At 71.4% G+C, this 230686-nt stretch carries 205 protein-coding genes, 2 tRNA genes and 5 pseudogenes (2 of these 212 running past the window's edge); 87 read left to right on the forward strand and 125 right to left on the reverse strand.

Annotation, left to right across the window (positions count from 1 at the left end):
* A protein-coding gene (gene ettA / locus ABGB10_RS15340; RefSeq protein ID WP_347661515.1) for an energy-dependent translational throttle protein EttA crosses the window boundary here: on the reverse strand, positions 1-1355 show its 5' portion. The gene continues 322 nt to the left of window position 1, outside the view; 1355 of the gene's 1677 nt are visible here — the first part of the coding sequence; it begins with the start codon at positions 1353-1355; its stop codon lies beyond the left edge, outside the window.
* Positions 1356-1663: 308 nt separating this feature from the next.
* On the opposite strand from ettA, the gene ABGB10_RS15345 reads away from it, so the two are divergent.
* Both ABGB10_RS15345 and otsB read left to right on the forward strand, forming a co-directional pair.
* Positions 1664-3064: a trehalose-6-phosphate synthase gene (locus ABGB10_RS15345; RefSeq protein ID WP_278141292.1), complete on the forward strand. Its 1401-nt coding sequence runs from the start codon at positions 1664-1666 to the stop codon at positions 3062-3064.
* A 41-nt stretch (positions 3065-3105) separates the two neighbouring features.
* Positions 3106-5667, forward strand: coding sequence for a trehalose-phosphatase (otsB, locus tag ABGB10_RS15350; RefSeq protein WP_347661707.1), 2562 nt, complete (start codon positions 3106-3108; stop codon positions 5665-5667).
* A 204-nt stretch (positions 5668-5871) separates the two neighbouring features.
* On the opposite strand, the gene cobA is transcribed toward otsB, so the two are convergent.
* The 3 genes from cobA to cobC are packed head-to-tail and all read right to left on the reverse strand — an operon-like array spanning position 5872 to position 9417.
* Positions 5872-7176: a uroporphyrinogen-III C-methyltransferase gene (gene cobA / locus ABGB10_RS15355; RefSeq protein ID WP_347661516.1), complete on the reverse strand. Its 1305-nt coding sequence runs from the start codon at positions 7174-7176 to the stop codon at positions 5872-5874.
* Positions 7177-7216: 40 nt separating this feature from the next.
* On the reverse strand, positions 7217-8350 hold the full coding sequence (locus ABGB10_RS15360) for a nicotinate-nucleotide--dimethylbenzimidazole phosphoribosyltransferase (RefSeq protein WP_347661517.1): 1134 nt from the start codon (positions 8348-8350) through the stop codon (positions 7217-7219).
* On the reverse strand, positions 8350-9417 hold the full coding sequence (gene cobC, locus ABGB10_RS15365) for an Rv2231c family pyridoxal phosphate-dependent protein CobC (protein WP_347661518.1): 1068 nt from the start codon (positions 9415-9417) through the stop codon (positions 8350-8352). The genes ABGB10_RS15360 and cobC overlap by 1 nt, the downstream gene beginning before the upstream one ends.
* Before the next feature lie 121 nt (positions 9418-9538).
* Here cobC and ABGB10_RS15370 point away from each other — a divergent pair, with 121 nt between their 5' ends.
* Positions 9539-11671 (forward strand): transglycosylase domain-containing protein, encoded by a 2133-nt coding sequence (locus ABGB10_RS15370; RefSeq protein ID WP_347661519.1) that lies wholly within the window; start codon positions 9539-9541, stop codon positions 11669-11671.
* Positions 11672-11722: 51 nt separating this feature from the next.
* Here the strand turns inward: ABGB10_RS15370 and ABGB10_RS15375 are convergent, their stop codons facing one another.
* Positions 11723-12292 carry a GNAT family protein gene (locus tag ABGB10_RS15375; RefSeq protein WP_347661520.1) on the reverse strand — a complete coding sequence of 190 codons (570 nt, stop codon included), beginning with the start codon at positions 12290-12292 and terminating at the stop codon, positions 11723-11725.
* Positions 12289-13692 carry a cobyrinate a,c-diamide synthase gene (locus ABGB10_RS15380; RefSeq protein WP_347661521.1) on the reverse strand — a complete coding sequence of 468 codons (1404 nt, stop codon included), beginning with the start codon at positions 13690-13692 and terminating at the stop codon, positions 12289-12291. Before ABGB10_RS15380 ends, ABGB10_RS15375 begins: the two co-directional genes overlap by 4 nt.
* Positions 13693-13874: 182 nt before the next feature.
* Here ABGB10_RS15380 and ABGB10_RS15385 point away from each other — a divergent pair, with 182 nt between their 5' ends.
* Entirely contained in the window at positions 13875-14699 is an 825-nt protein-coding gene (locus tag ABGB10_RS15385; RefSeq protein ID WP_347661522.1) for an SURF1 family protein, read from the forward strand.
* A 101-nt stretch (positions 14700-14800) separates the two neighbouring features.
* Complete coding sequence (locus ABGB10_RS15390) at positions 14801-15466, forward strand: hypothetical protein (RefSeq protein WP_347661523.1); 666 nt, start codon at positions 14801-14803, stop codon at positions 15464-15466.
* 18 nt (positions 15467-15484) lie between these two features.
* Here ABGB10_RS15390 and ABGB10_RS15395 read toward each other — a convergent pair whose 3' ends face one another.
* From ABGB10_RS15395 to ABGB10_RS15415, 5 genes are all read right to left on the reverse strand, one after another.
* Positions 15485-17077: an ATP-dependent DNA ligase gene (locus tag ABGB10_RS15395; RefSeq protein WP_347661524.1), complete on the reverse strand. Its 1593-nt coding sequence runs from the start codon at positions 17075-17077 to the stop codon at positions 15485-15487.
* A gap of 245 nt (positions 17078-17322) precedes the next feature.
* Complete coding sequence (locus tag ABGB10_RS15400) at positions 17323-17529, reverse strand: hypothetical protein (RefSeq protein WP_030333429.1); 207 nt, start codon at positions 17527-17529, stop codon at positions 17323-17325.
* Positions 17530-17606: 77 nt separating this feature from the next.
* Positions 17607-18968, reverse strand: a complete 1362-nt coding sequence (locus ABGB10_RS15405) for a dipeptidase (protein ID WP_347661708.1) — start codon at positions 18966-18968, stop codon at positions 17607-17609.
* A gap of 36 nt (positions 18969-19004) precedes the next feature.
* Positions 19005-20150: a M48 family metallopeptidase gene (locus ABGB10_RS15410; RefSeq protein ID WP_347661525.1), complete on the reverse strand. Its 1146-nt coding sequence runs from the start codon at positions 20148-20150 to the stop codon at positions 19005-19007.
* Between the two features lie 119 nt (positions 20151-20269).
* The gene (locus ABGB10_RS15415; RefSeq protein WP_347661526.1) at positions 20270-20884 is read right to left on the reverse strand and encodes a hypothetical protein; all 615 of its coding nucleotides are present in this window, start codon (positions 20882-20884) and stop codon (positions 20270-20272) included.
* Positions 20885-21267: 383 nt separating this feature from the next.
* On the opposite strand from ABGB10_RS15415, the gene ABGB10_RS15420 reads away from it, so the two are divergent.
* Positions 21268-21669 (forward strand): rhodanese-like domain-containing protein, encoded by a 402-nt coding sequence (locus ABGB10_RS15420; RefSeq protein WP_347661709.1) that lies wholly within the window; start codon positions 21268-21270, stop codon positions 21667-21669.
* Between the two features lie 409 nt (positions 21670-22078).
* Here ABGB10_RS15420 and ABGB10_RS15425 read toward each other — a convergent pair whose 3' ends face one another.
* The 3 genes and pseudogenes from ABGB10_RS15425 to ABGB10_RS15435 form a co-directional block, all read right to left on the reverse strand.
* The gene (locus ABGB10_RS15425) at positions 22079-23620 is read right to left on the reverse strand and encodes a cobyric acid synthase (protein WP_347661527.1); all 1542 of its coding nucleotides are present in this window, start codon (positions 23618-23620) and stop codon (positions 22079-22081) included.
* A gap of 191 nt (positions 23621-23811) precedes the next feature.
* Positions 23812-24777: pseudogene (locus ABGB10_RS15430) on the reverse strand (cobalamin biosynthesis protein); the annotation flags it as partial.
* 258 nt (positions 24778-25035) lie between these two features.
* Positions 25036-25785, reverse strand: coding sequence for a single-stranded DNA-binding protein (locus ABGB10_RS15435; RefSeq protein ID WP_347661528.1), 750 nt, complete (start codon positions 25783-25785; stop codon positions 25036-25038).
* A 304-nt stretch (positions 25786-26089) separates the two neighbouring features.
* On the opposite strand from ABGB10_RS15435, the gene ABGB10_RS15440 reads away from it, so the two are divergent.
* The gene (locus ABGB10_RS15440; RefSeq protein ID WP_347661529.1) at positions 26090-26530 is read left to right on the forward strand and encodes an HPF/RaiA family ribosome-associated protein; all 441 of its coding nucleotides are present in this window, start codon (positions 26090-26092) and stop codon (positions 26528-26530) included.
* 202 nt (positions 26531-26732) lie between these two features.
* Positions 26733-27926: an alpha/beta fold hydrolase gene (locus ABGB10_RS15445; RefSeq protein WP_347661530.1), complete on the forward strand. Its 1194-nt coding sequence runs from the start codon at positions 26733-26735 to the stop codon at positions 27924-27926.
* Positions 27927-28009: 83 nt separating this feature from the next.
* Here ABGB10_RS15445 and ABGB10_RS15450 read toward each other — a convergent pair whose 3' ends face one another.
* Complete coding sequence (locus ABGB10_RS15450; protein WP_347661531.1) at positions 28010-28705, reverse strand: hypothetical protein; 696 nt, start codon at positions 28703-28705, stop codon at positions 28010-28012.
* A 160-nt stretch (positions 28706-28865) separates the two neighbouring features.
* Between ABGB10_RS15450 and ABGB10_RS15455 the strand changes: the two genes are divergently transcribed.
* Together ABGB10_RS15455 and ABGB10_RS15460 are read left to right on the forward strand one after the other, a co-directional pair.
* Positions 28866-28938: transfer RNA gene (locus ABGB10_RS15455), tRNA-Arg, on the forward strand.
* A 70-nt stretch (positions 28939-29008) separates the two neighbouring features.
* The gene (locus ABGB10_RS15460; RefSeq protein WP_347661710.1) at positions 29009-29389 is read left to right on the forward strand and encodes a VOC family protein; all 381 of its coding nucleotides are present in this window, start codon (positions 29009-29011) and stop codon (positions 29387-29389) included.
* Between the two features lie 46 nt (positions 29390-29435).
* On the opposite strand, the gene ABGB10_RS15465 is transcribed toward ABGB10_RS15460, so the two are convergent.
* Positions 29436-29792 carry a hypothetical protein gene (locus tag ABGB10_RS15465; protein ID WP_347661532.1) on the reverse strand — a complete coding sequence of 119 codons (357 nt, stop codon included), beginning with the start codon at positions 29790-29792 and terminating at the stop codon, positions 29436-29438.
* Positions 29789-30007: a hypothetical protein gene (locus ABGB10_RS15470; RefSeq protein ID WP_347661533.1), complete on the reverse strand. Its 219-nt coding sequence runs from the start codon at positions 30005-30007 to the stop codon at positions 29789-29791. The genes ABGB10_RS15465 and ABGB10_RS15470 overlap by 4 nt, the downstream gene beginning before the upstream one ends.
* A 294-nt stretch (positions 30008-30301) precedes the next feature.
* Between ABGB10_RS15470 and ABGB10_RS15475 the strand changes: the two genes are divergently transcribed.
* The 3 genes from ABGB10_RS15475 to ABGB10_RS15485 all read left to right on the forward strand — a co-directional run bounded on the left by ABGB10_RS15475 (position 30302) and on the right by ABGB10_RS15485 (position 32337).
* Entirely contained in the window at positions 30302-30532 is a 231-nt protein-coding gene (locus ABGB10_RS15475; RefSeq protein WP_347661534.1) for a GntR family transcriptional regulator, read from the forward strand.
* 258 nt (positions 30533-30790) lie between these two features.
* Positions 30791-31288 carry a SigE family RNA polymerase sigma factor gene (locus ABGB10_RS15480; RefSeq protein WP_347661535.1) on the forward strand — a complete coding sequence of 166 codons (498 nt, stop codon included), beginning with the start codon at positions 30791-30793 and terminating at the stop codon, positions 31286-31288.
* Positions 31288-32337 carry a hypothetical protein gene (locus ABGB10_RS15485; RefSeq protein WP_347661536.1) on the forward strand — a complete coding sequence of 350 codons (1050 nt, stop codon included), beginning with the start codon at positions 31288-31290 and terminating at the stop codon, positions 32335-32337. The genes ABGB10_RS15480 and ABGB10_RS15485 overlap by 1 nt, the downstream gene beginning before the upstream one ends.
* 8 nt (positions 32338-32345) lie before the next feature.
* Here ABGB10_RS15485 and ABGB10_RS15490 read toward each other — a convergent pair whose 3' ends face one another.
* Both ABGB10_RS15490 and ABGB10_RS15495 read right to left on the reverse strand, forming a co-directional pair.
* Positions 32346-32768 carry a VOC family protein gene (locus ABGB10_RS15490; RefSeq protein ID WP_347661537.1) on the reverse strand — a complete coding sequence of 141 codons (423 nt, stop codon included), beginning with the start codon at positions 32766-32768 and terminating at the stop codon, positions 32346-32348.
* A gap of 30 nt (positions 32769-32798) precedes the next feature.
* Positions 32799-33797, reverse strand: a complete 999-nt coding sequence (locus tag ABGB10_RS15495; RefSeq protein ID WP_347661538.1) for a hypothetical protein — start codon at positions 33795-33797, stop codon at positions 32799-32801.
* Between the two features lie 177 nt (positions 33798-33974).
* Between ABGB10_RS15495 and ABGB10_RS15500 the strand changes: the two genes are divergently transcribed.
* The 6 genes from ABGB10_RS15500 to ABGB10_RS15525 all read left to right on the forward strand — a co-directional run bounded on the left by ABGB10_RS15500 (position 33975) and on the right by ABGB10_RS15525 (position 38868).
* Entirely contained in the window at positions 33975-34376 is a 402-nt protein-coding gene (locus ABGB10_RS15500; protein WP_347661539.1) for a hypothetical protein, read from the forward strand.
* A gap of 123 nt (positions 34377-34499) precedes the next feature.
* A complete protein-coding gene (locus ABGB10_RS15505; RefSeq protein ID WP_347661540.1) occupies positions 34500-34895 on the forward strand; it encodes a VOC family protein in 396 nt (131 codons plus the stop codon).
* 118 nt (positions 34896-35013) lie between these two features.
* Positions 35014-36192 (forward strand): ATP-binding protein, encoded by a 1179-nt coding sequence (locus ABGB10_RS15510; protein WP_347661541.1) that lies wholly within the window; start codon positions 35014-35016, stop codon positions 36190-36192.
* A 52-nt stretch (positions 36193-36244) separates the two neighbouring features.
* On the forward strand, positions 36245-37387 hold the full coding sequence (locus ABGB10_RS15515) for a hypothetical protein (protein WP_347661711.1): 1143 nt from the start codon (positions 36245-36247) through the stop codon (positions 37385-37387).
* Positions 37360-38073: a response regulator transcription factor gene (locus ABGB10_RS15520; RefSeq protein WP_347661542.1), complete on the forward strand. Its 714-nt coding sequence runs from the start codon at positions 37360-37362 to the stop codon at positions 38071-38073. Before ABGB10_RS15515 ends, ABGB10_RS15520 begins: the two co-directional genes overlap by 28 nt.
* 72 nt (positions 38074-38145) lie before the next feature.
* Entirely contained in the window at positions 38146-38868 is a 723-nt protein-coding gene (locus ABGB10_RS15525) for a hypothetical protein (RefSeq protein ID WP_347661543.1), read from the forward strand.
* On the opposite strand, the gene ABGB10_RS15530 is transcribed toward ABGB10_RS15525, so the two are convergent.
* From ABGB10_RS15530 to ABGB10_RS15560, 7 genes are all read right to left on the reverse strand, one after another.
* Positions 38750-39730: an AraC family transcriptional regulator gene (locus tag ABGB10_RS15530; protein ID WP_347661544.1), complete on the reverse strand. Its 981-nt coding sequence runs from the start codon at positions 39728-39730 to the stop codon at positions 38750-38752. The genes ABGB10_RS15525 and ABGB10_RS15530 overlap by 119 nt on opposite strands.
* A 4-nt stretch (positions 39731-39734) precedes the next feature.
* Positions 39735-40343 carry an isochorismatase family protein gene (locus ABGB10_RS15535; RefSeq protein ID WP_347661545.1) on the reverse strand — a complete coding sequence of 203 codons (609 nt, stop codon included), beginning with the start codon at positions 40341-40343 and terminating at the stop codon, positions 39735-39737.
* An 82-nt stretch (positions 40344-40425) separates the two neighbouring features.
* Positions 40426-41178, reverse strand: coding sequence for a lysophospholipid acyltransferase family protein (locus ABGB10_RS15540; protein WP_347661546.1), 753 nt, complete (start codon positions 41176-41178; stop codon positions 40426-40428).
* A 93-nt stretch (positions 41179-41271) separates the two neighbouring features.
* Positions 41272-43332 carry a glycogen debranching N-terminal domain-containing protein gene (locus tag ABGB10_RS15545; RefSeq protein WP_347661547.1) on the reverse strand — a complete coding sequence of 687 codons (2061 nt, stop codon included), beginning with the start codon at positions 43330-43332 and terminating at the stop codon, positions 41272-41274.
* Positions 43332-43703 carry an SCP2 sterol-binding domain-containing protein gene (locus ABGB10_RS15550; protein WP_347661548.1) on the reverse strand — a complete coding sequence of 124 codons (372 nt, stop codon included), beginning with the start codon at positions 43701-43703 and terminating at the stop codon, positions 43332-43334. The genes ABGB10_RS15545 and ABGB10_RS15550 overlap by 1 nt, the downstream gene beginning before the upstream one ends.
* 238 nt (positions 43704-43941) lie before the next feature.
* Positions 43942-44358, reverse strand: a complete 417-nt coding sequence (locus ABGB10_RS15555; RefSeq protein ID WP_145779288.1) for a CBS domain-containing protein — start codon at positions 44356-44358, stop codon at positions 43942-43944.
* A gap of 74 nt (positions 44359-44432) precedes the next feature.
* A complete protein-coding gene (locus ABGB10_RS15560) occupies positions 44433-45119 on the reverse strand; it encodes a TMEM175 family protein (RefSeq protein ID WP_347661549.1) in 687 nt (228 codons plus the stop codon).
* Between the two features lie 125 nt (positions 45120-45244).
* Here ABGB10_RS15560 and ABGB10_RS15565 point away from each other — a divergent pair, with 125 nt between their 5' ends.
* Entirely contained in the window at positions 45245-45826 is a 582-nt protein-coding gene (locus ABGB10_RS15565) for a nucleotidyltransferase family protein (protein WP_347661550.1), read from the forward strand.
* An 18-nt stretch (positions 45827-45844) separates the two neighbouring features.
* Here ABGB10_RS15565 and ABGB10_RS15570 read toward each other — a convergent pair whose 3' ends face one another.
* From ABGB10_RS15570 to ABGB10_RS15590, 5 genes are all read right to left on the reverse strand, one after another.
* On the reverse strand, positions 45845-46285 hold the full coding sequence (locus ABGB10_RS15570) for a PPOX class F420-dependent oxidoreductase (protein ID WP_347661712.1): 441 nt from the start codon (positions 46283-46285) through the stop codon (positions 45845-45847).
* 139 nt (positions 46286-46424) lie between these two features.
* Positions 46425-47450, reverse strand: a complete 1026-nt coding sequence (locus ABGB10_RS15575) for an aspartate-semialdehyde dehydrogenase (RefSeq protein ID WP_347661551.1) — start codon at positions 47448-47450, stop codon at positions 46425-46427.
* Between the two features lie 255 nt (positions 47451-47705).
* The gene (locus tag ABGB10_RS15580; RefSeq protein WP_347661552.1) at positions 47706-49043 is read right to left on the reverse strand and encodes a pitrilysin family protein; all 1338 of its coding nucleotides are present in this window, start codon (positions 49041-49043) and stop codon (positions 47706-47708) included.
* Positions 49040-50329: a pitrilysin family protein gene (locus ABGB10_RS15585; protein WP_347661553.1), complete on the reverse strand. Its 1290-nt coding sequence runs from the start codon at positions 50327-50329 to the stop codon at positions 49040-49042. The genes ABGB10_RS15580 and ABGB10_RS15585 overlap by 4 nt, the downstream gene beginning before the upstream one ends.
* A 320-nt stretch (positions 50330-50649) precedes the next feature.
* The gene (locus tag ABGB10_RS15590; protein ID WP_347661554.1) at positions 50650-50868 is read right to left on the reverse strand and encodes a hypothetical protein; all 219 of its coding nucleotides are present in this window, start codon (positions 50866-50868) and stop codon (positions 50650-50652) included.
* A 274-nt stretch (positions 50869-51142) separates the two neighbouring features.
* On the opposite strand from ABGB10_RS15590, the gene ABGB10_RS15595 reads away from it, so the two are divergent.
* The 5 genes from ABGB10_RS15595 (at position 51143) to ABGB10_RS15615 (ending at position 54677) form a co-directional block, all read left to right on the forward strand.
* On the forward strand, positions 51143-52237 hold the full coding sequence (locus ABGB10_RS15595) for a 3-deoxy-7-phosphoheptulonate synthase (protein WP_347661713.1): 1095 nt from the start codon (positions 51143-51145) through the stop codon (positions 52235-52237).
* A gap of 301 nt (positions 52238-52538) precedes the next feature.
* Positions 52539-53420: a helix-turn-helix transcriptional regulator gene (locus ABGB10_RS15600; RefSeq protein ID WP_347661714.1), complete on the forward strand. Its 882-nt coding sequence runs from the start codon at positions 52539-52541 to the stop codon at positions 53418-53420.
* A gap of 45 nt (positions 53421-53465) precedes the next feature.
* A complete protein-coding gene (locus tag ABGB10_RS15605) occupies positions 53466-54149 on the forward strand; it encodes an SDR family NAD(P)-dependent oxidoreductase (RefSeq protein ID WP_347661555.1) in 684 nt (227 codons plus the stop codon).
* Between the two features lie 85 nt (positions 54150-54234).
* On the forward strand, positions 54235-54459 hold the full coding sequence (locus ABGB10_RS15610; RefSeq protein ID WP_347661556.1) for a hypothetical protein: 225 nt from the start codon (positions 54235-54237) through the stop codon (positions 54457-54459).
* Positions 54460-54482: 23 nt separating this feature from the next.
* A complete protein-coding gene (locus ABGB10_RS15615) occupies positions 54483-54677 on the forward strand; it encodes a hypothetical protein (protein ID WP_347661557.1) in 195 nt (64 codons plus the stop codon).
* A gap of 49 nt (positions 54678-54726) precedes the next feature.
* Here the strand turns inward: ABGB10_RS15615 and ABGB10_RS15620 are convergent, their stop codons facing one another.
* Genes ABGB10_RS15620 through ABGB10_RS15630 form a run of 3 tightly spaced genes read right to left on the reverse strand, consistent with a single transcriptional unit; the run spans position 54727 to position 55993 of the window.
* Positions 54727-55278, reverse strand: coding sequence for a DUF1360 domain-containing protein (locus ABGB10_RS15620; RefSeq protein ID WP_347661558.1), 552 nt, complete (start codon positions 55276-55278; stop codon positions 54727-54729).
* A 38-nt stretch (positions 55279-55316) separates the two neighbouring features.
* Complete coding sequence (locus tag ABGB10_RS15625; protein WP_347661559.1) at positions 55317-55655, reverse strand: hypothetical protein; 339 nt, start codon at positions 55653-55655, stop codon at positions 55317-55319.
* Entirely contained in the window at positions 55655-55993 is a 339-nt protein-coding gene (locus tag ABGB10_RS15630; RefSeq protein ID WP_347661560.1) for a DUF6158 family protein, read from the reverse strand. The genes ABGB10_RS15625 and ABGB10_RS15630 overlap by 1 nt, the downstream gene beginning before the upstream one ends.
* Before the next feature lie 124 nt (positions 55994-56117).
* On the opposite strand from ABGB10_RS15630, the gene ABGB10_RS15635 reads away from it, so the two are divergent.
* Both ABGB10_RS15635 and ABGB10_RS15640 read left to right on the forward strand, forming a co-directional pair.
* Positions 56118-56543 (forward strand): hypothetical protein, encoded by a 426-nt coding sequence (locus tag ABGB10_RS15635; protein WP_347661561.1) that lies wholly within the window; start codon positions 56118-56120, stop codon positions 56541-56543.
* A gap of 25 nt (positions 56544-56568) precedes the next feature.
* A complete protein-coding gene (locus tag ABGB10_RS15640) occupies positions 56569-56898 on the forward strand; it encodes a DUF3817 domain-containing protein (RefSeq protein ID WP_347661562.1) in 330 nt (109 codons plus the stop codon).
* A gap of 48 nt (positions 56899-56946) precedes the next feature.
* Here the strand turns inward: ABGB10_RS15640 and ABGB10_RS15645 are convergent, their stop codons facing one another.
* Positions 56947-57468, reverse strand: a complete 522-nt coding sequence (locus ABGB10_RS15645) for a DUF6232 family protein (RefSeq protein WP_347661563.1) — start codon at positions 57466-57468, stop codon at positions 56947-56949.
* 491 nt (positions 57469-57959) lie between these two features.
* Here ABGB10_RS15645 and ABGB10_RS15650 point away from each other — a divergent pair, with 491 nt between their 5' ends.
* Positions 57960-58937: an NlpC/P60 family protein gene (locus ABGB10_RS15650; RefSeq protein WP_347661564.1), complete on the forward strand. Its 978-nt coding sequence runs from the start codon at positions 57960-57962 to the stop codon at positions 58935-58937.
* Positions 58938-59008: 71 nt separating this feature from the next.
* On the opposite strand, the gene ABGB10_RS15655 is transcribed toward ABGB10_RS15650, so the two are convergent.
* The 4 genes from ABGB10_RS15655 to ABGB10_RS15670 form a co-directional block, all read right to left on the reverse strand.
* Positions 59009-59998 carry a sigma-70 family RNA polymerase sigma factor gene (locus ABGB10_RS15655; protein WP_088987946.1) on the reverse strand — a complete coding sequence of 330 codons (990 nt, stop codon included), beginning with the start codon at positions 59996-59998 and terminating at the stop codon, positions 59009-59011.
* Positions 59999-60377: 379 nt separating this feature from the next.
* Positions 60378-61334 carry an N-acetylmuramic acid 6-phosphate etherase gene (gene murQ, locus ABGB10_RS15660; protein ID WP_347661565.1) on the reverse strand — a complete coding sequence of 319 codons (957 nt, stop codon included), beginning with the start codon at positions 61332-61334 and terminating at the stop codon, positions 60378-60380.
* Positions 61331-62245: a MurR/RpiR family transcriptional regulator gene (locus tag ABGB10_RS15665; protein ID WP_269682640.1), complete on the reverse strand. Its 915-nt coding sequence runs from the start codon at positions 62243-62245 to the stop codon at positions 61331-61333. Before ABGB10_RS15665 ends, murQ begins: the two co-directional genes overlap by 4 nt.
* Before the next feature lie 75 nt (positions 62246-62320).
* Positions 62321-63337 (reverse strand): NAD-dependent epimerase/dehydratase family protein, encoded by a 1017-nt coding sequence (locus tag ABGB10_RS15670; RefSeq protein ID WP_347661566.1) that lies wholly within the window; start codon positions 63335-63337, stop codon positions 62321-62323.
* A 187-nt stretch (positions 63338-63524) separates the two neighbouring features.
* Here ABGB10_RS15670 and ABGB10_RS15675 point away from each other — a divergent pair, with 187 nt between their 5' ends.
* Positions 63525-64214: an SDR family NAD(P)-dependent oxidoreductase gene (locus ABGB10_RS15675; RefSeq protein WP_347661567.1), complete on the forward strand. Its 690-nt coding sequence runs from the start codon at positions 63525-63527 to the stop codon at positions 64212-64214.
* Here the strand turns inward: ABGB10_RS15675 and ABGB10_RS15680 are convergent.
* Positions 64199-64870, reverse strand: coding sequence for a dTMP kinase (locus tag ABGB10_RS15680; protein WP_347661715.1), 672 nt, complete (start codon positions 64868-64870; stop codon positions 64199-64201). The two genes, ABGB10_RS15675 and ABGB10_RS15680, sit on opposite strands and share 16 nt — an antisense overlap.
* 119 nt (positions 64871-64989) lie before the next feature.
* Here ABGB10_RS15680 and ABGB10_RS15685 point away from each other — a divergent pair, with 119 nt between their 5' ends.
* From ABGB10_RS15685 to ABGB10_RS15705, 5 genes are all read left to right on the forward strand, one after another.
* Entirely contained in the window at positions 64990-65637 is a 648-nt protein-coding gene (locus tag ABGB10_RS15685) for a nucleotidyltransferase (protein ID WP_347661568.1), read from the forward strand.
* On the forward strand, positions 65634-65909 hold the full coding sequence (locus ABGB10_RS15690) for a hypothetical protein (RefSeq protein WP_278141342.1): 276 nt from the start codon (positions 65634-65636) through the stop codon (positions 65907-65909). The genes ABGB10_RS15685 and ABGB10_RS15690 overlap by 4 nt, the downstream gene beginning before the upstream one ends.
* Before the next feature lie 10 nt (positions 65910-65919).
* Entirely contained in the window at positions 65920-66696 is a 777-nt protein-coding gene (locus ABGB10_RS15695) for a metallophosphoesterase (RefSeq protein WP_347661569.1), read from the forward strand.
* Entirely contained in the window at positions 66687-66830 is a 144-nt protein-coding gene (locus tag ABGB10_RS15700) for a GPGG-motif small membrane protein (protein ID WP_007464364.1), read from the forward strand. Before ABGB10_RS15695 ends, ABGB10_RS15700 begins: the two co-directional genes overlap by 10 nt.
* A 141-nt stretch (positions 66831-66971) precedes the next feature.
* Positions 66972-67466 carry a TspO/MBR family protein gene (locus tag ABGB10_RS15705; protein WP_347661570.1) on the forward strand — a complete coding sequence of 165 codons (495 nt, stop codon included), beginning with the start codon at positions 66972-66974 and terminating at the stop codon, positions 67464-67466.
* Positions 67467-67520: 54 nt separating this feature from the next.
* On the opposite strand, the gene ABGB10_RS15710 is transcribed toward ABGB10_RS15705, so the two are convergent.
* Positions 67521-68294: a peptidoglycan DD-metalloendopeptidase family protein gene (locus ABGB10_RS15710; protein WP_347661571.1), complete on the reverse strand. Its 774-nt coding sequence runs from the start codon at positions 68292-68294 to the stop codon at positions 67521-67523.
* A 250-nt stretch (positions 68295-68544) separates the two neighbouring features.
* Between ABGB10_RS15710 and ABGB10_RS15715 the strand changes: the two are divergent.
* From ABGB10_RS15715 to ABGB10_RS15735, 5 genes and pseudogenes are all read left to right on the forward strand, one after another.
* A pseudogene (locus tag ABGB10_RS15715) lies at positions 68545-69885 on the forward strand (ABC transporter substrate-binding protein); the annotation flags it as partial.
* A gap of 76 nt (positions 69886-69961) precedes the next feature.
* A complete protein-coding gene (locus ABGB10_RS15720; protein WP_347661572.1) occupies positions 69962-71008 on the forward strand; it encodes a sugar ABC transporter permease in 1047 nt (348 codons plus the stop codon).
* A gap of 1 nt (position 71009) precedes the next feature.
* Entirely contained in the window at positions 71010-71978 is a 969-nt protein-coding gene (locus tag ABGB10_RS15725) for a carbohydrate ABC transporter permease (RefSeq protein ID WP_347661573.1), read from the forward strand.
* A 69-nt stretch (positions 71979-72047) separates the two neighbouring features.
* A complete protein-coding gene (locus ABGB10_RS15730; RefSeq protein WP_347661574.1) occupies positions 72048-73094 on the forward strand; it encodes a LacI family DNA-binding transcriptional regulator in 1047 nt (348 codons plus the stop codon).
* A 33-nt stretch (positions 73095-73127) separates the two neighbouring features.
* Positions 73128-74801 carry a glycoside hydrolase family 13 protein gene (locus ABGB10_RS15735; RefSeq protein WP_347661716.1) on the forward strand — a complete coding sequence of 558 codons (1674 nt, stop codon included), beginning with the start codon at positions 73128-73130 and terminating at the stop codon, positions 74799-74801.
* Between the two features lie 152 nt (positions 74802-74953).
* Here ABGB10_RS15735 and ABGB10_RS15740 read toward each other — a convergent pair whose 3' ends face one another.
* The 3 genes from ABGB10_RS15740 to xylA form a co-directional block, all read right to left on the reverse strand.
* Positions 74954-76408: an MFS transporter gene (locus ABGB10_RS15740; protein ID WP_347661575.1), complete on the reverse strand. Its 1455-nt coding sequence runs from the start codon at positions 76406-76408 to the stop codon at positions 74954-74956.
* A gap of 93 nt (positions 76409-76501) precedes the next feature.
* On the reverse strand, positions 76502-77920 hold the full coding sequence (xylB, locus tag ABGB10_RS15745) for a xylulokinase (RefSeq protein ID WP_347661576.1): 1419 nt from the start codon (positions 77918-77920) through the stop codon (positions 76502-76504).
* 9 nt (positions 77921-77929) lie between these two features.
* Positions 77930-79117 carry a xylose isomerase gene (gene xylA / locus ABGB10_RS15750; RefSeq protein WP_347661577.1) on the reverse strand — a complete coding sequence of 396 codons (1188 nt, stop codon included), beginning with the start codon at positions 79115-79117 and terminating at the stop codon, positions 77930-77932.
* Between the two features lie 78 nt (positions 79118-79195).
* Between xylA and ABGB10_RS15755 the strand changes: the two genes are divergently transcribed.
* Positions 79196-80434 carry an ROK family transcriptional regulator gene (locus tag ABGB10_RS15755; RefSeq protein WP_347661578.1) on the forward strand — a complete coding sequence of 413 codons (1239 nt, stop codon included), beginning with the start codon at positions 79196-79198 and terminating at the stop codon, positions 80432-80434.
* A 124-nt stretch (positions 80435-80558) separates the two neighbouring features.
* Positions 80559-82169, forward strand: a complete 1611-nt coding sequence (locus tag ABGB10_RS15760; RefSeq protein ID WP_347661579.1) for a PP2C family protein-serine/threonine phosphatase — start codon at positions 80559-80561, stop codon at positions 82167-82169.
* A gap of 76 nt (positions 82170-82245) precedes the next feature.
* Here ABGB10_RS15760 and ABGB10_RS15765 read toward each other — a convergent pair whose 3' ends face one another.
* Positions 82246-82899 (reverse strand): MarR family transcriptional regulator, encoded by a 654-nt coding sequence (locus ABGB10_RS15765; protein ID WP_347661580.1) that lies wholly within the window; start codon positions 82897-82899, stop codon positions 82246-82248.
* 57 nt (positions 82900-82956) lie between these two features.
* Here ABGB10_RS15765 and ABGB10_RS15770 point away from each other — a divergent pair, with 57 nt between their 5' ends.
* Positions 82957-84087: a PP2C family protein-serine/threonine phosphatase gene (locus ABGB10_RS15770; protein WP_347661581.1), complete on the forward strand. Its 1131-nt coding sequence runs from the start codon at positions 82957-82959 to the stop codon at positions 84085-84087.
* Between the two features lie 9 nt (positions 84088-84096).
* Here the strand turns inward: ABGB10_RS15770 and ABGB10_RS15775 are convergent, their stop codons facing one another.
* The 7 genes from ABGB10_RS15775 to ABGB10_RS15805 form a co-directional block, all read right to left on the reverse strand.
* Positions 84097-85578 carry a sugar transferase gene (locus ABGB10_RS15775; protein WP_347661582.1) on the reverse strand — a complete coding sequence of 494 codons (1482 nt, stop codon included), beginning with the start codon at positions 85576-85578 and terminating at the stop codon, positions 84097-84099.
* Between the two features lie 209 nt (positions 85579-85787).
* Complete coding sequence (locus ABGB10_RS15780) at positions 85788-87545, reverse strand: substrate-binding domain-containing protein (RefSeq protein WP_347661583.1); 1758 nt, start codon at positions 87543-87545, stop codon at positions 85788-85790.
* Between the two features lie 157 nt (positions 87546-87702).
* Positions 87703-88740 (reverse strand): lactonase family protein, encoded by a 1038-nt coding sequence (locus ABGB10_RS15785; RefSeq protein ID WP_347661584.1) that lies wholly within the window; start codon positions 88738-88740, stop codon positions 87703-87705.
* Positions 88741-88829: 89 nt separating this feature from the next.
* Positions 88830-89432 carry an ATP/GTP-binding protein gene (locus ABGB10_RS15790; protein WP_347661585.1) on the reverse strand — a complete coding sequence of 201 codons (603 nt, stop codon included), beginning with the start codon at positions 89430-89432 and terminating at the stop codon, positions 88830-88832.
* Entirely contained in the window at positions 89413-89802 is a 390-nt protein-coding gene (locus ABGB10_RS15795) for a DUF742 domain-containing protein (RefSeq protein ID WP_347661586.1), read from the reverse strand. The genes ABGB10_RS15790 and ABGB10_RS15795 overlap by 20 nt, the downstream gene beginning before the upstream one ends.
* Positions 89792-90214 (reverse strand): roadblock/LC7 domain-containing protein, encoded by a 423-nt coding sequence (locus tag ABGB10_RS15800; protein ID WP_347661587.1) that lies wholly within the window; start codon positions 90212-90214, stop codon positions 89792-89794. The genes ABGB10_RS15795 and ABGB10_RS15800 overlap by 11 nt, the downstream gene beginning before the upstream one ends.
* On the reverse strand, positions 90214-92736 hold the full coding sequence (locus ABGB10_RS15805) for a nitrate- and nitrite sensing domain-containing protein (protein WP_347661588.1): 2523 nt from the start codon (positions 92734-92736) through the stop codon (positions 90214-90216). The genes ABGB10_RS15800 and ABGB10_RS15805 overlap by 1 nt, the downstream gene beginning before the upstream one ends.
* A gap of 420 nt (positions 92737-93156) precedes the next feature.
* On the opposite strand from ABGB10_RS15805, the gene ABGB10_RS15810 reads away from it, so the two are divergent.
* The 5 genes and pseudogenes from ABGB10_RS15810 (at position 93157) to ABGB10_RS15830 (ending at position 97340) form a co-directional block, all read left to right on the forward strand.
* Entirely contained in the window at positions 93157-93750 is a 594-nt protein-coding gene (locus tag ABGB10_RS15810; RefSeq protein WP_347661589.1) for a hypothetical protein, read from the forward strand.
* A 305-nt stretch (positions 93751-94055) separates the two neighbouring features.
* Positions 94056-94244, forward strand: a pseudogene (locus ABGB10_RS15815) (hypothetical protein); the annotation flags it as partial.
* Between the two features lie 641 nt (positions 94245-94885).
* On the forward strand, positions 94886-96544 hold the full coding sequence (locus ABGB10_RS15820) for a sodium:solute symporter family protein (RefSeq protein WP_347661590.1): 1659 nt from the start codon (positions 94886-94888) through the stop codon (positions 96542-96544).
* Between the two features lie 15 nt (positions 96545-96559).
* A complete protein-coding gene (locus ABGB10_RS15825; protein ID WP_347661591.1) occupies positions 96560-96868 on the forward strand; it encodes a hypothetical protein in 309 nt (102 codons plus the stop codon).
* Positions 96869-96953: 85 nt separating this feature from the next.
* Entirely contained in the window at positions 96954-97340 is a 387-nt protein-coding gene (locus ABGB10_RS15830; RefSeq protein ID WP_347661592.1) for a hypothetical protein, read from the forward strand.
* 120 nt (positions 97341-97460) lie between these two features.
* On the opposite strand, the gene ABGB10_RS15835 is transcribed toward ABGB10_RS15830, so the two are convergent.
* The gene (locus tag ABGB10_RS15835; protein ID WP_347661593.1) at positions 97461-99245 is read right to left on the reverse strand and encodes a glycoside hydrolase family 6 protein; all 1785 of its coding nucleotides are present in this window, start codon (positions 99243-99245) and stop codon (positions 97461-97463) included.
* A 620-nt stretch (positions 99246-99865) separates the two neighbouring features.
* Between ABGB10_RS15835 and ABGB10_RS15840 the strand changes: the two genes are divergently transcribed.
* Both ABGB10_RS15840 and ABGB10_RS15845 read left to right on the forward strand, forming a co-directional pair.
* On the forward strand, positions 99866-101071 hold the full coding sequence (locus ABGB10_RS15840) for a hypothetical protein (RefSeq protein ID WP_347661594.1): 1206 nt from the start codon (positions 99866-99868) through the stop codon (positions 101069-101071).
* 1 nt (position 101072) lies between these two features.
* Positions 101073-101771, forward strand: a complete 699-nt coding sequence (locus ABGB10_RS15845; protein ID WP_347661595.1) for a class F sortase — start codon at positions 101073-101075, stop codon at positions 101769-101771.
* A gap of 72 nt (positions 101772-101843) precedes the next feature.
* Here ABGB10_RS15845 and ABGB10_RS15850 read toward each other — a convergent pair whose 3' ends face one another.
* Positions 101844-106925 (reverse strand): NAD-glutamate dehydrogenase, encoded by a 5082-nt coding sequence (locus ABGB10_RS15850; RefSeq protein WP_347661596.1) that lies wholly within the window; start codon positions 106923-106925, stop codon positions 101844-101846.
* 289 nt (positions 106926-107214) lie between these two features.
* Here ABGB10_RS15850 and ABGB10_RS15855 point away from each other — a divergent pair, with 289 nt between their 5' ends.
* Complete coding sequence (locus ABGB10_RS15855; protein ID WP_347661597.1) at positions 107215-109179, forward strand: penicillin-binding transpeptidase domain-containing protein; 1965 nt, start codon at positions 107215-107217, stop codon at positions 109177-109179.
* 161 nt (positions 109180-109340) lie between these two features.
* Here ABGB10_RS15855 and ABGB10_RS15860 read toward each other — a convergent pair whose 3' ends face one another.
* The 4 genes from ABGB10_RS15860 to ABGB10_RS15875 all read right to left on the reverse strand — a co-directional run bounded on the left by ABGB10_RS15860 (position 109341) and on the right by ABGB10_RS15875 (position 115456).
* The gene (locus ABGB10_RS15860; RefSeq protein WP_347661598.1) at positions 109341-110729 is read right to left on the reverse strand and encodes an arginase family protein; all 1389 of its coding nucleotides are present in this window, start codon (positions 110727-110729) and stop codon (positions 109341-109343) included.
* 66 nt (positions 110730-110795) lie between these two features.
* Entirely contained in the window at positions 110796-111710 is a 915-nt protein-coding gene (locus ABGB10_RS15865) for a tetratricopeptide repeat protein (protein ID WP_347661599.1), read from the reverse strand.
* Between the two features lie 172 nt (positions 111711-111882).
* The gene (locus ABGB10_RS15870) at positions 111883-113571 is read right to left on the reverse strand and encodes a methylmalonyl-CoA mutase family protein (protein ID WP_347661600.1); all 1689 of its coding nucleotides are present in this window, start codon (positions 113569-113571) and stop codon (positions 111883-111885) included.
* A 109-nt stretch (positions 113572-113680) separates the two neighbouring features.
* Positions 113681-115456 carry a PDR/VanB family oxidoreductase gene (locus ABGB10_RS15875; protein ID WP_347661601.1) on the reverse strand — a complete coding sequence of 592 codons (1776 nt, stop codon included), beginning with the start codon at positions 115454-115456 and terminating at the stop codon, positions 113681-113683.
* A 290-nt stretch (positions 115457-115746) separates the two neighbouring features.
* Here ABGB10_RS15875 and ABGB10_RS15880 point away from each other — a divergent pair, with 290 nt between their 5' ends.
* Entirely contained in the window at positions 115747-117057 is a 1311-nt protein-coding gene (locus ABGB10_RS15880; RefSeq protein WP_347661602.1) for a sensor domain-containing protein, read from the forward strand.
* Positions 117045-117704 (forward strand): response regulator transcription factor, encoded by a 660-nt coding sequence (locus ABGB10_RS15885; RefSeq protein ID WP_347661603.1) that lies wholly within the window; start codon positions 117045-117047, stop codon positions 117702-117704. The genes ABGB10_RS15880 and ABGB10_RS15885 overlap by 13 nt, the downstream gene beginning before the upstream one ends.
* A gap of 33 nt (positions 117705-117737) precedes the next feature.
* Here ABGB10_RS15885 and ABGB10_RS15890 read toward each other — a convergent pair whose 3' ends face one another.
* From ABGB10_RS15890 to ABGB10_RS15900, 3 genes are all read right to left on the reverse strand, one after another.
* Positions 117738-118157 carry an Asp23/Gls24 family envelope stress response protein gene (locus tag ABGB10_RS15890; protein WP_347661604.1) on the reverse strand — a complete coding sequence of 140 codons (420 nt, stop codon included), beginning with the start codon at positions 118155-118157 and terminating at the stop codon, positions 117738-117740.
* A 229-nt stretch (positions 118158-118386) separates the two neighbouring features.
* On the reverse strand, positions 118387-119391 hold the full coding sequence (gene meaB / locus ABGB10_RS15895; protein ID WP_347661605.1) for a methylmalonyl Co-A mutase-associated GTPase MeaB: 1005 nt from the start codon (positions 119389-119391) through the stop codon (positions 118387-118389).
* Complete coding sequence (locus ABGB10_RS15900; RefSeq protein WP_347661606.1) at positions 119388-120572, reverse strand: acetyl-CoA C-acetyltransferase; 1185 nt, start codon at positions 120570-120572, stop codon at positions 119388-119390. The genes meaB and ABGB10_RS15900 overlap by 4 nt, the downstream gene beginning before the upstream one ends.
* An 83-nt stretch (positions 120573-120655) precedes the next feature.
* Between ABGB10_RS15900 and mce the strand changes: the two genes are divergently transcribed.
* From mce to ABGB10_RS15920, 4 genes are all read left to right on the forward strand, one after another.
* A complete protein-coding gene (gene mce / locus ABGB10_RS15905) occupies positions 120656-121132 on the forward strand; it encodes a methylmalonyl-CoA epimerase (RefSeq protein WP_347661607.1) in 477 nt (158 codons plus the stop codon).
* Positions 121133-121500: 368 nt separating this feature from the next.
* Positions 121501-122856 (forward strand): crotonyl-CoA carboxylase/reductase, encoded by a 1356-nt coding sequence (ccrA, locus tag ABGB10_RS15910; protein ID WP_347661717.1) that lies wholly within the window; start codon positions 121501-121503, stop codon positions 122854-122856.
* Between the two features lie 295 nt (positions 122857-123151).
* On the forward strand, positions 123152-124414 hold the full coding sequence (locus ABGB10_RS15915) for a DivIVA domain-containing protein (RefSeq protein WP_088987907.1): 1263 nt from the start codon (positions 123152-123154) through the stop codon (positions 124412-124414).
* Between the two features lie 176 nt (positions 124415-124590).
* Positions 124591-126723 (forward strand): hypothetical protein, encoded by a 2133-nt coding sequence (locus ABGB10_RS15920; RefSeq protein WP_347661608.1) that lies wholly within the window; start codon positions 124591-124593, stop codon positions 126721-126723.
* Positions 126724-126820: 97 nt separating this feature from the next.
* On the opposite strand, the pseudogene ABGB10_RS15925 reads toward ABGB10_RS15920, so the two are convergent.
* A pseudogene (locus ABGB10_RS15925) lies at positions 126821-127152 on the reverse strand (hypothetical protein).
* 526 nt (positions 127153-127678) lie between these two features.
* Between ABGB10_RS15925 and ABGB10_RS15930 the strand changes: the two are divergent.
* Positions 127679-127867 carry a DUF397 domain-containing protein gene (locus tag ABGB10_RS15930; RefSeq protein ID WP_347661609.1) on the forward strand — a complete coding sequence of 63 codons (189 nt, stop codon included), beginning with the start codon at positions 127679-127681 and terminating at the stop codon, positions 127865-127867.
* 126 nt (positions 127868-127993) lie between these two features.
* Entirely contained in the window at positions 127994-129073 is a 1080-nt protein-coding gene (locus ABGB10_RS15935) for an AI-2E family transporter (protein ID WP_347661718.1), read from the forward strand.
* Between the two features lie 4 nt (positions 129074-129077).
* On the opposite strand, the gene ABGB10_RS15940 is transcribed toward ABGB10_RS15935, so the two are convergent.
* The 7 genes from ABGB10_RS15940 to ABGB10_RS15970 all read right to left on the reverse strand — a co-directional run bounded on the left by ABGB10_RS15940 (position 129078) and on the right by ABGB10_RS15970 (position 135399).
* On the reverse strand, positions 129078-129875 hold the full coding sequence (locus ABGB10_RS15940; protein ID WP_347661610.1) for an alpha/beta hydrolase: 798 nt from the start codon (positions 129873-129875) through the stop codon (positions 129078-129080).
* A gap of 91 nt (positions 129876-129966) precedes the next feature.
* Positions 129967-130296: a hypothetical protein gene (locus ABGB10_RS15945; protein ID WP_036411703.1), complete on the reverse strand. Its 330-nt coding sequence runs from the start codon at positions 130294-130296 to the stop codon at positions 129967-129969.
* A gap of 38 nt (positions 130297-130334) precedes the next feature.
* Positions 130335-131393 carry a hypothetical protein gene (locus tag ABGB10_RS15950; protein ID WP_347661611.1) on the reverse strand — a complete coding sequence of 353 codons (1059 nt, stop codon included), beginning with the start codon at positions 131391-131393 and terminating at the stop codon, positions 130335-130337.
* A complete protein-coding gene (locus ABGB10_RS15955) occupies positions 131390-131884 on the reverse strand; it encodes a SigE family RNA polymerase sigma factor (RefSeq protein ID WP_347661612.1) in 495 nt (164 codons plus the stop codon). Before ABGB10_RS15955 ends, ABGB10_RS15950 begins: the two co-directional genes overlap by 4 nt.
* Positions 131885-131923: 39 nt before the next feature.
* Positions 131924-133714 carry a 3-hydroxybutyryl-CoA dehydrogenase gene (locus ABGB10_RS15960; RefSeq protein WP_347661613.1) on the reverse strand — a complete coding sequence of 597 codons (1791 nt, stop codon included), beginning with the start codon at positions 133712-133714 and terminating at the stop codon, positions 131924-131926.
* A 125-nt stretch (positions 133715-133839) separates the two neighbouring features.
* Positions 133840-134901: an alpha/beta hydrolase gene (locus tag ABGB10_RS15965; protein WP_347661614.1), complete on the reverse strand. Its 1062-nt coding sequence runs from the start codon at positions 134899-134901 to the stop codon at positions 133840-133842.
* An 81-nt stretch (positions 134902-134982) separates the two neighbouring features.
* Positions 134983-135399 (reverse strand): FHA domain-containing protein, encoded by a 417-nt coding sequence (locus ABGB10_RS15970; RefSeq protein WP_347661615.1) that lies wholly within the window; start codon positions 135397-135399, stop codon positions 134983-134985.
* A 254-nt stretch (positions 135400-135653) separates the two neighbouring features.
* Here ABGB10_RS15970 and ABGB10_RS15975 point away from each other — a divergent pair, with 254 nt between their 5' ends.
* Both ABGB10_RS15975 and ABGB10_RS15980 read left to right on the forward strand, forming a co-directional pair.
* Positions 135654-137150: an aldehyde dehydrogenase family protein gene (locus ABGB10_RS15975; protein ID WP_347661616.1), complete on the forward strand. Its 1497-nt coding sequence runs from the start codon at positions 135654-135656 to the stop codon at positions 137148-137150.
* A gap of 80 nt (positions 137151-137230) precedes the next feature.
* Positions 137231-137890, forward strand: a complete 660-nt coding sequence (locus tag ABGB10_RS15980) for a class I SAM-dependent methyltransferase (protein ID WP_347661617.1) — start codon at positions 137231-137233, stop codon at positions 137888-137890.
* Positions 137891-137898: 8 nt separating this feature from the next.
* Here the strand turns inward: ABGB10_RS15980 and nucS are convergent, their stop codons facing one another.
* Complete coding sequence (nucS, locus tag ABGB10_RS15985) at positions 137899-138558, reverse strand: endonuclease NucS (protein ID WP_347661618.1); 660 nt, start codon at positions 138556-138558, stop codon at positions 137899-137901.
* Between the two features lie 71 nt (positions 138559-138629).
* On the opposite strand from nucS, the gene ABGB10_RS15990 reads away from it, so the two are divergent.
* Positions 138630-139247: a DUF4126 domain-containing protein gene (locus tag ABGB10_RS15990; protein WP_347661619.1), complete on the forward strand. Its 618-nt coding sequence runs from the start codon at positions 138630-138632 to the stop codon at positions 139245-139247.
* Positions 139248-139282: 35 nt separating this feature from the next.
* Here the strand turns inward: ABGB10_RS15990 and ABGB10_RS15995 are convergent, their stop codons facing one another.
* Positions 139283-141289 (reverse strand): protein meaA, encoded by a 2007-nt coding sequence (locus tag ABGB10_RS15995; RefSeq protein WP_347661620.1) that lies wholly within the window; start codon positions 141287-141289, stop codon positions 139283-139285.
* A 151-nt stretch (positions 141290-141440) separates the two neighbouring features.
* Here ABGB10_RS15995 and ABGB10_RS16000 point away from each other — a divergent pair, with 151 nt between their 5' ends.
* Complete coding sequence (locus tag ABGB10_RS16000) at positions 141441-142292, forward strand: ABC transporter ATP-binding protein (protein ID WP_347661621.1); 852 nt, start codon at positions 141441-141443, stop codon at positions 142290-142292.
* Positions 142289-143134, forward strand: coding sequence for an ABC transporter permease (locus ABGB10_RS16005; protein ID WP_347661622.1), 846 nt, complete (start codon positions 142289-142291; stop codon positions 143132-143134). Before ABGB10_RS16000 ends, ABGB10_RS16005 begins: the two co-directional genes overlap by 4 nt.
* A gap of 41 nt (positions 143135-143175) precedes the next feature.
* Here ABGB10_RS16005 and ABGB10_RS16010 read toward each other — a convergent pair whose 3' ends face one another.
* The gene (locus tag ABGB10_RS16010) at positions 143176-144024 is read right to left on the reverse strand and encodes a 3-hydroxyacyl-CoA dehydrogenase family protein (RefSeq protein WP_347661623.1); all 849 of its coding nucleotides are present in this window, start codon (positions 144022-144024) and stop codon (positions 143176-143178) included.
* Positions 144025-144117: 93 nt separating this feature from the next.
* The gene (murA, locus tag ABGB10_RS16015) at positions 144118-145560 is read right to left on the reverse strand and encodes a UDP-N-acetylglucosamine 1-carboxyvinyltransferase (RefSeq protein ID WP_347661624.1); all 1443 of its coding nucleotides are present in this window, start codon (positions 145558-145560) and stop codon (positions 144118-144120) included.
* Between murA and ABGB10_RS16020 the strand changes: the two genes are divergently transcribed.
* Positions 145559-146131 carry a cob(I)yrinic acid a,c-diamide adenosyltransferase gene (locus ABGB10_RS16020; RefSeq protein WP_347661625.1) on the forward strand — a complete coding sequence of 191 codons (573 nt, stop codon included), beginning with the start codon at positions 145559-145561 and terminating at the stop codon, positions 146129-146131. The two genes, murA and ABGB10_RS16020, sit on opposite strands and share 2 nt — an antisense overlap.
* 450 nt (positions 146132-146581) lie before the next feature.
* On the opposite strand, the gene ABGB10_RS16025 is transcribed toward ABGB10_RS16020, so the two are convergent.
* The 13 genes from ABGB10_RS16025 to glyA form a co-directional block, all read right to left on the reverse strand.
* On the reverse strand, positions 146582-147037 hold the full coding sequence (locus ABGB10_RS16025) for a DUF2550 domain-containing protein (protein ID WP_347661626.1): 456 nt from the start codon (positions 147035-147037) through the stop codon (positions 146582-146584).
* 12 nt (positions 147038-147049) lie between these two features.
* Positions 147050-147331 carry a F0F1 ATP synthase subunit epsilon gene (locus ABGB10_RS16030; protein ID WP_151491389.1) on the reverse strand — a complete coding sequence of 94 codons (282 nt, stop codon included), beginning with the start codon at positions 147329-147331 and terminating at the stop codon, positions 147050-147052.
* An 88-nt stretch (positions 147332-147419) separates the two neighbouring features.
* A complete protein-coding gene (locus tag ABGB10_RS16035; RefSeq protein WP_347661627.1) occupies positions 147420-148562 on the reverse strand; it encodes an LCP family protein in 1143 nt (380 codons plus the stop codon).
* A 222-nt stretch (positions 148563-148784) separates the two neighbouring features.
* Positions 148785-150221: a F0F1 ATP synthase subunit beta gene (atpD, locus tag ABGB10_RS16040; protein ID WP_347661628.1), complete on the reverse strand. Its 1437-nt coding sequence runs from the start codon at positions 150219-150221 to the stop codon at positions 148785-148787.
* Entirely contained in the window at positions 150221-151150 is a 930-nt protein-coding gene (locus ABGB10_RS16045; RefSeq protein WP_145779212.1) for a F0F1 ATP synthase subunit gamma, read from the reverse strand. The genes atpD and ABGB10_RS16045 overlap by 1 nt, the downstream gene beginning before the upstream one ends.
* 4 nt (positions 151151-151154) lie before the next feature.
* The gene (gene atpA, locus ABGB10_RS16050) at positions 151155-152807 is read right to left on the reverse strand and encodes a F0F1 ATP synthase subunit alpha (RefSeq protein WP_347661629.1); all 1653 of its coding nucleotides are present in this window, start codon (positions 152805-152807) and stop codon (positions 151155-151157) included.
* Between the two features lie 138 nt (positions 152808-152945).
* Entirely contained in the window at positions 152946-153767 is an 822-nt protein-coding gene (locus ABGB10_RS16055) for a F0F1 ATP synthase subunit delta (RefSeq protein WP_347661630.1), read from the reverse strand.
* On the reverse strand, positions 153767-154306 hold the full coding sequence (locus ABGB10_RS16060; RefSeq protein WP_030333175.1) for a F0F1 ATP synthase subunit B: 540 nt from the start codon (positions 154304-154306) through the stop codon (positions 153767-153769). The genes ABGB10_RS16055 and ABGB10_RS16060 overlap by 1 nt, the downstream gene beginning before the upstream one ends.
* Before the next feature lie 26 nt (positions 154307-154332).
* Complete coding sequence (locus tag ABGB10_RS16065) at positions 154333-154566, reverse strand: ATP synthase subunit C (protein WP_067312849.1); 234 nt, start codon at positions 154564-154566, stop codon at positions 154333-154335.
* Between the two features lie 66 nt (positions 154567-154632).
* Entirely contained in the window at positions 154633-155430 is a 798-nt protein-coding gene (gene atpB / locus ABGB10_RS16070) for a F0F1 ATP synthase subunit A (RefSeq protein ID WP_347661631.1), read from the reverse strand.
* An 11-nt stretch (positions 155431-155441) separates the two neighbouring features.
* Entirely contained in the window at positions 155442-155678 is a 237-nt protein-coding gene (locus ABGB10_RS16075; protein ID WP_088991414.1) for an AtpZ/AtpI family protein, read from the reverse strand.
* Positions 155679-155859: 181 nt separating this feature from the next.
* Positions 155860-156285, reverse strand: a complete 426-nt coding sequence (locus tag ABGB10_RS16080; protein WP_347661632.1) for a hypothetical protein — start codon at positions 156283-156285, stop codon at positions 155860-155862.
* Positions 156278-157567 (reverse strand): serine hydroxymethyltransferase, encoded by a 1290-nt coding sequence (glyA, locus tag ABGB10_RS16085; protein WP_347661633.1) that lies wholly within the window; start codon positions 157565-157567, stop codon positions 156278-156280. Before glyA ends, ABGB10_RS16080 begins: the two co-directional genes overlap by 8 nt.
* A gap of 35 nt (positions 157568-157602) precedes the next feature.
* On the opposite strand from glyA, the gene ABGB10_RS16090 reads away from it, so the two are divergent.
* Positions 157603-159063 (forward strand): SDR family oxidoreductase, encoded by a 1461-nt coding sequence (locus ABGB10_RS16090; protein ID WP_347661634.1) that lies wholly within the window; start codon positions 157603-157605, stop codon positions 159061-159063.
* 13 nt (positions 159064-159076) lie between these two features.
* Here the strand turns inward: ABGB10_RS16090 and ABGB10_RS16095 are convergent, their stop codons facing one another.
* The 4 genes from ABGB10_RS16095 to prmC form a co-directional block, all read right to left on the reverse strand.
* Complete coding sequence (locus ABGB10_RS16095; protein ID WP_347661635.1) at positions 159077-161191, reverse strand: transglycosylase domain-containing protein; 2115 nt, start codon at positions 161189-161191, stop codon at positions 159077-159079.
* 106 nt (positions 161192-161297) lie between these two features.
* On the reverse strand, positions 161298-161909 hold the full coding sequence (locus tag ABGB10_RS16100) for a phosphotyrosine protein phosphatase (RefSeq protein ID WP_347661636.1): 612 nt from the start codon (positions 161907-161909) through the stop codon (positions 161298-161300).
* Complete coding sequence (locus ABGB10_RS16105; RefSeq protein WP_088987874.1) at positions 161910-162557, reverse strand: L-threonylcarbamoyladenylate synthase; 648 nt, start codon at positions 162555-162557, stop codon at positions 161910-161912.
* Complete coding sequence (prmC, locus tag ABGB10_RS16110; protein ID WP_347661637.1) at positions 162557-163504, reverse strand: peptide chain release factor N(5)-glutamine methyltransferase; 948 nt, start codon at positions 163502-163504, stop codon at positions 162557-162559. The genes ABGB10_RS16105 and prmC overlap by 1 nt, the downstream gene beginning before the upstream one ends.
* Before the next feature lie 71 nt (positions 163505-163575).
* Here prmC and ABGB10_RS16115 point away from each other — a divergent pair, with 71 nt between their 5' ends.
* Entirely contained in the window at positions 163576-165123 is a 1548-nt protein-coding gene (locus ABGB10_RS16115; RefSeq protein ID WP_347661638.1) for a GGDEF domain-containing protein, read from the forward strand.
* 114 nt (positions 165124-165237) lie between these two features.
* Here ABGB10_RS16115 and prfA read toward each other — a convergent pair whose 3' ends face one another.
* The gene (prfA, locus tag ABGB10_RS16120) at positions 165238-166326 is read right to left on the reverse strand and encodes a peptide chain release factor 1 (RefSeq protein ID WP_347661639.1); all 1089 of its coding nucleotides are present in this window, start codon (positions 166324-166326) and stop codon (positions 165238-165240) included.
* A 124-nt stretch (positions 166327-166450) separates the two neighbouring features.
* A complete protein-coding gene (gene rpmE, locus ABGB10_RS16125) occupies positions 166451-166675 on the reverse strand; it encodes a 50S ribosomal protein L31 (protein ID WP_088987870.1) in 225 nt (74 codons plus the stop codon).
* 275 nt (positions 166676-166950) lie between these two features.
* On the opposite strand from rpmE, the gene ABGB10_RS16130 reads away from it, so the two are divergent.
* Positions 166951-167847: an AAA family ATPase gene (locus ABGB10_RS16130; RefSeq protein WP_347661640.1), complete on the forward strand. Its 897-nt coding sequence runs from the start codon at positions 166951-166953 to the stop codon at positions 167845-167847.
* A 44-nt stretch (positions 167848-167891) separates the two neighbouring features.
* On the opposite strand, the gene ABGB10_RS16135 is transcribed toward ABGB10_RS16130, so the two are convergent.
* The 10 genes from ABGB10_RS16135 to argS all read right to left on the reverse strand — a co-directional run bounded on the left by ABGB10_RS16135 (position 167892) and on the right by argS (position 185690).
* Complete coding sequence (locus tag ABGB10_RS16135) at positions 167892-171386, reverse strand: phosphodiester glycosidase family protein (protein WP_347661641.1); 3495 nt, start codon at positions 171384-171386, stop codon at positions 167892-167894.
* Between the two features lie 195 nt (positions 171387-171581).
* Entirely contained in the window at positions 171582-173690 is a 2109-nt protein-coding gene (gene rho, locus ABGB10_RS16140; protein WP_347661642.1) for a transcription termination factor Rho, read from the reverse strand.
* A 295-nt stretch (positions 173691-173985) separates the two neighbouring features.
* On the reverse strand, positions 173986-174930 hold the full coding sequence (thrB, locus tag ABGB10_RS16145) for a homoserine kinase (RefSeq protein ID WP_347661643.1): 945 nt from the start codon (positions 174928-174930) through the stop codon (positions 173986-173988).
* Positions 174931-174994: 64 nt separating this feature from the next.
* On the reverse strand, positions 174995-176239 hold the full coding sequence (locus ABGB10_RS16150; protein ID WP_347661644.1) for an MFS transporter: 1245 nt from the start codon (positions 176237-176239) through the stop codon (positions 174995-174997).
* A gap of 11 nt (positions 176240-176250) precedes the next feature.
* Positions 176251-176394, reverse strand: coding sequence for a hypothetical protein (locus ABGB10_RS16155; RefSeq protein ID WP_347661645.1), 144 nt, complete (start codon positions 176392-176394; stop codon positions 176251-176253).
* Positions 176395-176708: 314 nt separating this feature from the next.
* A complete protein-coding gene (locus ABGB10_RS16160) occupies positions 176709-179987 on the reverse strand; it encodes an efflux RND transporter permease subunit (protein WP_347661646.1) in 3279 nt (1092 codons plus the stop codon).
* 140 nt (positions 179988-180127) lie between these two features.
* Positions 180128-181177 carry a threonine synthase gene (gene thrC / locus ABGB10_RS16165; RefSeq protein WP_347661647.1) on the reverse strand — a complete coding sequence of 350 codons (1050 nt, stop codon included), beginning with the start codon at positions 181175-181177 and terminating at the stop codon, positions 180128-180130.
* Positions 181178-181316: 139 nt separating this feature from the next.
* Entirely contained in the window at positions 181317-182627 is a 1311-nt protein-coding gene (locus ABGB10_RS16170; RefSeq protein WP_347661719.1) for a homoserine dehydrogenase, read from the reverse strand.
* A gap of 8 nt (positions 182628-182635) precedes the next feature.
* On the reverse strand, positions 182636-184021 hold the full coding sequence (gene lysA / locus ABGB10_RS16175) for a diaminopimelate decarboxylase (RefSeq protein ID WP_347661648.1): 1386 nt from the start codon (positions 184019-184021) through the stop codon (positions 182636-182638).
* 1 nt (position 184022) lies between these two features.
* Positions 184023-185690 (reverse strand): arginine--tRNA ligase, encoded by a 1668-nt coding sequence (gene argS / locus ABGB10_RS16180; protein WP_347661649.1) that lies wholly within the window; start codon positions 185688-185690, stop codon positions 184023-184025.
* A 97-nt stretch (positions 185691-185787) separates the two neighbouring features.
* Between argS and ABGB10_RS16185 the strand changes: the two genes are divergently transcribed.
* The 5 genes from ABGB10_RS16185 to ABGB10_RS16205 all read left to right on the forward strand — a co-directional run bounded on the left by ABGB10_RS16185 (position 185788) and on the right by ABGB10_RS16205 (position 190088).
* On the forward strand, positions 185788-186597 hold the full coding sequence (locus tag ABGB10_RS16185; protein WP_347661650.1) for a DUF3105 domain-containing protein: 810 nt from the start codon (positions 185788-185790) through the stop codon (positions 186595-186597).
* An 8-nt stretch (positions 186598-186605) separates the two neighbouring features.
* Positions 186606-187274, forward strand: a complete 669-nt coding sequence (locus tag ABGB10_RS16190; RefSeq protein ID WP_347661651.1) for a DUF305 domain-containing protein — start codon at positions 186606-186608, stop codon at positions 187272-187274.
* A 445-nt stretch (positions 187275-187719) separates the two neighbouring features.
* Positions 187720-188412, forward strand: coding sequence for a winged helix-turn-helix domain-containing protein (locus tag ABGB10_RS16195; protein WP_347661720.1), 693 nt, complete (start codon positions 187720-187722; stop codon positions 188410-188412).
* A 203-nt stretch (positions 188413-188615) separates the two neighbouring features.
* Positions 188616-188687, forward strand: a tRNA-Arg gene (locus tag ABGB10_RS16200).
* 393 nt (positions 188688-189080) lie between these two features.
* Complete coding sequence (locus tag ABGB10_RS16205; protein WP_347661652.1) at positions 189081-190088, forward strand: RNA polymerase subunit sigma-70; 1008 nt, start codon at positions 189081-189083, stop codon at positions 190086-190088.
* A gap of 156 nt (positions 190089-190244) precedes the next feature.
* Here the strand turns inward: ABGB10_RS16205 and ABGB10_RS16210 are convergent, their stop codons facing one another.
* Positions 190245-190829: a dihydrofolate reductase family protein gene (locus ABGB10_RS16210; protein WP_347661653.1), complete on the reverse strand. Its 585-nt coding sequence runs from the start codon at positions 190827-190829 to the stop codon at positions 190245-190247.
* A gap of 175 nt (positions 190830-191004) precedes the next feature.
* Here ABGB10_RS16210 and ABGB10_RS16215 point away from each other — a divergent pair, with 175 nt between their 5' ends.
* Positions 191005-191454, forward strand: a complete 450-nt coding sequence (locus ABGB10_RS16215; protein WP_347661654.1) for a hypothetical protein — start codon at positions 191005-191007, stop codon at positions 191452-191454.
* A gap of 11 nt (positions 191455-191465) precedes the next feature.
* Here the strand turns inward: ABGB10_RS16215 and ABGB10_RS16220 are convergent, their stop codons facing one another.
* The 5 genes from ABGB10_RS16220 to ABGB10_RS16240 form a co-directional block, all read right to left on the reverse strand.
* A complete protein-coding gene (locus ABGB10_RS16220; protein ID WP_347661655.1) occupies positions 191466-193847 on the reverse strand; it encodes an excinuclease ABC subunit UvrA in 2382 nt (793 codons plus the stop codon).
* 28 nt (positions 193848-193875) lie between these two features.
* On the reverse strand, positions 193876-194286 hold the full coding sequence (locus ABGB10_RS16225) for a VOC family protein (RefSeq protein WP_347661656.1): 411 nt from the start codon (positions 194284-194286) through the stop codon (positions 193876-193878).
* Positions 194287-194291: 5 nt separating this feature from the next.
* Positions 194292-194741, reverse strand: coding sequence for a helix-turn-helix transcriptional regulator (locus ABGB10_RS16230; RefSeq protein WP_347661657.1), 450 nt, complete (start codon positions 194739-194741; stop codon positions 194292-194294).
* A 71-nt stretch (positions 194742-194812) separates the two neighbouring features.
* A complete protein-coding gene (locus ABGB10_RS16235; RefSeq protein WP_347661658.1) occupies positions 194813-195772 on the reverse strand; it encodes an ATP-dependent DNA ligase in 960 nt (319 codons plus the stop codon).
* Positions 195769-197277: an MFS transporter gene (locus tag ABGB10_RS16240; protein ID WP_347661659.1), complete on the reverse strand. Its 1509-nt coding sequence runs from the start codon at positions 197275-197277 to the stop codon at positions 195769-195771. The genes ABGB10_RS16235 and ABGB10_RS16240 overlap by 4 nt, the downstream gene beginning before the upstream one ends.
* 123 nt (positions 197278-197400) lie before the next feature.
* Here ABGB10_RS16240 and ABGB10_RS16245 point away from each other — a divergent pair, with 123 nt between their 5' ends.
* From ABGB10_RS16245 to ABGB10_RS16255, 3 genes are all read left to right on the forward strand, one after another.
* Positions 197401-197787: a helix-turn-helix domain-containing protein gene (locus ABGB10_RS16245; protein ID WP_088951986.1), complete on the forward strand. Its 387-nt coding sequence runs from the start codon at positions 197401-197403 to the stop codon at positions 197785-197787.
* Positions 197788-197888: 101 nt separating this feature from the next.
* The gene (locus tag ABGB10_RS16250; protein WP_347661660.1) at positions 197889-198476 is read left to right on the forward strand and encodes a helix-turn-helix domain-containing protein; all 588 of its coding nucleotides are present in this window, start codon (positions 197889-197891) and stop codon (positions 198474-198476) included.
* Complete coding sequence (locus ABGB10_RS16255) at positions 198476-200704, forward strand: MMPL family transporter (RefSeq protein WP_347661661.1); 2229 nt, start codon at positions 198476-198478, stop codon at positions 200702-200704. Before ABGB10_RS16250 ends, ABGB10_RS16255 begins: the two co-directional genes overlap by 1 nt.
* Before the next feature lie 65 nt (positions 200705-200769).
* Here the strand turns inward: ABGB10_RS16255 and ABGB10_RS16260 are convergent, their stop codons facing one another.
* Positions 200770-202026: an erythromycin esterase family protein gene (locus tag ABGB10_RS16260; protein ID WP_347661662.1), complete on the reverse strand. Its 1257-nt coding sequence runs from the start codon at positions 202024-202026 to the stop codon at positions 200770-200772.
* A gap of 202 nt (positions 202027-202228) precedes the next feature.
* On the reverse strand, positions 202229-203134 hold the full coding sequence (locus tag ABGB10_RS16265; RefSeq protein WP_347661663.1) for a Gfo/Idh/MocA family oxidoreductase: 906 nt from the start codon (positions 203132-203134) through the stop codon (positions 202229-202231).
* A 290-nt stretch (positions 203135-203424) separates the two neighbouring features.
* On the opposite strand from ABGB10_RS16265, the gene ABGB10_RS16270 reads away from it, so the two are divergent.
* Together ABGB10_RS16270 and ABGB10_RS16275 are read left to right on the forward strand one after the other, a co-directional pair.
* Entirely contained in the window at positions 203425-203817 is a 393-nt protein-coding gene (locus tag ABGB10_RS16270) for a hypothetical protein (RefSeq protein WP_347661664.1), read from the forward strand.
* A complete protein-coding gene (locus tag ABGB10_RS16275; protein ID WP_347661665.1) occupies positions 203810-204226 on the forward strand; it encodes a hypothetical protein in 417 nt (138 codons plus the stop codon). Before ABGB10_RS16270 ends, ABGB10_RS16275 begins: the two co-directional genes overlap by 8 nt.
* Before the next feature lie 54 nt (positions 204227-204280).
* Here the strand turns inward: ABGB10_RS16275 and fabG are convergent, their stop codons facing one another.
* Together fabG and ABGB10_RS16285 are read right to left on the reverse strand one after the other, a co-directional pair.
* A complete protein-coding gene (gene fabG, locus ABGB10_RS16280) occupies positions 204281-205039 on the reverse strand; it encodes a 3-oxoacyl-ACP reductase FabG (protein ID WP_347661666.1) in 759 nt (252 codons plus the stop codon).
* A gap of 43 nt (positions 205040-205082) precedes the next feature.
* Entirely contained in the window at positions 205083-206735 is a 1653-nt protein-coding gene (locus ABGB10_RS16285) for an alpha-amylase family protein (protein WP_347661667.1), read from the reverse strand.
* 57 nt (positions 206736-206792) lie between these two features.
* Between ABGB10_RS16285 and ABGB10_RS16290 the strand changes: the two genes are divergently transcribed.
* Positions 206793-207407, forward strand: coding sequence for a DUF1349 domain-containing protein (locus tag ABGB10_RS16290; RefSeq protein ID WP_347661668.1), 615 nt, complete (start codon positions 206793-206795; stop codon positions 207405-207407).
* A gap of 70 nt (positions 207408-207477) precedes the next feature.
* Positions 207478-208149 carry a DedA family protein gene (locus ABGB10_RS16295; RefSeq protein ID WP_347661669.1) on the forward strand — a complete coding sequence of 224 codons (672 nt, stop codon included), beginning with the start codon at positions 207478-207480 and terminating at the stop codon, positions 208147-208149.
* A 6-nt stretch (positions 208150-208155) separates the two neighbouring features.
* On the opposite strand, the gene yidC is transcribed toward ABGB10_RS16295, so the two are convergent.
* Together yidC and ABGB10_RS16305 are read right to left on the reverse strand one after the other, a co-directional pair.
* The gene (gene yidC / locus ABGB10_RS16300) at positions 208156-208902 is read right to left on the reverse strand and encodes a membrane protein insertase YidC (RefSeq protein ID WP_347661670.1); all 747 of its coding nucleotides are present in this window, start codon (positions 208900-208902) and stop codon (positions 208156-208158) included.
* A gap of 100 nt (positions 208903-209002) precedes the next feature.
* Positions 209003-209296 carry a DUF6412 domain-containing protein gene (locus tag ABGB10_RS16305; RefSeq protein WP_347661671.1) on the reverse strand — a complete coding sequence of 98 codons (294 nt, stop codon included), beginning with the start codon at positions 209294-209296 and terminating at the stop codon, positions 209003-209005.
* 159 nt (positions 209297-209455) lie between these two features.
* Here ABGB10_RS16305 and ABGB10_RS16310 point away from each other — a divergent pair, with 159 nt between their 5' ends.
* The 3 genes from ABGB10_RS16310 (at position 209456) to ABGB10_RS16320 (ending at position 213036) form a co-directional block, all read left to right on the forward strand.
* The gene (locus tag ABGB10_RS16310) at positions 209456-210592 is read left to right on the forward strand and encodes a glutamate--cysteine ligase (protein WP_347661672.1); all 1137 of its coding nucleotides are present in this window, start codon (positions 209456-209458) and stop codon (positions 210590-210592) included.
* 23 nt (positions 210593-210615) lie between these two features.
* The gene (locus ABGB10_RS16315) at positions 210616-211995 is read left to right on the forward strand and encodes an FAD-dependent oxidoreductase (RefSeq protein ID WP_347661673.1); all 1380 of its coding nucleotides are present in this window, start codon (positions 210616-210618) and stop codon (positions 211993-211995) included.
* Between the two features lie 72 nt (positions 211996-212067).
* On the forward strand, positions 212068-213036 hold the full coding sequence (locus ABGB10_RS16320) for a LacI family DNA-binding transcriptional regulator (protein ID WP_347661721.1): 969 nt from the start codon (positions 212068-212070) through the stop codon (positions 213034-213036).
* Positions 213037-213176: 140 nt separating this feature from the next.
* Here the strand turns inward: ABGB10_RS16320 and ABGB10_RS16325 are convergent, their stop codons facing one another.
* The 3 genes from ABGB10_RS16325 to ABGB10_RS16335 all read right to left on the reverse strand — a co-directional run bounded on the left by ABGB10_RS16325 (position 213177) and on the right by ABGB10_RS16335 (position 216591).
* Positions 213177-214130 carry a carbohydrate kinase gene (locus tag ABGB10_RS16325; protein ID WP_347661674.1) on the reverse strand — a complete coding sequence of 318 codons (954 nt, stop codon included), beginning with the start codon at positions 214128-214130 and terminating at the stop codon, positions 213177-213179.
* Positions 214127-215392, reverse strand: a complete 1266-nt coding sequence (locus tag ABGB10_RS16330) for an AGE family epimerase/isomerase (RefSeq protein WP_347661675.1) — start codon at positions 215390-215392, stop codon at positions 214127-214129. Before ABGB10_RS16330 ends, ABGB10_RS16325 begins: the two co-directional genes overlap by 4 nt.
* Positions 215393-215709: 317 nt before the next feature.
* Entirely contained in the window at positions 215710-216591 is an 882-nt protein-coding gene (locus tag ABGB10_RS16335; RefSeq protein WP_347661676.1) for a fructosamine kinase family protein, read from the reverse strand.
* Positions 216592-216654: 63 nt separating this feature from the next.
* On the opposite strand from ABGB10_RS16335, the gene ABGB10_RS16340 reads away from it, so the two are divergent.
* Complete coding sequence (locus ABGB10_RS16340; RefSeq protein ID WP_347661677.1) at positions 216655-217518, forward strand: aminoglycoside phosphotransferase family protein; 864 nt, start codon at positions 216655-216657, stop codon at positions 217516-217518.
* Between the two features lie 115 nt (positions 217519-217633).
* Here the strand turns inward: ABGB10_RS16340 and ABGB10_RS16345 are convergent.
* A pseudogene (locus tag ABGB10_RS16345) lies at positions 217634-218444 on the reverse strand (DNA-formamidopyrimidine glycosylase family protein).
* 357 nt (positions 218445-218801) lie between these two features.
* Between ABGB10_RS16345 and ABGB10_RS16350 the strand changes: the two are divergent.
* The 3 genes from ABGB10_RS16350 to rocD all read left to right on the forward strand — a co-directional run bounded on the left by ABGB10_RS16350 (position 218802) and on the right by rocD (position 222106).
* A complete protein-coding gene (locus ABGB10_RS16350; protein WP_347661678.1) occupies positions 218802-219722 on the forward strand; it encodes a thrombospondin in 921 nt (306 codons plus the stop codon).
* Between the two features lie 354 nt (positions 219723-220076).
* Positions 220077-220892 (forward strand): dimethylargininase, encoded by an 816-nt coding sequence (ddaH, locus tag ABGB10_RS16355; protein ID WP_347661722.1) that lies wholly within the window; start codon positions 220077-220079, stop codon positions 220890-220892.
* A complete protein-coding gene (rocD, locus tag ABGB10_RS16360; RefSeq protein ID WP_347661723.1) occupies positions 220892-222106 on the forward strand; it encodes an ornithine--oxo-acid transaminase in 1215 nt (404 codons plus the stop codon). The genes ddaH and rocD overlap by 1 nt, the downstream gene beginning before the upstream one ends.
* A gap of 125 nt (positions 222107-222231) precedes the next feature.
* Here rocD and ABGB10_RS16365 read toward each other — a convergent pair whose 3' ends face one another.
* The 7 genes from ABGB10_RS16365 to ABGB10_RS16395 form a co-directional block, all read right to left on the reverse strand.
* Positions 222232-223386, reverse strand: a complete 1155-nt coding sequence (locus ABGB10_RS16365; RefSeq protein ID WP_347661679.1) for an FHA domain-containing protein — start codon at positions 223384-223386, stop codon at positions 222232-222234.
* Positions 223383-223676, reverse strand: coding sequence for a 4a-hydroxytetrahydrobiopterin dehydratase (locus ABGB10_RS16370; RefSeq protein ID WP_347661680.1), 294 nt, complete (start codon positions 223674-223676; stop codon positions 223383-223385). Before ABGB10_RS16370 ends, ABGB10_RS16365 begins: the two co-directional genes overlap by 4 nt.
* A gap of 222 nt (positions 223677-223898) precedes the next feature.
* Positions 223899-224951 (reverse strand): acyl-CoA desaturase, encoded by a 1053-nt coding sequence (locus ABGB10_RS16375; protein ID WP_347661681.1) that lies wholly within the window; start codon positions 224949-224951, stop codon positions 223899-223901.
* 136 nt (positions 224952-225087) lie between these two features.
* Positions 225088-228627: a hypothetical protein gene (locus ABGB10_RS16380; RefSeq protein ID WP_347661682.1), complete on the reverse strand. Its 3540-nt coding sequence runs from the start codon at positions 228625-228627 to the stop codon at positions 225088-225090.
* 48 nt (positions 228628-228675) lie between these two features.
* Positions 228676-228996, reverse strand: coding sequence for a divalent-cation tolerance protein CutA (gene cutA, locus ABGB10_RS16385; RefSeq protein WP_347661683.1), 321 nt, complete (start codon positions 228994-228996; stop codon positions 228676-228678).
* An 84-nt stretch (positions 228997-229080) separates the two neighbouring features.
* Positions 229081-230085 (reverse strand): 1-acyl-sn-glycerol-3-phosphate acyltransferase, encoded by a 1005-nt coding sequence (locus ABGB10_RS16390; protein ID WP_347661684.1) that lies wholly within the window; start codon positions 230083-230085, stop codon positions 229081-229083.
* Positions 230085-230686, reverse strand: partial view of a patatin-like phospholipase family protein gene (locus tag ABGB10_RS16395; RefSeq protein ID WP_347661685.1) — the 3' portion only. It continues 232 nt past the right edge of the window; 602 of the gene's 834 nt are visible here — the last part of the coding sequence; its start codon lies beyond the right edge, outside the window; it ends in the stop codon at positions 230085-230087. Before ABGB10_RS16395 ends, ABGB10_RS16390 begins: the two co-directional genes overlap by 1 nt.

Consider the following 230686-nt stretch of genomic DNA (forward strand, 5'->3'; position numbering starts at 1 on the left):
TTGAGCCGGTTGCGCTCACCACCGGAGAGCACCTTCGTCGGCTTCTGCTGGTCCGGTCCCTTGAAGCCGAACGCGGCGATGTACGCCCGCGACGGCATCTCGACCTTGCCCACCATCAGGTAGTCCAGCCCGTCGGAGACGACCTCCCAGACGGTCTTGTCGCCGTTGAGGCCCTCGCGGTTCTGGTCGACGTACGACAGGGAGACGGTGGGGCCGACCCGGACCTCGCCGCTGGTCGGCTCCTCCAGCCCGACGATGGTCTTGAACAGGGTGGTCTTGCCGACGCCGTTGGGGCCGATGATGCCGACGATGCCGTTGCGCGGCAGCGAGAACGACAGGTTGTCGATCAGCAGCCGGTCACCGAAGCCCTTGCTGAGGCCGTTCGCCTCGATCACCGTGCTGCCCAGGCGTGGGCCCGGCGGGATCTGGATCTCCTCGAAGTCGAGCTTGCGGGTCTTCTCCGCCTCGCTGGCCATCTCGTCGTACCGGTCCAGGCGAGCCTTGGACTTGGTCTGCCGGGCCTTGGCGTTGGAGCGGACCCACTCCAATTCCTCGGTGAGGCGCTTCTTCATCTTGGCGTCGCGGCGGCCCTCGACGGCCAGGCGGGCGGCCTTCTTCTCCAGGTAGGTGGAGTAGTTGCCCTCGTACGGGTAGGTGCGGCCCCGGTCCAGTTCGAGGATCCAGTTGGCCACGTTGTCGAGGAAGTACCGGTCGTGGGTGATCGCCATGACGGTGCCGGCGTACTTCGCCAGGTGCTGCTCCAACCAGGAGACGCTCTCCGCGTCCAGGTGGTTGGTGGGCTCGTCGAGCAGCAGCAGGTCGGGCGCCTCCAGCAGCAGCTTGCAGAGCGCGACCCGGCGGCGCTCACCACCGGAGAGCTGGGTCACGTCGGCGTCCGGCGGCGGGCAGCGCAGCGCGTCCATGGCCAGTTCGAGCTTGGAGTCGACGTCCCAGGCGTCGAGGTGGTCCAGCTCCTCCTGGAGCTTGCCCATCTCCTCCATCAGCTCGTCGGAGTAGTCGGTCGCCATCTGCTCGGCGATCTTGTTGAACCGCTCCAGCTTGGCCTTGGTCTCGGCGACCGCCTCCTCGACGTTGCCGAGCACGGTCTTGGCCTCGTTGAGCGGGGGCTCCTGGGCGAGCATGCCGACGGTGTAGCCGGGCATGAGCCGGGCCTCGCCGTTGCTCGGCTTGTCCAACCCTGCCATGATCTTGAGGAGGCTGGACTTGCCGGCGCCGTTCGGACCGAGCACACCGATCTTGGCCCCCGGCAGGAAGCTCAACGTCACGTTGTCGAGCACGACCTTGTCGCCGTGCGCCTTGCGCGCCTTTTCCAGGACGTAGATGTACTGGGCCACGGTGCGGGCTACCTCCGTCGGTTGCTGTCGCTGATCGGCGGCGCGGCGCGGGCTGCGAGGACCGCCCGCCGCCGCCGGCCCGGGAGCCGGCCGCGCGCACGCCATCGTCAATCCTGACAGGTACGGCGCGCTTCGCCCACATCACCCCGCCCCAGGAGTACGCCGGCGAGCCGCTGTCGACAAGATCACCCTCAGGATTTCGGCATCTGCGACGCGGGTAGGAGACTCCGGCACGGGGCACCAGACGCCGCAGCTACGCTCAGTACGCTCATCGCGGTGGACCCGTCAGTACCTGGAGGTGGCCGATCGTGACCGTCCGTAGCTCCTTTGTCGTAGTGGCGAACCGTCTGCCGGTCGACGAGGTGAGCACACCCGAGGGACGGCAGTGGCGGCGTAGCCCTGGTGGGCTGGTCACCGCCCTGCATCCCGTACTCGCCGAGCACCAGGGCACCTGGGTCGGCTGGGCCGGAGGCACCGGCCCGGCCCCCGAACCCTTCGACCTGGAGGGGATCCGGCTGCATCCGGTCCCGCTCAGCGCGGAGGAGTTGGAGCGCTACTACGAGGGCCAGTCCAACGCGACGATCTGGCCGCTCTACCACGACGCGGTGGAGACGCCGGCTTACAAGCGCCGGTGGCGGGAGGCGTACCGCCTGGTCAACGCCCGGTTCGCGGAGGCCGCAGCCGACGTGGCGGCCGAGGGCGCGACGGTCTGGGTGCAGGACTACCAGCTTCAGTTGGTGCCGGCGATGCTGCGTGAGCTCCGCCCGGACCTGCGGATCGGGTTCTTCCTGCACATCCCGTTCCCGCCGATCGAGCTGTTCATGCAGATGCCGTTCCGCACCGAGATCCTGCGCGGCCTGCTCGGTGCCGACCTGGTCGGCTTCCAGCAGCGGCTGGCCGCGCAGAACTTCGTCCGACTGGCCCGCCACCTGCTCGGGCTGCGCTACGAGGGGCAGATGATCCAGGTCGACGGTCGGCAGGTGAAGGCGGGCGCCTTCCCCATCTCGATCGACACCCAGGAGATGGAGCGGATGGCCGCCGACCCGGCCATCCAGGCCCGGGCCAAGCAGATCCGGGCCGAGCTCGGCGACCCGAAGACGATCATCCTGGGTGTGGATCGCCTGGATTACACCAAGGGCATCGAGTTGCGACTCAAGGCCTTCCGCGAGCTGCTGGCTGACGGAAAGTTGACAGTCCCCGACGCGGTCATGGTGCAGGTGGCCACACCGAGCCGCGAACGCGTCGAGCACTACCAGGCACTTCGCGTCAAGGTGGAGCGCGAGGTTGGTCGGATTAATGGCGAATTCGGCAGGGTCGGCGTGCCGGCGGTGCATTATCTGCATCAGTCGTACAGTCGCAGTGAACTGGCCGCCATGTACGTTGCTGCCGACGTCATGATGGTGACCCCGCTGCGAGACGGAATGAACCTGGTGGCGAAGGAATACGTAGCATCACGTGCCGACCAGGGTGGCGCGCTGGTGCTCAGTGAGTTCGCCGGTGCCGCCACCGAGCTTCGCCAGGCATTTTTGTGCAACCCGCACGACCCGGACGCGGTCAAAGACGCCCTGCTCCGGGCAGTGCACGTGGAGAAAACCGAGGCACGCCGCCGGATGCGGACAATGCAACGTCACCTGCGTACCCATGACGTGGGCCACTGGGCCAAGTCCTTCCTCTCCGAACTTGGGGTTCCGGAGGCGGAGGCCGAGTGAACACGTCCGTCAACGATGGGGCGGCGATCGCCACCGGGGTGATGGACCCCGAGCTGCGCGCCGCCATCGGCCGGATCGCCCGGGTCCCCCAACTCCTGGTCGCCTGCGACTACGACGGCACACTCGCGCCGATCGTGGAGGATCCGAGCACGGCCGTCCCGCTGCCCGAGGCGGTCGCCGCCGTCCGCGCGCTCGCCGCGCTGCCGCAGACCACCGTGGCGGTGGTCTCCGGCCGGGCGCTGCGCGACCTTGCCGCGCTCTCCCGGCTGCCCAGCGAGGTGCACCTCGTCGGCAGCCACGGCTCCGAGTTCGACATCGGCTTCGTCGAGCGGCTCTCCCCCGAGCTGGTCGCGGTGCGCACCCAGGTCCGCAACGCGCTACGCGACATCGCCGCCGAGCACCCGGGCATCCGGCTGGAACGCAAACCGGCGAGCGTCGCGATGCACACCCGGGGAATCGACCCGGAGGTGGCCGCCGCCGCCATCGAGGCGGTCCGCAACGGCCCGGCCACCTTCGACGGTGTCACGGTGACCCAGGGCAAGGAGGTCATCGAACTCTCCGTCGTGGCCACCCACAAGGGCACCGCCGTCGACCAGCTACGGACCCAGCTCGCCGCCAGCGCGGTGCTCTTCATCGGCGACGACATCACCGACGAGAACGCGTTCGGCCACCTGCACGGCCCCGACCTCGGCATCAAGATCGGCCCGGGGGACACCAAGGCCGGCTACCGGGTCGCCGACCCGCTGGAGGCCGCGCGCGCGTTGGCGCTGCTGCTGGAGACCCGACGGCACTGGCTGTTCGGCGAGCGGGCGGTGCCGATCGAACGGCACTCCATGCTGTCCAACGGTCGTACCGTCGCCCTGCTGACCCCCGAGGCGAAGGTGAGCTGGCTCTGCCACCCCAAGCCGGACTCGGCGGCGATCTTCGCCGACCTCGTCGGTGGCAGCCCGGCCGGTCACTTCAGCATCACCCCGGAACGCGGCGGCATCCCGCTGGGCCAGCGCTACCGCTCCGGCACGATGACCGTGGAGACCCGGTGGTCCGGGCTCACCGTCACCGACTGGTTGGACAAGCCGGCCCGGGAGACCACCCCGGACGGCCCGAACGTGGTGACCGGCGACTCGACCCTGGTCCGGGTGCTCACCGGCAGCGGCAAGGCCCGGGTCGAGTTCGCGCCCCGGCCCGAGTTCGGCCAGGTCGCCGTGCAGTTGCAGCCGCTCGGCGACGGCCTGTTGGTGCTCGGCTCCAACGAACCGGTCGCGCTCTACGCTCCCGGCCTGCAGTGGGAGGTCGGCAACGACGGTGGGTACGAGACCGCCAAGGCGGTCGTCGACCTCTCCGCCGCCGGCGGGCAGGTCGTGCTGGAGCTGCGCTTCGGCACGCACAGCCTGGAGCACCACCGGGTGCCGGTCCACGAGCGGCAGGCCGCCGCCGAACAGCCGTGGAAGGACTGGGTGGCCTCGCTCCGGCTGCCGTCCACCTCCCGCGACCTGGTCGCGCGCAGCGCCCTCACCCTGCGCGGGCTCTGCCACGAAGCCACCGGCTCGATCCTGGCCGCGGCGACCACCTCGCTCCCCGAGGAGCTTGGCGGCGTCCGCAACTGGGACTACCGCTACTGCTGGCTACGCGACGCCGCACTGACCGCCCGCTCGCTTGTCGACCTGGGCTCCATCGAGGAGGCCGAGGCGTTCCTGCGCTGGGTGGACGGCTGCATCGAGCGCACCGGTGGCCACCCCGAGCGGCTGCACCCGCTCTACACCATCGACGGGTACGAACTGGGTGCCGAGGCGGTCATCGACACGCTGCCCGGGTACGCCGGCTCCCGGCCGGTCCGGGTCGGCAACCTCGCCAACCACCAGCTCCAACTGGACGTCTTCGGCCCGATCGCCGACCTGATCGCGGCCGTCGCCGACGCTCGCGGCTCGGTGCGCGACGACGAGTGGCGGGTCCTGGAGAACATGGTCGAGGCGGTTCGTCGACGCTGGCACGAGCCCGACCACGGCATCTGGGAGGCCCGGCTGCCACCACGGCACCACGTCTTCTCCAAGGTGATGTGCTGGATGACCGTCGACCGCGCACTGCACGTGATGCGCGAGCACGGCGGTGAGGACCGGCCCGAGTGGAAGGACCTGCGCGACCGGATCGGCGCCAACGTGCTGGAGCACGGCTGGCACTCCGACGTCGAGGCGTACAGCGTCGCGTACGGGGACGAGGACATGGACGCCTCGTCGCTCTGGATCGGGCTCTCCGGCCTGCTCCCGGGTGACGACCCGCGCTTCCTGTCCACAGTCCTGCGGATCGAGGCGGACCTGCGCAGCGGCCCGGTCGTCTACCGCTACCACTGGGACGACGGACTGCCCGGCCGCGAGGGCGGTTTCCACATCTGCACGGCGTGGCTGATCGAGGCGTACCTACGCACCGGCCGCCGCACCGACGCCGAGGAACTGTTCGCGCAGATGGTGCTCACCGCCGGCCCGACCGGCCTGCTCCCCGAGCAGTACGACCCGCTCGCCGAGCGCGGTCTGGGCAACCACCCGCAGGCGTACAGCCACCTCGGGCTGATCCGCTGTGCCCTGCTGCTGGACAACATGCTCAAGCAGTAGTTCAACCGCGTGGTGCGACGGGCCGGAGCGCAAGCGCTCCGGCCCGTCGCGCTACGCGGGACGGGCAGTCCAGCCCTGGTCGATCATGAAGTTATGGTGCCCGATTTCAAGCTACAACGGCTGCTTTGTCACCCACCACAACTCCATGATCGACGGCGCAGAGGTCGGGGGCGGGGGGCCGGGTGGGGGCGGGGGCGCGGGGGGTCAGCCGTGCAGGGCGTCCACCACGTCGCCGACCACCACGACGGCGGGCGGGCGCAGGTCGGCGGCGAGCACGTCGGCGGCCACCTCGCCCAGCGTGGACCGCAGGACCCGCTGGGTGCCGGTCGTGGCCTCCTGGACGACGGCGGCCGGCGTCTGCGGCGACCGACCGTGGGCGATCAGGGTGGCCGCGATGGCGGCGAGATTCTTCAGCCCCATCAGGATCACCAGGGTGCCGCGCAGGCCGGCGAGGGCGTCCCAGCGCACCAGGGAGGCCGGTGAGTCGGGTGCCAGATGCCCGGAGACCACTGTGAACTCGTGCGCCACCCCCCGGTGGGTGACCGGGATGCCGGCTGCGGCCGGAGCCGCGATCGAACTGGTCACCCCCGGCACGACGGTCACCGGCACACCGGCCGCCGCGCAGGCCAGCAACTCCTCGCCGCCCCGCCCGAAGACGTACGGGTCGCCGCCCTTGAGCCGGACCACGAAGGCACCGGCCAGGGCGCGGTCGACCAGGATCTGGTTGATCTCCTCCTGAGCCCGGGACGGGCCGTAGGGGATCTTCGAGGCGTCCACCAGCTCGACGTCGGAGCGCAGCTCGTCCAGGAGCAGCCCCGGAACCAGGCGGTCGGCGACCACCACGTCGGCCTCGGTGAGCAGCCGCCAACCCCGCACGGTGATCAGCTCCGGGTCACCCGGCCCCGCCCCGACCAGCGCGACCCGCCCGGCCTGCCGCCCGCCGGCCACACCGACGACACCGGCCACACCGGCCAAACCGGCCGCACCGGCCAAACCGGCGGCACCAGCACCGGACGCACCCGTCGCAGCGTCGGGCCGGCTCTGCGTCGGTCCCAGACGGACGGCGAGCAGGTCGCGGATCGCGTCGCGAACGGTCATGGCCCGACGGGGATCGCCGCCGCCGAGCACCGCCACCGTGACCGGGCCGTGGCGGGTCACCGCCGGGGTCCAGGCCGTGGCAGCCGACCGGTCGTCGGCCCGGACGCAGAAGATCCGGCGCTCGGCGGCGAGGGCGCTCACCGAGGCCGCCGCGATCGGGTCGTCGATCGCGACCTGGACCAGCCAGGCGCCGTCCAGGTCCTCGGGCGCGAACCGGCGCGGCACCCAGTGCAGCCGACCCGCGTCGGCCTGCGCGCGCAGCGCCGGGGTCAGCTCCGGCGCCACCAGCAGGACGTCCGCACCGGCGTCCAGCAACGCCGGCACCCGCCGGGTGGCGACCGCGCCACCACCCACCACGACCACCCGCCGCCCGTCCAGCCGCAAACCGAGGGGGTACGGATTGGAGGTCACGCCGCACCACCGAGGCGGACGGCCCGTTCGCTGCGCGTGGTCACTTCTCGGCCACACCGGCGGAGTCGAAGGTGGCCACCTCGTGCAGCACCCGAACGGCACCGGTGACCACTGGCAACGCCAGCAGCGCGCCGGTGCCCTCACCGAGACGCAGCCCCAGGTCGACCAGCGGGTCGAGGCCCAGGTGCCGCAGCGCGGCGGTCGCGCCCGGTTCGGCCGAGCGGTGGCCGGCGACCATGGCGCCGACCGCGTCCGGGGCGAACGCGGCGGCGGCCAGCGCGGCGGACACCGCGATCACGCCGTCCAGCACCACCGGCGTACGACGGGCCGCAGCGCCCAGGATCAGCCCGGCCAGAGCGGCGTGCTCCAGGCCACCGACGGCGGCCAGCACACCGAGCGGGTCGGTCGGGTCGGGTGCGTGTCGGGCCAGCGCCGCGCGCACCACCGCCACCTTGTGCGCGTACGTCGGGTCGTCGACCCCGGTGCCCCGACCGGTGGCGTCGAGCGCGTCGACACCTGTGAACGCGGCGATCAGGGCGGCGGCCGGGGTGGTGTTGCCGATACCCATGTCACCGGTGAGCAGGATGCGGGCACCGGCGTCGATCAGTTCGTCGGCGATCCGGATGCCGGTCTGCACCGCCGCCAGCGCCTCGTCCCGGGTCAGCGCGGCGGTCACCGCGAGATCGCGGGTGCCCCGGCGGACGGACGCGACGACAAGCCGGGGCACGGCCGGGTCCAGCCCAGCCGGGTCGAGCGCGGCCGGGTCGAGTGCGGCCGGGTCCAGTACGGCCGGGTCGAGCGCGGCCGGGTCGGCGGGCAGCGGGGTGGCCACCCCGACGTCGATCACGGTGACCGACGCGCCGGCCTGCCGGGCGAACGCGTTGACCACCGCTCCGCCGGCCAGGAAGTTGCCGATCATCTGCGCGGTGACCTCCTGCGGCCACGGACTGACCCCCTGGGCGTGCACCCCGTGGTCACCGGCGAAGATCGCCACCGCGGCCGGCTCGGGCAGCGGCGGTGGGCAGGCCCCGGCCAGACCGGCGAGGCGTACCGAGAGGTCCTCCAGCGCGCCCAGCGAGCCCGCCGGCTTGGTCAGCCGGCCGTGCAGCTCACGGGCGGCGGCCATGGCCGTCTCGTCAGCCGGGCGGATCGCCGCGATCGTGGTCTCCAGCATCATGCCTCCATGGTCTCGTGCAGCACCTTGACGAAAGCGTCGGTGGTGTTTCGGTCGCGCACCGCCACCCGCAGCCAGTCCGGCCCGAGGCCGGGGAACGTGTCGCCTCGGCGCACCGCCCAGCCGCGCTCACGCAGGGCGGCTCGGATCGCGCTCGCGCCCGGCAGGTGCAGCAGGACGAACGCGCTGGCGGGGCGGCCGACGACGCGTACACCGGGCAGGTCTTCCAGGCGGGCGACCAGGTGGTCGCGGTCGGCGGCGAGCTCGGCGGCGATCGCGCGTTCGGCCTGGACCGCGACGGTGGTGGCGCAGGCCGAGGCGGCGGCCAACGCCGGCGTGGAGACGGCCCAGAGCGGCTGGACGGCGGCCAGCCGGGACAGCAGCTCCGGGGCGCCGAGCAGGTAGCCGATCCGGAGGCCGGCCAGGCCCCACGTCTTGGTGAGGCTGCGTAGGACGAGCAGCCCGGGCAGGTCGCCTCGCTCGGCCAGGGACTCCGGTTCGCCGGGGTGTCCGGGGGCGATGGTGGTGTCCGCGAACGCCTCGTCCACCACCAGCACCCGGCCGGGGCGGGCCAGCGCGGCGAGCGTCCGCGCCGGGTGCAGCACCGAGGTCGGGTTCGTCGGGTTGCCGATCATCACCAGATCGGCGTCGGCGGGCACCCGCGACGGATCGAGCCGGAAGTCGTCGGCGGGGTCCAGCAGAACGCGCTCGACCGGATGCCCGGCGGCCCGTAGTGCCGCCTCCGGCTCGGTGAACTGGGGGTGCACCACCACCGGCCGGCGCACGCCACGAAGTGCCTGCGCGATCAGCACGAAGCCCTCGGCGGCACCGGCGGTGAGCAGCACCTCGTTCGGGTGACGGCCGTGTCGGGCGGCGACCGCCGCCCGGGCCGGCGCCGGGTCCGGATAGTGGGCCAGGTCGGTCAGAGTGGCGGCGATCGGGTCGGCCAGCCACGCGGGAGGCCGCGCCTGGCGGACGTTGACGGCGAGGTCGATCAGGCCGTCGCCGACCTCGACGTCACCGTGGTGCGCCAGGTCGGGCTCGGAGGCGTCGATCGGCTCAGGCATGTCCGCGATCCTGCCGGGAAGGCGGCCGGTGGGACAGACGATCTCGGCGTAAGCCACGTCACCACTAGCCGGTTTATGAGTTCTTCTCAGGTACGAATCGGAAATGTCATAACTTGGCCATGTGAGTAACCGACCCCTTACTGCCGCTGGTCGACTCGTCCCTCTACTCCGCGCCGGGCTGATCGCCGGAATCGTGATCGCCGCCGCCGCGTACCCACTGGTCGCCCTCACCGGGCTCGGCGCAAAGGCCACCGCGCACGCCGTGGAGCAGAAGACCAGGCTCCTAACCACCGCCCTGCCCGCCGAGACCTCGTACGTCTACGCGCCGGACGGCAAGACCGTGCTGACCATGTTCTACGAGGAGTACCGGCAGTACACCAAGCTGTCGGACATGTCGCCGAACATTCTCCAGGCGATCGTCGCCGCCGAGGACAACCGCTTCTACCAGCACCACGGCGTCGACCCGAAGGGCGTGGCCCGGGCCTTCGTCGCGAACGCCCGGTCCAGCGGGGTCTCCCAGGGCGCCTCGACCCTGACCATGCAGTACGTCCGGATGGCCCTGCGCGACAGCGCGACCACTCCGAAGGAGGTCCAGGAGGCCACCCAGCAGACCAGCCTGCGCAAGGTCAAGGAAATGCGGATGGCGCTGGACCTGGAGAAGGAGTTGAGCAAGGACCAGATCCTGGAGCGCTACCTGAACTCGGCGTACTTCGGACACCGGGCGTACGGCATCTACGCGGCCAGCGAGATCTTCTTCTCCAAGACCCCGAAGAACCTCACCCCGGTCGAGGCCGCCACCCTCGCCGGCCTGGTCAAGTCCCCGTCCGAGTACGACCCGGCCGACTCCGACCAGAAGGAGGCCACCGGGCGACGCAACTACGTACTGGACCGGATGAGCCAACTCGGGTACCTCTCCCCCGACTCGGCCGCCGCCGCCAGGTCCGAGCCGATCCGGCTGAAGCTGACGACCCCGCCGCACGACTGTGCCGCCGTGTCGGAGAAGTACAACAGCTGGGGCTTCGCCTGCGACTACCTGAAGAACTGGTGGAGCGCGCAGCCCGCGTTCGGGGCGAACCGGCTGGAACGGATGGACAAGCTGCGCCGGGGTGGCTACCGGATCGTGCTCAGTCTCGACCCGAAGATCCAGGCGGCGGCGGAGAAGAACGTCGGCGCCAAGGAGGCCACCGGCAGCCCGTTCGCCAACGGGATCGTGGTCTCCGAGCCGGGCACCGGGCGGGTCAAGGCGATGGCGGTGAACCGGACGTACTCGCTGGACCTGGCCGAGAACCCACCCAGCTCCAACCCCGAGGCCGGTCCGAAGGTGAAGGCCAACTACCCGAACACCGTGGCCCCGCTGCTCGGCGGCGGCGACCTGGCGGGCTACCAGGCGGGGTCGACGTTCAAGATGTTCCCGATGCTCGCCGCGCTCGACGCGGGAATGCCGCTCTCCACCTCGTTCAACGCCCCGCACCGCTACCGTTCCGAGGTCTACGACGGCTGGGCGCCCTCCAACGCCAGCGGCGCGATGACCGGCCAACAGACCATGTGGTCCGGCTTCGGCAAATCGGTCAACACGTACTTCGTCTGGCTGGAGGAGAAGGTCGGCGCGGACCGGGCGGTCCGGTTGGCCGAGCAGCTCGGGCTGCGGTGGCGCACCGACGTCGACCGGGACCACGCGTCCCCGGAGAAGGCGAAGAAGTGGGGCGCGTTCACCCTGGGCGTCTCCGACGCCACACCGCTGGAGATGGCGAACGCCTACGCCGCCATCGCGGCCGACGGCCGCTACTGCGAGGCGATCCCCGTGCAGGCGATCATGAACCGGGACGGCACGCCGGCCACCTACGCCACCCCGGGCGGCATCCACCGTGAGGTGGCCAAACCACGCTGCCGGCAGGTGGTCAGCGCCGACGCGGCACGCGCGGCCACCGACGCGGCCCGCTGCCCGACCGGAGACACCCCGGCGCGCGGAAGCTGCGGCGGCTGGTCCACCGCCGACAGCGTGCGGGGCACGGTCGGCCGCCCGGTGGCCGGTAAGACCGGTACCACCGACAGCACCCGGTCCGCCTGGTTCGTCGGCTACACCCCGGAGTTGGCCGCGGCGAGTTTCATCTCCGACCCGGACAACCCGTTCAACGCGGTAGGTGACGGGCAGTCCCAGATCCCCATCGCGGCGGTCGCCGAGACCCTGCGCGACGGCCTGAAGGGCACACCGACCCGCCAGTTCACCCCACCATCCGACGCGATCGTCGGCTGACCCCGCGCGAGTCAGGTCAGGTCAGGGCGAGTCAGCGCAGGTCGGAGCGAGTCAGCGCAGGTCGGCGGCGACGAACGACCAGAGTTCGAGGTCGACCCGGCTGCCGCCGACCTGCCCGGCGTTACGCAGCAGGCCCTCGTAGCTGAACCCGGCCTTCTCGGCGACCCGACGCGAGGCCAGGTTGCCGGGCGCCACCCGCAGCTCGACCCGCTGGAATCCGTGCTCCAGGATCAGCGCGATGGCCACCGCGTCGACGGCCTCGGCGGCGAACCCGAAACCTCGCGCGTGCGGGGCCATCGCGTAGGAGACCTCGGTGAGACGGGCTCCCCAGTCGGTACGCCGCGTCCAGAGCGAGCCCACCATCTGGTCGTCCTCGCGGCGGAGCACCGCGTAGTGGTCACCTTCGCCACTGTCCCGCCGCTGCCGGGCCAGCTCGGTGCACCAGGCGTGCCCGTCGATGGGGCCGGAGTCGTCCGGCAGTGGCAGCCAGCGCCGGGTCAGCTTGTCGGCGAAGATCTCCCCGGCCGCCTCCGCGTCCGCGGCGGTGAGCCTCCGCACCTCCGTACGCGGGGTGGAGACGGTCAACGCCGGGAAGCGGCGTACCGCCACCTGACCGATCACACCGGCACCCCGCCGGGCTGCGCGGGCACCGCCTCGGTCGTCGGGTCGGTCGCCGCGGCGGCGACCAACCGGGCCGCCGTCGCCGGGTGGCCGGCCCAGTGCAGGGTGAGCTGTGAGGCGTGCACGTTTCGCCAGACGAACCCCTCCGGCGTGCCGCCGTCCCAACTCCACGCCGGGCGCTGACCGGCGCGAGGGGTCAGGACCGCCCGATGCGCCTTGTGGCCGACCAGCACCGTGCCCTGGGCGGCGACCACGCTGTCGGTCTGGGCGGTGGCCTCCCGGTAGCCGGCAACCAGACCCTCCCGGCTGACGCCGACCGCGTCCAGGACACCGCACATCGGCAACCCGTCCAGCTCCCGGGCCAGCCAGAGCAGCCCGGTGCCCTCGGCGATCACCGGACGCCCGGTCCGCGCCAACTCGGCCACCGCGATGCAGAGCCGCCGGTTGGCCGACAACTGCTCGGCGTACGCCTCGGGAAGCGCGCCGCCGACGACCAGCGCGCGGGTGCCGACCGGCAGTGCCTCGTCGCGCAGCGGATCGACGGTGACGATCTCGGCACCGGCGGCCCGCAGCAACTCGGCGGTCTCCGGGTGGCCGAAGGTGCCGCCCGGTCCACCGGCCAGTGCCACCAACGGGCGGTCCGCCGGGGTGGTGAACGCACCGAGGGCCTCCTCGGGAGACCAGGCCGGGGCGGGCAGCGGCGGAGCGGAGCGGGCCAGCCCGAGCAGACGTTCCAGGTCGACCGTGGCGGCGACGGCCTCGCCCAGCCGACGGACCGCACGGGCGGCGTCGGCGGACCCGTCGACCACCGGTGCCACACCGTGCCGACGCGAAGGCAACACCGCCGGCAGGTCCTGGCGGCGCAACGCCCCGTAGACGGGCACTCCCACGTCGTCCAACGCCTCGCGCAGCATCGCTTCGTGCCGCGACGACGCCACCCGGTTGAGGATCACCCCGCCAAGCCACAACTGCTCGTCGTACGAGCGGAAACCGTGCACCAGGGCCGCCACCGACTGACCCATCGCGGCCACGTCGACGACGAGCACCACCGGGCTGCGCAGCGCGGCGGCGGCAGCGGCGGTGGACTCCTGCTCGGGGCGACCGCCGACCGCGTCGTACAGCCCCATGCTGCCCTGGACCACGGCGAGCCCGGCACCGGCGGCGCCGTGCGCCACCAGCGGGGCGAGCCGGTCCATGCCGACCAGCCGGGGGTCGATCACCCGACCCGGGCGACCGGCGGCGAGGCCGAGGTAGGCGGCGTCGACAGGGTCCGGCCCGAGCTTGAACCCGGCGACGTCGACCCCCCGCTCGGCCAGGGCGGCGAGCAGCCCGATCGCCAGCGCGTTCTTACCGTGCCCGGAGGACGGCGCGCTGAGCACCAGGCGCGGCACGACGGTCATCATCGACTCCTCGCGAGCGGCGGCGGGTACGCGACGGGACGACCGGGGCCGATCCGTCGGCGTGACGATACCCGCCCGGCTGGAGACGCGAGCACCGCCAACCGGGGCCAGCGCCATGACCCTGCGGTCGTACCGGCCCGGTCCAGGTCAGTGGCGCCGGTCATACGGGTAGCCTCGGTGCCGTGTACCGGTTCCTGCTGAGCCCACGCTGGCTGGGCGCTCTCGCGCTGACCCTGGTCGCGGCCGCCGTCATGGTGTTCCTCGGCAACTGGCAGCTGGACCGCTACCGGGGGCGTACCGAGGTCAACGAGCGGATCGACGCGGGCCAGCGGATGGCTCCCGCGCCGCTGGCCGACGCGCTGTCCGCCCCCACCGGCGGCGCGGGCTCGGTCGGCCCGGCCCCCGCCAAGGAGAAGGTCTGGACCCGGGTCACCGTCACCGGCAGGTACGACCCGACGAACACCGTGCTGGTCCGCGGCCGGACGGTGGACAGCCGGGTCGGCTTCGAGGTGCTCACCCCGTTGGTCCTGGCGGACGGCACGGCGTTGCTGGTGGACCAGGGCTGGATCCCCCCGGCGCCGGGTGGGGCGGCGACCGCCCAGCCGGCGGTGCCGGCCGTGCCGACCGGCGACGTGACGGTGGTCGGCCGGGTGCACGAGACCGAGAGCGGGGCCCGCGCGGCGGTACGGCGCGACGGGCGGCTGGAGATCCGCCGGATCGGGGTGTCGCGGCTGGCCGACGAGCTGCCCTACCCGGTCTACGGCGCGTACCTGCTGCTGGACGAGCAGACCCCGGCGGCCGACCCGGTGTTCAAGGCGGTGCCGGTCGGGCACGCCAACAACTGGCAGAACTTCGGCTACGTCGTGCAGTGGTGGCTCTTCGCGGTGATGGCCCTGTTCGGCTACGGCTGGGTGGCCCGCCGCGAGGCGCGTCGAGCCGCCGGCCTCGGCGCTCCCGAAGCCCCGTTGGACCGGGCGGCCGAGCCCGCACCGAGCGCGTCCGTCTGACCGGGCCCGCGCCGGCGTCCCGACCGGACACTCGGGGGCACCCGGGACACCACGGCAGCCGGTAGTCTCCGCCGGGTGCTCACCTCACGTTGGAGGTCCCGATGAGCGTGGATCCCACGGCACCGCTGCCCGAGCCGGTTCCGGGCCACCAGACGCCGCAGCCGACCGACCCGTGGGCCGCCGAGCCGCCGACGGCACCGTTCGCCACCCCACCGCCCACCGCACCGTTTCCCGCCGCACCGGCGGCCGTGCCGTTCTCCGGACCACCCGCTCCGTTCTCCGGTCCACCGGCGCAGCCCACCGCACCGTTCTCCGGGCCTCCCGCGCAGTCGGCCGGGGCGTGGCCGGCGGTCGGGCCGTACCCGCCGACCCCGATGGCCGTGAACCCGGCCGTGGCCGGGTACGCGGGTGGGCCGGAGGTGGTCGCGGTGCAGATCGCCGAGATCGCGGTGAGCCCGCCGATCATCCGTACGCCGGCCGGGGTGCTGCCGCTGGCCGGTGCCAGCTGGCACGTGGCCGACTACTGGCAGCGCGAGGAGAAGGTGGCGACCTGGGCGCTGGTCTGTGCCATCGTCGGCTTCTTCTGCCTGGCCTTCTTCAGCCTCCTCTTCCTGTTGGTGAAGGAGACCCGGCACCACGGCACGGTGCAGGTGACGGTCACCAACGGCGCGCAGCAGTACGTCGCGCGGATCCCGGTCAGCGACCAGATCCAGGTGCAGCACCTGAACAACCAGGTGAACTACGCGAGGTCGCTGTCGGTCAGGTGAACCGGGCCGGGTTGCCGGTCAACCGGTGACTCGGCCGGCGTGGATGGCACGGACGGCGTCGATGGTGTCCGCCTCGGCGGCGGACTTGTCGTCCCGATACCGCACCACCCGGGCGAACCGCAGCGCCATCCCGCCGGGATAGCGGGTGCTCGTCTGCACCCCGTCGAAGGCGATCTCCACGACCTGCTCCGGTCGGACCCGGACCACCCAGTCGCCGCGCTCCACCGCGAGGTCGAGGAAGCGTTCGGTCTGCCAGCGCAGCAACTCGTCGGTGAGCCCCTTGAACGTCTTGCCGAGCATGACGAAGCCGCCGGTGTGCGGGTCACGAGCGCCCAGATGCAGGTTGGACAGCCAACCTTTGCGCCGACCACTGCCCCACTCGACGGCGAGCACCACCAGGTCGAGGGTGTGCCGGGGCTTGACCTTGACCCAGGCGGCGCCGCGCCGGCCAGCGTCGTAGGGGGCGTCCGGCGCCTTGACCACCACACCCTCCTGCCCGGCGTCGAGCGCGGCGGCGAACGCGGCGGCGGCCTGCTCGGGGCCGTCGACCTCCATCCGCCCGACGAGCAGCGACGAGTCGACCGCGCCGGCGAGGGCGGCCCACCGCTCCCGGCCGGGCAGGTCGATCAGATCCTCGCCGTCGAGGTGCAGCAGGTCGAAAAAGTACGGAGTGAGCACTGTCGCGCCGGTGCTGGCGGCTGCCGCGAGCACCGCCGGGGCGACGGGTGTGCGCCCCGTGGTGCTGGGGGTGGTGCGTCGGGCGGCCCGACTGGAGGTCTGCTGGAACGGCAGTGGTCGGCCCGTCTCGTCCAGGCCGATCGCCTCGCCGTCGAGCACCAACTCGCGGCCCGGCAGGGCACGGACCGCGGCGACCACCTCGGGCACCCGCGCGGTGATCTCGTCGAGGCTGCGGGTGAAGACGGCGATGTCGGCGCCGGAGCGGTGCACCTGGATGCGAATGCCGTCGAGCTTCACGTCGACCACCGCTGGCGTGCCGGTGGCGGCGAGTGCCTCGTCGACCGAGGGGGCGCTCTGCGCGAGCATCGGTGCCAGCGGCCGGCCGACCTGGAGACCGAACCCGGCCAACTCCGCGGCTCCTCCGGCCAGCGCGGCCACCGCCACGGCGCGCAGGTCACCAGCGAGCAGCAGCGCCCGCCGGACGGTCGCCACCGGCACGTCGGCGGCGCGGGCCACCGCGTCGGCGAGCAGCCCCGCCTGGGCGCCCTGGCGCAGCTCTCCACTGAACAAACCGGTGAGCAGTCGCTGCTCGTCGGCGGTCGCCGCCGCGTAGAGGGCCCCGAGCAGCGCCCGCCGGCGGGCCTGCGAACCCGTGCCCCGCACGGCGGATATCTGCTCGATGGCCGCGTCCACGGCTGCCACGGTCAGCGTCGGCTCGGCGGCCGGTGCCGGCAGGTCACGCAGGCTCGCGTAGCCCACCCCGGTCTGCCGCTGGCGCAACTCACCGGCCAGATAGCCGGCGCCGGGCTCGACCTCACCCGGGTCGAGCCGGCGCAGCGCATCAGCGAGCAGCTCCACCTTGGCCCGCCGGCCGCTGGTGGCGCTGACGGCGGCGGAGGTGGCTGCCAGGTCGAGAAACCGCACGCAGCTCATCCTGCCAGTCACCTCCGACACCGCCCGGGCATTGCCGTGCCCGGGCGGTGTCGGCAGGGTGCCGCCCGCCCATGCGGACGACGATCAGGGCCTGTTTCATGAGGGCGGTCGAGCCGAGGCGGAGCCCGGGCGGCGATCCGGCAAGGCGCGGTCCCGTCCGATACCGGTGTTGTATCCGGACGGGACCGCAACGCCGCCGGTCGTCCGGGGCCGCCGCGGGCCGGCCAGTCCTCATGAAACAGGCCCTACGCGGAGACGGGCTCCTCGATGCGCAACCCCCGGGCGCGAACCTCACCGGCCACGCGGGAGAGCACCGAGTCGAGGGCGACCAGTGCGGCGGACAGCTCACCGAGCTGCTCGTTGAGCGTGTCCTCGGACCACGCGGAGACGTCGACGTCCCCCAACGCGCTGACAGCGGCCCCCAACCGGGCCATCACCTCGTTCGTACTCATGTTCGAAAGGCTATAACAGCTGGCCGTCCGACACGCCGTGAAATGGCAGATCAGGCCCAAAGTTGTCGTGTCGGTGCCTAACTGCCCGCGCCGCCGACACTGCTCGCAGCGGCGACGTTACCCAGCAGCAGCGCCTCGGCGAGGCAGACCCGGGCGAACTCCCCCAGGTGCAGACTCTCGTTCGGGCCGTGTGCGCGGGCGTGCGGGTCCTCCACACCGGTCACCAGGATCGCCGCCTTCGGGAACATCTCCTGGAAGGTGGCGATGAACGGGATCGACCCACCGATGCCGATGTCCACCGGGTCGGTGCCGTCCCAGGCGGCCCGGAAGGCCGAACGGGCGGCGTCGAACATCGGCCCGGACGCGTCGATCACACACGGGTTGCCGTCGTGTTCGAAGCTGACCGTCACCTGGGCGCCCCACGGCGCGTGCTTCTCCAGGTGCGCGCGGACCGCCGCGTACGCCCGCTTGGGGTCGTCACCCGGGGCCAGGCGGATGCTGAGCTTCGCCTTCGCGGCCGGCACCAGGGCGTTCGGCGCCTCGCCGGTGGACGGCGCGTCGATGCCGAGCACCGCCAGCGCGGGTTTGGTCCAGATCCGGTCGGTGATCCGGCCGGTGCCGATGAACTGCACACCGTCGGCCAGCCCGGCCTCGGCCCGCACCCGGTCCTCGGGGTAGTCGACGGTGGCGCCCACCCGGGCGACCAGCCCTTCCACGGCCACGTCACCGGCGTCGTCGTGCAGGGTCGCCAGGAGCCGGACCAGCGCGGTGAGCGCGTCCGGCACGGCACCGCCGAACATGCCGCTGTGCACGGCGTGATCCAGCGTGCGCACCTCGACGAAACAGTTGACGATGCCGCGCAGCGAGGTGGTCAACGCCGGTACGCCGATGTCCCAGTTGCCGGAATCGGCGATCACGATGACGTCCGAGGCGATCTCGTCGCGGTGATCGTTCAACAGTTGCTCCAGCGAGTCGGAGCCGTACTCCTCCTCGCCCTCGATGAAGAGCACCACACCGACCGGCAGCGCGTCCCCGTACGCCCGCAGTGCCGCGACGTGCGCCATGATGCCGGCCTTGTCGTCGGCCGCGCCCCGGGCGTAGAGCCGGCCGTCGCGCTCGACCGGCTCGAACGGGTCGGACTCCCACAGCGACCGGTCGCCGACCGGCTGCACGTCGTGGTGGGCGTAGAGCAGGACGGTGGGCGCACCGGGTGGGGCGGCCCGACGGCCGATCACCGCGGGCTGGCCACCGGAACGTGCGATCTCGACGTCCAGGCCGCAGCCGCGCAGCAACTCGGCGACCGCCTCGGCGGAACGTTCCACGTGCGAGTGGTCGAAACCCTCGAAGGCGATGCCGGGAATGCGGACGAGGCGTTCCAGGTCGGCGCGTACGCCGGGCATCTCCCGCTCGACGGCGGCCCGCACCTCGGACTCGGACATGATCGGTGAGGTCATGACCGGCATCGTATGCCGGCCTTACCGGGGTGTGCCGCCGGAGCCCGTACCGTCACCTCCGCCCGCCGTCCCGGCGCCCGCCTGCGCGCCGGGGGCGGCCCGGCCGGCGCGGTGTGCGCGGCCGGCGGCCTCGGTGGCGGCGTCCACCCACGAGCGGGCCCGTCCGGCGGTGCCGCCCACCCACTCACCGACGTCGCTGGCACCGTCGCCGAGCCGGCGCAGCAAGCCGACCAGCGGATCGCTGGACCGGCTGAACTCCTCCCGGTACGACTCCGCAGCCGCCTTGATCTCCTCGGTGAGGCTGGTCGAGTTGTCGTCGTCGCGGCGCGGATAGTCCCCGGCCAGCACCTGCCCGTACGCCCCGGAGTCGATCCACTGCCGCAACTGCGCCGCCCGGGCCACCGGCACCGGGTGGGTGCTCCACGCCGTCATCCGGATCTTGTGCAGGCTGTCGCGCAGGTCGCCGCCGCCGGTGTACTCGGCGGCCTGCTCCAGGAACGCGGTCGTGTCGACCTGGGACAGGTCACCGCCGCCGGCGAGCTTCATCAGCAACCGCAGCGCGGCGGCCGGGTCCTGCCCGGCGAGCAGACCGGCCCGGTCGGCGGAGAGTTCCGCCTTGCGCCACCACTCCAGCATCGCCGCGATGATCGCCCGCAGCGCGATCGCGCCCACCGGCAACCAACTCAGGTTGGCCGCCCACCGGGTGAGGATCATGAGCATCGTCTTGTAGACCGCGTGTCCGCTGCCCACGTGCCCCAGCTCGTGGCCGAGCAGGCAGCGCAGCTCGTCCTCGTCGAGCTGCTGCACGCAGGCGGAGTTCAGCACGATGAACGGCCGTTCCAGGCCGACCGCCTCGGCCCCCAGCCAGGGCGACTGGGTCACGTACAGCTCGGGAAGTTCGACCACGTCCAACGCCGCCGCCGCCTCGGTGTAGCGCTGCCACACCGCCGGGTACTGCCGGTGGTCGACCCGGATTCCCGAGGCCAGCACGGACAGGCGGAAGCCACGCTCGTTCCACATGCCGAAGAACGACCGCAGCACGTCGTCGAAGCCGCGCAACTCCCGCAGCGCGACCAGGGCGCCCCGGTCGGCCGGATGTTCCCAGGCCCGCGAGCTGATGCCGGTGAGAGTGATCCGGCGCCGCGCGGGCGTGTCCGTCGCTGACATGATGAGTCCCCCGATCGCCGTGCCCTTGGTCTTCTCGCACCGGGCCTCTCGCATCGCACAGTGCCGATGGCGGCCATCTCGCATCGTGCCGTAGCCGATGGCGGACGTCCATGCCCCGCTCAGCGAAGGCGCACGTAGTACCGGTCCGCATCGTGCGGCAGCGCCGGCGCACCCTCCACCAGCAGGTCCGCCCGGTTCGCCGTGTCGTCGGCGGCGAAGTGCGCCCGCTCCCCGGCATGCCAGCGACGCAGCTCGGGCAGGATCTCCGGCCCGTCCCGGGCGACCGCGCGAGCCAGCCGCAACGGCGCGGGCGCGGTGACGAACACGGCCAGGGTCAGTTCCGGCCCGATCACCGCCCGCGCGGCGCTGACCCCCTCCAGCACCAGCACCGACGCCACCGGAACCGGAACCGGTCGGGCCAGAAAGCGTCGCCGCACCCAGCTGTAACGCTGGTAGGCCCCCGGCCTCCCCGCACGCAGCGGGCCGAGCACCCCCTCGTCGAGCCGGGGCCAGAAGGTGATCTGGTCGTCCCACCCGTCGAGCAGGTCGTCGGTGTGCACCACCGGCGGTCGGCCGCCGGCCAGCACCGCCAGGGCGTCCGCGAGGCGGGCGGCGAACCGGCTCTTGCCCGCGCCGCTCGGCCCGTCGACCGCGACCAGCCGGGTCCGCCCCAACCGCGCCGGGCCCGCGAGCACCCGACAAGCCAATTCGGCGTACGCCTCGACAACCGCCACGGTCGGCTGCCCAGTTCCCGGGTTCAGTGCAGCCTCGCGTTGTGCAGCCTCGCGTTGTGCAGCCTCGCGTTGTGCAGCCGCGCGTTGTCGAGCCTCGCGTAGTGCATGACCGCAGTATGCCGCCGCGGCCATTGGACAGGGTGATCGACTCCGGATCATTGAAATCGCGGTATCCGCGTCGCTGGGACACCGCGATTTCCCTGAAGCCGAGTGGATCACGCGGCCTCCGGGCTCCCGCAGGGCGGACTGACACGTCCGGCTGACCGCCCCTGGCCGGCCGCCATCACGTCCGGGGGAATTGGGGCGGCGACGGGTGACGGGCGGCCCGTTCGCCGCCGTGGCTGCTACCGAATCGGCATCATCGGGTGGTGCTCCGAGACGTGATGAGCCCCGGTATCGACGCCCTGCTCGAACAGGCCCGAGCCGGGCTGCACCGACTGACTCCGCAGCAGACCGTCGAGGCGGTCCGCAGCGGTGCGCTGCTGGTCGACACCCGTACCGACCTGCAACGCCGTGAACAGGGCGACCTGCCAGGCGCGGTCGTCATCGACCGGACCGTACTGGAATGGCGACTCGATCCGGCCAGCGCCTGGCGGATCCCGGAAGCCACCGGGTACGACCGGGAGATCGTGCTGGTGTGCCGGCAGGGCTACAGCTCCAGCCTGGCCGCCGCAAGTCTGCAGACCCTCGGGCTGCGCCGGGCAACCGACATGATCGGCGGTGTCGACGCATGGCTGGCCGCCGGCCTGCCGACAACCGACCGCCCCGCCGACATCCGCCCCTGATTCCCCTACCCCGCCGGGCCCTCATGATCCGCGCACTTTCCCCGAAACTGCTGCCTCCCGACCGGCTGAGGCAGCAGTTTCCCCGAAAGTGCGCAGATCTTGGGCCCCTTTTGCGCGGCCGGTTCAAGATCGTGCTCGATCCAGGAAAGAGGCCCCTCCTGTCGCCCATCAGGCCACTACAACAAGGATCGAGCACGATCACCCTTCGCTGCCCGTGCCCCACCTCCGAATGGGAGGGCAGACCGTCAGGACGGCGCTGGGCCGAATGGAACGGGCGGGCCGCCAGGGCGGCGGCGGGCAGAACGGCGGACCGCCAGGACGGTGGCGGGCCTGGTGGGATGAACGGGAGGCCGGCGGACCGTCAGGACGGCGGCGGGCCTGGTGGGATGAACGGGAGGCCGGCGGACCGTCAGGACGGCGGCGGGCCTGGTGGGATGAACGGGAGGCCGGCGGGTGGGCCGGCTTCGATGAGGTGCCAGAGCGCTTCGGTGTCCAGGTGTTCCTCGACCAGGTCGCCGAGCAGGTCGAGCGAGCGTTCCCGGGCGGCGGCGAAGCTGGTGGCTGGTGCGACCCGGAACCCGGTACGGCCGGCCAGGCGAGCCGCCTCGGTGAGGAACCACCGGCGGAACTCGTCGGACTCGAACGTCCCGTGCCAGTGCGTGCCGTGTACCGCGCCGAGCACAGCCCCTTCGCCGACACCGTCCTCGCCGGTCAGCAGCGGGGGCAGGGTGGGGTCGGTCTGTGAGACGTACCCGTGGTGGATCTCGTAGCCGCGCACCGGGAGGCCGCCATGCGCGGTGCCCACCGACTGCCGGACGGTCTTGCGCGGGTCGAAGGTGATCTCGATGGGCAGCAGACCGAGCCCGGGCACGCTGCCCCGTTGGCTCTCCACCGGGTCGTGGATGGCCCGGCCGAGCATCTGGAAACCGCCGCAGAGGCCGAGCACCGGTTTGCCGGCCGCCACATGCGCGGTCACCGCGTCGGCGAGGCCGGTCTCGCGCAGCCAGGCGAGGTCGGCGACGGTGGACTTGGAGCCGGGCAGGACGACCAGGTCGGCGGCGGCCAGTTCGGCTGGTTCGATGGTGAGGCGTACCCGGACACCCGGCTCGGTGGCCAGCGCCTCCACGTCGGTGGCGTTGCTGATCCGGGGCAGCCGGACGACTGCCACGTCCAGCCATTCGGTGCCGTGCGGGGCGGCGGGGCGGCCGAGCACCCGGCCGTAGGCGAGGGAGTCCTCCGCGTCGAGCCACAGGTCCAGTGCCCAGGGCACCACCCCGTACGTGGGGCGGCCGGTGACGTGACGCAGCATGTCCAACCCGGGTTGGAGCAGCCCGAGGTCACCCCGGAACTTGTTGATCACGAAGCCGGCGATCAGCGCCTGGTCGGCGGGGTCGAGCAGCGCCACGGTGCCGAACATCGAGGCGAACACGCCGCCCCGGTCGATGTCGCCGACCACGATGGTGGGCAGGTTGGCGTGCCGGGCCAACCCCATGTTGACGTAGTCACCGGCCCGCAGGTTGATCTCGGCAGGGCTGCCGGCACCCTCGCAGATCACCACGTCGTACGTGTCCCGCAGCTCGGCCAGCGCCGCGTACGCGGTCTCGGCGAGGCGGGGACGCAGGTGCCGGAACGTACCGGCGGTGATGGTGTCGACGGCCTCGCCGAGGAGCACCACCTGACTGGCCAGGTCACTGCCCGGCTTGAGCAGCACCGGGTTGAACCGCAGGTCGGGTGCGAGCCCGCAGGCGGCGGCCTGCATGGCCTGGGCGCGCCCGATCTCGCCGCCGCGCCCGTCCGGCCCGACGACCACCGCCGAGTTGTTCGACATGTTCTGCGCCTTGTACGGGGCGACCTTCACGCCCTGGCGGTGCAGCCAGCGGCAGATCCCGGCGGTGAGCACGCTCTTGCCGGCGTCGGAGGTCGTGCCGGCGACCAGCAGGCCGCCGTTCACCGGCCGCTCCCCCGCGCCGCCCCGCCAGCCCGCCGCTCGTGCTCGCCGGCCCCAGCCAGCCCGCGCCCTCCGGCCACGACAGCGAGCCCGCTGCGACTCGCCACGGCACCCGGTCCACCCGGGCCCACGCCACCGAGCCCACGGCGGCCTGCGGCGATGAGCCCACGCGGGCCTACGGCACCGAGCCCGCGCCGGCCCAGCGCGCCGACCAGACGGCCGAGGGTCACCGGGTACGCGGCGGCCAGCCCGACCGCCGCCAGCCCGACCGCGCCGGAGATCCGGGCGGCACGCTTCAGGTGTCGCGCCTCCGGGCGGGGACCGTCGCCGAGGAAGGGCCGCACTTCGGAGCGCCCGAAGTAGACGTTGCGGCCACCGAGGCGAACCCCGAGCGCACCGGCCATCGCCGCCTCGCACTGACCGGCGTTGGGGCTCGGGTGGTCGTTACGGTCCCGCCGCCACACCCGCCACGCCTGCTGCCGATCCCCGTGTGCGACAGGCGCGACGGCGATGGTGAGCAGCCCGGTCAGCCGGGACGGCACCAGGTTGAGCACGTCGTCCAGCCGCGCGGACGGAGTGCCGAACCGCGCGTAGCGCGCCGACCGGTGCCCGACCATCGCGTCGAGGGTGTTCGCCGCGCGGTAGCCCAGCAGCCCGGGCAGGCCGGCGACCGCACCCCAGACCAGCGGGGCCACGACCGCGTCGGAGGTGTTCTCGGCGACCGACTCGACCGTGGCGCGGGCCAGCTCCGACTCGTCCAGCGTCGACGGGTCGCGCCCGCAGAGGTGGCCGAGGCGTCGACGGGCGGCGGGCAGGTCGCCGGCGCGCAGTGTCCGACCCATGACGGTGGCTTCGTGCCGCAGCGTGCGCCCACCCAACACGCTCCACGTGCCGGCGGCCACGAGCACCGCGCGGGCCACCGGTCGGTTCCGGGTAGCCGCCACGGCGGCTGCCCCGAGCAGCACCGGAGCACCCACGGCCAGCGCGGTGAACGCCGTACCCGCCGTCCGGTCCGGCCGGTAGAGGCTGCGCTCCAATGCTCCGGCAGCCTGACCGAAGCCGGCCACCGGGTGCCACCGGCGCGGGTCACCGAGCAGCCTGTCCAGCGCGTACCCGGCCAGCAGCCCCACCGCGTTCGCCACCGGCGCTGTCCGTCGCACCCGCACCACCTCCGGCCGGCCAGCCTAGACGAGCACCCGGTGAACCAGCCCGGCCCACGGTGCTTCACCACCTCCGAGCGGTTCGTGCGGCGCCCGGGCGGGCCAGCCCTGCGACTGCCGCCACGCGGGGTGACGACGCCGCTCGCGCCGCCACCCCGCCCCCGTCGTGCCGTGGGCCGTCTGCAGGGCCACCGGAGCGCCCGCGAGGACACCGGGTCGCTCGGTTGCCGCCCAGCCTGTGGTGGCCGAACCGGTCGGTCAGGCCGGCTGCGGCACCCGACCTCGGCCGCGCCGCCCCCGACCGGTCTGCGCGGGCTCCGGCTGACCGTCGTCGGGTGCCGACCCCAACTCGTCGTCCGGGTCGTCGTCGGTGTGGTCGTCGTCCTCTCCGGGTGGAGGGGCGAACTCGTCGTCGAGGTCCAGCGGGACGCTGGACTGCCCGATCTGGCTGCCGGTCGCGGAGCCATCGGCGTCGAGGAACGGGCTGGTGCGCACCGCGACGTAGTCGGGCAGCTCGAACTCGTCGTCCAGCGCGCGGTCGTCGGGCAGCACGGGCGCCTGCTCGGCCGGCACGGGCTCGGTCGGTTCGCCGTGCACCCGACTCTCGGCCTCCGTGTCCTCCACGGTGCTGGTCGTGACGCTGGGCCGGTTGCGCAGGAACCGGGCTCGACCCCGGGACAGGTCGTGACCGACGGCGACCGCCTCCAGCTCGTAGAGGGTGCGGTGGTTGCCGGCGTCGTCGGTCCAGTCGCGGGTGTAGAGCCGGCCGCAGACCACCACCGGGTCGCCGACCATGACCGAGGCGGCCACCCCTTCGGCGAGCTTGCGCCAGCAGTTGACGCGGACGCGCAGCGAATTGCCGTCGACCCACCGGCCGGTGTCGCGGTCGAGCCGTCGGGCGGTGGAGGCGACCTTGAAGTTGGCCACCAGGGTGTTGCTCTGGGTGGTGCGCCGCCACTCAGGCACGGTCAGCACATTACCGACGATAGTTACATAAGTGTCGAACATCGTCCCTCCAGGGGGATCGGGGCCTGCCAGCGCGAGTCGACTCGACACCGAGCCTGTGCGCTGCGGGCGACCCTCACCAGCGCCCATCCGCGACCTGTGGACGACGAACCCACCTGTGGACAAAGCCCTGATCATGCCCGGATGTGGTACGCCCGACCCGCCTGGATGAACGTCGGCGGTTTCCGGGGCTGCCCGAACTGGGTAAGCACTTGATCAAGGCACCACCGACAGCTGCACGTCGACGAGAGGTCAGCGCCATGATGATCACCACCATCGGGTCCGCGAACGCTTCCGAGGCGCGGCGATGAGCGCCGTGGCCAACCCCGCCACCGTGGCCGAGTGCCTGCGCGTCGGTGCCGGGTTCTCGCAGGGCGACCGCAACTGGATCGCCGAGCAGTTCGCCACCCTCGACGCCCGGCTGGCCAGTTTCCACGCCGACGCCACCGAGTTGGAGGTGTCGGTGAAGGACCGGGAGGCCCGTGGCCAGAAGGTCACCCTGGAGTGCTGGATCGCCGGCCGACAGAAGATCGTCACCACCTCCGCCGAGGAGGACCTGCACGCCGCCCTCAACGACGTCCGCGACGACCTGCGCCGCCGGCTCAACGACGCGAAGACCCGCCAGGAGCCCCGGCACAACAAGCACCTGCGCGACCTCCCGCAGCCGCAGGGCGAGCCGGACCAGACCGACGACCAGGAGCAGATTCCCGCCGCCGACCCGAGCCGGGCCGACGCGGAGACGGCTTGACCCTCACCCCTCCGAGTCGATCATGGGATTGTGGTGGGCACTAGATCCACAATCACCCCTTTTACGGGCCACCACAACTCCATGATCGACCAAGGAGGCCGGGGAGGGCCGGGAGGGCCGGGAGGGCCGGGAGGGCCGGGACGGGTCGCGCAGGCCACGCGCGGGCTACCGCTGGGTAGCTTGGCGGCGTAGCGTCGCGGTCGTGGAACCGGACGTGTTGGGGCCGCCGTACGAGCGGCAGACGATCGACCTGGGCACCGACGACGAGGGCCCGGTCGTCGCGACAGTGGTCCGGCGGCGCGCCGAGCGCCCCACCGGGCGGGCCGTGCTCTACGTGCACGGATTCGTCGACTACTTCTTCCAGACCCACCTGGCTGACTTCTTCGCCGAGCGCGGGTGGGATTTCTACGCGCTCGACCTGCGCAAATACGGTCGCAGTCTGCTCCCGGGCCAGACCCCGAACTTCTGCCGCGACATCAGCGACTACTTCCCCGAGCTGGACGCCGCCGCCGAGATCATCCGCAAGGACGACGGCCACGACACCCTGTTGGCGATGGGCCACTCCACCGGCGGCCTGATCCTCTCGCTCTGGGCGGACGCCCGCCGCGACTCCGGCACCGTCGACGGCCTGGTGCTCAACAGCCCCTTCTTCGACCTGAACGCACCCTGGGCGGTCCGCCGACCCCTCGCGGCCGCCGTCGCCCGGCTGGGCCGCAGGGCGCCGCACCGCATCCTGCCGTTCGGGCTCGGCACGGTGTACGGCGAGAGCATCCACTCCGACCACCGCGGCGAGTGGACCTATGACCTGGCGTGGAAGCCCTTGGCCGGGTTCCCGGTGCGGGCCGGCTGGCTGAACGCGATCCGTACCGGTCAACGTCGGCTGCGCGCCGGTCTGGACATCCAGGTGCCGGTGCTGCTGGCCTGCTCGACCCGCTCCTTCCGCGGCACCCGGTGGCACGACAACGCGACCCTGGCCGACGCCGTGCTGGACGTCGAACACATGGTCAGGTACGCGCCCCGCCTCGGCCGCCACGTCACCCTGGCCCGTTTCGACGGCGGGCTGCACGACCTCACCCTCTCCGGCCCCGCCGTCCGGAAGAAGGTCTTCGACGAGGTGGGCCGCTGGGCCGAGGCGTTCCTCGCCGCCGGCCCCACCGCCCCGGCCAGCGCTGATCCAATCGCGTCCGACCCACCGTCGACCACAGCAGACGCCGCCCCCGCCAGCCCTGGGCCGACCAGCTCTGCACCGACTGCGGAGAGCCCGACCGACGTCAAGTCGACCATCGGCAAGGCCGGGACCCCCGAGAACGGCAGGCGCGGCAAAGCCCGGCAGCTGACGAGGCTGGAAGGTGGCACGAGTCGCGGCTCAGAAGGCGCGGCAAAGCCCGCTGGCTGACCACCAGGCTGACAGTGGTACGAATCGCGGCTCAGCAGGCGGGGCGAAGCCAGGCGGCCAGCCCGGCCACACGGCGACGCGGCTCAGACGTCGCCGGGCGTCACCGGGAGGACCGCGCGGATCCGGTCGAAGGTCGCCACCGGATGACCGTCGACGCCGGGTAGCACCAGCCCGAGGCAGTACAACGAGACCTCCCCCGTCGCGTCGGGCTGGACGACGAAGACCGGCGCGCCGACGTACCCAGGTGGCAGTTCGGTGGTGATCAACACGGCGTCCCCGGCGCGGACCACGCGCTCGATCGCGACCTCGAGCGGCCGGGAGCCGTCTTCGCGTACCCCCAGGGCCAGCACGAAAGCGGAGCCGGCGTCGGCGCCGAGGCGGGCGACCACCTCGGGCCCGGCGGCGATCCCCGCCGGCACCGGCTGGACGCGCCAGCGCCAGCCGCCGTCGCCGGCGTAGCGGTGCAGGCCGCCGGTCGGCAGCACCGCGACCCCGTCACCCGGAAAACGGGCCCAACCGGGCACGATCTCGGCCTCGGACACGACCGCCGGGGCGACCCCGGCCGGCTCGGTGACGCTCGCCCGTAACCCCAGCTCACCACCCGACGCGCCCACCAGGTCCGCCGCCGTCAGCAGCGACTCCCCCACCGGGTCGTCGCCGTCCTGGAAGAAGAAGGCGGTACCGAAGGCGTCGCCCGACCGGTACGGCAGGATGGCGCGACCGACGACCTGGCACAGCTCGTAGGCGACGTCGCTCTCGGCGTCGGAATCCAGCAACACCAGCCAAAGGTACGGTCCAAGGTCACGTCGGTTCCGGGTAACCCGGATGCCCGCCGCAGGGCCGACGTGAGACCCTGCTCGGCAACGTGGACGCGGGCACCCTTTACGCCGCCGGGCACCCGGACGGCGGTACCCTCTGGGCGCGACACCCACGCCACACGCGCCCGTAGCTCAGCGGATAGAGCAGGGGACTTCTAATCCCAAGGCCGCAGGTTCGAATCCTGCCGGGCGCACCGCTCTCCTCCTGCCTTCTACCAGCATCGCTTCGGGAAGCCGCAGCGCTGATAGCGTCGGGCCGTGTCGATGTTCCGCACTCCTCAGGTGATCCTTTTCAGCGAGGACGTCTCCCACACCGCCGAGTTCTACGCAGGCCTGGGCTTTACCGAGACCTTCCGGGTGCCAGCCGAGGGCGAGCCCATTCACATCGATCTCGTGCTCGATGGCTACAAGATCGGCATCGCCTCGGTCGCCTCCACCCGCGACGATCACGGGCTCGACCCCGTGCCGCAAGGCCAGCGGGCCGCGGTGATCCTCTGGACCGACGACACCGCCAGCGCGTACGCCGAACTCACGGCGAACGGTGCCGCCGCCCTGGCCGAACCGCACCGGTGGCTCGATCGCCTGCTGATCGCCTGGGTGGCCGACCCGGACGGCAACCCGATCCAGATCGTCCAGCAGCTCTGACGGCCTCGTCTGCACGCATTGGTCGACAGTTGCCGCGCACCGCGAGCTAACCCGTTCTACAGGCAAGCCCGCGCTGTTGCCGAAGGACAGATGGCTGCGCTTCCAGCATCCCTGGACGGCTCACACGGGCCTGAGACGAGGCTGGGACGCCGCTCCGACCCGCCTGCGGCGAACCCGGGCGTCTCTGCTCGACCACGATTCCCGCACGCTGGACGTAGACCTCCCTCCTATCCGTAGCTGCGCCCTTCGCGTCGAGCACGTAGCCCGTCAACCACACCCAGCCGTGGTACGGGTCGGCGTCGCCGAGCGACACGAGCCGGATGCGCAGCGCCCGCGCACCGCTGAACTGCACCGAACACGCCGGGCCGATCAGCACGACATCGCCTGAGTTGAGCGTGGTCACGGGATCCACCCGAGGAAGCGAAGCCGGAGGGTGTCCGGCGGAGCCCAGCTCATGTCCTGCCGGGCGGACACCAGGCACGTGCCCATGTAGAGGGTCAGCGAGGGCGAGACGTCGGCGTACTCGCCCAGCAGCTCATCGCGTCGTGGTGGGCAGGGCCAGGGCCGGTCGCACGCCTCACACAACCACAGCGGCAGGACCGGCCCGTGCTGCGTCATTGGTCCTCACCGGGCCAGTGCCCCCGATTGATCGGGATGCGATGACGGGATCGACAGGGAAGCTGCGCGCCACAGCGGCACACGTAGCGCCATTGCGACCAGTTCCGACTCGGACGATGACGCCGCGCGAGGGTCAGCGCCACTGACAGCAGGTATTCGTCATAGCGGACCCTTCGCATCCAGCCTCCTACGGTCCGTCACCTTTTCCACGTCGAGCGTAGCGCTGTACGTCCCTGTACGTCTATAGACGTACCGACGATCTGGACGTCCATGAACGTGCCCTAGGTTGCGTCCATGATCGATCCACTGTCTCCGACGCCGATGTACGTTCAGCTCGCAGACGTGATCGCCAAGCGGATCGAGGCCGGGGAGCTGCCACCCCGCCGACCGATCCCGAGTGAGTCGACGCTTCAGCAGGAGTACGGCGTCGCTCGCGGCACGGTGCGCGCGGCAGTGCGCCTCCTGCGAGAGCGCGGACTGGTGATGACCGTGCCTCAGCGGGGCACCTACGTCAGCGACAAGTAGGCAGGCCGGAACTCGCGTCGCTCCGGTCCGGGCGGTCGAGCAGCCCGCTGCCAAGCTCGATCCGCGCGGCGCTCCTGCTGCGGCTGCCCCACCTGTGGGGCAGCTCTACAGGTGCGACGCAGACCGGCGCCAACCGCGCTGCCCGCGAAACCTCCGGCTACTGCTACCCCTGCCGGCGTTTGCAGGCGGGGCCGTAACCGACGCAAGAACTGCCCAACCGGTGTCTACGGGCCGGTCGACCTACGGCGTTAATAGGGCGTGACGTTCGAGGAGTACGCGTTCGCTCGCACTTCGGCGCTGGTGCGGCTCGCCCGACTGCTGACCGATGACGAGCATCGAGCCGAGGACCTGGTTCAGGAGGTCCTCGCCCGGGCGTATGCCCGGTGGGGGCGGATCTCCCGGACGGATCGGCCGGACGCGTATGTCCGCCGGATGCTCGTCAACGCCCACAACTCGTGGTGGCGGCGGCGCAGCAGCCGGGAGGTTTCGGTCGCGGCGGTGACCGACCGGGCGGGCGCTGCGGACGAGGCTGCGGTGGTCGCCGAGCGCGACGCCTTGTGGCGGCTCGTCCGTGAGCTGCCGAGGAGTCAGCGCACCGTGATCGTTCTGCGCTACTACGAGGATCTCGACGACTCGTCGATCGCCGAGATCCTGGCCTGTTCGGCCGGCACCGTTCGCACGCACGCGAAGCGCGCCCTGGCAACGCTGCGCAAGCGGCAGGAAGCGCCGACCCCCGCACGGACAGGAGAGTTCTGATGTTCAGCGATCTCGATCAGCAGCTCACCGCGACTCTTCAGCACCACGCGGGCGGCGACGTCGACCCGACTCCGATCGTGGAGCACGCCCGTCATCGCGGTCGCCGGCTCAGGGTGCGTCGGCGCGGGCTGATCGCCGGGGGCGTGGCAGCGGCGTGCGTAGCCGTCACCTCGGTCGTCCTGGCGGTCCCGATCGGCCGGAGCAGCGACGACCCGATCATGCCGGCTGCGGCGCTGATGTTGCCGGAGGCGTCGGGAAAGGCCGGTGCCGCCGCACGCCCGGAGGATGTCGGTGCCGATCCCGGAACTGTGCACTTCTCGACCGACGCCCTGGTCGACGGCGCCGAGTACGCGACGTGGACCGCCGGTCGCGGCATCGAGAGCGTCGAGTTCCGGGGCCCGAAGGGGCAGGCCCGTTTCGCGTTGGCGCGCAGCGTGGCGGCGCTGGACGGGTTGCAGCAGACGCTGTCGTCAGCCGGGCGACCGCAGCCGCGCACCGATGCGCGGGTCGATGGCCGCCCTGGGGTCGCCTGGTTCGATCCGTCCGGCGACCAGAAACTGTGGTTCGTGCGGTGGCAGCCCGTGGACGGGCTCTGGGCCCAGTTGGACACGTACGCGACCACCCAGGACGAGGCGACGGGCATCGCCTCCCGGGTCCGGTTCGACGGTGCCCACCGCTGCGTCGTGCCGTTCCGCCTGGAGTCGTTGCCGCCCGGCGGACGGCTGCTCGGATGCTCGATCATGCTCGACCGCTCGGGGGGCGGCTCCTTCGTGGACGGCTCACTCGTCGTCGGTGACGACGCCGGGCGCTGGCTGACCGTTCGCGCGCAACGCGCGCCGGACGGCTACGAAGCCAGGTCCGGGGACCTTGTCGCAGGCCCGTACCGGGCCCGTCGGCAGGGCAGCGACGTGCTGGAGATGACCGTCAAACCCTGCGTCGTGGAGGCGTTTCGCAGGGGTCGGGGCAGCGGCTACACCGAGGCGGAGGGCCTGGCGATCCTCGGCGGTTACCGGCCGGTCGGCGACCTCGACCGCCCGGACACCTGGTGACACCACCGTCAGGAGGAGGTTGCCGCCACGCAGAACTCGTTGCCCTCCGGGTCGGCCATCACCACGTGCTGCCAGTCGACCTCCTCCAGGACCTTCCCGCCGGCCTGCACCAGGCGAGCGGCCTCGGCCCTGATCCGCGCCCATCGCTCTTCGGGGCTGCCGTGGCCCGGCACCCGGATGTCGATGTGGAGACGGTTCTTCGCGGTCTTGGGCTCCGGGACGTCGAGGATGGAGAGGAAGGGGCCGACACCATCCGGGTCGCACAGCCACGCGCCGTGCTCAGGAGGCTCGTCCACCGGTAGGTCGAGCTGCTCGCGCGTGGCGGAGGGCGGTGCTGGTGGCTCGTCGATGTAGCCCAGGGCCGTCTTCCAGAACGCGGCGAGCACCTGGGCATCGGTGGAGTCGAGGGTCAGGGAGATCCGAGCTGCCATGAACGGGACGGTAGCGCGACCCCCCGACTTTCAGACCGGCCCCAGCAGTTTGGCCAGGGCATCGTCGCCCTGACCGAGCTGGGCCCCACCGCTCGGTGGCGCAACCAGGAACCGACGGCACCCGTCGAGTTCCACGTACCGGTCCGGGCCGGCCCCGTCGAGCGAGCGCAGCACCGCGAAACGGGACGCCGGGGTGGCGCAGTCGGGCACCGCTCGACGGTTGGACAGCCCTCGGAGCACGCCCGCCTGACGCTCGGCGGGTAGCGGCCCGCCGTACACGAAATCTCCCGCCGGTTTGTCGCCGCCCTGTTCCGACGGGGGCACCTGGTAGACGCAGAGGCGCAGCGGCCCGGCGGCCGGCGACGTGGCCGGGACGGACGGTCCCGGGCGGCCGTGGCGGGTCTCCGCCCACACCATGTCCGCCCAGCGTTGCGCGCATCCGGCGGCCTCGGCCGCCGGGGATTCGATCTGCCCGACGGTACGGGTGGCCACCGTCTTCCACGGCAGCCCGGCCAGTACGGCGGTCACCTCGGAGCGCGGCTTGCCGCAGGAGTCCGTCGGCAGGTACGGCCGCAGCCAGCGGCCCTGCTCGTCGACCAGGGCCAACCAGGGTGGGATGACCATGTCGAGGGTGCAGGCGATCTCCCCGTCGGCCTGCTGATCGGGCAGCCGCAGCGCGGCGAGCAGAGCGGAGGTCTCCTCGGCGCGCCGCTCGGTGGCGGTCTGCTCCTGACCCCCGCCGGCGCCCGGCTGGATCCCCCGCCCGCAGAGCACCACGGCGATCGGAGTGAACGCCGGGTCGATGCGCCCGATTCTCGGCTCGGGCACGGCCGGCGCCGAGGTCGCCGTGTTCGGCACAGTGATCACCTCGCCGGCCCGTGGGGCCGCTTCGGCACAGGATGTCCATCCGTCGACGATCTCGGCCGGGCCGGGCTCCTCGCCCCCGCCCGGTTTCGTCGTCGTGCCACCACAGCCAGCCAGTGCCACGCCGAGCAGCGCGACCGCCAGTGCTGTCCGGGACGAGCGCATCCGGCTCACCACCTCTCCACCCGAGGATGGGACGGACGCCGGGCACGCGCGGTTCCGCGCTGAGGAACGGAACCGACACCGACATCCGGGCGTCACAGCGGAATGGACCGACTGCGTGCCGCGACCCTCACCGTGACGGCGCTCCTCGCCACCGCGGGGTGCACCACGGAAGACGGCGTGCCGGAACCCCCGCCGCCGAGCCCAGCCGTGTCGCGGAGCCCGGACGCCTCGGCCGTGCGCCTCGTGGAACGAGACCAGGCGGACCTGCATCTCTGGGTGAGCAACCAGTCGTTCGCGGACGACCCGGTCGCCCTCACGGTCAGCATCGACGGCACCGAGATCGTCGATCGGCACTTCGCGGTCGAGGGCCAGCACAACTGGGTCCTGTTCCCGGTGCGGGTCGCCCCGGGTCACCACGTGGTGCGCGTCGTCTCCGGCACGGGAGTCGAGAAGCAGGAGAGCTTCACGATGCCCGAGACCGGCCGCCGGTACGCGGCGATCGACTACGGCAACGCCGTGGACGTGGGCGGGCGGCACGTCAACTGGTTCATCCAGTCCACCCCGATCGGGTTCGCCTGACCGACCGGCGGAGGGCCGCGAAGCGAAGCGAACCCCACGACGCGCACGAACGGTGGCGTGACGCGAGCGACCGGCGGGCATGCCGCCGGTTGGGCCCGCGACGCCCGCCGGGATGATGACCGAATGGCACATCTGGGACTTGTCGCGCTGCTGGTCAGGGAGTACGACGAGGCGATCGACTTCTACGTCGGCGGCCTCGGTTTCGAGTTGGTGGAGGACACCGCCCGACCGGACGGGTCGCGGTGGGTGGTGGTCCGCCCGACCGGTGCCCGGGAGACGGCGATGCTGCTGGCCCGGGCGAGTACCGCCGAGCAGCGTGCGCGGGTCGGCGACCAGACCGGCGGCCGGGTCGGGCTGTTCCTGTACACGGACGACTTCGCCCGGGACCACACCCGAATGGTGGCCGCCGGAGTGCGTTTCCTGGAGGAGCCGCGCCACGAGGCGTACGGCTCGGTCGCGGTCTTCGCCGATCTCTACGGCAACCGGTGGGACCTGCTCCAACCTCGCAGCACAGAGTGACACATTAGCGACACTATGCACCCAACTGGTCAGCGCTCGCAGTAAAGCATGCTATTGTCCGATGTCGATCTCCGCCCGCGCGGACCCGGATGGGTCGTTGTCGGAAGGACACTTCCCGATGCCGGCCACTGCCGCTCCTTCCGTGCCGCCGCCCACGCTGGACAACCCGGCCGGCGGGGCGCTCGGCCTCATCTTCACCACGTTGCCGGCCATCCTGCGGCTGACCTGCGGTGTGGTCGGCGCGGCAGTGGCCCTGTCGGTGCGGACCCCGCCGGTCGAGCCAGCCGTGTTGCTGCCCGCTGTGGCCGCGCTGACCGGCTGGTCGATCTGGTACGCGCACCGCGCACTTCGCCACGGGATCGGCCCACACCTGGTCGCCGGTGACGTCGCCGTCACCGCGCTGACCTGCCTCCTCATCCCCGTCCTGGTGGCACCCGGCGTCCTGCCCGGCGAGGGCAGCTGGATCGCCGTGCTGGCCAGCACCACGGTGATCAACACACAGGCCACCGCCCCGGCGCGCTGGTCCATCCCGGCCGGGCTGCTCGTCGTCGCGACGTACGCGACGGGTGCGCAGGCGGCCGGCAACCCCGCCGAGGCTCGCGCGCACGCGGCCACCCTGCTGATGCAGACCGCCTGCACGGCCATGATGGCGGGGGTGATGCGTCGACGGATCGGCCGTGCGGACCGCGCCTTCGTCGAGCATCAACGGTTGACCCGGGAGTCGTTGGTCGCGCGGGCCGCCCGCGACGCCGAACGCCAGCAGAACCGCGACCTGCACGACACCGTGCTCGGCACGTTGACCATGGTGGGGCTCGGTGCGGTTCACGGGCCCTCGGCCGCCTTCCGTGAACGGTGTGCCGCCGACCTGCGTACCCTCGTCGCACTCACCGACGTCGGCCCGGTGGCCGGCGACGGCCCGGTGCCGCTGGACGAGCGGTTGCGGTTGGCGGTGGACCGCCTGCCCGAGCTTCCGGTACGCCTGGACCTGGACGCCTACGCCGTCCCGGCGGGTGTGGCCGACGCGATCAGCGAGAGCGCCTACGCCGCGCTGTCCAACGTGGTCCGCCACGCGCCGGGCGCGCAGGTCACGCTGCGGATGAGCCGGGACACGATCGGCGTCGTGGTCGAGGTCGCCGACGACGGTCCCGGCTTCGACCCGGCCACCGTCCCACCTCACCGGTACGGGTTACGCGAGTCGATCCGCGGCCGGATGGCGGCGGTCGGTGGACGGGCCGACGTGCACTCGACGATAGGCGCGGGCACCCGGATCCGACTGGAGTGGCCCGGTGTCGGCTGACCTCGGCACGCCGACGCAGACCGGCGAACTGGGGGCACTGGACCGGAACAGCGTGCCGGCGCCCCGGGAGCCGGTGGTCGCCGAGGGGCTCGCCGCGCCGGCGGCCGTCGCGCACGCGTCCGACCGGGGTGCCCGGATCGCCGCCGTCGCCATCGCGCTGGCCTGGCATGTCGCGATCGGGCTGCCTGCGGTGTTGGCCGCCCGCACGGAGTTCGCCGCGCCGGCCGTGGTGCTCGGTGCCTGGGTGCTGGTCGCGGTGGTCGGCGCGGTGGCCGGGGTGCGACTGCTGCGCGGCTCGCCGCTGCCGCCGTGGCCGTTGGCCGGGCTTCTCCTCGTCGTCGACGCGGCCGTCTTCGCCGCCGCCGGCGAGGGGCAGTTGTTCACCGCCGCCAACTGGGTGTGGGGCACGCTCGGCTGGTTCTTCGTACTGACCGTGTGGGGTCGTCGGGTCGTCGGGCTGATCGCGTTGCTGAGCACGCATGCGGTGATCGCGCTGGTCGCCGTGCTCGGGCACGGAGCCGACCCGGCCGACGTGGCCCGCTACGTCATGTACGTCTACGGCACGTTCTCCCTACCGGTGGCGGTGTTCGTGGGCAGCACCGCGATCGTCGCCCTGGCCCGGGAACGGGCCGCCGTCTCGGCTGCCGGCCATGCGCTGGCGGCGGAGCGCGACGCCGCGGAACGTGGCCGCCGGGACCGCCGGGACCGGCTCGCGCTGGTCGGTTGGGCGGCCGGGCGGGTGCTCGGGGATCTGGCCGCCGGCCAGGCCGATCCGGACGACCCGGAGGTACAACGCCGCAGCGTGCTGGCCGCCGCCCGACTGCGCCGGCTGATCGCCGAGTCCGACGACGTGCCCGACCCACTGCTGCACGAGTTGCGAGCCGCCGCCGACCTGGCCGAACGCAACGGCCTACCGATCGACCTGGTCACCATCGGCAACCCGCCGCCGCTGCCGGTGGAGATCCGACGTCGGCTGGCCGACCCGCTCACCGCCACCCTGGCCGACGCCCACGGCTGGGCCCGGCTGACCGTGGTGTCCAGCCCGAACGAGGTGGTGGTCAGCCTGGTCACCCCGGACCGGGATGGACCGGAGGCGACCGGGCCACCACTCGCGGAACACGACGCCGGGCAGGTGGAGCACCTCTACGAACGGGACGGGGACATCAGATGGGCGCAGACCCGGTGGCGGCGATGACCGGCGAACGGCCGATCGGGGTGGCGATCGTCGACGACCACCCGGTGGTGGTCGAGGGTGTACGTGCCTGGCTCGCCACCGAACCCCGTCTGACTGTGCTGGCCACCGGCGACGACCCGGACGAGGTGCTGCGGGCCGCGCCGGACGCCGACGTCGTCCTGCTCGACCTGCGACTGCACGGGCGGATGGCGCTGGACAAGTTGGCCGAGCTGAGCGCCGCCGGGCGTCGGGTGGTGGTCTACTCGGAGCACACCGACCCGCAGACGATGCTCGCCGCGCTGGACGCCGGGGCGGCGGCGTTCCTGGCCAAGCACGAGGGACGGGAGCACTGCGTGGCGACCGTGCTGGCCGCCGCAAGCGACCGCCCGTACGTGCCACCGGCGTTGGCCGGGGCGATGGTCGGCGACCCCCGGCCGGACCGGCCGATGCTGTCCGACAAGGAACGTGAGGCGCTGCTGCTCTGGTTCCAGTCGATGTCCAAGGCGTCGGTGGCTCGCCGGATGCAGATCAGCGAGCACACGGTGAAGCAGTACGTGGACCGTGCGCGGATCAAGTACACCCGGGCGGGGCGGCCAGCCGCCACAAAGTCGGCACTCCTCGCCCGCGCGATCGAGGACGGCCTCGTCCGCCCAGAGGAGATCGGCATCTACCGGTCACAGGCGACGCACGACCGGCCGACCCCCTAACAGGCGTCATGACAGCGGCCCTCCGATCCGACAGGCTTCTCATCACAGCCAGCTGACCGGGAGGTCGTGACGATGCAGGCCGACGCGTCCCCCTTTTTCATCGGTCCCCACCGGTTCGACGCGCCCGACGACGATGTGGGGCCGATCCTGGATCGCCGTTACAGCCTGCGTCCGGTCCCCGGCGAGCGGGTCCTCGGCCGCCACCGCCTGCTGGTCGCGGGTTACCTGCTCGGGCCGAGCGAGACGCGGCGCCGGTGGCAGCTACCCGAGCCGGTCGCGGTGACCATCACCGACCAGCGGATCTGCTGGGTGGGCAGCGGTTCGCACCTGTCGCTGGTCGTCGACGACACGACCAGGGCACGGCCACCCGCTCGGCCCAACGGCCTGATGAGCGGGCAGATCCGCTGGCAGTGGCCATCCCGCTTGGAGCTGCCGGCGGCCGAGCAGGACAAGCCGTCGCAACTGCTGATCGTCTGCGACGCGTTGCGCACCATCCAACAGCCGGCGCTGGCCCTCGGCGGGCCGACCGGCGAGGTCGTGGCGCTGGCCCAGCAGGTCCGCCGGGCGGTGGCCATGTTCCGGCTCACCCACCCTCAACTGGTCGACCTCTCGGCGCAGGAGCGCGACGTGCTGCTGCTGCGGGCCGGCCCCGCCCTCCTCGCCGGGGAAACCCGGGTCACGCTGCCCGGCTCGCTGCCGGTGGAGTTCCACTCCCGGGACGACTACTACCGCTCGGGGCCGGAGCCGACCTCGTGGAGCGGGCTCGCAGGCGGCGCAGCATCCGGGCATCGCTGAAGCCGACGGTCCGCGCGGCGGCCTCCACGGTCGTGCCGTGTCCGATCAGGTGCTCGGCACGTTCCACCCGGAGCAGTTGCTGGTAGCCGAGCGGGGTGAGCCCGGTGGCCGCCCGGAACAGCCGGGTCAGCGTCCGTTCCGCCAGACCTCCGGCGGCGGCCAGGTCGGCCAGTGGCAGTGTCTCGGCGTACCGGCTGTCGATCAGGTCCTGCACCCGGTGCACCGAGTCGGACAGGTGGGAGCGGTGCCGCATCATGGCGCTGGCCTGCTGCTCGTGCCCGTGGCGGCGGGCGTAGACGACAAGCGCGCGGGCGATCTTCGCGGCGGCGCCCGGCCCGTGCCGGGTGGCCACCAGGTGCAGCGCCACGTCGATGCCGCTGGCGATGCCGGCCGAGGTGACCACCCGGTCGTCGACCACGTACAACACGTCGCGGACCACCCGAGCCGCCGGGTGACGGCGGGCCAGGTCGTCCTGCACCTCGTGGTGGGTGGTGCACCGTCGGCCGTCGAGCAGCCCGGCGCGTCCGAGGGCGTACGCCCCGGCACAGACACTGGCGACCGTGCCGCCGGCCGCGTGGTGCTCGGCCAGCCGCCGCAGGTCACCGGGCGACACCGGCCCCTCCGGCCCGTGCGCCGCCGGCCGCCAACCCGGCACGATCACCAGGTCGTCCGGGGTCAGCTCGGGCCACCGGGTCTCGGCGACCAGGGGTACGCCCTGCACGGTGGGCACCTGCTCCCGCTCGGCGACGTAGTGCAGTCGGTAGTCGAGGCCGAGGTCGGCGGCGGTGGAGAAGACCTGGGCCGGCCCGGCGAGGTCCAGCAGGTGCAACTGCGGGACCAGCAGGAAGACGACCCTGGTCATCGCGTCAGCTCCGGGTGCCGGCGAGGGTCGCGCCGGTGACCTCGTCCACGGTGCGGATGGTCGCGAAGCGGCCAGCCAGCGCGTACTCGGTGCGGGTGACGATCTCCTCGTTGCCGAGGGTGCGCGGGTCGGCGAGGATCTCGGCGACCGTGGCGGTCTCCGGCAGGTCCCGGTGTGGGATGGGGAAGGTCAACGTGGCGTCGGTGACGAACGTCATCCGGTAGCCGAGGTCCGCGCCGACCCGGGTGGTGGTCTCCACGCACTGCTCGGTGCGGATGCCGCAGACGGTGATGTCGTTGATGCCGGCCTGGGTGAGCACCTGCTGAAGGTTCGTGGTGGTGAACGCGTTGTGCGCGGTCTTGACCAGTGTCGGCTCACCGTCGACCGGGACGAGCCCGTCGATCAGCCGCACGTGCCCGAGGGCGGGGTCGAACAATCCACCCGTGCCCGGCTCGGAGTGCAGGACCCAGACCACCAGGTCGCCGCGCTGCCGGGCGGCAGCCACCAGCCGGTCGACCTGGCGAACCAGGTCGGGGTTGGAGCCGTGCGCCCAGATCGGGCGCTGACGGAAGGACTCTTGTACGTCGATCACGACGAGTGCTGCTCTGCTCATGACGTCGATCCTGGCCCGACGGCGTTCGCGCCGGCAGACACCATCATGCCCAGGTGCGGAACGATCCGGCCAAACTCGGCCGTCAGGCGCTGGGAGTGCTGTGCTCGGTGGCCGCGTCCAGGGCGGCGGCCTCCTCCGGCGTGGGCGCGGTGCCGCCCAGGTGCGCCGGCTGCCACCAGGCGTCCTCCGGACCGGCCGGCTGTTCGGGATAGTCCCGCTGGGCCCGGTCGACGAGAGCGCTGAGCCGGGTGGTCAGCTCGGCGGCCAGCACGTTCGGGTCCGGGAAGTCCGCCGGGTTGATCGGCTCGCCGATCAGGATGGTGATCGGCGTGTGCCGACGGGTGAGCGTGCGGGGTCGACCCTTGGTCCAGAGCCGCTGGGTGCCCCAGAGCGCGACCGGCAACACCGGCACCTTCGCCGAGCGGGCCATCCGGACCGTGCCGCTCTTGAGTTCCTTGACGGTGAACGACCGGCTGATCGTCGCCTCGGGGAAGACGCCGACGACCTCCCCCTGCTTGAGCGCGTTCACGGCGGCGCGGAACGAGGCCGCACCGGCCTGCCGGTCCACCGGGATGTGCCGCATGCCACGCATCAGCGGGCCGGAGATCCGGTGCGTGAAGACCGAGTCCTTGGCCATGAAGCGGACCAGCCGACCCGACGCGTTGGCGCCCAGACCGGCGAAGATGAAGTCGAGGTAGCTGACGTGGTTGCTGGCCAACACCGCCCCGCCGGTGCGGGGTACGTGGTGGGCGCCCTCGATGGTGATCTTCAAGTCGAGGAGACGGAACATCGTCTTGGCGGTGGCGATAACGGGCGGGTACACGAGCTCCGGCATCCGCAGAATCTACCCTGCCGCGCTGGGGTTCGGCCGGGCGGCGACCGGCGGCGACACGACCCGCGTGCCACCGCCGGTTCGTCGGTCGATTTCTCAGTCGGCGAGGTTGTTCAGGTCGATTCGGCCACGGGCGAACGCGTCCACCCGACCCCAGCGGCCCGGGATGTCCAACACCTCGATCCGACCCATGCCGACCGGCAGCCGTGGCTCGACCGCCAGGTGCCCCTCGTGCGGCTCCAGACCGAGCATTGTGCGCAACAGCAGCAGCGGCGTGCCGGTGGACCAGGCCTGCGGGCTGCACGCCGTCGGATACTCCACCGGGAACTTCGTCAGCTCCCGTGGGTAGCCGCCGAACGCCTCCGGCAACCGGCCGTCGAAGTACGTGGCCGCGTCCAGGATGCCGTTGGCGATGGTGGCGGCCTCCTCGGCGAAGCCGTAGCGGCGCAGCCCCCAGGCGATGAAGGAGTTGTCGAACGGCCAGATCGTGCCGTTGTGGTAGCCGATCGGGTTGTACCGCGTCTCCCCCTCGGCGAGGGTGCGCACCCCCCAGCCGGAAAAGAGCCGCGGCCCGACCAGGTGCGCGGCGAGCTTCTCCGCCCGTTCGGGCTCCACGATCCCGCTCCACAGCAGGTGGCCGATGTTGGAGCTGAGAATGTCGCACTGGCGGCCATCCGGGTCCAGGGCCAGGGCGAAGTACTCGCCGTCGGCCACCCACCAGTCCCGGTTGAACCGCTCCTTCAACTCGGCCGCCTCCCGCTCCAACTGGTCGGCGAACTCCGGGTCACCCCAGAACTCGCGGGCCAGCCGCGCCCCGCGGACCTTCGCGTCGTACGCGTACCCCTGCACCTCGCAGGTGGCGCGCGGGAACGGCGGCAGGGTGCCGTCGGAGTAGGAGATCGAGTCCCAGGAGTCCTTCCAGCACTGGTTCTCCAGACCGGTGTCGGTGTTGCGCCGCTCGTACCAGATGTAGCCGTTGCCGACCAGGTCGGCGTAGTTGTCGATCCACCTCAGCGCCGCCCGGGACTCCTGCTCCAGCTCCTTGACCAGCGCGACGTCCCCGCTCCACCGCTCGTACTCGTCGAGCAGGATGACGAACAGCGGCGTGGCGTCCACCGAGCCGTAGTACGGCGAGTGCGGCTGCTCCTCGAAGGCCGCGGTCTCGCCGTAGCGCATCTCGTGCAGGATCCGCCCCGGGTCCTCGTCCCGGAAGTCGTCGAACCGGCTGCCCTGCAGCGACGCGAGGATGCGCAGCGTCGTCTTCGACAACTGCGGGGTGAACGGCAGCGTCTGTAGGCAGGTCAGGATGCTGTCCCGGCCGAACATGGTCATGAACCAGGGCAGACCGGCGGCCGGCAGGGTGGCACCACCCAGCGACAGCGGTGAGAAGCGCAGCGCCGCCAGGTCGATCAGGCTGCGCCGGTAGGTGCTGGCCACCCGGCCGTGCTCACTGTTGACCTTCGGGGCGTCGGCGATCCACTGTTCCAGGTCGTGCTGGAGAGCGAGCCGCTCGGTGCCGTGCGTGCGCAGCCCGAGACGCAGGTCCCGCCCGCCGGGCCCGACGGCGTGCGTCTGGACGTCGATCGAGGCTTCCCACTGCTCGTTGGGCTCCAGGTGCACGGTGTACGCGAAACCCTTGTTGTCGTAGCGCGCCGACATCGACGAGGAGATGACCGTCTCGCGTCGGAAGTTGCCCCGCCGGTACCCCAGCCGCAACCGGTCCGACTCGACCTCGGTGTAGATCTCGCCCTTCTTGTTCAGGATCTCGTCCTTGACCTGGAACAGGTCGGCGAAGTCCGAGGCCGCGTCCATTCGGACTTCCAGGTCGACCGGCTTCTCGTCGTGGTTGAGGATGGTGAGCTGTTCCCGGAAGCTGCCACCCACCGCCCGCTCGCGGACGATCGACAGCTTCGCGTCCACATAGTGCGTGGCCATGCCTGGCACCAGGAAGAACCGCGACTCGAAGTACTGCAGGTCGTCGAAGGAGAGCGCGTTGAGCCGCTCGCCGTTGACGGTCAGCACCCACGTCGACAGGAACCGGGTGTCGATGGAGAAGAGCCCGGTGGGCTCGCTCGGCGTGGCCTCGATGTCGCCGGTGTCCTCGCAGACGACGAACGTGTTGCCGTCCAGGATCCGGATCGTGTTGCTCTGCCCCATCAGTGCACCTCCCCGACGAAGCGGCGACGGGGCCCCCGGGCGTCCGGGGAACCCGGGAAGATCCGCTCGACCTGCACGACGAGACGGGCGTCGCCCGACACCGTCATGTCTCCCCGCAACAGCGCGGCCAGGCCGTGTTCACGCCCGGCGGCGATGTCGTCGAAGAGGACCGGGCTCGCCCCGATGACGGTGTCGGCCTCCTGATCCTCCTGGCTCACGTTCAGCCGGCCGTGGTCGATCCTCAGCAGCCAGTGTCGGGTCTGCGCCCCCTCGTGCAGGTCGATACGCAGCGTCCCGGAGGTCTTCGCCAGCAGGGGTTCGTACCCCCGCCGGTCCAGGTCCTCGAAGAACCTCGTGGTCGCGTCCACCATCGGGTCCACTCCTCCCAGTTGCCGGGCCCGGGATCCCACCCACCGCGCTCGCGTCGCGCGGACGGCCGGCGTTGCACGTCCCCGCACGGGTCCCCCCACGCCCGCCAGCCAACCTCGCCCAAATCGGGTGACCCCCGCTCCCGGCCCCCGGCACCTCTCCCGCCCGCCCCGGCCTGGGAACGCGCAGCGCCGGCCCTCCCCCGTTGAGAGGGAGGGCCGGCGCGCCCGCGGCGGACGGTCAGTTGTTCGGGTCGTCGGCGCTGATGTCCGCGAGCACCGACTGCGGTTCACGTTCGACCGCGAGGTCACCCATCGAAACCAGGCCGACCAGACGTCCGTCGTCGATGACCGGGAGCCGGCGTACGGCGTACGTACGCATCAGGTCCGCGGCGGCCACCGCGTCGTCGTACTGGCTCACCGTGATGACGTCGCGGGTGGTGATCTGGTTCAGCCGCGTCGAGCCCGCGTCCATGTTCTCCGCGACACCCCGGACCGTAATGTCCCGGTCCGTGACGATGCCGACCACACTGTCTCCGTCGGTCACCACCACGTCACCGATCGCGCTGTCGCGCATCTCCTGCGCGGCCGCGATGAGCGTGTCATTGCCGTCCATCGTCACCAACCGGGTCGTCATGAACTCTCCGACCGTTGTCATGGTGCTCCCCTCTCGGTGTCGGCACGGCCCGTCTACCCGGCGCGCGGGAGGGGGTAACGCGTACGGGCCGCCGGCTATCCGTGCGGGTGCCGCAGGTGCCGCAACTCGTACAGGCCGCTGCTGGTCGCGGCGTAGAAGGCCGGCAGCAGCAGGAAGATCACAAGCGCGAGCAGCGGGCTGGCCAGAAATCCGATCAGGATCGCCAGCGCATACCCCAGGACACCGACCGCTGCCCGCGCCCGTTCCGTGGGGAAGAACCCACGCGACACTGCCGGATCCAGCAGATCGTGACGCCGGGCGAGGTAGTGGAACAGACCCATCCAACTCGCGGAGAGCAGCAATCCGACCGCGCCGTAGAGCGCCACGCCGACCCGCTCGTCCGCCTGATCGCCCTCCCGCACGGCCTGCGAGATGACCGAGGCGGCGAAGGGCACCAGCGCGGTGGTGAACAGCACCCCGAGGTTCCACCACTGCAGACCCTTACCGCTGCTCCCCACCCGGTGCAGGGCGGCCCGGTGATTCAGCCAACTGACCGCGACGACCAGATACGACGTGAGATAGGCCAGGTAGGCCGGCCAGCGCTCGACCAGCGCGTGCAGCAGCTCACCACGGCGCCCTTCGGGCGGCTGGAGGTCGAGCACCAGCAGCGTGATGATGATGGCAAACACGCCGTCGCTGAAACTCAGCAGCCGGGACGTCTCCGACCGCAGGTTCGGGGCGACAGCGGACCCGCCGTCGTCGGTGCCCCGATCCGTGCCCATCCCGCCACCCCTCCCCCATGCCCCCGAAGCGGCACTGCCGGCACGGGAGGTCGGTATACCCGGTGACCGGCCGGGCACCCGGCGGCGGGGCAACGTTTTCCGCCCCCGTTACCTACCGTGGGTGAATGATGGCGGGCGAGGAAGAGCTACGAGAGCTCGTCGTCGGCAGCGGTTGGCTGACCCGGGCGCTGAGCGTGGTGCATGATTCCGGGCTGCCAGACGCCTGGATCGGCGCGGGGGCCCTGCGAGACCTGGTCTGGGGCGAGCGGTATGCCGACGGCTTCGACCCGGCGACGGTCCGGGACGTGGACGTCGTCTTCTTCGACCCGACGAGGCTCACCCGCGACGACGACGACCGGGCCACCGCCCGGCTGGCGGCGGCGTGGCCGCAGCCGCCGTGGCAGGCGCGGAACCAGGCGGCGGTGCACACCTGGTACGCGGCCAAGTTCGGCGGCGACCCGATCGCCCCGTACCGCAGCGTGGCCGAGGCGATCGCGACCTGGCCGGAGTACGCGACCGCCGTGGCCGTTCGCCTGGACCCGGCCGACCGGCTGGAGGTCTGCGCACCGCACGGCCTCACGGATCTCCTGGGCGGGGTGTGGCGGCACAACCCGGCCCGGGTGGACGTGGCCCTGTCCCGGCAACGGTTGGCCCGGCACCGGCCGGCGCAGCGTTGGCCGGGCGTGACCGTGATCGAGCCGGGCTGAGCAACCAGGTCGGGCGCGTCAGCCCTGGGGCGGCAATCCGTAGATCCGCTCCACGTGCAGGCGCAGCACCAACCGCCCCTCGTCGACCATGACCTGGCGATACTCGGCCCAGTCCGGGTGCTCACCGCGCAGCGCCCGGTAGAGCGCCACCAGCTCCTCGACCGTCGCGTCGCCGGGCTCGGCGGCGAGCGCGGTCAGCTCGGCGCGTCCCTCCACCACCGCGTACGTCCAGCCGTCCTCGCTGCTGACGTGGAAGCTGGCCCGCGGGTCGCCCCGCAGGTTGGCGGTCTTGGCCCGCCCCTCGGTGACGGAGACCCGGATCAGCCCGGCATCCCGGTCGAACGAGTAGACCACGGTGGACAGCTGCGGCCGACCGTCCCGCTTGATCGTCGCCAGTACGCCCATCGAGCGGCCGGCGATCAGGTCGGTCAACGCCTGCTGGGTGCTGTCATCCGGCATGGTGTCCTCCAGGTTGGACGATCGTCTCCGACCCATCCAAGCACGACCTGCGGACCGTTCCGGGCGGCCGCCCGGAACGGCACCGAGCCCTCGTCGACGTACGGCGAGGGCTCGGCGGTGGCGACTGCGACGGCGCCGGTCAGCGGCGTTCGGCGGCGACCAGCTCGGCGAGCTGCACCGCGTTGAGCGCGGCGCCCTTGCGAAGGTTGTCGTTGGAGCAGAACAGGGCGAGCCCGTACTCCACGGTCTCGTCGGCGCGGATCCGTCCGACGTAGGTCGGGTCCTGCCCGGCGGCCTGCAGCGGCGTCGGAACGTCGGTCAGTGCCACGCCGGGCGCGTCGGCCAGCAGCTCGTGCGCGCGTTGCGGGGTGAGCGGCCGGGCGAACCGGGCGTTGATCTGAAGCGAGTGGCCGGTGAAGACCGGCACCCGGACGCAGGTCCCGGACACCTTCAGGTCAGGGATTTCCAGGATCTTGCGGCTCTCGTTGCGGAGCTTCTGCTCCTCGTCGGTCTCGAACGAGCCGTCGTCGACGATCGAACCGGCCAGCGGGAGGACGTTGAAGGCGATCGGCTCGGCGAACGACCGCGGCGCGGGGAACTCCACGGCCGACCCGTCGAAGGCCAGCCCAGCGGCGTGCTCGGCGACCTTGCGGACCTGCTCGTCCAGCTCGGCGACACCGGCCAGCCCGGCACCGGACACCGCCTGGTACGTCGAGACGACCAGCCCGACCAGCCCCGCCTCGGCGTGCAGCGGGCGCAGCACCGGCATCGCGGCCATCGTGGTGCAGTTCGGATTGGCGATGATGCCCTTCGGGCGGTCGAGGGCCGCGTGCGGGTTGACCTCGGCGACCACGAGCGGCACCTGCGGGTCCATCCGGAACGCCGAAGAGTTGTCGATCACCACGGCGCCGGCCTCGGCGACCCGGGGAGCCAACTCCCGCGCCGTGCCCTTGCCGGCCGAGAAGAGCACGATGTCCAGCCCGGAGTAGTCCGCTGTCGCGGCGTCCTCCACGGTCACCTCACCGTCGCGCCACGGCAGCGTACGCCCGGCGGACCGCGCCGAGGCGAACAACCGCACCTGCTCCGCCGGGAACTCCCGCTCCGCCAGCACCTGCCGCATCACGCCACCGACCTGGCCGGTGGCCCCCACAATGCCGATCCTCATGCCCGGAGGCTACCCAGCCCACCACCGAAACCGGGAGCCCTTTCCCACCCCCCGGGTCCCGCATCACACCCCCACCCCACCCCAAACCCCCCGGCCGCCTCACCACCCCACCCTTGCCCTCCCCCGCCCCCTCCCCCGGGTGATCAAGAGGTTTGCGTCAGAAATCGCGCTTGGGTTGACGCAAACCTCTTGATCAACGGCGTGAGAGGGCGGGTGGTGGGTGGGGCAGGGGGCCCCGGGGCCGGAGGGCGGGGGTTAGTCGATCAGGTTGCCCAGGTTCGCTGCGGTCAGCTCGTCGCGGATGACGGCGGCGTCGCCTTCGATGACCAGGGTCAACGCGTCCGGGTGCAGGTGGGTGGCCGCCGCTGCGGAGACCTGGTCCACGTCCGCCGCCAGCAGCGACTCCCGCAGCCGGGCGTGGTAGTCGTCCGGCAGGTCGTGCACCACAAGCGTGGTCAACGCGGAGGCGATCGCCCGAGGGCTCTGCAACTCGACCGAGAGCTGCCCGGCCCGCCAGGACCGGGCCACCTCCAGCTCGTCCTCGGTGACGCCGGTGGCCTGGGTACGGGTGATCTCACCCACCGCCTCGACCAGGGCCGGCGCGGTGACCGCCGTCTGCACGCCGGAGCTGACGGCGAACCGCCCGAACCGCCGGGACGACGCGAATTCTCCCCGGATGCCGTACGTGTAGCCGTGCACCTCGCGGAGCAGATGGTTGAGTCGGGAGGTGAACGCCCCGCCGAGCACCGTGCCGGCGAGCGTCATCGGCACGTGGTCGGGGTGTGCCCGGTACGGCGACGGGTGGCCCAGCCGCAGCGTGGACTGCACCGAACCGGGGCGGTCCACCAGGATGATCCGCCGGCCGGTGTGCAGCGGCACGTCGATCGGGCCGCCCCGCTCCGCCGGGCCGCCGCCTGTCCCGGCGAACGCCGCCGCGGCCAGCGCGTCCAGGTCGATCCGGTCCAGGTCCCCGGCGACGATCAGGGTGCCGGGGCGCAGGAACCACTCGGAGTGGAAGACCGTCACGTCCTCCACGTCCAACCCGGCGACCGACTCCGGATCCCCGTGCAGGGGACGCCCCCAGCGGTTCTCCGCGCCGAACAGGTCGGCGCGCAACGCGGCGTCGGCGCGCGGACCCGGGTTGGCCCAGTCCATCCGCAACGCGGTCGCCTCGTCGTCGCGGACCCGGCGCACGTCGGCGGGATCCAGTCGGGGCGTCCGGACCGCCTCGGCGAGCAGTTCCACGGCCGCGCTCAGACGGTCCACCGGGATCACCACGCTGGCCTGGAACGAGTCCCAGTCCAGCCCTGTCGTCAACGCGGTGCCGAGCCCCTCGACGGCGAGTGCGTACGCGGCGGCGTCCCGCTGCGCGGTCCCCTCCTCCAACGCCTTGGCCAGAACGCCGGACAGCCCCTCCTTGCCGACCGGCTCCTGGCCGGCGCCCACGTCGAGCAGCAGCAGCGCCACTGCGAGGTTCTGCCCGGGCAGGTGCGCGGCGACGACCTGACCACCGGCCACGGCGCGGCGGACCACCGGCGGGAACCGGTACGGGCGGGCGGCGCCCGGGCCGGGACGGTCGGCGATCAGCGTCATGAGGTCTCCTCGGGCAGGTAGGTCAGGGTCACCCGGTCGGTGGCGAGCACCTCGGCGGCGGCCTCGGCGATCTGCTCGGCGGTCACCGCGAGCAGGCCCGGCAACTGGTCGGCGATGCGGGCCGGGTCACCGAACTGGGTGGCGTACCGGCCGAGCAGGTCCGCACGGCCGTCCACGGTGGACAGCTGACGCCACCACCCGGTGCTCAGCAGCGCCTTGGCCCGGTCGAGTTCGGCGGCGGTGACCGGCACGGTGGCCAGCTCGTCGACGACCTCGGCCAACCCTTCGGCCAGCCGCTCGGCGCTCACTCCGGGGCGGGCGGTGGCGGTGGCGATCAACGGCGCCGGGGCGTGCGCGAGGTCCACCCCGTACGCCCCGACGAGGTCCGGCTGGGCGATCCGCTCACCGTCGGCGAGCCGCTGGTAGAGCCGGCTGCCCCGACCGCTGCCGAGGATGGTGGCGAGCACGGTGATCACGTTGTAGCCCGGGGTGCCGAACGGGTAGCTGCGGTGGGCGATGTACACCCGGGGCGCCGGCACGTCGGCGCTCACCGACTCGACGGCCGTCTGCCCGGTGGCCGGGACAGTGCGGCCGTCCGGGGCCGGCGGGATGTCGTCGCGCGGGGGCAACGCGCCGAAGTACTTGTCGGCCAACGCGAACACGTCGGAGGCGGTGGCGTCGCCGACCACGGTGAGCACCGCGTTGTTGGGCGCGTAGTAGGTCCGGTGGAAGGCCTGGAAGGTGGCGAGGTCGGCGGCGTTCAGGTCGGCCATCGAGCCGATCGTCGCATGATGGTACGGATGCCCCGGCGGGTAGAGCAGCGGCAGCAACCGCAGCCAGGCGTCCCCGTACGGAACGTTCTCGTAGCGCTGCCGGCGCTCGTTCTTGACCACCTCGCGCTGGTTGTCCAGCGTCTCCTGGGTGAGCGCCGGGACCAGGCCGCCCATCCGGTCGGCCTCCAACCAGAGCGCCAGCTCCAGGTGCTCGGCCGGGACCGTCTCGAAGTAGTTGGTCCGGTCCGGGTTGGTGGTGGCGTTGAGCGAGCCACCGGAGCCCTGGATCAACTTCATGTGCTCGGTCTTCGCCACGTTGACCGAGCCCTCGAACATCAGGTGCTCGAAGAGGTGGGCGAAGCCGGTCTGCCCGGTCGGCTCGTGCCGGGAGCCGACGTCGTACCAAAGGTTGACGGCCACGGCCGGCGCGGTGCGGTCCTCACTCACCACCACGCGCAGGCCGTTGTCCAGTCGGGACGTCTCGATGGGCCAGGGGTAACCGCTGTCGGGCATGCCCCGACGCTATCCGATCTCCCGGGCCGAAAGGTGACGTGCGGTCCGTCGGCGAGCCGACCCACCGCATCAGAAGAGCCGCTCGGGGGATCGGGGGGCAATGACCGTCACCCCGCCCCCGGCCCCGGCTCGCCACCGCCGTCGAACGCGCCAGCGCCGCACTCAGCCTGCGCCGCGGCCGGTTGCCGCACCCGGTCGGCCTGGGACGCAGCCTGAGCACGGTGGCCGCCGCGACCCGGACGGACACGCCGCGACTGGTGCTCGCGGTCGCGTCCGCCGTGGGGCCGTGGCGGGTCACGCCGGGCACGCGGGGCGAGCGCTCAGTCCGGGGGCTCGGAGGCGACCACCGTCTGATCCGAGGTACGACGTTCCAGCACCGTGTCCGGTGCCGCGTTCTGGTCCTCCTCGCGGATGTCCGACTCGGCGAGGATGGCCTCCGCCTGCGCCTCCGCGTCGTCGCTGCCCACGGCCTCCTCCTCGGGCAGGAGGTGGTGGGCGCGGGACTCCACCCGGTCCTGATCGCTCTGCTCGTCAGTCATGGCACCCCTGTTACCCCGCCGTCGACCGTGACACGCGATGTTCACTCCGCATCTTGGGACGACGCAGCGGGCTTCCGCATCGGTTCGGGTACGCTGGGCGACGTGACGCGTTCGTATCGATGGTTTAGGCAGCCGGCTCGCACGCCGGTGACTTCACCATGATCTGACGTCACCACGGACCGAGCCGGCTGGGCAGGAGCTTTCGTTCCTGCCCTTTTGCGTACGAGCAGCCGGCTCGTCCCGGGCACCGGCCCCGGGCGCGGTCGGCGGAAGGATTCCCACCGTGACGACCCCGGAGACCGATCGGGTCAGCGATCAGCGGATCGACCGCGTCGTGCCGCTGACCACGCCCGCTCTGCTGCACCACGAGTTACCCCTGGACGCACCGCTCGCCTCGGCCGTGCTGGACGGCCGCCGTGCGGTGGGTCGGGTGCTGGACCGCGAGGACGACCGCCTGCTGGTGGTGGTCGGCCCCTGCTCGGTGCACGATCCGGCCGCAGCCCTCGACTACGCGCAGCGTCTGCGGACGGCCGCCGACCGGCTGGCCGACGACCTGCTGATCGTCATGCGGGTCTACTTCGAGAAGCCACGCTCCACGGTCGGCTGGAAGGGCCTGATCAACGACCCCGGCCTGGACGGCAGCGGCGACGTGAACACCGGCCTGCGGCTGGCCCGGGCGCTGCTGCTCGACGTGCTGCGTCTCGGCCTGCCGGTGGGGTGCGAGTTCCTCGACCCGATCACACCGCAGTACATCGCGGACACGGTGGCCTGGGGCGCGATCGGTGCCCGCACCGTGGAGAGCCAGGTGCACCGGCAGCTGGCCTCCGGCCTGTCCATGCCGATCGGCATGAAGAACCGCCCGGACGGCAGCATCGGCACGGCCGTGGACGCGATCCGCGCCGCCGGGGTGCCGCACGTCTTCCCCGGCATCGACTTCTCCGGCACTCCGGCGATCATGCACACCCGCGGGAACACGGACGGGCACCTGGTGCTGCGCGGCGGGGGCGGCCGGCCCAACTACGACGCCGAGTCGGTCGCCGGCGCGATCGACCTGCTCCGCGCGGCCGGGCTGCCGGAGCGGCTGGTGATCGACGCCAGTCACGCCAACAGCGGCAAGGACCACCGCAACCAGCCGCTGGTCGCCGCGGACGTGGCCGCCCAACTGGCCGCCGGGCAGCGCGGGATCACCGGCGTGATGTTGGAGTCGTTCCTGCTCCCCGGCCGGCAGGAACTCGACCCGACCCGGGAGCTGGAGTACGGCCGTTCGGTCACCGACGCCTGCCTCGGCTGGGACGACACCGCCGAAGTGCTCGATCACCTGGCCTCGGCCGTGCGGGCCCGCCGGGCCACCCTGCCGACGTCGGTCTGATTGTGTGACGGCTGACACCGCAGGGTGCGGAACACGAGCGGGGGTCGGCTCGTTGACAGGGGTGTCGGTGTGTCCAGTGTCCCCGGGCCTCACCTAAATAGCCTTCGCGGAATACCGTCCGGCTGGAGCCGCGTAGTGCCACTCGCCGAGAGGCGACCTGCACACCGACACCAGCGCCGCCCCCGGCCCACAAGGCCCGGGGGCGGCGCTGTCTGTAGGCGGGCCACGAGTGGGGAGCCATGGGTGCGACAGACCCCACGCTGACCGCTGCGCCCGACCATACGATCGATTGGTGAGCGAGATGTCGAACGAGCTTGGTGCTTTCCTGAGTGCTCGGAGGGCCCTGGTGACACCGCAGCAGGCCGGCATTCCCAACGGGGGCGTGCGACGCGTGCCGGGCCTGCGGCGCGAGGAGGTCGCCATGCTCGCCGGTGTCAGCGCGGACTACTACCTGCGCCTGGAGCGGGGCCGCGACCGAAATCCGTCCGTGCAGGTGCTGGAATCCATCGCCCGCGTACTGCAGCTCGACGACGAGCACCTGGCCCATCTGCTGACGCTGGTCGCGGGCGCTCCCCGCAAGCGCCGACGCCGGGCGCGCCGGGAGACCGTTCCGTCCGGTGCGCTCAAGCTCCTGGACTCCCTCGTCCAGCCCGCGTTCATCGAGGGACGGTACTTCGACATCCTGGCCTCGAACCGCCTGGCCACAGCACTTTCTCCAGGCCTCGTGGAAGGCGGCAACCAGCTCAGGGACCTGTTCCTGAACCCCGCCGAACAGGCGCTGCACCCGGATTGGGAGAACATCACGGAGTGCTTCGTCGCGAACCTGCGACAGGCCGTGGGGACGGACATCGACGACCCCCGCTTCATCGAGCTCACCGGAGAGCTGTCCCTGGCGAGCGCCCGATTCCGTCAGCTCTGGGCCCGCCATGAGGTACGCGGCCAGCGCGGGACACCGATTCGGCTCGACCACCCACAGGTCGGTGAACTCGTCCTCAACCGGGAACGACTGAGCATCGCCGGAACCGAGGGCCTGATGCTCGTCGTCTACCACCCCGACGCCGGCTCCGACAACGCCGAGAAGCTGGCTCTCCTGGCCTCCGCGGGCCTACCCGTGGCCGCAGAGGGGGTCCTGCCAGACCCCAGGCTGAAGAGGACTCCAGGTACGCCGGTGGAACGCGCATAGCGTTCGCAGCGGCCCTTTCGGGTCAGGTATTCGAAAGGAATGGACATGACAGTCACGCTGATCACCGGAGCCAACAAGGGCATCGGCTTCGAGACCGCCCGACAGCTTCTGGAGCTGGGGCACGTCGTCTACCTCGGCGCTCGTGATGTCGAGCGAGGCGAGAAGGCGGCGGCGACGCTCGGGGCGCGGTTCGTCCAGCTCGACGTGACCGACGACGCATCGGTGCGCAGCGCACTGGCGACGATCGACTCGGACGAGGGCCGACTCGACGTCCTGGTGCACAACGCGGGCGTTCTGGAGACCGGGCTCGACGGCCCCGCCGCGCTGCGATCCTTCGACACGAACGCGGTGGGGATCGTGCGCGTCACGGAGGCGGCACTGCCCCTGCTCCGCAGGTCGTCCAATCCCAACGTCGTCACCGTCTCGAGCAGCGCGGGATCGTTCTGGGCGGTGAACAATCCCGAGCGGCCGGAGCATGGTCTGCCGCTCGCCCTGTACTCGGCGTCCAAGGCCGCGGCCACCATGCTGACGGTGCAGTACGCCAAGTCCCAACCGGGCATCAAGTTCAACGCCCTCGAACCGGGCCCCACCGCCACCGACATGACCGCCGCCTTCGGCATCGGACGTCCGGCGGCGGAGAGCGCCCGGCAGGTCGTACGCCTGGCGACTCTGGACCCGTCCGGGCCGACCGGGACCTTCCAGGACGAAGCCGGGGAACTGCCCTGGTGAGCACGTGTGGGAGTGGTCCGGAGGTGCCGGCACGTGGAACATCGGCGTGACGTTTGACCGATTCTGGCCCGGGTAGCTGATCGAGGTGACCGAGGACGCATCCGTGGCCGGCGAGCCGGACACCCAGGCCATCGACGACCTGCTCGACGACATCTACCGGGCGCAGGAGCGGGTCGAACAGGCGGAGATCTACCGCCGGGCGGTGGCCGCCGAACTTCCGCCTGACCTGCTCGCCCGCATCGACGCGCTTCCCGAGGGCGAGTACTCGGTGGACGAGGCCAGCGACCTACTGGGCGGTTCCATCGGGTGAGCGACCGCAGAAGGGACACCGAGATGACGCAGCACGAGGACCACGACGAGAAGGTGCCGGCGCTGGGCCAACCCCCGAAGGGCAGGGACACCACGCCCGAGCCGGACTTCGCCAACGAACACGACCGCACCGCTGTGGATCGGGACATCATCACCGGGGCGGACGAGGACGAACGGGAGCCGGAGTCGCCACACGGCTGGTCCGGCATGCAACGCTGAGGGCGTACACGAAAGCGGGGGACGGCTTGCGCCGGCCCCCGCTTGGCTTTCAGTCGTCGTGCCCACCCTCGGCGGCCTGCTGCGCCGTCGCGTACGCCATCTGGAGGAAGTCGGACGCGGCGACCGCGGTCAGCGCGGTGGCCACCAGCCGGGTCAGCCGGGGCGCGAGCACCAGGCCGCCGGTCAGCCCGGTGGCCACCCAGACCGCCAGGCAGAACGGGCAGCTCAGCAGCTCGCCGATGGCGTGCCGGGTAGGGCTGCCAGAGTCGCGGACCTGCTCCATCACCTCGCCGCTGCCGATCGGGCGGTCATACCGGGTGAACGGCGCCCGCAGAGGACTCGTCACCGCGTCCTTGGACAGCAGCCGGCTCAGCTTGTGGGTGGCGATGGAGAGCAGCACCACGTCGGACGGGGCGGGACGCTCCGGCACCGGCCGACCGGTCACCTTGACCAGACCGGCGAGCGCGCCGGTCACCCCGGCGTAGGCGCCCATCGCCACCAGGTAGCCGCCGAGCGGCCGGTGTTCGTGCGGCGCGTACGCCCGCCGCAACCGCGCCGCCTTGTGTCGCAGGCCAGTGTCGCTCACCCGTACTCCTCCCATGTCGTGGTGGTGCGGGACCGGCGTCCCGCATGGCCCGCTCAGCCGGCCTGGAGGTTGTCGGCGACCTCGCGTGCCAGGTTGGTGAGTGCCTCGTCGGCCAACTGGTCCGGGCCGGGCCCACCCGACCCGTCGGCCAGGTCGAGCTGGATCCGGGCGCCGCCGGCATCGGCCGGCTCCACCCGGATCTCGGCGGACCAGTCGTCGCCCTCACCGTCGCCCCACCGGGCCGTCAGTTCCTCGCCGCTGATCTCGGCGGCGGGGCTTCCGTCGCCGCGCAGTGGCTCCGGCAGCCAGGCCGAGGCCCGATCCGGGTCTGTGGCCGTGTTGAAGACCACCTCGGGTGGCGCGGACATGCCGCGCACGGCGCGCGCCGGCATCAGGCGTCCCGCAGGCGGCTGGGGTCGACTTCCCGACCTGGGTGGCGGGCCAGGTATTCGGTCTCGAGTTCCGCCGTGCGCCGCAGGTGGTTGGCGAGCGCCGAGTCTGCCGCGTGCCGCAGGGTGTCCAGGCGGGTGCGGTGCAGGCTGTGCATCTCGCGGATCAGGTCCTCGTCGGTCAACTCCGTCGGGTCGATGCCGGGCAGATCGCCGTCGAGGCCCGCGGTGCCGGCCGGGTCGGCGAGGTCGTCGCCGCCCCACTCGGGCACCCGCTGCTCCGGGCTCATCTCGGCGTTGCCACTGGACGCGAAGCCGTCCTCACGTACCGATCCGGTCATGATCGCCCCCCTTGATCTCGTTTGGGCTGGCGTCTAGACGATTGCCCAGGCGCGGGAACGCCAAACCCGCGTCAGCTACGACACGGTGTCGGAGACCGGGGGCGGCACCGGTACCCTCGATGCCATGAGGCGGCTCTGGACCCCGGCGTGGATCGCGCGCCACGTGGCCATGGTCGTGCTGACCGTGGGCTTCCTCGGGCTGGGCTGGTGGCAGGTCAGCCGGGCCGCCGCCGGCAACAGCCTGAGCTGGGGGTACGCGGTCGAGTGGCCGATCTTCGCCGGCTTCGTGGTCTACGTCTGGTGGCGCGAGGTGAAGCTGGCCCGCCGTCGGGCGGCGGAGGCCGACGCGCCGTCGGTGAACGCGGACGCGGACACCGACCTCGCGCCGGAGGCGACCGATTCCCGACCGGCGATACGCCGACCGGTGCGGGTGGCCCGGGTGCCAGCCGGCGGAGACGCCGTCGAGGACACCGACCTGGCCGCCTACAACCACTACCTGTCATGGTTGAACGCCAATCCGGGCGCCAAGCCCGGTGACTATCCCGGCTGAGCCGGGCTCGGAAGGACGGACGAAGGTGGGCGCTGCCCTTACCCGGTACCGCGTGATCGCCTGGATCGTGGGCGTGGTGCTGATCCTGCTGGTCGTGATCGGCATGCCCCTGAAGTACGTGTTCGACAACCCGGTCGTGGTGGAGACGGTGGGGCCGGCGCACGGCTTCCTCTACATGATCTACCTGGTCGCCGCGTTCGACCTGAGTCGTCGGGCCGACTGGCCACTGAAGCGGATGCTGCTGGTGATGTTGGCGGGCACCGTGCCGTTCGTCTCGTTCTACGCCGAGCGCCGGGTCAGCGCCTGGGTGGCCGCGCCGCAGGAGCAGCGGTCGCCGGAGCCGGTCGCCCGCTGAGCGGTCGATGGGCCGACGCCACCGCGGCATCGGCCCACCGCCGTGGGGTCAACGGCTCGGCCGCCACGGTTCGGCCGAGGCGAGCGGGTCGACCCAGCCGCCGTACCGGTTGACCTCCCGCGCTCGCAGCAGCGCCCGCGTGACCTGGCCGAACTGCCGCTCGTCGTCGGCGCTGAACAGCAGCACCTCGGCTCCCCGGTACCACCCCCAGAGTTCGTAGGGCGGTGGGCGCCAGCGATCTCCGATCATCGCCAGCGCGGCCGGAACCAGGAACACCGCGCCGAGAATGAAGTACGCCCCCGCGGTCAGGCGGTGCAGACCACCGGTGAAGCCGAGCAGCAGCCCGACACCGCCGAGCATGCTGGCGGTGACGACGACGGCCCGGACGGCGATCCGGTCGTGCGGACCTCGGGTGGTACGCAGGTGGGTCAGGTCGGCCACCTGGTAACTGGTTCGACCGGCGGTGAACCGGTCGACGGTCACGATGATGCCGGGCCGCGCGTACAACAGGGTCGACTGGGTGCCCGGCGCCGTGCGCGGCGGCCGCGTTCCTGCGCCTTCACGTTCCACGGTTCCTCCCGCGGGGGACGGTTGGCCGAGGTGACCCGGGGAGGTATCGCTACCTGTCGACGGGATTCCCGGCTCCGTTCATTGTGTTGCGGCGACGCCAGCTGACCTGTGTATTTGTCGACTCTCGACCGCACCCCCAACCGGTGACATCGCCGAGAAACAGCATCCATTTCAGGTTTTATCGGTTATGGCGAGCAGATATCCGGCGGCATACGCCCGGAACGACGAAAGTCGTGTATCCGTCAATACCTCACTGAAAGGACGGTTCGCCCTTCCTGCCCCGCGTCATCAGTCACGATGACGCCACCCAGCGCAGAGGTACGACCCGCCACTTCGCCAACATTCGCCCCTACTTCAACTGCGAGCGACAGCCGTCCCGGGTTAGGTTGGGCGAGCCGGTCCGGCCCAGTGCCGTCCGCCCGGGTGGCCCCGGCCGGTGTCGCCGAGGGCGTCAGCAGCCCCGGCGGCCGTGGGAGAGGGGCCTTCCGCTCTTGTCATCCCTGAGAAACCTGCTGCGCACCATGGCGCTGGCCGGCATGTCGGCCGCGCTGATCGCCCCGACGGCGGTGGCCCGCGCCGAGCCGTCCCCCGCCGACCTGACCCGCCGGATCGAGACGTCCTCGACCGAGCTGGAGCGGGTCGTCGAGTCGTACAACAAACTGCGTGAGGAGATCAAGACCAACGAGACCGCGGTGGCCCGATTACAGGCCCGTATCGGCCCGCTCGAACAGCAGGCCAAGCAGAGCCAGGCCGACGTGGCCGCACTGGCCACCACCGCGTACAAGAGCGGCGGCCTGCGAACCGCCGACGCCCTGCTGGGTTCCGACGGTGCCACGGCGCTGCTGGACCGCCTCGGCACGCTCGACCAACTGACCCGCCAGCGGCAGGAGAGCATCTCCGGCTTCACCGCCGACCAGCGGCGGCTACTCGACGAGAAGTCCCGGCTGGACGCCACACTGGCCCGGCAGGCCGCACAGGCCCGTCAGCTCGCTGCGGGCAAGAAGCAGATCGAGCAGGACCTGGCCAGACTGTACGAGCTGCGCCGGCAGGCGTACGGGGCGGCGACCGAACGACCCGAGCCCAAGGCCGCGGTGGCCGAGGCCAAGAACGTGCCCGCGGTGGCCGGTGACGCCGGCGCAGCGGTGCGCTACGCGTTCGGCGCGCTGGGCAAGCCGTACGTCTGGGCCGGCGACGGGCCGAACGGCTACGACTGCTCCGGGCTCACCTCGGCGGCCTGGCGGGCTGCCGGAAGGTCGCTGCCGCACAACACGCGGATGCAGTGGAGCGCGGTCGCCCACATCGGTCGGGGCGACCTCCGGCCAGGTGACCTGGTGTTCTACAGCGGGCTGGGGCACGTCGCCCTCTACGTGGGCGACGGCCAGGTGATCGACGCGCCGAGCGCCGGGCGCAATGTGCTCAAGCGGGGCATGAACATGATGCCCATCCAGGGCTACGGCCGGGTCCGCTAGACCCCCGAAGACGGCGAACGGCCGGCGTCCCCCTATCGGACGCCGGCCGTTCGCCGTCAATTACTACCAGGTCAGGCTGCCTGCAGCCCTTCCGCCCGGGCCAGCTCACGCAGCCGGCCGAGCGCCTGGATCTCCAGCTGCCGAATCCGCTCACGGGACAGCGAGAACCGGGAGGCGACCTCGGTGAGCGAGTGCTCCCGGCCGTCCTCCAGCCCGTAGCGGGCCCGCATGATGCCGGCGGACCGGTCGTCGAGGTGGTTGAGCAGGCCTTCGATGCGCTGCCGCTCCAGACCGCTGAGGACGATGTCCTCCGGCGACGGGGCGTCACTGTCGGCGACCAGGTCGCCGAGGTTGGTGTCGCCGTCGTCGCCCACCGGGGTGTCCAGCGAGACGGTGTCCTGCGACCAGCGGCGCAACTCGTTGACCCGCTCGACGGTGACGCCGAGCGCCGCCGCGATCTGCTCCGGCTCCGGGTCGCTGCCCAACTCACGGGTCAGCTGCCGGGCCACGTTGCGCATCCGGTTGACGTCCTCCACCAGGTGCACCGGCAGACGGACGGTGCGTTCCTGCTGGGCGATCGCCCGGCTGATCGCCTGGCGGATCCACCACGTCGCATAGGTGGAGAACTTGTAACCACGCTCGTAGTCGAACTTCTCGACCGCCCGGACGAGACCGGTGTTGCCCTCCTGGATCAGGTCCAGCATGGGCATGCCCGAACGCACGTAGCGGCGGGCGATCGATACGACCAGTCGGAGGTTGGCGCGGATGAAGAGGTCCTTCGCGCGCTCCCCCTCGACGACCAGCCACTCCAGGTCGGCCCGGTCGACACCGGCGGGGACGGCATCCTCACCGAGCAGGTGCTCGGCGTAGAGGCCGGCCTCGATCGCCTTGGAGAGATCAACCTCCTTGGCGGCGTCCAGCAGTGGCGTCCGGGAGATCTCGTGCAGGTAGACGCCGACCAGGTCGCGCTCCTCGGCAACCTCGTCGGTTCGCATGCCGATGTTCTTGTCCACGTTGCCCACGGTCCCCTCGCTCGCGCCGGTTGCCCGGTTCCTTGCCATTCCCCACGTCCGTCAACCCCTGGTAACTTCTGCTGTGCCCATCGGTGCTGACACCTACACAACAGATGAGACGTGTCGGGGATTCCGTCTCGTGAGTCGAAAGTGTCACGAATGCCTGAGTAGTAGCTGAGAGCACGGTCCATGTTTGCTGTCAGCACCCCGTCGGGCGGCTCTCCGGTGGGCACCACGCACGGGTCACCGCACCATGGCAACACCATTGGCCCCGAGGGCACAGCGACCCGGGTCACCACCACGCTGCGATCCTGGTCACTGGCAGATACGCAGCGGCGGACCGGTCGGTTCATCCATCGGGAGTGTTATTACCCCCGGGCCAGATGAACAATCCGAGGGCCGTTTCGCTTCCCGGTGGCGGGCGGCGTCAGCGGGCGAGCAGGGCGAGGGCGCCGCGTACCTGGTCGGCGGAGCGGGCCAGCGCGGCCCGGGCGGCGTCGACCTCGGCCCCGGAGACCAGGGAGACGAGCGCCGTCTTCAGGTCGCCGTCGGCCTCGGCGAGGGCTTGCTGGGAGACCTGCTCGGAGCAGCCGGTGGCCTCGACCAGAATCGAGATCATTCGTCCTCGGAGCTTCGCGTTGGTGGCGACCATATCGATCATGAGGTTCGAGTAGACCCGCCCCAGGCGCACCATGACGGCTGTCGAGAACGTGTTGAGCACCAACTTCTGCGCCGTGCCCGCCTTCATCCGGGTCGACCCGGTGACCACCTCGGGTCCGGTGTCCACCCCGATGAACACGTCGACCGACCGGGCGGCCTCCGCTTCCGGATTGGCGCAGAGCAGCACCGTCGAAGCACCCTTGGCGCGTGCCGCGGCGAGCGCCCCGAGGACGTACGGGGTGCGTCCGCTGGCCGCCAGACCGACCACCAGGTCACCGGCGCGCACGCAACTGGCCGCCTCGACCGCGCCGCCCCGGTCGTCGTCCTCGGCGTCCTCCACGGCCCGCCACATGGCGTCCGGGCCACCAGCGAGGTGGGCGCAGAACCAGTGCCGGGGTGAGTTGAAGGTGGGGGCGAGTTCGGCCGCGTCGAGCACACCGAGGCGGCCGGAGGTGCCGGCGCCGAAGTAGTGCACCCGGTGACCGCCGCGCAGTGCCGCGACCGCCAGGTCGACGGTGGTGGCGATCTCGTCGAGCACCGCGGCGACCGCCGCCGGCACCCGCCGGTCCGCTTCGTTGATCACGGTGAGGACGTCCCGGGTCGACATCAGGTCGAGGTCGACGCTGAGCGGGTTGCGCCGCTCGGTGGGCGCACCCACCCGGACCGTGGGGCGGGCGGGCGGTGCTGGCATGTCCTCGTCCGGCTCCACCGCGCCGGCCGTCATGCCCGCCTCCGGTTGGCACCCACCCGGTGCGACTGGACCGCCTCGGCGGTCGCCTCGAGCGCCTTACGGGCCCGGGCCCGGTTGCGGGCGGCCACCCCGACGAAGAGGCAGTCGACCACGGTGAGCTGGGCCAGCCGGCTGGCTGTAGCGCCGGAGCGGTAGGTGGTCTCCCGGGCCGCCGTGGTCAACACGAAGTCCGCCACCTCGGTGATCGGTGAACGGGGGAAGTTGGTCAGCGCCACGGTGACGGCGCCCCGCGTACGGGCCTGCTCCAACACCTCGATCACGTCCGAGGTGGTGCCGGTGTGCGAGATGCCGATCGCGACGTCGCCCCGGCCGAGGAGGGCCGCCGAGGTCAGTGCGGTGTGCACGTCCGGGAAGTAGAAGGCGATCCGGCCGATGCGGTGCAGTTTCTGCTGGAAGTCCGAGGCGACGAACCCACTGGCGCCGGCGCCGTAGATGTCGATCCGACCGGCGCCACTGATCGCCTCGACCACCTGCTCGCACACGGCGGGGTCGAGTTGCTCGGCGGTCTCCTCGACCGCTCGGGCGTCGTTGAACGCGATGGTGGCGATGATCTGGGCGAGGTCGGCACCGGGCGGGATGTCACCGCCGACCACCCGGGCGTCCGGCGGCTCGATCCGGCGGGCGGCCTCGGCAGCGAGGCGGATGCGCAGTTGGGGGTAACCGTCCATGCCCACCGAGCGGCAGAATCGGATGACGGTCGCCTCGGATGTCTCCGCTGCGGTGGCGAGGTCGGTGATGGTCCGCCGAGCGGCGGCGGCCGGGTCGGACACGACCAGTCGGGCAACCCGCTGCTCGGCGGGCGACAGCGACGGCAACAGCCCGCTGATGTGGACGATCAGCCCACCGGGCTCCTGACTCGCAGAAATCTTCGGACTCTTCGCCACGGATGAAACTTACTTTCACCAGGCGTGAGCGTCAACTATGACTGTCCGGGTGGGGGAAAGTGTCGACAGCCGGGATCACCGGTCCCGCACAGCCTGCCACTCCCGAAGGACCGCCGCCTCATCCGCCGGGTCGAGACCACCCTGCCGTACGGCGGCCGGCTGTGCTGCCATCCAGGACGCGGTCGCCCGAACGGTGTCGGACAACGGCCGGACCTCCAACCCTGCCTCCAGAGCCGGTCGAGCGTCGCGGTCCATCAGACCGCCGGACTCCGGCAGTCGCACCCAGAGCGGCAGAGCCCGCTCCCCCGACCACTCGCGCACGTCGTGGGCGACCAGGAAATCCTGATCGACCCAGCTCAGGACGGGGTCGGGCACGTTCAGCCCGGCGGCCACGCCGGCCAGGAGATCGGCCCGGGTCATCGCCGGCCCGATGCCGTCGTACGTGCCGCCGAGGCGGGTGCCGGCAGCGTGCAGCAGCCAGCCCGCCAGGTCGGCGACGTCCACGAACTGCACCCGGTCGGTCGGACGTCCGGGCGCGAGGACCTCGCCACCGGCCGCCAGCCGCCGCACCCAGTACGGGAAGCGGTCGCTCGGGTCCTCGACACCGACGATCAGCCCCGCCCGGCAGATGAACGACCGGTCCACGCCCACCCGCTCCCGAACCGCCTGCTCGATGCTCACCTTGCACTCGCCGTACCAGCGGTGGTCCGGGCCGAGCGGTCCGTCCACGTCCGGCGGGGCCGCTGCCAGCACCGGCGCGTCGACTGCGGTCTGCCCCGGGGTGGTGTTGTCGGCGTACACCGAGATCGTCGACACGAACGACCAGTGGCCGACGTGGTCGGCGAGTGCGGCGAGCGCGTGCCGGGCGTGGCTGACCTGGCGGGTCACGTCGACCACGGCGTCGAAGCCCGCGCCGGCGAGCGGAGCGAGCGCGTCCGGATCATCCCGGTCGACAGGCACGAACGTGGCACCGGCCGGAACGACGCCGGACACACCCCGGGCGGCACAGGTCACGTCGTGACCCTGCTCGACAGCGAGCTGGGCCAGCGCCCGGCCGAGGAACCGGGTGCCACCAAGAATCAGAATCCGCATCCGGCGATCCTGCGCCCCCGACCGCCGAACGAACCAACCAATCTGCCCACGGCAGACCGCGATCATGAAGTAGTTACCACTCAGGTCGGCGTGCGGCGGCAGTAACTTCATGATCGACGGAGGGAACGGAGCGGGAGGGAGCGTGGGGAGGCGGCGGGGGCGCGGGGTGGGGCGCTAGCGTGGGCGCATGGTGGGGCGCAGCGTGTTGGTGACCGGGGGGACCGGCGGGCTCGGCGGGGCGGTCGTGGCCGCTTTCGTCGAGGCGGGCTGGCGGGTGGTCGTACCGGAGCGGGAAGCCCGGCCCGGGTCGGAGCCGGCGGCGGGCGTGGTCCGACTGGTCGCGGACCTGAGCGATCCGGTCGACGTGACGCGGGCGGTCAAGGTCGGCGCCGGCGAACCGACGGCGCCCCTGCGGGCCGTCGTCAACCTGGTCGGTGGGTACGCCAGCGGTGGCCTGGTACACGAGACGCCGGTCGAGGTCTTCGAGCGGATGCTCACCGTCAACCTGCGACCGACCTACCTGGTCACCCAGGCCGCGCTGCCGCACCTGGAATCGGCCGGCGGTGGCGCGGTGGTCTGCGTCTCGGCCCGCGCGGCGGTCGCCCCGTTCCCCGGCGCGGCCGGCTACGTGACGGCCAAGGCGGCGGTGCTGGCCTTCGCCAACGCGGTCGCGGTGGAGTACCGGCACCGCGGTGTGCGCTGCAACACCGTGCTGCCCAGCGTCATCGACACCCCGGCCAACCGGGCCGCCCAGCCCGACGCCGACCACTCGCGCTGGGTGCCCCCGGCCGAGATCGCGTCGGTGATCCGCTTCCTCGCGTCGGCGGAGTCCGCTCCGACCAGCGGCGCCACCGTCCCGGTCTACGGGCGGGCCTGAGTCGCCAACGGGTCCTCGTCTCGCGGCCGGACCGACGAGGAGGGCGGCAGCCAGGTCTCCAGGTGCGCCTGGATCTGCTCGGTGACCTCCTCGGCCGGGCGGCCCGCGTCCACCAGCACGAAGCTCGGGTATTCGGGGAGGGCACGGTAGGCGGTGTCGGCGGCGGTCAGCCAGCCCATCGTCTCGTGGTCGGTGCCGCGCTCCTCGATCCGCCGGTACGCCTCCGCCGGGTCGACGGCGAGCAGGAACGTCACCTGCGGCGTCGGAAAGAGCCGGTAGCCGGCCCGTGCCAGCCGCTCCCAGCGTTGCCCGCCGTGCGCGCGGATGCTCGCGTACTGGCAGGCCGAGTAGCGGTCCATCACCGCTGTCCGTCCGGTGAGCAGGCAACTGATCAGAGCTATGGCGATGGCGAGCCAGCGCAGCACGGACTCCACCGCCAGCACGCCGTCGCGCCCGACGAGCCGTTGCGCGTCGGGCCGACCGAGTCGGTGGGCGAGCCGGCCGAGCCAGCGCCGGCCACTGGCGTTACGGCGGTACGTGGCGGGACGCCCGGCGGCGTTGAGCGCGTCGGCCAGCCGGTGTGCCTGAGTGGTCTTGCCCGAACCGTCGATGCCGATCAGGGCGACGGTGCGCAATCGGGCCTTGCGTCGTCGCATCCCCGATGATCTGGCCACTCTCCACAGGTTATCCGACCCACGCACCTAGTCCGTGAGGTTTGTGATGGTTCATCCCTGTTGACGCCCGACCGCGACACCAGCAGGTGTGGCCGACCGGAATGCCGGGTACCGGAGTTCGAAATCCAACCGCCGGTCCACCAACACGACGACGGAGGAACCAGATGGCTGAGCGCGGGGACGAGAGTCTGGTGCACACCCTCAAGAAGGTCGCCGCCGTGCTCAAGCAGTCCGAGATTCCGTTCGCCCTGGGCGGCAGCTTCGCGGTCTACGCCCACGGGGGCCACTCCAGCGATCACGACGTCGACTTCCTGATCCGGGAGGCCGACGTCGAACAGGCGCTGGAGGCTCTGGTGGCCGCCGGGTTCGTCGCCGAACGCCCGCCGGAGGACTGGCTGGTGAAGGTCTTCGACGACGGCCGGATGGTGGACCTGATCCACCGGCCGATCGAGACGCCGGTGACCGAGGAGACGTTCGGCGACACGGTCATCCGGCCGGTGGACGCGATTCACATGCCGGTCCTGTCCGCCACCCAACTGATGGTGCACAAGCTGCTCAGCTTCTCCCAGCACTACTGCGACTTCGCCCGTGGCCTGCCGCTGGCCCGCTCACTGCGGGAACAGATCGACTGGGAACGGGTACGCAAGGAGACGCAGCACTCGCCGTACGCCGAGGCGTTCCTGGTGCTGCTGGACCGGCTGGAGGTGGTGCCGGCCACCGGCACCCCGAGCGGAGAGGGGACATCGTGACCCACCATCGCGACATCGACGCCGGGCCACCGGACGAGTACGTCGAAGCGGAGATCCAGCGGCTCCTCGCCGAGGACCCCGCCGTCGCCGAGCAAGGAATCACCGTGGTCCGGCGGGAGCGCGCCATCGTGCTCTACGGCGAGGTGGAGAGCCCGCACCGGCGGGAGGAGATCCTGCGCCGGGTGTCCGAGCGCTTCCCGGACGTGCCGATCACCAGCGACATCGGGGTGATCCGCGCCCAGGCGCCCACGGAGATCGAGCAACTGCCCTGAGGGAGGTTCCATGGTGATCCGGATCGCCGCCGTGGGCGACGTACATCTGGACGAGGACGTGGTCGGCCGGTTCCGCCCCGCGCTGGAGGAGCTGCCGGACTGCGCCGACGTGCTGCTGCTGGCCGGTGACCTGACCCGGCACGGCACCGAGGCCGAGGCGCGTTGCGTGGCAGAGGAGTTCGGCGGCCTGGCCGTGCCGGTGGTGACCGTGCTCGGCAACCACGACCACCAGTGCGATCAGGTGCCGCAGGTGGTCAAGGTGCTGGAGGACGCGGGAATCACCGTGCTGGAAGGCAACGGCGTCGTGCTCGACTGCGCGGGCGGCCGACTCGGCATCGCCGGCGTCAAGGGCTTCGGTGGCGGGTTCGCCGGGCGGTGCGCGAGCGACTTCGGCGAGCCGGAGATGAAGGCGTTCGTCCGGACCACCAACGAGAGCGCCGACCGCCTCGGCTCGGCGCTTCGTTCGCTGGACTGCGACATGCTCGTCGCACTCACCCACTACTCACCCGTACCGGACACGTTGGCCGGCGAACCGCTGGAGATCTACCCCTTCCTGGGGTCGTACCAGTTGGGGCAGGCGATCGACTCGGCCCCCACGGCGCTGGCCCTGCACGGGCACGCGCACGCCGGCACCGAGCGTGGCACGACCCCCGGCGGGGTACGCGTGCGCAACGTCGCACACCCGGTGATCAAGCAGGCGTACAGCGTCTTCCACGTCGGCGATCAACTCGACACCGACCAGGTTTCCCCGATCGGCCGGTCGGGTAGTCAGAGGTCATGGAGCTGATTCTCTGGATTCTCGCAGTCGTACTCGTGGTCGCCGGCATCCTCGCGCTGTTCCGCCGGCAGATCCTGTGGGGCATCGTCCTCATCGTCGTCGGGCTGTTGGTCGGCCCGGGTGGTGTCAGCATCTTCAATTGACGTCCGCACGTCGTACCACCGGGACCCGCCGGGGTCGCCGCGACCGGAGCTCCGTCCTCCCGACAGGAGCACCGGTTGCGGCGATCCCGGCGTCTTCTTGTCTGGGCGTTTGACCCGCCGCCAAGCGGAAACATCTTGACTATGGAGAGATCTCAGGACGCTCCGACGACCTCCGGTCGGCGACAGTGGTGGGCCCTCGTCGGCTTCGCGGCGGTCGTCTTCGTCGCGGCCGCCATCGGCGGGCTGGGCGTGCAGGGCACCCCCGACGAGTACGCGAGCCTGCGGCAGCCGGGTTGGGCGCCGCCCTCATGGCTGTTCGGCCCGGTCTGGTCGCTGCTGTACGCCCTGATCGCGGTGGCCGGCTGGCTGGTCTGGCGGCGGGTCGGCTTCTCCCCCGCTCTCTGGGCGTGGAGCGCCCAACTGGTGCTGAACGCCATCTGGACCCCGCTGTTCTTCGGCGCGGGACAGTACGGGTTGGCGTTCGCTGAGATCGTGGTGATGTGGTTGGCGATCGGCCTTACCGTGGTGCTGTTCGCCCGGGTGTCCCGGGTCGCGACCGCGCAGCTGCTGCCCTACTGGGCCTGGGTCACCTTCGCCGCCGCCTTGAACCTGTCGATCTGGCGGCTGAACTCCTGACCCGGGGGTCTCCGACGGGCGACTCGCCCGTCGGAGACCGTCGTGACGTCGCGCTCAGCAGCGCGGGACGCCCGGGATGTAGCCGTCGTGCCCGGTGTACACGTACGCGTCGGCGATGAATCTGCCGGAGCCGATCCGGTCCCAGATCGAGCTGGTCCCGTACGTGCCGGTGACCGTGGTGCCACTGGTCTGGCAGGCGATGGTCACCCGGGTGCCGTCGGCGACGGTGCCCACCGAGGCGTACCCGGTGCCGGGGCCGGAGCGGACGGTCAGCGGGGTGCCGCTGGTGTCGACCGTGCCGTTGCCGCTGCCCGAGGAGCACCCGTTGTCGCTGGTGTAGGTCTTGGTGCCCCAGTAGAGGGCGAGGGTGCCGTTGAAGCGCACCTGGATGTCGCCACCGTTGAGGCGCTGCTCGTAGTGCAGGTGCGGGCCGGTCGAGCCACCGGTGCTGCCGACCCAGCCGAGCACCTTGCCGTACCCGACGGTCTGGCCGACCGAGACGTTGAAGCCGTTGAGGTGGGCGTAGTAGGTGCTGTAACCGCCCCCGTGGTTGATTCGGACGTATTTGCCATAGCTGGTGCCGCCCAGGTCGGTCACCCGGTCGACGGTGCCGGGGGCGCTGGCCACGACCGGGTCGCCGAGGTCGTCGGTGCGGTTGAAGTCGACGGCGTTCGCCGGACTGTGACCCGACCGGGTCTGCCCGGACCAGGACTGGCCGCACGGGAAGGGCACCTTGAAGGTCGGTGCGGCCAGCGCCGGGCTCGCCGGGGCCAGTACGCCTCCGACGAGCAGACCCGTCACCAGCAGGCTGATCCACCGCTTTCGCATACAGCTCCTCCTATGTCGAAAACCTTCGATGAAGTGGCCTCAGCCTGACAGATATCGTCAATCTTCGAAAGAGCCGGAGATTCCTGCCGGGAACGCGCCCACCAGGCAGCCCGCAGGTTTCCGGATTGTTACTCGCTCGTGTCTGACAGGGGGTGGACCGGACCGGATGCAAGCGCTTACATGTGTGCACGCCCAATCGGACCGGCGACGGGTCACCAGCACGACCGCGCCGGCTAGGAAGGAGGACGGCATGGCGGTCTTTACCAGACCACGCCAGGCCTTCGTGATCGCCGGCGTACTCGGGCTGGCGCTCAGCGCCACCGCCTGCGGCACCGGCGAAGGCAAGAAGAGCAGCAACGCGGGCTCCGCGGAGTGCGCCGCATACGACAAGTACGAGGGCCACGACGGCAAGAAGGTCTCGATCTACGCGTCCATCCGTGACGCCGAGGCCGACCTGCTGGAGCGCTCCTGGTCCCAGTTCACCGAGTGCACCGGCATCGAGATCGCGTACGAGGGCAGCGGCGAGTTCGAGGCGCAGCTCCCCGTCCGGGTCGACGGCGGCAACGCCCCCGACATCGCCTTCGTGCCGCAGCCCGGCCTCGTGAAGCGATTCGCGGACGCCGGCAAGCTCAAGTCCCTGAGCGCCGACACCAAGGCCCTCGCCGAGCAGAACATGCCGGCCGACTGGCTGAAGTACGGCACCGTCAACGGGACGCTCTACGGCGTGCCGCTCGGCGCCAACGTGAAGTCCTTCGTCTGGTACTCGCCGAAGACGTTCAAGGAGAAGGGCTGGGAGGTTCCGACCACCTGGGACCAGCTCATCGCCCTGAGCGACAAGATCGCCGGCAGCGGCATGAAGCCGTGGTGCGTGGGCGTCGAGTCCGGTGACGCCACCGGCTGGCCGGCCACCGACTGGATCGAGGACGTCATCCTGCGTACGCAGGGCCCCGAGGTCTACGACCAGTGGACCACCCACAGCATCCCGTTCAACGACCCGAAGATCGTCGACGCGGTCGACCGCGCCGGCACCATCCTCAAGAACGAGAAGTACGTCAACGGCGGCTTCGGCGGCGTCAAGAGCATCACCACCACCTCCTTCCAGGAGGCGGGCGTGCCGGTCACCACCGGCAAGTGCGCGATGCACCGGCAGGCGTCGTTCTACGCCAACCAGTTCCCCGAGGGCACCAAGGTGGCAGAGGACGGCGACGCGTTCGCCTTCTACTTCCCGGCCATCGACCCGGCCAAGGGCAAGCCGGTGCTGGGCGCGGGCGAGTTCGTCGTCGCCTACGCCGACCGTCCCGAGGTCCAGGCGGTGCAGACCTACCTCGCCTCGGCGGAGTACGTCAACAGCCGCGCGAAGCTCGGCAACTGGGTGACGGCGAACAACAAGCTGGACATCGCCAACGTGGCCAGCCCGATCGACAAGCTCTCCGTCCAGATCCTGCAGGACAAGACCGGCACCTTCCGCTTCGACGGATCCGACCTGATGCCGGCCGCCGTCGGCGCGGGAACGTTCTGGAAGGGCATGGTCGAGTGGCTGAACGGTAAGCAGACCGCCCCGGTGCTCCAGGGCATCGAGAGCAGCTGGCCTAAGTTATCCCGGGGGTGGCCCGGCCGGATGCCGGGGGCCGGGCCACCGGCCGAGGTGGACCCGAGAGGGAGGGTTGATGGGGTTCGACTTCGCCGATGAGCAGCCGAAGCTCCTCATGCTGATGTACGGGCTGGTCGCCTTCGTGGTGGTGGTGGGCGGTCTGCTCCTACTGCTCGACGTCGTGCCGGCCTGGTTCGCCCGGAGACGCGAGGCGCAGCTCGTCGCCGCCTCGGCGGGTGGGGCGCCGCTCCCCCGCCGGACCAAGCCGCGGGAGGGTCTCTTCGCGCTCTTCTTCCTGCTGCCGACGCTGGTGCTGCTCCTCATCGGCCTGGTCGTGCCGGCCATCCGCACCCTGCTGCTCTCCCTGATGGACGGGAGCAGCACCAACTGGGTGGGGCTGCGCAACTACGGCTGGATGTTCTCCGACGACTCGATCGTCCGAGTTCTGATCAACACCCTGGTCTGGGTGCTCCTGGTCCCCCTGGTCGCGACCGGTTTCGGCCTGCTCTACGCCGTGATGGTGGACAAGGCCCGGTTCGAGGCGGTGGCCAAGTCACTGATCTTCCTGCCGATGGCCATCTCCTTCGTCGGCGCCAGCATCATCTGGAAGTTCGTCTACGCCTACCGGGGCGAGGGCGACCAGATCGGTCTGCTCAACCAGATCGTGGTCAGCCTCGGTGGTGAGCCGAAGCAGTGGCTGCTGGAATCACCTCTGAACACGCTGCTGCTCATCGTCATCATGGTCTGGATCCAGGCTGGATTCGCCATGGTGGTGCTCTCCGCCGCGATCAAGGCGATCCCCGGCGACATCGTGGAGGCCGCCCGCCTCGACGGGGTCAGCCCGTGGCAGATGTTCTGGCAGATCACCATGCCGAGCATCCGGCCGGCGCTGATCGTCGTGGTGGTGACCCTCACGATCGCCACGCTCAAGGTCTTCGACATCGTCCGGACCTCGACCAACGGCAACTACGACACCAGCGTGATCGCCAGCGAGATGTACAACCAGGCGTTCCGGTACGGCCAGAACGGGCAGGGTTCCGCACTCGCGGTCTTCCTGTTCATCCTGGTCATCCCGGTCGTGATCTACCAGATCCGCAACCTCCGTCAGCAGCGGGAGGGCTGAGATGACGACCGAAACGCCTACCGTCGCCGCCGGCACACAGAAGACCGCCGGCACCCCGTCCACCACGGCCGGCCGGGTCCGCAAGCGGCTGAACAGCCGCACCGCGACGCTCGTCTCGATCGTCATCGCGGTGGTCTGGACCGTCCCGACCTTCGGTCTGTTCATCTCGTCGATCCGACCCGAGGACGAGATCAAGACGACCGGCTGGTGGACCGCGTTCACCAACCCGCAGTTCACGCTGGAGAACTACCAGCAGGTCCTGTTCGGGCGGTCGTCGTCCTCCGGGCAGCTCGCCAGCTACTTCATCAACTCGCTGGCCATCACCATCCCGTCGGTGCTCTTCCCGCTCGCGTTCGCGGCCCTGGCCGCGTACGCGCTGGCATGGATCAACTTCCGCGGGCGGGACTGGCTCTACATCGCGATCTTCGCGCTGCAGATCGTCCCGTTGCAGATGGCCCTGGTGCCGCTGCTGAAGTTCTTCTCCACCGGCGTCAGCCTCGGCGGCATCACCCTGATGCCGGCATGGGACCTGGTCGACGAACAGAAGTTCGCCCAGGTGTGGTTCGCGCACACCTGCTTCGCGCTCCCGTTCGCCGTCTTCCTGCTGCACAACTTCGTCTCGCAGCTGCCCGGGGACCTGATGGAGGCGGCCCGCGTCGACGGCGCCACCCACCCGAAGATCTTCCGGACCATCGTGCTGCCGCTGATCACCCCGGCGCTGGCGGCGTTCGGCATCTTCCAGTTCCTCTGGGTCTGGAACGACCTGCTGGTGGCGCTGATCTTCGCCGGTGGCGGCAACGAGACCGCCCCGCTCACCGTCCGGCTCGCCGAGATGGCCGGTACCCGGGGCAACGAGTGGCAGCGGCTCACCGCCGGCGCGTTCGTCTCCATCGTCGTACCGCTCATCGTCTTCCTGTCCCTGCAGCGCTTCTTCGTGCGAGGTCTGCTCGCCGGCAGCGTCAAGGGCTGACCCGCACGCCCGCCGTCGCCTGGCCCCTCGGGCGACGGCGGGCGTGCCGGGCACCGAGCGGGGGAAACCGTGACGAAGATTGATGATGTGGCCCGACTGGCCGGCGTGTCCACGGCCACCGTCTCGCGGGCCCTGCGCGGGTTGCCGACGGTCTCGGCCGCCACTCGCCGCCGGGTGCTCGCCGCCGCCGAGCAGCTCGACTACGAGGTGTCGCCGAGCGCGTCCAGGCTCGCCGGTGGCCGGACCGGCACCGTCGCCGTGGTGGTTCCCCGGATCACCCGCTGGTTCTTCAGCACGATCGTGGAGTCGGTCGAGGAGTACCTCCACCAGTCCGGCTACGACCTGCTGCTCTACAACCTGGGTGGTCGGGAGCAGGTCCGCCAGCGGGTCCTGCGGACCGCCAACCTGCACAAGCGGGTGGACGCCATCATGCTGGTCGCCACCCCGCTGCGGCCGGCCGACCTGACCGCGCTCGCCGCCCTGGAACTGCCCGGGGTGACCATCAGCTCGGGAAGCAGGGTGCCCAACTGGCCGTGCGTACGCATCGACGACGTGGCCGCCGCCCGGGCCGCCACCCGCCACCTGATCGACCTCGGCCACCACCGGATCGCGCACATCTCCGGTGACCCGGACGACGAGCTGGCGTTCACCACCCACCTCGACCGCCGTCGGGGCTACCAGGCGGAGCTGCGGACCGCAGGTCTGCGGCCCGATCCGCGCCTCGACGTCGAGTCCACCTTCACCATCGACGGCGGCACCCGGGCCACCGTCGAGTTGCTGGCCCGCGGTGAACCACCGACCGCGATCGTGGCCGCCTGCGACGAGATGGCGATGGGCGCGATGGGCGCGCTGCGCGACGCCGGGCTGCGGGTGCCACAGGACGTCAGCGTCATCGGCATCGACGACCATGACCTGGCCGGAATGCTCGGGCTCAGCACCATCGCCCAGCCCGCCGCCGAGCAGGGCCGACTGGCCGCCCGGATGCTGCTCGACCCGCTCGAAGCCCGATCCCCGGGCCCCGTCCCGGGTCAGCACAGCCCCGACTGCGACACGTCGGTGATCCTGCCCACTCGCCTGGTGGTCCGGGAGTCGACCGCACCACCCCGGGCACACTGAAAACCTAACCACAGCGCGACACGGGAGAAGACCCTGAACACCGATCCGACGCAGCAGACCCCCTCCGGTCCACCGGTCACCGGCTGGTGGACCGAGGCGACCATCTACCAGATCTATCCCCGCTCGTTCGCCGACTCGGACGGCGACGGCATCGGTGACCTTCCCGGCATCACCGCCCGCCTCGACCACCTGGTCGAACTGGGCGTCGACGCGGTGTGGCTCTCCCCGTTCTACCCGTCGCCGCAGGCCGACGCCGGCTACGACGTGGCCGACTACCGCGACGTCGACCCGCTGTTCGGAAGCCTCGCCGACGCGGACAAGCTGATCGCCGAGGCCCGGTCCCGCGGCCTGCGGGTGATCGTGGACCTGGTCCCGAACCACACCTCCTCGGCACACCGCTGGTTCCAGGAGGCCCTGCCCACCCCGCCCGGCAGCCCGGAACGGTCCCGGTACATCTTCCGCGACGGTCTCGGCCCGGCCGGCGGCCAGCCGCCGAACGACTGGCAGAGCGTCTTCGGTGGACCCGCCTGGACCCGCACGGTGGACCCGGACGGGCAGCCCGGCCAGTGGTACCTGCACCTGTTCGACACCGGCCAGCCGGACCTCAACTGGGACAACCCCGAGGTGCGCGCCGAGTTCCTGGACGTGCTGCGGTTCTGGTTGGACCGTGGGGTGGACGGCTTCCGGGTGGACGTGGCACACGGCCTGGTCAAGCAGGCCGACCTGGCCGACTGGCAGGAACCGCAGGAGATCCTCTCCGGCAACGAGGTCGACAAACCACGCCCGCCGATGTGGGACCAGGAGGGCGTGCACGAGATCTACCGGCAGTGGCGGCAGGTCCTGGACAGCTACCCGGGGGAGCGGGTACTGGTCGCCGAGGCATGGGTGGAGCCGGCGGAGCGGCTGGCCCGCTACGTCCGGCCGGACGAGATGCACCAGGCGTTCAACTTCGAGTACCTGCTCGCCGCGTGGACCGCACCGGCCCAGTACGCGGTGATCACCCGCTCGTTGGAGGCGACCGACTCGGTCGGCGCACCGACCACCTGGGTGCTGTCCAACCACGACGTGGTGCGGCACGCGTCCCGCCTCGGCCTGCCGATCGGCGGTGGCCGCCCCAACGGCATCGGCATCGGCGACCCGCAGCCCGACGCCGCGCTCGGCCTGCGCCGGGCCCGTGCGGCCACCCTGCTGATGCTCGCCCTGCCCGGCTCGGCGTACCTCTACCAGGGCGAGGAGCTGGGGCTCCCCGAGCACACCACGCTGCCGGACGAGGCTCGGCAGGACCCGACCTGGGCACGCACCGGGCACACCCAACGCGGCCGGGACGGCTGCCGGGTGCCGATCCCGTGGGAGGCCGACGCCCCGTCGTACGGCTTCGGGCCCACCGACGCGAGCTGGCTGCCGCAGCCGTCGCTCTGGGCGGAGTACGCGCTGGACCGCCAGCGCGACGTGCCCGGCTCGACGTACGAGCTGTACCGCACGGCGTTGCGGCTGCGCCGCGACCACGGGCTGGGTCGCGGCACCCTTGAGTGGCTGTCCTCCGGCGACGAGGTGCTGACCTTCCGCAACGGTGGGCTGACCGTGCTGACCAACTTCGGCGCCGCCCCGGTGCCGGTGCCCGCCGGTGCCGAGGTGCTCGCCACCAGCGCTCCGCTGGACGACGACGGCGCGGTCCCGACCGACGTGACCGTCTGGCTGCGCGCCTGACCTGACCCCGACCCGAGCTGAAGAGGGGCCAAGATCCGCACAACATCAGGGATCTTGGCCCCTCACGCTCGTCCGAGGCAGCACTTTCCCTGATGTTGTGTGGATCAGGGCGCGCGTGAGGTCGTGGCGGGCGGCGGAGGCCCGGCGAGCGGTCAGAGGCGGTCGGCTCGGGTGTGCAGCAGGTCGTGCACGTTCTCGATGTCGGCCGGTGAGGTCCGCGAGGCGAGCCAGTACATGACACCTGTGGGAATGAAAAAGAGCTGGAACGCGGCCAGCCCGACGGCGAAGTTCAACGGCGGCGGGAATGCCGCGCGCAGCCCCTGGAACGCCACCCCGACCAACCCGTTGCCGGCCGCCCGACCGACCCCGTTGACCAGGTTGCCCAGGCTGTAGACCGTGCCCCGGTGCTCAGGTGGGTTGACGTCGGCGATCAGCGCGAACCAGTTCGGCGAGTTGGCCGAGGTCAGCGCGAGCGCCACGACCGCGGTGAGCAGGCTCAGCCCCACCGACGGCTCGGTGAAGACGCTGGCCAGCACCGCGCCGATCACCGCGCCGCCGCTCGCGCCGTCCGGCACGTCGATGGTCACCGGTACGAAGAACAACACCAGGTAGAACGGCAACGCGGCGAGGATGCCGATCGCGGCGACCAGAGCGCGTCCTCTCGGCGTACGCCGCTGCACCGCATCGCCGACCAGGCCGCCCACGATGGAGAGCACCCCGCCGAGCTGGAACAGCGTGGCGAAGACGCTCCCCACCACCACCGCCGTCGACGTCGAGTAGCCCTGCGCCTCGGCCCGTTCGGCGAAGAGCACCGGCAACCACACCAGTGAACCGAAGGCGGCCTGCGCGGTGAGGCCCTGCAGGATCAGCCACCGGTTGGTGCGTCGGGCCAGGATGCGCGGTAGGTCGGCCCGGCTGATCCGATAGTCGTACTCGGCGCCGGCGTCCAGTCGGGAGGCCAACTCCGGTTCGCTCTGGCCGCGCCGGATGTCGTACGTGAACAGGTAGGCCAGGGTGGCGACCAGACCGACGCCGGTCAGGATCAGGAACGGCCGCCGCCAGTCGGTCGCACCGAGCAGCCCGCCGACGAGGGTGCCCGCCAGGGTGCCGACCCCCTGGGAGAGGCCCCAGAAGCTCATCACCAGCCCGCGCCGGGTCGGTGAGATCAGGTCGGTGACCACCGAGAAGCCGACCGAGCCGACCGCACCGAGGCCGACCGCCGCGATCAACTGCCCCGCGAGGAACGTCAGGTAACCGTCGGCGAGCGCGCTGCCGCCGGTGCCCGCCGCCCACAGCAACGTCCCCACCATGAGCAGGGGCTTGCGGTTGGTCCGGTCGCCGACGTACGCCCAGCCGACCGCTGCCACCGCGCTGACCAGGAAGCTGACGGCGGTGACCAGACCGAGCAGTCGCCCCGACACGTCGAACGCGTCGGAGATCGGGCCGTACAGCGGCGGGACCAGCCCGATCGCCACGTTGTCCAGCGAGGCGAGCAGCACGAACACCACGACGCTGTACAACCGGTGCGCCGGGCCGCCGCCCCGGCCGGGCGGGCGACGGGCGGGCTGCTGACCGCCCCGGCCGGACCCGCCACTGGTCACCGTCATGACCGGCAGCAAACCAGACGCGGCTGAGGACCTCGTCACGCGGGTGGGTGCCGGTCAGCTTCCCCCGGCACCCACCCGTGTCGATCCCGACGGTCAGCGCCGGTCGAGAACCAGTCCGCGAGCCGCCGCGTACTGCTCACGCACGGCGGGGACGGGTTCGGCCGCGTACTCCTCGGTGCCCTTGAGCTCCCACACCGGCGGCGTCGCATCGCCCAGGGCGACCCAGGCGGCCTGCCGGGCGGCGCCGTCGGCGACGTACTCCCCAGCTGGTGGGACGACCACCGGGCAGCCGAACACCTGCGGTGCGATCCGGCGGACGGCGGCGGATCGGGCCCCGCCACCGACCAGGATGACCCGACGGGCGCTGGCACCCTGCGCGGTCAACGCCTCCAGGCCGTCGGCGAGCGCGCAGAGCATGCCCTCCACGGCGGCCCGCGCGAGGTGCGCGGGGGTCGACGTGCGCAGGGTCAGGCCGTGCACCGCGCCGGTGGCGAGTGGACGGTTCGGCGTCCGCTCCCCCTCCAGGTACGGCACCATGACCAGCCCGTCGGCCCCGGCCGGTGCGGAGAGCGCCAGGTCGGCCAGCTCGTCCAGCCCGACGCCGAGCAGCGCGGCGGCGGCGTCCAGCACCCGGGCGGCGTTGAGCGTGGCCACCAGCGGCAGGAACCGACCGGACGCGTCGGCGAAGCCCGCCACCGCACCGCTCTCGTCGGCGGCCGGCACGTCGGCGACGCTGAACACGGTGCCGGAGGTGCCGATCGAGACGATCACGTCACCCGGCCCGGCACCGACGCCGAGCGCGGCGGCGGCGTTGTCCCCGGTGCCGGCGCCGAGCAGCGCGTCACCGAACTCGTCGGCCAGCTTGCCCGCCGACTCCCCCGGGCCGAGCACCTGGGGCACCACCAACCGCCGGCCGAAGCCCCGTTCCAGCAGGTCCATCCGGTAGTCGCCGGTGGACGGCGACCAGTAGCTGGTGCCGCTGGCATCACCCCGGTCGGTACGCAGCGCGCCCAGCCCCGGTGCGCCGGCCAGCCGCCAGGTCAGCCAGTCGTGCGGCAGGCACACTGCCGCCACCCGGGCGGCCAGCTCCGGCTCGTGCGTGGCCAGCCACCGCAGCTTGGTGAGGGTGAAGCTGGCCACCGGCACGCTTCCCGTGGCCTCGGCCCAGAACCGACGCCCGACCGCGCCGCCGCCGGCCTCCTCCACGAGGTCGGCGGCGGCGTCGGCGGATCGGGTGTCGTTCCACAGCAGCGCCGGGCGGACCACCCGGCCGTCCTCGTCGAGGCAGACCATGCCGTGCTGCTGGCCGGCGACGGAGATCGCGGCCACGTCGGCCAACCCGCCGGCCTGGTCGGCAGCGCTACGCAGCGCCTGCCACCAGGCTTCCGGGTCGACCTCGGTGCCATCCGGATGTGCGGCCCGACCCTGCCGGAGCAGGGCACCGGTCTCCGCGTCCCGGATGACGACCTTGCAGGACTGGGTGGACGAGTCGACGCCTGCGACCAACGGCATGGCGGGGCCTCAGCGAGCGCCGAGCAGGTGCTCGACGGCGAGCTGGTTGAGCCGGACGAAAGCGAAGCCCCGGGCGGCCACCGCGTCCACGTCGACATCCTCGAACGCGGACCGGTCGGCCAGGAACTCCTCGTAACCCTCGCCGTCGTTGAGCGTCGGCGTGCTCAGCTCGCCGACCTTGCTGGCGGCCAGCGCCTCGACCACCTCGGGGTCGGCGCGGAACGCCGCCGCGCGCTCCTTGAGCAGCAGGTAGGTGCTCATGTTGGCGGCCGCGGAGGCCCACACGCCGTCCATGTCCTCGGTGCGGGAGGGCTTGTAGTCGAAGTGCCGGGGCCCGTCGTAGGCCGGGCCGCCGTTGGGGCCGCCGTTCTCCAGGAGGTCCACCAGGGCGAACGCGTTCATCAGGTCACCGTGGCCGAAGACCAGGTCCTGGTCGTACTTGATGCCGCGCTGGCCGTTGAGGTCCAGGTGGAACAGCTTGCCCTGCCAGAGCGCCTGGGCGATGCCGTGGGCGTAGTTGAGCCCGGCCATCTGCTCGTGCCCGACCTCCGGGTTGAGGCCGACCAGCTCCGGGTGCTCCAGCTGGGAGATGAAGCCGAGCGCGTGCCCGATGGTGGGCAGCAGGATGTCGCCGCGCGGCTCGTTGGGCTTGGGCTCCAGGGCGAACCTCAGGTTGTAGCCCTTGTCGATGGAGTACTGGGTGAGCAGGTTGACGGCCTCGCGGTAGCGGTCCAGGGCGGCGTGGACGTCCTTGGCGAGGTCGTACTCGGAGCCCTCGCGGCCACCCCACATGACGAAGGTGCTCGCGCCCAGCTCGGCGGCCAGGTCGACCTGCCGCAGCACCTTGCGCAGCGCGTAGCGGCGGACGTCGCGGTCGTTGCTGGTGAAGCCGCCGTCCTTGAAGATCGGGTGGGTGAACAGGTTGGTGGTCACCATCGGCACCACCAGGCCGGTCTCGTCGAGGGCCTTGCGGAACCGCGCGATGTGCTGGTCACGGGTGGCGGCGTCGGCGCCGAACGGGATCAGGTCGTCGTCGTGGAAGGTGATGCCGTACGCGCCCAGCTCGGCGAGCCGGTGCACTGCCTCGACGGCGTCGAGCTCGGGGCGCGTGGCGTCACCGAACGGGTCACGGGCCTGCCATCCGACGGTCCAGAGCCCGAAGGAGAACTTGTCGGCGGGAGTGGGACGGGGTGCCATGAGCAACCTCCGGGGTGGTGTTGTCCGCTATTTGTTCAGCCATTGAATTATTTGCCCGCCCTATGGCACTGTCAAGGGGTGAGCCTCACCCACGCCCCGGCCGGCGCAGTCCGTCAGGGCAGTCTGCGCGAGCTCAACCTCGCCCTGGTGCTCGGGCGCATCGCCGCGGCCGAGCGCCCTCCGTCCCGGGCCGACCTGGCTACCGCGACCGGCCTCACCAGAGCCACCGTGTCCGCGGTGGTCGAGGACCTGCTCGCCGGCCGCCTGGTCAGCGAATCCGACCCGGCTCCCCGCTCCGGCGCCGGCCGCCCGGCACGCGGGCTGGTCCTGGCCGACCAGGGGCCGGCCGGGCTCGGTCTGGAGGTCAACGTCGACTACCTGGCGGTCTGCGTGGTGGATCTCGCGGGTGAGGTGCGGCACCGCACGGTCCACCGGGCCGACCTGCGTCCGGTGGCCCCCGCCGATGCCCTGGCCCAGCTGGTCGAGATGGCCGGGGCCGCCCGGGACGACGCCGCGGACCAGGGCCTCACCCTGGTCGGAGCCGCGCTCGCGGTGCCCGGCCTGGTGGACGACGCCGGCCTGGTCCGGCTCGCGCCGAACCTCGGCTGGCAGGACGTGCCGGTGCCCGCTCTGCTCGCCGAGCATCCTCCACTGGTCGAGCAGGTGCCCGGCGTTCCCGTCCTGGTGGTGGACAACGAGGCCAACCTTGCCGCGCTCGGTGAGCTGCACTCCCGGCCGCCCGGCCCGTCCAGCTTCCTGCACATCTCCGGAGAGGTGGGCATCGGCGCGGGCATCGTGCTGGACGGGGCGCTGTTCCGCGGCGTCCGCGGTTGGAGCGGCGAGATCGGGCACCTCCCGGTCCACCCCGAGGGTCGTCCGTGCCGTTGCGGCGGTCAGGGCTGCCTGGAGCAGTACGCCGGCCAGGAGGCGATCGTGACCGCTGCCGGGCTGGCCCGGGCGGAACTCCCGGCGGACACCGCCACGGCGCGGCTGGCCGAGCTGGCCGAGGCCGGCGACGCCGACGCGCTTCGGGCGCTGCACGACGCCGGAACGGCGCTCGGTGTGGCGGTGGCCGGCGTCGTCAACCTGCTCGACCTGGACACCGTGGTGCTCGGCGGCGGTTACGCGGCCCTGGCGCCCTGGCTGTGCCCTCCGGTCCTCGCCGAGATCGCCGGCCGGGTGCTGACCGCCGCCTGGTCACCGGTCACGGTCCGGCCGTCCACGCTCGGCGCGGAGGCCGCAGCGGTGGGTGCCGCCGGCTCGGTCGTCCGTCGGATCATCGCCCAGCCCGCCGGTTGGCTGGCCCGCTCCGGCTGACCGGGGCCGCGCCCTGGGAGTCTGTCGGAGGGAATCGCTATCCTTGCCGCACAGCAACGATGCCGGGTGAGGAGTCGAGAAGCAGCATGCGCAGGAGTCGTCAGTCGCGAGCCGGCGTCCGGCAGTGACCACGACCCGGCAACCCCGCGACACTCCGCTGCCCGCCGACGCACCGTTGGCCCGCGAGCTGCTCGACGGGCTCGCCGAGGCCGTCCTGACGACGGACGAGACCGGCCGGGTCACCATGCTCAACGCCATGGCGGCGGAGCTGCTCCCGGAGATCACCGTCGGCACCGAGCTGTCCCGATGCCCGGTGGCGGCCCTGGCCCAGGCGGTCGCCGCCGACGCCGACCGCTTCGACGCCGACCACCACGGTCGACGACTGCGCGGTGCCCGGCGGCAGCTCGCCGGTCCCCGTTTCGCGTGGTACGTCCGCGACGTCACCGAAGAGCACGACCGCGCCGACGCGCTACGTGCCGAACGGTCCCGCACCGCGTTCCTCGCCGAGGCGGGCAGCCGGCTCGGCATGTCCCTGCACCGGGACCAGGTGCTCCTGGCCACCACCACACTCGCCGTGCCGTACCTGGCCGACGTCGCCGTGGCACTGCCCCGACCGACCACCTCGACCGAGCCGCACGCCCGTTGGTTCCGGCACTCCGACGGCGAGCCCGCCCCGGTCAGCGGGCTGGCCCCGGCGACGCTGACCCGCACCGTGCCCGTGCTGGCCGAGGCGCTGGCCGGCGACCTCGCCGAACCGGTCCCCTGGCGGAGCGCCGAGCTCACCGACCTGGCCACCACGCTGCCGCCCGGTTTCGACTCCCCGGGCGCGGTGCTGGTCTGCCCGATGCCTGGCGCCGACGGGTCGGCCGGTGCTCTGCTGCTCGTCCGACGCGCCGGGCGGCCTGACTTCGGCGAGCGCGAGATCGAGCTTGCCCGGGAGTTCGCCGCCCGGGCGGGCGCCGCGCTGGCGACCGCAGACCTCCACGGCGAGCAGGCCCACCTGGCGCGGGTGCTACAGACCAGCCTGCTCCCGCCCGAGCTACCCACCGTGCCCGGCGTGACGCTGGCCGGCGGCTACCGGGCCGCCGGGGACACCCTGCGCATCGGTGGCGACTTCTACGAGGTGTTCCCGCACCCGCGCGGTGCCCTGTTCGCGCTCGGCGACGTGTGCGGCCGGGGCGTGAGCGCGGCCGTACTGACCGGCCGGGTCCGCCAGTCCCTGCAGACGCTGCGGCTCGTCGAGCAACGCCCGCTGGAGCTGATCCATCTACTCAACCGGGCGTTGTTCGACGCCCCGGACGCGGCACGACGCAGCCAGTTCACCACCCTGCTGCTCGGCTCCCTGGACCGAGGCCCCGCCGGAGTGGACATCCGGATCGCCGGCGGGGGTCACCCGGCGCCCCTGCTGGTCACCAGCGACGGCACGGCCACCCCGGTGCCGGTGGGCGGCACCGCGGTCGGGGCGCTGACGGCCGCACGATTCGCCGAAACCCGGGTGCACCTCGACCCCGGCGACCTGCTGCTCGCGTACACCGATGGGGTCACCGAGGCGCGCGGCCCGCGCGACGCGGAAATGTTCGGTGAGGCCCGGCTGCGTGCCGTGGTCGCGTCGGCGGCCGGGCAGCCGCCCGCGGCGCTGATCCACCGGGTGCTCGAGACCGTCGACGACTGGCTGGACGGACAGGCCCACGACGACATCGCGATGCTGGCCTTCCGCGCGTCGGTGCCGGCGTGATCGACAGTTCCGGCCTGGGTGCCGGCGTCGCTGGTGGCGGCGAGGGGCCGGCGCACCCCACCCCCGAACTGCCCGATCAGGCGGTCCTCGCCACCGGCCCGCCGTTCGGCCACTCCCGGATGGTGCCAGCCGACCCTTCCGGGGCACCCGAGGGGTCGTCCCATCGCACGCGGGTCTGCCGACTCCGGTCGGCGGGCCCAGCCGGCCCACCCGGCCCGTCCGGGTCGCCCGGCCAGTCCTCCTGCTCCACCGCCTCGCCCACCGGCGTGGTGTCCGCCTGCTGCTGGCGAGCGACCTCGTCGAACTCCTGCATCCCGCGCAGCAGCGCGTCGCGGCCCTCCGGACCCATCCCGGCCAGTACGGCGGCGAGCTGCGCCTGCCGGTCGGCGCGCAGCTCAGCGAGGAGCCGGCGGGCCTCCGGAGTGAGGTGCAGCGAGATCTCCCGCCGGTCGAAACGGCCCGGCTCACGTTCCAGCATGCCGGCGGCGACCAGCCGGTCGCAGAGGCGGCTGGCAGAGCTGAGCAGCATGTCGAGCTGGGTGGCGAGCCGACGCAGGTTGATCCCGTCGGCCTGCTCCACCACCATTACCGCCCGTAGCTGCGCACCGGAGACGCGGTTGGCGGTCCCCTCGCGGGCGGATTCCCAGATGCCCAGCAGGGAAGCGGCCACCGTGTCCAGCGCGGCAGCCATACTCGTCTCGGGGTCCGTCGGACCGTTCAGTTCGGCCATGGTGGCCCGAGAGTACTCCGAACCCACTGGTGGTCGAGCTTTAGCGAGGGAGCCAGCATGAGCGAACCGGTCAATCAGGCACGACAGGCCCTGAATGAGACACCGGCCGACCGGATCGTCGGTGGTGTCGGGGACGTGCTGGCCCGGTCGTACGGAATCACCGACGTCGAGCTGTACCAGGTCGACTACCGTCTCGCCGAGCTTCTCCCGCTCACCGAGGGTGACCCGATCACGACCCCGGGGCACCCTGCCTGGCGCGCGTTCGACCACCAGTCACCGATCCTCTCCGACGGCAGCGCCTGGATCCCGGTCACGATGCGGGGAGAGCGCCGGGGCGTCCTGTTCCTGTCGCCCGTCCCGGACGACCCGGACGTCGTCACCGCGGTGGTCGACATCGCCACCGCGCTCGCTCACGAACTGGCGGCGGTCTCCGCCGGCACCGACGTCTACCGGTCGGCACGGCGCGCACAGCGCCTCACCCTGGCCGCCGAGATGCAGTGGGACCTGCTCCCCGGCCGCAGCCGGATCCGGCCGTCGTTCAGCCTGGCCGGGCAGTTGGAACCGGCGTACACGGTACGCGGAGACAGCTTCGACTGGTCCGACGACGGGCAGCAGCTCTGGCTGTCCACCGTCAACGGCAGCGGTGAGGGCGTCGCCGCGTCCCTGCTCACCTCGTTGGCCACCCACGCGCTGCGCAACGCGCGCCGCGCCGGGCTGAGCCTGGCCGACCAGGCCGCCCTCGCCGACCAGGCACTCTACGACCTGTACCGGGGCGAGCAGCACCTCTCCGCGTTGCTGATGCAGTTGGATCTACGCTCCGGCATGATGACAGTGGTCGACGCGGGTTCACCGCGGCTGGTCATCCTGCGCGCCGGGAAGGTCATCGAGCAGCCTCTGGAGGCGCAGTTCCCGCTCGGCATGTTCGAGGCGACCGACTACCACGAGCAGAAGTTCCCACTGGAACGCGGCGACCGGATCTTCGTCGTCGGCGACGGGGTGCTGGAGGCCACCGGGCAGCACACCCGCTACGGCGAGACGGCACTCGACCGGTTCCTGCGCCGGACGGGGTCGATGGAGCCACTGGACGCCGTCCGGTCGCTGATCGGTGACCTGCGCGCGTTCGTGGCGGGTGACCTGGTCGACGACGCGGTGGTCGTCTGCCTGGACTGGACCGGCCCGCAACCGTGACCGGTGCGGTCAGTACGCCCCGCGGCCGTTCAGGACGGCACCGAAGGTCTTCCAGAGGATGGTGAGGTCGGCGGCGAGCGACCAGTTCTCCACGTAGTAGAGATCGAGCCGGATGCCGTCCTCCCAGCTCAGGTCGGAGCGGCCACTGACCTGCCAGAGGCCGGTCATGCCGGGCTTGACCAACAGCCGTCGGGCCACGTCGCCGTCGTAGCGGGCCACCTCCGAGGGCAGCGGCGGGCGGGGCCCGACCAGGCTCATCTGACCCAACAGGACGTTGACCAGTTGCGGCAGCTCGTCCAGCGACCACTTGCGCAGCAACCGGCCGACGCGGGTGACCCGAGGGTCCTGGCGCATCTTGAACATCAACCCGTCGGTCTCGTTGCGGGCGGTCAACTCGGCGAGCATGGCGTCGGCGTCGACCACCATGGTGCGGAACTTGAACACGCCGAACTCCTGCCCGCCCCGGCCGACGCGGACCTGTCGGAACAGCACCGGACCCCGGCTGTCCAGTTTGATGGCCAGGGCGACGAACGCGATCAGCGGCAGCAGCAGCGCCAACGCCAACGACGAGGCGGACCGGTCCACAAGGCCCTTCACCAGCTTGCGCGCGCCGCGGAACTCGGGGGCCTCGACGTGGATCAGCGGCAGCCCGGCAACCGGGCGGGTGTGGATTCGCGGGCCGGCGACGTCGGTCAGCGCGGGTGCCACGACCAGGTCGACGCCGGTCCCCTCCAACTGCCAGCCGAGGCGACGCAGCCGGGTCGCGGTCAGCTCCCCGGACGCGGTCACCGCGACCGTGTCCGCGCCGATCGCGGTGGCGGCCTCCGGAATGCCCCGGAACGACCCCACCACCGGCACGTCACCCAGCCGTTGCGCCACCGGTGCGAGCAACGCGTCCGGAATGCACGCGCCCACCACCTGATAGCCGGCGTACGGTTCGCGGCGCAGCGTGTGGACCAACTCCAACACGTGGGCGGTGTCGCCGACCACGAGCACCTTTCGGGACCAGCCGGCGCCCACCGAGCGGGCCCGGTGCAGACGCTTGCGGGCGGCGAACCGCGCCACCTCCAGCCCGACGGTGCCCACCGCGAAGGAGATGCCGAGGAAGCCCCGGGAGACGCCGACGTCGGCGATGTAGCCGATGATGGCGATCGCACCGGCCAGCCGCAGGCTGGCGGAGCTGACCCGCCGGTACTCGTCCGCCCCGTAGCCGATCACCCGGTCGTCGTAGCAGCCGAGCGCCTTGAGCGAGATCAGCCAGGCCAGCACCAACCCGGGGGCGACCAGCACGTACGGGACCTCCGAGCCGGTCGGCTCGTCGTCACCGAAGCGGGTGACGTACCCGATGAGCAGCGCGATGATGAGGATGGTGGTGTCCAGGACCACCAGAACCCGGACGTAGGACCGTTCGTCGGCCCGGGCCACCAGCCCGGCAGGACGGCCGTCCGACTCCGCCGACGTGGCGGGGGTCAACAGTGTCGCCGCACTCACCGGCCCTCCCACTCTGTTCAGGATGGCCCCGGCTGACAGTTCGGACCGGAGGCGGACCGACCATGCCGGAACAGTCGTCATCCTGCCTTGACAACTATGACTGCCGATTGCTTCCGACGTATTGCCGTCACTTTTCCTCAGCCCGGCGGCCAAAGGGCCTGCCACACCGATCGACGGTACGGCAGGCCCTTTGGCGTCTGAGTGTCGGATCAGCGCGGTGCTGGTGGACGCCGTGCGATGGCGCTGAGGAAGATGCTGCCGATCTCGCTCGGGTCCTTGGTGACGAAGACGTCGCCACCGGTCACCTTCGTGATCGACTCCAGCTCGGCCTTGCTGACGCCCTCGCCGATACCGATCATGATGACCTGGACCGGCCGCTCCGGGTCGGCGGCCTGCTTGAGCTTGGCGAGCAACTGCTGCTGGTTGAGGCCGTCGTCGTCCTCGTTCTTGCCGTCGGTGAACAGCACGATCGAGTTGACCCGGCCGGGCTGCCAGTCCTCCTGCACGGCCTGGTACGCGGCGAGCATGGTGTCGTAGAGGCCGGTGTCGCCGCTGGACGGCTTGACTGTGGCGAGCGCCCCCTCCAGCTGGGCCCGCTGCGCGGAGAGCGGCCCGATGGGGACCAACTGTCGATAGTCCCGGTTGCCGACCAGCTTCGTGGAGAAGGTCCACAGGCCGATCGACCAGGAGTCGTCGAAGAGGCCGAGGCCGCGGCGGGCCGCGTCCACGGTGACCTCCTCCCGGCTCCGGTTGTTGGCGGAGGGCACCGGGTCCTTCATCGAGCCGGAGACGTCGATGACGGCCAGCATCCGACCGGACTGGGTGGCGATCGACCAGCTGGAGACAACCCGCTGGATCGCCGCCGGGTCGAGGCCACCCGCGGCGGTGCCACCGTTGGCCGGTGCGGTCGGCGCGCCGCCCGACGGGCTGGGGGCACCCTGCGGCGCCTTGAAGCCCTCACCCCAGTTGCCGTCCGGCGCGCGCAGCGACTGCGCTGCCAGCCGGTTCCGGAAGGTGGGGCTGGTGAGCAGCTCGAACAGCACCCGGGCCGCGGACGCCTTGCTCGGCTCGATGCCGGGCAGCACCGCGTACGGGTAGTCCAGCGGCATCGGCGCCGGCTCCATGTAGAGCGCGGCGAGCGGCACCGGCGGCTTCTTGCTGTTGTAGGCGATCACGTCCTCTTCGGACAGGGCCGCCGCGCCGAGACCACTGGCGATGGACGTCGCGTCGTTGGCGGTCGGGAAACGAGCCAGCAGGTCGTTGCGCAGCGACGAGCGCCCGGTGGCCAGTGCCCGAAGCGCGCCGACGGTGTTGCGCTGGGCGTCCCCGCCGGCGGCGTTGGCCGCTGCGGTCAACGAGAGCAGGCCGGACAGACCCGCCGCGTCGCGGGTCGGCTCGACGATCCCGGTCCGCAGGGGCGCGCTGGAGTTGTTGACCTGCTTGAGCAGATCGGTCCAGTTGAACTTCTTGTCCGGCCAGCCCAGCCGGGTGGCGATCGGCTCAGGCATCGCGACGACGATGGGGCTGCGCGCGATGGACGCGCCGTTGGTCGGAGCGAACGCCGTCGCGTCCTTCTTCAACCGCAGCAGCCAGGTCGAGGAGTCGGGCACCCACACGTCAGGGCTGACGGCGGTGCCGCTGGCCTGCCCCACACCAGCCAGGACGGCTCCGTGCTTCGCCGCCACCACGGCGGCCACGTCGACCGGGTCGGACGCCGAGACGTCGACCCGAATGCAGGTGGGGCCCACCGCGGCGCCGTCCTTGACCCACTGGGAGGCGGCGGCGTCCACCGCGGGCGCCAGCTCGGAGGCGACCGCCACGGCGAGCCGGATCTCCCCGGAGCAACTCGGTTTGATCAACTCCCGATAGCCGAACCACGCGCCCGTCGTGACGACGAGCACCCCCGCCGTTGCGGCGGCGGCTGCTAGGTGGAGTTTCGAACGCATGCGATGGCGGCCTGCTGACACGGTGACCATCTTGCGTACAAGGTGCCCTCTCTGCCACATCCGTTCGGACTAAAGTTACGGAGGAGAAACAGTTGACCACCTTTTAGCAACACAGAGTGACGCAGCCGCCCCGTGGCGTTGCCAAATCGGCGCTGTCCTCACATCTCGGCTCGGTCGCTCAGGGCAGCACACAGGTCGGGCTCGACACCGGCACCGGCTCGCCGACCGCCTCCGGGACGCCGGTGTCGGCGTCGCGCCGGAAGACCCGCACCATGTCCGCCCGCTCGTCGGCGACGTAGAGGTGTTCCCCGATCAGCGCGAAGTGTCGGGGCCACTCACCACCGGTGTCCACCTCGGCCACCAACTCGGGCAGGTCCCCCGCGAGGGTGAAGACGGCCACCGTCCCCACCCCGCGGTTGCCGACATAGAGGAACCGCCCGTCCGGGGAGACCGCGATCTCCGACGGCTGGACATGGCCGGACCGCCCGCTCGCCTCGACCCGACCGTGCTGGTGCAACGCAGCGCCGTCGGTCAGCTCGTACGCGGTGACCGAGGCGTCCAGCTCACCGACGAGGTAACAGCGCCGTCCGTCCGGGTGCCGGGCCAGGTGCCGGGGCCCGGTGCCCGGCGTCGTGCGGACCCGCGGCGCGCGGGGCACCAGCCGTCCGCTCGCGCCGTCCAGGTCGTAGCGGTAGACCGAGTCGGTGCCGAGGTCGACCGCGAAGATCGGCCCCCGACCGGAACCCGGGGAGACCATGTGGGCGTGCGCGTGGTCCTGACGGTCCGGGTCGGGGCCGTGGCCCTCGTGCACCACCAGGTCGGTGCGCTCGCCGGGCACGCCCTGCGCGTCCAGCGGGAAGACCGCGATGCTGCCGCTGCCGTAGTTGGCCGCCAGCAGATGGCCGCCGTCGGGCATCACCGCCAGGTGGCACGGCTCGGCACCCCCGGTGGACCGGCTGCCGAGCGGAGCCAGCTCGCCCTCCGACCCGACCCGCCAGGCGCTGATCTCGCCGTCCGTCAACTCGTTGACCGCGTAGAGCACCGGCTGGCTGGGGTGCCGCGCCAGGAACGAGGGGGACGCGGTGACCGCCGCCGTGCCGAGCGGAGTCAGCGCCCCGGTCGCCGGATCGCGGCGCGCCGCGACGATGCCGCTGCCCCGCCCACCACTCTCGGCGGTGTAACCCCCGATGTGGACAACCTCATCCTGACCACTCACGTCCGACTCCTCCGCTGGCGTCCTCCGTTGATCCAACCAGAGGCTGCCCGCGTTGCCCGGCCGTTAACCGGCTTTCCGGCGCCGGGTTCTCAGGCCGTCGGCACCGGCTCCCCGCGCTGCCGGGCCACATGCTCGACCAGTGAGATCAACACCATTTTCCCGGACTGCCGGTCCCGGGCGTCGCAGAGCACCATCGGCACGTCCGGGTCCAGGTCGAGGGCTCGGCGTACGGTCTCCAGGTTGAACCGGCGCGAGTCGTCGAAGCAGTTCACGCCCACCACGAATGGGATGCCCCGCTGCTCGAAGTAGTCGATGGAGGGGAAGCAGTCCGCCAGCCGACGGGTGTCGGCGAGCACCACCGCGCCGAGGGCGCCGAAGGCCAACTCGTCCCAGAGGAACCAGAACCGGTCCTGACCCGGGGTGCCGAACAGGTAGACCTGCAGGTCGTCGTTGATGGTGATCCGGCCGAAGTCCATCGCCACCGTGGTGGTCGACTTGCCCTCCACCCCGGAGATGTCGTCGGTGCCGATCCCGGCGCCGGTCAACACCTCCTCGGTCTGCAACGGACGGACCTCGCTCAGGGCGCTCACCAACGTCGTCTTGCCAGCCCCGAAGCCTCCCGCGATGAGGATCTTCAGTGCCAGCGGGATGGTGGTGCTGGTGCCCACCTGGTCATAGCGCACGGAGTCCACTGACCACCGCCTTGAGAATGTCGTCGTCGGGAAGGATGCCGGCGGCCGGCGGCTCGTGCACCGCGACCAGGCCCTCGGCCAGGAGATCACCGAGCAGTACCCGGACCACACCGACCGCGAGGTCCAGCTCGGCTGCCAGTTCGGCCACCGACACGGGCCGGCGGGACAACGCGACCAGCCGTCGATGCTCCGGGAGCAGGTGCGGATGGCTCGCCGCGTCGACGTCCGATCCGGCCAGCACGAACGCGACCAGGTTGAAACCGTCGACGGCGGAGCGTACCCGCCCTCCGGTGAGGGTGTACGGGCGCACTACCGGGCCGGCGTCACCGTCCAGCCACTCGTGCTGTGGTCCGGGCGGTTCAGTCCGCATCACCGGCTCCCGCCGACGATCGGACCGGCGCGGAGAGGCTCTCCCCCACTCGGATGACCAGCATCGCCATCTCGTACGCGACCAGCCCGATGTCCGCGTCGGCGTCGCTCACCACCGCCAGGCAGGCACCCTGCCCGGCGGCGGTGACGAAGAGGTACGCCGACTCCATCTCCACCACGGTCTGTCGGACCGGACCGCCGTCCACGTGTCGGCTGGCGCCCCGAGCCAGGCTGGAGAAGCCGGCGGCGAGCGCACAGAGGTGCTCGGCGTCGGAACGCTCCAACTCGGCCGAACAGCCGAGCAGCAGGCCGTCGGCGGATAGCACCACCGCCTCCCGGGCGGCCGGAACCCGTTGCACCAGCTCGTCGAGCAACCAGTCGAGGCCGGCGCTCTGCTTCGTCGAATGCCGCACTAGGCGTCCCTCTCAGTCGCGGTCGGGTGTTCGGGGGTGTCCGGGTCAGTGGGAGCAGCCGGGATCGCCGGACCGATTGGCGTCGCCGCCGCCGGTTCTGCCTGCGGTGCCGCCGCTGACGTTCCTGCCGGCGGGGACGCTGGTGCCGTCCGCGCCGTTCCTGCCGCCGGAGACGCCGCTGCCGCCGGAGTTATCACGGTGGCGCGTCCGCGCGCGGTGCCGGCCTGGAGCGCGGCCATCACGCGGCGGACCTCCTCCGGGGATCGGGGTGACGGGGTGTCGGTGACGGCCGACCGGGGTTGCGCGGTGGGAGTACGGCGTCGCACCCGGCGCGGCAGGCCGTCCAGCTCGTCGTCGACCGCCTCGGTGGGGGCCGTCAACCCGGCGTCGCCGTTCCCGTTCGCGGGCGACGTGTCCGAGGTCGACACTCCGGCCCTCGACGCGGGCAGAGCCGCGACAGCGGCCGACCCAGACGAAGCCGCGACAGCGGCCGACTCAGACGAAGCCGCGACAGCGGACAGGGCCGCCGGCGGGCGGGTGCGGGCGCGGGGCACGGTGTCCCGCCGCGCCGGGCGAGCCAGCCGTCGGCGGGCGTCGGCCGAGGCGGCATCCAGCGTGGCAGGGTCCGGGCCGGCGGGGGGTTCGGTGGTGACGAGGTCGGTGGGGACCAGCACCACAGCGGTCACCCCACCGCCGCCGGAGGGCCGCAACCGCACCCGCACGTTGTGCCGGGCCGCGAGCCGGGCCACCACGAACAGGCCGAGTCGTGCGCTCTGCGCCGGGTCGAACTCGGGCGAGCTGGCCAGCCGGGTGTTGGCGGTCTCCAGCGCCGCGACGGACATGCCCAGCCCCTGGTCGGTGATCTCCAGGGCGTAACCGTTGGCCACCTGTTCCCCGACGACTGCGACGCGGGTGTCCGGCGGGGAGAAGGCGGTGGCGTTCTCGACCAACTCGGCGAGCAGGTGGATGATGTCGCCGACCGCCCGGCCCAGCACTCCGGCCGGCTGCACGGCGGCGATGTCCACCCGGTCGTACGCCTCGACCTCGGAGATCGCGCCGCGGATCAGGTCGACCATCGCGACGGGGTTCCGCCAACCGCGGCCGGGCGCGGAGCCGGCGAGGATGACCAGGTCCTCGGCGTGCCGACGGAGCCGGGTCGCCAGGTGGTCGACCTGGAACAGCTGGGCCAACTCGTCCGGGTCCTCTGCCCGGCGCTCCATCCGGTCCAGCAGGTGCAGTTGGCGATGTACCAGGCTCTGGCTGCGTCGGGCGATGTTGAGGAAGACCTCGTTGAGCCCGCGACGCAGGGTGACCTCGTCCACCGCGGCTTGGACGGCGGTGCGCTGCACCTCGGTGAAGGCGCGCCCGACCTCGCCGATCTCGTCGTGGCCGTACTCCAGAGGCGGCGCCTCCCGGGCGACGTCGACCTGCTCACCCCGACGCAGCCGGGTCACCACGTCCGGCAGACGGTGCTCGGCCAGGTCGAGCGCGGCGGTGCGGACGCCGCTGAGCCGCCGGACCAGTGTGCGACCGACCCGCAACGCCACCAGCACCGAGACCACCACGGCGACGAGCCCGAGCACCCCGGCGGCGGCCAGCCGGGCCAGGATGCCGACCGCCATCGGCACCGACCGGTCGGCGAGATTGTCGGCCTCGTCCAGCTCGAAGTCGCGGAGCTGCTGCTGGACGGCGTCGTGGCCGGTCTGCCAGGCCGCCGCGTCCAGGGGTGGTCGACCCGAGCTGTTGGCCCCGATCAACGCGTCCTGCATGGCGCGCACGCTGGTGAAGTCCGGACCTTCGCTCAGCCGCTGGTACGCGGTGCGCCCCGCCTCGGGCAGGTCGGCCACGGCGTTGTCGGTGAGCCACCGCTGGTTGCCGATCATCTGCACGAGCTGGGCGTGCTCACCCGCGGCGAACCGGCCGGCGGTCAGCACACCGGCCAGCATGGCGTCGGTCTGGCCGAGCAGCTCTCGGGATCGACCCAACGCGGTGAGCGCCAGAGCCTGCCGGTTGATGGCGGGATCGGTCAGGTTCGCCATCGCGGAGAACGCCTGGAAGGCCGCGGTGACCATCCCGCTGTAGAGACCGATCACCCCGGGGCGGTCCATCATGCGGTCGTCGATGAAGTCCCGACCGGTCGGCAGCGCCGACAGGGCGGTGACCAGCCGATCGACCCGGTCCTCCAGCAGGTCGTCGGCGGCGTCGCGCAACGCCTCCCCGTCGACCCGGCGGCGCAGCTCGGCGATCGCCCGATCGGTGCGCTGACGCTGCTCGGTCAGCGCCGGCAGTTCGGTGGTCCCGGCGAGCTGCACCACCGAGAGCCGGCGTTCGCGTTGCAGCTCGGTGACCACGGCCTCGCCGGGACGACCCAGGTCGTACAGCAGCGTGCGCGCGGAGAGCAGGTTCAGCGCGGGACCGAAGGTCAGTGTCGTAGCGAAGATCCACAGGGCCAGCAGCGCGGTCACCGGCGCGACGACCAGTGCGGTCAGCTTCGAGCGGATCGGCCAGTCGCGGGTTCTCATCAGACCTCGCCCGTGCAGGGGTGGCAGGAGGGGCGCCGGCACCGCCGGGCAACGCGCCGGCCGGGTGCGTGCCCGGCGTCGACGCCGGGCACCGGCGCGGGCGCCTTGGGCAGGATACGTAATCGAGGGCCGTTGCACTACCGCCCGTCGCGCCAACATCGACTCTCCGAAATACGGCCCAGCGGGCACCGGCGAACGCCCCGCTGCGGACCGGCGGGGCGTCGGCATGCCGCGGGTCAGGGTCGGCTTGTCGGCCGGTCGGTGCGTCACCCCGCCAAAGCGCTTTTTCTGGAACGAGTCAAGTTCCAGCGGCGCGGCGAGCTGCGTCAGGGCGAGCTGCGTCCCTCGTCAGGAAAGTGTCCCGGATCGGGATTGGCGATCAGTGTGCGGAGGGAATACCAGATGACGAAGGAGGAGCCCATGTCGCCCACTCAGGTAATCGTCATCGTGCTCGTCGTGCTGGTGGTCGTGGCGGCGCTGGCCGTGGCCGCCCGGTCGCTCAGCCGCCGTCGCGCGCTGCGCTCCCGGTTCGGGCCGGAGTACGACCGGGTGGTGGCCGAGCAGGACAGCCGGTCCGCCGCGGAGCGCGAGCTGCGCGATCGGGAACGCCGGCACGCCGAACTCTCGCTCACCCCGCTCAGCCCGGAGTCCCGGGCCCACTACAGCGCCGCCTGGGAGGAACTCCAGGTCCGCTTCATCGACTCGCCCGGCGAGACGGTGGGCGACGCCGACGAACTGGTCACCCGCCTCATCGAGGAACAGGGCTACCCGACCGGGGACTTCTCCGACCAGATCGCCCACCTCTCCGTCGAGCATGCCCGCACGCTGACCAACTACCGGGACGCGCACGACATCCACCTGCGCAACACCCGGGGCGAGGCGAGCACCGAGGAGCTCCGGCAGGCAGTCGTGCACTACCGGGCACTCTTCGCGGACCTGCTCGGCGAGGAGCCGCTCGGTCACCGTACGCCCGAACAGCGCCACCACCCGGACCACGACGCCACGAGCCGCTGAGGAGGCCACCGATGCGCCAGGAAGAGCAGCAGGTGAGCAACGACCACCCGGAGGCGGTTCGCTCCGCCCCTGTGCCGGTACCCCCGGCCGGCGACCGGGCCGGCCGCTCCGACGTCCCGGAGGACGCCCTCGACGAGCGGGGCACCTTCGACGACCAGAGCACCGACCGCGACCACAGCACCGACCGCGAGCGGACGAACGGCACCGAACGGGATACCGCGTACGACCTGGCCGACGACGGCGAGCGGGGCGACGACCCGGACCCGCGCCACCGGCGCGACGACCGGTCCACCGACGAGGGCGGTTTCCACGAGCCGGGGCCGCTGCCGACGACGTTCGGCGCCACCACGGTGGCCGACGCGGTGGCCGCGTCCGCGCTGGCCAGCCCGCGCCCGCAGGACCAGCCGGATCCTCGGGCGGAGCGGACGGCCCAGCCGGGTGACGGCGCCGAGGACGGCGAGCGGGAGGGTCTGCGCGCCGACCCGACCGCCGAGCTGCACCGCCGCGACGCCGATGTCGACGACGCGCGGCGCGATGCCCCGGTCGACGCGGACGCGGCTGGCTACGGCAGTGCCACACCGGAGATGGTGGACCCGGACGCGGACGGCGACGCGGTCCACACCGATGACACCGGCACCTCGCTGGAGTCCGCCGGAACCTCTCGCCCCGCGGGGTCGACCGTTGCGACCGCGGCGGCCACGCTCCTGGACACGGACACCGCACAGGGCTTCCGGGACCGCTGGCGCGACGTGCAGTTGCGTTTCGTCGACGATCCGCACGCGGCGGCCGGCGAGGCGCAGTCGCTGGTGGAGGAGGCCATCCAGGCTCTCTCCTCGGCGCTGGCCGCGCAGAAGAACACGCTGGGTGGGTGGCAGGACGCCGGCTCCGCCGACACCGAACAACTGCGGATGGCGGTACGCAACTACCGGGACTTCCTGGACCGCGTACTGGGTCGCTGATCACACGACCGACAGGGGCGCCTCGGCCAGACGGCCGAGGCGCCCCTGCGTTGTGTCAGAGCGCCCGACCGGGGCGGAACCCGCCGGATTCATCCAACGGGAGTGAAACCGCTCCTTCGGGGTAATAGGGCGCGCGCCCGTAAATCGGCGCAGAGGTCGGGACGAGGAGTGAAGGTATGGACGGCGGCGGTCTTCGGCTCAACATGAACGGGCTGGACTACCTGATTCTCGCGCTGTACTTCGTCACCGTCCTCGGCGTCGGCTTCGCCGCGCGCCGGGCGATCCGGACCAGCGTCGACTTCTTCCTCTCCGGCCGATCCCTGCCCGCCTGGGTGACCGGTCTCGCCTTCGTCTCGGCGAACCTGGGCGCTCTGGAGATCATCGGAATGGCCGCGAACGGGGCCCAGTACGGCGTCATGACGCTGCACTACTACTGGATCGGCGCGGTCCCGGCGATGGTCTTCCTCGGCATCGTGATGATGCCCTTCTACTACGGTTCGAAGGTCCGCAGCGTGCCGGAGTACCTGCGGTTGCGCTTCAACCGTCCCACCCACCTGCTGAACGCGCTCAGCTTCGCCGTCGCCCAGGTGTTGATCGCCGGGGTGAACCTCTACGCGCTGGCCCTGGTCATGCAGGCACTGCTCGGCTGGCCGCTCTGGACGGCGGTCGTGGTCGGCGCGGCGATCGTGCTGGCGTACATCACCATCGGCGGTCTGTCCGGGGCGATCTACAACGAGGTGCTCCAGTTCTTCGTCATCCTGGCCGGTCTCATCCCGGTCACCGTGATCGGTCTGGTCAAGGTCGGCGGGGTGAACGGGCTGATGGACGCGGTACGCGACTCGAAGCTCGGCGACGCCGGCCTGCACGCGTGGGAGGGCACCGGCAGCACCGCCAACCCGCTGGGCGCGCACTGGATCGGCATCGTCTTCGGCCTGGGCTTCGTGCTGTCGTTCGGCTACTGGACGACGAACTTCGCCGAGGTGCAACGCGCCCTCTCGGCGAAGAACATGAGCGCCGCCCGGCGTACGCCGATCATCGCCGCGTACCCGAAGCTGCTCATCCCCCTGGTCACTGTCATCCCCGGCCTGGTGGCCCTGGTCACGGTGAAGGGGCTCGGCGCGGAGAGCGGCGACCTGCAGTACAACAACGCGATCCCGCTGCTGATGCGCGACCTGCTCCCCAACGGCGTGCTCGGGGTGGCGGTCACCGGCCTGCTCGCCTCGTTCATGGCCGGCATGGCGGCCAACGTGAGCGGCTTCAACACCGTCTTCACCTACGACATCTGGCAGGCGTACATCCGTCCCGGCCGCTCGGACGACTACTACCTGCGGATCGGCCGGTGGGCGACGGTCGCCGCCGTGGTGGTCGGGATCGGCACCGCGTTCATCGCGGCCGGGTTCAGCAACATCATGAACTACATCCAGGCGCTCTTCTCGCTGTTCAACGCGCCGCTGTTCGCCACCTTCATCATCGGCATGTTCTGGAAGCGGATGAGCGCGCTGGCCGGCTTCTGGTCGCTGTTGTTGGGCACCCTGGCTTCCCTGGCGACGTACCTGCTCTACAAGGGTGGCGTGATCGACTTCAACTCCGACCTGGAGGAGAGCTTCTGGGGCGCGGGCATCGCGTTCGTCACGGTGGCGATCGTCGCAGCGATCCTCACCCCGCTCACCGCGCCGAAGCGCGACGAGGAGCTGCGCGGGCTGGTGTACGGCATGGGCGGCATCGACCTGAAGGGCGACGTGCTCGCCGGGGACGCCGTCTGGTACCGCTCGCCGGTGCTGCTCGGTGTGATCGCGGTCGCGCTGGCCGCCCTCTTCTACATCCCGGTCTTCTAGGAAAGGGTTCGGCAGATGAGCAACGAAGGCCAGCCGGCGCAGGACCCGCTGATCGACGAGACGCAGGCGGAGCAGAGACGTTCTGCCGCCGCCCGGCTGTTCGACATCCGCCGGGTGATCGGTGGTCTCTTCGTGGCGTACGGGGTCATCGTGACGCTGATCGGCGTCTTCGACAGTCGGGCCGAGATCGACAAGGCCGAGGGTGTCCGGATCAACCTGTGGGCCGGGCTGGTGATGCTCGCCTTCGGCCTGCTGATGCTGCTCTGGCAGTGGCTGCGCCCGGCGGAGCCGCCGGCCGCCAACGAGCAGCAGCCGGGCAGCTGACCACCGCCGGGCCAGGCGGCATGAGCGCGGCACGAGGGGGTACGCGAGGGGATCAGGCACCGTGTCGGACACAGGAGGCAGCACCATGACCGATCGCGATCGCCAACCGCCGTTGGAGGACAGCCCGGAGGTGGCCTCGGCGGTGGACGATGACATCACCGTCACGCAGCTGCGGACCGGAGGCGGCCCGGACCAGGACAACCCGGCCTTCGCCGAGCCCCGCGACCGGCCGGACGACCTCGCGCCGGGCACCGACGAGCTGATCGGCGACCCGTACGCTGCCGGCACCGGGGCTACCGGGACGGGCACCGGCGCCGGTGGGGACAACATCCGCACCGGGGCGGAGCAGCCCTGGGAGCCGGAGGACCTGGTGCTGGCCCGTGGGCAGGACCTCACCCCGGCGAACCTGGAGAAGGCGCGCCGCGACCTGGCCGAGCAGGGACAGGCGGCGATCGAGCGCACCGTGCCCTGACCGGGGCACGAGGGGGGTCCCCGACCCGACCAGAGCGGTCGAGCCGGGGACCCGGGGGGAACCTGCCGCCGGCAGTGCCTCACCTACTGCCGGCGGCGGGTGGGTGTGGAAGCGATCCGGTCAGAGCGCCGGGTACGCGTTGCGCATGAGCTCCTGGAACTGGGCGGAGAACCACGCACCGGAGATCGGCGCGTCCGGCAGGGCACCCGACGGGTTGTTGCCGTTGCGGGCGTTGCCGCCGTACGTCGGGTCGCACATCCGGTCGAAGCCCTTGCCCTCGTTGTTCGGGATCTCCTTGCTGGAGCCGTCCGACTCACCCGGCGGCTTCACCCAGACGTAGGCGTCGATGCCCGTCGCCGGGTTGGCCCGCGGCCGCTCACCGAGGCCTGCGCCGGCCTGGTTGCACCAGTTGCCGAGGTGGAGGCGCCGGTCGAGGCGGCCACCGTTGACGTACGTGTCGACGCTCGTCGTCGCGCCCGGACCGGTGGGCCGGGCCGAGCCGCCCCAACCGTTGCGGGACGTGTCGATCAGCATGCCGATGTTGGAGTTGAAGCCCACCGAGATCAGCTTGGTACGGAACGCCTGGGCGAAGGAGAGCTCGTCGACGTAGAAGTTCCAGTCGATCCACTTGGACTGCCGCACCGTCTGGCCGTTCACGTTGTCGGTGACCTTGAAGTACGGCTCCTGCAGCGCCGAGTAGTTCGCGGTGTTGGTGATGAACCCGTGCACGTTGTTGACAGTGCTGCCGGAGGCTACCGCCGCGGTCTTCAGGATGTCGGCGGTCGGGCCGAAGTTGGAGTCCCAGCCGAGCCAGCCGTGGTGGCCGGCGTCGACGTAGTTGTAGACGTTGCCGATCGCGCCCAGCTTGGCCAGGGCGTAGCCGACGCCGTTGACGTACGCACCGTTGGCCTTGACCGTGTCACACATGGCCGTGCCGCCGGGCTGACCGGAGGTGTTGGTGACCAGGTTCGGCAGCGAGTCGATCTCGATGACGTTGATGATCCGCAGGCTGCTGTACTTCGATTCGCCCTGGATCGCGGCGATCGGGTCGATGTACTGGGCCTTGTACTTCGGCAGCTCGTCCGGGCCCAGCTCACCGTTGGAGGCGAGCGCGGAGCAGTCCCGGCCGGGCAGGTTGTAGATCACGAACTGGATGTAGCCAGCGCCCTGGCGCAGCGCCTCGTCCAGGTGGTCCCGCACCCCGAAGGCACCGTTGGAGCTGCTGTCCGGCGTGCCGTTGATCGCGGCGATCCGGTCCAGCCAGACGGCGGTGGGGTTGTTGGAGACCCGGCTTCCGCCGGCCTCGGCGTCCGCCTTGGCCTTCCACTCCGGGTTCACGTAACCGCGCACCCCGGCGAACGGGTTGTCGACCTTGGTGCCGGGCGGCGGGTTGGTCGTCGGCGGCGGGTCGGTGGGCGGCGGGTCGGTCGGCGGGGGGTCGGTCGGCGGGGGCGTCGTGGTCGGCGGGGTGGTGGTGCCACCGTTACAGACCACGCCGTTCAGGGTGAACGAGGTCGGCTTCGGGTTGCTGCCGCTCCACGCGCCGTTGAAGCCGAGGGTCGTCGACGCGCCGGTGCCGAGGTTGCCGTTGTAGGACATGCTCCGGGCGGTGACCTGGCTGCCGGACTGGGTGTACGTGGCCGACCAGCCCTGCTGGACACGCTGGCTGGAGTTGGGGAAGGTCCAGCCCAGGGTCCAGCCGTTGACCGGGTCGCCGAGGTTCTTGATGGTGATGTTCGCGGTGAAACCGCCCTGCCAGTCATTGGTCGTGTACGCGATGTCGCACTGCGTCGCGGCCTGCGCCGCGGTAACCGGAATCGTCACCAGCCCACCGGCGACCAGGGCACCTGCGCCAGCGAGCGCAAGGGCCCGGCGTGGGCCGGTTAGCCTTCTCCACACATTCATGCCACTGATCTCCTTGGGCGAGACCGGGCTCGCGTACGGCCCGGCGAGACGGCCCGGTGAGCGTCCTCTGACGGACGGCTGCCGGCGCCAACGGGATTTCGGGGGTGCCCGGCCCGGACGGGCGAGGGTGGTGGTGGTGGTGCGTGACCGACCGGTGCAGCGGCCGATCAGATCGGCGGATCGTCGCCCGGTGAACCGGGTGCCCTCGACTCCCTGCCTGCGCGGTGTGGCTCCCCGAACCGCGTTCGCCGATTCTTGCATGGGAGCGCTTCCATGGCAATGGCTCGATGCGTCGCGGCGGGGATCAGCCCTGTTCCCGTTTCGGACGATACCCCCGGACGCGCTCGGCCGGCACCTGACAGGACGGGGCTGGCCGCTACCGGACGACCGGCAGGAGCTGGCTACCCGCGCCCCAGACCACCCGCACACCGCCCGGACGGGTGTCCGAAGCCTTGGGCGGCACTCAGAGCGCCGAAAGCCGCTTAGCTCTTCTTCGGCACCTACCTGGGGTAAAAGCCAAAACACGAATCTTTCACTTCATAAGTCATGAAACGGTCTAACGTCGGTCTTAGCTCGGTTGTCGCCGGGCTCAGGACAACAGGGATGGAGTGACGCAGGTCATGGCTAAGAAGATGCTCGGGAAGGTCGTTGCGGGCGCCGCGCTCGGCGGCGCGTCGCTCCTGGTGTTCGCACCGGGGATCGCGTTCGCCGAAGGTCACCACGACGGCGGCAAGGACCGTGACGGCAAGGTCTACGCCAAGCCGCACGTCGTCAAGGCCGGCGACGAGGTCAAGCTCCTCGAGATCTGCCCGGATCGGCAGGAGCACGCGTACGTGTGGTCCAAGGTCACCGGCAAGGTCAAGCTCAAGCCGGCGCATGAAGACCGGGGCGAGGACCGCGAGTGGCGCGAGGAGGAGAACTCCTCCGACCACGACAAGGGCAAGGACGAGAACGGCAAGGACGAGAACGGCAAGGACCACGAGGGCAAGGACGAGAACGGCAAGGACGAGAACGGCAAGGACGACAAGGGCAAGGACGAGAACAAGGACGAGAACAAGGACGAGAACGGCAAGGGCGGCCAGGGTGGCGGCGCTGCCGCCGACGCCTACGGCGACGAGGGCAGCAAGGACTGGAAGGGCGAGGAGCACGGCCAGGACGCTGAAGAGGGCCGTGACAAGAAGGACTGGGACTCCAAGGACGAAGACAAGAAGGACTGGGAGTCCAAGGACGAGCACGGCTCGGACTACGGCTCGGACAACGGCTCCGACAAGGGCTGGGAGTCCAAGGACGAGCACGGCTCCGAGTACGGCTCGGACAACGGCTCCGACAAGGGCTGGGAGAACAAGGACGAGCACGGCTCCGAGTACGGCTCCGACAACGGCTCCGACAAGGGCTGGGAGAACAAGGACGAGCACGGCTCCGAGTACGGCTCCGACAACGGCTCCGACAACGGCTCCGACAAGGGCTGGGAGAACAAGGACGAGCACGGCTCCGAGTACGGCTCCGAGTACGGCTCCGACAAGGGCTGGGAGTCCGAGGACCGCGGCTCGGACGAGCGCAGCCGGGACGAGGAGCGCGAGTTCGTCTACTACGGCGAGGCCAAGGTCGACAAGGACGCCAAGCCGGGTCGCTACGAGCTCAAGGGCTCGTGCGGCGAGGGCGAGCTCGTCGTGCTGCCGCACGGCGGTGTCGACGGTGGTGACGGTGGCGCCAGCACCGGCACCGACCGTGGCCTGGCCACCGGTGGGGCGGGCCTGCTCGGCGCTGCCGCGCTGGGCGGGATCGTGCTGATGCGTCGTCGGCGGACCGATGGTTCGCTCGTCTGACGTGACGACGACACGGGCCGGCGGCCGTCACGGGAAACCGTGGCGTGCCGTCGGCGCGGTCGTCGTCGTCACCATGGCCATGATCGGCGCCGGCATGATCGGCGCCTCCCTGAAGACCACGCCCACTCCCCGACCGCCGCAGCCGCTGGCCCAGGCCGGCCCCGAGGTCACCCCGCCGGCGGGCACCGCGGACGATGCCCCACCGGTCGACGGGCAGCCGGCCGGTCAGGCGGCGGCCGGCTTGGCCCGTTCGGCACCGACCAGCATCGAGATCCCCCGGATCGGTGTCGCCGCGACGATCATGTCGTTGGGCACCAACCCGGACGGCACCGTCCAGGTCCCTCCGCTGGACAAGGCCGACCAGGCCGGGTGGTACGAGCCCGGTGCGAGCCCGGGCGAGACGGGTAACGCGGTAATCGTCGGGCACGTGGACTCGGCGGTGCTCGGCCCGGCCGTCTTCTTCGACCTGGGCGCCCTCGTCCCGGGCGACACCATAACCGTGCGACGGACCGACGGGGTGCCCGCCACCTTCACTGTCGACTCGGTGAAGTCGTACCCGAAGACGGCCTTCCCCACCGAGTTGGTCTACGGACCCAGCGACCGGCCCAGCCTGCGGGTGGTCACCTGCGGCGGTCAGTTCGACCAGGCCGCCAAGAGCTATCCGGACAACATCGTCGTCTTCGCCACCCTGGCGGCGTGACCCACGACGAACGAGAGCGGTCCGGCCGATCGGGGTGACCCGATCGGCCGGACCGCGTCCGGCGTACCTGACTCAGGCGGCTGCGGAGGTCCGCACCAGGGTGCGGATCTGGCGCAGCAGCACCGACAGGGCGGCGAGATCCGCCCGCGACTCGTCGAACTCCCCCATCGCCCGTCGAGCGCGGTGGATCGAGGTCGCGTTCGACTGCTCCCACTGCTGCACCCGCTCGTGCGGCGGCAGGTCGCCCGGGGTGGAGTCGAGCACCTCGGCGGTGAGCGCGGCCAGCGCGGCGTACAGGTCGTATCGCAGCGCCATCCGGGCCAGCGTCTGCCAGCGGTCCTCCCGCGGCAGCAGGGAGATCTTCGACAGCAGCGAGTCCACCCGGAACAGGTCGGACAGCACGAAGTAGACCGAGGCCACCTCGCTGACGTCCCGTCCGCTGGCGTTGGCGGTCTCCACCACGTCCATCAGACCGAAGCTGTACATGAGCCGGGTCGCCCGCTCGGCCAGCTCACGGGGCAGCCCACGCTCGGTCATCGAGTCCATGTGCGCGGCGATGCCCTGCCGCTCGTTGCCGTAGAACAGCTCCTCGAGCCCCGGCAACAGCCGCGTGACGCCGTCGCGCAACCGGGCGATCTCGGCCGGCACGTCGATCGGCGAGCGCCGGTTGGAGACCAGCCACCGCACCGCACGGTCGAGCAGCCGACGGGTGTCCAGGTAGACGCTCGTCTGCAACTCGGGCGCGACCTTGTTGTCCAGCGCCTCGACCGCGTCCCACAGGTCGCGCAGGCCGAACACCTCGCTGACCACCACGTAGGCCCGGATCACGTCAGCGGCGCTGGCCGCGGTCTCCTCGACCACCCGGAAGATGAACGAGATGCCGCCCCGGTTGATCGCCTCGTTGACGAGCACTGTGGTGACGATGTCCCGGCGCAGCCGGTGCCGGCCCATCCGGTCGGCGAACCGCTCGCGCATCGGCGTCGGGAAGTAGTTGACCAGGACCTCGGTCGTCCACTCCTCGTCGGCCAACCCCTCGGTGAGGATCTCCCGTTCCAGGACGATCTTCACGTACGCGAGCAGCACCGCGAACTCCGGCGCGGTCAGCCCGGACTCGCTGCGGACCGCCAGCTCCTCGTCCGGCGGCAGTGCCTCCAGCGCCCGGTCCAACCCGCCGGTACGCTCCAACTCGTTGATCATCCGGCGGTGCACCGGGAGCAGCGAGGCGGCCTGGGCCTGGGCGTTGTTGATCGCCCGAGCCTGGTCGTAGTTGTCCCGCAGCACCAGCTCCGCGACCTCGTCGGTCATCCCGGCCAGCAGCTCGTCCCGGTCGGCCGTGGTCAAATCCCCGTCGGCCACCGCCGTGTTCAGCAGGATCTTGATGTTCACCTCGTGGTCGGAGGTGTCCACCCCGGCCGCGTTGTCGATGAAGTCCGTGTAGATCCGGCCACCGGTCAACGCGTACTCGATCCGGCCGAGCTGGGTCCAGCCCAGGTTGCCGCCCTCGCCCGCCACCCGGCAGCGCAGGTCACGCCCGTCCACCCGGATCGCGTCGTTGGACTTGTCGCCCACCTCCGCGTTGGTCTGGCTGGACGCCTTGACGTAGGTGCCGATGCCGCCGTTCCAGAAGAGATCCACCGGGGCGGTGACGATCGCCTTCATCAGGTCCTGCGGCGACATCTGCGTGACGTCGTCGTCCAGGCCGATCGCCGCCCGCACCTGTGGCGTGATCGGGATCGACTTCGCGGTACGCGGGAAGATGCCGCCACCGGCCGAGATCAGCTCGGGGTTGTAGTCCTCCCAGGAGGAACGGGGCAGGTCGAACAGCCGCCGTCGCTCCGCGTACGAGGTGGCCGCATCCGGCTCCGGGTCGAGGAAGATGTGTCGGTGGTCGAAGGCGGCCACCAGCCGGATGTGCTCGGACAGCAGCATCCCGTTGCCGAACACGTCGCCGGACATGTCGCCGACGCCGACCACCGTGAAGTCCTGGGTCTGGGTGTCCAGGCCCAGCTCCCGGAAGTGCCGCTTGACCGACTCCCAGGCGCCCCGTGCGGTGATGCCCATCTTCTTGTGGTCGTAGCCGGCGGAACCGCCGGAGGCGAACGCGTCGCCCATCCAGAAGTTGTGGGCCTTGGAGATCTCGTTGGCGATGTCGGAGAACGTCGCGGTGCCCTTGTCGGCCGCCACCACCAGGTACGGGTCGTCGCCGTCGTGCCGGACCACGTCCTCGGGCGGCACGATCTGCCCGCTGGCGATGTTGTCGGTGACGTCCAGCATCGCGCCGACGAACTCCTGGTAGCAGGCGACGGCCTCGTCCCGGTCGCCCGGCTTCTGCTTCAGCACGAAGCCGCCCTTGGCACCCACCGGCACGATCACGGTGTTCTTCACCATCTGCGCCTTGACCAGACCGAGCACCTCGGTCCGGAAGTCCTCCCGGCGGTCGGACCAGCGCAACCCGCCCCGGGCCACCGGCCCGAACCGCAGGTGCACACCCTCGAACCGGGGCGAGTAGACGAAGATCTCGAACTTCGGTCGCGGCGCCGGCAGGTCCGGGATGGCCTGCGGGTCGAGCTTGAACGCCACGTACGCCTTGGGCCGCCCGTCAGCGCGCTTCTGGTAGAAGCTGGTCCGCAGGGTCGCCTCGATCAGCGTCAGGTAAGAGCGCAGGATCCGATCCTGGTCGAGGCTGGCCACGTCGTCCAGCGCGCCCCGGATCGTCTCCACCAGCTCACCGCTGCGCTGCTGCCGCTGCTCGTTGGTCTGCTCACCCGGCGCGAACCGGGTCTCGAACAGCTCCACCAGCATCGCGGCGAGCTTCGGGTACGCGACGAAGGTCTGCTCCATGTAGTCCTGCGAGAAGACCGTACCGGCCTGCCGCAGGTACTTCGCGTACGCCCGCAGCACCACCACCTGCCGCCACGTCAACCCGCCGCGCAGCACCAGTTCGTTGAACCGGTCCACCTCGGCCTCGCCGCGCCAGGCCGCCGCGAAGGCGTTCTCCACGTGCGGGCGCACCTCGGACAGCTCGTGGTGCCCTTCGGGCAACATGAGACCGAAGTCGTACAGGTAGACCCGACCGTCGATCCGGTCCACCTCGTACGGGTGCTCGTCGACCACCCGCACACCGAGCGAGTGCAGCACCGGCAGCACGGCGGAGAGCATCATCGGCTCGCCGTACCGGTAGACCTTGAACCGGACGTCCATCGCCTCGGCGAGTTCCGCACCGGGCACCCGGGTGCCGGGCCGGGGCGCGAGCTGCTTACGGAACAGGTGCATCTCCAGCTGGCCGGGCTCCTCCAGCAGCTCCAGCTTCGCCAGGTCCTTCATCGCCTCGTACGGCGTGTGCCCGTCCTTGTAGCCCTCCGGGAACGCGTCGGCGTACCGGGTGAACAGGTGCTTGGCCTGCTCGTCGCCGAGCTTGCGCTCCAGCACCAGCCGGTAGTCGTCGTCCCAGAGCCGGGTCGCGTCGGCCAACTCCTCGGCCAGCAGGTCGGCGTCGATGTCACCGGGCGGCCGGGTCGGGTCGGTGCGGACGATGAAGTGCACCCGCGCCAGCATCGACTCGGTGACCCGGGTGGTGTAGTCCACCCCGACACCGTTCAGCTCGCGCAGCAGGATGTCCTGCATCCGCAGCCGGTTCTGCGTGGTGAACCGGTCCCGGGGCAGGTAGATCAGGCAGGAGATGAACCGCCCGTACGCGTCCCGGCGAAGGAAGACCCGCAGCTGCCGACGCCCGGCCATGCGCAGCACACCGATCACCGCGTGGTACAGGTCGTCGGTCTTGATCTGGAACAGCTCGTCGCGCGGGTAGGTCTCCAGGATCTGGATCAGATCCTTGCCGGAGTGGCTGCGCTGGCTCAGGCCGGAGCGGTCCAGCACCTCGGCCACCTTGCGGCGTACCACCGGCAGTTCACGGACGCTGGTCCGGTACGCGGCCGTGGAGAACAGGCCCAGGAACCTCCGCTCGCCGACCACCTCGCCGGCGGAGTTGAAGATCTTGAAGCCGATGTAGTCGAGGTAGGCCGAGCGGTGCACGGTGGCCCGCGAGTTGGCCTTGGTGATGATGAGCAGGCGCTTCTCCAGCACCTTCTCGTGCGCCTCGGGCGTCATCGACGAAAGCGACCGCGCGTCCGGCGAGTCGGACCGCAGGATGCCCAGGCCGGTGCCGAGCACCGCCTCCAGCGCCTTGCCGTCGACCGGGTCGGTCGCGTCGCCCCCGGGGGCGTCCACCAGCCGGTACTCGCGGTAACCGAGGAAGGTGAAGTGGTCCTGGGCGAGCCAACGCAGCAACTCCACCGAGTCGGTGATGTCCTTCTCCGGCACCGGTGGACGGTTGTCGGAGGTACGGGCCGACGCCAACTCGTCGGCGAGCGCGAGGGCACGCTGACGCATCTTCGGCCAGTCCTCGACCGCCTCCCGCACGTCGGTGAGCACCCGCTGCAACTCGCGGCGCAGCCGCTCCCGCTCGGACACGTCCCGGACCGGGTCGATCTCGATCCGCATCCAGCTCTCGATGATGTCGCCATCGATCGCGTCATCCGGCTCCACGTCCGCGGAGACCTCGGTGAGCCGGCCCAGCGGCTCCCGCCGGACCACCACGAGCGGGTGCACCAGCAGGTGCACGTCGAGGTGGTACGAGTTGAGCAGAGCGGTGACCGAGTCGACCAGGAACGGCATGTCGTCCGTGACGATCTCGACGACGGTGTGGTGCTGGTCGGCGTGCGGTTCGTGGATCCGCAGCTTCAACTCGCCCGGAACCCGCTGCTGGGCGAGGTCCCGATGCGCCCGGGCCGCGTCGAGCATCTCCTCGGCCGTGAACCCGACCAACTCCTCGTCCGGCGCGAACCGCCAGAAACGGCCGACAAGTGTCGCCGCGTCGTGGTCGTCCCCCGCGAGCGCGACAGCCTGGGCCACCAGACGCTCCGCGTTGGGAACGGGCTCGTCGAGCTCGGCGTCCTCCACGTCGTCGGCCAACGCCTCGGTCGGCAGGCCCAGATCGTAGATGGTGTCGATGCTCGACCCGGTCAGCCCGGTGACTCCCGTGTCGAGCCGGCCGTAGCCGTCCCCGTCGGTCGCCGAATCGAAGTTGTCGTCGTCCCGGCCGGAGTCATCCTGCCGGAGGTCGGGTTCCGGTTTGATCGCCGGACGCCGGTCCATCGGTGCCACTCCCCTCGACCCACCGCGTTGTGGGTCACTCTGCCGCCCAGCCTAGGCCCTGCCGTTCTGCGCCTTCGTCGGCGGACCACTGACCAGACGTCCGGATCGGGACTTTGTCCTTTCACCCGTTGCGGGTCCGAGGTTGGCCGGCTGCGGGATACCCCGCCACGCGATGTTCATCACACGGGCTCGGCCCGTCTTTGGCCGCCTTCGCGCTCCGGGGGGACGTTGGGGACGGCGCCCACGTATTACCGTGCGAGGGCACTCTGAGATGGGAAGGACCAGCTCCATGCCCTTGTCGTACCCCCGGCCCCACCGGCCGAACCACGCCCGCCGTCTGCTCGCCACCCTCACCACCGCGGCGCTCACGGCCGGCGTTCTGGCTGCCTGCTCGGGTGACGACGGGCCGCAGCGCACCGTCGACGCGTTCCTCTCCGGCTGGCGCAGCGGTGACCTCCAGGCGGTCGGCCTGATCGACCCGACCGGCAGCAAGCTGCCGTCGGCCGACGTGACACGCGACATCAAGGAGCTCTCCGGTGAGCTCGCGGCCACCCCGCCCAAACTGACGCGTCGCGGCGAGCCGAAGGTCACGGCGGACATCGCGACCGCGACCGTCCAGGTGGAGTGGACCCTGCCGGGTCAGACCCGCTGGACGTACGACCGGGAGATACGCCTCGCCCAGGGCGACGGCGACCAGTGGCAGGTGATCTGGGAGCCACGGGTGCTGCACGACCAGCTCACCAAGGGTGACCGGTTGGCGTTGCGCCGCGACGCCAGCGCCCGGGCCGGCGTGCTGGACAGCGCCGGGAACCCGATCGTGACTCCCCGCCCGGTGGTGCGGGTCGGTGTACAACCGAACGGGGTCGCCGACATCAAGGACCTCGTCAAGGATCTCGACGCCGCGTTCAAGGCGATCCGTCCGGCGCTGGTCCCCGCCGTCGACCTGGCCGACCTGCCGGAGCGGGTGGCCAAGGCCGAGCCGGGGGCCTTCGTCGAGGTGGTGTCGCTGCGCGAGGAGGCGTACCTGCAGATCAAGCCCCGGATCTACGACCTGCCCGGCACCAAGTTCATCTCGGGCAAAATCGACCTGGCGCCGACCCGGGAGTTCGCCCGGGCGGTGCTCGGCACGGTCGACCCGGCGCAGGCGGACGACCTCGCCGCGCACCCGGACCGGTACGTCGCCGGTGACCTGGTCGGGCACGGCGGGTTGCAGGGTCGCTACGACGAACGGCTGCGCGGCGGCCCCGGGCTGACCGTGGTGGTCGAGCGTCCCGCCGAGGGCGGCAAGCTGGAGCCGACCGGCGCGGAGTTGTTCCGGCGGGAGCCGCAGCTCGGCCAGCCGCTGAAGACCACGCTGGACGTCGCCGTCCAGAACGCGGCCGACGGGGCCCTGCGCGCCGAGCCCCGCCGATCCGCCCTCGTGGCGCTCCGGATCAGCGACGGCGCGGTGCTCGCCGCGGCGAACGGCCCCGGGCCGGCCGGTGAGAACCTCGCCTTCAATGCCCAGGTGCCACCGGGCTCCACGTTCAAGATGGTCAGCACACTCGGCCTGCTGGACCGGGGCGCGGTCACTCTGGACGGGCCGGTGGGCTGCCCGAAGACCTTCACCGTGGACGGCCGGTCCTTCAAGAACTCCGACAACTTCGAGCTCGGCTCGGTGCCGTTCCGCACGGACTTCGCCAAGTCCTGCAACACCGCGTTCGCCTCGCTGGCGCCGAAGCTCGGCGGCGACGGGCTGGCCGTAGCCGGCCGCTCGTTGGGCCTGGAGGGCCAGTGGGACCTCGGTGCGGACGCCTTCACCGGCAAGGTGTCGACGGGCGGCAGCCTGGCCGAGCAGGCCGCCGCCTCGTTCGGGCAGGGCACCACGCTGGTCAGCCCGCTGGCCATGGCCGGGGCCACCGCAGCCGTCGCCCGTGGCCGCTTCGAACAGCCGAAGCTGGTGCTCGACCCGGCGCCGGCCAAGCCCGTGCCGGCCGGCGAGCAGCTCAAGCCAGAATCGGTCACCGCGCTGCGGTCGATGATGCGCGAGGTGGTCACCACCGGCACCGGCAGCGCGCTCAAGGATGTGCCGGGTGAGGTCTACGGCAAGACCGGCACCGCCGAGTACGACGACAACCCGGCCCACACCCACGCCTGGTTCGTCGGTTGGCGGGGTGACGTGGCGTTCGCGGTGTTCGTGGAGAAGGGTGGCGCCAGCACGGCCTCGGCCGTGCCGATCGCCGAGCGCTTCCTCCGCGCCCTCCCGGCTTCCTGACACCGTCGCGGCGAGCGCCCGCGCAGCAGACGGCCCCCGCACCACGCACCCCGACGGTGTTGATCCACTCGGTTTCACGGAATCTTGCGGTATCCGAGCCATCCGGATACCGCGACTTCCGTGAAACCGAGTGGCTCACGGCCCGGTCGGCCGTCAGACGGTCAGGCTGTGTCGGCTTTGTGCCGGTCCGAGTGAGTCTGAGCCGATACGGAAGGCCGCCGGAGCAGGCCTGGGCCGGCCGATGCGGGCGGGCCGACCGGCTCCCGCTCGACCGGCTCCCGCTCGACCGTGGCCGCGATGTCCGCCGCGACGTCCGACTGCTCGGAGCGGGCCTGACCGTTGGTGACGGCTGATCCCGTCCCAGCCACGATGTCGTGCGGTGCTGCGCCCACGACGAAACGGCCGTCGGAAGGACCAGCGCCGGCAGACCGCAAGCCCGAGGATGCGACGCCGGCAGGCCCGACATCGGAGGATCCGGCCTCCGCGAGCGACCCGGCATCCACCCGCTCGGCACGCTCCGGCCCGTCGCGCCGCTGGGAGCGGTCGGGTCGTTCGGTGGCGGCCGGGGTCCGGCCGTTGCCGCGCCGGGGGCCGGGGGCTGGCCGCGCCGACAGCAGTCGGGGCGGCACCGCCTCGGGGGCGGTGACCGGGGCCAGGCCGGCGACCACGGTGTTGACGATCTCGGCCGCGTACGAGCCGTCCGGATCGTAGTCGGGGTCGAAGACGGTCAGCTCGACGCCGAGGCAGTGCGGGGTGTCGACCAGGCCGGCGAGCAGGATCTCCAGCTCGGCGAAGGCGATGCCGCCCGGGTCGGGTGCGTCCACCGCCGGCATCACCGCGGGGTCGAGAACGTCCACGTCGATGTGCACCCAGTAGCCCGCGCAGTCGGCGAGTTGCTCGTGCGCCCACTGGGCCGTCCGGGCAGCGCCTTCGGCCCGCAGCGCGGGGACCGGGCGGGTGGTGATCCCGGCGGCCTGGAGGTCGAGCCGGTACTCGTCCTGGGCGCGGATGCCGAGCACCACCACGTCGATGTCGCGGAAGTAGGGCCGGCGTCCTTCCAGTGCGGCCAGATCGGCCTGGCCTCGCCCGGTGACGAGGGCAAGGTCCTCACCAGCGGCGGCGCCGACGTAGGAGGCGTTGCCGGGATGCCGGAAGTCGGAGTGCCCGTCGACGAAGACCAGCCCGATCCGCCCGCCGACGGCCTCACCGAGGCGGTGCATGGCCAGCGCCGAGCCGAGCAGCACGGAGCAGTCGCCGCCCAACACCACCGGGAACTCTCCCCGGTCGATGATCGAGCCGATCCGTTCGGCGAGCGCCAGCGAGTAGTCGGCGATCTCCCGGGCATGGCACACCCCGTCGCCGGGCCGCCAGTCGCCCGGGTCGTAGCGGGGTGGGGTGATGCAGCCGGCGTCGCGGGCGCGCAACCGGGCCAGCAGGTCGTGGTCGCGCAGCGCGCCGGGCGCCTTGGCGCAACCGGGGACCGACGTGGACGTCGGCGGCCGTAGGCCAAGATTTGTCGGCGCGTCGAGGACGGCGATCCGGCGCATCATGAGCTCCCGTCCTCGGTGGTCGGGCGGGCCGGCCGGAACGCCGGCCCGCGCTGGCGTGCTACGAACTCAGAACAGGGCGCTGGCCAGGGCCCGGCGCGCCGAGGCGACCGCCGGATCGTCCGGGCCCGCGATGGAGAAGAGCGAGACCAGGTGCTGGCGCACCGTCTCACGGTCCTCGCCGGCGGTGCGCCGGACCAGGCCGACGAGCCGGGAGTATGCCTGCTCGGCCAGGCCGCTGAGCACCTCGATGTCGGCGGCCAGCAGCTGGGCGGCCACGTCGTCGGGGGCACTCTCGGCGGCGGCCAGCGCGGTGGAGGGGTCCGCGCCGGCCACCCGGCGGGCCACCCCGACCTGGGCCAGCCCCGCCGTTGCCGCCGCGTCCGCCGGCGCGTCGGCCAGGATCTTGCGGTACGCCTGCTCGGCGGCGTCCAGGTCACCGCTCATCAGCGCGTCGTCCGCCTCGTCGAGGCGAGGGTCCTCCGGTTCGGCCACGGTCACGCCGCCGGCCTTGAGCACGGCCTGGAGCCACTGCCGCAACTGCGCCTCGGGCACCACCCCGGAGAAGGCGTCGACCGGCTGCCCGCCGACGACCGCGTAGACCATGGGGATGCCCTGGACCCGGAACATCTGGGCGATTCGCGGATTTTCCTGCACGTCGACCCGTGCCAGCACCCAACTGCCGGCGCCCTCGGCGTTCAGTCGCTCCAACACCGGGGCGAACTCGTCGCTCTCCGGGAAGCCTGCGGCGCCGAAGAACACGACGACGGGCATGGCCATCGACCGTTCGAGCACGTCGGACTGGATGGTCGCCTCGGTGACGTCGACGATGGCGGTGTTACCGCCAGCAGCGGGCGCGCCGTTGGACGGGCCGCCCTGCGGGGGCGTGCCGGGGCGGGAGCTGGCTGGTGCGGGGCCGCGCAGTGTGCTGAGGTCGACCGCGCCGCGGGTGAAGATCGACGAGGTGATCCGTGGGTCGCTCATGGTTACCTAGTCTCGCACGTGAGCCCGGATTCTCAGCTCACCCGCAACCCCGACGTTGCAACTCTCACGCCCCGCCGCACACCCCCGCGATCTTGCACTTCAGGACGCCGAATACGCGCCGTTTGCCGTATTCATTCGGCCGGAAATGCAAGATCGACGGAGGGGCGCTGTGTCAGAAGCGGGCCGGCTCGCGGTAGGTGCCCCACTCGGCGCGGAGCGCGTCGCAGATCTCGCCCAGGGTCGCCTCGGCGCGGACCGCGTCCAGCATCGCGGGGATCATGTTCCCGTCGGTGCGGCTGACCTCGACCATCCGGGTCACCGCCGCACGGACCGCGGACTCGTCCCGGGCGCTCTTGCGCTCGGCGAGCACCCGGCGCTGCTCCAGCTCCACCTCGTGCGAGATGCGCAGGATCTCCAGCTCCTTGGCGACCGTGCCGGTGTGGCAGTTGACCCCGACGATCTTCTTGTCACCCTTTTCGAGGGCCTGCTGGTAGACGAAGGCCGACTCGGCGATGTGCCCGGTGAACCAGCCGTCCTCGATGCCCCGCAGGATGCCCGAGGTCATCGGGCCGATCTGGTGCGGCCCCTCCCCGCCGAGCTGCCGGATCCGGGCGAAGATCTCCTCCGCCTCGGCCTCGATCTTGTCGGTCAGCGCCTCGACGTACCAGGAGCCGCCGAGCGGGTCGGCCACGTTGACCACACCGGTCTCCTCCATCAGCACCTGCTGCGTACGCAGGGCGATCTCGGCGGACTCGTCGGTGGGCAGCGCCAGCGTCTCGTCCAGCGCGTTGGTGTGCAGCGAGTTGGTGCCACCGAGCACCGCCGCGAGGGCCTCGACGGCGGTGCGTACGACGTTGTTGACCGGTTGCTGCGCGGTCAGCGACACGCCTGCGGTCTGCGTGTGGAACCGCAGCCAGAGCGCCTTCTCGCTGGTGGCGCCGTAGACGTCGCGCAGCCAGCGGGCCCAGATCCGGCGGGCGGCGCGGAACTTGGCGATCTCCTCGAAGAAGTCGACGTGCGAGTCGAAGAAGAAGCTCAGCCCCGGCGCGAACACGTTGACGTCCAGCCCGCGCGAGAGGCCCAGCTCCACGTAGCCGAAACCGTCGGCCAGGGTGTACGCCAACTCCTGCGCGGCGGTCGAGCCGGCCTCGCGGATGTGGTAACCGGAGACCGACAGCGGCTTGTAGCGCGGGATCTCGGCGGCGCAGTATTCCATCAGGTCGCCGATCAGGCGCAGGTGCGGCTCGGGGTCGAAGAGCCACTCCTTCTGCGCGATGTACTCCTTGAAGATGTCGGTCTGCAGGGTGCCGTCCAGCGTGGACAGGTCGGCGCCCTGCCGCTCGGCGGCGACCAGGTACATGCAGAACACCGGCACGGCCGGGCCGGAGATGGTCATCGAGGTGGTGACACCGGCCAGGTCGATGCCGTCGAAGAGCGCCTGCATGTCGGTGGCGGTGTCGATGGCGACGCCGCAGTGCCCGACCTCGCCGAGCGCCTGCGGGTCGTCCGAGTCGCGGCCCATCAGCGTGGGCATGTCGAACGCGACCGAGAGGCCTCCGCCGCCCGCGCCGAGGATCATCTTGTAGCGCTCGTTGGTCTGCTGGGCGTTGCCGAAGCCGGCGAACTGCCGGATGGTCCAGGTCCGTCCGCGGTAACCCGTCGGATACAGACCCCGGGTGTACGGGTACTCGCCCGGCCAGCCGATCCGCTCGAAGCCCGGGTACGTGGCGCCCTCCGGCGGGCCGTAGACCGGGTCCACCGGCATCCCGGAGAGCGTGGTGAAGTCGGCGTCCCGCTTGCGCGCGCCGTCGTAACGGGCCTGCCAGCGCGCCCGTCCGGCGTCGATCTCGTCGGCGTCCATGAGCAGGGCTCCTCCTCGGGTCCTCGACTGCACGTCGAGTGTAGAGCCCTGACCTGAACGATCGCTAAGTCACGCCGTACCGACCGGTAACGTGAGCTGGCGAATGGCATCAAAGGTCCAGGACCAGCCGCGGGGTGCGCGACCGGGAGACGCACGGATAGACGACGTCCCGGCCGTCCCGCCGCCGCGCCGCTGGGATGTCGTCGCGGTGCTCAGCCTGCCCATCGACCACGACAACGCCGCAACTGCCGCACAGACCGTTCTCGCACGAGGCGGGGACCTCGGGTACGACCTCACGGATCACGTCGAGCAGGCTGCGGCTCGCCGGCACCTGGAGCAACTGCCCGGTGCGGGCCAACTCGGCTTCGAAGGGCTGGTTGTCGGCGGCGACGCGAGGTGTGGCGGTGAACCTTTCGACGTGCCGCCGATCGGGCGGCGTGAGCCGCTCGACCGCGGCAATCAGCTCGGCCGGCCCACAGCAGTAGACCGCGGTGTCGGCGGATGCCGCATTCAGCAGTCGGAGCAGGTCAGGCCTGCCATCGGTGTCCGTGGCGAAGATCTCCACCCGGTCGGCGCCGAGCGCCGACACCTCGTCCCGGAAGGCCATCCGCTCGGTCGAGCCTCCCACGTAGAGCAGCCGCCACGGTCGGCCCTCGGCCCGCACCCTCCGCACCATCGGCAGGATCGGGGTGACGCCGATCCCGCCGGCGACGAAGAGGTACGCCGGCGCGGGCACCAGGGGAAAGTGGTTCCGCGGGCCACCTACGACGACCCGCTGCCCGGGTCGAAGCTGGTGCGCCTCGGCCGAGCCACCTCGACCGGCGGGATCCCGCCGTACCGCGATCCGGTAACTGCTCCGATCGGCCGCAGCGCCGCAGAGCGAGTACTGGCGGACCACGCCGGAGGGCAGCGTGAGATCGATGTGCGCCCCCGGTTCCCACGCCGGCAGCGGCCGGCCCGACTCACCGACCAGCGTCACCGTGACGACGTCGCGGGCGACCGACCGGATGTCACGGACCACGGCGACCATGCCCGCCGGGTTGCCGACCGGGCGTCGGCGCTCCGCGCCACGGCGGCGGCCGTATCGGGTCGGGCCGCCCGGTTTGTAGACCGACAGCAGCGTCGCGATCAGCCCGACCGCCGGCCCCAGCGGCGTCAGCAGCGCCAGCGGCAGCCCGGCCTCGGCCCGGATCTCGGCCACCGGTCGGCCCGCCTCGACCAGCTCGTGCGCGCGTACCGCCAGGTCCTGGAGGACCGCGCTGCCAACCAGCATGATCACCAGCATCAGCACGAGCTTCGTCGCGACCCACCGACGCCGCCAGAGCCCCCACGGCGTGCCCGCCGCAAGTGCCACCCCGGTCAGCAGGGCGAGTTGGTGGGCCGGGCCGAGGAACGTGTGGTCGACCAGCAGCATCATGGTGTACGCCGAGCGCAGGTAGCCGAGGTCGTCGGCGGCGGCAGCGGCGATGGCCATGGTCGCCATCACGGTGATCACGCCGAGCCAGCCAACGGCGCTCGCGATGTGCGTCGCCAACAGCGCCTTGCGGACCCGGGGTGAGATGAGCCGCTGCTGGTCGCGGGTCGCCCGCATGTACCGGTTGGCGGCCGGCAGGAAGATCAGGAGCACAGCGGCACCCATCGCGCCCAGGCTCATCCAGTCGAACACCACCGCCAGCGGCTGCCGGTCTCCCGGGTCGCCGACCATGCCGGGCAGCCTGAACACCACGGTGTTCGCGACCAGCGCGGTCAGGGTGACCCGAGCCCACTGCCGCCCCTGCCGGGTCATCGTGGCAAAGAACAACAGCATCGAGCCCAGCTCTGCCGGCCAGAAGATCCGGTGGGCCGGAGCACCGTCGAGTAGCTCGACGACCAGGCTGACAAGCATCAACGCCACCGCTACGGCGGTGGCTGCGAATGCCGCGGCGATCAGACGGGGGACTCGTCGTCCCGACTCCAGGGATGTCGCTGACCGTTTCATCACGTGATCTCCGTGCGGTAGGGGTGGGCAGGTCGGCACGGAACAAGCGTGTCGAGAAGGACCCCTCCCGGCTGCCGGGCCACCATGCGAGATCGAGGTGGTGGTAGCACCCCCGAGCACTGGCAGGCTGCCCTCCTGTCGTGCCCGCCCAGCTCGCCATAGGCTGGCCCACTGAGCAGCCCTGACCAGGGAGAGTGATGATCGAGCAGGCCACGGCGTGGCGGTCACGACTGGGCCGGGAGGCCACGGCGCTCGTCTCCACCGACACCTGGCGGCGAACCCTGCACCTGCTGGTGGTGACTCCGTGGGCGGTGGTGATGACCGCGCTCAGCGTCATCGGGCTCGTGCTCTCCGCGGTGCTCCTGCCCGTCCTGCTGCTCGGCGTGCCGATCTTCCTCGGCTACGGGACCGCGCTGCGCTGCTGCGCCCACCTCGAAGCGCAGTGGTGCCGCCGGGTGCTCGACGAACGGGTGTCGGTGGCACTGCGCGCGCCCGCCGGGACCGGTTGGGCACAGCGGGCCGGGAATCTCGTGCTCGATCCGACTCTGTGGAGGGTCGCGGCGTACCACCTGCTCCGCCTGCCGCTGGCACTCAGCACGGCGCTGCTGACCGTGATCGCCTGGGGCGGCGGGGTCTGGCTGCTGGTCGCCGCCACGCGTCCGCCGGCATGGCCGTTCGCCGACACCCCGCTGGCCTACGACAGCACCGCCCACGCTCTGCTGCACGGGCCGCTGCGGCCGGTCACCGCTGCGCTGCTGGTCACCGGTGGGCTGGCCCTGCTGATCGCCGCCCCGACGGTGGTGCGGGTACTCACCCTGGTGCACGTCTCGCTCGCGAAGACCCTGCTCGGCTGGGCGTCGACCCGCCAGCTCCGGGCCCGAGTGCAGGAGGTCGAGCGCCGCCGCGCCGAGGTCATCCGAGCCACCGAGGCCGAACGCCGACGCATCGAGCGCGACCTGCACGACGGCGCGCAGCAACGCCTCATCCACCTGGTCATGACCCTCGGCATGGTCCGCCACCAGTTCGCCGACGACCCCGTCCGCGCCGCGCCGCTGCTCGCCACCGCCCATCAGGAGGCCAAGCAGGCAATCGTCGAGCTACGCGACCTCACCCGTGGGCTGCACCCGCCGGTGCTCGCCGACCGGGGCCTGGACGCCGCGCTGTCCGCCCTGGCCGCCCGGTCGCCGGTGCCGGTCACGATCGACGTACGCCTCGACCGTCGACCGCCGCGACTCATCGAGTCCATCGCCTACTTCATGGTGTCCGAGGCGCTGTCCAACACGGCCAAGCACGCCCGCGCCACTCGGGCTCAGGTCCACTTGGCGGCCCGCCGCGACGCGCTGCTGATCCGGGTGACCGACGACGGCGTTGGCGGTGCCGACACGTCGAGCGGGTCCGGGCTGGCAGGGCTCGCCGAGCGTGCCCACGGCGTCGACGGCGACCTGACCGTGTACAGCCCGGCAGGCGGGCCGACGGTGCTCACCATGGAGCTGCCATGCGGGTGGTGATCGCCGAGGACGCCGCGCTGCTACGCCAGGGCCTCGCCCTGCTGCTCACGACCAACGGGCACGAGGTCGTCGAGGCGGTCGCCGACGCGGAGCAGTTGCTCCGGGCCGTCGCCGAACACCGTCCCGACCTCGCGCTCCTCGACGTACGAATGCCGCCCACCCATAGCGACGAAGGGCTGCGCGCCGCGCTGGTCATCCGGCGTCAGCAGCCCGACACCGCGGTGCTGGTGCTCTCGCAGTACGTCGAGGAGCGCTACGCCGCCGACCTGCTCGGCGGCAACCTCCACGGGGTCGGCTACCTGCTCAAGGACCGGGTCGGCGAGGTTGGCGAGTTCCTCGACGCGCTGAACCGGGTGGGTGCCGGCGGCACCGTCTTCGACCCCGAGGTCGTCCGCCAGATCGTCTCCCGTAGCCGCCGGGACACCCCGCTGCGCAGGCTCGCCCCACGCGAGTTGGAGGTACTCCAACTCATGGCCGAGGGCAGGTCGAACGCCGGCATCGCGGCCGAGCTGGTGATCACGGAACGGTCCGTCGAGAAGCACATCAACAGCATCTTCAGCAAACTGCAACTGCCGGTCACGACCGGCGACAACCGGCGCGTGATCGCGGTGCTGCGCTATCTCGACAGCGGCGGGCAGCGGCCGTGATCCCGGGCGGCCCGACGCCGCCGCACCGACGCCTCAGGCTCCGGCTGCCGCTCCCGGCTGATTCAGCTCGATGTCGTCAACCGTGACGTTGACCTGGGTGACCGTCAGGCCGTACTTCTCCACCGCCTCGATCACGGCGGCGCGCACCGCCTCGGTCACATCGGCCACGACGTGCCCGGCGTCGATCACCAGGACCACGTTGATGACGGCCGCGCTGCCCTTCACGTCGGCCGAGACGCCTCGGCGAGCGTCGCCCACCTCGTCCAGGCCGACCTTGTCCAGCACGCTGTTGAAGAACCGCGCCACGTCACCGCCAAGATCGGCGACACCGGGCACCGCACGAGCGGCCGCGCCGGCGATCTTCTCGACGACCTCGTCGGAAACCGACGTGACACCCCGGGCCGCACCCGTCGCGGGCTGCACTGCACCGGCGTTCTCCACCGCGTCCGTCATGATCACATCTCCCCTGGTCCCGACGCACTGTGGACCGACCGATTCGTCAGCCCGCTTCGCGGAAGCCTCGTTTGCGGCCACGCGCGGCGAGCCTACTAAAACCAGAGCGACCTTCGCTTGCGGGCGTGAGGTGCGCTCCGACCGGCCGAACGAGCGAAGACGTGGGTCCGCACCGGACAGTGCCGGCCTGGTTCGTCCAGGTGGACGCGCTGGTCGGCGGGTCGCCGGGTCAGCGAGCGAGCTGGGCGAGCAACTCGTCCGCCGCCGTGTACGGGTCGGTCGCACCCTCGGCGACCTTGGTGGCGAGCGTGGCCAACTCCGTACCGTCGCGGAGTGAGCCGATCCGGGCGCGGAGGATGCCGAGCGCGATGGCCTCGATCTCGGCGGCGGCCCGCGCCTCCTGACGGCGGCGCAGCTCGCGGTGCTCGACCAGCCAGCCGCGGTGCTTGTCGATGGCGGCGGCGATGTCGTCGATGCCCTCGCCACGGGCGGCGATCGAGCGGACCACCTGCGGTCGCCACTGCCCCGGCCCGCGCTCACCGAGGGCGATCATGCCCTGGATGTCGCGGACGGTGGCGTCGACGCCGTCCCGGTCGGCCTTGTTGACCACGAAGACGTCGGCGATCTCCAGGATGCCGGCCTTGACCGCCTGGATCGCGTCGCCCATCCCGGGCGCGAGCAGCACCAGCGTGGTGTCGGCCAGCGAGGCGACCTCGACCTCGGCCTGCCCGACGCCGACTGTCTCCACCAGCACCACGTCACAGCCTGCGCCCTCCAGCACCCGGACCGCCTGCGGCGTCGCCGCGGCCAGCCCGCCGAGGTGACCCCGACTGGACATGGACCGGATGTAGACGCCCGGATCGGTGGCGTGGTCCTGCATCCGCACCCGGTCACCCAGGATCGCGCCGCCGGTGAACGGGCTGGACGGGTCGACCGCCAGCACGCCGACCCGGTGCCCGCGCGCCCGCAGGGCCCGGACCAGCTCGTTCGTGGTGGTCGACTTGCCCACCCCGGGCGAGCCGGTCAACCCGACCACCTGGGCCTGCCCGGCGTACGGCGCCAGCGCCGCGGCGATCGCCGGCAGCAGCGTGTCGCCGTTCTCCACCAACGTGATCAACCGGGCCACCGCGCGGGGGTCACCCGCGCGGGCCCGTTCCACCAGCAGCGGTACGTCCCGACTGCGGCGCACCGACGTGGCGCCCGCCGCCGGCACGTGCTCGGCCGCTCCGCTCACTGGCCCGGCACGTGGATGATCAGGGCGTCACCCTGGCCACCGCCGCCGCAGAGGGCCGCCGCGCCGGTGCCACCGCCGCGCCGCTTCAGCTCCAGGGCGAGGGTGAGTACGAGACGAGCGCCGGACATGCCGATCGGGTGCCCGAGGGCGATCGCGCCGCCGTTGACGTTGACCTTGTCCGGACTGATGCCGAGGTCACGGGTGGACTGGATGCCGACCTGGGCGAACGCCTCGTTGATCTCGATGAGGTCCAGGTCCGCGACGCTCAGGCCACCCTTCTTCAGGGCGTGGTTGATCGCGTTGGACGGCTGCGAGTGCAGGGAGTTGTCCGGGCCCGCCACGTTGCCGTGCGCACCGATCTCGGCCAGCCAGGTCAGCCCCAGCTCGGTGGCCTTGGCCTTGCTCATCACGAGCACGGCGGCAGCGCCGTCGGAGATCGGCGACGAACTGCCGGCGGTGATGGTGCCGTCCTTGGCGAAGGCGGGACGCAGCTTGGCCAGCGACTCGACGGTGGTGTCCGGGCGGATGCCCTCGTCCTCGCTGATCACCAGCGGGTCACCCTTGCGCTGCGGGATCACCACCGGGGTGATCTCGTCGGCGAAGTGGCCGTTCTTCTGGGCGGCGGCGGCCCGCTGGTGGCTGGCGGCGGCGAAGGCGTCCTGCTCGGTACGGGAGATGCCGTGCTTGCTGCCGAGCCGCTCGGTGGACTCGCCCATCGAGCAGCAGTCCCAGGCGTCACTGAGCCCGTCGTGCGCCATGTGGTCCTTGACCACCACGTCGCCGTACTTGTAGCCGGTGCGCTGGCCCATCAGCAGGTGTGGCGCGTTGGTCATCGACTCCATGCCGCCGGCCACCACGATGTCGAACTCGCCGGCGCGGATCAGCTGGTCGGCCAGGGCGATGGCGTCCAGGCCGGAGAGGCAGACCTTGTTGATGGTCAGCGCCGGCACGGACATCGGCACGCCGGCCTCGACCGCCGCCTGTCGCGCCGGGATCTGACCGGCGCCGGCCTGCAACACCTGCCCCATGATCACGTACTGGACCTGGTCCGGGCTGACGCCGGCACGCTCCAGCGTCGCCTTGATGGCGATTCCGCCGAGCTTCGTGGCCGGGAGGTCCTTGAGGTTGCCCAGCAGCCGCCCCATCGGGGTCCGCGCGCCGCTGACGATCACCGAAGCCATGCCTGCCTCCGAAGGGGGTGCCGAACTGTTCAAGGGGGGTGCCGAGCTGTACGCCTTAACGATTGTTCGGTCAGACTAACGCCATGGCTGACAACTCCCCCGCCGAGCCCGGTGCGGACTACGTCACAGACATCGGGCTTCGCAAGATTGACCACGTCGGGATCGCCGTGGCCGACCTGGACGCCGCGATCGACTTCTACCAGCGGACGTTCGGGATGCGCTGCGTACACGTCGAGACGAACGAGGAACAGGGCGTTCGCGAGGCGATGCTGTCCGTCGGGCCGACCACCGAGGGCGGCTGCGTGCAGTTGCTCGCACCGCTGACCCCGGAGTCGACGATCGCCAAGTTCCTGGACCGCAGCGGGCCGGGCGTGCAGCAGGTCGCGTACACCGTGGTGGACGTCGACGCGGCCTGCGCGGCACTGCGCGAGCGGGGCATGCGACTCCTCTTCGAGACCCCGAGACGCGGCACCGCGGACAGCCGGATCAACTTCGTACACCCGAAGGACGCCGGCGGCGTCCTCGTGGAACTGGTCGAACCCGCCCGCACCCCGCACTGACCTCCCGCGCCACCCCGCCCCGCGCCGCTAGCAAGATCCGCGCAACGTCGGGGATGTTGCTGCCTCCATCGCGTCTGAGGCAGCAACATCCCCGACGTTGTTGCCTCCTCGCGCGGGGGCGTGGCCCGCGAAGCCGTTTGCGCGCACGCCAGTGCGCGGTTGACGGGCTGGTCGGACACCTTCACGCATCGGTGGATGCAGTTTTTCACAGAGGACTTCCCGGCCTAGCTACCGTTCAGTAACGTCCGGCCCCACAGGAGCGCGATCGGGGTCGGATGTGTCGAATGCCGACATGGTGGTCGTGCCCCACCGGCGCCGACGATGGCAGCACCCAGGCCCGTGCGGGTGCGGACGAACCGGAGGTCACCGTGCAGGACATCCTCGAAGCGATCATGGCGGCGGAGGAATCGAACGATCCGGACCGCGAGCTCGCCGGCGTCGCCGGGCTGCCCGTGCCGGAGAGCTACCGGGGCGTGGTGGTCCGCGCCGAGGAGTCCCGGATGTTCGACGGCATGGCCAGCCGGGACAAGGACCCACGCAAGGCGCTGCACGTGCAGGAGGTGCCGACGCCGGAGCTGGCGCCTGGCGAGGCACTGATCGCGGTGATGGCCAGCGCGATCAACTACAACACCGTGTGGACCAGCATCTTCGAGCCGGTTTCCACCTTCAAGTTCCTCCAGCGCTACGGCCGGGTCTCCGAGCTGACCCGCCGGCACGACCTGCCGTACCACGTGGTCGGTTCGGACGCGGCGGGCGTGGTGCTGCGCGTCGGCCCCGGGGTGACCCGCTGGGCGCCCGGCGACGAGGTGGTCGCGCACTGCCTCTCCGTCGAACTGGAGGACGCGGCCGGGCACGACGACACCATGCTCGACCCGCAGCAGCGGATCTGGGGCTTCGAGACCAACTTCGGCGGGCTGGCCGAGATGGCGGTGGTCAAGGCCAACCAGCTCATGCCGAAGCCGCGGCACCTGAGCTGGGAGGAAGCGGCCAGCCCCGGGCTGGTCAACTCCACCGCGTACCGGCAGCTCGTCTCCCACCACGGGGCCAACATGAAGCAGGGTGACGTGGTGCTGATCTGGGGCGCCTCCGGTGGCCTCGGCGGGTATGCCACCCAGATGGCGCTCAACGGCGGCGCGATCCCGGTCTGCGTCGTCTCCTCGCCGGAGAAGGCCGAGCTGTGCCGCCGGATGGGCGCGGAGCTGGTCATCGACCGGGCCGCGGAGGGTTTCCGCTTCTGGAAGGACGAGGAGACCCAGGACCCGGACGAGTGGCGGCGCTTCGGCGAGAGGATCCGCGAGCTGACCGGCGGAGAGGACCCGGACATCGTCTTCGAGCACCCGGGGCGGGAGACGTTCGGCGCCAGCGTCTTCGTGGCCCGGCGCGGCGGGACCATCGTCACCTGCGCGTCCACCAGTGGTTTCCAGCACCAGTACGACAACCGCTACCTGTGGATGCACCTCAAGCGGATCGTCGGCAGCCACTTCGCCAACTACCACGAGGCGTGGCAGGCCAACCGTCTGGTCGCGCTCGGCAAGGTGCACCCGACGGTCTCCCGCACCTATCCACTGGAGCAGACCGGACAGGCCGCGTACGAGGTGCACCGCAACGCCCACCAGGGCAAGGTCGGGGTGCGTTGCCTCGCACCCACCGACGGGCTGGGCGTACGCGACGGGGAGCTGCGCGCCCAGCACGAGGACGCGATCAACCGGTTCCGGGGCCACTGAACCGGCACTGACCTGGTCACCGGCCGGACGGACGAGCACCGGGTGGCCATTGTGGTGCCCGGCATTGTTCTTCCATCCCATTAGCGCAAGGCTGCCCCGGGATCGAACAAAGGGCCTCGGGGTTACTCGGGGCCCTTTTCCGGATCACGCCACATGGCGTGCACGCCGCCCGGGACCTGCCAAGATCGCCGGTTGGTCCGGCTCTGCCGATCACCCAAGTTGACCATGCAAAGAGGGCACGAAAGCTCCGCACCGCTCTTGCGAACCACCCTGGGGCGTCTGCCAGTATGTCCCAATGCCCCAGCAGCAGTCCTCCCCTCTCGCGTTCTTCGATAACGCGAACTCGCAGCCAGATTTCACCGTGGGTCTGCGCGGATACAACACTCACCAGGTCGACGACTTCCTCGGCCGGATGACCGCCGCGCTCACCCAGTCCGAGCAGGCCCGTGCCGAGGCCGAGCAGCGGATGAACGACGCCCAGCGTCGGCTCCGCCAAGCCGAACAGCGCATGAGCGCGTTGGAGCAGAAGCTCACCGACACGAACAAGCAGCTCGAAGAGAACAACCGGCCCACCCTCTCCGGGCTCGGCACCCGCGTCGAGCAGATCCTCCGGCTCGCCGAGGAGCAGGCCAACGACCACCGCAACGAGGCCAAGCGCGAGTCCGAGGGCATCCTCTCCGCCGCCCGCCTCGAGGCTCGCGAGATCACCGACAAGGCACGCGCCGAGGCCGCCGCCATGAAGGCCAGCGCCGAGCGCGAGGCTGGCAACCTGCGTACGGCCGCCGAGCGTGAGGCCGCCGAGGTTCGGGTGCAGGCCCGCCGCGAGGCGGACACGCTGCGCGCGGACGCCGACCGTGAGACCAAGCAGCTGCGCACCGTCACCGCGCACGAGGTGGCCGAGCTGAAGTCGACTGTCGAGCGGGAGGTGGCCACCCTCCGGGCCACCGCCGAGCGCGAGATCACCCAGCAGCGGGCGAAGGCCGCCCGCGAGGCTGAGGAGAAGCGTGCCGAGGCGACCAAGCTGCTGACCGACGCCCGGGACAAGCGCGACAAGGACCTCCAGGCTCTGGAGCTCCAGCTTGCCGAGCGGCGCGAGAAGGCCGAGCGCGAGGAGTCCGAGCGCCACGCCGCCCAGGTCGCGCAGACCCAGAAGCTGGTCAGCGAGGCCGAGCAGCGTGCCCGGGCCGCGCAGGAGCGCGCCAAGGAGATCGAGCAGCGCGCCGAGGCTCGGCGGGTCGAGTCGGAGCGCAACGCCGCCGAGACGGTGGACAAGGCCAAGGCCCACTCCGAGAAGACGCTCAACGAGGCCAAGGCCGAGTCGCAGCGCCTGCTCACCGAGGCCCGCACGGAGGCGGAGCTGACCACGCAGGCCGCCCGCCGCGAGGTCGAGGACCTCACCCGGCAGAAGGACGCGGTCACCTCGCAGCTGGGCCAGATGCTCTCCGGGCTCGCCGGCATCGTTCCGGGGGTGCCGGCTGCGGCGGCTCCGGCGGCCAAGCCGGAGGCCAAGAAGACCGACGGCGGTCAGGACCGGGTTCCCGCGGAGACCGCTGGCTGACGCATGGCGTAGGTCGGGGCATCGACGGCGCGAGGTGACACCGGGTGACCGGTTCCACCTCGCGCCGTATGCGTTTCCCAGCTCGTGGAATGCCCTGCTCAAAACGGAGTGAAGTAGCTCGCACAAGGCCCGTCCGTATCGCCCCAGCAGGCCCCGATGCGTGTGAGGATGGGGGTATGTCGCACGGCGAGGAACTGTTCGCTCTTGGCGGGGACGTGACGACGGAGCCCAGCTTCGAGTCCGCTCTGCGGGGGTACGAGAAGAAACAGGTCGATCGGTATGTCGCGCGTGCCGAACACGAGATCGCGACCCTCGCCTCGGAACGGGAACAGGCGTACACACAGATCCACAAGCTCGCCGGCCAGGTCGAGGTCCTCCAGCGCGACCTGACCCAGGTGCGCAAGCAGATGAACGTGGTGGACAAGGCTTCGTTCAAGCATCTCGGCCCGCTCGTCGACTCGATCCTCACCCAGTCCGAAGAGCTGGCCGAGCAGATCGTCGCCGACGCCAACGTGGAGATCGAGGCCCGTCGTGCCGCGGCCGAGCACATCGTCGAGGAGGCCCGCGAGCAGGCCGCGCGGGCACTGAAGGACTTCGAGATCGCTCTCGCCGCGCGGCGCGCGGAGGAGGAGCGGCACAGCGCCGCCCAGCGGGCGGAGGCGGAGAAGACCCTGCGGTCGGCCCGGGACGAGTCGGCGCAGCTGCGTAAGACGGCGCAGGACGCGCTGGCGAAGGCCCAGCAGGAGGCCACCCAGCTACGGGACACCGCCAAGGAGATCCACACCCGGGCCCAGCAGGAGTCGACCAAGCTGCGCGAGGCGGCTCGCGAGACGTTGGCCAATGCCCGACAGGAGGCCAGCGACCTGCGCGAGGCGGCCAAGGAGGTGCACGCCAAGGCCCTACAGGAGGCCAAGCGCCTCACCGACACCGCGACCGAGGCGGGCCGGGCCACGCATGCCAAGGCGCAGCACGAGGCCAAGCAGATCATCGACGACGCTTCGATGGCGGGCCGCGCCACCCGCGCCAAGGCGCAGCAGGAGGCGGAGCGGCTGGTCACGCAGGCGTCCGAGTCGGCCAAGCGCAACCGCGCCGAGACCGAGGCGTACGTGCAGCGGATGCGCACCGAGACCGAGGCGTACGTCAAGCACACCCGGGAGCAGACGCAGCAGGAGCTGGGCGCGTGGCGGGCCGGGGTGGAGCAGGAGGTCAACTCCCGGCGGGAGGCGGCGGACCGGGAGCTGGAGCAGCGGCGTTCCGCAGCCGAGCAGGAGTACGCCAAGCGTCGCGAGGAGCTGGACAAGCAGCACAAGTCCCGCCAGCAGGAGTTGGAGACCGGGTTCACCAGTCGTCAGCAGGAGCTGGAGACGGGCTTCACCAGCCGCCGCGACGAGCTGGAGACCGCGTACACCGGCCGCAAGAACGAGCTGGAAACCGCGTACACCGCTCGTAACGAGGAGCTGGAGAGCGAGTACACGGCCCGCAAGAACGAGATCGAGCAGGGCGCGGCCGGGGTTCTCCAGGCGGCCGAGCAGGACGCGGCTGCTCTGCGCCAGCGGGCCGAGACGGAGGCCGCCGAGCTGCTGAGCCGGGCGAAGACCGAGGCCGGCGACAAGCGCCGCGAGGCCGACGAGCATGTCGCGGCCTCCCGCCGGCAGTTCGAGGAGTACGCGGCCACCACCCAGCAGCACCTGGCCACCACGCAGCAGCACCTGGCGGCCACCCAGCAGGAGGCGGCGGCGGGCCGGCAGCAGCTCGCCCAGGTGATGCTGGAGATCGCCCAGGCCCAGCAGCAGCTCGCAGACCTGCGGCAGGAGACCTGGAAGTCCCGGCAGGAGTCCGACGATCTCCAGCGGCAGATGGCCGAGCTGCGGTTGCAGAGCGTCGCCGGCCCGATCGACGGTCCGACCACGCCGGCCACCGGTGACGGCAAGAGGGCCGGCGATGGCGACGACGGCGCGACCGTCTCCGGCTCGGCGACCGTCGACGCCGGCACGTCGCAGGGGTCGGGTGCGACCACCGGCCTCAAGGCCGAGTCCGCCGACACCCGGCAGCCGGTGAACGCCAGCGCGGAGGACGCCGGGCAGCCGGCGACGCGCCCCGTGGCCGAGCCGATGACCACCGTCGACGGAGGCACGGCCAGCGCCGGGGTGGACGGGGAACCGACCGTCGCCGCCGTCCCGGGGGTGGGTGGTCGGGACGCCAAACCGACCAAGATCACCAGCACCGGTGAGAACGGCAAGCGGCCCAGCAAGCCGACCACCGACGAGCGCAGCGCCAAGCCCAGCAAGGTCACCATCGAGAAGGACTGAGCCCGCCGGCGCGGCCAGCCGCATGATCGACACGAGATCAGTGAAATCGGGGTGTCCGGGTAAGCCGGACACCCCGATTTCATGAAAGGCGAGTGGATCAGGGCCGGTGGTCGGGTGGTGGGTCGATGATCGGGCGGCGGAACGGGCCCCACGCCACGAAGCGTTCGAACAGCTCCCGAGGTGCCGGACCGTCGTAGGGGTTGAGCTGGTACAGGTCGTGCGCCGCCTCGTGGTACAGCCCGGCGAGGTAGATGGTCAGCGCCGCCGGATCGGTGTCGAACTCCGCCTTGAGCAGCAGCCGGGCGTCTGCGCAGGGCCACGGCAGGCCGTCGGCCCGGCAGCACCACATGGTCGCAGCGGGGTGTGCGGCGTCCGCGCGCCGCAGGATCGGGGAAACAGGGGGTACGGCCCGAGCCGCGGCTGGGGCATCCCCGACACCGGGGTACCTGCCCCGCCGCCCGAGTTTGGACCCGGCGGCGTGCGGCCGATGGACAACCGGGACACCGGGGTACGTGCCTTCCCACGTGGATTGGAACCCGGCGGTGTGCAGCCGGTGGAGGGCCACGACGCCGAGGCGACGGTGACGGGCAGTGACCGGCTGGCGGGGTAAGACGTGGGCACAGCGTTGTCTCCTCGGCTAGGGCACGATCGCGCCGAGGTGGAGACGGCAGGTCCGCGCGGTGGGAACCGGTGTGGTCCGGGACGACCCGGTACGTGACAGTCTGCTGAGGACACCGCTACGGTCGGAAGGCTCGACGGCTCCGGTGGGGTGACTGCGGTGACGACGTGACCCGCCGGGTCGACCGGTGGAGACGACCCTCGGAAACCAGCTTGCCGGAGTCGTGGTTGACCGAGATGGTGACGTGGCTACGCTGCTCTCACGATGGGAGACGGTTCGAAACGAAGCACTCTCTCATCGGCACTCGATCGACCTGATGAAGGAAGCAGTGGACTCATGCACCTGAGTGGCACAGTCTGGCGCACCTCCACTCGCAGCGGGAACAGTGAGTGCGTCGAGGTGGCGGACAATCTGCCCGGGGTCGTAGGCGTACGGGACAGCAAGGACCCGACCGGCCCGGTGCTGATGTTCGCGCCGGCCGCGTGGCGGGCGTTCGTCGCTGTAGCCGGTCGTCCGACGGCCTGAGCCGGGAGGTCCCTGGTGCCACAGCACGACCCGTCGGCTGGCGATCCGGACGCGACGCCCGATCCCCCGTCGGCCGAAACCGCACCGATCGACACACCGCCTCCGGTGCCGGTCCCCGCTCCGGGGATCGACCCGGACGAGCCGCCAGCCATTCCGTCCGGGAAGTTCGGCACTCCGGGGCGCCCGCTGCGCCGCAGTAGCTTCCTGATCGGCTTCACGGGTGCGCTGGGCGTGCTGCTGGCGTACACCCTCTATCTGGGGATTCGGAATGCCGGCGGCATCCTGGTGCTGGTGGTGATCGCGCTCTTCCTCGCGATCGGCCTCAACCCGGCGGTGGTCCGACTACGCCGCTGGGGTGTGCCGCACGGCCTGGCGGTCGCGGTGGTCGCGTTGACAGTGGTGCTGCTGCTCTGCGGCGGAGTGGTCGCACTGGTCCCGCCGATCGTCACCCAGTCCGGGCAGTTCATCGACCAGATCCCGAGCCTGCTCGACGAGCTGCGCCGCAATCCGACGGTCAACGACCTGGTGGAGCGGTACGACGTGGTGGAGCGCGTGCAGGGCGCGGCCAACGCCGAGACCGTCGGCCGGGCGCTGGGCGGGGTGCTCGGCGGGGCCCAACTGATCTTCGGCACGGTTTTCCGGACGCTGACCGTGCTGGTGCTGACGATCTACTTCCTGGCCTACTTCAACAAGCTGCGCTCGCTGGGCTACTCGCTGGTGCCCCGCTCGCGGCGGGAGCGGGTGCAGCTGATCGGCGACGAGATCCTGGCCAAGGTGGGCGCCTACATGGTCGGCGCGCTGAGCATCGCGGTGCTGGCCGGGGCGACCACCTTCGTGTTCGCGCTGATCGTCGGGCTGCCGTATCCGTTCGCGTTGGCCGTGGTGGTCGCGGTGACCGATCTGATCCCGCAGATCGGCGCGACCCTGGGCGCGGTGATCGTGAGCCTGGTCGGCTTCGCCGCCGACCTGCCCACCGGCATCGCCTGCGCGGTGTTCTTCCTCATCTACCAGCAGGTGGAGAACTACCTGATCTACCCGAAGGTGATGCGGCGCTCGGTCGAGGTCAACGAGGTGGCGGCCCTGCTCGCCGCGCTGCTCGGAGTGGCGCTGCTGGGTGTGGTGGGCGCGCTGATCGCCATCCCCACGGTGGCCGCGCTGCAACTGATCCTGCGCGAGGTGGTGCTGCCCCGCCAGGAGAGAGGATGACCGGTCAGTCGCCCGGTTGCGGGACGGGCGTGTCCGCGAACGAGGCCACCGTCCGATCGGCGTACGCGCTGACGTCGCCGGTCTCCACCGGGCCGTCCCAGGTCGTCGGCAGCGGCACCTCGACGGCCGGGTTGACCCGCCGGACGATCTCGTTGAGCACCGTCTCCGCGTCACCCACCCAGAGGTGCTTGGCACCCGGCACGCCGACCACCTCGGCCTGCGGCACCGCGGCGAACCGCTCCCGCGCCTCGGTCGGACGCAGGTAGTCGTCGAACTCCGGCACCAGCGCCGCCAACGGCCGACCCGAGGCGGCCCAGGTGGCCAGGTCCTCCGGGTTCGAGAAGCGCAGCGGCGGGGAGAGCAGGATCGCCCCGGCGATCGTCGGGTCGCAGCCGTACTTCAGGGCCAGGTCGGTGCCGAACGACCAGCCGACGAGCCAGATGTCGGGCAGCTCGGCGAACTCCGCGTACTCGATGGCGGCGGCCACGTCGTACCGCTCGCCCACCGCACCGTCGAACGCGCCCTCGCTGGTGCCGCGCAGGCTGCTGGTGCCCCGGGTGTTGAACCGCAGCACCGCCAGGTCGGCCATTGCGGGCAGCCGCCAGGCCGCCTTGCGGAAGACGTGGCTGTCCATCATCCCGCCGTGGGTGGGCAGCGGGTGCAGGCAGACCAGGGTGGCCACCGGCGGCCGGTCGGCCGGCAGGGCCAACTCTCCGACCAGTCGCAGACCGTCGGCCGTGTGCAGCTCGATGTTCTCCCGCCGGCCGGGCAGGATCGACGACGCGCGGATCGCTGTGCTCACCGGCCAAGTCTGTCGCGAAAGCGCCGCCGCCGCCCACCCAGGCACGAACAGGGTGACCCAGGTCGCTCAGCGGGGTCGCCCGGCGGGTCGCTCAGTAGCGCGGGGTGCCTCGGCCGCGCTGTACCGCCGGGCCACGCCGGTCCCGGGCGCGCCAGCAACCGCTGTGCCAGTGCCGCCGGTCGGTCAGGTCACCCAGGCCGTCCGCCGGCCAGGCCACCAGGTGCGCCACCCCGGGTCGGATCTCCTGGTCACAGCCGGGGCAACGGTACGTCTTGACCGACGCGCCCGCGCCGATGCCGCGTACCTGCCAGGCGCCGTCGGTCCACTGCTGCACCGAGGCGACGCCCTGCCGGACCCGGTCGGCGTCCAGGTTGGCGTTCTCGTCCCGGCGAGGGCGGTTGCGACGGGGGCTCACAGTCACCAAGCGTACGGTCCGTTCGGTGGAACGGCCCGGGGCGGTCACCAGGTCGCGGGCTGGTCCAGGTGCTCGGCGACCCGCGCTCCGAGGAGCACTGTCGTCGCCTCCGCCTCGGTGAAGCTCTGCTCGTAGTTGAAGGAAGCGAACAGTTGGGCCCGAGGGATGTCCAGGAGTTCCAGCCGTGCGCCAGCAGGGTCGTAGGCGGGGTCGTAGTAGGCGGGTCTACCGCCGATCGTCCGGTTCGCCGACGCCTTGGCCATCAGGGTGGTCCTCGCGTACTGGAACTCGACACTCACCCCTCTGCCCTGGTCGTCGTCGCTCACGCGCAGCATCACCGCGTACGCCGCCGGGAAGGTGCCCACGAAACTCGCGCAGCTTCCGACCCGGGCACCGGCCGGCAGATCGGTCAACCGCAGCGGACCGCTGCACGCGTACGCCCGGTCGAGCCGCAACGCGGCGGCGGCCTCGTGCAGGGGGCCCTCGTCCGGACCGGGCACGCTGGCTCCGGCGTACACGCCGGGGGCCGGCTGCCAGTAACGTCGCCAGATCGGCACACCGTCCGGCCCGTCGGAGTGGACCACGGAACCGTCGTAGCGGTTGGCGGTGGCGCCCTCCAACGGCGGCATGTTCCAGGCACCGGTGGATCGCAACACGTCGGCCGAGGTCAGCTCGACGGTGACCGTCCGGCCGCCCATGTCGATCTTCGCGGTCTCCTTGCCGCCGCCGACGTTCCACTCCAGGAACCGGGGGCCGCCCGGGGCGAGGCCGATGTGCAGCAGGCTCGGGTCCTTGCCGATCTGGTCGGGGCGGGCCGCCGCACCCGGAGCGCCGTCGACCAGCGGCGGTAGGAACGCAACAGTGGTCTCGGCCAAGCCGGGAGTGACCGTGTGACCGAGGCCGGGCAGGCGACCCATCGGCCCGGCGGCCACGCCGGCACCGAGTAGCGCGACCACGCCCAGGGTGGCACCAGCGGCGACCCGCCGCCGCCGTACCCGGGTACGCCCCCGGCGCACCGAGCCGACCAGCAGCCGGTCGCCGTCCACCGGCCCCTCGGCGTGTTCCCGCAGCGTCAGGACGATCCGCTCGTCGAGGTCTGTCACGGTCGGCTCCCGTTCGTGGTCGGGGCACCGCAGCGCTCCCGCAGGTTGGCGAGCGCCCGCATCGCGTGGGTGCGGACGGTGACCGGCGAGCAGTCCAGGATCTGGGCGATCGTCGTGTCGTCGAGGTCCTCGTAGTAGCGCAGCACCAGCACCGCCCGCTGACGGTCGGGCAGGCCGAGGATCAGCCGCCACATCTCGTCCCGGTCCGCCGCCTCGCCGCCGAGGTCGCCACGGTGCGGCCGCTCCGCGAAGGTGTCGACGACCAGCTCACGGCTGGACCGCCGACGCCACCAGGAGATGTTGGCGTTGACCAGCATGCGGCGCACGTACACGTCGGGCCGGTCGGCGCGGACGATCCGGCGCCACTGCACGTACGCCTGGGACAGCACCTCCTGGGTGAGGTCCTCGGCCCGGTGCACGTCACCGGTCAGCAACCGGGCGAGCCGGACCAGCGCCGGGCCCCGGCTGCTGACGTACTCCTCGAAGGTCACACTTTGCAGACGCCGTCGGCACCCTCCGGCGTTGACCCGTCAGCGGTGCGAGTGGTCGCGGAAGCCGCGGCGGGTCTTGCGGCCCAGGTAGCCGGCGGTGACCAGGTGTTCCAGCAGCGGTGCGGGCGCGAAGCCGGGCTCGCGCAGCTCCAGGTACAGCTCGCGCTGGATGGCCAGGGAGACGTCCAGCCCGACCACGTCGAGCAGCTCGAACGGGCCCATCGGATAGCCGCAGCCCAGCTTCATCGCGTGGTCGATGTCGTCGGCCGTCGAGTAGCTGGCCTCCAACATCTTCACCGCGTCGTTCAGGTACGGGAAGAGCAGCGCGTTGACGATGAACCCGGACCGGTCGCCGCAGACCACGCCGGTCTTGCCGAGCGCGGCGCAGACCGCGCGGGCGGTCGCGGTCGCCTCCGGGGACGTGCGGATGGTGCGGACCACCTCGACCAGCGGCATGACCGGCGCCGGGTTGAAGAAGTGCAGCCCCACCACGTCGGCCGGCCGGTGGGTGGCCATCGCCACGTCGATCACCGGCAGCGAGGAGGTGGTGGTGGCCAGCACGACGCCCGGCTTGCAGATCTCGTCGAGGCTCGCGAAGAGTGCCTTCTTGACGCTCAACTCCTCGACCACCGCCTCGACCACCAGGTCGACGTCGGCGAGGTGGTCGAGCGTGGCCGACCAGCTGATCCGGCCGAGCGCGGCATCCCGGTCGGCCTCGGCGAGCTTGCCCCGCACCACACCCTTGTTCAGCGAGGTCTTCACCGCCTCGCAGACCTTCGCGGACTTCTCCGCGCCACGGGTCACCGAGACGACCTCGTAACCGGCCTTCGCGAAGACCTCGATGATCCCGGTGGCCATCGTCCCGGAACCCACGACGCCGACCTTCGTGATGGCCCGCGCGCCGTCGGCGAGCGCGGCGTCCGTGGCCAGCGGCGTCACCTCGTCCGGTACGACCACCGGGCTGCCGGGCCGCTCGTAGGTGTAGAAGCCCCGACCCGACTTACGACCGAGCAGCCCCGCCGTCACCATCTGCTTGAGCAGTGGCACCGGGGCGTGCCGGCGGTCCCGACCCCCGCGCCGGTACATGGTGTCCAGGATCTCGTACGCGGTGTCCAGGCCGATCAGGTCCATCAACGCCAGCGGGCCCATCGGCAGGCCGCAGCCGAGCTTCATGGCGGCGTCGATGTCCTCCCGCGTCGCGTAGTGCGACTCGAACATGCCGACCGCGTGGTTGAGGTAGCCGAAGAGCAGCGCGTTGGCGATGAAACCGGCCCGGTCGTTGATGGTGACGTCGACCTTGCCGAGCCGGGCGCAGAGCGCCTCGACGTCGGCGACCACCTCGGGTGAGGTGACGACCGTGCGGACCACCTCGACCAGCTTCATGACCGGCGCCGGGTTGAAGAAGTGGATGCCGATCACCTGGTTGGGCCGGCTGGTGGCGACCGAGATCTCGGTGACGCTCAGCGACGAGGTGTTGGTGGCGAGGATGGTCTCCGGCCGGCAGACCCGGTCCAGCTCCGCGAAGATCCGCTGCTTGAGGTCCAGGTGCTCGGGCACCGCCTCGATGACCAGGTCGACGGAGTGCAGCGCGTCCAGCCCGACCGCGAAGTGCACCCGCTCGTGCAGGGCGTCGCGGTCCGCCGCGGCGAGCTTGCCCTTGGCGACCGCCCGGTCGGTGGAGCCGGTGAGGGTGGCCCGGCCGCGCTCCAGCGCCGGCTCGGAGATCTCGACGGCCACCACGTCGATGCCGTTGCGGGCGAAGACCTCGACGATGCCGGCACCCATGGTGCCCAGCCCCACCACGCCCACGGTGCTGAAATCGCGCGCCACGACCGGCCTCCCCAGAGACTCCGCACGACCACTGAACGGCCGCTAAGGTTATGCGCGCGAGTCTGCCACGTGACGCTCGGTTGTCGAGACGCCGTGGCATATTTCACCCACGGTGCCACCGGCCGCTAGGCGGCGGCCACCGTGGTCAGGGCCAGCAGCTCCGCGACGAACTCCGCCGGACGTTCCAGGTGCGGGCTGTGCCCACAGCCGGGCAGCACCACCTCGTGGTACGCGCCGCCCGCCGCCGCGTACCTCTCCAGCACCGCGCGGGTCTGGCCGATCATCGGCTGCGGTGGACACGCCTCCTCGCCCGGCCAGCCGGGCACCACACCCAGCGAACCCAGGTACGCCAGGTCGAACAGCGAGGTGTCCGAGACGATGACGTCGGCGTCCCCGCGTACCCAGGTGACCGAGGGCTTCTCGGCGACGGCCACCAGCTCGTCGGCGAGCCGGAACCAGGTCGGCGCGAGCGCGTTGAGCACGCCGCGCTCCCCCGGCGCGGTGCCGGGCCAGTTCTCCGAGGACACCGCCGTGCCCGGGTAGTTGTCGTCCCCGGTGGCGGTGGACAGAACAGTGTCCAGCAGGAGGTCCTCGTCCATGCCGAGCGATGCGGGATCGGCCACATAGGTGGCTCGCAGCACGGCGCGGGGGCTGGCCGGGGCGTCCTCGCTCCGGTCGCCGGCCGCGAGGCGGGCGACGAAGTCCGGGTTCGCCGTGCCGGCACCGGTTCCGGCGAAGTCCGGGGTGGTCGGCGTGCCGGTCAGGTCACGGGTGCCGCCGAAGCCGTACGGGGAGACCGGCGCGGCGAGCAGCAACGCGCTCACCCGGTGCGCATGGTCGACCAGCAGACGCATCGCCACTCCGCCACCGAGGGAGTGCCCGACCACCACCGGGCGGGCGTCGGCGGCGAAGAGCGTCGGGTCGTCCAGCAGGGCGGCCACGTCGTCGGCGAAGTCCCGCAGGCCCCGGGTGGCGTCGACCGGGGCCGTCTCGGTGTCGCCGTACCCGCGCAGGTCGGGGGCGACCACCCGCAGCGTCGGTGGCAGACGCCGCACCAATGGCTCCCAGAACAGCGCGGACGAGCAGTTGCCGTGGATCAGCAGCACCGGCGTGCCATCGGCCGGGCCGGCCACGCGTACCGCCTGGGTGATGCCGTTCGCCGTCACGGTCCGCTGCTCGCTGTCCATCCGCGGCATGCTGCCACGCCCGACCCCGACGATCCAGGTGTCCGGTCGCCATCCGGGGCGCGGCCCGAGTGTGGGCCGTGCTTACCGTCTCGTTCCCGGCGGCGTCGCCAAGGGCAGCGGCAGGGTCGGTCGGACGTCCCGCCGGGACGGGCCGAAGCTGAGGCCCACCGGGTCGGTGAGCGCCACGCCGGGATCGAACAGGCGCAGCTCGGTACGGCCGAGCCGGATCACGTCGCCGTCGGAGAGCAGCTCCACCTGAATGATCCGGTGGTCGTTGAGCCAGGTGCCGTTGGTGGAGCCCAGGTCCCGCAGGGACAGGCCCTCCGGGGTCAGCCACACCTCGGCGTGGCGGCGACTCAGGTGCGGGTCGTTGATGACCACGTGCCCGGTCGGGGCCCGGCCGATCACCTGCGGTTCGGCACGCACGCGGAAGCTAGCCCCGCGCATCGGCCCACCCGCGACCGTCAGCAGCGGCAACAGTTCCGGATGTTCCTCCATGGACAGTCAGCCCTCCACCCACACCGTCACTCCGCGCGTCAGCCTGCCATCAGACGGTAATCGTCAATACCGACCGGCCGGTCAACCTCTCGTCACCTCCCGGCCACCTCCCGTTCGACGATTCGGGCGAAGGTTTCCGCCACCACTGCCCTGACCTGCACTGATCAACGATCGGTTGGGGCGGCGCGACTCCGGTCCCGGCGCCTCAGATCGGCGAGCTACCGGCGAGTAATTTTCGGGTCTAGACTTCCGCCATGACGGCTGTGCATGTCCCGGGCATCCCGATCATCGAGGCGGGCCAGCTGGTGTCGACCAACCCGGCCACCGGTGTCGAGGCCGGTCGCCTCCCCGTCGCCAGCGACGCCGACGTGCGACAGGCCGTCGACCGCGCGCGCGTCGCCGGCGAGTGGTGGGCCGGGCTCGGCTTCAGCGGCCGCCGCGCCCGGCTGCTGCGGTGGCGCGCACTGCTCGCCAAACGGATCGAGCAGCTGGCCGACCTGGTGCACGCCGAGGGCGGCAAGCCGGTCGCCGACGCGATCGTCGAGATCGTCACCGCGATCGAGCACATCGACTGGGCCGCCCGCAACGCCGGCCGCGTGCTCGGCCCGCGCCGGGTGCGGTCCCGGCTCATCCTCGCCGAGTTCTCCGGGCACCTCGAATACCAGCCGCACGGCGTGGTCGGGGTGATCGGGCCGTGGAACTATCCGGTCTTCACCCCGATCGGCTCCGCCGCGTACGCCCTCGCCGCCGGCAACGCCGTGGTGCTCAAGCCGAGCGAGTACACGCCCGCCGTCGGCCAGCGGCTGGTGGACAGCTTCGCCGAGGTGGTGCCCGAGCAACAGGTGTTCACCGCCGTACACGGCCTGGGCGACGTCGGGGCCACACTGTGCCGCGCCGGAGTCGACAAGGTGGCCTTCACCGGCTCCACCGCCACCGCCCGGAAGGTCATGGCCGCCTGCGCCGAGACGCTGACCCCGGTGCTGATCGAGGGCGGCGGCAAGGACGCCATGATCGTCGACAGCGACGCCGACCTGGACGCCGCCGCCGAGGCGTGCGTCTGGGGCGGCATGACCAACGCGGGGCAGACCTGCATCGGCATCGAGCGGGTGTACGCCGTCGACTCCGTCTTCGACACCTTCGTCGACAAGGTGGTGGCCCGTGCCGGTCAGCTGACCGTCGGGCCGGAGGGCAGCGACATCGGCCCGATCACCATGCCTAAGCAGATCGAGGTGATCCGCCATCACATCGACGCCGCAGTCGCCTCCGGCGGGCGCGCCGTGCTCGGTGGCCCGACCGCGGTGCAGCCGCCGTACGTCCACCCGACCGTGCTCGTGGACGTCCCGGAGGATTCGGCCGCCGTCCGGGAGGAGACCTTCGGCCCGACGCTGACCATCAACCGGGTCCGCGATGCAGACGAGGCCGTCACGCGCGCCAACGCCCTGCCGTACGGCCTGGGCGGTTCGGTCTTCGGTCGACGGCGCGCGGTGGCCATCGCGCGGCGGCTGCGCTCCGGAATGGCCTCCATCAACTCCACCCTGACCTTCGCCGGCATGTCCACCCTGCCGTTCGGCGGGGTGGGTGACTCCGGCTTCGGGCGGATCCACGGAGAGGACGGGCTGCGCGAGTTCGGCCGCGCCAAGGCGATCACCCGGCGTCGCGCCCGGTCGCTGCTGCCGTCGATGACCTTCGAACGGACGCCGACCGACATGGCCCGGCTCGTCAAGGCGATCAAGATGATGTACGGCAGGTGAGTGTCGGATAACCGATCTTCATCAAAGATCGGTGTATCCACATGTTTATGAGCTGTGGCCACGGCGGTACATTGCGTTAAATGGGCCCCAATCGATTGCGCTACCGCCTTGTCGACAGTGACCAGTCGTGGAGCGCCCGTCGGCGTCGGCACCGCTCGGACTGGCTGGCCCGCACCTTCCCCGACCTCGGGGACATGCACGTGGTCGATCTCGGCGGGCGGCTCGGCACCTGGCACCGCGCCACCGTCCGGCCGGCCCGGGTGACGGTCGTCAACCTGGAACAGCCCCCGGCCGCCGTCCCGGAATGGGCCCGCGTCGAACAGGCCGACGCCTGCGACCTGCCTGAGCGCCTCGCCAAGGGCACCTACGACATGGTCTTCTCGAACTCGGTGCTGGAGCACGTGGGCGGGCACGAACGCCGGTTGCGCTTCGCCGCCTCCGTCCGCTCGCTGGCCGACCGGCACTGGGTGCAGACGCCGTACCGTTACTTCCCCATCGAGCCACACTGGATCGCACCGGGAATGCAGTTCCTACCGGTGCGACTGCGCACCGCGCTCGCCCGACGCTGGCCGTTGGGGCACAAGCCGACCCGCAGCCACGACGCCGCGATCCACCAGGTGCTCTGGACCGAGTTGCTGGACCGCTCGCAGATGCGCCACTACTTCCCCGACTCGACGATGCTTGTCGAGCGGGTCGTCGGCCTGCCCAAGTCGCTGATCGCGGTACGCACCGAGAGCTGAGCAGCCGATCAGAACAGCGTCAGCTCGTCCTTCTCGATACCCCGCAACTTGTCGTAGTCCACGACCACGCACCGGATGCCCCGGTCGGTGGCGAGCACCCGGGCCTGCGGCTTGATCTCCTGAGCGGCGAAGACTCCGGCAACCGGGCTGAGCAGCGGGTCACGGTTCATCAACTCGAGATAGCGGGTCAACTGCTCCACCCCGTCGATGTCGCCACGCCGCTTGACCTCGACCGCGACCGCACCGGAGTTGGCATCCCGGCAGAGCAGGTCGACCGGGCCGATGGCCGTCATGTACTCCCGGCGAACCAGCGTGAACCCCTCGCCCAGGGCTCCCGGGTTGGCGGCCAACAACTCCTGCAGGTGCGCCTCCACCCCGTCCTTGCGCAGGCCCGGGTCCACACCCAACTCGTACGAGGTGTCCTGGAAGATCTCCTCCAGGGTGATCCGCAACTCCTCGCCAGCCTTGTTGACGACCCGCCACACACCGGGGGCCTCCTCCAACCGGCACGGCGGGCTCATCCAGTTCAACGGCTTGTACGCCCGGTCGTCGGCATGGATCGACACCGACCCGTCCGCCTTCACCATCAGCAACCGGGTGGCCGGCGGCAGGTGAGCCGAGAGCCGTCCGACGTAGTCCACCGAGCACTTCGCAATGACCAACCGCACCCGACGAGGGTAGCCGAGCACCCCCCGGTCGCCAGCGAGCGGCACTGGCGCGTCGATGCGATGCTGAGACCGTGTTCGAAGTTCTCACCGGCACCGGTCTCGCCGCCTCGGCGGGGCTGAACGCCTACATACCCCTGCTCATCCTCGGTCTCCTCGGCCGCTACACCGACCTGATCGACCTGCCCAGTGGCTGGACCTGGCTCGGCAACGGCTGGGTCATCGTCATCATGGCGGTACTGCTCGCCGTCGAGATGGTGGCGGACAAGGTGCCCGTCGTCGACCACGTCAACGACGTGGTGCAGACCGTGGTCCGGCCCACCGCCGGTGGCCTGGCCTTCGGTGCCGGCTCCTCGTCGGAGACGGTGACGGTCAGCGACCCGGGAAGCTTCTTCTCGACCCACCAGTGGGTGCCGGTCGTCACCGGCGTGCTGCTGGCACTGGGCGTGCACCTGCTCAAGTCCGCGGCACGCCCCGTCATCAACGCGACGACCGCCGGGTTCGGCGCGCCGGTGGCGAGCACCGCCGAGGACGCCACCAGCGTGGTGGTCTCGCTGGTGGCGATCATCCTGCCGGTACTCGTGCTCGTCTTCCTGGTCGGTCTGGTCTTCTTCGTCTTCTGGTTCTTCCGGCGACGCTCCGAACGTCGCCGGGAACGCGACGCGGCCCGCGCCGCCGGCTTCCGCGTCTGATCCCTGATCGACGCGTCTGATCCCTGATCGAGAGGTCAGGGCAGGTCGTTGGCGCGACGGATGACGGTGACCAGGTCGTCGATGATGCCGGTGAGGGCGAAGTCCTTCGGGGTGAAGACCCGGGCGACCCCGGCGGCCCGGAGCGTGTCCGCGTCGCCGGCCGGGATGATGCCGCCCACCACCACCGGCAGGTCCGCCCGGCCGGCGGCGCGCAGTCCGTCGAGCACCGCCGGCACGGCGGCCAGGTGCGACCCGGAGAGCACGGACAGCCCGACCAGATCGACGTCCTCCTCGACGGCGGCGGCGACGATCTGCCCCGCCGTCAGCCGGATGCCCTGGTAGACGACCTCGAAGCCGGCGTCGCGGGCGCGTACCGCGATCTGCTCGGCGCCGTTGGAGTGCCCGTCCAGGCCGGGTTTGCCGACCAGCAGCCGCAGCCGGCCGCTGCCCAGCTCCCGGGCGGTGGCGGCGGCCCGCTCGCGGACGGCGGCCAGGCCCGGGTCGCCGCCGCTGCCGGTGGCGCCGGCCAGGCCGGTCGGTGCGCGGTACTCGCCGAAGACCTGGCGCAGCGCGCCGGCCCACTCGCCGGTGGTCACCCCGACCCGCACGCACTCCAGCGTGGCCGGCATCAGATTGGTGGTGGACGCGGCGTCCGCGCGGAGCCGGTCGAGAGCCGCGTCCACGGCCGCGCCGTCCCGGTCGGCCCGCCATCGGCGTACGCGGTCGACGGCGGCGGCCTCGACCGCCGGGTCGACCTGCTCGACGGCGTCCGCTCCGGCGGCGGTGAGCGGGGAGGGTTCGGTCTCGGCGTAGCGGTTGACCCCGACCACCACGTCGGCACCGGACTCCATCCGCCGGCGGCGCTCGGCCAGCGAGGCGACGAGCGCGCTCTTCAGGTAGCCGGTCTCCACGGCCGCGACCACGCCGCCCAGTTCGAGCACCTTGTCCAGCTCGACCCGTGCCCCGGTGACGATCTCGTCGACCAGCGCGGTCATCACGTGCGAGCCGGCGAAGAGATCGGGATATTCGAGCAGGTCCGACTCGTACGCCAGGACCTGCTGCATCCGCAGCGACCACTGCTGGTCCCACGGGCGGGGCAGGCCGAGCGCCTCGTTCCAGGCGGGCAGTTGCACGGCCCGGGCCCGGGCGTCGCGGGACATCGTCACGCCGAGCATCTCCAGCACGATGCGCTGGATGTTGTTCTCCGGCTGTGCCTCGGTGAGGCCGAGCGAGTTGACCTGCACCCCGTAGCGGAACCGACGTTGCCTGGCCTCGGTGATCCCGTACCGCTCCCGGGTGATCTCGTCCCAGAGCACACCGAACGCGCGCATCTTGGCGATCTCCTCGACGAAGCGCACCCCGGCGTTGACGAAGAACGAGATCCGCTGCACGACGTCGCCCATCCGCTCGGCCGGCACCTGACCGGAGTCACGGACCGCGTCCAGCACGGCGACCGCGGTGGCCAGCGCGAAGCCGACCTCCTGCACGGGCGTGGCGCCGGCCTCCTGGAGGTGGTACGAGCAGATGTTGACCGGGTTCCACTTCGGCATCGTCTTCAGCGTGTGGGCGATGACGTCCGCGGTCAGCCGCAGTGAGGCCGCCGGCGGGAAGATGTACGTCCCCCGGGACAGGTACTCCTTGATGATGTCGTTCTGGGTGGTGCCGGAGAGCGTCTCGGCGGTCCACCCCTGCTCCATCGCCACGGTCCCGTAGAGGGCGAGCAGCCACATCGCCGGGGCGTTGATGGTCATCGAGGTGTTCATCTCGGCGAGCGGGATGCCGTCGAAGAGCGCCCGCATGTCGCCCAGGTGCGCCACCGGCACGCCGACCCGGCCGACCTCGCCGGAGGCCAGCTCGTGGTCCGGGTCGTACCCGGTCTGGGTGGGCAGGTCGAAGGCGACCGAGAGGCCGGTCTGCCCCTTCGCCAGGTTGCGGCGGAAGAGGGCGTTGGTCGCGGTCGCCGACGAGTGGCCGGCGTAGGTGCGCATCACCCACGGGCGGTCCCGCTCCGGCAGCCGCCCCGGAAATGCCGTCTCGTCCATGGCCGGAGTTTAAGTTACCGCCCAGTAAAACGGGCTGTGGAAAACCACACAGGTCCATGTCGAGGACGTCCGGGTGCGAAGCACCCGCAGTGGCGCGCATCGCCACACCCCGGGCACGACGCGTGCCGGGTCAGGACGCACACTGGACGGCATGGATGACGAGCTGGCCATCTCCGTTCGCGGGCTACGCAAGGCGTACGGCGACAACGTGGCGGTGGCGGGCGTGGATCTCGACGTGCGCCGCGGTGAGGTGTTCGCGTTGCTCGGCCCGAACGGCGCCGGCAAGACCACCACGGTGGAGATCCTGGAGGGTTACCGACGACGGGACGCCGGCGAGGTCTCGGTGCTCGGCGCGGACCCGGCCCATCCGGAGCCGGGATGGCGCTCCCGCGTCGGCATCGTGCTGCAGGGCACCGGCGAGTTCGACGAGCTGACCGTGGCCGAGGTGGTCCGGCACTTCTCCGGCTTCTACCCGGACGCGGACGACCCGGACAAGGTGATCGAGCGGGTCGGGCTGGCCGACAAGGCGAAGGCCCGGACGCACACCCTCTCCGGCGGGCAGAAGCGCCGCCTGGACGTGGCGCTCGGCATCATCGGTCGCCCTGAGCTGCTCTTCCTCGACGAGCCGACCACCGGCTTCGACCCGGAGGCCCGGCGCGAATTCTGGGAGCTGATCCGCGACCTCGCCGCCGCCGGCACCACGATCGTGCTGACCACCCACTACCTGGACGAGGCCGAGGCCCTCGCCGACCGGGTCGGCGTGATCGCCGGCGGCCGGTTGATCGAGGTGTCCGCCCCGAACCAGCTGGGCAACCGGCAGGAGGCTTTTGCGACGGTCTCCTGGCGTACCCCGGACGGGGTGCTGGAGAGCGCGCAGAGCGCGACGCCGACGGCCCTGGTCGCCGACCTGGCCGCGCGCTACGGAGGCGAGGTCCCCGGGCTCACCGTGACCCGGCCGACCCTGGAGGACGTCTACCTCACCATGATCGGACACGGACGATGACAACCACGACGAAGCCGGCGACGCCGGTCGCCGCGCCCCGCGGCCGACGGCCCGGGGCCGGTGCGCTCGCCCTGCGCCAGGGCCGGCTGGAGATCACCCAGTTCCTGCGCAGCCGGGAGTCCGTGGTCTTCACGATGGGCTTCCCCATCATCATGATCCTGATCTTCGCGTCGATCTTCGACGGGACGATCGGCGGCGGGGTCAAGTTCACCCAGTACTTCATCACCGGCATGATCGCGACCGGCCTGATGACGGTGAGCTTCCAGAACCTCGGCATCTGGATCCCGATCGAGCGGGACCGTGGCGTGCTCAAGCGCTACCGGGGCACGCCGATGCCGAAGTGGGTCTGGTTCGCCGGCAAGGTGATCATGGTGGTGGCGATCGGCATCGCCGAGACCGTGCTGCTGCTGGCCGTCGCGGTGGCGCTGTTCGACCTCGACCTGCCGGGTACCGCCGGCAAGTGGTTCACCTTCGGCTGGGTCGCCGTGCTCGGTGTGACCGCGTGCACGCTGTGCGGCATCGCCATCTCGTCACTGGCCCGCACCGCCCGCAGCGGCTCGGCGGTGGTCACCCCGGTCGCCCTGGTGCTCCAGTTCATCTCCGGGGTGTTCTTCGTCTTCACCGACCTGCCCACCTGGATGCAGCAGGTGGCGGCGCTGTTCCCGCTCAAGTGGATGTGCCAGGGGCTGCGGTCGGTCTTCCTGCCGGAGAGTTTCGGGGCGCAGGAGCCGGGCGGCTCGTTCGAGCTGGGACGGGTCGCGCTGGTGCTGGTCCTATGGTGCGTGATCGGCGTGGTGCTCTGCCTCACCACCTTCCGCTGGACCACCAAGCGCGACGGCTGAGCGGCCGACCGGGACGGGTGCCCGCCCCGGTCGCCACCAACTCAGTACGTGTAGAAGCCCTTGCCGGTCTTGCGGCCCAGGTCGCCGGCGGTGACCATCCGCTGCAGCAGCTCCGGCGGGAAGAACTTCTCGTCCGCCGTGTCGGTGTAGATGTTCTTCGAGGCGTGCAGCAGCACGTCCACGCCGGTCAGGTCGGTGGTGGCGAGCGGGCCCATCGCGTGCCCGAAGCCCAGGCGGCAGGCCGTGTCCAGGTCCTCGGCGGACACCACGCCGGACTCCACCAGCTTGACCGCCTCCACCACCAGGGCGGAGATCAACCGGGTGGTGACGAAGCCGGCGATGTCCCGGTTGACCACCACCACGGTCTTGCCGATCTCCTCGGCGAAGGCCCGTGCGGTGTCCAGCGTGGCATCGCTGGTCTTGTAACCGCGGACCAGCTCGCAGAGCTGCATCATCGGCACCGGGGAGAAGAAGTGGGTGCCGACGACCGCCTCGGGACGCTCGGTCACCGCGGCGATCTGGGTGACCGGAATGGCCGAGGTGTTGGTGGCGAGCACCGCGTCCGACTTGCAGATCTTGTCCAGGGCGCGGAACACCTCGTGCTTGATCTCCAGCCGCTCGAAGACGGCCTCGACCACGATGTCCGCGTCGGCCGCCGCCTCCAGGTCGGTGGTCGGGGTGATCCGGGCCAGCGTCGCCTCGACCTCGGACGCCTCGATCTTGCCCTTCTCGGCGAACTTCTCCAGGGACTTCCGGATGCCGCCGATCCCCCGGTTGGTGGCCGCGTCGTCCAGGTCGCGCAGCGTCACCTGCCAGCCCGCCTGCGCCGCCACCTGGGCGATGCCGGAACCCATCAGCCCAGCCCCGACGACCGCGAGTCGACCCGCCATCTACTTCTCCCTCGCTGCGATTGAGTGCCTGCCTGCACCCTAGTCGGCGAGCCTGAACGATGGCTAAGCGGCGGCCTCTCGGCCGCCCCCGCGTCAGATCTCCAACGACGGCTCCTCCGGCGTGGTGCCCCGCTCGACCGCCACCCCGAGCGCGCGCAGGTCGGCCACGAAGTCCGGGTAGCCCCGATCGACGTGGTGCACGTGCGAGACCTCGGTGACCCCCTCCGCACAGAGCCCGGCGATGATCAGCCCGGCGCCGGCGCGGATGTCGGTGGCCCGTACCGGGGCACCGGAGAGACGGTCCCGCCCACGCACCACCGCGTGGTGCCCGTCGGTCTTGATGTCCGCACCGAGCCGCATCATCTCGTTGGCGAACATGAACCGGCCGTCGAAGATGTTCTCGGTGATCAGGGAGGCGCCGTCGCTGACCGCGGCCAGCCCGATCGCCATCGGCAGCAGGTCGGTGGCGAAGCCGGGGTACGGCAGCGTCACCACGTCCACCGCGCGGGGCCGGTCGTCCATCCGTACCCGGAAGCCGTCCCCCCGGGTCTCCACCAGGCCGCCGGCCGCGACCACCTTGTCCAGCGCGACCTCCAGGTACGCCGGGTCGAGCCCGGTCACCGTCACGTCCCCCCGGGTCATCGCCGCGCCGAACGCCCAGGTGCCGGCGACGATCCGGTCCCCCACCGTCGCGTGTCGCACCGGACGCAGACCGGGGACCCCGGTGATCCGCAACGTGGACGTGCCCGCGCCCACGATCCGCGCGCCCATCTGGCTGAGCATCGTGCAGATGTCGACGATCTCCGGCTCCCGGGCCGCGTTGTCGATCGTCGTGGTGCCCTGGGCCAGCACGGCCGCCATCACCAGGTTCTCGGTCGCCCCGACGCTGGGGAAGTCCAACACGATGTCCGCGCCGCGCAGCCCGTGCGGAGCGGAGGCGATGACGAACCCGTGCTCACCGGAGATCTCCGCGCCCATCCGGGTCAGCCCGGAGATGTGCATGTCCAGCCCACGTGAACCGATGGCGTCCCCGCCGGGGTGCGCCACCCGCACGTACCCCCGGCGGGCCAGCAACGGGCCCAGCACGCAGATCGACGCGCGCAACCGTCGGACCAGGTCGTAGTCGGCGTCGGCACCAGGCTGCTCGGGCACGTCGATGGTCACCGAACGGGACCGCGCCACTCCACCCCGGGCGACCATCGGGTCGACCGGGTCGTCCGCGTCGAACTGGACGCCGCAGCCCAGCCGGCGCAGCACCTCCCCCATGATCGCGATGTCGGTGATCCGCGGGACGTTCGTGATCACGCTGCGGCCGGGCGCGAGCAGCGCGGCGGCCATCAGCTTCAGCGCCGAGTTCTTGGCACCGACCACGTGTACGGTGCCCGCCAGCCGGGCGTCACCGTGCACCCGGATGACGTCGACGTCGTTGACCGCCAGGTCGCCCGCGTCGCCGGGGCCAACCACGACCGGCCAACCGGGGGTGCTGTCCGGCCGCGCCGGGATCGTCAGGTCGGGAATCCGTAGGCTGTGCGTCATGGCCGTCCACCTCACGCGCATCTACACCAAGGCCGGCGACGCCGGCATGACCAGGCTGAGCAACAACGAGCAGGTGCCGAAGACCGATCCGCGCATCGCCGCGTACGCGGATGTCGACGAGTGCAACGCGGCGATCGGCGTCGCGATCGCCACGGGTGGGCTCGACGAGGTGCTGCGGGGCGTGCTGGCGTCGGTGCAGAACGACCTGTTCGACGTCGGCGCCGACCTGTCCACCCCGGTCGAGCCGGAGCCGAAGTATCCACCGCTGCGGGTGACCGAGGAGTACGTCGAGCGCCTGGAGGGCTGGTGCGACGAGTACAACGCACGCCTGAGCAAGCTCGACTCCTTCATCCTCCCGGGCGGCACCGCTGGCGCGGCACTGCTGCACGTGGCACGGACCATCGCCCGGCGAGCCGAACGGGCGGCCTGGGCGCTGGCCAGCCACGATCCGGAACGAACCAGCACGCTCCCGGCAAAGTATCTCAACCGGCTCTCCGATCTGCTCTTTATCCTGTCAAGAACGGCAAATCCGGCGGGAGACGTGCTATGGGTGCCGGGCGGCAAGCGCTGACCGTCGGCGCTGGGCACCACGTCGAGGTGTGGGTTCCCACTCTGGCCGCCGCCAAGCGTCGCCGGAGCCGACTCCTCGACCCGGCGCGGACCGGCTGACCCCCGCGGACCGGCGCGGACCGGCGCGCGCCTTGATCAACTCCGGTTTCTTGAAGTCGGGGTGTCCTGGTGACCGGGACACCCCGACTTCAAGAAAGCCGTGTCGATCAACCCGCCTGAGGGCGGCCCGAAGAGGCGAGACTCGACCACACCGGTAACGGCAGGTGACAAAAGACCGCGCCGGAACGACGCACGGCGCTGCGGACGGGTTTCCGGGGCAGCCCGCCCGGCGGAGGGATCAAGCCTGACCGCCCGGAGCCGGGTGGACTGCCCCGGAAACCCCAAGAGCAACCACGACCCAAGAGCAACGACTCCCCGCAAACCCCCAAGAGCAACCACTGGGAGCAACAGCTCAGGCAGCAGGCCAGTCCTGGGAGGCCATACGCGGCGAGACCGCCCCCGGAGGGGCGGCCTCGAGCCAGGAGAGAAAACCGGTGACCGTGGATCGCGCCATGGCGATCTCCACCGGTGCGTGGTGACTGGTACAACGGAGGATCACCCAGTCGGCCGGCATGGAGAGCCGTTCCTGACCTTCGGGCAACCGTCGACGCTCCACCGCCAGCCCCTTGCGCGACAGCACCCGCTTGGGGCGGATCGCGAAGCTGAACATCCGGTACCAGCGCAGCTCGTCGTCCGCGAACCGACCGAAGCCGGGCGACCAGCCACGGCCGTCGAGCATGGTGGAGACCCGGACGCTGAGCCGGATGATGCCACCGCTACGGGTGACCAGGGCTCGCCGGACGAAGAGGATGAGGAGCGCGACGAGGACGACGCCGACGCCGATCCCGAAACCTTCGACGATCTCCATCCCCGGTGTGACTCAGCGGCTCGGCGCGGAAACCGGGGTTGCGCTCTCGGCCAGCACGGTGACGCCGTCGGCGCTCACCGAGAGGAAGCCGCCGGCCACCTCGTAGGCAACCTGCTCACCACCAGCCAGCTTGATGCGCACCTGGCCGGGCTCGGCGAGCTGGCCGAGCAGCGGCGCGTGACCCGGCAGGACACCGAGCTCGCCCTCGGTCGTCCGGGCGACGACCATCTCGGCGTCACCGGACCAGACCTTCTCCTCGACGGCGACGAGCTCGACGTGAAGCTGCTGTGCCACGCTGTCTCCTTGCTGCGGCTACGGATTGCCGAAAGTCTAGCCTGACGCCGAGGCGCGCCCCACGCGGGTGGCGACAACGGTGCCAGGGCTACTTGGACTTGTTCACGAATTCCGGGTGCTCCAGCAGGAACGGGTCGAGTTGCTCGTTGTGCAGGGCGGTGAAGAAGTCCGGCACCCCCTCCTGGAACTGCTCGCCCAGGTACTTCTTGCCCTCGTACATCCCGCCACCGGGCAGCTTGATCATCTCGATGGTGTTCGGACGGATGTCCTTCAGCGCGAGCCCGAAGTCGACCACGCTGCTGCCCCGACCGTTGAAGATCAGCGACTGCCCGGCGGCGCGGAGCACCTTGTCCAGCTTGATCGGGTTGGACACCACGTCGGCGCTGAACGCCTGGCCGACCATCGCCTTGACGAACTGCTGCTGGTGACGCTGCCGGCCGTAGTCCGAATCCAGGACGCCGTTCTTCGGGTAACGCTGCCGGACGTAGTCCAGCGCCTGCCACCCACTCAGGTGCTGGTTGCCCTTCTTGTAGACCGCCTGCGGGCCGACGTAGCCCTCGCCCCGGGTGTTGCCGGGCCGCGCCTTACCGTCCGGCTGCTTGTGCTCGGACTTCACGTCCCGCTCGATGTACATGTCGACACCACCCATGGCGTCGACGATCTTCTGGAAGCCGGTGAAGTTGATGATCGCGCCGGCGTCGAAGCGCTTGATGCCGGTCACCTTCTGCACGGTGGTGGCCAACAGCTCGAAGCCGCGCGCCGCGTCGGGGTTCGCCCCGGGGACCTTGCTGCCGAACGACATGGCAGCGTTGATCTTCGTGGTCTCGCCCGGGAAGTCGGCCTTCTTGAACGCCGGGATGTGCACGTAGAGGTCGCGCGGCAGCGAGAAGAGGTAGGCCCGGTCCATCGAGGCCGGCACGTGCAGCACCATGATCGAGTCGGCCAGCGGCGCAGCCGTCGGCGTACGCGGGTCGATGCCGACCAGCAGGATGTTGAGCGGACCCTTGATCTCGCTCTTCTTCGCCTGGGCGCCTGCCGCCTGGTCACCGAACAGGTCCGCCTTGCCGACGGCACCCTCGTAGCGAGCCATGAGGACCTCGGAGCCGACCAGCACGGCCCCACTGAGCACGGTCAGCACGGTGCCGAACACCGTGCAGATCTTGGCCCAACGCGGCACACCCCGCCAGACGGACGACTTGCGGCCACTCTTGCCGGCCTTACCCACGAGCATCTCCGTTCGTTACGCCCACGGGAGAAAGACGGGCGCACGTCGCCGAAAGGTTGCAAAGATCAACGCTCGTTCAGGTGAGCGCGGAACGACCGTATCTCGGGTGACTCGGAACCGACGAGCACCAGTAACGGACCGCGACGATGGTAAGGCGCGAACATGAACAAAAGACTGCCCCGGCATTGCCGGGGCAGTCTTTTTGTTGCGGATCCGATCGGGCTGGCGTCAGCCCTTCATCAGCTCCTCAGCCTTCTTCTCCAGGTCCTCAAGACCGCCGCACATGAAGAACGCCTGCTCGGGGAAGTGATCGTACTCACCCTCGCTGATCTTCCGGAACGCCTCGATGGTCTCCTTGATCGGGACCGTCGAGCCCGGCACACCGGTGAACTGCTCCGCGGCGTACGTGTTCTGCGACAGGAAGCGCTCGATCCGCCGGGCCCGGGCCACGGTGATCTTGTCTTCCTCGGAGAGTTCCTCGATACCGAGGATGGCGATGATGTCCTGCAGGTCCTTGTAGCGCTGCAGGATCCGCTTCACCTCGGTGGCGACCTGGAAGTGCTCCTGGCCGACGAACTCCGGGGCGAGGATCCGGGACGAGGACGCCAGCGGGTCCACGGCCGGGTAGATGCCCTTGTCGGAGATCGACCGCTCCAGGTTGGTGGTCGCGTCCAGGTGGGCGAACGTGGTGGCCGGGGCGGGGTCGGTGTAGTCGTCCGCCGGCACGTAGATCGCCTGCATGGAGGTGATGGCCTGACCCCGGACGGAGGTGATCCGCTCCTGGAGCTCGCCCATCTCGTCGGCCAGGGTCGGCTGGTAACCCACGGCGCTCGGCATACGGCCGAGCAGGGTGGACACCTCCGAACCGGCCTGGGTGAAGCGGAAGATGTTGTCGATGAAGAGCAGCACCTCCTGCTTCTTCACGTCCCGGAAGTACTCCGCCATGGTCAGCGCGGAGAGCGCCACCCGCAGACGGGTGCCCGGCGGCTCGTCCATCTGGCCGTAGACCAGCGCGGTCTTGTCGATGACGCCGGACTCGGTCATCTCGGCGATGAGGTCGTTGCCCTCACGGGTGCGCTCACCCACGCCGGCGAAGACCGAGGTACCACCGAAGTTACGGGCAACCCGGGTGATCATCTCCTGGATGAGCACCGTCTTGCCCACACCCGCGCCGCCGAACAGGCCGATCTTGCCGCCCTTGACGTACGGGGCGAGCAGGTCGATGACCTTGATGCCGGTCTCCAGCATCTCGGTCTTCGGCTCCAGGTCCGCGAAGGCCGGGGCCTTGCGGTGGATACCCCAGTGGTCGTCCGGGGTGAGGGTCTCGCCCTCCTTGAGGTTGAGCACCTCGCCGATCGCGTTGAACACGTGGCCCTTGACCGCGTCGCCCACCGGCACGGTGATCGGCTCGCCGCGGTCACGCACCTCCGCGCCGCGGACCAGGCCGTCCGTCGGCTGCATCGAGATGGCACGGACCAGGTTGTCACCCAGGTGCTGGGCGACCTCCAGGGTCAGCGTCTTCTCACCGCCGGACAGGTTCACGGTGACGTTCAGGGCGTTGAACAGGGCCGGCATGGCGTCGCGCGGGAACTCGGCGTCGACGACCGGGCCGATGACCCGGACCACGCGACCCGTGGCCGTCTTGGTCTCTACTGGTGCAGTCATCACACTTCACTTCCCGACGCGGCCAGCGCGTTCGCGCCGCCGACGATCTCGCTGATCTCCTGGGTGATCCCGGCCTGGCGGGCCGAATTCATCTCACGCGTGTACTTGTCGATCATGTCTTCGGCGTTGTCGGTGGCGCTCTTCATCGCCCGCCGCCGTGCCGCCGACTCGCTCGCCGCCGACTCGAGCAACGCCGCGTAGATCCGCGTGTTGATGTACCTCGGCAGGAGCGCGTCGAGCAGCGCCTCCGCCTCCGGCTCGAACTCGTAGGCCGGCAGCAGCCCCTCGGAGCGCGGCCGGTCCTCGACCTGCATCGGCCCGAGGATCTTGGCGACCGGGGTCTGCGTCATCAGCGAGTGGAACTCGGTGTAGACGATGTGCAACTCGTCGACGCCGAGCACCCCGTCCGCCCCGGCGCTGCCGTCGGCGTCGTCCGCACCGGCCGTGAACGCCTTGATCAGCGTCTCACCAACCGCGCGGGCGTCCTCGAACGACGGCTGCTCGCTGAACCCCGTCCAGTTCGCCTCGATCGGCCGGTCGCGGAACCGGTAGAACCCGACGCCCTTACGCCCGATGACGTAGAGCACGGGCTCCTTGCCGTCCGCCCGGAGCCGCGCGATGAGCGACTCCGCCGTCTTGATCGCGTTGGAGCTGTAGCCGCCGGCCAGGCCACGGTCGCTGGTGACCAACAGGACGCCGGCCCGCCGCACCCGCTCACGCGGGGTGAGCAGCGGGTGGTCGATCCGCGCGTTGGACGCCAGCGCCGTGAGCACGCCGGTGATGGCCTGGGCGTACGGCAGGGACGCCTGCACCCGGGCCTGGGCCTTGGCGATCCGGCTCGTCGCCACGAGCTCCATCGCCTTGGTGATCTTCTTCATCGACTTCGCCGAGCGGATCCGTTGACGAAGAACGCGTACCTGGGCCGCCATGGGATCAGCTCTCGGCCGGGCGGTCGGTCGCGCCGTCGCGGAAGCGGGTCACCGTCTCGCGGTTCTCGTCGCCCTCCAGCGGCGCGGCCGGTGCGTCGTTGACCCGACGCTCGTCGCCCTTGCCGAGGAAGACCTGCTTGAACTCGCTGATCGCGTTGTCCAGGGAGCCGACGATGTCGTCGTTCCACTGGTTGTCGGCGATCCCGGCCAGCACACCCGCGTGCTTGTGCCGCAGGTACTGGAGGAACTCCGACTCGAAGCGCCGGATGTCACCCACCGGGATGTCGTCCAGCTTGCCCTCGGTGCCGGCCCAGACCGTGACGACCTCTTCCTGCACCGGGAACGGCGAGTAGTTCGGCTGCTTGAGCAGCTCGACCAGCCGGACACCGCGGTCCAGCTGGGCCCGGGAGGCCTTGTCCAGGTCGGAGGCGAAGGCGGCGAACGCCTCCAGCTCGCGGTACTGGGCCAGGTTGAGGCGCAGCGAACCGGCGACCTTGCGCATCGGCTTCACCTGCGCGGCGCCACCGACCCGGGAGACCGAGGTGCCGACGTTGATCGCCGGACGGACGCCCTGGTTGAACAGGTCGGTCTCCAGGAAGATCTGACCGTCGGTGATCGAGATGACGTTGGTCGGGATGAAGGCCGAGATGTCGTTGGCCTTCGTCTCGATGATCGGGAGACCGGTCATCGAGCCGCCACCCAGCTCGTCGGAGAGCTTCGCGCAGCGCTCCAGCAGGCGGGAGTGCAGGTAGAAGACGTCACCCGGGTACGCCTCGCGGCCCGGCGGGCGGCGCAGCAGCAGCGACACGGCCCGGTACGCCTCGGCCTGCTTGCTCAGGTCGTCGAAGACGATCAGGACGTGCTTGCCGCCGTACATCCAGTGCTGCCCGATGGACGAGCCGGTGTACGGGGCGATGTACTTGAAGCCGGCCGGGTCGGACGCCGGGGAGGCCACGATGGTGGTGTATTCCAGCGCGCCCGCCTCCTCCAGCTGCCCCTTGATCGAGGCGATCGTGGAGGCCTTCTGGCCGATGGCGACGTAGATGCAGCGAACCTGCTTCTTCGGGTCGCCGGTGCGCCAGTTGTCCCGCTGGTTGAGGATGGCGTCCAGGGCGACCGTGGTCTTGCCGGTCTTCCGGTCACCGATGATCAGCTGCCGCTGGCCCCGACCGATCGGCGTCATCGCGTCGATCGCCTTGATGCCGGTCTGCAGCGGCTCGAACACCGACTGCCGGGACATCACGTTCGGAGCCTGCAGCTCCAGCTCGCGGTAGCCCTCGTCGGCGATGTCGCCGAGACCGTCGATCGGCTGGCCGAGCGCGTTGACCACGCGGCCGAGGAAGGCGTCGCCGACCGGCACGGAGAGCACCCGGTCGGTGCGCTTGACGCGCTGCCCCTCCTCCAGCTTCGCGGCGTCACCGAGAACGACGACACCGATCTCCCGGACGTCGAGGTTCAACGCCACGCCGAGCGTGCCGTCCTCGAACTCCAGCAGCTCGTTGGTCTTGGTCGAGGGCAGGCCCTCGACGTGGGCGATGCCGTCACCGGTGTCGGCGACGGTGCCGACCTCCTCGCGGGAGACGTCGGACGAGTAGGAGGAGACGTAGCGCTCCAGGGCGCCGCGGATCTCCTCCGTCGAGATGGTCAGCTCGGCCATCCTCTGCTTCCTTAAAATTCAGGGGCCCGGGATACCTAGTACCAACCGGTCCGAATGGCGTCTGTCAATCCGGGCGCTGAGCGGCGGAGCCGCCCCGACTGGGCGGCGGAGCCACTCAGCCGCTGGGCGGCAAAGCCGTCAGCGCTTCGCGAGCGCGTTGCGGGTCTCGTTGAGGCGGCGCAGGATGGTGCCGTCGTACAGGTCGGAGCCGACCCGGACGCTCACGCCACCCAGGACGGCGGGGTCGACCGTCTGCTTGACGGAGACCTCTCGACCGTATATCGCGGTGAGGCTCGCACCCAGCCGACGCTCGTCCTCGTCACTCAACGGGGCCGCGACGGTCACGTACGCCACCTGCCGGTCACGCCGGTCGGCGGCAAGCTCCACCAGCCGGGTGAGCGCACCATTGAAGGAGCGCCCCCCGAACCCGCCGAGTGCGACCTCGACGAGGCGGACGGTGACCGGACGGGCCTTGTCGGCGAGCAGCTCGCGGGCCAGGGTGGCCCGCTGCTCGACCGGGGCGGCCGTGTCGGCGAGCATGTTGCTCAGCGCCGACTGACCGGCCACGACCTGACCGAAGCGGAACAGCTCGTCCTCGACCTCGCCCAGCTCGCCGGCCTTGTCGGCGCTGGCGAGCAGCGCCTCCACCCCCAGCCGCTCGGCGCCGTCGAGCAACTCCGACGGTGCCGACCAACGGCCGGAGACCAGCGCCACGAGCAGGTCGAGCGCGTCCGCGCCGATCCGCCCACCCAGCATGTCGCCGAGCAGAGCGCCGCGATCCTCGCCGGAACGAGCCGGCTCGGACAGCGCCCGGCGCAGCCGCGGCTCGCGCCGCAGCAGGGTCGCCACGGAGAGGATGGCGTCGGCGGTGGAGGCCACCGCCGACGGCTCCGCGCCGCGGACGTACGCGTCGAGGCGCTCGGCCGCGACCTTGTACGACTCCCGGCTGGCGGCCTGCATCAGCGGGCCCCCGTGCTCTCGAGACCGCTCAGGAACCGGTCGACGGTGCCCTTACGCCGTGCCTCGTCGGCCAGCGACTCGCCGACGATCTTGCTGGCCAGGTCCACCGCGATCGTGCCGACCTCCGCGCGCAGCTCGCGCACGATGGTGGCCCGCTCGGCGGCGAGCGCGTCCTTGCCGGCCTGGATGACCCGGTCGGACTCCTCCCGCGCCTTGGCGAGGATGTCCTGCCGGATGCCCTCGGCGTCGGCCCGAGCGTCGTCACGGATCTTGGCGGCGTCGGTCCGGGCCTCAGCGAGCTGGGCACGGTACTGCTCGAGCAGCTGGTTCGCCTCGGCCTGAGCAGCCTCGGCGCGCTTGATGCCGCCCTCGATCGCGTCGACCCGAGCCTGGAACGTCTGCTCCATGCGCGGGAAGACGAACTTCATCAGCACGAAGCAGAGCACGGCGAAGGCCACCGAACCGACCACGACCTCCTGCCAGAGCGGGATGATCGGGTTGTGGGCGGACTCACCACCCTCAGCGGCGAGGAAGTACATGGTTACCTCCCGGTCTAGGGGCGGGATCAGCCGGCCCAGATGAAGCCGAAGGCGATGCCGAGCAGCGCCAGCGCCTCGATGACGGCGAAGCCGATCCAGACGTACGGCAGGGTCATCCGCGACGACTCCGGCTGGCGGGCGGTCGACTGGATGTAGGCAGCGAAGACCAGGCCGACGCCGATGCCGGGGCCGATGGCGGCGAGGCCGTAGCCGATGGCAGCGGTGCTACCGGTGACCTCGGCGAGAACGCTAGCGTCCATTGGTGTGGTTCCTCCTGGTTATCACGCGTGACTCTCACGCGGGACGACAACGGATGGTGCGGTGGATCAGTGCTCTTCGGCGAGCGCGCCCTGCACGTAGCTGGCGGTGAGGACGGTGAAGACGTAGGCCTGCAGGCAGATCACCAGGAACTCGAGGAAGGTGAGCGCGATGGTCATCACCCAGGAGAGCACCGAAACGGGGGCCAGCCAGGCGTTGGCGCTCAGCATCGCGAAGCCGCCGAGCGTGAAGACCAGCAGGAGCATGTGACCGGCGAACATGTTCGCGAAGAGACGCACCGCGAGCGAGAACGGCCGGACGATGAAGGTCGAGAAGAGCTCGATCGGGATCAGCAGCGGCAGGATGTACCACGGTGCCGGCGGGATCAACGAGTTCTTGAAGTACTTGACGAAGCCGTGCTGCTTGATGCCGATGTAGTTGAACAGCACGTAGCTGATGATCGCGAGGATCGCCGGGAAGGCGATGTGCGAGTTCGGCGAGATCTGGAAGAACGGGATGATCGCGAACGCGTTCGTCAGCAACACGAAGCAGAACAGCGTCGTGAAGTAGGGGGCGAACCGCACACCCGCGTGCCCGATCATGTCGACCGCGATGTTGTTGCGGACGAAGCCGTAGATCGACTCGGCGAACCACTGCTTCTTGGTCGGCACCAACTGCGGGTTCCGGTAGCTCGCCAGGAAGAAGATGATCAGGACGCCGACCGCGATCCAGACCATCGCCGTGATCTTGGTGAACCAGTACGAGTTCTCCACACCCCAGGGCAGGATGCTGGGCAGGTAGAAGTCGTCCACCGTGGGTGGGAATCCCGCCTGGCCCGCTGCCAGAACGTTCGCCTGTCCGAACACCGCGTCCCTTCCTAAGTAGGCGTGCCGAGTCGGCGGACGACCAGGATGATGCCCCCGGCCATACCGAGCACGACGCCGATCCCGGTGGCGACGCCGCCGGTGTCGAGCCACTGGTCAACAAGCCAACCGATGAAACCCCACACGAGCATGCCTCCGATGAGGTAGCTGAGCGCGGTCCAACCCTGACCGGCACCGGACGGATAATCGTCCGGTTCACCGGCGGGACGGGGGGTTTGGTCACCAGCCATGACGGGGCGAACGATATCAGCCGGGAAGACGAGGCTGTGCCTCACCCCCCGCACAACCGTCGTTGTGTGGGCTTCGCGTGGGCGCCGTCGTCTGTGGGCACGCTACTCCCCTTCCGCCCGTCGGAAAATGACCGGAGGCCGACACATTGCGGCGCGTCCGAAAGGTGGGACGACCGTCAGGTCAGCTCTGCACCCGACGAGCGTGCACCGTGGTCAGCCACCAGATGTGTACCGCTGTCCACACTGCCACCCCGGCGACGATGCCGAGGCAGAGAGGGATCAAACCGGGCCAACCGGTCGACGCCACCGCCACCAGCACCACACCCAGCAGGCTGAACTTCAGCACGTACAGCCCCACGCCGAGCGGCAGCAGCAACTGCGGGTTGATCTGGTCGGCCCGGGCCAGCACCACAGTGGTGAGGGTGTAGCTGAGCACCGTGACGCCCACGCCGGCCGCCGCGCCGAGCGCGGCCGTCACGCCACCGGTCACCCCGCCCACCACCGCTGCCACCGCGGCGAGCGCCACCGACGCGGCCAACAACACCGGCAGGTGCCGCAGCCGCCACCGCCGGTCGCTGTCCGGCTCGACCACCCCGGGCTCAGCCACGGGGGTACGCCGGGAACGCCGCGACCAGCTCGGACACCTCGGCACCGAGCCGGGTCAACTCGTCGGCCCCGCCCGGAGCGCCGGGATCGGTGCGAACCGCACGGGCGATCAGCGTTGCCACCTGGCGCAGCTCCCCCTCCCGCATCCCCTGGGTGGTGACGCTCGGCGTGCCCACCCGGATGCCGGAGGCCACCATCGGCGGCTGCGGGTCGTACGGGATGGCGTTCTTGTTCAGGGTGATCGACGCGGCGTCGCAGCGGCGCTCGGCCTCGGTGCCGGTCACCCCCAGCTCCCGCAGGTCGATCAGGGCGAGGTGGGTGTCGGTGCCACCGGACACCGGGCGCATCCCCTCCTCGGCCAGCCCGGCGGCGAGCGCCTGGGCGTTGCTGACCACCTGCCGGGCGTACGTCTGGAACTCCGGCTGGGCGGCCTCGCGCAGCGCGACCGCCTTGGCCGCGACCGCGTGCATCAGCGGGCCGCCCTGGGTGAACGGGAAGACCGCCTTGTCGATCCGCTGGGCCAGCGCCTCGCGGCACAGGATCATGCCGCCACGCGGGCCACGCAGCACCTTGTGGGTGGTGGCGCAGACGACGTCGGCGTACGGCACCGGGGACGGGATCGCCCGGCCGGCGACCAGACCGATGAAGTGCGCGGCATCCACCATCAGGTACGCGCCGACCTCGTCGGCGATCTCCCGGAACCGGGCGAAGTCGATCAGGCGCGGGTACGCCGTGGCGCCACAGATGATCAGCTTGGGTCGGTGCGCCCGCGCCAGGTCCCGGACCTCGTCGTAGTCGATCAGCTCGGTGTCCGGCCGGACCGGGTAGCCGACCGGGTGGAACCACTTGCCGGAGAAGTTCACCCGGCTGCCGTGGGTGAGGTGCCCGCCGTGCGGCAGGTCCATCGCCAGCACCGTGTCACCCGGCTGCACCAGCGCGGCGTACGCGGCCAGGTTGGCGCTCGCCCCGGAGTGCGGCTGGAGGTTGGCGTGCTCCGCCCCGAAGAGTTCCTTGGCGCGGGCGATGCCGATCTCCTCCGCCCGGTCCACCTCGGCGCAGCCGCCGTAGTAGCGCCGGCCCGGATAACCCTCGGCGTACTTGTTGGTGAGCGTCGAACCGAGCGCGGCCAGCACCGCCGGCGAGGTCAGGTTCTCGCTGGCGATGAGCTGCAGGCCGCCCCGCAACCGGTCCAGCTCGCCGAGGACCACCCCGGCGATCTCCGGGTCGGTGGCCCTGAGCTGCGCGAAATCCGGCCCCCAGAAGGTGCTCGTCTCGGTCTCCACAGCAAACGAGTCTAGGGGGCAGCAGACTGGGACCCGTGAGATGCCTCGTCACCGGAGCCACCGGCTACATCGGCGGGCGGCTGACGCCGCTGCTGCTCGCCGACGGGCACACCGTGCGCTGCCTCGCCCGCAAGGCGGTGCGGCTACGGGACGTGCCCTGGGCCTCGGCGGCCGACATCGTCGAAGGAGACCTCAGCCGACCGGAGACGCTGGCCGCCGTGTTCGCCGACGTGGACGTCGCGTACTTCCTTGTGCACTCGCTGGGCCGGTCCGACTTCGAGGAGGCCGACCGGACTGCGGCGACCAACTTCGCGACGGCGGCCCGCGCCGCCGGCGTACGTCGAATCGTCTACCTGGGCGGTCCGCTGCCGGCGACCGACGCCGTCCCCTCGCCGCACCTGCGCTCCCGGGCCGAGGTGGGCCGGATCCTGCTGGCCAGCGGGGTGCCCACGGCGGTGCTCCGGGCTGCGGTGATCATCGGCTCCGGTTCGGCGTCGTTCGAGATGCTGCGGTACCTGACCGAGCGACTGCCCGCCATGATCACGCCGCGCTGGGTGCGCAACCGGATCCAGCCGATCGCCGTCCGCGACGTGCTGAACTACCTGGTCGGCTGCACCGCGCTGCCGGCGGAGGTCAACCGGGGCTTCGACATCGGCGGGCCGGACGTGCTCACGTTCCGCGAGATGATGCAGCGCTACGCCCGGGTGGCCGGGCTGCGCCGACGGATCATCGTGCCAGTCCGGGCGCTCACCCCGTCGCTCTCCTCGCACTGGGTCGGCCTGATCACCCCGGTGCCGAACGCGATCGCCCGCCCGCTGGTGGAGAGCCTGATCCAGGAGGCGGTCGCGGACGAACACGACATCGCCCGTTACGTACCCGACCCGCCGGGCGGGCTGACCGGCTTCGACGACGCGGTGGCGCTGGCGCTGGCCAAGGTGCGCGACGCCCAGGTGGAGACCCGCTGGTCGACCGCGAGCGGCCCGGACGCGCCCGCCGAGCCGCTGCCCAGCGACCCGGACTGGTCCGGCGGCACCGCCTACACCGACGTCCGCGAGCGGATGGTGGACGCGTCACCCGCAGCGCTCTGGCGGGTCGTCGAGGGTGTCGGCGGCGAACACGGCTGGTACTCCTTCCCCCTCGCCTGGTCCATCCGGGGCTGGCTGGACCGCCTGATCGGCGGGGTCGGGTTGCGGCGGGGCCGACGCGACCCGCACCGCCTACAGGTCGGTGAGGCGTTGGACTTCTGGCGGGTCGAGGAGATCGTCCCGGGCGAGTTGCTGCGACTGCGCGCCGAGATGCGACTGCCCGGCCGTGCCTGGTTGGAGATGCGGGTGCTGCCGACCGACGACGGCCGCAGCCGGTACCAGCAACGCGCCGTCTTCCTGCCGCGCGGGCTGAGCGGACACGCCTACTGGGGGTCGGTGGCCCCGTTCCACGCGGTGGTCTTCGGCGGGATGGCCCGCAACATAGCCCGCAACGCCGAACAATCCCGCTGACCCGGGCCCCGGCTCAGTTGCCGGTGCGGGCTCCGGTGACCTGGAAGGCGGTTCGCTCGCTGGGCGGGACGAAGTCGCGTACCGGTTGGTCGCGCAGGCCGGCCACGAGCACCTCGCCGACCGCGTCCACCATGCGGGCCTGCACCGCCTGACCGACCGCGTCCCGGGGGTCGTCCGGGTTCGCCGCCATGGAGGCGACCGCCAACTGCGGCGTGAACGCCACCACCGTCTCCGTCTCGTACCGTTCCGAGCTTCCGGTCTTACCCGCCACCGGACGGCCGACCTTCGCGCGCAGTTTGGGCGCGGTGGCGCCGTCGCATCGCCCGTACATCGACTGGTCGCCGACCGGGCAGCGCGAGGCGTCGGTGGCCGCCCTGGCCACGTCGGCGTCGAGCACCTGCCGGCAGTCCGGCTTGGCGGCGTCGACCGGGCGACCGCCCGAGTCGGTGATCGAGACCACCGGCAGCGGGGCGCACCAGGTCCCCTCGGCCGCCACCGTGGCGTACGCGGTGGCCAGGTCCAGCGGGGTGGTGGCGGCCACGCCCAGGGTGAACGGACCCCAGTTCTTCGCGCCGTACCGGGCCAGGTCGGCGTCGGAGTCGGCCCGCAGCACGATGCCGAGCCGCTCGGCCATCTCCACCACCCGGTCGGCACCGACCTTCTCGGTGAGCCAGGCGAAGTACGTGTTCACCGAGCGGCCGAACGCGCTCCACATGGTGCGGGGGCCGTCCATCGACGACGGGCTCGCGTTCGCCGGGCACCAGCGACCGTCGCAACTCGCCTGCCCGGTGACCGGGAAGCGGGTGAGCAGTTGGGTGGGTGCCACGAACTCGGTCGACAGCGGCAGGCCGGACTCCAACGCGGCCAGCATGGTGAAGAGCTTGAACGTCGAGCCGCCCTGGTACCCCTCGATCGCCCCACCGCCGGCGACAAGCTGGTTGACCGTGTTCGGGCGGTTCTTCTGCCCGACCGGGTTGTCCTGCACGCTGTAGGCGCGGTTCACCGACATGGCCAGCACCCGCCCGGTGCCCGGCTGCACCACGGCGGTCGGCACCGCCTCCGCATCCGTCGGTCGATAGATCTTCAGCACCTGCTCGGTGGTGGCCCGCTGCACCCCCGGGTCCAGCGACGACACGATGGAGAACCCGCCCCGGCGCAGCGTGCGCTGCCGCTCGCCAGCGCTCGCCCCGAATGCGGACTGGCTGCTCCACCAGCGGGTGAACCAGTCGCAGAAGAAGCCCCAGTCGTTGTGCGCCTCGGGCACCCCCGTGCAGTCGTTCGGGGTCTCGCTGGGTTGCAGCTGCAACGGTTCGGCCCGAGCCGCCGCCGCCGCGTCCGCCGGCACCTGTCCCGTCTCCACCAGCCGTTCCAACACGTACGCCCGCCGCTCCAACGCGCTGTCGGCGTCGCCGTTGATCGGGTCATCGCTGTCCGGCGAGCGGACCAGGCCGGCCAGCAGCGCCGCCTGGGCCAGGGTCAGGTCGGCCGGAGACCGGGAGAAGTACCGCTTGCTGGCCGCCGCGATGCCGTACGCCCCGGCGCCGAAGTACGCGATGTTGAGGTAGCGGGTGAGGATCTCCTCCTTGTCGAGTTCCCGTTCCAGCGCGAGCGCGTACCGCATCTCCTGGAGTTTGCGAACGGTGGTGACCTCGGTGGCGGCCACCCGCTGCGCCTCGGTCAGCCGCGGATCACTGCTGAGCACGTTGCGGACGTACTGCATGGTGAGCGTGCTCGCGCCCTGCCGGGTCTGGCCGTCGCGCTTGTTGACGGTGAACGCGCGCACCACGCCCCGCAGGTCGACGCCACTGTGCTGGTAGAACCGGACGTCCTCGGCGGCCACGATCGCCTGGCGCATCACCGGGGCGACCTCGTGCAGCGGCACGTCCACCCGGTCCTCCTGGTAGAAGGAGGTGATCAGGGTGGTGCCGTCGTTGGCGTAGAGGTTGGAGCGCTGGGCGGTCGGCGGCGTGCGGAGCGTGTTCGGCAGCTCCGAGTACGGCGTGGACAGGTTGCTGAAGCCGATCCCGAAGACCAGGGCCGCCGGCAGGGCGGCTGCGGCCAGCACCACCCCGGCCAGCACTCCGGCGATCACCACGGTCAGCAGTTTGTCGAGATGGGCCCGGATCATCAGCTCTCCCCGCAGGAGCCGGTCACGCTAGGACCCGTTCAGAATGACCCGGAATGCCCGATTAGCCCCTGGTTTTCCGCAAACCCGGAGGAAACTCGCACCGCACTCAGGGCAGCAGCGCGCCGGCCAGCGGGTGGACCGTCTCCTCGATCTCGTCGGCGACCCGGCTGAAGCACTGGTCGCCGCGACCCCACGGGTCGTCCAGATCGTCGGTGGGCAACGCCGACGCCCCCAACCGGGCGTCGTGAGCCGCCGCCACCAACGCCACACCCCGGGCGTACACCGCCTCCGGGGTCGCCTCGCCCGACGGCAACGCGGTGGCGTCCACCGCGGCCAGCAGTCGACCGAACTCACCCAACACGAAGGTGCGGGCCGCCGCGTCCGGCCGCAGCGCCACCACGTACTCCTGCTGGTCGGCCGTCGCGGTCAGGACCAGGTCGGCGGCGTCGATGTGGTCCGAACGCAACCTGCGGGCCGCGAACCCCTCGACGTCACCACCACGGCCGGTCACCTGTCGCGCCGCCGGCGGGTTCATCTCCTCGCCCGCGTGCCAACCGCCCGTTCCCGCGCTGTGGCTGTGCACCAACTCCTCGGCCCGAGCCGGATCCTCCGCACGCCGCGTCAAACGCTCCCGCACCGCCAGAGCGAGCAACCGCTCCGCCATCGGCGAGCGGCAGATATTGCCCATGCAGACGTGCAGAACCGTGAACGGGGGCACTCAGACCCCCCGACCGTCGACGAGATCCGGTACGACGTCCCGCAGCTTCTCCAACGGGATCGCCCCCGCCCGCAGCAACTGCGGCACCTCACCGGTCAGATCCACGATCGTGCTGGGCACCGGGTCCGGGCAGGGCCCCGCCTCCAGGTAGGCCCGCACCGAGTAGCTGAGCTGGTCACGCGCCTCCTCGGCGGTCACCGCGGCGGGCTGCCCGGTCTTGTTGGCCGACGACACCGCCATCGGACCGGTCTCGCGCAGCACCTCCAGCGCCACCGGGTGCAGCGGCATCCGCACCGCCACCGTGCCCGTCTTGTCGCCCAGGTCCCACTGCAGGCTCGGCGAGTGCTCGATGACGATCGTCAGGGCACCCGGCCAGAACGCCTCCACGAGGTCACGAGCGGCCGTGGGCAGCGAGAAGACCAACCCGTCCAGGGTGTGCCGCGAGCCGATCAGCACCGGAGGCGGCATCTGCCGACCCCGGCCCTTGGCATCCAGCAGCGCCTTGACCGCGTACGGGGTGAACGCGTCCGCGCCGATCCCGTACACGGTGTCCGTCGGGAGGACGACCAGCTCGCCGTTCTTGACCGCCTCGATCGCCGCAGCGATGCCGCGGTCCCGGTCGGCGGGCGACCGGCAGTCGTAGAGCATCACGAGGAGTCAGTCTGCCACGCCGCACCGATCGGGGCGCCCTGGCCGTCCGCCCGTCGGGACGCGGTGGCGAAGCGAGGGCGCCCGGCGAGGTCCCGGTGCTCCGTGACAGCGCGGAACCCGCCGTCCTCGGCGAGCAGCCCGGGCACCGCCGAACCGTGCGTGTCGTCGTGCTCGACCCCGAACGCGCCACCGGGGCGCAGCAGCGCCACCGCTCGCGTGACGACCGGCCGGATCACCGCCAGACCGTCCGTGCCCCCGAAGACCGCCTCCGCCGGATCGTGCCCGGCCACCTCCGGCGGAACCACCACGTCGTCCGGCACGTACGGCGGGTTGCACAGCAGCACGTCCACCCGGCCGACCAGATCCGCCAGCAGATCCGGAGCGGTCACGTCGGCCTCGACCACCTCGATCGGCCGGTCCCCCGCCCTGGCCCGCTCGGCCGCGTTGCGCCGCAACCAGGCCAACGCCGCCGGGGACCGTTCCACCGCGATCACCCGCGCCGCCGGCAGCTCCTGGGCCACCGCCAGCGCGATCGCGCCCGAGCCGCTGCACAGGTCGACCACCACCGGGTCGGGCCGCCCCCGGGCCTGCTCGACACCCCACCCGGCCAGCAACTCGGTCTCCGGCCGGGGCACGAAGACACCCGGGCCGACCAACAACTCAAGATGCCGGAACCCGGCCCGACCGGTCAGATGCTGCAACGGCTCCCGCCCAGCGCGACGACGCGTCAACTCGTCGAGCCGCGCCACCTGGTCGTCACCGAGATCGTCGGCGAGCGCCAACCGACCCCGGGGCACCCCGAGCACGTACGCGGCCAGCAACTCGGCCTCCACCCGGGCCGAGCCGACCCCGGCGGCGGCGAGCAGCCGGGCCGCTCGGGCCACCGCGGCGGAAGGCCGGACGGGACCTGTCCCTTCGGGGGGGTGTTGCGGCAAAGTACTCACGACATAATCATGAAGCGTCGCGGGCGACGTGACGAACGGGTGCGCCAGGGCGCACGGCAGGAGGTTGGCGGGTGGGCTGGCTCGACCGGGTCGATGACCAGGTTGATGCGCTCACGCGCGCCCGGGCATTGCAGGAGGCCAGCCGTTCCGCGGAGGCGTACGTCCTGCTGGAGCGTGTGATCCGCACCACCACCGACCCGGCGGCGCGAGCGGACGCGATGGTGCAGCGCCTCTCCGCGCTGATCAATCTCGGTCGGACCGCGGAGTTCACCCGGGCCATCGAGGAGGCATCCGCGGCGGTCCGCGACCTCGCCGAGCCATACCTGCACGGGCACCTCAACGCGCTGGCCGCTCTCGCCGCCCACCACCAGGGCGCACTGGACCGCTGCGTCATGCACCTCGTCAGAGCCGCCCGCGCCCTCGGCGCGGTGGAGGACCCGGACCGGGACACCGCGTGGGGCTGGCACGACCTGGCGATGGCCTACAGCTACCTCAGCTTCCACGGGTACGCCCTGGGGGCCATCGAGCGGGCCCGGCAGCTCGGGATGACCGCCGGGATCCCGGAGGAGACGTTCGCCGCGCCAGGCATCCGGTTGCGCAACGCGGTGGCACTGGACCACAACGGCGACAGCGACGGTTGCCTGCGGGTGCTCCGGGACGTGGCCTCCGACCTGGCCCGCTTCGTCCGCACCGGGCGGGCCGGCCAGCTCCGCCCGAGCAGCCTCGCCGCGTACGGCTACGCGGCGGCTCGACAGGCGGCCCTCGGCGACCAGGTGGAGACCAGCGGGGACGCCGAGCCGGCCCGATTGCTCAGCCACGGTGGGGACAGCGCCCGCGCCCGCGACATGCGTCAGCTCGGCCAGGTGTGCCTCGCCGTGGCCGACGGGCGGCCGATCGAGGCGGTCACCCGGCTGGGCACCGTCCAGGTGTCCAACGAGACGCTCGGGGCGGCCGAGCCGGCCCGACTGCGCAGCATCGCGCTGACCCGCGCCGGTGACCACCCGGCGGCACACCGGGCCGACCGTCTGGCGTTCCGGCTCGCCGCCCAGCGCAACGACCGGCTGCGGGACGTCTACATCGACGGCATCGCCGCCCGGATCGACCACGAGGAGATGCGCCGCGAGGCAGCCCGCTTCGAGGGCGAGGCGTTGACCGACCCGCTGACCGGGCTGCCCAACCGGCGTCGACTGGAGCGGTACATCACCGCCGTCGTCACCCGGGGCGAGCGGGTGGTCATCGGCGTCTGCGACCTGGACGGCTTCAAGGCGGTCAACACCCGGCACGGGCACCACTCGGGTGATCTGGTGCTCCAACGCATCGCCGGCGTCATCAACCGGGTGATGCGCCGGGGCGACTTCGTGGCCCGCTACGGCGGTGACGAGTTCGTGGTGGTGCTGCCGGACACCAACATGGCCGAGGCCGCCGAGGTGGCCCGCCGGATCGAGGCCGCGGTCCGACTGGAGGACTGGGAGTCGCTGGTGCCGGGGACGCCGGTCGGGGTGAGCATCGGCTTCGCGGAGGTCTCCGGCGGCAGCGGGTTGCGCGACGCGCTCAGCCTCGCCTTCGAGCTGGCCGACCGGGAGATGCTCCGCGCCAAGTCCCGCCCCCGCGCGAGCTGATCATCAGAGCTGGCGTCGATCAAGGAGTCGTGGTGCCTCACCAAAGGCCCACGATGCAACAAACCGCCCACCACAACCCCATGATCGACGGGGACGGACGCGGGCGGCCCGCGGTCAGCGGCGGGTCAGCTCGGTGTCGCCGGCGAGCCGGGCGGCGCGGTCGGCCTCGGTGAGGGCGTCCAGCACCCCGTCCAGTTCGCCGGCGAGCGCCAGATCGAGGTTGTACGCCGTGTAGCCGATCCGGTGATCGGTGATCCGGTTCTGCGGGAAGTTGTAGGTGCGGATCCGCTCCGAGCGGTCCACCGTACGCACCTGCGCCTTCCGGGCATCGGAGGCGGCGGCGTCGGCCTGCTCCTGGGCGTTGGCGAGGAGTCGGGCCCGCAGGATCCGCATCGCCTGCTCCCGGTTCTGCAACTGGGACTTCTCGTTCTGGCAGGAGACGACGATGCCGGTCGGCAGGTGGGTGATCCGTACCGCCGAGTCGGTGGTGTTCACCGACTGACCACCCGGGCCGGACGAGCGGAACACGTCGATGCGCAGGTCGTTCTGGTCGATCGTGACGTCGACGTCCTCGGCCTCCGGCAGCACCAGCACCCCCGCGGCGCTGGTGTGGATCCGCCCCTGCGACTCGGTCACCGGGACGCGTTGCACCCGGTGCACGCCGCCCTCCCACTTGAGTCGCGACCACACGCCGTTGCCGCCGTCCGGCACACCCTTGGTCTTGATCGCCAGGGAGACGTCCTTGACCCCGCCGAGGTCGGAATCCTGTGCGTCGATCACCTCGGTGACCCAGCCGTGCCGCTCGGCGTAGCGGGTGTACATCCGTAGCAGGTCACCGGCGAACAGCGCCGACTCCTCACCGCCCTCGCCGGCCTTGATCTCGACGATCACGTCCTTGGCGTCGTGCGGGTCACGAGGAATGAGCAGCTCGGCGAGGCGTTCCTCCAGCACCGGCAGGGACGCGGCGATGGACTCCGCCTCAGCCGCGAAGGAGGCGTCCTCGGCGGCCAGCTCGCGAGCCGCGACGAGGTCGGCGCGGGCCTGTTCCAGCTCGCTGGCAGCCTTGTGCAGCGGCACCAGCTCGGCGTACCGGCGGCCGACCCTGCGGGCGGTGGCCTGGTCGGCGTGGATGGCCGGATCGGCCAGCCGCTTCTCCAGCTCCGCGTACTCGTCGAGGAGGCCGGCCAGACGCTCGCTGCTCATGCTGCGGATGCTCCTTCGACGGTGCGCGGCGGGCCGGGATGGCCGTCGGCCGGGCGGAAAGTTGGTAAAACACGGACGGCGCCCGCGTCCGGCGGAAAACCGGACACGGGCGCCGAACGAGGAGCTACTTGGCCTTCTTGGCCTGAACCTTGGCGTACTTCTGCTGGAACTTCGCGACCCGGCCGGCGGTGTCGAGAACGCGCTGCTTACCGGTGTAGAACGGGTGGCAGGCGCTGCAGGTCTCGACGTGGATCGCCCCGCCCTTGGCGGTGCTGCGGGTCGTGAACGTGTTGCCACAGGAGCAGCTGACCTCGGTGGTCGTGTACTCCGGGTGGATGTTTGCCTTCATCTCGCCTCGGTCCTCTCGTTGGTGGTCGCCGGGTCGCCGTCATCACTCGTCGCGCCGTACGCGACGGGCTCGGGCGTGAACCGGAACCGGTGGCCGATTGACCAGTGTGCCATGGGCCTGAACCGACCCGGTAGTCGGGCCGCACACGTCGTCCGGCATCGTCAACACGTGCCTCCCCATCCGCATTCCCGCCGCCGGACGGGGCATTCGCCCACCCGGCGGACCACCGCCGGGTACCCCGCGGGGGGTACGTCCGCCGAGCCGAAGGCGTGCCGATGACCCGCCTGATCGCCACCCGGGGACTGCCCGCCTCGGGTAAGACCACGTTCGCCCGCACGCTCCAGCCGTCCGTCCTCCGGGTCAACCGCGACGACCTGCGGAGGATGCTGCACGGGGAGCGGCTCTTCACCCAGTGGGCCGAGGCCCAGGTGACAGTCGTACAGCGGGCCCAGGTCGAGGCGCTGCTGCGGGCCCGCGCGGACGTCTGCGTGGACGACACCAACCTGCGCGCGCGGACGCTGCGGGGCTGGGCCGATCTGGCCGCCCGCTACGGCGCGGATTTCGAGGTGCACGACTTCACCGACGTGCCGCTGACCGAGTGCCTGCGCCGGGACGCCGCTCGGCCGGCAGCCGACCAGGTCGGGGCGGAGGCGATCCGCCGGCTGCACGAGCGCTACCTGGAGGGACGGGCGCTGCCGTTGCCGGTGCCGCAGGCCCGCACCGGACGCCCCGCCGTGGTGCACCCGCCGTCGACCGAGCCACCGGAGATCGTCCTGGTGGACATCGACGGCACCGTCGCGCTGGCCGTGTCCCGCAGCCCGTACGACATGACCCGGGTCGGCGAAGACGAGCCGAACATAGCGGTGATCGCGGCGGTCCGGGCGATGCACGCCGCCGGGTACGGGGTGGTCTTCTGCTCGGGGAGGGACGACTCCGCCCGCTCGGCCACCGAGGCGTGGCTGGCCCGATACGTCCAGGTCCCCCACCTCGGCCTGCACATGCGGGCCGTTGGCGACACTCGCAAGGACTCGATCGTCAAGCGGGAGATCTACGACCGGGAGATCCGGGACCGTTACCGGGTGGCCGGCGTCTTCGACGACCGCGTCCAGGTGGTCCAGATGTGGCGGGCCCTCGGCCTCACCGTCTTCCAGGTGGCCGACGGCGATTTCTGAGGTGTCCGGACGGGCCCCGCGCGTTGGCGGCCCGTCCGGACAGTTCACCTGGCGACGGTGATGGTGGCCTCGGCTCGGGCGCCGTTGACCTCGACCGTCAGGCGTATCGGCGCGCCGGGCCGCAGTGCCGTCAGGGTGCCGGTGGCCGGGTCGAATCGGGCGGTGTGCCACGGGCGCACCCCGGCCGCCGAGCCGAGGTGCACTCCCGGCGAGGCCGACCAGTCGGCGCTGACCGGTGTGGCCACCGGGACCGTACGCCCGCCGGGCTGGGTCAGCGTGGCGGTGACCGCCGCGGGGCTGCCGACCTCGACGCTGGCCGGGGCGGCCACCGTGAGTCGGTCGGCGTGCGCGTGGAACTCCGCGTCCACCCAGCGCGGGCCCTCGGCGAGCGGGTCACGGCGGGCCCGGTCGGCCTCGGTCGGGGTCACCGGGTCCACGCCGAACTCCGTCCAGCCGGTGAAGCCGCCCTGGTCGGCAGGGGTGGACGGCGTCTTGCCCGCATTGCCGTTGATCACGTACGGCACCCCGTCCACCCGGTCGGCGTGGAAGGTGCCGACGTGCCCGCCCACGAAGAGCGCGCCCTTGCCGGTGCGGTGCTGGAAGTCGGCCAGCCACTGCTCCAGCAGCGCCGCCTCCTTGCGGTCGCCGAGCTGGCTGGCCTGCGCCGGGCTGGGGTCGCGCGGCGGGTGGTGGTGCAGGACGACGATTGAACCCACGCGCCGGTCGGTGGCCGCCGCGTCCAGCGTCTCGCGGAGCATCCGTACCTGGTCGAAGCCGCCGCCGCGCAGCGTCCCGGTGGACGAGTTCAGCGTGACGAACCGGGTGCCGTTGTGGTCGAACACCCGGGAGGTGGCACCGAACGCGGCCGCGAAGTTGCTGATCGGGGCGCCCATGATCTCGTGGTTGCCGGGCACGTAGTACCAGGGCAGCACGTCGCCCAGTTCCTCGTCGAGGATCCGCCGGGCCAGCGCGAAGTCGGCCGGGTAGGCGGTGTCCACGAAGTCGCCGTTGATCAGGAGGAAGTCCGGCCGGGCCGCCCGCACCTCGCGCAGCGTCCGTCGGGCCTGGGCGACCAGGTCGCTGTCCGGGTCGGCGGCGACGAACTGGGCGTCGGAGAGCACCGCGAACCGCCACGGCGCGCCGTCCACCGTGCCGTCGCGGACAACCACCCGATCGGTACGCGGGGCCGCCTCCGGCACGTCGACCGTCGGGGGAACCTTCGCCACCAGGTCATCGATGATCACCTCGCTGGTGTACTGCGCGGCGGCGTTCGTCTCGGCCACGTAGAAGCGGCGTACCCGCACCGGGTACTGCACTCCGGCCGGCACCGCGAACTCCACGTACCGCCAGCCGGTCCAGGTGATCAGTGGGCCACGCAGCACGTGCTGGGTGTCCTGGGCGTCGTGCAGGTGCAGGCTGGGCCACTCCCCGGTGCCGTTGCCGTGGATCCACATCCCGAAGGCCTGCGGCTGACCGGGCACCTCGATCCAGGCGGGCGGGTCGGCGTACGCGGCCCGCGTGCCGGTGGACTGGCTGAAGTCGTACGACATGCGCAGGCCGGTGCCGGTGTGCCCCGGCGCCGGCGCGACCGACCCGCTGGCGCGGGCCTGGCTGAACCGCCAGGACGCGGCGTCGTCGAAACCGGCGACCGGCACGTCGGTCAGCCCGACGGTGACCGGCAGGACCGCGCTCGTGCGTCCTACGTGAACGGTCACCAGGCCCGAGCCGGTGTCCCGCAACGCCGCGACGGACAGGTTGCCGTCCCCGGTGGGGGTGATCCGCAACAGGTCCCGGTCGTAGTCGAGGGTGAGGTCGGCCGGCTCGATCGGCGCGGTGTTGCCTTCGGCGTCATACCCGACCACGCCGACCAGGGCGTTGCCGTCCCGGCCGGTCAGCCCGATCCGCGGCGCGGTGGTACCGATCCGGGCCAGCGGGCCGAGCACGGTGAGGTTCAGCGAGCCGGTGACCCGCCCCCGTGCGGCGGTGACCGTGCTGGCCCCCGGTGCGCCGGCGTGGAACACGCCGTCACGGCCGACCCGGCCGCGTACCGCCGGGGTCGCCCGCCAGGTGGGCGCGCCGGCCGCCGGGCCGTACGTCTCGTCGTAGCCGGATGCGGTGAGGGTGCGGGTCAGCCCCGGGAAGACCCGGTCGGGCCGCCCACCTCGCACCGGTGAGACGCCCGGCGCGGCGGTGGGGTCGCTGGCCGTCTCGACCCAGTAGCCGGTGAGTCGCCCGCTGCCCTTCGGCGCGTAGATGGCCAGGCCGTTGGGCACGGCCCGTTCGCTGCCGTCGGAGGGGCTGTTCTCCACCTGCACGGCGGGCCCGCCCGGCTCCCGGGCCAGCAGCGTGGACGATCCGCCACCGTCCAGGTTGAGCGCGTGGTAGGCGCCCAGCTCGGCCATCATCCGGCCCATCTCGGTCTGCGTCACGCCGCGGCTGTCGACCTGACGGCCGTCCACCGTCAGCATGATCATCTTTCGACCGTCGGCGCTGAACCCGACCGCGGTGCGGGGGGCGAGGGTCGGATCGGCGATGCTCTGCACGACGCCGTCGCGGACCAGGACGTTGCCGCCCCCGACCGCCGCGTGCAGGGTGCTGCCGTCGGAGGGCTTGGGCCGCCAGGCCACCCCCACCGGGTCACCGGGGCGCAGGCCGGCCAGCGCGTCCGCGCCGAGGTCGCGGCCGAGCAGCACGGTGCTGCCGGCGAGGATCGGGCCGCTGCCGGCCGCACTTCCCACCGCGGCCACCCGACCGTTGGTCACGGTGACCTCGACCACCCGGGCGGCGCCCTCCACGGCACGCTGCCGGGAGTACGTCCCCCACAGCTCGGTGAAGGCGCCGATGCCGTCGGCCTGGACCATGTTGTTGAACTGGGTCAGCGGGACCGGTCCGGTGGGCAGGGTGGCGCTGCCGTCGAAGTTCACCTCGATCACCCGCCCGAGCCCATTCGTGGAGACCGCCACCGCGTTGCGGTGACCGCTGACCGCCGACTGGATCAGCTCGCCGTCCCGGACGCCGATGCCCTGGGCGGCACCGGAGTTGTTGATGTCGAAGAAGTCGCCGTTGACCGCGGCGACCGCGTGCGACTGGTCCACCGCCTTTCGCAGCGGCTCGGCCCGGCTGACCGCGCCGGAGTTGACGTAGTCGACGGTGGAGCCGCCGGCGAGGTCGGTGGTGAGCGCATCGGCCCGCAGCCAGCCCTCGGCGTCGTACCGGTCGAAGGACGTCAGCTGCACGCCCGGGGCGACCGGCCGGGTGGCCTTCGTGGTCTCTAGCCCGCCGGCCGGCTCCAGACCACCAGCGACGGCGGTCGGGGCGGTCGCGACTGTCGGGGCGGCGGCCAGGCTGACCGAGCCGGCCGGCCGGGACGACGCGGGCGGCGCGTCCTCGGCGATGGTGGGTGAGGCCACCGACGGTGCGGCCCCGGTGGGCGGGGCGATGGTGGGTGCGGCAGTGGCCGGCGGCGACAGGGCCAGGGCCAGCAGCGGCGTCAGCAGCAGGACGCCGGTGCGGCGGGCGGATCGTCTGCGGGTACGCATGGACGACAGTCAACCCGGCATTGAATAGAAGTTTCAATACCTGTCGACTTAACCGAAGGAAAATTCCATAACCTCACGGGGTGGGCGTCGTCTCCCGCCCGCTGCGGCGCCCGCCGGCTGCGGGTGGACGGCCGGGGACATGACGAAGGGGCACGACCGGTGCGGCCGTGCCCCTTCGCCTCACCCGGGGAAGGGTTACTCCCCGGGCGTCGACTTCGCGATCTGCATCAGGAACTCGATGTTGGTGCGGGACTGCTTGAGCCGGTCCAGCAGCAGGTCCATGGCCGCCTGCGAGTCCAGCGAGTGCAGCACCTTCCGGAGCTTGTGGATGATGGCCAGCTCTTCGGGTGCGAGCAGGACCTCCTCCTTACGCGTACCGGACGGGTTGATGTCGATGGCCGGGAAGGTCCGCTTGTCGGCGATCTTCCGGTCCAGCTTCAGCTCCGCGTTACCGGTGCCCTTGAACTCCTCGAAGATGACCGTGTCCGCCATGGAACCGGTCTCCACCAGCGCCGTGGCGATGATGGTCAACGACCCGCCGTTCTCGATGTTGCGGGCCGCGCCGAGGAAGCGCTTCGGCGGGTAGAGCGCGGTGGAGTCGATACCACCCGACATGATCCGGCCACTGGCCGGAGCAGCCAGGTTGTACGACCGACCGAGACGGGTCACCGAGTCGAGCAGCACGACCACGTCGTGTCCAAGCTCGACCAGGCGCTTGGCCCGCTCGATGGCCAGCTCGGCCACCGTGGTGTGGTCCTGCGGCGGACGGTCGAACGTGGCCGCGATGACCTCGCCCTTGATCGACCGCTGCATGTCGGTGACCTCTTCGGGCCGCTCGTCCACCAGCACCACCATCAGGTGGCACTCCGGGTTGTTGCGGGTGATCGCGTTGGCGATCGCCTGCAGCACCATCGTCTTACCCGCCTTGGGCGGCGACTGGATGAGTGCCCGCTGGCCCTTGCCGATCGGCATGACCAGGTCGATGACCCGGGTGGTCAGGATGTGCGGCTCGGTCTCCAGGCGCAGGCGCTCCTGCGGGTAGAGCGGAGTGAGCTTGTAGAACTCCGGCCGACGCCGGGCCTCCTCCGGTTCCATCCCGTTGATCGTGTCCAGCCGCATCAGCGGGTTGTACTTGTCCCGCCGCTGGTCGCCGCTGTTTCCGCCCTCGCGGGCCGCCCGCACCGCACCGGTGATCGCGTCACCGCGGCGCAGACCGTACTTCTTGATCTGGGACATCGAGACGTACACGTCGTTCGGGCCGGCCAGGTAGCCGGTCGTCCGCACGAAGGCGTAGTTGTCGAGCACGTCGATGATGCCGGCCACCGGGACGAGCACGTCGTCCTCGCTGACCTGCGGCTCACGCCCACCGGTGTCGCCACCGGTCTCGGTGCGCTCGCCGCGCCCACGGCGACGGTCCCGGAAACGGCTGCGCCGGCCGCGCCGACCACCGCCCTCGCCGTCGTCGTCGTCGCTGTCCCGCTCGGCACGCTGACCCCGGTCGTTACGGTCGCCCCGGTCGTTACGGTCCGAACGGTCGTTGCGGTCCGAACGGTCGTTACGGTCGGCCCGCTCGGCACGCTCGCCGCGGTCGTTGCGCTCGGCCCGCTCTCCACGCTCGGCGCGTTCGCCCCGCTCGTTGCGCTCGGCCCGCTCACCACGGTCCGCACGGTCGCCCCGCTCGGCACGGTCGCCCCGCTCCGGACGCTCGGCCCGCTCAGCACGGTCGCCCCGCTCCGGACGCTCGGCCCGCTCAGCACGGTCGCCCCGCTCCGGACGCTCGGCCCGCTCGCGGCGGTTCTCGCCACGGTCGGCCCGCTCGCTGGCGTCCGCCTCATCAGTACGCGACTCGGTCGGACGCGACTCCGCCGCACGCGACTCGGTCGGACGCGACTCGGCCGCTGCGGCGCGGCTCCGCCGGGTGCGGCCACGGCCCTCGGTCTCGGTGGCCGGCTCGGCCGACGCCTGCTCGGCGCCGCGCCCTTCGGCTGCCGGCCGGTCGGCGGTCTCCCGCACGTCGGCGCGCACACCCTCACGGGTGGGAGCGGCCGCGGCCGCGACCTCGGCCCGTGGTCGAGGGGTCCCGGCGGCGTTGCCGCCCTGCCGCTCGGAGATCGCGGCGATCAGCTCGCCCTTACGCATGCGAGCCGTGCCGGAGATGCCGAGCGACGCAGCCAGGCTCTGCAGCTCTGGCAGCAGCATCGCCGACAGACCGGTGCCGCTACGCCGACGACGGGCGGGAGCGGCGGCGGTGGCATCGCCAGCGACGTTGGAAACATCCGACGTCACGTCGGTGGTGTCGCTCAATGGATTCCTTCCCTCGATAAGGCCGGGACTGCCCGGAGTCGGAACTCAGGTGGCCGGGCGGCCTCGGTGCACCCGCCTCGCAAGGACGCGTCGCGGGAGTCTGTGACACAGCAGCCGGTGGTTTCCCGACTCACCAACGTCGGTGAGCAGGTCTCGCCGTCTGCGGCGACCTGTGGAAACTGCGGCGCGGCGTGGGCCTTGGCAGGGGTTGACGGGCTGACCGCCGAGAGCTTCGGGGGTGCGCCGCCCCGCAGGAGATCGCGTGCTTCGCGGCTGTGCTAGGTCTAGAGCGTAATCAACTCTTCCGACCTGCGGCAACAGGGTCCCGCTCGGCGTGTCCCAGTCTACCCCGGGCAACCCGGGCGCCGCTGACGTCTATCGGTAACTGCCAGATCTGCCAGTCTGTTCCCACCGGAAAGCTCGCTGGAGGCTCGCTGAGCGCCAGCACAGTCGGACCGGCCCCACTGACCACAGCCGCCACACCAGCCGCTCGCAACGCGCTGACCAGGGAAGACGTAGCCGGCATCCCGGCTGCGCGGTAATCCTGGTGGAGCCGGTCGACGGTGGCCGGCACCAGCAGGGTCGGGTCGGCGGTGAGCGCGTGCACCAGCAACGCGGCCCGTCCGGCAGTCAACGCGGCGTCGCCGTGCGGAACGGAAACCGGCAACGCGGCCCGTGCGGTGGCGGTCAATCCGTGCTCCGCCGGCACGAAGACGACCGGCCGCACCCCGTCGGCGACCGGCAGGGACACCGCCCGGGCGCCTGTCGGCTCGGACCAGGCCACCGTGAAGCCCCCGAGCAGGCAGGGCGCGACGTTGTCGGGATGGCCCTCGATCTCGGCGGCCAGCCGGAGCACGCCGGCGTCGTCCAGCCGGCTCTCCCCGTCGGTGAGCAGGGCGCGGGCCAGCAACACCCCGGCGACGATCGCGGCGGACGAGGAGCCGAGCCCTCGTGCCTGGGGGATCCGGTTGACGCACTCCACGCTCAACCCCCCGGGCTGGGCGCCGAGGACGTCGAAGGCGGCGCGCATGGCGCGCACCACCAGGTGCCGGTCGTCGTCGGGCAGCTCGCCGGCGCCCTGCCCGGTCACCGTCACCCGGACCCCACCCGGCGCGACCTCGGCGGCGAGGTCGTCGTAGAGCCCGAGAGCGAGACCCAACGCGTCGAAGCCGGGGCCCAGGTTGGCGCTGGTCGCGGGGACCCGGACACGAACCGGCCCGGCGGTGAAGTTCGTCGGCACGCGCTCATGCTAGGGCCCGGCACCGACGATCCGGTCCCGCGTCCGCAGCCTGGGACCGCCCGCTTCAGGCGGCGGTGCCCGTGACCGGGTCGGCGGCCGGGTCGGTGAGCGAGAGTCGGCGGGTGGCGATCCGCCAGCCGACGGCGTAGACGAGGGTGATCAGCCCGCAGCCGGCGAGCACGACCCGTTCGTCGACCACGTCGACCACCAGGGCCACCGCCAGTTGGCTCACCGAGATCGCCAGCGTCGCGAGCATCATGTCGGTGGCGAAGACGCGCCCCCGCAGGTGGTCCGGGACCTCACCCTGGAGGGCGAAGTTGGATATCACCCAGTTGCTGCCGCCCGCGAAGTGCGCCACGAAGACCAGCAGCAGCACCAGCGGGAACCACCGGACGACCGATGTGCCCAGGTAGGACAGCCCGTAGAACGCCATGGACAGCGCGAGCCCGGGCAGCAGCCAGGCTCGGTTGGTCAGCACCCGACGCATCAGGATCGGGCCCACCAACGCTCCGGCTCCGCGTACGGCGAAGAGCAGACCGGCGCCCAGCGGGCCGACTCCGTACACGCCGGCCAGCAACGGGAACACGGTCAGCACGCCGTTGCCCAGGCCGACCGCCGACTTCACCGTGACCAGCGCGAGCACCCGAGGCCGGTGCCCGATGTAGGCGAGCGCCTCACGGACTGCCGCCCAGGTCCGCTGGGCCGGTCGGTTGGCGTCCCGGGGCGCCTGGAGGGGCCGGCGGATCCGGGTGGCGAGGCCCGCGGCCAGTGCCAGGCCCACCGCCGCCACCCAGAAGCAGGCGTACGGGCCGGCGAAGGTGCTGAGCACGCCGCCGAGCGAGGCACCGACCACGGTCATGGTGCCCCAGGCGGAGCCGGCCACGGCGTTACCGGCGGCCAGTTCGTGCGGCTCCAGCACGTTGGGCAGCGCGGCCTGGGCGGCCGGCGAGTAGAACGCCTTGGCGACCGCGACCACGCCGATCGCGACCAGTGCCAACCAGGCGGTTCCCGCACCTCGGACTCCGAGCAGCAGCAGTACGCCCGCGAGCGCGGCCACGTTCGCGGCGATCATGATCTTCCGCCGGTCGAAGCGGTCGGCGATCGTGCCGGTGTACGGCAGCAACAGCGCCACGATGCCGGTGTCCACCGCCAACACCAGTGCGCCCCAGACTCCGCTGCCGGTCAGGTGTGGCAGCAACACCAGCAGCGGCACCATGACGAACCAGTCGGCGCCGAAGACCACCAACTCGGCGAGGAAGAGATTGCGGAAGCTCCGATTGCCGGTCAGAACCGAGAGGGTGGACGCCACGGAGCGGCACCCTACCTGGTCGGGGTGAGGGCTACGCCTGCTCCCAGCAGCGCGGAGACGGTCACGAGGGTGTAGCCGCGGGCCCGTAGTCCGTTGATCATGTCGGTCAGGCCGCGCAGCGCGACCCGGTGCCGGGCCAGGGTGTCGAGCACCATTGGCGTCCACTGTGGTGCGGGGCCGCCGTCGAGTGGTGCCGACGATGAGCGCTCCACCACCGCTCGGCCGTCCCCACACCGACCGCCACACCGCCGGCGACCAGGAGGCTGCGGCGCAGCAGGTCGCGCCGCAACCACCCGCGCGCCCTCGACCGTCCGCCCGCCCTGAATCACCCACACCCCCATACATCTACTTGGAGTATGCAAGACGTTACGCGCAGTCCAGGGCCGGTCGGATCGGAGTGTCTTGACCGGAAAAACCGGAAACGCCCCCGGCAGATCCCTGCCGGGGGCGTCTCGAGATGCGGCCGGACCTACTCCGTGGGCTCCGACGGAGGCAGCGGCGAGGTGCGACTGCGCGGCAGCCGCAGCACCTCGAACTGGTCCGTGCCCTCCACCAGCGCGGCCGACGGGGCGGGACGCGTTGCCGGCTTCGTACCCTCGGTCGCGGCCGGGGTCGACGCGCCGCTCGGCACCGCGACCTGGTTCGGGGCAGCCCCCTCGTCGGTTTCCGCCGCGTCCACCTCCGGCTTGCCGGAACGCCGCCGGTCACGCCGGTTCCGCAGCGACTCCTTGGTGTGCTCCACCATGGTGTACAGCGTCGGCACCAGGATCAGCGTGAGCAACGTCGAGCTGAGCAGACCACCGATCACCACGACCGCCAGCGGCTGCGAGATGAAGCCGCCCTCACCGGTCAACCCGAGCGCCATCGGCAGCAGCGCGAAGATGGTCGCCACCGCGGTCATCAGGATGGGACGCAGTCGGCGTCGGCCGCCCTCGACCACCGCCTCGCGGACGCCCATGCCCTGCGCACGGTACTGGTTGATCAGGTCGAGCAGGACGATCGCGTTGGTCACCACGATGCCGACCAACATCAGCACACCGATCAACGCCGGTACGCCGAGCGGCGTCCCGGTGATCAGCAGCAGGCCGATCGCGCCGGTCGACGCGAACGGGATGGAGATCAGCAGGATCAGCGACTGGGTGAGGCTGCGGAACGTGGCCACCATGATCAGGAAGACGATCGCGATGGCGGCCAGCACCGCCAGGCCCAGGTCCCCGAATGCGTCGGCCTGGTCCGCGCTGACGCCACCGATGGTGAAGCTGGCACCCGGCACGTCGATGCCATCCAGGCGCTTCTGCAACTCCGTGCTGGTCGCGCCCAGGTTCGATCCGGTGGCCGCGCCGGTGACCGACACGCTGCGCTCACCATCGATCCGGGTGACCTGCTGCGGCCCCTCGCCCTGCGTGACATCCGCGATGTCGTCCAGCTTGACCGGACCCACCGGCATCGCCCGCAGTTCCTCCACCGTCATCGGCGGCTTCGTTCCCAGCCGCAGCACCACGTTCTGCTGCTGGCCGTCGAGCGCGACCTGCCCCAACGGCGCGCCCCGGAACGCCTGCGACACCAACTGCCCGACAGCGGCCTCGGTGAGCCCGACCCGGCCGGCGGCGACCCGGTCGACGGTCACGTCGACCCGCGGCACCCGCTCGGCCAGGCTGGTGGAGACGTCCTCGACGTCCGGGACACCGGCCATCGCCGCCCGGGCCTCCTCGGCGGCCCGGGTCAGCACCTCCGGGTCGCTGGCCTGGACGATGACCTCAAGCTGGCTGGTGGACGCCTCCTGCCCACCACCGAAGCTGATCTCACCCACGCCGGTGCCGAGCTTGTCGAACTCCTTGCGCAGCACCTCGCGCATCTGCTTGGCGTCGGTCTCACCGTCGAGCGCCAGCGACCAGTTCGCGACGTTGTTGCCGCCGCCACCCGCCCACGGGTTGTCCCCGGCGCCGGCGGTCACCTGGTACGTCTCGACGCCCTTGGTGCGGGACAGCACCGACTCGACCTGCTTGGCCGCCGCGTCGGTGGCCGCCAGCCCACTGCCGGCCGGCAACTCCTGGCTCATGTTCAGGGTGTCCTGGCCGGAGTCGTCCAGGAAGTTGGTTTCCAGCTTCTGCGCCAGGCCGAAGGTGCCGAAGAGCACCAGCAGACCGACCCCGACGGTGATCCAGCGGGTCGACCGCTTGCGGGTGGCGAAGCCGATCACCGGCAGGTACGCCCGCTGCAACGGGCTGCGCAACTCCTTCTCCTCCGCGACGCGCCGCACCGCCTCGTCGTCCTCGGTGCCGCCGCGCGGCTTGAGGAACCAGTAAGCGAGCACCGGGATCACGGTCAGCGAAACCAGCAGCGACGCGAGCAGGGCCACCGTCACGGTGATCGCGAACGGCGCGAAGAGCTGGCCCACGAACCCGCCGACCAGCGCGATCGGCGCGAACACCGCCACCGTGGTGAGGGTGGACGCGGTCACCGCGCCGGCCACCTCGCGGACGCCGGTGATGATGGCGTGCCGCTTCTCCTCGCCGTACTCGAGATGTCGTTTGATGTTCTCCAACACCACGATCGAGTCGTCCACCACGCGGCCCACCGCGATGGTCAACGCGCCGAGGGTGAGCAGGTTGAGCGAGTAGTCACCGATCCAGAGAGCGATCAGTGCGACGAGTACGGAGAGCGGGATGGAGACCGCGGTGACCACCGTCGAGCGCACCGACAGCAGGAAGACCAGGATCACGATGACCGCCATCACCAGGCCGAGCAGGCCCTCGGTGGTCAACGACTCGATCGACTTCTCGACGAACGGCGCCTGGTCGAAGACGACCGTCAGGTCCGCGCCGGAGGCGTCCTTCAGGTCGGCGAGCCGGTCGCGGATCTCGTGCGAGATCTGCACGGCGTTGCCGTCCGGCGAGGCGGTGACGGCGACGCCGAGGCTGTCCTTGCCGTTGGTACGGGTGATCGCGGTGGCCGGGGCGAGCTGCTGCTCGACCGTCGCCACGTCGCCGAGGCGGACGGGTGCCGCGCCCGGGGCGACCACGATGCCGCGCAGGTCCTCGATGGTGCCGATCGGCGAGCCGACCTGGACCGGGAGGGTCAACGCCCCGCTGGTCACCGCGCCGGCGGGAACCGCCACGCCGTTCGTCTTCAGCGCCGCGCCGATCGCCGTCGGCTGGATCTGCGCCGCCGCCAGCTTCGCCGGGTCCGGGGTGACCACCACGACGTCGTCACGGGTGCCGGTCACCTCGACGGTGCGTACCCCCTCGATGCCCTCCAGCTCGGGCACCACCGTCGCGCGCAGCTTCTCGGCGAGCGCCCGCTCGTCGGCCGTGCCGGCCGCGGCCAGCACCACCGCCGGAAGGTCGTCGGTGCTACCCGCGATGACCTGCGGGTCGACGCTCTCCGGCAGCTGGGCGTCGATCCGGCTCAACGCGGTCTGCATCTTGTTGACCACGTCGTCCAGGTCGGTGCCGAACTCGTACGTCACCTGGACGGTGGCCGACCCCTCACGGGACGTGGAGGTGATGTTGTCGAGGCCCGGGATGCCCTGGAGGGCGTTCTCGATCGGCTCGGTCACCTGGGACTCGACGATCTCGGGACCGGCACCGGGGTAGGCGGCCACGATGAACGCGGCCGGGAACTCGAGCGACGGCAGCAGTTGCTGCTTCAGCGACGGCACGGCGAACGCTCCGAACACCGTGGTCACCACCGCGATGAGGGCGATCAGCCCTCGGTTGGCGAGGCTGAATCTGGCGAGCAGCGACATCGGCCTGGTTCACTCCTGAACGAGAATGCGGGCGGGGATACGTGAAAGTGTGCCGGACACGATCACCAGAACCCCCGCCGCCCCCACGCCCGTCCCGAGGACCGGCCGGCCTCGCCGGTCACGACCGGGCGGTGGCGCGCTCAGGCCAGGTCGAGAGCGCGGGCCGCCGCCATCGGGTCGTTCGCGATGGTCAACGGGGCCGGCGCGGTGGAGATCGCCCACTCCGGGTCCTTCAACCCGTGGCCGGTCACCGTGCACACCACCGTCGAACCGGGCGGCACCGCGCCCGCCGCGGCCTGTTGGAGCAGGCCGGCCACGCTGGCCGCGCTGCCCAACTCGACGAAGACCCCCACCTCACGGGCGAGCAGCCGGTACGCGGAGAGGATCTCCCGGTCGGTCACCGCGGCGATCAGCCCACCGGAGGCGTCCCGGGCGTCCAACGCCTTGGTCCAGCTCGCCGGGTTGCCGATCCGGATCGCCGTGGCGATGGTCGACGGCTCCGGCACCACCTGGCCGGTCACGATCGGGGCCGCCCCGGCGGCCTGGAAGCCGTACATCTTCGGCGTCCGGGTGGTGGTGCCGGCGTCCCGCTCCTCGGCGTATCCCATCCAGTAGGCGGAGATGTTGCCGGCGTTGCCGACCGGCAGGCAGTGGATGTCGGGCGCGTCACCGAGCGCCTCGACGATCTCGAACGCGGCGGTCTTCTGGCCGTGCAGCCGGTCGATGTTGACCGAGTTGACCAACGCGACCGGGTGGTCCTGGGCCAGCTTCGCGGCGAGCGACAGGCAGTCGTCGAAGTTGCCGCTCACCTGGAGGAGCTTCGCGCCGTGCACCAGCGCCTGGGCCAGCTTGCCCAGTGCGATCTTGCCCTGCGGCACCAGCACCGCGCAGGTCAGCCCGGCCCGCGCCGCGTACGCCGCGGCGGAGGCGCTGGTGTTGCCGGTGGAGGCGCAGATGATCGCCTTGTTGCCGGCCTCGACCGCCTTGGACACCGCCAGGGTCATGCCCCGGTCCTTGAACGAGCCGGTCGGGTTGGCGCCCTCCACCTTCAGGTGCACGTCGCACCCGATCCGGGCGGACAGCACCGGCGCGGGCAACAGCGGGGTGTTCCCCTCGTGCAGCGTGACGACAGGCGTGGCCGCGGTGACCGGCAGCCGATCCCGGTACGCCTCGATCAGACCCCGCCACATGTCGTTCTCCTCGCCTCTACCCACCGCGCCGACCCGGCATCAGGGCCACCTTGGACCAGCCTTCCGCAGCGGTCGATGGCACACCCCGGCTTACCCACCTGGCGGGACGCGCGAGCCGCCCCGTCGATGGTCCAACGACTCAGACGCCGCCCTCGACCCGCAGCACACTGGTCACCGACCGGACAATGTCCAGACCGCGCAGCTCGCCCACGGTCGCGGCGAGCGCTGCGTCCGGTGCCACGTGGGTGACGATGACCAGCTCCGCGTCGCCGTCCCGGCCGGGAGCCCCACCAGCCGAGCCCTGCCGGACGGTGGCGATGGACACGTCGTGCCGGGCGAACACGCCCGCCACCGAGGCCAGCACACCCGGGCGGTCGGCCACGTCGAGGCTGACGTGGTAGCGGGTCAACGCCTCGCCCATCGGGCGTACCGACAGGTCCGCGTACGCGCTCTCGCTGGCCGCGCGCACCCCGGCGAGCCGGTTGCGGGACACCGCGACCACGTCGCCGAGCACCGCGCTCGCGGTCGGCGCGCCCCCGGCACCTCGGCCGTAGAACATCAGCTGCCCGGCGGCGTCCGCCTCCACGAAGACCGCGTTGAACGCGTCACCGACGCTGGCCAGCGGGTGGCTGCGCGGGATCATCGCCGGGTGCACCCGGACGCTGACGGTCTCCCGGCCGGTGGGGTCGACGCCCCGGGCCGCGATGCAGAGCAGCTTGATCGTGCAGCCCATCGCCTGGGCGCTGGCCATGTCCGCGGCGGTCACCTCGGTGATGCCCTCCCGGTGCACGTCGGCCGCGCCGACCCGGGTGTGGAACGCCAGCGAGGCGAGGATCGCCGCCTTCGCCGCCGCGTCGAAGCCCTCGACGTCGGCGGTCGGGTCGGCCTCCGCGTACCCCAGTGCGGTTGCCTCTTCCAGTGCCTCGGCGAAGCCTGCGCCGGTCGCGTCCATCGCGGAGAGGATGAAGTTGGTGGTGCCGTTGACGATGCCGGTGACCCGGTTGATCCGGTCCCCGTGCAGCGACTCGCGCAGCGGGCGCAGCAGCGGGATGGCCCCGGCCACGGACGCCTCGTAGTAGAGGTCGCCGCCGCCCTCGGCCGCCGCCTCGTGCAGTGCCACGCCGTCCTCGGCGAGCAGTGCCTTGTTGGCGGTGACCACGCTCTTGCCGGCGCGCAGCGCCTCGACCAGCCAGCCTCGGGCTGGCTCGATGCCGCCGACCACCTCGACCACCACGTCCACGTCGTCGCGCTTGATCAGGCCGAGCGCGTCGGTGGTGAACAGGTCCTCGTCGACCGGCAGGTCACCCCGGTCGCGGCCGAGCCGACGCACGGCGATGCCGGCGATCTCCAGCGGAGCGCCGATCCGCGCGGCCAGGTCGGCCGACTGCTCGTGCAGCAGGCGGACCACCTCCTGGCCGACCGTGCCGCAGCCGAGCAGCGCCAAGCGCACAGGTGACGTCATCCAACATCCAATGCGAGCAGGTCCTCTTCGGTTTCCCGCCGGACGATCAGGCGTGCCTGGCCGTCGCGTACCGCGACCACAGGTGGACGCGGCACATGGTTGTAGTTGCTGGCCATGCTCCGGCAGTACGCACCGGTGCCGGGCACCGCGACAAGATCTCCGGGCTGCACGTCGGCGGGCAGGAATTCATCCTTCACCACGATGTCCCCGGACTCACAGTGCTTTCCCACCACGCGGGCGAGCATCGGCTGCGCGCCCGAGGCCCGCGAGGCCAGCGTCGCCGAGTAGGACGCGTCGTACAGGGCGGTACGGATGTTGTCGCTCATCCCGCCGTCGACGCTGACGTACGTCCGGATGCCGTCGAGGTCCTTGACCGTGCCGACCTCGTAGAGGGTGAACACGGCCGGCCCGACGATGGCCCGGCCCGGCTCGATCGACAGGTGCGGCACGGCCAGGTTCTCCGCCGCGCACTCCGAATCGACGATCTTGCGAAGCCGCTTGGCCAGATCCTGCGGTGTGGCCGGGTCGTCCTGGGTGGTGTAGGCGATGCCGAAGCCGCCGCCCAGGTCCAGCTCGGGAAGCTCCACCCCGCGCGCGTCGCGGATCTGCGCCTGCAGGGCGAGCACCCGGCGGGCCGAGACCTCGAAGCCGCTGGCGTCGAAGATCTGCGAACCGATGTGCGAGTGCAGGCCGCGCAGCTCCAGCACACCCTCGTCGAGGATCTTGAAGGCGGCGTTCGCGGCGGCACCACCGGCCAGCGAGAACCCGAACTTCTGGTCCTCGTGGGCGGTGGCGATGAACTCGTGGGTGTGCGCCTCGACGCCCACCGTCACCCGGACCAGCACCCGGGGCCGTACCCCGCGCTCGCGGGCCAGCGCGGTGAGCCGGTCGATCTCGGTGAACGAGTCGACGATGATCCGGCCCACCCCGGCGTCCAGCGCCCGGCCCAGCTCGGCGACCGACTTGTTGTTGCCGTGGAAGCCGATCCGCTCCGGCGGCATCCCGGCCGACAACGCGGTGGCCAGCTCACCACCGGTGCAGACGTCCAGGTGCAGCCCCTCCTCGGCGATCATCCGGACCACCGCGCGGCAGAGGAACGCCTTGCCCGCGTAGAAGACGTCCTCGGTCGGGAAGGCCGCCCGGAAGTCACGGCAGCGCGAACGCAGGTCGTCCTCGTCGAGGACGTACACCGGGGTGCCGAACTCGGCCGCGATGTCGCGGACGCTCAGGCCCGCGACGGCGACCGCGCCGTCCGCGCCGCGCGTCACGCTGCGCGGCCACAGCGCCGGCATCAGGGCGTTCACGTCTTCCGGGGTACGCAGCCACGCCGGCCCCTGCTTGCTGATGTCCGCGTGCAGCGCACCAGCCTCGTGAGCCCGCATGTCACATCCTCTCGGGGGCGGAGACGCCGAGCAGGTGCAGGCCGTTGGCGATCACCGTGCGGGTGGCGTTGTTGAGCCACAGCCGGGCGCGGTGCAGGTCGGTGACGTCCTCGTCGCCCAGCGGCAGCACCCGACAGTTGTCGTAGAAGCGGTGGTAGGAGGCGGCCACGCCCTCCTCCAGGTAGCGGGCCACCCGGTGCGGCTCCCGCAGCTCGGCGGCCGTGGCCACCACCGCGGGGAACTCGGCGAGCGCCTTGAGCAGCTCGTTCTCCTTCTCGTGGTCGAGCAGCTCGGGACGGAACGCGTCGGCGTCACCCGGGACCAGCCCCACCTCGGCGGCGTTACGGGCCACGCCCGCCGTCCGGGCGGCGACGTACTGCACGTAGTAGACCGGGTTGTCGCGGGTCGCTCGCGTCCACAGCTCGATGTCGATGTCGATCGGGGAGTCGCTGGAGTAGCGGGCCAACGCGTACCGGGAGGCGTCCACGCCGATCGCCTCGACCAGGTCCTCAAGGGTGATCACGGTGCCGGCCCGCTTGCTCATCCGCATCGGGGCGCCGTCGCGCAGCAGGTTGACCAGCTGCCCGATGAGGATCTCCAGGTTGCGCTCCGGGTCGTCGCCGAAGCAGGCCGCCATCGCCTTCATCCGACCGATGTAGCCGTGGTGGTCGGCGCCCAACATGATCACGACCCGCTCGAAGCCACGCTCCCGCTTGTCCAGGTAGTAGGCGCAGTCCGCGGCGAAGTACGTCCACTCACCGTTGGACTTGCGCAGCACCCGGTCCTTGTCGTCACCGAAGTCGGTGGTGCGCAGCCAGGTCGCGCCCTCGGACTCGTAGAGGTGCCCCTGCTCGCGCAGCCGGTTCAACGCCAGGTCGAGCTCACCCCGGTCGTGCAGGTCCTTCTCGTTGAAGTAGGTGTCGAACTCCACCCCGAAGTCACGCAGCGAGGAGCGGATCTCGTCGAACATCAACGCGACGCCCTCGACCCGGAAGACCTCCTGGGCGGCGTCGTCGTCGAGTGAGCGCACCTCCGGCCGGCGGGCCTGCACCTCGGTGGCGATCTCGGCGATGTACGCCCCGCCGTAGCCGTCCTCCGGCGCCGGCTCACCCTTGGCGGCGGCGAGCAGTGACCGGGCGAACCGGTCGATCTGCGCACCGGCGTCGTTGAAGTAGTACTCCGTGCCGACGTCGGCGCCGGTGGCCCGCAGCAGCCGGCTCAGCGCGTCGCCGACGGCCGCCCAGCGGACCCCGCCGATGTGCACGGGGCCGGTGGGGTTGGCCGAGACGAACTCCAGGTTGATCTTCTCGCCGGCGAGCCGGTCGCTGCGGCCGTACTCCGCGCCGGCCTCGACGATCACCCGGGCGAGCTGACCGGCGGCGGCCGCGTCGAGCCGGATGTTCAGGAAGCCCGGACCGGCGATTTCCACCGATTTGACACCTGCTGCCCGACCCAGCTCGTCGGCCAGCGCAGTCGCCAGCTCCCGGGGCGGAACGCCCACCTTCTTACTCAACTGCAGAGCGAGCGTCGAGGCGTAGTCGCCGTGCTCGGGGTTGCGCGGTCGCTCCACCACCGTGCTCGCCGGCAGCGCGGCGCGGTCGAGCCCACGCTGCTCGAAGACGGCGTGGGCGGCGGCAAGGACGACCGAGGCTAGTTCTGCAGGAGTCACCCAACCATGTTATCGGGGGTAGACTCGGGCACTCGGCGGCTCCCCTGCGCGTCATCCGGCCCGCCACTCCCCTGACCGACCGACTTGACGAGGCACGATGAGCATCAGCACCCCGGGTGGCCCTGAGCGCCGCCCGACCGTGGTCAGCACCGGCAAGAAGCCGGCCGCGGGCCGGCCGGCGTCCGGCGCCAAGGCCGGTTCCGGCAAGCCGGCGGGCAAGCCGTCAGGCACGCCCCGGGCAGGTGGCAAGGGCCCGCGCAAGCCGGTCACCCCGGTCAAGGTGAGCCAGGGTCGGGCCTGGGGCCCGATCGCGCTCTTCGTCGCCGTGGGCGTGCTCGCGGCCGGCATCATCGGGTACGGCGCCTGGGCATCGTTCCAGGGCTCCAAGCCGTGGGACAAGCGGGCCAACGCCATCGACGGCATCGTCAACATCCGCAAGTCCGACCCGGACAGCCTGAAGTACGAGTCGCACAAGTCCGGCCCGCTGACCTGGAACTACTCGCCGCCGGTGGGCGGGGTGCACAACGCCGCCTGGCAGAACTGCATGGGTGACGTCTACGACGCCCCGATCGCCAGCGAGCACGCGGTGCACAGCCTGGAGCACGGCGCGGTGTGGATCACCTACCGCCCGGACCTGCCCCAGGACCAGGTCGACAAGCTCGCCAGCAAGGTGCGCGGCGTCGAGAAGACGCTGATGAGCCCGTACGAGGGCCTGGACAAGCCGATCTCGCTGCAGGCGTGGGGCTACCAGCTCAAGGTCGACAACGCCGACGACAAGCGGATCGACGAGTTCATCAAGGACCTGCGGGTGAACGCCTCCGTCGAGGGCCCCACGGCGCTCTGCAACACCGGCATCACCGCCACCGGCACCACGCCGCGTGAGCTCCAGCAGCAGCCCACCCAGTAAGGACCGCGATGACCGCCCCCACCACCACCGACAGCGAGTACGACGACATCCCGACCGTCCCGGACGAGGGCGGTCGGGCCCCGGCGGCGCGCTACGGCGTGCTGGCGCTCGCCATCATGGTGGTGGTGGGGCTGCTCCTCGGGTACGCGGGCGGCCTGCTCACCCCCCGGCTCACCAGGCCCGGTGACTCGTCGGTCGAGGCGGGCTTCGCCCGGGACATGACGACCCACCACGCGCAGGCGGTGGAGATGAGCCTGATCGCGTACCGGTCGGCGACCCTCCCCGAGGTGCGGCAGATCGCCGTCGACATCGCCACCGGGCAGCAGGGCGAGATCGGTGCCATGCAGACATGGCTACGCGAGTGGGGCCTGAGCCCGACCGGGTCGAAGCCGCCAATGTCGTGGATGTCCGACGGTGCCACCGTCAAGGACGGCCTGATGCCGGGGATGGCCACGCCGCAGCAGATGACCGCCCTGCGCAACGCTCAGGGCATCGAGGTCGACCGACAGTTCCTCACCCTGATGTACGACCACCACCTGGGCGGCATCCACATGATCGACGCGGCGCTCGGCGCGACCGACAACGCCGAGGTGCTGCGGGTGGCGAAGACCATGAAGGCCACCCAGCAGACCGAGCTGAACAACCTCCGCCAACTCCAGGCGCAGGCCAAGGGCTGACCGACCGGACAGGCACTCCCCGGGCCCGCCTCATGCCGAGGCCAGCGACGCCGAGGTCCGCAAGATCCACACCAGGTTGCCGATATGGCGGTGTTCGGGCGTCCGGACACCGCCATTTCGGCGACCTGGAGCGGGGCAGCGGACCAGCGGGCACCCCACCGGCGGGTACCGGACCAAGCAGGCGCGGACCAGCGGGAACCAAGCCACCGAACCGGGCCACCGGCCGTGATCGACTCGCGCTTCAGGGAACCCGTGCTATCACCGCGCGGAGACACCCCGAGTTTCGGGAACCCGAGTCGATCAAGTCGCGCCCCGAGGTGACCTGCCCTGTATCGCCCAACATGTCCCTTGTGGGCCTTTTGGCCGGCACAGGCGATTACGTTGCTTAGAGAGTTTTCTCCCCACATATCGTGACCAGTTGCGATTCGGGCTCGTTGCCCAAGACGTGGGGGTTGCACTCAGAGACGCACGGCGTTCGGTCACCAGTTGGTGCCGACGCCACACCATCGGTGGTGACGGGGCGGTGGCAGCCGTCCGTCGCGGACAGCGGCAGGGCGAGCCGGGAATGCTCAGCCGCGAACAGGAACTCGAACTGATCGACGCGCTGCGGGGCGTCCACCCGGACGAGTTCGGCCTGGACGAGGAGCTGTGGACGAGGCAGAGCCTCACCACGCTCATCCAGCGGCGCTTCGACCTCCCGCTGGACGCTGGCGCCGTCGGGGCGTACCTGCGGGCCTGGGGGTTGGGGCCCCGCGAGCCGCGCGAGCGCGCCTGCGGGCTCTGCGTCAGCGCGGTGGAGCGGTGGGTTCGCAGCGAGTACCCGGCGATCACCCGGGCCGCCCAGGAGCACCTCTCGGAGGTCTACTGGATCGGTCGGGTCCGACTGCGCGGCACCATGCCGGCAGCAGATGTGATCTCGGCGGTCTCGTCCCGCGGTCGGGTGCGCTTCATGATCACCACGCCGACGGTGGACCCGCCACTCCCCCGCGACTTCGTGCTGCGGCTCAGCGGCGAGGAGGAGCGCACCGTGCACCTGATCGTGGACGGGTCCTGGCCGCGCAACGAGTGGCCGCGTCGTCTCCCGCGTCGGATCGTCCTGCACCCGCTGCCCAGTTGCGGCCGGGCGGTAGCGGCCTGACCGGCGGGGCGGTAGCGGCAACAGCCCGACACCGCGCGGAACGACAGCAACACCGGCCACCGCGCGGATCAACCACGAGCCCGACCACCGGGCGAAGCGGCAGCAGGCCGGTCGCTGGGTGGGCCGGTCGCCGACACGATCGGCCCACCCGATACCGATTCGGCGTACGGAGGGGAGGTTTGCTAGTCTTCTCCAGTCGCTGAGCCCCCGTAGCTCAGGGGATAGAGCACCGCCCTCCGGAGGCGGGGGCGCAGGTTCGAATCCTGCCGGGGGCACCTCACAGAACTGCCAACGAGCAGCGTGGCCGGCCGATCACTGATCGCAGAGGCCGGTTTCGCGTTCGAATAGATGTTCGAGGATGCCCCCAGCCGAGCGGCTGGGGGCATCCTCGCGTTGGCTCGATGTACGGGCGCGGAACGCGCCGGGATCGCTGCCACATGGTGACTGGCGGTACGACCGCAGCCCAGCCAGGCTTGGTCAAATGACCGGAGGGATCGCTCCTGTCGCGGCTGCCCACCGTAACTTGGTGTGGCTCTCATCCGGCCGGCGTCCTGCCTGATGTCGGCACGCTGAAGTGGCCCCGGTGTCAGCGGCCTCACCGATCAGAATTCTTCCGCCACGTCGTCGGTTCTGGTAGCCCCCTCGCACCGGTGGAAGGATTGGTGACCATGACCGACGCTAGACCGCTGGGCACTGACGAGGCCTCGTTCATCGCGGTGGTTCGCTCAGGCGATACGGCGCGGTTTGCGCTCATCACGGAACGCCACCGGCGTGAGCTGCAGGTGCACTGCTACCGGATGCTTGCGAACTACGAGGACGCCCAGGACATGACGCAGGAGACGTTCCTGCGAGCGTGGGACAAGCGGGAGTCGTTCAAGGGCCACGCTGCGCTGCGGACCTGGCTGTACCGAATCGCGACGAACGCCTGCCTTGACTTCCTGGAGAAGCGCAATGACCGCACACCCGTACCGTCCGGGCTGTCGGACTCCAGCTCCGAGGTGCTGTACCTGCAGCCGTACCCCGACCGGATGCTCCCCGAGGACCCGCAGGAATCGGTGGTGGCGCGGGAGACGATCGAGCTGGCGTTCATCGTCGCCGTCCAGCACCTGCCGCCGCGGCAGCGGGCGGTGTTCATCCTGCGCGACGTCGTCGGCTGGCCGGCGTCGAAGGCCGCCGACGCCCTCGATCTGACCATCGCATCGGTGACCAGCGCGCTGCAGCGGGCGCGCGTGACGATGCGCGAGCAGCTGCGCGACCGTCGTCTCGACTGGCGGAGGCCCGGCGCCCACGAGCTGTCGAATGGCGAGCGCGGCGTGGTGAAGTCGTACATCGACGCCCATGAGCGCAACGACCTCGACGGGCTGATGTCCCTGCTGCGCGACGACCTGCGCTTCGTGATGCTGCCCGAGGCGGGCACCTCGGTCATCACGGCCAAGGACGCGGTGGACGGCTGGGTCTCCGGTGGGCTCTTCCAGCCCGGCTACGACGACTGGCACTGTATCGCCACGACGGTCAACCGCATGCCCGCCGCCGCGCTATACCTCCGCACCCCTGACGACCCGGAGTACCGGTTGTTCACCATCGCGGTCCTGCACATCGTCGACGGGAAGATCGCCGAGCTCACCGGATTCGACGCCACCGACAAACCATGGCTGGACATGCCCCCGACACTGTGATCGGGCAATTCCCCGTCGTCGACGAGGTCCAGCGCCACGGCCGGCGTCAGGCGAACACCACCGCCCCGCCGGCGTTGCCGGCGGGGCATCGTGATGCCCGAAGAACGTCAGGAAGGATGTCGACCCGGCCTCACGAACCGAGCAACTGGCCCGTGCTCATCGCCTCGTCTCGTATCGGGTCAGCACCACGCCGCCGGGAAACGTCCGCGCCTCCACCAGGTTCAGGTTCACCCAGCTGTCCAGGTCCGTGAAGAACGGCGTGCCGCCGCCCACCAGGACCGGGTATGTGACCAGCACGTACTCGTCGATCAGCCCGGCCCGCATGGCCGCCCCGGCGAGCGTCGCGCCGACGATGTCCATCGGGCCGCCGGTCTCCGCCTTGAGCCGGGTGATCTCGGCGACCGCGTCGCCGGTGACCAGACGGGTGTTCCAGTCGACCTTGTCGATCGTCGAGGAGAACACCACCTTCGGCATGTCCCGCCAGCGGCCGGCGAACTCGATCTCCGCCGGGGTGGCGCCGGGCCGCTGGTCGGCGGTCGGCCAGTGGGAACTCATCGCCTCCCACAGCTTGCGCCCATACAGCGCCAGGCCCGTCGCCCCCACCCGGTCGGACCACCACTGGAACAGCTCGTCGCTCGACGACGAGTCCGGTCCCTCACCCCCACTCCAGCCGAGGTCGTCGCCGGGCGCGGCGATGTAGCCGTCCAGGGTCACGTTCATGCCGAAGGTCAGTTTCCGCATCATGCCAGCCTCTCGTAAGTCGATCTCATACGTACAGACGGGCGCTGCGCGAGAACCTCATCGGTGCGCGCTGCTGGCCGGGGGCACCAGGAAAACCCTCACCGGGCGCAGGACCATGTTGGCTCCCCGCGCCCGGCTTTTGCATCCGCTGCCAGACAAGATCAAGAATGTCGTCATGCTGTTTCTCGGATTGCTCCTCGCCGCGCTGGTCGGAGCCGTCATCGCGACGGTCCTCACCGTTCGTGGGCTGCGCGCGGTGTTCCGGAGGTCGGGGCGGCTGCGGGCCGCAGCGCTCCTCGTCGGTGCGGGGACCGTCGCCGTGTACACGTGGGGTCTGCTCAACCTCGGCTACGCGGTGATGCGGGCGGAGGACGGCGGTGCCGGCTCCTTCCCGATCGAACCCTGCCGGGAGGTCGGGCCGCAGGTGGCAAGCATGGTCGACGGGTACGACGTCAGCTTCCTTCCGCTCCACTTCGAGTGCCACCTCAGCGGCGGCGGGTCGTACGTCACCTCGTCGGTGCCCGGGTACGTCACCCCGACCACGATCGCCCTCGGGTTGATTGCCGTTACCTGCGGAGCCCTCGCGACCAGGACGGCAGAGCGAACCCGACCGCCAGCCGCCTGAACCGGAGGCCGTCAGCCGCCGACGTACGTCGCCAGGTGCTCGCCGGTCAGGGTGGATCGGCCGGCGACGAGGTCGGCGGGGGTGCCCTCGAAGACGATCCGACCACCGTCGTGACCGGCACCCGGGCCGAGGTCGATGATCCAGTCGGCGTGTGCCATGACCGCCTGGTGGTGCTCGATGACGATCACCGACTTTCCGGAGTCGACGAGGCGGTCGAGCAGGCCGAGCAACTGCTCGACGTCGGCCAGGTGCAGACCGGTGGTCGGCTCGTCGAGAACGTAGATGCCGCCCTTCTCGGCCATGTGGGTGGCCAGCTTGAGTCGTTGCCGCTCGCCGCCGGAGAGGGTGGTGAGCGGTTGACCCAGGCTGAGGTAGCCGAGCCCGACGTCGGCGAGTCGGTCGAGGATGGCGTGTGCGGCCGGCGTACGGGCCTCGCCGGCGCCGAAGAACTTCTCCGCCTCCGTCACGGACATCGCGAGCACCTCGCTGATGTCGCGACCGCCGAGCCGGTATTCCAGCACCGACGCCTGGAACCGCTTTCCTTCGCAGTCCTCGCAGGGGGCGGCGACACCGGCCATCATCCCCAGGTCGGTGTAGATGACACCGGCGCCGTTGCAACTCGGGCAGGCACCCTCGGAGTTGGCGCTGAACAGTGCCGGCTTCACACCGTTGGCCTTCGCGAACGCCTTGCGGATCGGGTCCAGCAACCCGGTGTACGTGGCCGGGTTGCTCCGCCGCGAGCCACGGATCGCGCCCTGGTCGATCGACACCACGCCCGCGCCGGGGGGAATCGACGCGTGCACCAGGGAACTCTTGCCGGAGCCGGCGACACCGGTCACGACGACGAGCACGCCGAGCGGCACGTCGACGTCGACGTCCCGGAGGTTGTTGGCCGTCGCGCCGCGGATCTCCAGCTTGCCGGTGGGTGTGCGTACCTGTTCCTTGAGGGCTGCCCGGTCGTCGAGGTGGCGGCCGGTGATGGTGCCGCTGGCGCGTAGGCCGTCCAGGCTGCCCTCGTAGCAGACGGTGCCACCGTCGGTGCCGGCGCCGGGCCCGAGGTCGACGACGTGGTCGGCGATGGCGATGGCCTCCGGCTTGTGCTCCACGACCAGCACGGTGTTGCCCTTGTCGCGTAGCTGGAGCAGCAGCTCGTTCATCCGCTGGATGTCGTGCGGGTGCAGCCCGATCGTCGGCTCGTCGAAGACGTAGGTGACGTCGGTGAGCGACGAACCGAGGTGGCGGATCATCTTGGTGCGCTGCGCCTCACCGCCGGAGAGGGTGCCCGACGGTCGATCGAGCGACAGGTAGCCCAGCCCGATCTCCTCGAACGAGTCGAGGAGGTGTTGCAGGCCGGCCAGCAACGGGGCCACCGACGGCTCTTTGATCCCGCGCACCCAGGCCGCCAGGTCGCTGATCTGCATCGCGCACGCGTCGGCGATGTTCTTCCCCTTGATCTTCGACGACCGGGCCTCCTTGCTGAGCCGGGTGCCGGCACATTCGGGGCAGGTCGTGAAGGTCACCGCCCGCTCCACGAAGGCGCGGATGTGCGGCTGCAAGGCGTCGATGTCCTTGGAGAGGAAGGACTTCTGGATCGACGGGATGAGGCCCGCGTACGTCAGGTTGATGCCATCGATTTTGATCTTGGTTGGCTCGCGGTGGAGCAGGTCGTGCTGCTCCCGCTTGGTGAACTTGCCGATCGGCTTGTCCGGGTCGAAGTAGCCGCAGCCACGGAAGATCCGGCCGTACCAGCCCTCCATGCTGTAGCCCGGGATCGTGATCGCGCCCTCGTTGAGCGAGAGGCTGTCGTCGTACAGCGCGGACAGGTCGATGTCGGTGACCGCGCCCATGCCCTCGCACCGCGGGCACATGCCGCCGAGACGGGTGAAGGTCGCCTTCTCGGTCTTCGTCTTGCCAGCGCCACGGTCGACGGTGATCGCGCCGGTCGCCTTCACCGAGGGGACGTTGAAGGAGTACGCGTTGGGCGAGCCGATCTGCGGCTGCCCGAGCCGGCTGAACAGAATGCGCAACATCGCGTTGGCGTCGGTGGCGGTGCCGACGGTGGACCGGGAGTTGGCCCCCATCCGCTCCTGGTCCACGATGATCGCGGTGGTCAGACCGTCCAGCAGGTCGACCTCGGGCCGCGCCAGTGTCGGCATGAAGCCCTGCACGAACGCGCTGTACGTCTCGTTGATCATCCGCTGCGACTCGGCGGCGATGGTGCCGAACACCAGCGAGCTCTTGCCGGAGCCGGAGACACCCGTGAACACCGTCAGCCGCCGCTTCGGGATCTCGACGCTGACGTCCCTGAGGTTGTTGACCCGCGCGCCCTGCACACGGATCAGATCGTGGCTGTCGGCAACGTGCGGCGCGGACGGCTGGGGGGCCGTGCTCATCGTGTCTCCATCTGTCGGGCCGGACGACTCAGCGCGCTTCCTGGATGCGGATCATATTGCCCGCAGGGTCCCGGAAGGCGCAGTCGCGTACGCCGTACGGCTGCTCGGTCGGCTCCTGGACGACCTCGGCGTCGCTGGACTCCAGCTTCGCGAACGTGGCGTCCAGGTCGGGGGTGGCCAGGTTGACACCGAAGTAGCTGCCCTTGGCCATGAGTTCGAGGATGGTCTGCCGCTCGGCGTCGGTGATGCCCGGGTTGGCGGTCGGCGGGTGCAGGACGATGGCCGTGCTGGGCTGGCCCACCGGCCCGACCGTGATCCAGCGCATCCCCTCGTAACCGACGTCGAGGCGGACCTCGAAGCCGAGGATGTCGCGGTAGAAGGCCAGGGAGGCGTCCGGATCGGTGTGCGGGAGGAAGCTGGAATGAATGGTGATGTCCATGGCGATCACGCTAGTTGCGGGGCAGTGACCCGCGCTTCTCGATTCCTGACCGGTCTGGTCACCTGCTTCGCCACGCACGACGGCATCCCCGCGGTCGCCTGCGCCGCCTGACGCCGGTAGACGCTGGGCGGCACCCCGACCAACTCGGTGAAGCGGGTGCTGAAGGTGCCCAACGACGAACAGCCGACCGTGAAACAGACGTCGGTGACGCTCAGGTCGCCACGACGCAGCAGCGCCATCGCCCGCTCGATGCGCCGTGTCATGAGGTAGCTGTACGGAGATTCGCCGTAGGCGAGCCGGAACTCACGGCTGAGGTGCCCCGCCGACATGTGGGCGCCACGGGCGAGCGCCTCGACGTCCAGCGGAGACGCGTACTCCCGGTCGATCCGGTCCCGGACCCGGCGCAGCCGGGCCAGGTCGGCGAGGCGCTGGGTCGCGTCGGCTTTGCTGCTCACCTGGGAAATCGTGCCACAACCCACCGACAATCTGCCGCTCGCCGGGCGCGAGCGGGGGCCGACGAGCCTGGTCAGCCGGCCTCGCGGCGGGCACGGGCGCGGCGCTTCCCCTCGTGCATGGCCTGCACCCGGGCCACCGGGATGGTCCGGCCCTCGGCGACCAGGTCGGCGGGGAGTGACTGCGGGGCCGGCATCAGCGCGGCCCACGGGTCGGCGCCGGCGAGCAGCGTCGGCGCGGTCCGGATGGTGAAGTCGGCGGGGGTCACCTCGGTCAGGTCGGACCAGTCGACCGGGAACGAGACCGGCATCCCGGGGCGCAGCCGGGGGCTGTACGCGGCGGCCACCGTCGCCCCGCCCGCGCGGGTGGCGTCGACGAAGACCCGGCCGCCCCGGTCCTCCTTGATGTAGGCCGTGGTGGCCAGCGTCGGGTCGAGCCGCTCGGCGCGGACGGCGAGCGCTCGGGTGGCGGCGGCCAGCTCCTCCGCCGTGGGTCCGTCGGCCACCGGGACGAAGACGTGCACCCCCTTGGCCCCGCTGGTCTTGACCGCACCGGCCAGGCCGGCGTCGGCGAGCGCCTGCCGGACCAGCAGGGCCGCGCCGACCGCCGCACGGAACCCGTCGCCCTCCGGCGGGTCCAGGTCGAGCACCAGATGGGTCGGACGGTGCAGGTCCTCGGCGGTGGCCAGTGTCGGGTGGTACTCCACCGCCCGCTGGTTGGCGAACCAGAGCAGGGTGCGCCGGTCGTCGCAGAGGGCGTACGAGATCTCCCGGTGCGACGCCTCCGCCCAGACCGCTGCCCGGCGCACCCAGTCCGGGGTGTAGCGGGGCAGGTTCTTCTGCATGAACGGTGGCTGGCCGGGGCGGACCCGGATCACCGACAGCGGCCGGCCCCGCAGGTGCGGGACGATGCGGTCGTGCACCGCGTCGAGGTAGTCGACCAGGTCACGCTTCGTCGCGTCGTCGCGGTCGGACAGCGGCTGGTCCAGATTGGTCAGGGCCACGCCGTCCCGGGTCTCGTCAGCCTCGCTCACCCGACCACCCTCCCGGCCCCGGTGCCGTCGGTCAACCGGACCTGCCGATCGATGTCGGTGCTCGTCGCGGCCGGGCCCGACGGCTCGGCGGCCGGCGACGACCCGGCCGAGCGCCGGGGCAGTGTCGTCACCGCCACCAGCAGCGCGGCGACCACCAGCCCGGCGGCCACGGCGAACGCGGTCCGGTAGCCGCCGGCGAGCGCGGCGGTATCGGCCCAGCCGGCGGCCCGTAGGGCATCGCTGCGACTGGCCGCCAGCGTGGCCAGCAGGGCCAGGCCGACCGCGCCGCCGACCTGCTGGGTGGTGTTGGCGAGGCCGGAGGCGAGCCCGGCGTCCGTATCGGTCGCGCCGGCCATGGCCAGGGTGGTGACCGCCGGCAGGGTCAGGCCGCCCGCCAAACCGAAGATCAACATCGCGGGGAGTACGTCCACCGCGTAGGAGCCGTCGGCGGGGAGCCGGGCGAGCAGTAGGAAACCGACGGTCGCCAGGCCGAGCCCGGTCAGGAGCACCGCCCGGGCACCCCAGCGGGCGATCAGCCGGCCGGCCATGCCGAGCGACACCACCGCGATCATCACCGGGGTGGGCAGGAAGGCCCAGCCGGTGGCCGACGCGTCCAGCCCGAGCACCACCTGCAGCTCCACGGCGAGCAGGAACTGGAAACCGAAGTACGCGGAGACCATGAGGAACTGCACCGCGTTCGCCGCCACCAGACCCGGGACGCGCAGCACCCGGGGCGGCAGCAGTGGAATGGCCGCCACCCGCTGGCGTGCGGCGAATCCGCCGAGCAGCAGCGCCGCGAGCACTGCGGTAGCGAGGGTGCGGGCGCCGGTCCAGCCGTGCTCGGCGGTGCCCACGATGCCCAGTACGGCGGCCATCAGGCCGGCGGTGGCGAGCAGCGCGCCGGGCACGTCCAGGCCGGCCCGCAGGCCGATGCCCCGTTCGGCGGGGAGCCGGCGGACGGCGGCGAGCAGGATGACCGCCCCGATCGGCACGTTGACCAGGAAGATCGACCGCCAGCCCGCAACGTCGGTGAGCACCCCACCGGCGACCGTGCCGACCGACGCGCCGGCCGCGCCGGTGAAGCTGAACACGGCGATGGCCCGGGCCCGCTCGGCCGGCTCGGGATAGAGCCGGACGATCATGCCGAGGCTGACCGCCATGGCCAGGGCGCCACCGACGCCCTGCCCGAAGCGCGCGCCGACCAGCAGGGCCGGCCCGCTGGCGACCGCGCACGCGAGCGAGGACAGGGTGAACAGCGCGACGCCGGCCAGGAAGACCGTCCGCCGGCCGAGCAGGTCGCCGAGGCGTCCGGCGAGCAGCAGCAGCCCGCCGAACGCGACCAGGTAGGCGTTGACCACCCAGGCCAGGCCGGCAGCGGTGAAACCCAGGTCCCGTTGTACGGCGGGCAGCGCCACCGCGACGACGGTGCCATCCAGAATGATCATCAGACTGCCGGCGCAGAGAACCAGCAGGGCCGGCCAGCGGGATGGGACGACACGCTCCACGACGCTCCTCCTTGGTGCACGGTTTGTTACCGAGGTCATCGTCTGTGACCATGAGCCGGAGCGGAAGGAGGCACTGTTGTGTCCCAGAGGAACAGCGATGTGTCCGCGCAGGTCGAGGCCGAGTTGACCTGCGCGGCCGAGAACGTGCCGTTCACCCCGGGCCAGGCCCGCGCGTGCACCGTCCGCGAGGTGCTCGACCGGGTCGGCGGCAAGTGGAGCATCAGCATCCTGGTGTCCGCCTCGCACGGCCCGGTGCGCTTCACCGAGCTGGAGCGCAACGTCGAGGGGATCAGTCGGCGGATGCTCACGCTGACGCTGCGCAACCTGGAACGGGACGGCCTGCTCCACCGCACGGTCTATCCGACCGTCCCGCCCAAGGTCGAGTACACGGCGACCCCGATGGCACTGGAGCTCTACGAGTCGTTGGTGGCACTCACGAGCTGGGCCGAGCGGCACCGCCGGGCCATCGCCGAGGCGCGGACCAGGTACGACGCCGAGCACGCCGGATAAACCCGACCGCTGTGTGGTGAACGCCACCGCTTTCCTCTGACCGATCGGTCAGGGTCTGACCGATCGGTCAGGCATGCTGGTTTGCGGGAGGTGGACCGACCATGGTCAGAGCGGTGTCCGACACGCACGGTGAGATTCTCGCTGCGGCGGCGCGGCGGTTCGCGGTGACCGGCTACCGGGGCACCTCGCTGCAGGACATCGCCCGTGAGGTCGGCTGTTCCAAGGCCACCGTGCTCTACCACTTCGCCAACAAGGAAGCCCTGCTCGCCGAGCTGATGGCCCCAGCGATCGGGGTGCTGCGGGACCTCGACGACCAGCTCACCGGCCTGACCGGAGCGGCCGCGCAGGAGGTCGCCGCACAGGGCTTCGTCGACCTCGCGGTCCGGTTCCGGCGCGAGATCGCGGTACTCCGCGGCGAATTCCCGGAACTGCTGTGCCAGCCGGCCTTCGCGCACATCCAGCAGATCTCCGACCGACTGCGGGACGCGTTGGCCGGTCACTCCGACCGGCCGGGTGCCCGGATCGCCGCGTTGGTGCTGCTCGCCGGCATCTCCGAGGCGTGCGCCGAGTTCGTGGACATCCCCGACGACGAACTACGCCCCGCCCTGCTCACTCTCGTCCGGCGGGCCGTCGAGCCCGTCGCCGTTCCCCTGCCCCAACCACCCACGACCGAGGACAAGGACTCCTGATGGCCACCCTGCTCTACCGGCTCGGCCGGGGCGCGTTGCGCCGGCGACGGCTCGTCGTCGCGCTCTGGCTCGTCGTACTCGTCGTCGCCGGCCTGGCCGCGGCGACCCTGCGCGGCCCGACGGCGAGCAACTTCACCATGCCCGGCACCGAGAGCCAACGCGCGCTCGACCTGCTCGCGGAGCAGTTCCCCGCGGCCAGCGGCGCCACCGGCACCATCACGGTCAAGGCACCGGCCGACGGCCAACTGGCCACCCCGCAGGGCCAGGCCGTGGTGCGGGAGTTGGTCCAGCAGGCCTCCACACTGCCCGGCGTGGTCGGCGCCGTCGACCCGTTCCAGGTCGGCGCCGTCACACCCAACGGCCGGTACGCGCTGGTCCAGGTCCAGTTCGCGTCCGGCGGGGACGACGTGACCGACGCCCAGCGCACCGCGTACGAGCAGGTGGGCTCGGCGGCGAAGGCACAGGGTTGGCAGGTCGCCCCGGGCGGCGAGGTGCTCGGCGGCGAGCCGGAGATCGGCTCAACCGAGGCGCTCGGCGTACTGGTCGCCGCGATCGTCCTGATCATCACGTTCGGTTCCCTGGTCGCCGCCGGCATGACCATGCTCAACGCGCTGATCGGCGTGGGCGTCGGGATGGCCGGTCTGTTCGCGCTCAGCGGCGCGATCCAACTGACCAGCACCGCCCCGATCCTGGCGCTGATGCTCGGCCTCGCGGTCGGCATCGACTACTCGCTGTTCATCACCTCCCGGCACCGACAGAACCTGCTCGACGGCCTGTCCCCCGAGGAGGCGGTCGGCCGTGCCGTGGGCACCGCCGGTTCCGCAGTGGTCTTCGCCGGTGCCACAGTCGTCATCGCGCTGGCCGGGCTCGCCGTGGTGAACATCCCGTTCCTCACCGTGATGGGTCTCGCCGCCGCCGGCACGGTCACCGTCGCGGTACTCGTCGCGATCACCCTCCAGCCGGCACTGCTCGGCTTCGCCGGACGCCGGGTGCTCCCCCGCCGGCTGCGCGCCGTTCCCACCGCCGACGGCACCGCCGCCGACGAGGACGACACGGACGTCACCGACCGGCCGGCAGCGGAGACGACCACTCCCGAAGATCGCAACCGGTTCGGCTTCCGCTGGGCGCGGATGGTCACCCGGTTCCGCGTACCCGTCATCCTGGTCGGTCTGCTCGGCCTGGGCCTGCTCGCGCTGCCCACGCCGGACATGCGGCTGGCGCTACCGGGCGCCGCGACGGCCGCCGTCGGCTCACCCGCCCGGGTGGCGAACGACCTGACCGTCGAGGGCTTCGGAGCGGGCTTCACCGGCCGACTCGCGGTGGTGGTCGCCGGTGACACACCGCAGGCCACCTCGGCCGCCGTGCCGCAGGTGACCGCGTTGCTGCAGCGCACCGAGAACGTCCTCGCGGTGTCCCCGCCGCAGCTCAGCCCGGACGGTCGGACCGCGCTGCTCGGCGTGGTGCCGAAGACCGGCCCGACCGACGAGGCCACCGAGACCCTGGTGCATGACATCCGCGACTCGGTGAGCGGGATCCGTGACGCGGACGTACTGCTCACCGGCGTCACGGCGATCGGCATCGACGTCTCCGAGAAGCTCTCCGACGCGCTGCCGGTCTACCTGTTGCTGGTGGTCGGGCTCTCGGTGCTGCTGCTGATGCTGGTGTTCCGCTCGCTGCTGGTGCCGGTCAAGGCCGCGCTGGGCTTCCTGCTCACCGTCGCCGCCACGTTCGGCATCACGGTGGCGGTCTTCCAGCAGGGACACCTCGCCGACCTGGTCGGCCTGGACACGCCGGGCCCTCTGATCAGCTTCCTGCCGATCCTGCTCATCGGCATCCTGTTCGGGCTCGCGATGGACTACGAGGTCTTCCTGGTGTCCCGGATGCGGGAGGACTTCGTCCACGGTGAGTCGGCCCGCCAGGCCACCATCAGCGGCATGGGGCACGGCGCACGGGTCGTCACCGCCGCCGCGCTGATCATGATCTCGGTCTTCGGGGGCTTCGTCTTCCTGGAGGACCCGGTGATCAAGTCGATGGGCTTCGCGCTCGCCATCGGCGTCGCCATCGACGCGTTCGTGGTCCGGATGACCATCGTCCCGGCGGTGATGTCACTGCTCGGCGACCGCGCCTGGTGGCTCCCGCGCTGGCTGAACCGCGCCCTGCCGAACGTCGACATCGAGGGCGAGGGCCTGCGCGCCCAGATCGAGGACCGCGCCCCGACGCACGTCTGACCGCTCCTCGACGGAGGTGTGGTGCCCGCCGGGCGCCGCACCTCCGTCGCGTTCACGGACCCCGGTCAGACACCAGCGGGGTACGTCTCCATCTCGCCGGGGACCCCCGGGACCGGTAGCGGGTGCAGGGCGGTCGTCTCGTCGCACCAGATGAAGGCGTCGTAACGGTCACCCAGGCGGGTCGGCACGTAGTTGCCCCAGGACTCGAACGACGGGTCGTAGACGACTCCGATCGCCCGATGGTCCGTGGTGTCGGTGACCCAGCCGGGCTGGTCGTCGCCACCGAAGATCAGGACCGCCTGCTCCGGCATCAGCTCGTGCAACCGCCGCTCGATCGACCCCTCCCGGGCCGGAGGCACCACCATCGCCTCGGGCGGCGAACCCCAGCGGGGAGCGGCGATCACCGTGCCCCGGTAACTACCGAAGCCGATCAGGGCCACCGCGTCCTCGCCGTGCCGTTCCCGGGCCAACTGGCCGATGTTGACCATCCCGTCGGCGGCCATGTCGGTGGCCCGGGCATCCCCGACGTGTGTGTTGTGCGCCCAGACGATCCCCCGGGCGTCCGGTCCGTACCGGTCCAGCAGCCGGTCCAGGGTGTCCTGCATGTGGGTGTCGCGGATGTTCCACGACTCCGGCCCGCCGGCCACCATCGCCCGGTAGTACCGCTCCGCGCCGGCCACCACCTCCGCGTTCTGCCAGGCCGAGAACCGATCCGGACCGTCGGAGAGGGCGTGCTCGCGGGTCCGGGCGAGGAGCCGGACCACCTCCTCCTCGCACCGGGCGGAGACGAACCTGGAGGCTGCGCCGTACTCCTCGACCCTCTTGCCGTACGGCTCGAAGCAGCGGTACGCGTCCTGCGCCGCCTCCAGCGACTTCGGGTCCTCCTCCCCCAGGTAGTCGAAGATCGCCTGCATCGACTCCCAGAGGCTGTACACGTCGAGCCCGTGGAACCCGGCCCGTTGATCCTCCGGCCGCTCCAGGTTCCAGGCCCGCATCCAACGGGTGAACCGGCTCACCTCGGCGTTGGCCCACATCCACGTCGGCCACCGCTCGAACTGGTCGAGCGCGAGCTGCGGTTCGAGCGCGCCACCCGGCGCGGCGGTCACCGAACGGTGCACCCGATCACAGTCCGGCCAGTCACCCTCCACGGCGACGAAGGAGAAACCGCATTCCGCGATCAACCGACGGGTGAGCTGCTCTCGCAACCGGTAGTAGTCGAAACTGCCATGGGTGGACTCGCCGATCATCACCACCCGGGCGTCCCGGACGCGCTCCAGCAACGGGTCGAAATCGCTCGGCGCGCCGAGCCGCTGAACCAGCATGCCAGCGGCTACCCGGCCGCCACTGCGACAAACCGCGAGCCGACACGCCGACCCCCACCGCCAGCCCACCCCACCACCGACCCCGCGCCACCACCGCCCCGTTCACTCGGTGATCAAGAGGTTTGCGTCACGACACGCCGTGCCACCTGACGCAAACCTCTTGATCACCGCAGGGTGGGGCGGGGGTGGGGGTGGGGGTGGGTCAGGCTGGGAGGGGAACGGTGCGGGATTCGGCGCGGGCGGTTTCGGCGGCGGCGATGATGCCGACGACCTCGCGGCCGAAGCGGACGTCGCAGCGGTGGTCCCGCGTACCGGCCCGCACCTGCTCGATCAGCTGGTCGATGGCGACGCCGAACGCCGTCGCGGCGTCGTTCTCGCCGAACGGGACGTTCTCGATGCCGTTCTCGCCGTAGAACACGAACTCCCTGGTCATCGACTCGGTCGGGGCGTCCAGGGAGAGCGAGGCGCTGCTCGTGGCACCGCCCTCGTGGGTGAGCAGCAGGTGCACCATGCCACTGGGCCCGTCCATCGCCGCCACCTGGGTGACCTGGCCCAGCACGGGAAGGAGGATGGAGAGCGCGTGCGGGGCGATGTCCCAGAGCGCGCCGTGCTCCCGGCGCCACAACGAACCGCCGTACGGGCTGCCCTCCTGGAAGATCGAGGCGAACGCGGTGGTGCGGCCGTGCTGCCAACCCCCGGCGGCAGCGGTAGCGGCGAGGAACGCGGTCACGTTCGGCTGGAAGCGCTGGGTGAAGAAGACGACCGAGGCGACCCCGGACTGCTCGGCGGCGGCCACCACCCGGTCGGCGTCTGCCACGCTGAGCGCCAGCGGCTTGTCCAACAGCAGGTGCCGTCCGGCGGAGGCGGCCCGCACCGCGATGTCGGCCTGGACGTCCGGCGGCAGCGCGACGGCGACCGCCTCGCACTGCTCGACCAGCGCGTCGACATCGGCGAAGGCGGGCACCCCGTACCGTTCGGCCAGCGCGGCGGCGCGCTCCGGGTTACGCCCCCACACCCCGACCAACTCCGCGTCCGGGTGTGCGTGCAACGCCTTCCCGTGCGTCTCGATCGCCCAGTGACCGGTGCCGAACAAGCCGAACCGCAGCACGTGTACCTCCGCTTTTCCCGCCGCCGTGACGACGCCACGGACGTGATCCACGCTAGTCGCCCCACCAGGGGCATCGGCGGCGGGTCGACCAACCGGAGCAGCTCACGTCCTGTGCCACCCGGCGTGGCCGTGTTCCGGTCGGTGCCTGTCGCCCCGCCGGCCGCCCACGTCCGGCGGCGCGGCAGCGGCAGCGGCAGCGGCAGCGGCAGCGGCAGCGAGGCAGGGTCAACCCATTACTACGACGGTTAGTAGGCTGTGCCGGTGACCGAGGCAACGACCGGGTGGGCCCGGTGACCGGCGTGGGCGTCGACTCACCGGTGGACGGGATCGTCGCGACGGTGTCGATCGTGCTGTCGCTGCTCGTCGCGGCGTGGGCGCTGGTGGTGGCGGTGCGTCAACGACCACCGGACCGGGTGCAGTTCGTCGGTCTGGCCGTACTCGAGGTGTCGTTGCTCGTGTTGGGCGTGCTGGCGCTCGTCGCGGTGGGCGGCGGGGACCGGCCCGGTGAGCCCGGGGCCTTCTTCGGTTACCTGGTCACGCTGGTCTGCCTGCCGCCGCTGGCCTGGGTGCTGGCCCGGATGGAGCCGACCCGGTGGGGCTCGGCCATCGTGTGTGCGGTCTGCCTGGTGACCCCGGTGGTGGTGGTCCGGTTGCAGCAGACCTGGGAGGTGCTCGGTGGTTGAGTCCGAACCGGCTCGGCGTCGCACGAACTCCGGCCCTGGCCGACTGCTGATCGCGGTCTACCTGCTCTTCGCCATCGCCGCGACGAGCCGGGCGGGTCTGCAGATCGCGACCAAGTTCGACGAGGCCCCGGTGGCGTACCTGCTGTCCGCGCTGGCCGCGCTCATCTACATCGTGGCGGCGGTGGGGCTGGCCCGGGCCGGGCACACCGGCCGACGGGTGGCGCTGGCCTGCTGCTCCGTGGAGCTGGTCGGTGTGGTCGCGGTCGGCATCCTGAGCCTGGTCGACAAGGACCTCTTCCCGGACGAGACGGTCTGGTCGCAGTTCGGCAGCGGGTACGGCTACATCCCGCTGGTGCTGCCGGTACTCGGCCTGATCTGGCTCTGGCGCACCCGCCGCGACCCCGCCTGACCCGGCGGCGAGGGCGCTCCCTGCACGAGGGAACGCCCCGGCCGAGGGTACGAGTCAGTCCCGTGGGCCGCCGGCGACGTAGATGACCTGGCCGGAGACGAATCCCGCACCCTCGCTCGTCAGGAACGAGATGGTGTGCGCGACGTCCTCCGGCCGCCCCGGACGACGCACCGGGATCTCCGCGGCGGCGTGCTTCTGGAAGTCGTCGAAGTCGACCTTCATCCGGGCGGCGGTGGCCGCGGTCATGTCGGTGACGATGAAGCCGGGTGCGACGGCGTTCACTGTCACCCCGAACGGCCCCAGCTCGATGGCGAGCGTCTTGGTGAAGCCCTGCAGGCCGGCCTTGGCGGCGGCGTAGTTCGCCTGGCCCCGGTTGCCCAGCGCGGAGGTGCTCGAGAGGTTGACGATGCGACCCCACTTGCGGTCCACCATGTGCTTCTGCGCGGCCTGGCTGAACAGGAACGCACCGCGCAGGTGCACGCCCATCACGGTGTCCCAGTCGGCGCTGGTCATCTTGAAGAGCAGGTTGTCGCGCAGCACACCGGCGTTGTTGACCAGGACGGTGGGCGCGCCCAACTCTGTGGCGATCCGCTCCACGGCCGCCTCCACCTGGTCCCGGTCGGAGACGTCGGCGCCCACGCCGAGCGACCGGCCACCGGCGGCGGCGATGGCGTCCACCGTCTCCTTCGTGGCCGCCTCCTCGATGTCGACCACGGCGACGGCCATGCCGTCGGCGGCCAGCCGCCGGGCGGTGGCCGCACCGATACCGCGTGCGGCGCCGGTGACGATGGCGACGCGGGGCTCCTCCGACATGATTACCTCCGGGTAACTTGGGGTCGATCGGAGGAGCTTAACGTCAACAGGCCGCCCCTCGGCATAGGCGAATCCACCGGTATCCGTGCCCGGAGACCTTCACCGCGCCGAGCTTGCCCAGCTCGCCGTAGCCGCGGTCGGAGAGCACGTCGATCGGCAGGTCGGCCTCCGGTTCGAGGCTGCTCAGGTCCACCTCGACGTCGTCGGTGCCCAGGTTGTGCAGGAACACCATGGTCCCGGTCGGCCCGTCCGCCCGGTGCGCGAGCACGCCGGGCGGCACCGCCACGTCGATGTGGGTGGTCGAGCCGGAGCCGATCTCGGGGGCCTCGCGCAGTGTACGGATCATGCGCTCGAACCAGGCGAGCAGCGACTTCGGGTCGCTCCGCTGGGCGGTGACGTTGACGTTCTGGTAGCCGAACTCACCCTTGTCGATCACCGGGCGGACCAGCTTCTCCGGGTCCGCCGTGGAGAAGCCGGCGTTCGGCTGGTACGACCACTGCATCGGGGTACGGATCGCCTCCCGACCGGGCAGTGACAGGTCCTCGCCCATCCCGATCTCCTCGCCGTAGCGCAGCACCGGCGTGCCGCGCATCGAGAACTGCAGGGCGTACGCCAGTTCGAGGTGCCGCCGGTCGTTGCCGAGCATCGGGGCGAACCGACGACGGATGCCCCGGTCGTAGATGCGCATGTTCTCGTCCGGGCCGAACTGCGCGTACACCTGGTTGCGTTGTTCGGTGGTGAGCCGGGACAGGTCGATCTCGTCGTGGTTGCGCAGGAAGGTGGCCCACTGCCCGCCGACCGGCAGCTTCGGGGTGTCGCGCAGCGCCTCGATAAGCGACTCCGGGTCCTGCCTGGCGAGGGCGAGCATGAGCCGACCGTTGAGCATGAAGTCGAAGAGCATGTGGATCCGGTTCCCGGAACCGCTGGCGTCGCCGAAGAACGTCGGTAGCTGGTCCGGCTCGACGTTCGCCTCGGCCAGCAGGACCGCGTCGCCGCGGCGCCACTGCACGTGCTGGCGCATCTCGGTGAGGAACTCGAAGTCCTTCGGAGAGTTCGGGTTGCCCGGCTCGGTCAGCTCGATGATGAACGGCACCGCGTCCATCCGGAAGCCGGAGACGCCGAGCTGGAGCCAGAACGACATGATCTTCTTGACCTCGGCCCGGACCTGCGCGTTGGCGAAGTTGAGGTCCGGCTGGAACTTGTAGAACCGGTGGTAGAACCACGCCTTGGCGGTGCGGTCGTAGCTCCAGGTCTCGTTCTGCTCGCCGGGGAAGACCATGCCCTGGTGCCGGTCGTCCGGCTCGGTGTCGGACCAGACGAACCAGTCCCGGTACGGCGAGTCCGGCGAGGAACGGGCGGACTGGAACCACGGGTGCTCGTCGGAGGTGTGGTTGACCACCAGGTCGATGATCACCCGGATGCCCCGGTTCTGCGCCTGGTGCAGCAGCTCGGCGAAGTCGCCCAGGGTGCCGAAGCGCGGGTCGACGTTGTAGAAGTCGGTGACGTCGTAGCCGTCGTCACGGTTGGGCGACGGGTGGATCGGGTGCAGCCACAGGCAGGTCACCCCGAGGCGGGCCAGATAGTCCAGTCTCCCGATCAGCCCACGGATGTCACCTACCCCGTCGCCGTCGGAGTCGGCGTACGTGTCGATGTCGAGGCAGTAGACGACGGCTTCGGAATACCAACGGTCACCCATGCCGGAGGAACATCTCCGAACGATCAGCGCGGCAAACCCTTGGTTATCGTGCCGGTCATGGGAAACGACCTCGTGCCGCCGAGCGAACCGATGGACTGGTCCGCGGGCAGGTGGCTGCACCCGCCGGTACGCGTCGAGGAGAGCCCGGCCGGTGAGCTGGTCGTGGAACCGGCTGCGGGGAGCGACCTCTGGCGGCGGACCAGCTACGGGTTCGTCCACGACGACGCTCCGGCGCTGTTGGCGCCTCTTCCCGTGGGCGTGGCCATGGAGGTGAGCTTCCGGCTCGACTTCTCCGCGCAGTTCGACCAGGCCGGTGTGCTCGTCCGCGTCGACGAGCGGACCTGGACCAAGGCCGGTGTCGAGATGAGTGACGGCGAGTCGCAACTCGGCGCGGTGGTGACCCGGGAGTTCTCCGACTGGTCGGTGGCGCCGGTGCCGGAGTGGTCGGGCCGGGAGGTGACCGTTCGGGTCAGCCGGGCCGGCGACGCGCTGACCGTCCGCGCCCGGGCCGACGAGGAGCCGTGGCGACTGGTCCGACTCACTCCGCTGGACCCGGCGGCCGAGGCGCTGTCCGGGCCGTTCTGCTGCGCGCCGTCCCGCGCCGGGCTGGCGGTGGTGTTCACTGGCTGGAGGCAGGGGCCGGCGGACAGCGCGCTGCACCCGGAGCACTGAGCGCAGGTGTAACACCGGCCCGGCTGGGGTAGGACCCTCCGATCCCCGATCGCCGACCGGAAGGACGACCATGGCGTACGCCCAGAGTGGCGACCCGTCCGAGTTCACCGGGTTGACTGGTTGGGTGGCCTCGGTGATCGAGGCGATGGGCCCGGTGGGCGTGGCGCTGCTGGTGGCGTTGGAGAGCATCGTCCCGCCGATTCCCAGCGAGATCGTGTTGGCGATGGCCGGCTTCCTGGCCCACGAGGGCCAGTTCAACGTGGTGGTCGTGGTGGTGGCCGCGACGGTCGGTTCGCTGGTCGGCGCGCTGGTGCTCTACTGGCTCGGCGCGGCGCTCGGCGAGGAGCGGCTGAAGCGCTGGCTGGACCACATCCCGTTGGTGGACAGCGACGACCTGGAGAAGGCCGACCGCTGGTTCGAGCGGCACGGCCGGTGGGCGGTGCTGATCGGCCGGGTGGTGCCGGTGGTCCGCAGCCTGGTCTCCGTGCCGGCCGGGGCCAACCGGATGCCGCTGGGCGAGTTCATCCTGCTCACCACGATCGGCAGCGGGCTGTGGAACGGTCTCATCGTCGGGGCCGGCTACGCGTTGGGGAGCCGTTGGCAGGACGTCGAGCGCTACAGCGACTGGTTCAACTACGCGATCGTCGCGGTCTTCGTGGTGATGGTGGCCAGTTGGGTGATCCGTAAGCTCAGGCGACGCCGGGAGCGCGACGACCGGCGGTCGGTGACCGCCGGTCGCTGATCCGCGTTACCGCTCAGCCTGGGCCCGGACCGCCTGCGGGCGGCGAAGCACCGCCTGCTCGACCGCCGACCACACGCTCGTGGTCACCAGGTAGATCACCGCGGCGAGCGGCAGCACCAGCGCCACCAGCACCGTCGTGAACGGCAACAGAGGCAGCAGCCGCCCGAGCACGGCTGCCCCCGGCCCCTCGGTGGGCGTACCGGCCACCGTGCCGACCGCCGCCGACGCCCGGCGAGCCCGTCGAGACGACCACCAGGCCACCGCCAACAGCACCGCCAGCAACACGGCGAAGAGCGGACCCGCCGCCCCGGTGAGCCCGTCGGTGAGATGGTGGCCCAGGGACACACCGGCAAGGCGCTCCTCAAGCAGCCCGGTGCCGCCCTCGCTCGTGGTGAACAACCGGTACAGGACCAGCAGGAACGGCGCCTGGAGCAGCAACGGCAGGCAACCGGCGATCGGGTTCGCACCGGCCTCGGAGTACAACGCGAACACCTCGCGCTGAAGCGTGGCCGGATCGTCGGCGTACCGTCGCTGGAGATCACGCACCTGTGGGGCGAGGGCCGCGCGGCGTCGCTCGCCGCGGACCTGCACGACGGTGAGCGGCGAGATCAGCAGGCGGATGGCGATGGTGAAGAGCACGATGGCGGCGGCGGTCGCCATGCCGCCGGCCAGCGGTTCGAGCAGTTCGGTGAGCCAGGACAGTGCGGTGCCGGCAGCGCCGACAGCGCCGAGCAGTGGTGCGAAGGCAAGCATGGGAAACCCCTCGGTCCGATTCCGGTGAGGTCCTCCCCGGGCGGCGTCCGCTCAGCGGGGGGACCGGTGACGGCGGGATCGGCCGCGCGGCGGCGTGGCGCTACGCGGCCGAGGGGTGGCCCGGAGCGCGGGGACGAGGTCGACCGGCGGCGTCCGGGTCGATCTGCCGGGGCATCCGCCGACCACGGGAACGAGCCCGCAGGCCGGCCCACCGCGGCCCGACACCAGGTGCGCCCGAGCGATCGCGTACCCGCGCCGCCAGCACCACGGCGAGCAGCACCAGGGCGGTCAGCGCGGCGCCCGCGAGCAGGTCGACCGGTCGGCCCGCGAGCAGGGTGAACTGGGCGAACGCGTACACCCACGCGAACCCGAGGAATCCCAGCGGCACCGGCACGGGCTCAGCATAGGACGCCGTGTCACGTCGGCCGGCCGGATCACCGGCCCGCCGGGTACGACGTGCCGCCGCCACGTTTCCCGGCATCGCCACGTTGGGTAACCAACGACGGACCGACGCGGACGGACCGCGAACGGTAGGAACGGACGGGTGATGTCGATGACCGGTCAGGTGGCGGAGGCGCCCAGCGACAGGGCTGCGGCGACCGGGTTGCTCACCGTGGGTGTCGAGGAGGAGTTCCTGCTCGTCGACCCGCACACCGGGGCCGCGGTGCCGGCCGTCGACCTGGTCATGGAGCAGGTGCCGGCGGAGTTGCGCGGGCAGGTCGAGCGGGAGTTCCAGACCAGTCAGATCGAGATCGGCAGCCCGCCCGGCCTGGAACTCTCGTCGATCCGGCACTCCCTCGGCGTACTGCGTCAGGCGCTCTCCGACGCCGCCGAGCGGGCCGGGGTACGCCTGCTCGCCATCGGCACCGGCCCGGTGGACGGCCCGGTGCCACCGGTGGTGGACAAGCCCCGCTTCGACCGGATGATCGAGCGGTTCCGGCTGCTTGTTCCCGGCCCCGGCAACAACGGCATGCACGTTCACGTGGGGGTGCCCGACCCGGATACCGGCGTGCAGGTGCTCAACCACGTCCGGCCGTGGCTGCCGATGCTGCACGCGGTGACCACCAACTCGCCGTTCGCCCGTGGCGAGGACACCGGCTACGCCAGTTGGCGCTCGGTGGAATGGGAGCGCTGGCCCTCGGTGGCGCCGACGCCGTTTCTGGAGTCGCACGAGCACTACCAGCGGCTGATCCGCCAGTTGATCTCCAGCGGGGTGATGCTCGACGAGGGGATGCTCTACTGGTACGCCCGCCTGTCGGCGAAGTACCCGACGGTGGAGCTGCGGATCGGCGACGTCTGCCCGTCGGTGGACGACGCGGTGCTGGTCGCCGCGCTGGTCCGGGCACTGGTGGCCACCGCCATGGCGGATGTCGAGGCCGGCCGGCCGGCGTTGCAGACCGACCACCACCTGCTGGTCGGGGCGCACTGGCGGGCCGCCCACGACGGCCTGGAGGGCGAGGCCGTCGACGTCACCAACGGTGAGCTGCGCCCGACCTGGGAGCTGTTGGACCGGTTCGTCGAGCGGATGCGGCCGGCGTTGGAGGAGCACGGCGACTGGGCCGAGGTGACCGACCTGCTGGGTGGGTTGCGTCGGCACGGCAGCGGCGCGGCACGGCAGCGCGCGGTGTACGCGCGCACCGGCCGGCTCACCGACGTGGTGCAGGACGTCGCGCGACAGACCCGCGGCTGAACACCTCGTGACAGGATGATCCCGTGACGCAACGGCTGATCGTCATCGGCGGGGACGCCGCCGGCATGTCGGCGGCGTCCCAGGCCCGACGCCGCCGTGGCCGGGACGACCTGGAGATCATGGTCTTCGAGCGCGGCCACTTCACCTCCTACTCGGCGTGCGGCATCCCGTACTGGATCAGCGGCCTGGTTCCCGGCCCCGAGGCGTTGATCACCCGGGATCCGCAGACGTTCCGCACCGAGTACGCGATGGACGTCCGGATGCGTCACGAGGTCACGGCCATCGACCTGGAACGCCGCGAGGTGGTGGCCCGGGACCTGGAGGGCGGCGGCGAGGTCCGCGAGCGCTTCGACGAGCTGATGTACGCCACCGGCGCGGTGCCGGTGAAGCCGCCGTGGGCGGCGACCGACGCGGGTGGCGTGTTCGGCATGCAGACCCTCGACGACGGGGCGGCGCTGCGCGAGTGGCTGGACGCCGAGCCACGACCGCGCCGGGCCGTGGTGGTGGGCGGCGGCTACATCGGCGTCGAGATCGCCGAGGCGCTGATCCAGCGCGGCCTCTCGGTGACCCTGGTCGAGGCGGGCGACCAGCCCATGGCGACGGTGGACGCCGACATGGGTGAGCTGGTCGCCGAGTCCATGCGCGGCCTCGGCATCACGATCCGGACCGGCCTTCCGGTCACCGGCCTGGAACAGCGCGACGGCCGGGTGTCCGCGGTGGTCACGGCCGAGGGGCCGATGCCCACCGACGTCGTGGTCCTGGGTCTCGGCGTACGCCCCAACGCGGCGCTCGCCGAGGCTGCCGGGCTGCCGATCGGGACGACCGGTGGGGTCCGGGTGGACCGCCGGATGCGAGTGCCGGGGATGCCCGGAATCTGGGCGGCCGGCGACTGTGTGGAGACGCTGCACCGGGTCAGCGGGATGCCGGTGCACGTGCCGCTGGGCACGCACGCCAACAAGCAGGGCCGGGTGGCGGGGATCAACATCGGCGGCGGGTACGCCACGTTCGCCGGCGTGATCGGCACGGCGGTGACCAAGGTCTGTGACCTGGAGGTGGGCCGGACGGGCCTACGCGAGGGCGAGGCCGAGGCGGCCGGCTTCGACTTCGTCTCGGTGATCGCCGAGTCGACCAACCGGGCCGGCTACTACCCCGGTGCCCGGTCGATGACCGTGAAGCTGATCGCCGAGCGTCCCAGCGGTCGGATGCTCGGCGCGCAGATCGTCGGTTGGTCGGAGGCGGCGAAACGGATCGACACGTTGGCCGTGGCACTCTGGAACGGCATGACGGTGGACGATATGACAGCACTGGACCTGGGCTACGCTCCGCCGTACGCGCCGGTGTGGGATCCGGTGCTCATCGCCGCCCGAAAAGCGGTCGATGCGCTCGCCGCGCTCGACCGCTGACCCGCGTTCGCCGTGGAGGACCACCCCGTGACCCAGACCCCGACCCGGCCGACAGTGCGTCGACGCCCGACGATGGTCGACGTGGCCCGACGCGCCGACGTCAGCCTGAAGACGGTCTCCCGGGTGGTCAACGACGAGCCGGTGGGGCAGGAGTTGGTCAGCCGGGTGCTGGCCGCCATCGCCGAGCTGGGCTTCCGGCGCAACGACATCGCGCGCAACCTGCGCTCCCGGCAGCTCAACGCCACGGTCGGGTTGCTCATCGAGGAGATCGCCAACCCGTTCTACGCGACCATCGCCAGTGTCGCCGCCGAGATCGCCGCCGCGCACGGCACCATGCTGATCACCGCCTCGTCGGAGGAGGACCCGGAGCGGGAACGCGCCCTGCTCCAGGACTTCACCCAACGCCGGGTGGACGGGCTGCTGGTGGTGCCGGCAGGCCCGGACCATTCGTTCCTGCGTCGAGAGGTCGAGCTGGGGATGCCTGTGGTGTTCCTGGACCGGCCACCGCAGGGGTTGCAGGCCGACGCCGTGCTGCTTGACAACCGGGGCGGCAGCCACGCCGGGGTGGCCGCGCTGCTCGACGAGGGGCACCGCCGGGTGGGCCTCCTGCTCGGCGCGCCGAGCGTGCCCACGATCCGCGAGCGGCTGGCCGGGGCGCGTGCGGCCCTGGTCGCCGCCGGGGTCGAGCCGGACGAGTCGTTGGTCCGCGAGAGGCTGATCGCCCCGGAAGAGGCGGGGCGGGCGGTCGGCGACCTACTCGACCTGCCGGATCCGCCCACCGCGTTCTTCTGCGCCAACAACCGTCTCACCGTCGGCGCGCTCCAGGAGCTGCACCGGCGAGGCAGCGAGGCGGCGCTGGTCGGCTTCGACGACTTCGAACTGGCCCACCTGATGCCCCGGCCGCTGACCGTCGTCGCGTACGACACCCGGGAACTGGCCCGGGTCGCCACCGAGCGGCTGTTCGGCCGGATAGCCGGCGACGACTCGCCGCCCGCGACCACAGTGCTCCCCACCCACCTGAGGCCCCGAGGCCTGACCTAACCCGCTCCCCTCCCGCCCCCGCCCCGCCCCGCCCCGCCCCGCCCCCGCAGTCGATCATGGAGTTGTGGTGCCCCGCGTATGCCGCGAAGCACCGTGAAACGGCCACCACAAGTCCATGATCGACCGGAGAGGGGTGTTGGTCAGGTTTGCGGGGTCAGCAGGGCGTCGACCTCGGTGCGGCGGGGCGGGTCGGCGCCTCGGCGGCCACAGGTCAGCGCGGCCACCGTGGCAGCCTGCCGGAGCACCTCGTCCCACTGCGGCTCGGTCACCGCGGCGAGGCGCTCGGCCGGTCGGTCGCCGAGCGCGTCGAGGTCGGCCAACGCGGCGAGCAGGCCACCGGTGAACGAGTCGCCGGCGCCTACGGTGTCGACCACTGTGGTGCGTACCGCCACTGCCTCGTGCAGCGTGCCGTTCGGGGCCAGCAGCCAGGCGCCCTCACCACCCCGGGTCACCACCGCGCAGGACACCCCGGCCTCACGCCACTCGGCCATCACGTCGGCCACCGACCGGTCCGGATAGAGCCAGGCCAGGTCCTCGTCACTCGCCTTGACCAGGTGCGCGAGGCGCACCTGCCGGCGTACCCGGGCCTGCTCCGCCTCCCGGTCGGTGACGATGCTCGGCCGCAGGTTGAGGTCGATCGAGAGGGTGAGCCCGTCCCGCTGACGTTCGCGGGCGAGCAGGTCCTCCAGAACCTGCGCGCCGGGTGCCAGGGCGAGCGCGAGCGACCCGGTGTGCAACGCGGTCGCCGAGGACCCGGCAAGCTCGGGCAGCTCCTGCGGCGTCCACTGCCAGTCCGCCGCACCGGCCAGCCGGAACTCGTAGCTGGCCTGCCCGGTGGCGTTCAAGGTGGCCACGGCCACCGACGTGGGCTCCTCGGCGCGGACCGCCCACTCCAGGTCCACCTGGTTGGTGCTCAGGTGCTCGGCGACCTGCCGGCCGTAGTCGTCGGTGCCGAGCCGGGCCAGCAGTCGTACCGGCTGGTCGAGCCGGGCCAGGGTGACCGCCACGTTAGCCGGGGAGCCACCCGGCACGGCCCGCTCACCGTCGACGGTGACCACCAGGTCGATCAACGCCTCACCCGCGACCACGATCACGCGGTCACCTCGCCCGGTGCGAGCGGGCCGGCGCCGCCGAGCCCGTCGGCCGCACGGGACAGCAGCACCGCCTGGTACGCGTGGTAGACGTCCGGCCGGCCGTGCCAGACCGTGTCGGAGGGCAAATTCTGCGTGTCCAGCTCATGCCGCCACCCGGTGCCGTCGACCAGGTTGCGACGGGCGTACGCCCAGAAGACCCGGTACCAGTCGGCGTAGACCTCGTCGCCGGTGCGTCGGTGCAGGGTGATCGCCGCACCGACCGCCTCGGCGAGCACCCAGTGCATCCGGGAGCGGACCACCGGCCGGTCGTCCCAGTCGATCGTGTAGACGAACCCGTCGCCGCCGTCGACCGCCCACCCACGCCGAACGGAGGCGGCGAAGAGGGCTCGGGCGTCGGTGAGCAGCCAGCGTGGTGGCTGCGGAAGGACAGCCTCCAGCTCCAGCAGCAGGCGGGCCCATTCGAGCCAGTGGCCGATGGTCGAGCCGTACGGCCGGAACGGGTCGGCGGGCTGATCCCGGTTGTAGTCGGGCAGCGGCGTCCAGTCGGCGGTGAAGTGTTCGGGAAGCCGCCAGTCGTGCCGGGCGGCCTCGCCGTGCACCAGGTGGGTGGCGATCCGCAGTGCCCGGTCGGCCCAGCTCGTGTCGCCGGTCGCGGCGGTGGCCGCGAGGAACGCCTCGACCATGTGCATGCTGCTGTTGGCGCCGCGATAGTCCTCGGTGACGGTCCAGTCCCGGTTCCACGATTCACGGACCGCCCCGGCGTCGTCGTCCCAGAACCGGTCACGCACCACGGCCAAGGCGTCGGCGAGCAACTGCTCCGCACCCGGCCGGCCGGCGCGCACGGCGCTGGACGCGGCGAGCAGCACGAACGCGTGGTCGTAGCCGGCCTTCCGGTCGTCGACGGGTGCACCCTGCTGGTCGACCGCGCTGAACCAGCCGCCGTACCGGTCGTCGCGGAGCAGTGTGCTGAGCGCGGCGACGCCGTGGTCGACGAGGGCGGCGGCGTCCGGATCGCCGCCGCGGTGGGCGAGGGCGGCCACGTGGGTCATCCGGCAGGTGATCCAGGTGAACACCGGTTCGCCCCGGTCCGGGGTGCGGTCGTCGGTGAGCCACCAGAAACCGCCCTCGGGCCGGACCGACCGGCCGGCCGTGTCGAGCAGTGTGCGGGCCTGGTCGGCGAGGAACTCGTCCAGATCGGGCAGTTCGGGTGACCCGGCAGGAGCGGGGGTCGGGGCGGCGTCGGATCGGGGCAGGTCGGTCATCTCAGCTGGTCACCGTCGGGTAGGGAAGGGGCATACGGCCAGGATCGGCGGGCGGACCGGGTCCGCGCCGGGAAACGGTCAACAGGACACCGCGAACCGGCTGGCCGGGCCGGTTGCGCCGTCGGAAGGATCATGCGTACGATTCCTCCTTTTTGTCCGTTGACATCGTTGTCACTCTCCAACCCTGCTCCGGTGGCAGGCCGACTGTCAATTCCGGTTGCGTCACACCGCACCGCGGCGGCCATTCGGAGTCGACCACGTCGACGGCGTCCTCGACGGCGAGACGGACGAGCCGGCCACGGCCGTCGGCCCTCCGGTCAGGATCGGGTCCGGAACGGGGCGAGAGTGGCACGAATCTGGTCGCCCGCGCCCCAGTCGTCGTCGAACTGGGCCAGCACGGCGAGGTGTTGTCGCAGTTGGACGATTGGCATCCGGGCCGGCCAGTCGCCATCGAGGGAGGTCAGCTCCGCGTAGACCGCGAAGAACCGTTGTGCCTCGGGCGGAGGCGAGGTCGACCACACGTGGGCGAGGTCGACCTCGGCCCACAGGTAGGACACCGCCGGGTCGATCAGCGCGGGCCGCCCGTCCGCAGTGGCCAGGACGTTCTGTGCCCACAGGTCACCGTGCGTCAGGCATGCCGGTCGGTCCGGCAGCAGGTCGGGCAGCCGGTGGCAGAGCCTCTCCAGCGCCGCCCGATCGTCCCGGTCGAGTGCCGCCTCGACGCGGGGCTCCCCGAGCCACCGGAGCAGCCGGTGCTGGGCGAAGAACGCGAAGCCGTCGTCATGCCAGCTATTGGTCTGCCGGCGGCGGCCCAGCCAGTTGTCCCGATGCCAGCCGAAGCGCGGATGCGCCGTGCTCAGGTGCAGGTGGGCGAGCATGTGCGCGAACCGCTCCCAGAAGGCCTCGCTGCGCGGCCTCGGCCGCAGCACCGACAACACGAGCAGCTCCCGGTCCGCCAGGATCACCTCGGGTGTCACCACGCCGCCCAACTCGCGCAGCGCGGTCAACCCTTCGGCCTCCGCGACGAAGACGTCGTCGTCCGGCGCTTCGGCGAAGGCCTTGACGAACACCGGCGGCGCCTCCCGGCGGGTGGCTATGCCCGCGAGCGCCGCGAGCCCACCCGTCGCCGGCTCGACCGTGACGACATCGCTCATCCCGGCGCGGCCCAGACGGTCCAGCAGGAACGGTGCCGATTGCATCAGCACAGGATCCTTCATGTCCGGGCGAGTGTTCAAGGTCCGACCGCCAGGCAGGATTGCGGCATGGATCTCCCCGAGGGGCTCGACTGGGCACGCGGGTCGCGGGCCGGCCGGACCTGGCTGACCACCCTCCCGACGTGGCTGGCGGAGTGCGCCGGACGGTGGTCGCTGCGACTCGGCCCACCCTTCCGGCAGGCGTACGCCTCACTGGCGCTCCCCGCCGACCTGCCCGACGGCACGGCGGCCGTGCTCAAGCTCCAGTACCCCGACGAGGACAGCCGGCACGAGGCCGACGCGCTGACCCACTGGGACGGTGACGGGGCGATCCGCCTGCTCGCACACGACCCGGGACGACGCGCCCTGCTGGTGGAGCGCTGCCGACCCGGCACTCCGTTGCACGAGCTGCCGGTGGGCCGGGCGCTGGACGTGATGACCGGGCTGCTGCCCAGGCTCTGGCGGCCGGCCGGCGCGCCCTTCACCCCGCTCGCCGAGGAGGCCGCCGGCTGGATCGACCGGATGCCCCGCAGGTGGGAAAGGGCTGGCCGCCCGTACGAACGGCGGCTGCTGGACGCCGCGCTCGCCCTGCTCACCGACCTGGTGTCGAGCCAGGGTGAGCAGGTGCTGGTCAACCAGGACCTGCATGCCGGCAACGTGCTCGCCGCCGACCGCGAACCATGGCTGGTGATCGACCCCAAGCCACTGACCGGCGAGCGCGAGTTCTCCGTCGTACCGATGGTGCGTGGTCGGGAACTCGGCCACTCGCCGGCGGCCGTCCGGCACCGGTTGGACCGCCTCACCGCCGAGCTGGGCCTGGACCGGGAGCGGGTCCGGGCTTGGACGATCGGGCACACGCTGGCCTGGAGCGTGGCCGAGGACGGGGTCTTTCCGCACCAGATCGAGGTGGTCCGCTGGCTGCTCGATGGGTAGCGACCACGCGCCCGCGCGGACCCGAAGCATGATCGCGCTCGAACCATGATGTAGTGGTCTGCTGCCCGCCGGGGGGCCACTACATCATGGTTGCAGCACGATCAAGGGCGCAGGATCAGCCCGGCTGGCAGGTACGACACCAGTAGAGGTTGCGTCCGGCCAGCTCGCCACGGCTGACCTCGGTGCCGCAGACGTGGCAGGGCGCGCCGGGGCGGCGGTAGACGTACACCTCACCGCCATGCCGGTCCACCCGCGCCGGCCGGCCCATCGCCTCCGGCAGGTGCGCGTCGCGCACGGTGTCGATCCGGCCGTGCTCGACCGCGAGCCGCATCAGCCCGACCAGGTCGGCCCAGAGCGCGTCCCAACCGGCGCGGCTCAGCCCTCGTCCGGGCATCGTCGGCGGCAGTCCGGCCCGGAACAGCGCCTCGGTCACGAAGATCAACCCGGTGCCGGCCACCACCGACTGGTCCAACAGCAGCGCGGCAAGCGGCGTCGGGCTGCGCGAGAATCCGGGCGTACGCCCGCTCGGAGTCGGCGTCGGCGCGCAGCGGATCGGGCCCGAGGCGGTCCCGCAGGGCGGCCACCTCGGGCGGGGTGACCAGTTCGCAGGCGGTGGGCCCGCGCAGGTCCAGCCAGTGCCGGTCGCTGGCCAGCCGCAGCCGCACCTGACCGATCGGCTCCGGCGGCTCCCCGGACCCGTCGGTGAACTTGCCGTACAGCCCGAGGTGAACGTGCAGCGTCAGCTCGCCGGCGTAGTGGTGCAGCAGGTGCTTGCCGTACGCCTCGGTGCTCTCCAACACGGTGCCGGAGAGCCGGGCGGCACCGTCGGCGAAGCGGCCCTGCGGGCTCGCGGCGTGCAGCTTGTCCCCGGCGAACAGCTCGGCGTGCCGGGCCGCCAGGCGGTGGATCGTGTGTCCCTCTGGCACGGGTGCCAAGGATAGCCAGCCCGCCCGACCGGCCCGCGCCGAGCGACTCGGGCCCGTCCGAGATCGGCTCGGGCCCCGCCGCGTTGATCGACTCAGCCCACCTCCCGTTGATCGACTCGGGTTTCCGGAAAGGCGAGTCGATCAAGGCCGGACCGAGCCAAGACCGGACCAGAGCCGAGCCCGGACCAGAGTCGAGCCGAGACCAGAGCCGAGCCCGGACCAGAGCCGGTCAAGGCTGGTTTCGACGGCCGTACCCAGGATTGGTGTCAGGAAACGCTCAGGTGGGTACTTGAGGGGCGACACCGCGTGGGTGCCACCCTCTCCGTCGGCCACCACGCATTCATCAGGAGGTGTGTAGTGGTCAGGATTCCTTCGCTGTCCCGCCGGTCCGAGCCGGCACCGACGCGGGACGAGAACCTCGACGGCCGCGTGGACGGCCGCGACACCCCGGTCACCGAGACCGGTCACTCCGACGACAGCGCCGGCCGCCCGGTGGTCACCGACCGGGACGCCGACCAGACGACGTACCGCAGCGCCGGCGCGACCGGTGGCCAGATCAGCGAGGCCGAGCGGCGGGCCAACGAGCGGGCGGCGGTGGCCCGAGCCGCCACCGCGCGACCGGCGGAGACCGAGCCCCAGGGTGCCACCCGCCCGGTTGCGCCCGAGCCCGTGAACGGCACGGACCGCCCCGTCGCGCCCGAGCCCCTGAACGGCACGGCCCGCCCGGTCACGCCCGAGCCCCGGACCGGCACCGCCCCCAAGGTGGAGACCGACTCCCGGCCCGCCGTCGTGCCGACCACGGGGCGCACCGCCGAGCGGGACGCCGACCTCGACAGCACCACCCGCCGGCCCGACACGACTGACCGGGACACCGCCGACCGGATCACCACCGACCGCCGGGTCGACCCGACCCCGGGCGTGAGCACGCCCGAGCCGCCGGTGACGCGTGGCCCGAAGCCTCGGGCCAGCCTGCTGGCCACCCTCGGCCTGATCGTCTCCGTCGCCGGTGCGCTGTTCGTGCTGACCGGGACCCTGGCCGGGTACGGCATCGGGCTCGGCGCGTTCGGCGCGGTGCTCGCGGTGCTCGGCCTGATGGCCACCCGCCGCCGGCACGTCGCCGGCAAGACCGACGCGCTGTTCGGCGTGCTGATCGGGCTGGCCGCGGTGGTGATCGGGGTGCTCGCGATGACCGGGCAGTTCGACTGGCCGACCACCGACGGCGACTGGGTGCAGCGCTTCCGCGAGTGGCTTGACTCACAGTTTGTCGATCGTTTCTAGCGGGCACTGTTCCGCTCGCCGGTGATGCACCGGCAAACGCCGGCGGTTCGCCGGCAGCCCGCACAACCCGGTGGTTCACCGGCCGGGCAGACACCCTTTCAGGGGCGGCGGTTCGCCGCCCCTGAAGTGTGTCCGGGGCACGAGGCCGCAGGTGGCCCGGAACACGAACCAGGCCGGCAGATCCGTATACGCAACGAATCAAGTCCCTCTGCCGCCCAGACGCAACGAATCTTCGGTCTGCGCAACTCTCAGTGGTGGATCCTGCCGCCTACGCCGCATAACGTTGAGCCACGGCGCCAGCCCGTGGGCCACGGTGGCCGGGCGCGCCCGACCCCTGGGAGCAGGACAATGACGATGGACGCCACCAGCCAGCGCCTGTTGATGTGCCGGCCGACGTACTTCGCCGTCGACTACGCGATCAACCCCTGGATGGACCCGACCGCGCCGGTCGACCCCGCGTTGGCCATCCGGCAGTGGGAGCAGCTGCGCCAGACGTACCTTGACCTGGGCCACACCGTCGAGGAGATCACTCCGGTGCCCGGCCTCCCCGACATGGTCTTCGCCGCCAACGGCGGCACGGTGATCGACGGCAAGGCGATGGCCGTGCAGTTCCGCGATCCGCAGCGGGCCGACGAGGCGCCGGCCTACCGGGCCTGGTTCGAGGACGCGGGCTTCGAGATGTACGACCCGAAGCACGTCAACGAGGGCGAGGGCGACGTCCTGCTGGCCGGAGACCACCTGCTGGCCGGCACCGGCTTCCGTACGGCGCACGCCTCGCACGCCCAGTTGCAGGAGGTCTTCGGCTACCCGGTGATCACCATGCAGCTCGTCGACCCGCGCTTCTACCACCTGGACACCGCTCTGACCGTGCTCGACGAGCGGACCGTGGCGTACCTGCCGGAGGCGTTCTCCCCCGGCAGCCAGGCTGTGCTGCGCCGGCTCTTCCCCGATGCCGTGCACGCCACCATGGCCGACGCCGAGGTGCTGGGCCTAAACGCGGTGAGCGACGGCCGGCACGTGGTGCTGCCCGCACAGGCCACCGACCTGGCCGCCAAGCTGCGCGACCGGGGCTACGAAACCATCGGTGTCGACCTGTCCGAGCTACGTAAGGCCGGCGGCGGACCGAAGTGCTGCACGCTGCGACTCCGTCAGGGAAAGGCAAGCAAGTGATCGTGGATGACATCCTGCGTACGCCGGGAGCGGTCCGGGACGCCGAGCGCTGGACGGCGCACAACTACCACCCGTTGCCGGTGGTGATCTCGTCCGCGGAGGGTGCCTGGCTCACCGACGTGGACGGCAAGCGCTACCTGGACTGCCTGGCCGGCTACTCCGCACTGAACTTCGGCCACCGGCACCCGCAGCTGATCTCCGCCGCGCACGCGCAACTGGACCGGCTCACGCTGACCAGCCGCGCGTTCATCCACGACCAGTTCGCCGACTTCTGCCGGGAGCTGGCCGAGCTGTGCGGCAAGGACCTGGTGCTGCCGATGAACACCGGCGCCGAGGCGGTCGAGACCGGGATCAAGGTGGCCCGCAAGTGGGGCTACCAGGTCAAGGGTGTGCCCGCCGGGCAGGCCAACATCGTGGTCGCCGAGGGCAACTTCCACGGCCGGACCACCACCATCGTGAGCTTCTCGACGGACGAGGACGCCCGCGCCGACTTCGGGCCGTACACCCCGGGGTTCACGGTCGTGCCGTACGGCGACCTGGACGCGCTGACCGCCGCGATCGACGAGAACACCGTTGCCGTGCTGCTGGAGCCGATCCAGGGCGAGCAGGGCGTGGTGGTGCCGCCGGAGGGCTACCTGCCGGGCGTGCGCCAGGTCTGCACCGACCGGAACGTGCTCTTCATCGCCGACGAGATCCAGTCCGGTCTGGGGCGTACCGGGGCGACCTTCGCCTGTGACCACGAGGGCGTCGTGCCGGACATGTACCTGCTCGGCAAGGCGCTCGGCGGCGGCATCGTGCCGGTCTCCGCGGTGGCCGCGAACGCCGACGTGCTCGGCGTTCTCAAGCCGGGCCAGCACGGCTCGACCTTCGGCGGCAACCCGCTCGCCTGCGCGGTGGCCGTCGAGGTGGTGCGGCTGCTGGCGACCGGCGAGTTCCAGCGCCGCTCGGCGGAGCTGGGTGAGCGGCTGCGGGCCGGTCTGGAAGGGCTGGTCGGCAAGGGACTGGTCGGGGTACGCGTACGCGGTCTGTGGGCCGGTCTGGACATCGACCCGACGCTGATGAGTGGGCGGGAGGCCTGTGAGCGGCTCGCCGCGCGGGGTGTGCTCGCCAAGGACACGCACGGCTCCACCATCCGGCTCGCCCCGCCCCTGGTGATCACCGAGGCGGAGATCGACCTGGCGGTGGCCGCGCTCGCCGAGGTGCTGGCCGCCTGACCCACCTCCGTCAAGATCCGCGCGGTATCAGGGAAACTGCTGCCTCAGGCGTTGTCGAGGCAGCAGTTTCCCTGTTCTTGCGCGTGATCGTGATCGTGATCGTGATCGTGATCGGGGTCAGGGGTCTAGGGGCGGGGTAGGCGCATGGCCATCGTCGGGGCCTCGGCCATCACCGAGGTGGGCGTGAACGGGGCACCGGCGGGCAGTTCCTCGGCCCGGCCGATCTGCACCCCGGGGTAGAGCTCCACCATGTCGTTCTCACCTAGCACCCGGGACTGCTGCGGCGCCAGCGGGATCCGGTCCGACTCGGCCATCGAACCGCCCGGACGGATGCCGGAGCCGTTGGTGCTGACGTCGGTCACGATGACCTCGCCGACCCGCAACTCGAAGCGGACATGACCACGGCTGATCCACCGCCGGGCCTCGTCGTTGAGCCACTGCCCGAGCATGATCCCGCCGTCCTGCTCGGGGGCCCGGCCGGCCACGATCGGCTGCTCCTCGCTGAGTACGAACCGCCGTCGGACCAGGCCGCCGACGCGCACCGCGAGCACCTCGGTACGCGGACGAGGCCCACCGTCACCGAGCCGAACGCCGTGCCGGGGGCAGGTCGGTACGCCGTTGCGTAGCGCGGGCGGTGGCTGCGCGGCGGGGCTGCGATCCGCACCCCCGGCCAGGTCGGCGAACGCGCCACCTCCACCACCGCCGCCGAACAGCGCACAGCCCGACTCCGGGCAGCGCCACTGGCGGGCCAGCAGCTTCGCCCCGGTCGGCGAGCGCTTCCCGGCGACCGGTGAGTGACCACCACCGACGTGCGCGATGAACACCGGCCCGCCGGCGCCCGGCACCGGAGCGACCACCCGACCCGGCTGCTCGACCAGCCACGGGAACCGACCGCGCAACCCGTCGAAGCGAACCCGGCTGAGCACCGGCAACCCGAGCAGGTCGGCCACCTCCAACATCCGGTCGCCCGGGTTGTCGAGCACCTCGACGAGACCGTCGTCGGCCCACCGGCGGACGACCATCCGCTCGTTGGAGGTGAGGTCGGCGTCGGAGAGCAACGCCCGGTGCACCACCGCGTAGACCTGGACGCTGTCCTCCTCCAACTCACGGGAGAGCGCGTCGATGACCATGCCGAGCCGCAGTAGGCTGGCCGGCCGGCCACCGTCGATGTCCTGGTAGCGGATCACCTCGGCCAGGTCGACCACGGCCCGGGCCAGCGACGGGTCGGTGCAGACCCGCCCCTCGATGGCGTCCAGCACCTTGCTGATCTCGAATCTCATGCCGCGCTCCGGATGATCTCGTCGATCCGCCGGGCCAGCTCGATGTCACGGTGGGTGACCCCACCGGCCGAGTGTGTGACGCAGCGGAAGGTCAGGGTCCGCCATCGGATGTCGATGTCGGGATGGTGGTCGAGCTCCTCGGCCACCGCCGCCACCCGGTCCACCACCGCGATGGCGGCCGGGAAACTGCTGAGCTGGGCGGTACGACCGATGCCGGTCGGGTCGCCCGACCAGTCGGACAACCCGCCCAGCTCTTTCCGCACCGCGTCCGCGGTGAGCAGGTCTGCCATGAGCAGACCCTACCGGTGGCGCGTCCGGCTGACCGGACGCGTCACCGGCTGGCGGATCAGCAGCCGGACCCACCGACGCGTCGGCGGGGCGACATCCGATGCCGCCCCGCCGACTCCCCCTCGCGTGGCCGCGAAGCGACCGCGTCAATCAAGCCGCGCTTCGGCCGTGCTGTTCAGCCGCGCCGCGGCCGTGCTGTTCAGCCGCGCAGCGGCCGTTCGTGGTCAGCCGCGCAGCGGCCGGCCCACCTCGTGCAGGTGACCGAGCGCCTGCCGGTACGACTCGATCAGGCCGGTCTCCGCGTACGGGATGTCCTGCTCGGCGCAGTAGGCGCGGACGATCGGTTGGGCCCGCCGCAGGTTGGCGCGGGGCATGTTCGGGAAGAGGTGGTGCTCGATCTGGTAGTTGAGCCCGCCCAGTGCGGTGTCCACGAACCGGCTGCCCCGCACGTTGCGGGAGGTCAGCACCTGCTTACGCAGGAAGTCCAGCTCGTCCTCGGCGGTCGGCATGGGCATGCCCTTGTGGTTGGGCGCGAACGCGCAACCCATGTAGAGGCCCCACAGTGCCTGGTGCACGACGGCGAACAGCAACGCCTTGACCGGCGACATGACCGTCAGCAGCAGCGCCGCGTAGCCGACGGTGTGTGCGACGAGCAGTGCCGCCTCGACCGCCCGGTGCCGCATCGGGGTGGTGTGCCGGCCGTCCGGCTCCCGCCCGACGATCGCCCGGATGCTCGCCACGTGCAGGTTCAGGCCCTCCAGCAGGAGCATCGGGAAGAAGAGGAACGCCTGCCGCTGCGCCAGCCACCGGCCGAACCCACGGGTCTCCAACGCCTGCTCAGGCGTCCACACCAGGGCGCCCGCGCCGACGTCCGGGTCCTCGTCCTCGTGGTTCGGGTTGGCGTGGTGACGGTTGTGCTTGTCGACCCACCAGCCGTAGCTGAGCCCCACCGCCAGGTTGCCCGCGAGCAACCCGACCAGCTCGCTGGGCCCGCGCCGACGGAACATCTGCCGGTGCCCGGCGTCGTGACCGAGGAACGCGACCTGGGTGGTGGCCACCGCCATCAGGGCCGCGAGCGGCAACTGCCACCAGGAGTCGCCGAGCAGGAACACGGCCACCCAGCCGGCCACGAAGGCACCGAGGGTGAACACGATGCGGGTGACATACCAGCCGGGGCGTCGCTCCAGCAGGCCAGCCTGACTGATCCGTCGGGACAACTGTGCGTAGTCACTGCCTCGCCGTCGTACCGGCGGTTCCGCCACCGCTCCGAGCGCCATCGCTGCTCCCGTTTCGCTTGCGCCCGGACCAGGGTGGTTCGGGCTTATTGTCAAGTCTCCCGATCGCGGTAGCGCTGAGTAACCCCGACAGCCCCCGAATGGGGGGTAGGGCAGGCCCTACCCCTAGTGGTTCGACTCAGCTCAGCCGACCCACCGCGGCGCGCAGTCGGGCCAGGTCACGTCGCCGCCGCTCGTAGGTGGCGGCCAGCCCGACCAGGGCGAGCCCGCCGACCCCCAGGTAGATCCACCGGGGTAGCAGGTCCCAACCACGGGCCAACTCGTGCAGCGCCAACAGCGCCAGCACCCCGCCGCCGAGCAGCACCGGCGCCTGCCATCGGCGGGTCGCGCCGGCCAGCACCGCGCCCAGCGCCGCCGCGCCGAGGAGCAGTCGCCGCCACGGCTGCGGGTCCGGCCCGGTCAACACCGACACGAGACTCGGCGACAGCGCCGCGACCAGCCCCGGGCCGAGAGCCGGCCAGCTGGTCAGCCCCGGCCGGGTCCGCAGCGCCAGCAGGCCCGCGCCGAGGGCGAGCCCCGCCGCCGGCAGGGTGTACGCCTCCAGCACCGTCACCCCGCCGGCGGCCAACAGCACCCACGCTCCGAGCAACTCGCTGCCGGCGGCGATGCCGGCGAACGTCCACCGCCGGCCCGCCGACTCGCCCCGGCGCAGCAGCCGCACCGCGACGGCGACACCCCAGAGCACGCAGACCGTAGCGAGGTGTCGCGCCACCTCGACGGCGAGCACCGCCGCGACCAGCGCCACCGCCTGCGCGGCGGCGTCCAGCACCCGACCGACCAGCGCCCGCGTCGGCGTCGCCGCGGCGGCGACGGCCAGCACCAGCGCGGCCACCGCCAGCAGCGGGTACGCGGCCTCCCGCAACGGCAGCCCGGCGACCAGCGAGGCGGTCACCGCCAGCGCGGACGCCGCACCCACCGCCGCGAGGCAACCGGCGACACGCACCTCGGCCTTTCGTCCCCCGGCGGCGACGACCACCGCCGCCACCAGCAGCGCACCCTCGGCGGCGAGCGACCCGGCCCGGGTGGCCAGCAGCCCCAGCACACCGGAGGCGGTCAGCACCACACCCAGGGGCACGGCGACCGGTGCGAGCGTCGGGCGGGGCACGGCCAGAGCGGCGAGCAGCAACGCGGCCAACCCGGCGAGCAGGACCACAGCCGGCAGCACCGGCCACGGCGTGCCGACCGCGACGAGCAGCACCGGCAGCGCCGCAGCCCCGAGCGGCAACGCGGGCAGCGCCGCAGGGCGGACCCGTCGACCACCGGCGAGCACGGCGGCGACCGCCAGCACGACCAACGCCAGCCCGACGGGCAACGCCGCCGGATCGGCGACGATCGTGGGCACCCCCGACCAGACCCCTCCCGGGCCGTCGTACGGCAACACGAGCGCGGTCAACACCCTCGGCAGCGCCGCCAGGACTGCGACCACCGCGAGCGCGCCGCCCACCACCAGCACCGGGCCCGACCGGATGATCGCCGGCGGCCCCCCGACCGCCGACGACCCCCCGACCGCCAGCCCGACTGCCGGCCCCCCGACCGGCAGCCCCACAACCGGCGACCCCCCGACCGCCGGTTCGCTCGCCCCGGCCGACTGGTGGGCGACCACCTCCGGCCGATCCCAGCGGACGACGAGCGCCACGCCCAGCGCCGCCAGCGCGGCGTACAGCGCGATCGGCTCGTTGCCCGCCACCACCAGCGGCGCGAGGCCGGGCACGGTCACGGCGACCACGGCGCCGGTCACCGCGTACCCGGTCAGCTCCACCCGGTGGCGACGCACCGCGAGCACCGCGACGAGCGCGAGCCCGGCGGCCATCAGCGCGACCCGCGCCTGCCACCACGGCGGCGCGCCTCCGGCGAACAGCGCCACCACGGCGATCCCGGGCAGCGCGAGCTGCGCGACCAGCAGACCCACGCCGGCCACCCCCGGGTACGCCCCGGCACCCCGCCGGACGACCAGCGCCAGCCCGACCACGACGATCACGCCGAGTGCCACCAGGACACCGGCCGGGGCGGCCAGCGCGACGAGCAGCCCGTGCCCGAGCAGGGCGGCACCGCCCAACGCACAGGTGAGCAGGACGGCCGGCCGCGCCGCCGGACGGGCCAGCACGGCGAGCAGCAGCGCCACCCCTCCGACCAGGTCGACGGCCACCACCGCCGGCCACGAGGCCGCCCAGCCGGCGGGCAGGGCGAGCAGCACCGCCACCGCGCCGGCCGTGGCGAGCACCGTTCGCGCCTTTCGGGGCAGCAGCAGCGCCGTCGCGGCGACCGCCAACGCCATGGCCGGTGCCAACTGCCAGCCCCAGTCCAGGTCCGGTCCCGTCCCCGCCCCGCCCCATGGCGGCAGCGAGCGGCCCACGGCGGCGACCGCCAACGTGGCGGTGGCCAGTACCGCCACCTGCGCCGTGCCCCCCGCGACCAGCAACGCCCCCGCGCGCGGGCCGGTCCGCCAACCGCCGACGCCGGCCGCCCCCTCTTCGGTCGTGACCGGCAGGCTCCGCACCGCGACGGCCAGCCCGAGCGCCACCGTCGCCGCCGCGAGCAGCAACATCGACGGCCGCAGCTCCGCCACCGGGCGCAGCAGGGCGACGGCGAGCACCGGCACCAGCAGCCCGCCGGCCACCCCCCGCAGCGCCCGCCCGCCGACCAGCCAGGCCGCACCGAGACCGGTCAGCGCGACCAGCACCAGCGGCAACCCGGCCAGCAGTGGCGAACCGCCCGCCCGCCCGAGGGCCAACGGCACCAGAGCAGAACCAGCGGCGGCGACGAGCGCGCCGACGTGCCCGATCCCCGCCACCACCCGGCCGACGACCTGCGCCGCCCCGTCCCGGCCACGCAGCCTGACCAGCACCACCAGATTCCCCAGCGCCACCCCGAGCAGGACCAGCGTCCAGCCGGCCGGACCCGGTTCGGCCCCGACCGCGAGCAACGGCAACACCGGCTGCGCGGCCACCAGTGCGGCGAACCAGGGCCCCGTCAACCCGCTCCACCGGCCGTACGCCACGGCGACCGCCGCGCTGGCCCCCCCGACCAGCGCGGCGTACCGGCTCCCCGGCCAACCGGCCACCCCGGCCAGGTCCACCGACCAGGCCGCGTAACCGTCCAGCACCACCAGCAGCAACCCCAGCGCGGCGAAGGTCTCCGCCGTGCCGCGCAACCCCCGGCGCACCGCCAGCAACGGAACGGCGAGAGCGAGCGCGGTGAACGCGGCCAGGATCATCGCCCGCCCGCCGACCCCCACCGTGGCCCAGGCCACCGCCGTGAACACGACCGCCGCGGTGCCCAGCAGAAGTCCACCGAGGACGAAGAGGACCCCCTGGACCGTCCGGGTCGACGTCTCGGCCGCACCTGGAACCGAAGGCACCGCGGGAACCGGAGCCGGGCCACGAGCAGGCACCGGACGTGCCACGGCGGGCGCCGCCAACCCCGCCCGGACGACCGCCGCCAACTCGGCCCGCCGCCGCGACAGGGCCGACAGGCGACCGGCCAGCTCGGTGTACGCGAGCCGGGCCCGCTCCACCTCCGGCTCCAACCGGGCGATCTCCCGGCCCAGACTGACCACCTCGGCGGCGGTCGGGTCGGGTGCGCGCAGACAGCCGGTGCAGCCGGTGGTCAGATCGGCCGGCGCACCGCACGCGGGGCAGGGATAGCGGGTGTCGTCCACCCGGTCATCATCGGAATCCCACCCGGGCTCGGCCCAGAGTGCGCGTACTCAGGGCCGGGTGTGCTCGTGCACCCAGGTGGCGTACGCCGGGTCGCCGCTCTCCACCCTGGACACCAGGATCTCCGGCACCTCGTACGGGTGGCTGAGCCGGATCTGGTCCACCAATGCGGTGAGCCGGTCCGGTGCGGTCTTGAACTGCACCGACCACTCGGTGCTGGTCTCCATTCCGGACCTCCACCAGTAGGTGCTGTCCACCTGACCACCCACCTGGGCACAGGCGGCGAGCCTGCCGGCGACGGCCGCAGCCGCCAGCACATCGGCGACCGAACGCGCATCCACCACCGTCGTCACGACGCAGATCTGGTCCACGACCCGCACCCTACGCGGCCGTACGCCGTCGAGCCCGTCTTTCGTTCGCGACTGCGGGGCTCCGCTTCGCCGCACTCCTCGCGCTCACCGGTTGGCGGCGATCCAGGCGTCGATCTGCGCCCACCAGTCGAAGAGCCAGTCGATGCGTTGCTGCCGCCCCGTCGGTACGTCCTCCGGTGGCACCGACCAGAACCGCATCACGATCCGCTTGTCCATCGGAAGTTCCCGCCAGACGTCGGCCACGGTGAGCATCCGGTCCAACCCGGTGTGGGCGACGAAGATGACCCCGGCGTCCGGGGCGGCGTCCAGCGCGGCCAGCATCCCGCCGGGCTGCGGGGCGAGGACGTGGCGCATCCGCTCGGCGCGCAGCGCCATCCGTTCCAGCCCGAGGGAACGCAGCCGGGCGATGGCGCGCAGTCGGCGCTTGGGGGTGAAGTTGCCGCCCTCCGGGAAGATCACGAACGCGTCGTTGTCGTCCAGGCCCGCGGCCAGGTGCCCGACCTGGCGTACCGTCTCCTCGCCGCGCTCCGGCGTCGGCGCGATGAACCGGTTGGGCAGCCTGTTGAGCAGCACGTCGATCGCCGGGTCCCACTGGAGGCTGTCCTTGAGGACGATGCGTGGTTCCCGGTTGAACCAGTTGACCAACCCGTGGATCAGGATGAACGAGTCGCCGGGCCCGGCGTGCCGGCAGAGCACCACCTCGGGCCGGCCGGGCAGCGCAGTGTCCGGGTCGGTGCCCACCACGTCGATGCGTAACCGCAGTGTCCAGTGTGCCTGCCAGAACAGCACCCGCAGGAACCAGCCGGCCAGCACGTAGTGCGCGCGTTGGAAGGCCGGGGAACGGGTCCGCCAGCCGAAGCCGGAGACGACCCAGAGCAGGAAGAGCGCGATCAGCGCGGCGGCGTCCCAGACCAGGTAGACGCAACCGATCCAGAGCAGCCGCAGCGGCCGCAACCGACCCGGGACCAGCGGAGACGCGGCTGCGGCGAGCAGCGCCCAGACCGGCAACGTGGTGACCACGACGAACGCGAGCGCCACCACGGCGGGGGCGAAGAGCAACCGACGCAGCCACCTGGGGGGCAGCGGCATCATCGCTCCTGGTGGGTGGCGAGGTAGCGCCGGGAGGCGGTGTACGCCCGACTGATCCGCCGTCCCACGGCCGCCATGTCCCGGTACGCCCAGGGCGTGTCGTCGCGCGGGTTCAGCCCTCCGGTCGGCAGGACGTGCACCTCCACCCCCTCGGGTAGCGCCGCCATCTCGCGGAAGAACCGGTGCCGGCGGGATATCTCGAACGCGACCTGCGCGATCTCCCACGGCCGACGGGGCGGCGTCAACTCCCGTTCGATCCGGCCCACCTGCAGGACGTAGATCCGGCGCGCGCCGACGGCCACCGCCTCGCCGATCGGGATGGAGTTGACGATGCCCCCGTCCACGTAGTGCGCGCCATTGATCTCCATGGGCGGGAGCAGGCCGGGCACCGAGGCCGACGCCAACACCGCCGGCACCACCGGGCCGCTGTCGAACCAGTGCTCGGCCGCCCGTTCGATGTGCGCGGCGCAGCAGCGGAACGGCACCCGCAGGTCGGCGAAGGTGGTGTCCACCCCCAGTTCGGTCTCCAGCAGCCGGCGCAGTGGACGAGGTGAGTGCAGATGGGTACGGGCGGCGAAGCGGCGCAACTGCCGGGCGACCG

This window comes from Micromonospora sp. B9E7 (genome assembly GCF_039871815.1).
Lineage (GTDB): Bacteria > Actinomycetota > Actinomycetes > Mycobacteriales > Micromonosporaceae > Micromonospora.

Bases quoted from the DNA above. Each gene is read 5' to 3' on its own strand.
- ABGB10_RS15360 (WP_347661517.1), bottom strand. From the start codon at position 8,350: ATGCTGGAGACCACGATCGCGGCGATCCGCCCGGCTGACGAGACGGCC.
- ABGB10_RS15995 (WP_347661620.1), bottom strand. From the start codon at position 141,289: ATGGACGAGACGGCATTTCCGGGGCGGCTGCCGGAGCGGGACCGCCCG.
- ABGB10_RS15560 (WP_347661549.1), bottom strand. From the start codon at position 45,119: ATGGGCACGGATCGGGGCACCGACGACGGCGGGTCCGCTGTCGCCCCG.
- ABGB10_RS15685 (WP_347661568.1), top strand. From the start codon at position 64,990: ATGCCGGGTACCGGAGTTCGAAATCCAACCGCCGGTCCACCAACACGA.
- ABGB10_RS16185 (WP_347661650.1), top strand. From the start codon at position 185,788: ATGAGCATCAGCACCCCGGGTGGCCCTGAGCGCCGCCCGACCGTGGTC.
- ddaH (WP_347661722.1), top strand. From the start codon at position 220,077: ATGGACGCCACCAGCCAGCGCCTGTTGATGTGCCGGCCGACGTACTTC.
- ABGB10_RS15885 (WP_347661603.1), top strand. From the start codon at position 117,045: ATGCGGGTGGTGATCGCCGAGGACGCCGCGCTGCTACGCCAGGGCCTC.
- yidC (WP_347661670.1), bottom strand. From the start codon at position 208,902: ATGCTTGCCTTCGCACCACTGCTCGGCGCTGTCGGCGCTGCCGGCACC.
- ABGB10_RS15460 (WP_347661710.1), top strand. From the start codon at position 29,009: ATGTTCCGCACTCCTCAGGTGATCCTTTTCAGCGAGGACGTCTCCCAC.
- thrC (WP_347661647.1), bottom strand. From the start codon at position 181,177: ATGTGGCGGGGTCTGATCGAGGCGTACCGGGATCGGCTGCCGGTCACC.
- ABGB10_RS15405 (WP_347661708.1), bottom strand. From the start codon at position 18,968: ATGTCCGAGTCCGAGGTGCGGGCCGCCGTCGAGCGGGAGATGCCCGGC.
- ABGB10_RS15380 (WP_347661521.1), bottom strand. From the start codon at position 13,692: ATGACCGTCGTGCCGCGCCTGGTGCTCAGCGCGCCGTCCTCCGGGCAC.
- fabG (WP_347661666.1), bottom strand. From the start codon at position 205,039: ATGTCGGAGGAGCCCCGCGTCGCCATCGTCACCGGCGCCGCACGCGGT.
- ABGB10_RS15530 (WP_347661544.1), bottom strand. From the start codon at position 39,730: ATGACCAGGGTCGTCTTCCTGCTGGTCCCGCAGTTGCACCTGCTGGAC.
- ABGB10_RS15930 (WP_347661609.1), top strand. From the start codon at position 127,679: ATGCACCTGAGTGGCACAGTCTGGCGCACCTCCACTCGCAGCGGGAAC.
- ABGB10_RS15600 (WP_347661714.1), top strand. From the start codon at position 52,539: ATGTCGAACGAGCTTGGTGCTTTCCTGAGTGCTCGGAGGGCCCTGGTG.
- ABGB10_RS16220 (WP_347661655.1), bottom strand. From the start codon at position 193,847: ATGAGCACGGCCCCCCAGCCGTCCGCGCCGCACGTTGCCGACAGCCAC.
- ABGB10_RS15855 (WP_347661597.1), top strand. From the start codon at position 107,215: ATGCCCTTGTCGTACCCCCGGCCCCACCGGCCGAACCACGCCCGCCGT.
- ABGB10_RS16025 (WP_347661626.1), bottom strand. From the start codon at position 147,037: ATGGAGATCGTCGAAGGTTTCGGGATCGGCGTCGGCGTCGTCCTCGTC.
- ABGB10_RS15920 (WP_347661608.1), top strand. From the start codon at position 124,591: ATGTCGCACGGCGAGGAACTGTTCGCTCTTGGCGGGGACGTGACGACG.
- ABGB10_RS15605 (WP_347661555.1), top strand. From the start codon at position 53,466: ATGACAGTCACGCTGATCACCGGAGCCAACAAGGGCATCGGCTTCGAG.
- ABGB10_RS16225 (WP_347661656.1), bottom strand. From the start codon at position 194,286: ATGGACATCACCATTCATTCCAGCTTCCTCCCGCACACCGATCCGGAC.
- ABGB10_RS16055 (WP_347661630.1), bottom strand. From the start codon at position 153,767: ATGCAGGCCGCCAGCCGGGAGTCGTACAAGGTCGCGGCCGAGCGCCTC.
- ABGB10_RS15635 (WP_347661561.1), top strand. From the start codon at position 56,118: ATGAGGCGGCTCTGGACCCCGGCGTGGATCGCGCGCCACGTGGCCATG.
- ABGB10_RS15565 (WP_347661550.1), top strand. From the start codon at position 45,245: ATGATGGCGGGCGAGGAAGAGCTACGAGAGCTCGTCGTCGGCAGCGGT.
- ABGB10_RS15520 (WP_347661542.1), top strand. From the start codon at position 37,360: ATGGGCGCAGACCCGGTGGCGGCGATGACCGGCGAACGGCCGATCGGG.
- otsB (WP_347661707.1), top strand. From the start codon at position 3,106: ATGGACCCCGAGCTGCGCGCCGCCATCGGCCGGATCGCCCGGGTCCCC.
- ABGB10_RS15585 (WP_347661553.1), bottom strand. From the start codon at position 50,329: ATGCCCGACAGCGGTTACCCCTGGCCCATCGAGACGTCCCGACTGGAC.
- ABGB10_RS15510 (WP_347661541.1), top strand. From the start codon at position 35,014: ATGCCGGCCACTGCCGCTCCTTCCGTGCCGCCGCCCACGCTGGACAAC.
- ABGB10_RS15900 (WP_347661606.1), bottom strand. From the start codon at position 120,572: ATGGCTTCGGTGATCGTCAGCGGCGCGCGGACCCCGATGGGGCGGCTG.
- ABGB10_RS15495 (WP_347661538.1), bottom strand. From the start codon at position 33,797: ATGCGCTCGTCCCGGACAGCACTGGCGGTCGCGCTGCTCGGCGTGGCA.
- ABGB10_RS16130 (WP_347661640.1), top strand. From the start codon at position 166,951: ATGACCCGCCTGATCGCCACCCGGGGACTGCCCGCCTCGGGTAAGACC.
- ABGB10_RS15860 (WP_347661598.1), bottom strand. From the start codon at position 110,729: ATGATGCGCCGGATCGCCGTCCTCGACGCGCCGACAAATCTTGGCCTA.
- ABGB10_RS15695 (WP_347661569.1), top strand. From the start codon at position 65,920: ATGGTGATCCGGATCGCCGCCGTGGGCGACGTACATCTGGACGAGGAC.
- ABGB10_RS16045 (WP_145779212.1), bottom strand. From the start codon at position 151,150: ATGGCGGCCCAGGTACGCGTTCTTCGTCAACGGATCCGCTCGGCGAAG.
- prfA (WP_347661639.1), bottom strand. From the start codon at position 166,326: ATGAGCAGCGAGCGTCTGGCCGGCCTCCTCGACGAGTACGCGGAGCTG.
- ABGB10_RS15545 (WP_347661547.1), bottom strand. From the start codon at position 43,332: ATGGGGCAGAGCAACACGATCCGGATCCTGGACGGCAACACGTTCGTC.
- ABGB10_RS15440 (WP_347661529.1), top strand. From the start codon at position 26,090: ATGAGCGCCGTGGCCAACCCCGCCACCGTGGCCGAGTGCCTGCGCGTC.
- ABGB10_RS16005 (WP_347661622.1), top strand. From the start codon at position 142,289: ATGACAACCACGACGAAGCCGGCGACGCCGGTCGCCGCGCCCCGCGGC.
- ABGB10_RS16095 (WP_347661635.1), bottom strand. From the start codon at position 161,191: ATGATCCGGGCCCATCTCGACAAACTGCTGACCGTGGTGATCGCCGGA.
- ABGB10_RS15805 (WP_347661588.1), bottom strand. From the start codon at position 92,736: ATGAGAACCCGCGACTGGCCGATCCGCTCGAAGCTGACCGCACTGGTC.
- ABGB10_RS16155 (WP_347661645.1), bottom strand. From the start codon at position 176,394: ATGGTGCTCGACACCCTGGCCCGGCACCGGGTCGCGCTGCGCGGCCTG.
- ABGB10_RS15810 (WP_347661589.1), top strand. From the start codon at position 93,157: ATGTCGCCCACTCAGGTAATCGTCATCGTGCTCGTCGTGCTGGTGGTC.
- ABGB10_RS15485 (WP_347661536.1), top strand. From the start codon at position 31,288: ATGTTCAGCGATCTCGATCAGCAGCTCACCGCGACTCTTCAGCACCAC.
- ABGB10_RS15705 (WP_347661570.1), top strand. From the start codon at position 66,972: ATGGAGAGATCTCAGGACGCTCCGACGACCTCCGGTCGGCGACAGTGG.
- ABGB10_RS15410 (WP_347661525.1), bottom strand. From the start codon at position 20,150: ATGTCAGCGACGGACACGCCCGCGCGGCGCCGGATCACTCTCACCGGC.
- ABGB10_RS15630 (WP_347661560.1), bottom strand. From the start codon at position 55,993: ATGACCGGATCGGTACGTGAGGACGGCTTCGCGTCCAGTGGCAACGCC.
- ABGB10_RS16365 (WP_347661679.1), bottom strand. From the start codon at position 223,386: ATGAGATTCGAGATCAGCAAGGTGCTGGACGCCATCGAGGGGCGGGTC.
- ABGB10_RS16290 (WP_347661668.1), top strand. From the start codon at position 206,793: ATGGGAAACGACCTCGTGCCGCCGAGCGAACCGATGGACTGGTCCGCG.
- ABGB10_RS16370 (WP_347661680.1), bottom strand. From the start codon at position 223,676: ATGGCAGACCTGCTCACCGCGGACGCGGTGCGGAAAGAGCTGGGCGGG.
- ABGB10_RS15615 (WP_347661557.1), top strand. From the start codon at position 54,483: ATGACGCAGCACGAGGACCACGACGAGAAGGTGCCGGCGCTGGGCCAA.
- ABGB10_RS15820 (WP_347661590.1), top strand. From the start codon at position 94,886: ATGGACGGCGGCGGTCTTCGGCTCAACATGAACGGGCTGGACTACCTG.
- ABGB10_RS16060 (WP_030333175.1), bottom strand. From the start codon at position 154,306: ATGTACTTCCTCGCCGCTGAGGGTGGTGAGTCCGCCCACAACCCGATC.
- ABGB10_RS15535 (WP_347661545.1), bottom strand. From the start codon at position 40,343: ATGAGCAGAGCAGCACTCGTCGTGATCGACGTACAAGAGTCCTTCCGT.
- murA (WP_347661624.1), bottom strand. From the start codon at position 145,560: ATGACGCACAGCCTACGGATTCCCGACCTGACGATCCCGGCGCGGCCG.
- ABGB10_RS15675 (WP_347661567.1), top strand. From the start codon at position 63,525: ATGGTGGGGCGCAGCGTGTTGGTGACCGGGGGGACCGGCGGGCTCGGC.
- ABGB10_RS15835 (WP_347661593.1), bottom strand. From the start codon at position 99,245: ATGAATGTGTGGAGAAGGCTAACCGGCCCACGCCGGGCCCTTGCGCTC.
- ABGB10_RS16135 (WP_347661641.1), bottom strand. From the start codon at position 171,386: ATGCGTACCCGCAGACGATCCGCCCGCCGCACCGGCGTCCTGCTGCTG.
- ABGB10_RS16320 (WP_347661721.1), top strand. From the start codon at position 212,068: ATGGTCGACGTGGCCCGACGCGCCGACGTCAGCCTGAAGACGGTCTCC.
- ABGB10_RS15770 (WP_347661581.1), top strand. From the start codon at position 82,957: ATGAGCGAACCGGTCAATCAGGCACGACAGGCCCTGAATGAGACACCG.
- ABGB10_RS15470 (WP_347661533.1), bottom strand. From the start codon at position 30,007: ATGACGCAGCACGGGCCGGTCCTGCCGCTGTGGTTGTGTGAGGCGTGC.
- ABGB10_RS15870 (WP_347661600.1), bottom strand. From the start codon at position 113,571: ATGGACGCCGACGAGATCGACGCCGGACGGGCGCGCTGGCAGGCCCGT.
- ABGB10_RS16255 (WP_347661661.1), top strand. From the start codon at position 198,476: ATGGCCACCCTGCTCTACCGGCTCGGCCGGGGCGCGTTGCGCCGGCGA.
- ABGB10_RS16160 (WP_347661646.1), bottom strand. From the start codon at position 179,987: ATGTCGCTGCTCGCCAGATTCAGCCTCGCCAACCGAGGGCTGATCGCC.
- ABGB10_RS15875 (WP_347661601.1), bottom strand. From the start codon at position 115,456: ATGCTTGTCAGCCTGGTCGTCGAGCTACTCGACGGTGCTCCGGCCCAC.
- lysA (WP_347661648.1), bottom strand. From the start codon at position 184,021: ATGCGGGCTCACGAGGCTGGTGCGCTGCACGCGGACATCAGCAAGCAG.
- ABGB10_RS15505 (WP_347661540.1), top strand. From the start codon at position 34,500: ATGGCACATCTGGGACTTGTCGCGCTGCTGGTCAGGGAGTACGACGAG.
- ABGB10_RS15880 (WP_347661602.1), top strand. From the start codon at position 115,747: ATGATCGAGCAGGCCACGGCGTGGCGGTCACGACTGGGCCGGGAGGCC.
- ABGB10_RS15420 (WP_347661709.1), top strand. From the start codon at position 21,268: ATGAGCCCCGGTATCGACGCCCTGCTCGAACAGGCCCGAGCCGGGCTG.
- ABGB10_RS15540 (WP_347661546.1), bottom strand. From the start codon at position 41,178: ATGCCGGAGCTCGTGTACCCGCCCGTTATCGCCACCGCCAAGACGATG.
- ABGB10_RS16205 (WP_347661652.1), top strand. From the start codon at position 189,081: ATGACCGACGCTAGACCGCTGGGCACTGACGAGGCCTCGTTCATCGCG.
- ABGB10_RS15980 (WP_347661617.1), top strand. From the start codon at position 137,231: ATGGGCCCCAATCGATTGCGCTACCGCCTTGTCGACAGTGACCAGTCG.
- ABGB10_RS16330 (WP_347661675.1), bottom strand. From the start codon at position 215,392: ATGACCGACCTGCCCCGATCCGACGCCGCCCCGACCCCCGCTCCTGCC.
- atpD (WP_347661628.1), bottom strand. From the start codon at position 150,221: ATGACTGCACCAGTAGAGACCAAGACGGCCACGGGTCGCGTGGTCCGG.
- ABGB10_RS15825 (WP_347661591.1), top strand. From the start codon at position 96,560: ATGAGCAACGAAGGCCAGCCGGCGCAGGACCCGCTGATCGACGAGACG.
- ABGB10_RS15590 (WP_347661554.1), bottom strand. From the start codon at position 50,868: ATGACTGACGAGCAGAGCGATCAGGACCGGGTGGAGTCCCGCGCCCAC.
- ABGB10_RS16375 (WP_347661681.1), bottom strand. From the start codon at position 224,951: ATGGCGCTCGGAGCGGTGGCGGAACCGCCGGTACGACGGCGAGGCAGT.
- murQ (WP_347661565.1), bottom strand. From the start codon at position 61,334: ATGACGGCCGGCGCGGTGGAGCCGGACGAGGACATGCCAGCACCGCCC.
- ABGB10_RS15710 (WP_347661571.1), bottom strand. From the start codon at position 68,294: ATGCGAAAGCGGTGGATCAGCCTGCTGGTGACGGGTCTGCTCGTCGGA.
- rpmE (WP_088987870.1), bottom strand. From the start codon at position 166,675: ATGAAGGCAAACATCCACCCGGAGTACACGACCACCGAGGTCAGCTGC.
- ABGB10_RS15570 (WP_347661712.1), bottom strand. From the start codon at position 46,285: ATGCCGGATGACAGCACCCAGCAGGCGTTGACCGACCTGATCGCCGGC.
- ABGB10_RS15850 (WP_347661596.1), bottom strand. From the start codon at position 106,925: ATGGACCGGCGTCCGGCGATCAAACCGGAACCCGACCTCCGGCAGGAT.
- mce (WP_347661607.1), top strand. From the start codon at position 120,656: ATGGCTGACAACTCCCCCGCCGAGCCCGGTGCGGACTACGTCACAGAC.
- ABGB10_RS15620 (WP_347661558.1), bottom strand. From the start codon at position 55,278: ATGGGAGGAGTACGGGTGAGCGACACTGGCCTGCGACACAAGGCGGCG.
- ABGB10_RS15490 (WP_347661537.1), bottom strand. From the start codon at position 32,768: ATGGCAGCTCGGATCTCCCTGACCCTCGACTCCACCGATGCCCAGGTG.
- ABGB10_RS15655 (WP_088987946.1), bottom strand. From the start codon at position 59,998: ATGGCAAGGAACCGGGCAACCGGCGCGAGCGAGGGGACCGTGGGCAAC.
- ABGB10_RS16000 (WP_347661621.1), top strand. From the start codon at position 141,441: ATGGATGACGAGCTGGCCATCTCCGTTCGCGGGCTACGCAAGGCGTAC.
- ABGB10_RS15670 (WP_347661566.1), bottom strand. From the start codon at position 63,337: ATGCGGATTCTGATTCTTGGTGGCACCCGGTTCCTCGGCCGGGCGCTG.
- ABGB10_RS15865 (WP_347661599.1), bottom strand. From the start codon at position 111,710: ATGAGCGACCCACGGATCACCTCGTCGATCTTCACCCGCGGCGCGGTC.
- ABGB10_RS15625 (WP_347661559.1), bottom strand. From the start codon at position 55,655: ATGCCGGCGCGCGCCGTGCGCGGCATGTCCGCGCCACCCGAGGTGGTC.
- ABGB10_RS15680 (WP_347661715.1), bottom strand. From the start codon at position 64,870: ATGCGACGACGCAAGGCCCGATTGCGCACCGTCGCCCTGATCGGCATC.
- ABGB10_RS16210 (WP_347661653.1), bottom strand. From the start codon at position 190,829: ATGCGGAAACTGACCTTCGGCATGAACGTGACCCTGGACGGCTACATC.
- xylA (WP_347661577.1), bottom strand. From the start codon at position 79,117: ATGGCACCCCGTCCCACTCCCGCCGACAAGTTCTCCTTCGGGCTCTGG.
- ABGB10_RS15435 (WP_347661528.1), bottom strand. From the start codon at position 25,785: ATGTTCGACACTTATGTAACTATCGTCGGTAATGTGCTGACCGTGCCT.
- xylB (WP_347661576.1), bottom strand. From the start codon at position 77,920: ATGCCGTTGGTCGCAGGCGTCGACTCGTCCACCCAGTCCTGCAAGGTC.
- cobC (WP_347661518.1), bottom strand. From the start codon at position 9,417: ATGCCTGAGCCGATCGACGCCTCCGAGCCCGACCTGGCGCACCACGGT.
- ABGB10_RS16035 (WP_347661627.1), bottom strand. From the start codon at position 148,562: ATGCTCGTGGGTAAGGCCGGCAAGAGTGGCCGCAAGTCGTCCGTCTGG.
- ABGB10_RS15575 (WP_347661551.1), bottom strand. From the start codon at position 47,450: ATGAGGATCGGCATTGTGGGGGCCACCGGCCAGGTCGGTGGCGTGATG.
- ABGB10_RS15395 (WP_347661524.1), bottom strand. From the start codon at position 17,077: ATGAGCTGCGTGCGGTTTCTCGACCTGGCAGCCACCTCCGCCGCCGTC.
- ABGB10_RS16335 (WP_347661676.1), bottom strand. From the start codon at position 216,591: ATGCAATCGGCACCGTTCCTGCTGGACCGTCTGGGCCGCGCCGGGATG.
- ABGB10_RS15400 (WP_030333429.1), bottom strand. From the start codon at position 17,529: ATGAGTACGAACGAGGTGATGGCCCGGTTGGGGGCCGCTGTCAGCGCG.
- ABGB10_RS16260 (WP_347661662.1), bottom strand. From the start codon at position 202,026: ATGCTGGTTCAGCGGCTCGGCGCGCCGAGCGATTTCGACCCGTTGCTG.
- ABGB10_RS15525 (WP_347661543.1), top strand. From the start codon at position 38,146: ATGCAGGCCGACGCGTCCCCCTTTTTCATCGGTCCCCACCGGTTCGAC.
- ABGB10_RS15915 (WP_088987907.1), top strand. From the start codon at position 123,152: ATGCCCCAGCAGCAGTCCTCCCCTCTCGCGTTCTTCGATAACGCGAAC.
- ABGB10_RS16295 (WP_347661669.1), top strand. From the start codon at position 207,478: ATGGCGTACGCCCAGAGTGGCGACCCGTCCGAGTTCACCGGGTTGACT.
- ABGB10_RS15700 (WP_007464364.1), top strand. From the start codon at position 66,687: ATGGAGCTGATTCTCTGGATTCTCGCAGTCGTACTCGTGGTCGCCGGC.
- ABGB10_RS15795 (WP_347661586.1), bottom strand. From the start codon at position 89,802: ATGCGGACTGAACCGCCCGGACCACAGCACGAGTGGCTGGACGGTGAC.
- ABGB10_RS15550 (WP_347661548.1), bottom strand. From the start codon at position 43,703: ATGGTGGACGCGACCACGAGGTTCTTCGAGGACCTGGACCGGCGGGGG.
- ABGB10_RS16010 (WP_347661623.1), bottom strand. From the start codon at position 144,024: ATGGCGGGTCGACTCGCGGTCGTCGGGGCTGGGCTGATGGGTTCCGGC.
- ABGB10_RS15580 (WP_347661552.1), bottom strand. From the start codon at position 49,043: ATGACGCTGATCGCCGACCGTCCCGGCCCGGGCGCCGCCCGCCCGTAC.
- ABGB10_RS16340 (WP_347661677.1), top strand. From the start codon at position 216,655: ATGGATCTCCCCGAGGGGCTCGACTGGGCACGCGGGTCGCGGGCCGGC.
- atpA (WP_347661629.1), bottom strand. From the start codon at position 152,807: ATGGCCGAGCTGACCATCTCGACGGAGGAGATCCGCGGCGCCCTGGAG.
- ABGB10_RS16065 (WP_067312849.1), bottom strand. From the start codon at position 154,566: ATGGACGCTAGCGTTCTCGCCGAGGTCACCGGTAGCACCGCTGCCATC.
- ABGB10_RS16390 (WP_347661684.1), bottom strand. From the start codon at position 230,085: ATGCCGCTGCCCCCCAGGTGGCTGCGTCGGTTGCTCTTCGCCCCCGCC.
- ABGB10_RS15970 (WP_347661615.1), bottom strand. From the start codon at position 135,399: ATGGAGGAACATCCGGAACTGTTGCCGCTGCTGACGGTCGCGGGTGGG.
- ABGB10_RS15740 (WP_347661575.1), bottom strand. From the start codon at position 76,408: ATGACGGTGACCAGTGGCGGGTCCGGCCGGGGCGGTCAGCAGCCCGCC.
- ABGB10_RS16105 (WP_088987874.1), bottom strand. From the start codon at position 162,557: ATGCTCTACGACTGCCGGTCGCCCGCCGACCGGGACCGCGGCATCGCT.
- ABGB10_RS15965 (WP_347661614.1), bottom strand. From the start codon at position 134,901: ATGGACAGCGAGCAGCGGACCGTGACGGCGAACGGCATCACCCAGGCG.
- ABGB10_RS15390 (WP_347661523.1), top strand. From the start codon at position 14,801: ATGAGCGTGGATCCCACGGCACCGCTGCCCGAGCCGGTTCCGGGCCAC.
- ABGB10_RS15475 (WP_347661534.1), top strand. From the start codon at position 30,302: ATGATCGATCCACTGTCTCCGACGCCGATGTACGTTCAGCTCGCAGAC.
- ABGB10_RS15555 (WP_145779288.1), bottom strand. From the start codon at position 44,358: ATGACAACGGTCGGAGAGTTCATGACGACCCGGTTGGTGACGATGGAC.
- ABGB10_RS15765 (WP_347661580.1), bottom strand. From the start codon at position 82,899: ATGGCCGAACTGAACGGTCCGACGGACCCCGAGACGAGTATGGCTGCC.
- ABGB10_RS15890 (WP_347661604.1), bottom strand. From the start codon at position 118,157: ATGACGGACGCGGTGGAGAACGCCGGTGCAGTGCAGCCCGCGACGGGT.
- ABGB10_RS15975 (WP_347661616.1), top strand. From the start codon at position 135,654: ATGACGGCTGTGCATGTCCCGGGCATCCCGATCATCGAGGCGGGCCAG.
- ABGB10_RS15725 (WP_347661573.1), top strand. From the start codon at position 71,010: ATGACGACCGAAACGCCTACCGTCGCCGCCGGCACACAGAAGACCGCC.
- ABGB10_RS15830 (WP_347661592.1), top strand. From the start codon at position 96,954: ATGACCGATCGCGATCGCCAACCGCCGTTGGAGGACAGCCCGGAGGTG.
- ABGB10_RS16190 (WP_347661651.1), top strand. From the start codon at position 186,606: ATGACCGCCCCCACCACCACCGACAGCGAGTACGACGACATCCCGACC.
- ABGB10_RS16285 (WP_347661667.1), bottom strand. From the start codon at position 206,735: ATGGGTGACCGTTGGTATTCCGAAGCCGTCGTCTACTGCCTCGACATC.
- ABGB10_RS16215 (WP_347661654.1), top strand. From the start codon at position 191,005: ATGCTGTTTCTCGGATTGCTCCTCGCCGCGCTGGTCGGAGCCGTCATC.
- ABGB10_RS16250 (WP_347661660.1), top strand. From the start codon at position 197,889: ATGGTCAGAGCGGTGTCCGACACGCACGGTGAGATTCTCGCTGCGGCG.
- ABGB10_RS16075 (WP_088991414.1), bottom strand. From the start codon at position 155,678: ATGGCTGGTGACCAAACCCCCCGTCCCGCCGGTGAACCGGACGATTAT.
- ABGB10_RS16310 (WP_347661672.1), top strand. From the start codon at position 209,456: ATGACCGGTCAGGTGGCGGAGGCGCCCAGCGACAGGGCTGCGGCGACC.
- ABGB10_RS16020 (WP_347661625.1), top strand. From the start codon at position 145,559: ATGGCCGTCCACCTCACGCGCATCTACACCAAGGCCGGCGACGCCGGC.
- ABGB10_RS15840 (WP_347661594.1), top strand. From the start codon at position 99,866: ATGGCTAAGAAGATGCTCGGGAAGGTCGTTGCGGGCGCCGCGCTCGGC.
- ABGB10_RS15720 (WP_347661572.1), top strand. From the start codon at position 69,962: ATGGGGTTCGACTTCGCCGATGAGCAGCCGAAGCTCCTCATGCTGATG.